The sequence below is a fragment of the Aeromonas sp. WP2-W18-CRE-05 genome (assembly GCF_014168615.1).
Lineage (GTDB): Bacteria > Pseudomonadota > Gammaproteobacteria > Enterobacterales > Aeromonadaceae > Aeromonas > Aeromonas caviae.
In genome coordinates this window covers 835,172-1,058,276 of record NZ_AP021917.1, presented here as the reverse complement: position 1 = coordinate 1,058,276, position 223,105 = coordinate 835,172, and the positions used below count along the sequence as shown (strand labels likewise).

Here is a 223,105-nt window from a genome sequence, read left to right as displayed (position 1 = left end):
AATAGTCGCTGAATTTCCCCGACTGCAGGAAGTCCCCCAGGGTCAGCTCGGGGGTCAGCTCCCGCTGGCGATGCGCGGCCAGCCAGGCCCGCGCCTCCCGGTTGAAGCGCAGGATCTCGGCGACGAAGCGATAGAAGCGCGGGCTCAGCAGATTGCGGCGCCGGGCGAACAGGGTATCGAGGTTGTGGCCGTTGTACTCCATCCCCTCGGGACTCTTGACCGAGAAGCTCATCTCGGCGGGTTGGCGCCCCACACCGATGCGCTCCAGCAATTTGAGGAAGTTGGGATAGGTGCGGTCATTGAAGACGATGAAGCCGGTGTCGATGGCATAGTGGCGCCCAGCCTGTTCCACCTCCACGGTGGCGGTGTGGCCTCCCAGGGTCGGCGCAGCCTCGAACAGGGTGATGTCATGCAGCTTGTGGAGCAGAAAACCGGCGGTGAGACCGGAGATACCGGAGCCGACGATGGCGATCTTTTTCTTCATGAAGGGCGTCCTTTCGAAACGAGTGTGCGGCCAAGGCGCAGCCAGAGCCCCGTCGGCAGGGCGCCGAGCAGGCGCAGCAGCCAGATGAAGCGACGGGGAAAGTGGATCTGGTGGCGACCGGCGGCAAGCCCCGTCATGATGGCGCGGGAAGCCTCTTCCACCGTCACCAGGCAGGGCATGGGAAAATCATTCTTGTCGGTGAGCGGCGTCTGCACGAAGCCCGGGCGGATCAGGGTCACCCCGATGCCCTTGCTGGCCAGATCCAGGCGCAGCGTATTCGCCAGATAATCGAGGGCCGCCTTGGAGGCGCCATAGGCCTCCGCCCGTGGCAGGGGCAGCCAGCTCACCGAGGAGCTGACGATGGCAAGCCGTCCACCCGCCCCCAGCCGTGGCAGCAAGGCGGCCAGGGCGTTGCCGGTGGCGATGAGGTTGGTCTCGATGACCCGGGCAAACAGGGCGCCGTCAAAGCCTTCTGCCGGATCCATGTATTCACAGTTGCCCGCATTGAGAATGAGCAGGTCGAGGGCGGGCAGGCTCGCGGCCACCCCGGCCATGGCGGCGCTGTCGCGCGCATCGAATCGCAAAGGGGTGATCCCCAGGTCGGCCAGTGCCTGCAAGCGCACCTCGTTCCGGCCACAACCCCACACCTGCCAGCCGGCGCGCCGATAATCCAGCGCCAGCTGGCGGCCGATGCCCGAGGTGGCCCCGGTGATCAGCACCCGGCCGCTCATGTCCCCAGCCTCCCCTTGATGGCCCGTACCACGGGCCCCAGTAGCGGCAACTGCTCGTAGAGCATGGCCCCGAGATCGAAGTAGTCCCGGTGCAGGCACACCTTGCCCCAGGAGTCGAACGTCAGCCGGGTGGCCCCCTCCACCCTGACGGCCCGGCCACCGGCAATCCTGGGGTGGGAGAAGGTCATGACCCAGGCGAGCCAGGCTTCGTTGCCCGACTGCTGCTGACTCGTTATCTCGAAACTGCACTGGGCAAGGCGCTCATATAGGGAGGAAAAGTAGCGGGTGAGCGCGGCCAGCCCCTCTATCCGGTGCGCAGGATCGATGAAGAGCACCTCATCGGCATAGACCTCCGGCAAGCGGTGCAACTGATGCTTGTCCAATTGCAGGTAGAGGATGACAAAGCGGGCCAGCGCGTCATTCATGCTAGTTTTTCTCCAGTTCGCGGAACATCTCGATGGCCCTCACCCGTGCAACGGCATGATCCACCATGGGGGCCGGATAATCCTGCCGCCCCTTGAGCCGCAACCAGTCGTGGGGCTCGTGGAGATAGGCAGCAGGCACATCCGCCAGCTCAGTGACCCAGGTACGAATGAACTCCCCTTGTGGATCAAATCGTTGCCCCTGGGTGGTGGGGTTGAAGACCCGGAAATAGGGCGCCGCATCGGCCCCGGTCCCCGCCGCCCACTGCCAGCCGCCATTGTTGGCCGCCAGATCCCCGTCGATGAGCCGACTCATGAAGTAGTCCTCCCCGAGCCGCCAGTGGATGTGGAGATCCTTGGTGAGGAAGCTCGCCACTATCATCCGCAGCCGGTTGTGCATCCAGCCGGTGGCGTTGAGGCAGCGCATGGCCGCATCGACCACGGGATAGCCGGTGCGCCCCTCGCACCAGGCGGCGAAGGCATCCGGATCCCAGCTCCACGGCAGGGCCGCCGTCTCCGGCTTGAAGGGGCGGTTCATGGAGAGGCTCGGGATCAGCACCAGCAAGTGGCGGTAGAACTCGCGCCAGATGAGCTCGTTGAGCCAGACAAAACCGGGTTGGGCCTTCGACTGGGGCCGGTAGCCGAGACGCTGCTGCAGTGCCCCCACGCACTGGCGGGCACTGATGATGCCCGCCGCCAGATAGGGGGAGAGCACGGAGGTGCCCGCCAGCGCCGGAAAGTCCCGGGTCTCGCCGTAATCGAGCACCGCCTGATCCAGAAACGCGTGCAACCGGCGGCTCGCCTCGGCCTCCCCCACCGGCCAGCGGGTGTCCGGCGTCAGATCCCCCAGCCCGTCGTCCACCCACTCCCGCTCGGCCAGGGGCAGCCACGGCAACGGCTCGCCGCGTGGTGCGGGGGCACGGTGAATGACGAAGCCATCCTCCTCGAGAGCCTTGAGCCAGGCGCGGCTGAAGGGGGTGAAGACCTTGAACATCTCCCCCGACCCGGTCAGCACCCGACCGGGCGGCAGCACGCAGCAGCCGTTGAACCAGTGGCTGGTCAGGCCCTGCTCACCCAGCGCGGCGCTGACGGCGTGGTCGCGGCGCAGCTCGTCGATCTCGATGGCCTGGTTGGCGTAGAGCTGGCTCACCCCGAGATCCCGGCAAAGCGCCGTCAGCGCCGTCGGCACCTCGGCAAAGGTCTCGACCCGCAGCAGATGAAGCGGAATGCCGAGGGCCGCCAGCTCGCGGCCCATGGCATCCACCTGTGCCAGCATGAAGCGCTGGCGGACCGGGGCCAGCTTGTGCGTCTGCCACTGGGTCGGCGAGACGATGAAGAGTGCGGCGACCGGTTCATCTCCGGCGCAGGCGTGGCGCAGGGCCGGGTTGTCGGCCAGACGCAGATCGTTGCGAAACCAGACCAGCCTCATGACGGTGTTCTCCCGCCCTTGCCCTTCGCCTTGGCAGTGCGGGGCGTCACACTGACCTCTGCCAGGGTGGCGTGCCAGTTGCGGGCACGCCGCCACGGCTCATCGTAGAGGCGTCCCAGCTCGCCAAAGAAGCGGGTACCCGCAGGCCATTCGGCTGCCTGGTCCTGCTTGCCGAGCCCAGCCCCCAGCAGGATCAGCCAGGGGGGAGTGGCGCGCCCCTCCAGCAGGGTGGCATGGCGGGGCTCCACCGCCCCCAGCAGTTGCACCTCATAACCCTGACCGATGAGCTCATACGCAGCCCAGACCAGATCCAGCGGCCCCACCTGCCCCCAGCTTGCCAGGGTGACGGGGACGCCCTTCTCCTGCTCGATGAGGTGGCGGGCGAAGCGGGTATGCAGCCAGCCGAGCCACACCTGTTGCAGCAGCTCGCCATCGGGGCGCTCGCGCCACAGCCCCAGCAGCCGCTCCACCAGGGGCTGCAGCACCCGGCTGCGCACCAGCTCGAAGGGGTAGCTCGCCAGCAGATCGCCAAGCTCGGCCTCCGCCTTGCGCTGGTTGAAGGCGAGCAGCGCCTGGCTGAACTGCTCCAGGGTCTGCTGCCAGTGATCGCTCACTGGCGCACTCTGGGGCTCGCTCAGCAGCCCCTTCACCTGACCTATGCTCACCCCCCGCTCCAGCCAGCTCAGGATCTCGCCTATCTGGCGGATATCCTGCTCGCTGTAGAGGCGATGGCCCTTCTCGGTTCGGGCCGGTTGCACCAGCCCGTAGCGGCGCTGCCAGGCGCGCAGGGTGACGGCGTTGACGCCGGTGAGACGGGAGACCTCGCGAATGGGGTAGACGCCCTCGTCGGGGAGAGGCGCGGCTGCTTGTGATTCATCAGACATGAGAGAGTCCATCAGACGTTGGGAAGAGGCCCCGGTCATCCACCGGGGCCTGCACAGGGGGTTCAGAGCCCGTAGCGCAGCTTGAGCGTGTCGGGATCAAGGTCGAGGTAGGCCTGATCGGCCAAATCCAGCCACACCTTCACAGCCCGTAACGCAATTTCAGCGTGTCGGGATGGGGATTGAGGTACACCTGCTCGGCGAGATAGGGGTTCGGGTACTCGCGCAGGTAGTGGCGGATCAGGGTAAGGGGTACCAGCAACGGGAAGACGCCGGTGCGGTACTTGTCGATGGTGTCGCACAGCTCCTGCTTCTGGGCCGGGGTCAGCACCCGCTTGAAGTAGCCCTGCAGGTGCATCAGCACATTGGTGTGGCTGCGGCGGTTGGCCCGCAGGGTCAGCGCCGCCATCAACCCCTGGATGTAGCTGTCGGCCACCTCCTGCAAGTTGGCCTTGCCAAGGTTGGCGAGCAGGCGCCCCAGCGCCCGGTAGTGGGTGGTGGCGTGGGAGAGCACCAGGTACTTGTAGCGTGAATGGAAGCGGATCAGGGCTGAGGCGGTGATCCCTCGGGCGCAAAGCTGCTGCCAGTCGTGGTAGGCGAAGACCCGCAGCACGAAGTTCTCCCGCAGGATGGGGTCGCACAGGCGGCCATCTTCCTCCACCGGCAGCAGGGGGTTGGCCTCCATCAGCGCCTTGGCGAAGAGGCCGACCCCCTCCTTGGCGCTCCCCTCGTTGTTGGCGCCATAGATGCGCACCCGCTCCATGCCGCAGCTGGGGGACTTGGCGCAGAGGATGTAGCCGGAGAGGAAGTCGAGCTGGCGTGCCTTCTGCTCGCTGAAGGCAATCAGCTTGTCGGTAACGTCGAAGCTGCCGTTGCTTGCCTCGGCCCGCACCTCGCCCTGGCGCTTCACCAGCCGGATGGCGGCGCGGGGTGCCCCCAGGCCAATGGCCATCTCGGGGCAGACGGGGTGATAGTCGAAATGGGCACCCAGATCCCGTTCGCAGAAACTGGATCGTTTGTGGCCCCCGTCGAAGCGCACTTCCTGGCCGAGCAGACAGGCACTGATACCGACCTTGATCTTGTACATGATGAAGCCCCTTGTATAAGCCTTGAGTAAGTTATAGCAGTTATACAAAAGATTGGAAGCCGTATAACTATTGCGAACTGATACGGCCAGGGGGCGGCGGGCGGATCAGCCCCCATAAAAAAAACCCATGACCGAAGTCATGGGTAAAGGTGAAGACCCTGCAGGAAGGATGATCAGAAGCTGTATTTCACACCCAGGCTGGAGATGGAGCCTTTTTGCAGATCCCAGTTGCGATAGGTGTAGTCGGCGGTGAGGGCCAGGTTCTGGGTCAGCTTGTAGGCCGCCCCCGCCTTGAAGTCGTGCATGTCGTCGGTCATGTTGGCGTAGCGATAGCCGGTGGAGAGCTCGACGGCGCCGATGTCGTAGCGCAGGCCCACTTCTCCGTAGAGGCTGCCGCTCTTCTTGCGGGCCAGGGTATCCCAACCGGAGTGGTTCACGTCGGAGGCCAGCTCCCGTTCCAGGCTGTAGCCCATCAGGCCGGTTTCACCGTAGAGGTTCAGGCCGGTGCTGAGGGGGGTGTAGACACCCATCCCCAGGCTGGAGATGGCCATGCTGTCGTTGCCGCTGCTGCGGGAGGTGTATTCGCTGCCGATCCGGCCATAGACATTGCTGGTGAAGCTCTTGGAGAGATCCAGGCTCAGGCCGCCGAAGTCGCGGTTCTCCCCATCCTTGCCACCGATGTAGTCAGACTTGGTGTGGGCCCAGGTGGCAGAGCCCTTGGCATAGCTGAAGGCATCTTGCGCCAGGACGGAGGTGGAAGAGAGACCGGCCAGAACCAGAACAGACAGTGCGATCTTTTGCATTTTGTTGACTCCATGGGTTGAGTTAGGCGGACCTAACTGGAATGGAGCCATTGTGACGGGCAAAGGGGGCAACGCCGAGGAGCAAGCTGTTGCCAAACCATGTCAGATGTAAGCGGATATTGCTGGCGGTTACCGGTGCAACACTCTGCGGGGGAGCGAGGGCTCCCCCGCCGTCATCCTAGCGGAACTCCACCTCGTCGATCTGCACCCGCACCAGCGGCTTGCCGGTGAGGCCGGCGGGTCGTGCCAGCTCTATGGCCCGGGAGGCGCGTGCCTCCCCCTTGCGCAGGTAGGAGTCAGGCAGGCGGTTCTCCCCGACCCAGAAGCGCACGGGCTCGGTCGAAAGCTGCACCCCGTCGGCGCTGAACAGGGTCAGGCTGCCGTTGACGCGCACCACGTTGCGACTGCCGGTGTTGCTCACCACGAACTGCAGGCTGAGGGGATCGTCCCCCGCCACCTGGTCCAGCTTCACCGTGATGCCGTCCCGGGTCGCCTGGGAGAGCAAGTCGGGATGGGCCATGGCCTGCTCGGTCAGCACCGGGGCCGCGACACTCGCCGTCACTGCCTGACCGGCTACCGTGGCTGCCGGCTTGACCAGCAGGTATTCCCAGGTGAAATCGTCATTGAGTTGCACCTGGCGACCATCCGGCAAGGTGATCTGGTGCAGGGGAGCCGCCTCGGCCAGCAGAGGGCACAGACAGAGGGCGACCAGCAGTCGGGAGAGGGGTTTCATGGGCAGGCACTCGATAAAGGATGCGAAGGGGGCAGTATAAAGAGTCGTGCCCTCCTTGCCTATGACCCCCCTCACGTTACGCCCCGGCTCAGATGACCAGGGGGTGGGGATCCTCCAGCGTGGCCAGATCCAGGGTCACCAGATCGAACTGGGCACTCCTGAGGGCCTTCTGGATGGTGGGCTGCATGTCGAACACCAGGGCCCGCAGCCGTTCGGGCACCCGGATCCTCGCAAGGGTGGTGACCCTGTCACCCAGGGTATGGAAGAAGACCTGGGCGCCCCCCAGCCCCATGTCCACCAGCATCTGCTCGGCCATGTCGACCATCCGCAGGTGGCGCCTGTCCAGGGAGGTCATATCGACAAACCGCCGGCTCAGGCAGGCCTCCCCCACGTCTCCCCAGAGCGCCAGTTGCCGCTGGTGAAAGCCGTAGCGAAAATCCCGGTTCGTCATCCCCTGCTCGGCAAAGATCCAGAGGGTGTTGGCGGGCAGGCTGTGGAATCGGCGCAGGTACTCCCGCTTCTCCTCCACCGAGGCCGACATCAGCAGCGGCGGTCCCTCTTCATGTTCGAGCTGCTGGCAGAGATAGCGCACCGGGTCGGTCACCTCGGCGAGGTGGCCCAGGTGGGCGCTGAAGATCATCTCGTCGGTCTTGAGCACCTGATGGGGGATGCCGTAGTGCCGGCAGTAGCGCTGTGCCCTGGCCACCGACTGGCGGCTGAGGGTGGGGTTGTCCAGGGTGATGGCGCGAAATCGCACCCCGCTGGCCCGGCACAGATCCATGCTGTAGCAGGATTCCAGTCGGCCGGAGAAGGAGACAAGCAGTTCGCTGTAACCGGCCAGGGTGTTGATGAGCCTCTGTTCCCTGGCTTGAAAGGTCTGATCGTATCCCCGATTCAGCGCAACGACATTGGCATCCATAACAACAACTCCGGATGATGAACTGGATACCATTTTGCCCGCCCCAAGCTGAATATACACTTAAAGAGTGCGGGTAAAACTGTACATTATTTGCTCCAAATCAACGCTTCCCCCACTTTTTTCGCTGCGAAGCGAAACTGGCTCCCCTCAGGCAGGCAACAACCCCTGAGCGATCAGATGCGCCCGGCACCGGGCCGGATCGGTGAAGATCAGCCCCCGCAGACCGAGCGCCTCGGCCGCCGCCACGTTGGCCGGGCTGTCGTCGATAAAGAGGCACTCCCCAGCCTTGAGGTCGAACGACACCAGCAGATAGCGGTAGATGTCGGGCTCGGGCTTGAGCATCCGCACCCGGGCCGACACCACCTTGCCGCTGAAGAAGCGCCAGAAGGACTGATGCTGCTCCAGCCAGTCGATGCTGGCGTGCCCCATGTTGGAGAGGGCATAGAGGGTGTGGCCTGCACCGTGCAGTTCTTCGATGAGCGCCACCATGTCGGGATCCGGCACAAGGGAGGGCGGCACCGCCTGCAAGATGGCCAGATTCTCCGCCATCGACAGGCCGGTGCGCCCCTGCGCCTGACGGGCCATGGTGTGCAGGGAGAGGGTCCCCCTGTCCACCTCCAGCCAGTCCGGGTGGTTGAACAGCTGCTCCGCGATCGCAGTCGCCCCCTCGGGTCCGCGCACCCCACTCACTATGGCCACCGGATCCCAGCGCACCACCACCCTGCCCAGATCGAAGATCACCGCCATCGTCTCGTCCCCTCTATGTGTTGTTGCCACGGATGTGGTCACGGCGGTTGCCATAAACAGGGACCAGAACGACACTCACTCTCCCCCGGCAACCCGAGCCACCACCCTGCCCCGTTCAACGCCCCCGGGCAAGTTTTACTTGCATCGCACCGCCAAATCCCTTAATGGTTATGGCGTTACATTCAGGACACGCCCATGAACACACCATTCTTCTTTGTTTTCTCGTTTACCCGGCCCACATGAGGGAAGGCCCGTCGTCACGTGAACCATTCGCGTAAACAGAAACCAAAGACGAATCGAGCCTCCCCAGCGGAGGCTTTTTTTTGCACCACACACCACAGAATCACTGGATAGGGAACCACCATGGCAACGCTCGACGAGATCAGACACGACATCACCCAGTTGGATCAGGAGCTGCTCGCCCTGCTGGCCAAACGCAAGACCCTCAGCATCGAGGTCGCCCGCGCCAAGCAGGCCAATCCCCGTCCCATCCGTGACCACCAGCGCGAGCAGGACTTGCTGGTCGCCCTGATCCAGAAAGGGCGCGCCCTCGGACTGGATGCCCAGTACATCACCCGCATCTACCACACCATCATCGAAGACTCCGTGCTCTCCCAGCAGGCCTACCTGCAGAGCCTGCTCAATCCCCAGCAGCAGGAGCCCATGACCAGCGTCGCCTACCTGGGACCGCGCGGCTCCTACTCGAGCCTGGCCGCCCGCAAGTACCTGGCCCGCTACAAGGATCAGGTGATCGAGGTGAACTGCCAGAACTTCCGCGAGGTGCTGGACACCGTGGAGTCGGGCCGTGCCGCCTTCGGGGTGCTGCCCATCGAGAACACCAGCTCGGGCTCCATCAACGAGGTGTACGACGTGATGCAGCACACCACCCTCTCCATCGTGGGTGAGCTCACCTATCCCATCGAGCACTGCATCCTCACCGCCGTGCCCACTGAGATCGAACGCATCAAGACCTTCTACGCCCATCCCCAGGTGTTCCAGCAGTGCTCCCATTACCTCAGCAAGCTGGAAGGGGCGCGCCACGAGATCTGCGACTCCTCCTCCAGCGCCATGATGAAGGTGAAGGAGCTGGCAAGCCCGGAAGCGGCGGCCATCGGCAGCGCCGCCGGCGGCGAGCTCTACGGCCTGGATGTACTGGCCGAGCAGCTCGCCAACCAGAAGGAGAACTACAGCCGCTTCATCGTGGTGGCGCGCAAGCCCATCGACGTGGCGCCCCAGATCCCGGCCAAGACCACCCTCATCATGTCCACCTCCCAGAAGCCGGGCTCCCTGGTGGAGGCGCTGCTGGTGCTGCGCAGTCACGAGATCAACATGACCAAGCTGGAATCCCGCCCGGTGCAGGGCAACCCCTGGGAGGAGATGTTCTACCTGGATGTCTCCGCCAACCTGCAGACCCCGGCCATGCAGGCCGCCCTGCTGGAGCTGACCAAGATCACCCGCTACATCAAGGTGCTGGGCTGCTACCCGAGCGAAGACGTCAAGCCGACCGCCGTGCCGCCCGTCTTGATGGGCAGCTGATGGGGAGCGGATCCCGCCCCTGCCACACAAAGGCGAGCCCCGGCTCGCCTTTGTGCTCTCTGCGCCCTCCCCGTGAGACGCGGCCCAGTCCCGCCCTTCCCTTCCGGCGTTAAACCGCCCTCCACCCCCTTCCTCGTGGACCCGGGATCCTGGCGCGGCTGTCTTTCCACTCACCATCAGGCCATCTTCCTCCCGTGGCGGCCCCCTTTTGCCGCCTGCCGGGCCTCTCTATTGTTTGGCTTTATTTAACGACATGGTGATATCGTTAGGTTTCCCTAAACAAAAAAGGCCGCCATTCCGACCCCCGGGCACCTCTTGTGCGATCTCAGCCCCGTTTTTCCTCGCCACAGGCCGGATCCCGCCCGGCCCATCAACTCCGTTTCTCCTGCCGAAGACCAGTTACCGCCCAAGACGCCAAGCCCGTTTATCCTCCCCAGGCGCTATACCGCCCACGCGCCAACCCCGGTTACCCTCACCGCAGGCCCTATGCCGTCCAAGGCGCCAACCCGGTTATTCCCCGCAGATCCGAGCCCCTTCCCGACCAAACAAAAAGGCGAGCCTGCGCTCGCCTTTGTCTGTGCCGTGATGAACGCCCGGCTCATGCCGGCGCCCCCCGGACACACCCTAGAACTGGCCCGCCATCAGCTGGTTCAGGTGATAGAGGTTGCGGGTGTCGAGCTCCAGCTCGGTGGCATAGGTGTTGCCACGGGGATAGGTCGCCACCACCCGGGCGCCGCGCACCATGCCGGCCACCGACACATCCAGGGAGTTGGAGGTCTGGGTCAGATCCTTGTAGCTGCTCTGGCCGCGCACCTGCTGGCCATTGAGCTGCTCCGCCAGCTCCCGGTAGGCGTCCATCTTGGAGGCGCGGATCGCCTGCAACATCTTCTCGGACTGGGAGGGACCGGGCTGGATGTCAATCACCGCATAACCCACCGCCTTGAGCACCGGGAAGTCATCGGGCTTCTCGCCCACGTCATAGTTCACCACCCGGTTGCCACTGCACGCCGTCAGCAACATGGCCATCAGGCAACCCAACAAGATTTTCATCGCTGTTTCCCCGTTTTCCTGTTCACCACACCCGATGTTTCACGGCTCAATGTCAGCCAGCCCGCTTCACGCTTCATGACGCGCCACCTCAAGGGGTCAGGTTGACCAGATGGCCGGACGGGCTCTGGCCCCCCCGCATCAGGTAACCGCGATTGATGGAGGCCCGGCCAAAGGAGTTGCTGGCACCGGACAAATATTGTTTCGGGATCAGGCTCTGGGCCGTGGTCTCCACCATCTTGGTGCGCAGATCGATGATGCGGGCGTTGACCAGGATCCCCTGCTGATTGCGGCTGAAGGTGCCGGTCAGGATGCGGGAGATGGGCAGCCGGGACGAGAGATCCTTGTAGTTGCGGCTCATCACGAAGTCCCCCTGCGGGGTCACCTGGATGTTGCCCGTGGTCTTGAAGTCCACCACCACCTCACCGCGCCGGTTCAGCTCGTAGATGAAGCTCTCCTCGATCTGCTGTCCCATCCAGTTGGTGTCCTTCAGGGTGTCGAGATCGACAAAGGAGGCGACCGCAATGGGCTCGGTCAGGGTCGTGAGGGACTTGCGCTCCATCAGCTGATCCGTCATGCGGGCCACCAGCCAGTTGAGCTCCATCCCCTTCGCCGCCTGGCGAGGGTCTCCCAGCTCCCGATTGATGGGGTCGGCCGACCCGCAACCGACCAATGCCAGCGCCACCGCCAGCACCGTGATAACTCTCTTCATGGATACCTTTCCTGTATCTGCACCTGACCTGTTATCGGTCGCAACCGCCAACACTTGAGGCGGGAATGCGCGCAGGATCCTCGATGATCCCCGGGCAAAGGCGCGCACTGTGCCACCGGAGCCCGCCGCGCGAGCTCCGGCCAGGGAAGAAGGCATGGTTCTTGCTTTTATTTGGTCACCCGCTCCGGTCCAGACCGGATCTGTGTCCAGGATCCCTGACCCGCCCCACCGGCGGCAGCGGGGTCGCCCACTCAAGGTGTTTGTTATGAAAGTTTCGCTGCTGTTCACCCTGCTGCTGGCCAGCCTGTCGGCCAGGGCCGAACTTATCGAGGCCCAGGGCAGTGCCGCCATTCTGGGGGGCGACGAGGTCTACGCCCGCGAGCAGGCGACCCGGGATGCCCTGCGCCAGGCGCTGCTGGCCAGCGGCGCCTCCGTCTCCAGCATCCAGCGCCTGGAAAACGGCAGCCTGCGCTCCGAGCAGATCCAGATCCGCTCCGGCGGCGACATCCGCCAGTACCGCCTCAAGCGCGAAGAGGTGCGCAACGGCCGCATGTACATCACCCTCGTGGCCGACATCCAGGCGGAGCGGCAGATCTGCCAGACCCAGCACTACGCCAAGGATTTGACGCTGGTGCGCCTGCGCATGCGCTACCCGGACCAGGCGAGCACCGGTGCCCTGGACGACATGCCCGCCGATCTCTCCCGCCGGCTGTTTGAAACCCTGGCGACGACGCCCCAGGTGGTCGCACGCCAGTGGCTGGACGAGAACCTGCGCATCGACCCTCTCCATCTGCAACAGGGGGATCGCAGCGCCCTCGAGGAGATCAAGGCCCTGAGCCTGCGCACCGACAGCCAGTATCTGGTGCTCGGCAGCATCGACGATCTCTCCCTCGAGCCCCAGGGCAACGCCCTCACCAGCTGGTATGAGGATCCCGTGCGCAATTTCTCCATGCAGCTCTACCTGTTCGACGGCATCAACGGCAGCCTGCTCGGCCGCAAGGAGTACAAGGGCCGCGCCAACTGGACCTTCTCCAAGCGGGAACAGGTGGGCAGCAGCGGCGGCCAGTTCTGGCAGTCGAGCTTTGGCCAGGAGGTGGGCTACCAGTTGAAGGAGGCGGCCCAGGACATCGCCGCCGAACTCGCCTGTGCCCCCGTCACCGCCCGGATCGTGGCCCAGCACGAGCGCGGCCCCCACATCAACCTGGGCCGTCGCAACGGGGTCAAGCTCGGGGACCAGTTCCGGGTCCAGCACAGCGCCGACTTCGTCGACCCCTATGGCAAGTCCAGGGTGATGCGCAACCCCGCTGACGGTCTGTTCGAGGTGGTGCAGGTGTTTGAGGATGGCGCCATCATCAGCAGTCAGAACAAATATTCGCCGTTCAATGTCCAAATCGGTGATCTGGCCGTATTGGAATAGGAATCAAGGGTTTAAAAGCACAATGCTTCTTGTATAATGCCCGCCACAAGGTTCCCGTAGCTCAGCAGGATAGAGCGGTCCCCTCCTAAGGGACAGGCCACTGGTTCGACTCCAGTCGGGAACGCCATACAAAACAAGGGGTTGGCATCGTCATGGTGCTAACCCCTTGGTCGTTTTTGGCCTCGTACCCCTCTACGTACCCCTCCAGTGCAGTTCATTGCACAACACCATCATGCTGTAAAGCCCCTTAAAATAATGAGAATTCAATAGCAAATAAATCCTATTCAATAAACTTTCAAACCTACATCCCCCCCATGAGTTAGCAGGCTGAATGTCTGCATTTCACAATTCTTGGAGGAGATATGGCTCACCTGATTGACACCATGGCCTACACCGGCCAAACCCCTTGGCATGGCCTTGGCAATGTCTTGCCCCCACAACAATCCCTCGATATCTGGCTGCAAGCAGCCGGGATGAATTGGACCATCGAGCAGAGCGACGTGATGTTTAACGTCGCCTCCGATGCACTGCATATCCGACCCTACAACGACAGCAAGGTACTTTACCGCTCCGATACCCTCGCCCCCTTGTCGGTGGTCTCAAGTCGCTACAACGTGGTACAGCCTCACGAGGTGCTGCACTTCTATCAAGATCTGGTGGAAGCCGGTGGCTTTGAGCTGGAAACAGCAGGCTCGCTTAAAGGCGGCCGCAAGCTGTGGGCTCTGGCTAAAACAGGTCAGGACCTAAAGCTCAAAGGCAATGACTTGGTAAAGTCCTATTTGCTGCTGGCGACCAGCTGCGACGGCACGCTCTGCACCACGGCGCAGTTCACCTCGCTGCGGGTAGTCTGCAACAACACCCTGCAGATGGCACTGCGCGGCGCTACCGGTGCCATCAAGGTGCCCCACTCTACTCAGTTCGATGCAGCTGCTGTCAAAGAGTCGCTCGGGCTGGGGCTCTCTCATTGGGATGAATTTAAGGCGCAGACCAAGGCGCTGGCACAGCGGCCCGTGGCCCCTGAAGAGGCACTGCGCTTTTTCAGCGACCTGTTGGCGCAACCGCTGGATGAGGAGAACATCATCCTCACCAAGCCGGTACAACGGCTGCATGAGCTCTATCAGGGCGCAGGCATGGGCTCAGAACTTGTCAGCTCCCGCAATACCGCCTGGGGGCTGGTCAATGCGGTAACGGAATACGTGGATCACCATCGCCGTGCTCGCAGCCAGGATCACCGGCTTGATTCCGCCTGGTTTGGTCAGGGCGCCCAACTCAAATCCCAAGCCCTGAATCAGGCACTCACTCTGCTGCAGTAATTCCTCTTTCCCAATTCAGCCGCATAACGACCTCACCCGGACTGGCGCAAGCCAATCCGGGCGTAGCCATTTATGCCGTCAACAAGGAGTCGTCATGAAAGCAAAAGCCAAATACGGCCAGGCCCTACGACTGGCCTCCACTACTCAATTAACCCGCGAGCAGTGGCTCGCTATCCGCAAGCTCGGCATTGGTTCTTCCGATGCCGCCGTGGCTGTGGGGCTCCCCCCCTACAAATGTCCACTCAGCCTGTGGTTGGAGAAGACTGGCCGCAAGGAGCCGGAGGATATCTCTCACAAGGAAGCGGTGCTGTGGGGCATCGAACTGGAACCTGTGCTGGCGCAGGTCTACGCCAAACGCACCTGCTATAAGGTGCGCCGGGTCAATGCAGTGCTGCAACACCCCGAGCAACCCTTCATGCTCGCCAACCTCGACCGGGAAGTAGTCGGCCATCCCGATGGACCGGGCATTCTGGAGATCAAGACCGCCAGCTATCACAGCGCCCCCCAGTGGGAGGAAGGAGTGCCGGTGGCTTACCAGTGTCAGGTACTCCATCAACTGGCCGTCACCGGCCATGCCTGGGCCGAAGTGGCTGTGCTGATCGGCGGCCAGGACTTTCGGATTTACCGCATCGAGCGCGATGAGGAGAAGATCCTGGATCTCACCGAACGGGAAGCGCAGTTCTGGCAGATGGTGCAACAAGACCAGCAGCCTGAACCTGATGGTTCCAGTGATGCCGCCAATGCCCTGAGCTGGCTCTTTCCCCGTGATGATGGTCAGACGGTGGATCTCTCCGATTCTCCCGAGTTCAACCAGCTGTTTGGCGAGCTACTGCGCTTGCGTGAGCAGAAAGAAGCGGTCGAGCTACAGGAGTCGCAACTCAAGCAGCGGCTGCAAGCCACTTTGGGTGAAGCGACAGCCGGGTTGTTTGCCGATGGCAAGATCACCTGGAAGCGCAGCAAAGATCGGCTGGCGCCGGATCTCGATAAGCTCGGTCAGGATCATCCCGACTTGCTTACCCGTTACGTCAAACCGGTGCCCGGCGTGCGCCGTTTCACCATTCAACCCTTGAGGCAAACACCATGATCAAAGGACTGGCGATAACCCCGCCCGTGATTGGGCGGGTCTGCATCGGCAAGCTGGTGCAAAAACAAGATAAGTGGGTACCGGAGAAGGACGACAGTTTCACCCTCACCACCCAGATACAACAAAAAGGGGGATGGTTGCTCCATCCCCTGCATCAACACTACTCATCGCAAAAGAGTGGCCAAGGGCAGGAGCAGACCAAGATCCGCGCCATTCCGGTACGGGTGCTGTTCAACGATAGCGACTTGAATCTGCGGGCGGAATATAGCGCCTTTGACCGTCAAACCGGCAGGCCGCTCTGTGTCGGGAATGGGGAGGTGGCGAGACGTGTGGGGGCGCAAGGCATGGAGGAAGTCAGCTGCCCTGGACCAGAGCACTGCGCCTTTGCAGGGCAACAGGGCTGCAAGCTGTACGGACGACTGAACCTGTTTGTGGAGGGGCAAGGGGATGAGCTGGGTAGCTTTATCTTCCGCACCACCGGCTACAACTCGGTGCGCACTCTGGCGGCTCGACTGAAGTACCTGGAGGCTGTGAGCGGGGGCCATACCCGCTATCTGCCGCTCACCCTGCGGTTGCGGGCCAAGAGCACCACCCAGTCCTACCGCACACCGGTCTACTACGTGGATTTAACCTTGCGGGAGGAAACCAACCTGACTGAGGCAGTCAGGCAAGCACAGGAGGCGGCCCAGCGTGACCAAGAGGCGGGGCTCGCTATCGACAATATGGAGCAGGCCGCTCGTGACTTGCTACGTAACGGCCAGTTTGAAGATATCGATGAGGAGGTGCCGATGCTGTTGGAGGAGTTCTATCCCGAAACCAACAACGACGAGACGGCGAATGGTAACACTGGTGTGGAGGCGACTACTTCGCATGCCGCACCGCAAAGCCAAGCAACCAGAACACCGCAGAGGCCACAACCAAGAAGGAGTCCGCTCACCAACAAATTGGGGAAAGGGGACCCATCCCCTCCCCAGTGAATGGTGGATGATCAGCGGGGACGCGCCAACCGCTCCACCAACCGCTCTACCGTTTCCAGCAACAGAGTTCGGTCAGCATCATCGAGCCGGGCCAGTTGCTGGCTCAGCACAATGCCCTGTTCGGTCGGGCGGTTACTGGTCTCGCGTAGAAAATCCGCCAGCTCACAACCAAACAATTGAGCGAGCTCCGCCAACCGCACCACAGTCGGCACCACTATTCCCCGCTCCATCCGGGAGACAGCTTCCATCCCAATATTGAGGTGTTCAGCCACCTGCTCCTGGGTAAACCCGGCCTGGTTACGCTGACGCCCAATCGCCTTACCCACGTTCTTGGCTAACTGCTCAAAGTTGATATCTGTCATAAGTCCTCCAACCAACTCTTATGGTTGGGTATAGACCTGTTGACATGAAGAACTCTGAAAGGCGAGGATCAACCAAATGAGTTGACAGTGGTGTTTTAGCGTGGGATTTCAGAACGAAAGTAAATCCATCAACCAATACTCCACAACCCTCATTTCCCGATGATTAACCACCGCATGGCCACGGGAAATGAAAAGTCATTTTTATCCATAAGGAGACATCATGAAACGTTACTTTGTTATCGCGGGCCTGCTTTTTCTGGCCCTGACCATCAATATCGCTTGGACGGGTAAAGCTCCTTGGCTCGGATTCTGGGGGCTAACCGCCACCTTCGTGTTCGGCACGCTCTTCACTGGCATTGGCATGTGTATCGGGGAGTGGTTTCGCCGCTTTACTCACCCCGACTGGATCTCGACCAGCGGTGCAGTCGAGACCTTCAAGGCCAAAGTGTTTTGGCTGATGGGGCCACAGGCAATCGGAGCGCTGATCGGCTTTTTCGCCTTTCAAGGCTTTATGAACAATATCCTCGGCTATGCCGTGTAAGGAGTGTGGGATGAATCAATGGATGATTGCCCTGCTGGGCTTGCTGCTGGCATGCAGTACTGGCGTTTGGAGACCATGGCCGCTGGAACGATGGGTGGGGTCAGGGGGTGACGGAGTATTCGGCAACGGTTGATGACGCGACCTATCTCTACCTCTCGTGCCGGATGGGCCAGCTTAATGGCATCACGCTCAATCAGTCGGGACAAGCAGCTACGAACAACGTCAGTTTGCGCATCAATGGCCATACCTACCCGCCGCTGCCGAGCATGGTGGCAGGGAATGACAACAAGGCGTTCTATGACATGTGGGCCGCGCTGCGATCTGCTACGTCGCTGCAAGCCATCACCCAAGATGGCCGAACCGTTGAGCTGCCGGTAGCGGGTGTACAAGAGACCCTACCTGCTGCGACAGATGCCGCTTTCGGTTGTGCCTTCCCGACTCCGGAGCCTGAGCCAGCTGCCGCCCCCTTGAACTTTGAGCTTCGCGTACAACAGGGCGTACTGCAGGTCGTCTCTCGTAATGAACCGGTCACGATTAAAGACATCACCATCAACCGTGGCCAGTGTCAGTTAGACCGAGAAGTGCCGAGCAATGATTGTGTCAGCGGTCGTGTGAAATGGAGTTCTTGTCTCGACAGTAAAGGCAGGCTGAAGCCAGATTACGTCAAGCGGCAGGTTTTCCCTGTTGCAATCAACTTTGGACAGCAAGCTCGGTTCACTATCAAGTCAGCATCGCAGTGCCGGGTGCTGGAGGTAGTTATTCATACCGACCGGGGAGACGCTGGTTACACCTTCGAATGAGCCAGACTCCACTTCGCTATGCCCGGTCTCGTACCGGGCTTTTTGTTTTCTAAAAGGAGCAGAGATGCAACCTGGTGACCATCTGGTCGTAAGCCGATGGGGCTATGACCATCACGGCCTCTACGCGGGCAATAACCAAGTCATCCACTATACCGGGCCTTTCTCGAGTGAAGGCCCGGTGACTGGGCGGATTATTGTTTCATCGTTGGAGATATTTACAGGCAATAGCGACTGCTACCGGCGTGAATACAGCCACCGTTACTACAGTCCGAGCGAAAGCCTGGCGCGAGCGTATCAACGGCTGGGAGAGCGGGCCTACAACCTGCAGTTCAACAACTGCGAGCACTTCGTGACCTGGTGTATCCAGGGTGTGCACCACAGTGAGCAGGTAGACCAGGCGTGGAGTAGCGTCCTGCTGGCCATCACGCTTGCACAAACGCCCCTGCCGCCGATCCGCACCACCGTGCCTACGTTCCCCGCACTACTCACACAGCTCACGAACAAGCTGCCAACCTGGCTAATGCCCTGGCGACTGCGCTAGTCCCAACCCTTTATTCGGAGAACACCATGACCATTCCCTTTTTCCGGGACGACTTTGCCCTGCCCGTAGCCCAAGCATTGCTGGTTCTGCTCAACCAGGAAGTCGCTAAAACCGAGCTCAATCTTGAGCGCTTAACCCAACTGACTTTCAACTTTCGCAATCCCGGCTACAGCGCTGAGCAAGGCGGCGTGCGCCCAGTCGAGATCCGCCTGATCCGTGGGCTTGATGGCTGGCTATTCGATTACGTCACCGATTTCAGTTATCAGGGGCTGGGCTCGGATGCCGAGCTCAGCAAGGAGCTCGATTTCAACTTCCTCGATGGGGAACACACCATGCTGGGCTGGGGGCCTCTGCGGCTGGCCGAAGCGCGGGAATTGTACAACATCTGGCAAAGCAACTTCATTGCCTACTGCCGGTTGGAATGCTTCAGCGTCACGATCGCAGGAGATTAGGAGGACACAATGAGACAAGAATTAGCGCTCTCCCACTACACACGCCAGTGGCTGGGACGAGTCGCCACCAGCGCCAAGCTAACCCCCACCCACAGTGGTCAGCGTTGGCTGCTTCACCTGACACCGGATAGCCCATACTTCCGCACAGTCACCCTGCAAGTCCGTTGGTCCGGGTCGCAGTGGCAACTGCTCTCCCTCACCAATGCTGAGGACTGGCACACCATGAGTCAGCCGAGAGATGAGATCTGCATCGACCCCAAGCGCAATTGCTTCTGGCATTGCCAAACAGGGTCGGTGCCGCTCACCGAGCAACCCCACGTGCTGGCAAGCTTCTTGGCTGACCTGCAGCGCATCTGCATCCATCGCGGCTATCGGGTAGAGAGTGACCCCATTCAGCAACAGGAGAATAAAGATGATTAATACCATGATCGCTATCGAGTTGGAGGCTTACCTTGATCACCATGGCCAGGTTGAAGTGGTGCATGACCAAGGCCCGCCAGTGAACGGTTATGCCCTCTACCTGCGCTATGAAAACGAACATGGTGACGCACTGGCGCAATGGCTGTGCGATCATCCGGATCACCGCTGGCTAACCCAGTTAGGCACCATGCTCGCCACCAGTTACCACATTCCGCTGCACGACTACACCCCGCACACCTTGGCGGCCTGAACACAGCCAACCAAGCCTGCGGTCACACCCCATTCAGTAACCCATTAACCAAATAGCTCGCCAACCCTGCCGCATCCAACGCGGTGGGACGATGGCGTATGGAGCACAATCATGTTGCACCACAAACTGATCGCCGGGGAAATCCCCGGCACCTACCAGGTGACTGACCTTGTCACCGACGATGACCTGCTCACCATCGCCCAAGCCGTTGCCCGCCAGAAACTCGCCAAGGGCACAGCTCTCACCGATAAATACCTGGCACAGCAAGCGCTGCAAGGGCTGCTGCAAACACGAGACCGCGAAGTTTTTGCAGCACTGTTCCTTGATAACCAACACCGGATCCTAGCCTACGAGGAGCTGTTCCTTGGCACCCTGTCCGCTGCGACCGTCTACCCCCGCGATGTCGTCAAGCGGGCACTGCACCACAATGCTGCCGCCCTGATGCTGGTGCATAACCACCCGTCGGGATACCCGGAGCCCAGCCGAGCAGATATCGAAATCACCCACCGATTGCAGAGCGCGTTAGAGCTGGTCGATATCCGCACTCTGGATCATTTAGTGGTTGCAACAGAGGGAATTGTGTCGCTAGCAGAACGGGGGCTACTATGAACCTTCCATCTGGTCATAGCCCATCGATGTGGTTAAGGATGATATCGTGGTTAAGCATGGGGTTTATCTGTTTGGTATTAGCTGGTCCAGAACAGAGATCTGTAGTGGTCTAATCATCCCGGACACCATTTTAGGTGGTACAGTCGCCACCATGACTTGAGGTGTTCAATGACAAGATTACGTCGCTCATTTACTGCTGAATTCAAACTCGAAGCCGCATCCCTGGTACTCGACCAGGGATACTCTGTCCCCGAAGCCAGCCGTTCACTGGATGTCGGTGAAACCATACTTCGCCGATGGGTTCAGCAGCTTCAATCCGAACGAACCGGCACCACCCCAATCGGCAAGGCGCTGACCCCGGAGCAGCAGAAAATCCAGGAGCTGGAAGCCCGCATCAACCGGCTCGAGCGCGAAAAGGACATTCTAAAAAAGGCTACGGCTCTCTTGATGACGGACGAGTTCAAACGTACGCGCTGATAGACCGATTAAGAGAGCAAGCCCCTATCACTCTGGTCTGCTGTGCTTTCGATGTTCCAACATCCTGTTTTTACGACTATCTGGCCCGCAAGCGGACGATTAACCGTGAGCGGATGCAGCAACGCAGCGAGTTGCGCCGTTTGTTCAAAGAGAGCCGGAACTCAGCGGGCAGCCGCGCCTTGATGTCGATGATGCGAGAGCTGGGGCATCAGATTGGCCGATTCAAAGTGCGCAGTCTGATGAAGGAGGTCGGTCTGGTATCCAAGCAACCGGGCGCTCATCGCTATCAGGTCGCCCGGTCTGAACGACCGGATATTCCCAATCTGCTGGCCCGTGAATTTGATGTCCAGCAGCCCAATCAGGTGTGGTGTGGCGATATCACCTACGTCTGGGCAGGTGGTCGTTGGAATTATCTGGCGGTGGTGCTCGACCTTTATGCCCGCCGAGTCGTGGGCTGGGCGATGTCTGACAAGCCTGATGCAGAGCTGGTAATAAAAGCGCTCGAGATGGCCTATCAGCAGCGGGGTTGCCCATCAGGTGTGCTGTTTCACTCCGACCAAGGCAGCCAATATGGCAGCCGGGCATTTCGGCAGCGGCTGTGGCGCCATCGCATGACCCAGAGCATGAGTCGGCGTGGCAACTGTTGGGATAATGCACCGATGGAGCGGTTGTTCAGGAGTCTGAAGACAGAGTGGCTCCCGACAACGGGATATATGAACCTGCGGGAGGCGAAGCGGGATATCAGCTATTACCTGATGGATTACTACAACTGGCGGCGTCCACATCAACACAATGACGGGAGCGCGCCAGCAAAAGCCGAGGATCGGCCTAACCAAGTGTCCGGATTTAGTTGACCACTACAATCATCCCTAAGAAACCGCACCACGCCTCGCTAATATGAGGGGATGGCTGAGGCTGCGATGCCCCGAAAGTTGTTAATCCTGAGTTGACGAATCTGCATCAAGACTTCTGTTGATTGACTTGTTTTTCACAATTCAGCATGTCGGCGTAATTCAAAAATTTGTTACTGCTTTTCTTTTTAAATCAGATAGTGTGATACAAGTCTCTAAGTCAGAAAACCCTGACTCAGAGACTTTATTTAGCCATTACCTAACAATATTCATCAGGCTCTTGAAGCTGTCCACTACGCTGTAACTGACCTTTTTCGATGAGATTTGTTCGCTTAATTTTTCGAAGAAGCGCTTGGCGCAATCGACCTTGGCCTGCTCCATAGCCTTCAGTTGCAGCGACTCCATCGAACCCTTGGTCTCTGCAACAAAATAGACATGCTTGACGGCTGCCTCTTCGAACGCAATCGCCCAGTCCGGGTTATAGTCGCCAACCGGCGTTGGTATGGAAAAGCCCCGAGGTAGCTTGGCATAGACCGTCACTTCCTTGGCTGATTCAAGTCCGCCAGGCTCATCGGATTTCGGATCACCAAAGACCAGTTTGCGCTCCACGTCCGAATCGGTGATCAGATAATCATAGATGTGCTTCTTCAACGGCTGGCCTGCATGGACGAAATCTTGCTTGGATTGCCCAGCAGTAAAGATGCTGCTATCAAACTTATCTTCAAGCAGGTCATACGTCAGATGCTCCACCACCATGGTGGCCTTTTGCGTATTAATCAGACGAGCTGTCTGGCTAATAAAATCCTCATGTACAGGATCTTTAGCTACAACCAATTGAAATAGATAGAAAAAAGGCTTCGTTTGTGATCTGATTTAATCGCAAAAAAAAACCGACACGCCCGAAGCCATGACTATTATCAATGCAACCCAGTACCTCAAGCAACTTCTTAGCTCTTCTGAACTCAACCGGATCGGTAAATTTACCGGTTTTTGTCAGCGACTCCGGGATATCCAGCCTGCGAGACTACTCCCGGCTCTGCTCTCAGGGCTTGGTTGCGACAAGGTGGATGGTATTGCTGGTTTGCATCGCCATTTCAATGCGTTGCAGCTCCATGATACTGACCAAATAGCGTATAAACCCTTTCACAACCAGTTACGCAAGCAGGGTTTTCCCTTGTTCATGCGCGCACTGGTTGAACGAGCCATCGCCTTACGCCTCAAGGAGTGTCTACCGGACGCCCACGGACTGGCAGGCTTTGAGCAGGTACTGCTGCAGGACGGGTCGTCATTCGCGTTACATCCGCAATTGGCAGAACATTTCCCGGGCCGATTCAATAAGCACAGCCCCGCTGCGGTAGAGTGTCATATGACCATGTCCTTGCTGGACCAGTCGCCGATATCGATGAGTATCACGGCGGATACCGAATCGGAGCGCAAGCATCTTCCGGCCGCAAATTCGTTAAATAACAAACTGTTATTGGCGGATGCCGGTTACATCAGCCGCGAGTACTTTGCTGATGTGACCAAAGCCAAAGGAAGCTATCTGGTCAGAGGGAGTCAAAATCTCAATCCCAAAGTACAGGCAGCTTACCGACAGGACGGCAGGGAAATGCCCAAGTTACTCGGAAAAAAGCTCAAGGATATCGATCGGAGAAGCTGCAGAGCCGAGGTTCTGGATCTGGATGTGAGTTCGGGAAAGTATAAATATCGACTCATAAGACGTTGGTTTGCAGAGGAAAAACGGTTCTGTATATGGATGACCAATCTTCCGCGTGAGCGATGGCCAGCCGAGAAGGTGATGGCATTGTATCGTTGCCGTTGGCAGATCGAACTGTTGTTCAAAGAGCTGAAATCACATAACCGGTTGAAGGCGTTCGCGACACGACAAAAAGCGATAGCGGAAGGCTTGATCTGGGCTAGTTTGCTGGCCTTGCTGGTCAAACGTCGGCTGGCGCTGACGCTGATTGGCAGCGCGGAGTTATCGATGCTGAAGATTGCCAAAAACAGCGCGCTTTGGTTAATGCCGATATTGGCGAGCATCATCCATGGTGCGTGGCAGGAAATAACAGAGAAGTTGGAGTGGGCAATGGTGTATTTATCCAAAAACGGCAAAAAGAGTAGGCAGAGAAAATCCAAGCAAAACAACACGTTAGACGGTATTATTAATTCGCTTGCCGCTTAAGGTTCTGTACATGAGAACGGCTATGGCACAAGTTACATGAAACCATCACGCGCAATCATCAATGCAGAGGGATGGCAAACCTGCTGGCCCGAGTGAAACACTTCATGGATACCGTGTCTCCTTTCCCGGGGAATGGCTATGGCACAGCGAAGGTGTAGCACTATTGGGATCAGTTATTTAGGGTTACTCTCTAGCCAACGGAAGTCATCTTGCTTGAGACAGTATTTTTCAAATTCGGTAGTGATCGTATTTATCCATCGCTCAAGATTTAATTCGTTTTTATTCCTTACATCAGCTTCTTGCATGTGTTTCTTAGCCTGGTCTGTAAAGGCTAGGTGTTGAAGTTTTTTGTTTAATTCATCTCTTTCTGGTGTCTTGATTATCGGGTGGTTGTTAACCTGACAGGTTCTATACCAAAGATAATCGATGAATACATCGTCTCTTGGGATGATATTGCGCCTTATACCATTTACAGCCATGCCATTACCTCAAAGTATAAAAACAATATGAATACTACAACGTAGTGTTTCATGTGTACTTTAATGTTGGTTTTTGTGATGGTTTTAACAGATTTTTTAGGTGGTGCTTATCTCTCTTCATGTACAGAACCTTAAGCGGCAAGCGAATTAATAATACCGTCTAACGTGTTGTTTTGCTTGGATTTTCTCTGCCTACTCTTTTTGCCGTTTTTGGATAAATACACCATTGCCCACTCCAACTTCTCTGTTATTTCCTGCCACGCACCATGGATGATGCTCGCCAATATCGGCATTAACCAAAGCGCGCTGTTTTTGGCAATCTTCAGCATCGATAACTCCGCGCTGCCAATCAGCGTCAGCGCCAGCCGACGTTTGACCAGCAAGGCCAGCAAACTAGCCCAGATCAAGCCTTCCGCTATCGCTTTTTGTCGTGTCGCGAACGCCTTCAACCGGTTATGTGATTTCAGCTCTTTGAACAACAGTTCGATCTGCCAACGGCAACGATACAATGCCATCACCTTCTCGGCTGGCCATCGCTCACGCGGAAGATTGGTCATCCATATACAGAACCGTTTTTCCTCTGCAAACCAACGTCTTATGAGTCGATATTTATACTTTCCCGAACTCACATCCAGATCCAGAACCTCGGCTCTGCAGCTTCTCCGATCGATATCCTTGAGCTTTTTTCCGAGTAACTTGGGCATTTCCCTGCCGTCCTGTCGGTAAGCTGCCTGTACTTTGGGATTGAGATTTTGACTCCCTCTGACCAGATAGCTTCCTTTGGCTTTGGTCACATCAGCAAAGTACTCGCGGCTGATGTAACCGGCATCCGCCAATAACAGTTTGTTATTTAACGAATTTGCGGCCGGAAGATGCTTGCGCTCCGATTCGGTATCCGCCGTGATACTCATCGATATCGGCGACTGGTCCAGCAAGGACATGGTCATATGACACTCTACCGCAGCGGGGCTGTGCTTATTGAATCGGCCCGGGAAATGTTCTGCCAATTGCGGATGTAACGCGAATGACGACCCGTCCTGCAGCAGTACCTGCTCAAAGCCTGCCAGTCCGTGGGCGTCCGGTAGACACTCCTTGAGGCGTAAGGCGATGGCTCGTTCAACCAGTGCGCGCATGAACAAGGGAAAACCCTGCTTGCGTAACTGGTTGTGAAAGGGTTTATACGCTATTTGGTCAGTATCATGGAGCTGCAACGCATTGAAATGGCGATGCAAACCAGCAATACCATCCACCTTGTCGCAACCAAGCCCTGAGAGCAGAGCCGGGAGTAGTCTCGCAGGCTGGATATCCCGGAGTCGCTGACAAAAACCGGTAAATTTACCGATCCGGTTGAGTTCAGAAGAGCTAAGAAGTTGCTTGAGGTACTGGGTTGCATTGATAATAGTCATGGCTTCGGGCGTGTCGGTTTTTTTTTGCGATTAAATCAGATCACAAACGAAGCCTTTTTTCTATCTATTTCAATTGGTTGTAGCTAAAGATCCTGTACATGTATCTCTCTTAACTCCAGTCATTATCGCTATCATAGCACTTCTAGTGTCCTAAATAGCTGTTCCGAATAGTAGATCACCGGAGGAAGGGAACTCAGTCCAGTTTGTGCGATCTGATTAGTCGCTAAACAAAACAAGCCACACCCAAAGGACTGAGTTGATGCCTATCCTACCACCTCTGCCACGACCACAACGGCGCCGCATTCACAAAATCATCCATGCCACCCGTGATAAAGGACATGCTCGTCGCTTGATGGCCATCTTGCTGTTACATGAAGGACGCACGATCACCGATGTTCATCACCTTACCGGCGCTGCGCGCTCGACCATCGGTCGTTGGCTTCGGTGGTATCGAGATGAAGGCATAGATGCGCTAGAAGCCTTACCGGCTGGCCGTGCCCCAGTCTTACCTATCGCCAAGATTGTCACCTTACTGGTGCTGCTCATGCAGTTTTCTCCGCAAGATTTTGGTTATCAGCGCAGCCGTTGGTGTACTGAACTATTGGCTATAAAAATCAATCGGTTAACAGGGCTAAATGTGGCAGCCTCCACGCTCCGCCGATGGTTACCTCGTATGGGCATTGTCTGGCGCAGGCCCGTGCCGACCTTGCGGATAAAAGACCCAGCCTATCAGGAAAAAATGGCGAATATCGACGCCGCGCTGGCCCGCTGTGATGCCGATAATCCGGTGTTTTATGAGGATGAAGTCGATATAGACCTCAATCCCAAATTAGGAGCCGACTGGATGTTCAGAGCGCAGCAAAAGCGGGTTGTCACACCGGGGCAGAATGCCAAGCATTATCTGGCAGGCGTTCTCCACGCAGGCAACGGAAGGGTACTTTACGTCAGCGGGATCAAGAAAAACTCATCGCTGTTTATTGCCATGCTGGAAAAGCTGCGCCACCACTACCGACGAGCCAAAACCATCACGTTGATCCTCGATAACTACATCATTCACAAAAGCAAACAGACCGAGCGATGGTTGAAGAAGAATCCCAAGTTCTGCCTGGTGTTCCAGCCAGTTTACAGCCCTTGGGTTAATCACATAGAACGGCTATGGCACAAGTTACATGAAACCATCACGCGCAATCATCAATGCAGAGGGATGGCAAACCTGCTGGCCCGAGTGAAACACTTCATGGATACCGTGTCTCCTTTCCCGGGGAATGGCTATGGCACAGCGAAGGTGTAGCACTATTGGGATCAGTTATTTAGTATGAATAGATTGCATTAGAAGGGGTTGTCAAGCAGGCTACTTGGCGCTGTAACTCTGCTCCATACGTAAACTATTACGGTATCGCTCCAGCTATGAACCAATAGCTGGAGACCAAGCCATGAAACTCATTAAACTGAAAGACGTTACCGAAATGACCACGTTATCCAAAGCCACAATTTATCGCTTGATAAAGCAAGGTGTATTCCCTCCTCAAATTTCTTTGGGGCCAAGAGCTGTGGCGTGGCGGTTAAGTGATGTAGTCGCCTGGATTGAACAAAGGTCCTTGAGTAGCTTCGTGTCGATGTAATAACTCAAGAGTATGTTATCGTCTGTGAAAGAAGGTATTTACGTAGTATTTAAGTTAAAAGTACTGAGGATGCCGAGAGTTTTGAACCTCTCTCTATTCGGTATATGTAATATACCTATAAACAATGGCTCAACAGTATGCCTATCAACCGCAGTAGGCCTATCAACAATACACTCTGTGTTACGTACCCACCACGGGAATATCAGCCACACTAAGTGGCTGTACAGTCTACGCAGCATTGCTAAGGCCTGACTCAATGGGTATGTTCGCTAGGGAAGGTGCGAACAAGTCCCTGATATGAGATCATGTTTGTCATCTGGAGCCATGGAACAGGGTTCATCATGAGTCATCAACTTACCTTCGCCGACAGTGAATTCAGCAGTAAGCGCCGTCAGACCAGAAAAGAGATTTTCTTGTCCCGCATGGAGCAGATTCTGCCATGGCAAAACATGGTGGAAGTCATCGAGCCGTTTTACCCCAAGGCTGGTAGTGGCCGGCGACCTTATCCGCTGGAAACCATGCTACGCATTCACTGCATGCAGCATTGGTACAACCTGAGCGATGGCGCGATGGAAGATGCTCTGTACGAAATCGCCTCCATGCGTCTGTTTGCCCGATTATCCCTGGATAGCGCCTTGCCGGACCGCACCACCATCATGAATTTCCGCCACCTGCTGGAGCAGCATCAACTGGCCCGCCAATTGTTCAAGACCATCAATCGCTGGCTGGCCGAAGCAGGCGTCATGATGACTCAAGGCACCTTGGTCGATGCCACCATCATTGAGGCACCCAGCTCGACCAAGAACAAAGAGCAGCAACGCGATCCGCAGATGCATCAGACCAAGAAAGGCAATCAGTGGCACTTTGGCATGAAGGCCCACATTGGTGTCGATGCCAAGAGTGGCCTGACCCACAGCCTAGTCACCACCGCGGCCAACGAGCATGACCTCAATCAGCTGGGTAATCTGCTGCATGGAGAGGAGCAATTTGTCTCAGCCGATGCCGGCTACCAAGGGGCGCCACAGCGCGAGGAGCTGGCCGAGGTGGATGTGGACTGGCTGATCGCCGAGCGCCCCGGCAAGGTAAGAACCTTGAAAAAGCATCCACGCAAGAACAAAACGGCCATCAACATCGAATACATGAAAGCCAGCATCCGGGCCAAGGTGGAGCACCCATTTCGCATCATCAAGCGACAGTTCGGCTTCGTGAAAGCCAGATACAAGGGGTTGCTGAAAAACGATAACCAACTGGCGATGTTATTCACGCTGGCCAACCTGTTTCGGGCGGACCAAATGATACGTCAGTGGGAGAGATCTCACTAAAAACTGGGAATAACGCCTTAAATGGCGAAGAAACGGTCTAAATAGGCTGATTCGAGGCATTTACGGGAGAAAAAATCGGCTCAAACATGAAGAAATGAAATGACTGAGTCAGCCGAGAAGAATTTCCCCGCTTATTCGCACCTTCCCTAGGGCTACATACCCTCCGCACTGACGTCCTACTGTAATAAATTACATCATCCACTTAATGGATGAGTGGACTTGCACGGCCACTCTGACCACCCACAAAATCTACATGCATTAAATCGGCATGGGGTTAACCATGCCTGCCGAAAAGGAGGCGAGATGAATTCATCGTTGGGCTACCAGCTTAGCTCTGAGGAGCTTAATAACCTGCTCGCAGCAGCTGAGCAGCGTTATGGGAGTATTTCACCCTATTACTTAACCAAGTTGTCACAGGTCATTACAAACTGCTTGGATATATATCCCCGTGTGTTTGCCGTGCGTGTGGACTTGCGTTTACCACAAGCTAATTTGCCAGAGGAGCCTGATATACCACTGTGCTTTCCTCGGCCGGACTCAGCGGTAATTACACGTTTCTTTGGTGCACTTAAAAGCCAATTGGTAGCGGACCACTACCGTAAAGGCAGGCGAGGACCGACAGCCTTTCCTGCATATATCTGGGTGCGTGAGCAGGACTCGAGTGCGAGCCAGCATTACCACGTGGTGCTGCTCTTTAATAAAGACGTCTATGCGTACTTGGGGGCCTACCGTAACGCTGCTACCGACAACATGTCCCTTAGAATACAGCGTGCTTGGTGTAGTGCTCTTGGACTTGCCTACCCGGACTATGCGTCTTTAGTGCATTTTCCGAAGAACCCTGCGTACGTATTTGACCGCCGTGCTGCGACGGTACATTCCCCAGCGTATCGCGAGTTTTTATTGCGAGCTACGTATTTAGCGAAGACCAAAACAAAGGTTCCCGGTCAGCGTAATTTTGGTAGTAGTCAACTTTTTGGAAAGTAAGGAGAGTAACATGACGGAAATTAACAAGAGTGAAGTAGTAGGCGAAAACGCACAACCAGAATTTGAGCAGTATATGCATACTCCTACTGTGTGTAGCTATTGTAGTGGTCTAATCATCCCGGACACCATTTTAGGTGGTACAGTCGCCACCATGACTTGAGGTGTTCAATGACAAGATTACGTCGCTCATTTACTGCTGAATTCAAACTCGAAGCCGCATCCCTGGTACTCGACCAGGGATACTCTGTCCCCGAAGCCAGCCGTTCACTGGATGTCGGTGAAACCATACTTCGCCGATGGGTTCAGCAGCTTCAATCCGAACGAACCGGCACCACCCCAATCGGCAAGGCGCTGACCCCGGAGCAGCAGAAAATCCAGGAGCTGGAAGCCCGCATCAACCGGCTCGAGCGCGAAAAGGACATTCTAAAAAAGGCTACGGCTCTCTTGATGACGGACGAGTTCAAACGTACGCGCTGATAGACCGATTAAGAGAGCAAGCCCCTATCACTCTGGTCTGCTGTGCTTTCGATGTTCCAACATCCTGTTTTTACGACTATCTGGCCCGCAAGCGGACGATTAACCGTGAGCGGATGCAGCAACGCAGCGAGTTGCGCCGTTTGTTCAAAGAGAGCCGGAACTCAGCGGGCAGCCGCGCCTTGATGTCGATGATGCGAGAGCTGGGGCATCAGATTGGCCGATTCAAAGTGCGCAGTCTGATGAAGGAGGTCGGTCTGGTATCCAAGCAACCGGGCGCTCATCGCTATCAGGTCGCCCGGTCTGAACGACCGGATATTCCCAATCTGCTGGCCCGTGAATTTGATGTCCAGCAGCCCAATCAGGTGTGGTGTGGCGATATCACCTACGTCTGGGCAGGTGGTCGTTGGAATTATCTGGCGGTGGTGCTCGACCTTTATGCCCGCCGAGTCGTGGGCTGGGCGATGTCTGACAAGCCTGATGCAGAGCTGGTAATAAAAGCGCTCGAGATGGCCTATCAGCAGCGGGGTTGCCCATCAGGTGTGCTGTTTCACTCCGACCAAGGCAGCCAATATGGCAGCCGGGCATTTCGGCAGCGGCTGTGGCGCCATCGCATGACCCAGAGCATGAGTCGGCGTGGCAACTGTTGGGATAATGCACCGATGGAGCGGTTGTTCAGGAGTCTGAAGACAGAGTGGCTCCCGACAACGGGATATATGAACCTGCGGGAGGCGAAGCGGGATATCAGCTATTACCTGATGGATTACTACAACTGGCGGCGTCCACATCAACACAATGACGGGAGCGCGCCAGCAAAAGCCGAGGATCGGCCTAACCAAGTGTCCGGATTTAGTTGACCACTACATATTCAGCGCATTATGATCTAAAGCCGGTCGTAACGAAGGATCTTCTAAGGAAATTATGGTGGGGAGCGACTGACCCAGTATCGGCGCGTTATGCGTTTAGTTTGGAAATCTATTTCGGTGCCCGGCATTTTAATGATGTTTGCACTGCGACAGAGTGGATGTCCACTTGGTTGGTGTGTGACTCCAAAACTCAAGTTTTATTTAAAGACTTGGAGTGTGTTGTCTGCCGTGTGAGTCGCTCTCACGACATGACGTTGGTGCGCATGGTCTTCTTATTCAGTGCCTGTAAGCAAGCGACAAGGCCTGAGTGGTTTGCCTATCGAGTGGCAGAATACTGGCGTGAGTGCATCTTGCGGCGCTTTCGTTTCTGCAAAGAAGTAGAGCGGCTTCCTATGGAGCCCGGCTTGGGGCGTGTAGCGTACCACTGTATAGACCAAGAGGACATTGCCTTAACCGTGTTTGAATGGCTAATGAGTGGCCACCGGCTATACGGTGATAACGCTGCACAGGCGGAGTATTTCTGCGGTCGTCACATCAAAAAGCAGGAGGTGGGTTATTTTTAAGTCCTTGTTGCAGGAGGGAGCCTTGGCTCCCTCCTTTATTCATGTTCTTATTGGGGGGGGCAGAGTTATCGTCAAATCTGGTGTATGAGACAACCAGGCGACTTTCCTTTCTGAGATATGCTGTGCATTCCATCCTTGCAGGTAGAAACGCTGGTAAAAATGAAGGTATAAATACGGGTAAAAACACCGCAGGCCATCTTGGCGGAACTGGCGGCTGGGCCGACCATAACGCTCAAGCAAGTTGCAGAGCGTATTGGCAAGTCGAGCAGTACCATGGAGAGAACTGTGGCAGTGCTGGTCAAGGACGGTCGATTACGTTTTGTTGGACCGCGTAAGAGCGGACTTGGGAGGTACTGGATCCGGATGTGTAACCATTTAGCTCCGCAACTAACCGACTCAGGACTACCTCGCCACCGGCAGGTCCTCCCAACGGGTGGTGTAACAGGGGCTCAGGTGCTCTTGTCGCATCATCCACTCAGGCGACCCCGTGTCTTGGCTGGCAAAGCCTACGCGCCCCAATCCCTTGGCTTTGATCTGGTCCATCACGGCCATCAGCGCATCTGATTGGGCGGAGGACGGGGCAAACAGGTCAGCCTGTTGCTGCCCCTTGGGGGTGAACTCACTCAGCATGACACCCCCCTTCTGATAGCGGTAACCGTCGCGCCAAATCTGCGGTAGCAGCACGTTCACTTGCTGCAGCAGCAACCGGGTATCATCGCTAGGGCAGACCAGCCGGACGCCAGCCTGCTCACTGTAGTAAGGCGCTCGTTCGTCAAAGGGGCTGGTTCGCACGAACAGGTGCACCCGCTGGCAACACATCCCCTCGGCCCGCAGCTTCTCGGCTGCGCGAGCCATAAAGCCTGACAACGCTTGGGCCATTTCTCCACGGCCAGTCACGCGCTCACCAAAGGAACGGCTCGAGAGGATCTGCAGCTTCGCCGCCGGTTCAACGGTCAGCTCTGCGCAAGGCAGGCCACGCAGTTCCTGTACGATCCGCTCGACCACAACGCCGTATTGGGCGCGTAACCCTTTGGTGTCGCTAGCCACCAGGTCAGCCACGGTGTTGATGCCTTGTGCCACCAACTTGGCTCCCAAGCGCCGTCCTATGCCCCACACCTCGTCCACCGGGGTGATAGCCATCAGCCTGGCACGGCGCAGTTCGTCACGCAAGTCCACGACGCCGCCCGTGGCAGGCCACTTCTTGGCTGCATAGTTGGCCAGCTTGGCGAGGGTCTTGGTGGGGCCAATCCCGACCCCTACCGTTAGGCCGGTCCACTGCCACACTCGCTGCCGGATCTGTTGTCCATAGGCTGTCAGGTCCCCGGCAAACGACTCCGACAGTGACAGGAATGCTTCATCGATGGAGTAGACCTCCAGCTCGGGGGCCATGGTCTCCAACGTGCTCATCACCCTGCCAGACATGTCTCCATAGAGCGCGTAGTTGGAGCTGAATGCCACACCGCCATGCGCCTCGAACTGCTCGCGGACCTTGAAGTAGGGCCCGGCCATCTTGATACCCATCGCCTTGGCTTCGGGGCTGCGCGACACCACGCATCCATCGTTGTTGGAGAGCACCACGATCGGGCGGCCACGCAGCTCAGGGCGAAACAGCGGCTCACAGCTGGCGTAGAAGTTGTTTACATCAACGAGCGCTATAGCCATCACGCTGCCTCAGATTGCCAATCACATGGGTGACCACTCCGAACAACTCCAGGGAGAGGCTCATACAAGGGTCGATAGGCGCGAACGCCGGATTGGCTGGCAACAGCCGCAACCTAGGCTTGAGCTGCAAGGTCTTTACCGTGAAGCCGCCATCGAGTAGTGCAATCACCACATCACCCTCGACGCTGTTTATACGCTGGATAAATCAGCCGATAAGAGCCGCATAAGGCAGTTTTATCACCAAACTCACATCAAGGCATCATTTTGATTGCATGACTTGTTCGTTATGATAGCTTAAGTCTCTATTGAACATATCTGACCGTAACCGCATGCAGGTTCTAGACGAGCTTCCCTACGCCCAGCGAGAGCGCTTGGCGTATATCGATTTTTGCCTCAACTACTTTGGCTCTATCACGCGTGCTGCGCTGATTGAGCGCTTCTGTATTGGTCCTGCAGCTGCGACCCGAGACTTTGGGACCTATAAGGAGTTTTGTGCGGGCAACCTGGTGTTGCGTCCTCAAAACAAGGTCTATGAGCGGACTCCTGCATTCAAACCGTTGTTTGACCATGAGCCTACCGCCGCACTCTCTTGTCTGGCTTTTGGTTTTGGCAATGGCATCACACAACCACATTTACCGAATTCGCGTTGCTTGGCACCACAGCAATTGATCCAGCCCAAGACTGAAATGTTGTCAGCTCTAATGCGTGCCATTCACTTACAAAAAGCAATCAGCTGTAGCTATGTATCGCTCTCGTCCGGGCGGACACTGCGTGAACTGGTGCCCCACAGCTTGGCCAATGATGGCCATCGCTGGCATGTCCGAGCCTTTGATCGGCTCCGGCAGGCGTTCCGGGATTTCTCCTGTTCGCGCTTTGACTCTGTCTTTTTGTTAAATGATGTTCCGTCGGGAAAAGAGACCCGTGAGTTCGATCATCAGTGGAACCGAATTGTTGATTTGGAGCTGATCCCGCACCCTGCGATAGCTCATCCAGAGGCCATAGCGATGGACTATGGCATGGTTGATGGTAAGCGTGATGTGCAGGTCCGTGCCGCATTGGCGGGCTATCTGCTCAACTACTGGAATGTGGACTGTTCCCCTGAGCACAACTTGCCTGCCGAGCGCCATCCGCTGGCCTTGAACAATCAGGCCACCTTGTATGGCGTAGAGAATCTGATGTTGGCTCCAGGTTATGGGGCGAACCATTAATGAACAGTCGTTGGATAGCATTTCCGAAGCGTGGTCACATAGGTCCCAAGCATGAAGCTGATTGATAACATTAATTCTCTATTGGGTGATGAACTGAAGAACAGCTTGTTGCCGGGAGCCAAGCTGAAGATTGCTGCCTCGTGTTTTTCTATCTATGCCTACGAGGCGTTGAAGCAGCAGTTGGAACAAGTGGATGAACTGGAGTTCATCTTTACGGCGCCCACATTTGTTGAAGAAGAAGCGGTCGATAAGCTGAAGAAGGAAAAGCGCGAGTTTCATATTCCAGATGAAGGAAAGGAACGCGCCTTCTTCGGTAGCGAGTTCGAGATTCAGCTAAAAAACAAGCTGACCCAGAAGGCGATTGCGCGCGAGTGTGCAGACTGGATCAGGCGCAAGGCAAAGTTCCGCTCCAATCTGACATCGGCTCCCATGCAACAGTTTGCTATTGTCGAGTCGGCTCCCCAGAACATGGTCTATCAACCCCTGCAAGGTTTTACTGCCGTTGATTTGGGTTATCAAAAGGGTAATGCTGTATCCAACCTCGTTATGGGAATGGATGAAGTTAGCTCAACTCAGACCTTTCTTTCGGTATTTGATCAGGTCTGGCACGACAAAGAAAAACTGACCGATGTGACGGATCGCCTGGTGCAATACATGAGCACCGTCTATCAGGAAAACCCGCCGGAACAGATCTATTTTCAGTTGCTCTACAACCTGTTCAATGAGTTCCTAGAAGATATCAATGAAGACGTTTTGCCCAATGATAAAACGGGCTATCGCGACAGTCTGATCTGGCAAAAACTTTTTAATTACCAGCGAGATGCGGCCACCGGCATCATCAACAAGCTGGAAACTTACAACGGTTGCATACTGGCGGATAGTGTTGGTCTCGGGAAAACCTTTACTGCATTGGCTGTCGTGAAGTACTACGAGCTGCGCAACAAGTCGGTACTGGTGCTATGTCCAAAAAAACTGGCAGAGAACTGGACCAACTACAACAGCAACTTCACTACCAATCCATTTGTTAAAGATCGTTTTAACTTTGATGTGCTTTGTCACACCGATCTGCAGCGCACCAAAGGCGAGTCTCTGGGCATGTCGCTTAGCCGGGTGAACTGGGGCAATTATGATTTGGTGGTGATCGATGAGTCTCACAACTTCCGTAACAACCAGGCCTACAAGGAACAGGAAACTCGCTATCAGGCGTTGATGAACAGGGTGATTCGGGCGGGTGTTAAAACCAAGGTTCTGATGCTCTCGGCAACGCCGGTAAACAACAAATTCAGCGATCTGAAGAATCAACTGGCATTGGCGTATGAAGGGGATTCCGCTACGCTGCACAAGAAACTTGATACCCATCTGGGGATAGATGAGATATTCAAGCGGGCTCAGAAGGCATTTAATAATTGGGCTGAACTGGAGCCCGAGAAGCGCACCGCCACGGCTCTGTTAGCGGCCTTGGATTTCGACTTCTTCCGGCTGCTGGATAGCGTCACCATTGCACGCTCTCGTCGGCATATTCAGACCTTCTACGATACCAAGGATATTGGTCGGTTCCCTACTCGCAATAAACCCTTGTCGTTTCAGCCTCCGTTGACACAGCATGCCGGGGTCATTGGCTTCAATGAAATTTTCGAGCAGCTCTCAGGCCTACGTCTGGCTGTGTACGCGCCGGTGAGTTACATACTGCCGAGCAGAATGGCCAAGTACGAGGCCATGTACGACACAAACGTGCAGGGGGGGAAGAGCCGACTCCGTCAGGCAGACCGTGAGAAGGCCTTGCAACGCCTGATGACGATCAACCTGCTCAAACGTCTGGAAAGCTCGGTCCAAGCCTTTCGTCTGACTCTACAGGGGTTGCAGCGCCTGTTAAAGGAAGCATTGGGCAATATTGATGCCTTTAAGCGCAAAGGCTCTGACAGTGGCATGGATGAGGCTCGTGTGCTTACAGGGGCGCGAGATTGGGATCTGGAAGATGAGGGGGAACTGGAAGAATTGGCCGATGCCTTTTCTACCGGCGGCACAATCAAAATCAACTTGGCAGACATGGACATTCTCAGCTGGGAACGGCACCTGAGCGATGATCTGAACATCATCGATGGGTTGCTGACCGAAATGGCCAAGGTGACACCACAACAAGATGCCAAACTCGCCCATCTTAAAAACTTGTTACAACAAAAATGGCAAAACCCAATCAATCCTGGTAATCGCAAGGTTCTGCTTTTCACTGCATTTGCTGATACGGCCGATTACCTTTACGAACAGCTAGCGCCTCTGTGCCAGCAACATAGGTTGCACCTTGGCAAGGTCACTGGCAGTAGCGCGGCCAAATCAACTGTTGGCAAGGGGTATGACTTCCAGAGTCTACTGACGCTCTTTTCTCCTCGCTCGAAAGAGAAAGCCCATATCTTGCCTGATGAGCCAGCCGAGCTGGATCTCTTAATTGGGACAGATTGCATTTCCGAAGGCCAAAACCTGCAGGATTGCGATTACCTGGTGAATTACGACATTCACTGGAACCCGGTACGCATCATCCAGCGTTTTGGGCGCGTCGATCGTATCGGCTCGCTCAATGAGTGCATTCAGCTAGTCAACTACTGGCCAGATATCAGCCTTGATGAGTACATCAACCTCAAAGAGCGGGTGGAGAATCGTATGGTGATCTCCGATCTGACTTCAACAGGGGATGATAACGTGCTGACCGCTCAGGCCAACGATGTGGCCTATCGCAAGGAGCAGCTTAAGCGCTTACAAGAGGAGGTCATCGATCTGGAGGATGTCAAAAGCGGCATCTCGATCACCGATCTCGGTTTAAATGAGTTCAGAATGGATTTACTGAACTATCTGAAAACCCACCCTGATATTACACACCTGCCCAATGGGTTGCATACCGTCGTGGCTGCCGACCCCGCGCGGGGCCTGATTCCTGGTGTCATTTTTGCGCTGCGTAATCGCCATGCCGGAGTGAATATTGATCAGCAAAACAGGCTACATCCCTACTACCTGATCTACATGGCGGATAATGGCGACGTCGCTATCAACCACCTGCAGGCTAAGCCTTTGCTGGACCGGATCCGCGCCGCCTGTAAGGGCAAGGAAAGTGCTGACGAAATGGTTTGCCAGCTGTTCAATCAAGTAACGCAGGATGGCCGTAAGATGGCCCACTATTCGGCGCTGCTGGATCAGGCTATTCATGCCATGGTGGCGGTGAAAGAACAAAGTGATATCGACAGCCTGTTCAGTGGGGGGCCGACAACTGCGCTCAAGAATGAGATTGCGGGGCTGGATCAGTTCGAGTTGATCAACTTCATCGTGGTACAGGGATAAGAGCGGATAGCATGACATCCCATTATCGCTTTCCGCGCCCTACCGAATTGAACCGCCGCCTCCCCAAAGAGGCGCTGTATCAAAGACTGAACCCGACGGCGGCCTTGCGGCAGTTGTTTGTGACCCAGGTGCAAGAGATTAACTGGTCGCACAAGCTATCATCCGACACCCTGAATATGGCCGCAGTTGGCGACTATCTAGAATTCATGTACAGAACCTTAAGCGGCAAGCGAATTAATAATACCGTCTAACGTGTTGTTTTGCTTGGATTTTCTCTGCCTACTCTTTTTGCCGTTTTTGGATAAATACACCATTGCCCACTCCAACTTCTCTGTTATTTCCTGCCACGCACCATGGATGATGCTCGCCAATATCGGCATTAACCAAAGCGCGCTGTTTTTGGCAATCTTCAGCATCGATAACTCCGCGCTGCCAATCAGCGTCAGCGCCAGCCGACGTTTGACCAGCAAGGCCAGCAAACTAGCCCAGATCAAGCCTTCCGCTATCGCTTTTTGTCGTGTCGCGAACGCCTTCAACCGGTTATGTGATTTCAGCTCTTTGAACAACAGTTCGATCTGCCAACGGCAACGATACAATGCCATCACCTTCTCGGCTGGCCATCGCTCACGCGGAAGATTGGTCATCCATATACAGAACCGTTTTTCCTCTGCAAACCAACGTCTTATGAGTCGATATTTATACTTTCCCGAACTCACATCCAGATCCAGAACCTCGGCTCTGCAGCTTCTCCGATCGATATCCTTGAGCTTTTTTCCGAGTAACTTGGGCATTTCCCTGCCGTCCTGTCGGTAAGCTGCCTGTACTTTGGGATTGAGATTTTGACTCCCTCTGACCAGATAGCTTCCTTTGGCTTTGGTCACATCAGCAAAGTACTCGCGGCTGATGTAACCGGCATCCGCCAATAACAGTTTGTTATTTAACGAATTTGCGGCCGGAAGATGCTTGCGCTCCGATTCGGTATCCGCCGTGATACTCATCGATATCGGCGACTGGTCCAGCAAGGACATGGTCATATGACACTCTACCGCAGCGGGGCTGTGCTTATTGAATCGGCCCGGGAAATGTTCTGCCAATTGCGGATGTAACGCGAATGACGACCCGTCCTGCAGCAGTACCTGCTCAAAGCCTGCCAGTCCGTGGGCGTCCGGTAGACACTCCTTGAGGCGTAAGGCGATGGCTCGTTCAACCAGTGCGCGCATGAACAAGGGAAAACCCTGCTTGCGTAACTGGTTGTGAAAGGGTTTATACGCTATTTGGTCAGTATCATGGAGCTGCAACGCATTGAAATGGCGATGCAAACCAGCAATACCATCCACCTTGTCGCAACCAAGCCCTGAGAGCAGAGCCGGGAGTAGTCTCGCAGGCTGGATATCCCGGAGTCGCTGACAAAAACCGGTAAATTTACCGATCCGGTTGAGTTCAGAAGAGCTAAGAAGTTGCTTGAGGTACTGGGTTGCATTGATAATAGTCATGGCTTCGGGCGTGTCGGTTTTTTTTTGCGATTAAATCAGATCACAAACGAAGCCTTTTTTCTATCTATTTCAATTGGTTGTAGCTAAAGATCCTGTACATGTAGCCGTTCTATGTGATTAACCCAAGGGCTGTAAACTGGCTGGAACACCAGGCAGAACTTGGGATTCTTCTTCAACCATCGCTCGGTCTGTTTGCTTTTGTGAATGATGTAGTTATCGAGGATCAACGTGATGGTTTTGGCTCGTCGGTAGTGGTGGCGCAGCTTTTCCAGCATGGCAATAAACAGCGATGAGTTTTTCTTGATCCCGCTGACGTAAAGTACCCTTCCGTTGCCTGCGTGGAGAACGCCTGCCAGATAATGCTTGGCATTCTGCCCCGGTGTGACAACCCGCTTTTGCTGCGCTCTGAACATCCAGTCGGCTCCTAATTTGGGATTGAGGTCTATATCGACTTCATCCTCATAAAACACCGGATTATCGGCATCACAGCGGGCCAGCGCGGCGTCGATATTCGCCATTTTTTCCTGATAGGCTGGGTCTTTTATCCGCAAGGTCGGCACGGGCCTGCGCCAGACAATGCCCATACGAGGTAACCATCGGCGGAGCGTGGAGGCTGCCACATTTAGCCCTGTTAACCGATTGATTTTTATAGCCAATAGTTCAGTACACCAACGGCTGCGCTGATAACCAAAATCTTGCGGAGAAAACTGCATGAGCAGCACCAGTAAGGTGACAATCTTGGCGATAGGTAAGACTGGGGCACGGCCAGCCGGTAAGGCTTCTAGCGCATCTATGCCTTCATCTCGATACCACCGAAGCCAACGACCGATGGTCGAGCGCGCAGCGCCGGTAAGGTGATGAACATCGGTGATCGTGCGTCCTTCATGTAACAGCAAGATGGCCATCAAGCGACGAGCATGTCCTTTATCACGGGTGGCATGGATGATTTTGTGAATGCGGCGCCGTTGTGGTCGTGGCAGAGGTGGTAGGATAGGCATCAACTCAGTCCTTTGGGTGTGGCTTGTTTTGTTTAGCGACTAATCAGATCGCACAAACTGGACTGAGTTCCCTTCCTCCGGTGATCTACTATTCGGAACAGCTATTTAGGCAATTATGTTATATATGGAGGCTAATGAGTCATCTAAGCTGGGCTATTGAAAAAATTTTCATGGGGCTAGATAATATCTTCCATCACCATATATCGCCAATAATTCCAAGCGCTGATATCAACTCGAAACATATGGTGAGAATGGCGCATATAGACAACCACACTGTAACAAAGCAAGACATTATTTATTTCATCAACAGACTTAACAACACTAAATATGAAAAGATGGAGTTGGTTAGGTACGTCAAAGATGCCGCCGATAAATACTTAAGACACAACGAAGTGACCAATTGGTTTGCCAACCATAAAACTCAAAAAACAAAATGGCTTTGTGAATATCTAATTTCAGTTAAATTAGATTATGTACCGCTTACAATGCCTAATTCTGGTAGCCTTATGAATGATCTAATATCATTTTTAGACGTGCTTAATACGTTCAATGAGGACAAATACAAATGGATAGTCATTAATATTAGAAAGGCATGGAATCAGAGGACGTACAGGGAAAGAAATAAAACAAAAAAACAATACAGCATCAATATGAGCCATGACATCGGAGATATCCTGGACAAGCTTAGCTTGGCTAGAAATGAAAATAAGAATGCGATTGTTGAGGCACTTATCAGAGCTGAGTATAACAAACTACCAAGATGATATATGTTACTTAGTAGCATCGCTTAATGCAGCTAGGTTATATTCGGCCATAGCTGCATATAAACCCGAGAGTATATATGGCTACTTTCGACCAAAGTTCATTTTTATCACATTGTGAGATACCATATCTGACTCTGGGTCTTGCATAACCTCATCTGCAACTAGCCTCCCCCACTTAATCCATACAAGACGGGTTTTCTCAGTATGGCGTGAACGATGGTAAGTTCTAATCAGTTTATTAATAGGAGTGTGATTCAAGCAAAGCTCAATCACTCTTTCCTCAATATCTAGTCTTTCCGCCCAGTTAGTAGCCGCACTACGCCGTAAATCATGGACAGTAAATGGTTCCATATCAGCTAAACATCTGGCAATGAATCGTCTTAGCGCTCGTGTAATTGAGTCGACTAAAATTGGCTCTATTTCATAATTTTTTGGACGATCAGATTCGAATACGAAATCACCATTGGCATACTGCCCCTGTTCCTCAATTACTGATCTCGCTTGAGGAGAAATAAAGACAGTGTGAGCTCTACCATTTTTGGTTTCAGGTATGGTCCATATATCATCCTTGATCTGTGAAAAACGCATATTAGCGACTTCGCCTCTACGACATCCGGTCAGTATCAATAGCTTGATCGCATTCGCTGCTGGTAGAGAAATAGTGGCATGGCGAGAAACGCCACGCCCTCCAGCCGCCAAGCTACCACCACTGCCAAGATCCTCATCAATCGCTTTCCATAGCCTGCGCAATTCGGGGACTGTCAGCCATCTCTCTCTTGGCGAACCAGCACTGGCACCAAAATCCTTGGGCCGCAACAGTCTCGCAGGGTTGGCCTCGATAAGGCAGTGAACCACCGCATAATCCAACATCTGGTTCAGCGTTCCCAACCCCTTACGGGTTTCGTCTTTTGTTGCACGCCGAGTTATCTCTAACGCTTGTGCCAGGTGTGCACGAGTCAGATCGATTAAACGAATATTACCGAGGGTCTTCTTGAGATGACGATTCCAACGATCCTGATGACATTGGAGGGTCTTGGGTTTGACGACCTGAGCAATACGTTGTGCATCGAGCCATCGCCCAAGTAACTCATCCATCGTCAGGGCGGTTTCATTTTTAGCCTTTTCACTAGCAACATGCTTGCGTGGATCTATCCCTTTCTTTACTAAGGCAGCCAGCTCTGCATGCTCAAGCCTGGCTCGCGCCAACGACAACGCCGGGTAATTACCCAGAACAACTGTCGCCTGAGTACCAGCAATCCGATAACGATAGACAAACCGCTTGCTCTTCCCTGCCCTAACCTCAATAGCTAATCCACCGCCATGGGGAGATTTCACCGCATAGCGGGTAATCGAAGCCTCCCCTTGCAAAATCAATGAGGGGATCTCTCGATCCTGCGTTACCGGTTTTCTTGCCATAGCATTCTCTCCCCCCTGTTTGGGGTACCACTTGGGGTACCACAGCAAACATGATATAGGGTGAGACTTCATGAAACTAGCTGAAACCTACAACAAGAAAAATAAACATTAAAAACAATAGGTTAAAATCAGAAATTCAACTTTATAAAACCTTCTGAAACACTACCTACCTTGGTTCCTAAGGGACAGGCCACTGGTTCGACTCCAGTCGGGAACGCCATACACAGCAAGGGGCTGGCATCGTCATGATGCCAGCCCCTTGTGCGTTTCTGCGCCATTTCCCCTGCATCCATGGCGGCCAGGTCCCGCCCCCCCTCTTCAATGTCTCACTGCCACCAACAACCCCGCGAGCCCCACCAAAGATGATCCCGGCCATCCCCCTGTAGTTGCCACTCCCGGTGGCGGCACACCGTCATCTACCCTTGAAGGGCGCCGTCCGGCAGGACGGCCCTCCATTCGCCGAGACACAGAGAAGGACATCATGGGCAGCAAACGAAAATCCAGAACGGAAGAACCGGTCGTGGCCGAGGCGCAAAAGCCCCTTGGCAACAAGGCATACGAAAAGGCGCTGCGCCTCTTGCACGTGGAGCTGGTCAGGCTGCAGCAGTGGGTAGTGCACAAGGGGCTCAAGGTCTGCATCGTCTTCGAGGGGCGCGACGGGGCCGGCAAGGGGGGCACCATCAAGGCGATCACCGAGCGGGTCAGCCCCCGGGTCTTTCGGGTCGTCGCACTGCCCGCCCCCACGGAGCGGGAGAAGAGCCAGCTCTACTTCCAGCGCTACATCCCCCATCTGCCGGCGGCGGGGGAGATCGTCATCTTCGATCGCAGCTGGTACAACCGGGCCGGGGTGGAGCGCATCATGGGCTTTTGCAGCGAGGAGGCGAGCGACAAATTCCTGGCTGGCACCCCCATGGTGGAAAAAGCCCTGGTGGACTCTGGCATCATTCTGCTGAAGTACTGGCTGGAGGTGACCCCACAAGAGCAGGAGCGGCGGCTGCGTGATCGCATCGACGATGGCCGCAAGATCTGGAAGCTCTCCCCCATGGACATCAAGTCCTTCGATCGCTGGGATGATTACACCCGGGCGCGGGATGCCATGTTCATCGCCACCGACACCGCCTGGGCCCCCTGGTTCGTGGCCCACTCCGAGGACAAGAAACGGGTGCGCCTCAACATCATCTCCCACCTGCTGGCGCACATCCCCTACGAGGCGCTGCCGGCGGAGCCGGTGAAGCTGCCCAAGCGCAAGATAGGCAAAGTCAAACCATCGGATCACCCGCTTCGCATCGTGCCAGCCCTCTTCTAGCCAGACGGGGTGAGCCCTGGCTCACCCCCTTTCCCTTCCAACCCCAAGGGACAACAGGCGCTGCCGGTATCATCCAATGGCTTGTTGTTGCTCACGTTTTCCCGTTTGCCTCCCCTATACTTCAGCGACATTCAGGTCTGGCCGAGCGAGGAGGCCCCCATGTTGCGACTGTTTGCCCTGCTGCTTGTCTGCCTGGTGCTCCCGGTGCGGGCACTGACCCTGACCCCGGTGGCGGGGGAGCTACGCCACCCCTGGGGGCTCGCCTTCCTGCCGGATGGCGGCTACCTCGTCAGCGAGCGCCCTGGGCGCCTGCTGCACATCGATGCAGATGGCAACCGCCATGTGGTCTCCGGCCTGCCGCCCCTCGCCGCCACGGGTCAGGGGGGTCTGCTCGATCTCGCCCTGGACAGCGATGGCTGGCTCTATCTCAGCTACAGCGAGCCGGGGGACGGGGGGGCTGGCACCGCCGTGGCCCGGGCCCGGCTGCAAAAAGAGGCCCTCGTCGACTGGCAACTGCTGTTTCGCCAAGAGCCCAAGGTGGCCGGCGGCGCCCACTTCGGCTCCCGCCTGGTGCTAACGGAGGATGGCTATCTCTTCATCACCCTGGGGGATCGCTACAGCGAGCGGGAGCGGGCCCAGACGCTGGACAACCACCTCGGCAAGACAGTACGCCTGCACAAGGATGGCCGGGTCCCCGCCGACAACCCCTTCGTCAAGACGCCGGGGGCCCTGCCGGAGATCTGGAGCCTGGGCCATCGCAACATGCAGGGGGCGGCCCTGCGTCCGGGCAGCCAGCAGTTCTGGGCTCACGAGCACGGTCCCCAGGGCGGGGACGAGGTCAACCTCATCCTGCCAGGCCACAACTACGGCTGGCCCAGAGTGACCTTTGGCGAGGAGTACGGGGGCGGCAAGATTGGCGTGGGCCAGAGCGCGCCGGGCATGACGGCACCGCGCTGGATCTGGGTGCCCTCCATCGCCCCCTCGGGCATGGCCTTTTATCAGGGGAACCTGTTCAGGGAGTGGCAGGGGGATCTGTTCGTCGGCGCCCTGCGCGGTCAGGCCTTGTTGCGCCTGCACCTCGACGGAGACAAGATAGTGTCGGCAGAGCGGCTGCTGACCGATCTGGGGGAGCGGATCCGTACCGTCAAGGAGGGCCCCGACGGCGCCCTCTACCTGTTGACGGATTCAGACCAGGGGCGCCTGCTCAAACTGACCCCATAGCATGAAAGGAGCAAGGATGAAGACGAATCGCATGCTGCTGGTGCTGTGCACCAGCCTCTGGTTGCTGGGCTGCAACACCATCCACGGGATGGGACGGGACATCGAGAAGGCGGGGGAGGTGATCCAGGGCTCCGCCAAGCTGACGGACGCACCGGCCGCAGAGGGTCGCTGATCCCGGCCGGGTGGCGCTGTGGTTCGCCCCCTGTCGCCCTTTTCCTTACCCCTGTTCGGCGCTGGCCACCAGACTGGCCAGCGGCGCCATGGTCACTCTGACCCCGTGCTGTGCCAATGCCTCGCGGGCGCTCTGGGGCAGTTGCTCGTCGGTGATCACCTGATCGATCGCATCCCAGCTCACCACGTTGAAGGTCCCCACCTTGCCATATTTGGACGAATCGCAGATGAGGATGCGCGTCGCCGCCGACTCCACCACGGCTCGCTTCACCGGCACCTTCTGTTCGCTCGGGGTGGAGATCCCCTGACTGTCCCAGGAGGAGGCTGACAGGAAGGCGATGTCCAGATGGAGGTTGCGCAGGAAGTGGGCGGTGGCCTCCCCGGCACAGGACTGGTTCTCGCGAATGACCTGACCCCCGGTGTGATAGAGGCGGCAGCGGCCGTGCTCGATGAGGTAGGCGCAGACCATGAAGTCGTTGGTCACTATCATCAAGTCTTCCCGAAGCGCCAGCTCCCGGGCCAGCTCCAGGGAGGTGGTACCGGCATCCAGATAGACGGTGCTCCCCTCGCTCACCTGGGCGGCGGCGAGCCGGGCAATGGCCAGCTTGGCCCCCTGCATCAGGCTGCGCTTGGCGGCGTGTGACGGCTCGCTCTTGATCCGCTGGGAGAGGCTGACCCCGCCGGAGACAGAGAGTACCCTCCCCTGCTCCTCCAGCTTCTGGATGTCGCGCCTGATGGTCATGTGGGAGACCTGCAGCCAGTCGGTCAGCTCCACTATGCTGACCACGCCGCGCTCTGCCAGCAGTTGCAGGATACGTTGCTGTCGCTCTACGGGAATCATCTTGCCTCGCGCCTCGGGAAAAGGAAGGTGCCATTCTACCCCAGCGACCTGGGAAAAAATGATAAATAACCTGAAACGGGCTCACAAATCACATTTATTCACAATAAAAACGCCAAAATTTGACTCGAAAGAATCTCAACCTTCATAAATAACAAAAGTTAACACGTAATAAGTTATTTTTTGTGACAACTGCCTGATATTTCATCGCCGCAAGCCTCTACTATCTGCTCATCAGTCGTAATCGAGGAATCACGAGATGAGCACTCCCTATCATGTTGCGGTCATCGGCCTGGGCGCCATGGGCATGGGCGCCGCCCGTTCCTGCCTGCGGGCCGGGCTCACCACCTATGGCATCGACCTCAGCGAACAGGCCCGCGGCCAGTTGCAGCAGGCCGGTGCCGCCGCCGTCATGGCCGATGCCAGGCCCCTGGCCGAGACGCTCGATGCCGTGCTGTTGCTGGTGGTCAACGCCACCCAGGTACGCCGCATCCTGCTCGGCGAAGCGGGGCTGGCTCGCCACCTCAAACCGGGCACCGCCATCATGGTCTCTTCCACCATCGCCGCCGAAGAGGCGAGCGCCCTGGCTGCCGAGCTGGCGCTGATGGGGTTGCCGATGCTGGATGCGCCGGTTTCCGGTGGTGCCATCAAGGCCGATGCCGGCGAAATGACGGTGATGGCCGCAGGCGCCGACGCCGCCTTCGACAAGCTGGCCCCTGTGCTGGATGCGGTGGCCGGCAAGGTCTACCGGGTCGGCAGCGAGCCGGGCCAGGGCAGCACCGTCAAGATCATCCACCAGCTGCTGGCCGGGGTGCACATCGCGGTGGCCGCCGAGGCCATGGCCCTGGCCAGTCGGGCCGGCGTGCCCCTGGATCTCATGTATGACGTGGTGACCCATGCCGCCGGCAACTCCTGGATGTTTGAAAACCGCATGCCCCGGGTGCTGGCCGGTGACTACCAGGCCCGCTCCGCAGTGGACATCTTCGTCAAGGATCTCACCCTGGTGGCGGACACCGCCAAGGCGCTGCGCTTCCCGCTGCCGCTCGCGAGCACGGCGCTGAACATGTTCCTCGGCGCCAGCAACGCAGGACACGGCCAGGAAGATGACAGCGCCGTCATCAAGATCTTCTCCGGCATCCAGCTGCCGGGTCAGGAGGAGCAAGCATGAAACTCGGAGTCATCGCAGACGACTTCACCGGCGCCACCGACATCGCCGGTTTCCTGGTGGAAAACGGCCTCTCCACCCTGCAACTCGCCGGCGTGCCGGAGCATGACGGGGATCTGCCCCCGGTCGATGCCGTGGTGATCAGCCTCAAGAGCCGCTCCTGCCCCGCGGACGAAGCGGTGCGCGACTCCCTGGCGGCCCTCGACTGGCTCAAGGCCCGCGGCTGCCCGCGCATCTACCAGAAGTACTGCTCCACCTTCGACAGCACGGCAGCGGGCAACATCGGCCCCGTCACCGACGCCCTGCTGGCGGCGTTGGAGAGCAAGTTCACCCTGATCTGCCCGGCCCTGCCGGTGAACGGTCGCACCGTCTATCAGGGCAACCTGTTCGTCGGCGCCCAGCCGCTCGCCGAGTCCGGCATGCGCCATCACCCCATCACCCCCATGACCGACAGCAACCTGCTGCGGCTGATGGAGGGGCAAGCCCAGGGCCGCGCCGGTCTGGTGCCGTTCAATACCATCTCACAGGGTCCCGGCGCCATTGCCGACGCCTTTGAGCAGCTAACGCAAGCTGGTGCGCGCTACGCCGTGGTCGACACCCTGACCGAGCAGCACCTGCTGGACATCGCCACCGCCGCCCTCGACATGCCCCTGGTGACCGGCGGATCCGGCCTCGCCATCGGCCTGGCCCGTCAGCTTGGCAGCGGCGATCTGCAGGGTGCCCGCGAGGCGGGCTGGCCCAGAGGCAGCCGCGCCGCGGTGCTGTCGGGATCCTGCTCCGAGATGACCAACCGTCAGGTGGCCCGCTATCGCCAGCACGCTCCTGCCCTGGCGCTGGATGTGGTGCGCTGCCTCGAGGATGCCGACTACCCGGCCGAGCTGGCGCGCTGGGTACTGGACCAGCCCCGGACACCGGCGCCGCTGGTCTACGCCACCACCAGCCCGGTTGAGCTGGCCCGCATTCAGGAAACCCACGGCCAGCAGGCGGCCAGCGACGCGGTGGAACACTGCTTTGCCCGCCTCGCCCAACTGCTGCAAGGCGCCGGCGTGGACCGCTTCATCATCGCCGGTGGCGAGACCTCGAGCCGGGTCACCCAGGCTCTCGGCGTCAAGGCGTTCCACATAGGCCCGCAGATCGCCCCCGGTGTGCCCTGGGTGCGGGCCATCGACGCCCCCCTGTCGCTGGCCCTCAAGTCCGGCAATTTCGGGAGCGACGACTTCTTCGACAAGGCTCAGGAGTACTTCCATGACTGAACAGGCACTGCGCGACACCATGGTGATGCTGGGGGCCTCCCTCTTCCAGCGCGGTTATGCCACCGGGGGCGCCGGCAACCTCTCCGCCCTGCTGCCGGACGGTACCCTGATCGCCACCCCGACCGGCTCCTGTCTGGGACGGCTCAGCGCCGACAGGCTCTCTCACGTCAACCTGCAGGGGGAACACCTGGGGGGAGATCGCCCCTCCAAGGAGGTGGCCTTCCACCTCGCCATCTACCACAACAATCCGGACTGCCGGGCCGTGGTGCACCTGCACTGCACCCACCTGACCGCCCTCTCCTGTCTGGAGGGGCTGGATCCGGCCAACGTCATCCGCCCCTTCACCCCCTACTACGTGATGCGGGTCGGCCAGTTGCCGCTCATCCCCTACTACAAACCGGGGGATGCCCGCATCGCCGAGGAGCTGGGGCGCCGCGCCCCCGAAGGCAACGCCTTCCTGCTGGCCAACCACGGCCCCGTGGTGACGGGCAAGGATCTGGTGGATGCGGTCAACAACATGGAAGAGCTGGAGGAGACGGCGCGCCTGGCACTGATGCTCCATGGCCACGCCATCCGCTACCTGAGCGAACCCGAAATTGATGAATTGAGGAGGATGAAACCATGAGCAAGTTTGCCGCCAATCTCACCATGCTGTTTACCGAGGTGCCGTTCCTGGAGCGCTTCGCCGCCGCCCGCGACGCAGGCTTCGAGGCGGTGGAGTTCCTCTTCCCCTACGAGTGGCCGGCCGCAGATCTGGGCCGCCGGTTGCGCGAGCAGGGGCTCTCCCAGGCCCTGTTCAACATGCCGCCGGGCAACTGGGCGGCAGGGGAGCGCGGCATGGCCGCCATCCCGGGGCGGGAAGCGGAGTTTCGCGGCCACCTGCCAAGCGTGCGTGACTATGCCCTGGCGCTCGGCTGCACCAAGGTACACGCCATGAGCGGCATAGTGGACCCGGCTCATAGCCTCTCGGCCCACCGCCAGACCCTGATCGACAACATCCGCTTCGCCGCCGACTTCCTGGCCGAAGACGGCATCAAGGTACTGCTCGAGCCCCTCAACGATAGGGATGTACCCGGCTACTTCCTGGCCCACCAGCTCGATGCCCTGGCCCTGGTGCAGGAGATAGACAGACCCAACGTGGGGGTGCAGCTCGACCTCTATCACGCCCAGATCATGGACGGGGATCTCACCCGTCTCATCGGCAAGCTGGGCCCGGCCATCGGCCACGTCCAGATCGCCTCGGTACCGGATCGCCACGAGCCTGACGAGGGGGAGATCGCCTACCCCCACCTGTTCAAGGCGCTGGCGCAGGCGGGCTACCACGACTGGATAGGCTGCGAGTACAACCCCAGAGCCGGCACCCGGGAAGGGCTGGGCTGGTTGACACAACAATAACGACCCTGAACATGAACGAGTCTGAGGATAACAAGATGCAGATCATCATCACCGGCGGCGGTGGCTTCCTGGGCCAGAAACTGGCCCGGGCCCTGCTGCAAGGCCCCCACCCCTTCACCGAGCTGCTGCTGGTGGACATCCAGCAGCCGCAATCCCCCCTACCGGACCCCAGGGTTCGCTGTCTCCGGGCCGACCTCACCGAACCCGGTGTCGCCGAGTCCCTCATCAGCGAGCGGACCGCCGTGGTCTACCACCTGGCCGCCATCGTCAGCAGCCACGCGGAGCAGGACTTCGATCTGGGCTGGAAGGTCAACCTGGACACCACCCGCACCCTGCTGGAGGCGTGCCGCCATGCCCGGCCGGGCATCCGCTTCGTCTTCACCAGCTCGCTCGCCGTCTATGGCGGCCCGCTGCCGGAGCTGGTGAATGACGGTACCGCCCTGACCCCCACCTCCTCCTACGGCGCCCAGAAGGCCATGGGAGAGCTGCTGGTCAACGACTACAGCCGCAAGGGCTTCGTCGACGGTCTGGTATTGCGCCTGCCCACCATCTGCGTGCGGCCGGGCAAGCCGAACCGCGCCGCCTCCTCCTTTGTCAGCAGCATCATCCGCGAGCCGCTGCAAGGGGAGAGCGCCATCTGCCCGGTGAACCCGGATCTGCGCCTCTGGCTCTCCAGCCCCGCCACCGTGGTCGCGAACTTCCTGCTGGCGGCAAGACTTCCCGCCACCGGTGACGCCCGCAGCATCAACCTGCCCGGCATCAGCGTGACCGTCGGCGAAATGCTGGAGGCCCTCGCCCGGGCCGGTGGCCAGGCGGCCCGGGATCGGGTGCAGTTTGCCGCCGATCCGGCCATCGAGCGCATAGTCGCGAGCTGGCCGGGACGCATCGACAACCAGCGGGCCAGCACCCTCGGCTTCGCGGCAGACAGGACGTTTGCCGACATCATCGACAGTTTCATCACCCATGACATGCAGGAGGCATCATGAGCGACATCCCAACCCCCATCATCGGTCTCATCATCGCGGTCTTCGTGCTGGTGTTCCTGGTCATCCGTACCCGGGTGCACGCCCTGATCGCCATGCTGGCGGCGGCCTGCATCGCCGGGATCACCGGCGGCATGAGCATCGACAAGACCCTCACCGTGATCACCCAGGGCTTTGGCTCCACCCTCGGCAGCATCGGCATCGTCATTGGCCTCGGGGTCATGATGGGTCGCCTGCTTGAGGTCTCCGGCGCCGCCGAACAGATCGCCTACAGCTTCATCAAGTGGCTCGGCAAGCGCCGCGAGGAGTGGGCACTGGCCATCACGGGCTACATCGTCAGCATCCCCATCTTCGTGGACTCCGCCTTCGTCATCCTCTATCCGGTGGCCAAGGCGCTGGCGAAAAGCGGCAAGCGCTCCCTGCTCACCCTGGGGGTGGCGCTCGCGGGCGGCCTGGTGGTAACCCACCATACCGTGCCGCCGACCCCGGGCCCGCTGGGGGTTGCCGGCCTGTTTGGCGTGGACATCGGCGCCATGCTGCTGACCGGCATGGCCCTGGCCATCCCCTGCGTGCTCGGCATCGTCTTCTACGCCCAGTGGCTCGACAAGAAGTACCCCGAGTTCGGTGCCCAGGCCGCCCAGACCCCGGACGAGCTGCAAGCCACCTATGAGCAGTACCTCAAGGAGAAGGAGGGCAAGACCCTGCCGAGCCTGACCCTGTCGCTGCTGCCGATCCTGGTGCCCATCGTGCTCATCTTCGTCAAGGCCATCTTCACCACTCTGGCCACCCTGGAGGGCATGGACGGCCTGATGGCGAACCCCCTGATGCAGGGCATCAACTTCATCGGCACCCCCATCATCGCGCTGGCCATCAGCGTGCTGCTGGCGGTCTATACCCTGGTCCCGCACATGGACAGGCACGCCACCGCCGCCCGCCTGGAAGAGGGGCTGCAATCCGCCGGCATCATCTTGCTGGTGACCGGTGCCGGCGGGGCGCTGGGGGCCGTGCTGCGCGACAGCGGTGCGGGTCAGCAACTGGCCGAGCAGATCGCCCAATTGCCCATCTCCCCCATCCTGATCCCCTTCATCGTGGCGACCCTGGTGCGCCTCATCCAGGGATCCGGCACCGTGGCCATGGTGACGGCGGCCTCCATCTCCGCCCCCATCCTGGCGCAGATCCCCGGGGTCAACATGCTGCTGGCCGCCCAGGCCGCCACCATGGGGTCGCTCTTCTTCGGCTACTTCAACGACAGCCTGTTCTGGGTGGTCAACCGCATGATGGGGATCTCCGACGTCAAGCAGCAGATGATCGTCTGGTCCATCCCGACCACCATCGCCTGGGCCATCGGCGGCACCGGCGTCGCCCTGCTGAACCTGCTGTTCGGCTCCGGCGGCACCTGGTTCGACCCCGTGCTGCCGCTGCTGGTGCTGGCCCTCATCGTCTGGTACGTCAAGGGGCAGTCCCTGGCCCCGGCGGCAGGGGCCGTCCCGAGCCGGGAGTCATAACCCGCACCGTCACGGCAACGCTGTGTGACGAGGGCCAGTCTGCTAGACTGGCCCTCTTTTTCGTTCATTCATCTTGCAAAGGAGTGTTGGATGCCTGCGTCTTCCTGGTGGGACAAGTCCACCGGTTTTGCCCTGCTCACCATCTTGTTGTGGGCCTCCCTCGCCGCGCTCACTTCCCGGATCACCAGCGTCTCGCCGCTGGTGCTGGTAGGGCTGGTGCTGCTGTTCTGCGGGGCGGGCACCCTGCCATTCTGGCGCCAGTGGCGCGCCAGCCCCCTCACCTGGCTGGTGACCATCACCACCCTGCTACTCTATCACCTGCTGCTGTTCACAAGCTTTCGCCACGCCCCCGTGCTGGAGGCAAACCTCATCAACTACCTCTGGCCGCTGTGCATCATCCTGTTCACCCCCTTGCTGCTGCCGGGTCATCCCCTGAGCCTGCACCATCTGCTGGCCGGGGCCCTGGGTCTCGCGGGATCGGTGCTGGTGATGGTCGATGGTCACCTGCAACTGCAACAGGCCCATCTGCCCGGCTACCTGCTGGCCCTCGGCGCTGCCATCGTCTGGGGCGCCTATTCCGTGCTCTCCCGCCGCCTGCCTCCCGCTCCCGCCGTGGTCACAGCCGCCGCCTGCCTGCCCGCAGGCCTCCTGGCCCTGCTGCTGGCATGGATGCTGGAAGGCCCCTTGCCATTCGCCCGGATCCCTCAGGGGGACTGGCTGCTCATCGCCGGGCTCGCCCTCGGCCCCATGGGGGCGGCTTTCGTCACCTGGTATCTGGCGCTGCGAGACGGGGATCCGCGCCGCATCGGCGCGCTCGCCTACCTCACGCCCTTGCTGAGCACCCTGCTGCTGGTCTGGCTCAACGGCGAGGCGCTCACCCCGCGCCATCTGCTGGCGGGGGGGCTCATCATGGGCGGCGCCCTGCTCGGCCTGCTGGTGAAGAGCCCAAGTCAACGGGAGCTGGCACAGCCACTGTCATAAAAACGCCATCAGACCTGATTAAGCTCGCGCCCATTACGTGATTCAAGCAGGAATCTGATGTGAAAATTGCCCATTTTGCCTCCCTCTCTTCCCTCGTCTTGCTGCTGGTGGCCGGTGTTCAGGCCACCGCGCTCTATCATGGCTGGCAACAATTCAACCACTCGGCCCAGGCCCAGCGTTTGCAGGAGCGCCTGCAACAGCAACTGAGCGGTCCGCTGCAGGGGGCGCTTCGCGACTATCTCGGCAGCGGGGATCCCCTGCTGCTGGCCCAGGCACAGGGGGTGCGCCAGCAGGCGCTGGCCCTGTTGTCCCGCCTGGAGGATCCCCAGACCCAGCCGCTAAACGCCCGGCTTGAGCAGATGAAAACCCGCATTGACGGCGACTATCTGGCGGCGGGCAAGCTCTCCGGCAACAGCCAGTGGTTGCTGCAGAATGCCGAGAACGAGTTGACCACCCAGGCCAAAGCCTTGCTCCGTTACGGCCAGCAGGGGGCTGCCGCCGGGCGGGATCCGGCCCTTGCCGAGCAGTATCGCCAGGGGGCGGCCGACATCCTGACCGCCCTCCCCTCCCTCGCCCACCAGCGCCAGAACTACATGGAGCAGGCGAGCGCCAAGCGTCTCGAAGGGCTGCAATTCGAGCTGGCTGCCCTGCAAAAGTAGGCCGACTCCCTGGCCGCCCTGCCGAGCATGGAGCTTTTCGAGGAGGCACCGGCCGACGAATTCACCCTGGGAGAGCCGATACGCAAGGAGCTCGGGGATCAGCCCAAAGCCGAGCTGACCTCCCTGCTCAAGCGCTATCCCCAGGAGCTGGAAAACAGCCGCAAGACGCTGCAACAGCAGCAAGCCGCTCGTCAGATGGTGCAGCAGGACATCACCCAGCTGCTGCAAGCGGGGGAGCAATTGGGTGAACAACTCGCCGCCGCCCGTCAGACCATGAACCGGGAGCTGGCCACCGTGCTCGGCGTGCTGGCGCTCTGCCTGGTCGTGGTGGCCCTGCTGTTCGCCCTGGTGCAGCGTCGCTGGCTGGTCAGGCCCCTGCTGCAACTGCGGGCAGCCTTCCTGCAGCTCGACGCCACGGGTCAGGCCCAGCTCCTGACCCCGGGGCGCGAGCGCAACGAACTGGCGGACATCGTCGCGAGCTACAACCGCCTGATACAGCGCCTGCAACAGGATCAGCAGCAGAAAGAGGGCCAGCTATCGGCGGTGTCGCAAAGTCTGCAAGGGATGGTCAACCAGGTGCAGGAGATCCATCACAGCACCCGCACCACGGAACAGGCGGTGGATGAGAGCGACACCATGATGCAGGAGCTCAACCAGCTCGCCAGCGAGGTGCACCAGGTCGCCGCCGAAATCGCCCAGCACGCCCAGCACAATGAACACTCCATGAGCCAGAGCGAGCGGCTGGTCGGGGGCATGCTGACGGCTACCGCCCAGACCGGGCTCGCCATCGACGAGAGCAGCGGCGCCCTGGCCCAGCTGACCCGCTCGGTGGAGGACGTGACTGCCATCGTCGACGTCATCGGCCACATCTCCCAGCAGACCAACCTGCTGGCCCTCAACGCCGCCATCGAGGCGGCCAGGGCCGGGGAGCAGGGACGCGGCTTCGCGGTGGTAGCCGACGAGGTGCGCCACCTCTCCGCCGACACCCAGCGCTCCCTCGGCCAGATCACCGAGATCCTGGCGAGCCTCACCCAGGCGGGGGATCAGCTCGCCACCGTGCTGGCCCGCATCACCGCAGAGGCCGCCGAGCAGCGCCAGCAGGCGGAGCAACTGCGCCAGACCACCCTGACGGTGCGGGAGATGGCGCGCAGCACCGCCGTCATCGCCCTGCAGGGCGCCGACAATGCCAAGAGCCAGGAGCACAGGCTGGCGAGCTTCGCCGCCCTCATTGGTCGCATCAGCCAGCACGCACGCCAGGGCAGCCGCCTCTCGGTGCAGGTCTCGGAGCACATACACCACCAGGCCCAGCAGATCCCCCGGATCCTGAGCCAGGCCTGATAACCCCCGGGTCTGGAACGCACCAAACCCGGGGCGTGTTCCCTGTCTACCTGCCCGCGGTACGGCCTTGCCGCAACCCTTCTCTTGATGCTCCCGTCACGTCTTCACGGGCGATGACGGGTTGCCTCATCCATTCAGTCACAGGCTCCCTCACCCCTTTCACATCCCTGGTCCCCTGTCTGTCGGGCGACGGCTCACGCTCACGACAGTGGGCATCCCGCCGGGCCCATCTTTTTTTGTGATACAAAATTATATGTTGCCACCGGGTTAACAAAGAAAGTTCTGCCTTGACGGCAATATCTGCGCAGGAGAACGGTGAAATCACCATGAAAGCGCTGTCATTGCCGACATGAGTGGCCTGGGAGTGCCCACACCAAGAATCATGATTATTTGCACTCGGTCATATTTTTGAAACTTGCCGGGAACTTTACATTGATATTTCGCACCGCGAACGTACTCTTGGTGATGTCAGATCGCCAAGGATCGACAGCCAAAAAATAACGACTGTAACGATGCAGATAGCCCCGACCGATGCGCCAAGGCATCAGGCACAAGGGCACGACAGAGAACCATTTTTTTGCCCTTCGGGGTGTTGATTGCAATGCCAATACCGAGCGGCGGGTGCCTACCCGGCTGCCGGATAAAAAAGCTAAGTCCATAAAATCAGGAGCAATAACAAATGGAAAAAGTGATCTTCAAGCGCGCCGCGTTGAGTGCTGCCGTGGTCGCGGCACTGGTCGCCCCCGGCATGGCGTTCGCCGCTCAAGACATGATGAGCCCGGAATACGGCAAGTCCTACAGCGCCTTCATCGACGAAGGCAAGCTCACCGGTGGCCTGTTCTACTTCCAGCGTGAGCGTGATCGCGTCCAGGCCGGTCCGGGTCAGGATGGCAAATACCACTCCAACCTGAGCCATGCCACCACCCAGGCAGCCCTGAACTTCAACTCCGGCTATGCATGGGGTGTGGTCGGCGTCGACGTGGGCGGCTTCGGTGCCTACGACCTGGCCGTTGACGAGAGCAATGGCGTCAACGAAGAGAACGAATTCTCCTTCTGGGGCGACAAGTGGGGTTCAGGTGGTGACGGCGTTCCCGAGAACGGCTTCAGCCTCTCCAACGCTGCCCTGAAATTCAAGTTCGGTGACGCCGTCACCGCCAAGGGTGGTTACACCCAGCTCTATGTACCCGGCATCCTCGGCGTCAACTGGTCCTATCAACCCGGTACCTACCGTGGTGGCCAGATCGAAGGCACCTTCGGCGGCCTCTACCTGACCTACGCCATCGCCGACGAGTACAAGGCTCCCTGGTTCAAGAACACCACCGGCTTCTCCAAGAGCAGCCCCTATGCCAGCGATCCCTTCACCGATGCGAACAAGATCGACTACATCCACGGTCTGGCCGCTCGCTACACCTTCGAGAACGGCACTGCCGTCACCGCCGGCTTCGGTCAGTCCGAAGGCTACATGGACAGCTACCACTTCAAGCTGGCCCACAAGTTCGACGTACTGGGTGGCCTGAACACCAGCTACCAGTTCTACGGTTCCGACACCGAGAACAGCGACTATGACGGCCTGGCCTGGCAACAAGCCCTGACCGCCAGCTGGGCAGCCGGCCCCTATGGCTTCCGTCTGGAAGGCCTGTGGACCAAGGCTGAAGGGGATCTGGGCAACTACCTGCCCCGTCTGACCCGCGGCTACGGCAACTCCCAGGGCGCGAACGAAATCTGGTGGGATTCCCGCTCCGACTGGAACCACAACGACGAGAAGGCCCTGTTCTTCGGCGTGACTCGTTCCCTGGATGATCTGGTGGGTGCACCGGGCTGGGGCGTGGGTGTCTCCGGTGCCTACGGCTGGGATGCCAACAACGGCGACAAGTCCCTGGAAGGCGGCAAAGAGTGGGCAGCCAACTTCGACGTCATGTACACAGTGCAGGACGGCAAGCTGAAGGGCACCCTGTTCAAGCTGCACTACACCGACTACAACAACGAACAGGACGACAAGGGCAGCTGGTACTACCCGAACATGTTCAGCTCCGAGCATGACGTCAAGTTCCACATCATCATGCCGTTCACCATCATGTAATCAGGCATCTGACGTGACCGAAAACCGGGCCTCTGGCCCGGTTTTGTTTTTGGTGGCACCACGCTACCATGCCAGCTTCGGGCCACCTGCCGGCCGCCAATCAGGACCATGCTCATGCCCCATCCCTTCGTGCTCGTCACCGGCTGCTCCAGCGGCATCGGCCTCGCCGCCGCAAGAACGCTCGGCGCCCGGGGCTTCACCGTCATCGCTTCCGCCCGCAAGGCCGAGGATGTGGCCCTGCTGCAGCAGCAGGGTCTGTTGGCGGTGCAACTGGATCTGGCGGACAGCGCCAGCATAGAGCGAGGGGCGGCAGAGGCGCTGGCCCTGGCAGAAGGGCGCCTCTACGGCCTCTTCAACAACGGTGCCTACGGCCAGCCCGGTGCGCTGGAAGATCTGCCCACCGAGGCGCTGCGCGAGCAGTTCGAGACCAACCTCTTTGGCTGGCATCACCTCATTCGCCAGATACTGCCCCCCATGCTGGCGGCAGGCGAGGGGCGCATCGTGCAGAACAGCTCGGTGCTTGGCCTGGTGGCCATGAAGTATCGTGGCGCCTACAACGCCAGCAAGTTCGCGCTGGAAGGCTATACCGACACCCTGCGCCTGGAACTCGCGGGCAGCGGCGTGCACATCAGCCTGATCGAACCCGGCCCCATCGACACCCGGTTTCGCGCCAATGCCCGGGAGGCCTTCCTGCGCCACATAGACCCGAGCGCGAGCCGCCATCAGGACGCCTATGCCCAGACGCTGGCCAGGCTGGAGCGTGAAGGGGGTGCCCGGGGCTACACCCTGCCAAGCGAGGCCTGCATCCCGCCGTTAGTGCATGCGCTCACGAGCAAGCGTCCCAGGCACCGCTACCCGGTCACCTTCCCGACCAAATTGTTTACCGTGCTGCGCCGCCTGCTGCCAAGCCGCTGGCTTGACAAGCTGCTGATCAAATCCGCCTGATAAAGGTGCCCTCGGCGGGCCTCCTCTTGACATGCACCTGTCTTAGCAACGATGCCCGCTCAATAGTGCTGGCCGTTGCTGTAGTAGTGACTCTTGACGATGGGCAGCACCTGCACCACCACATAGGTCTGCTCCCCCAGCACCGCTTTCAGGTGGCGGGTGATGAGGGCGGCGGCGGCATCCTGCATCTCCTGCGGTCGCTCGAACCAGACCAGCTCCACGAAGGGGAAACCGGCTTCGGGCTGGCCATCTCGTACCCACTGGCTCGGCACGCACTCCAGGGTGACGAACTCCGGCTTGCCACCGGTCAGGGCGCAGAGGTCCGCCATCAGGGGGGCGCTTATCTGCTGCAGGGTGTCGACAGAAACTGCCCGAAAACGAAGGTGGGGCATGGGAAACCTCTTGGCTGTGACAAATGAGGACTTATCATAGAGCACTCATCCCGCTCACATAAGGTGCCTCATGAGATTCCATCCCACGCTGCTCTCCTTCCTGCTCTGCCTGCTGCTGCCGCTCCATGCCATGGCCGATCCGGCCTTTTACCGCATCAACAAGGGCAACGAACAGCACTGGCTGCTGGGGTCCATCCACGCGGGCAAACCCTCTCTCTATCCCCTGCCGGACCCGGTGGAGCGCGCCTGGCAGCAGAGCCGTGCCCTGGTGATGGAGGTGGACATGACCCACATCAGCCAGGAGCAGTGGCAGGAGATGGGCGCCATCACCCGGCTCGTCGACGGCAAGACCCTCAAGGATCACCTGCCCATCGACCTCTACCGTCGCACCCTCATCGCTGCGGGCCAGAACGGTCTGAACGAGAGCATGCTGGCCCCGCTGCGTCCCTGGTTTGCGGCCATTACCCTGACCCAGGCGGCCCTGGAGCGCACCGGCTATCGCGGTGAATACGGTGTCGACCAGCACTTCGCCAAGCGGGCGAACGACGGCGGCAAGCCCATCGTCGGGCTGGAGACCCTGCTGGAGCAGCTCGGCTATCTCGCGAGCGTCGGCGACAACCAGACCCTGATGCTGGAGAGCACCCTGGACGAGCTGCCCGACATCCAGCAGGGGTTCGACGCCGTGATGACCGCCTGGCAGAACGGGGACGAGGCCACCCTCATCAATCTGCTCAGGGAGGAGATGGCGCCGCCCAAGCTACAAGCCTGGCTGGAACAGACCCTGCTGGCGGAGCGCAACCGCAACTGGGTCAAGAAGTGGCCCAGCCTGCCGAACGAGAGCTTTATCGTGGTAGGGGCCCTGCATCTTTACGGCGAGCACGGGCTGCTCGCCCTGCTGGAGCAGCAGGGCTGGCGCATCACGCCCCTCACCGAACCGACCCTGGAGAAAGCAAAATAGCGTCCAGTCCGGCGACCTGACGCACCGGATGCGCGTCGGCTCACAGAATTTGCTGCCGATTAAATAACCAGAGAGGGAGTTGATCGAGATCATCCCCTCCCTCCTGAAGAGGTATCTATCATGCCTGTCACCGCCCAGTGACAGGAGTGAACGAGATGGAATTCTGGATGAACCTGATGTTCGGCAACAGCGTGGGGCTGATGTCCATGCTGGTGATTTTCGGCACCTTCCTGCTCATCAGCGCCTATGCGGTCTATTTCATCTACAAGGTGATGCACGCAGAGCCGCCCAAAGAGGGGCAATAACCAGGCTCGCTCAGACCGCCCTCCCCGGCAGGGGCCGGGGCCTGCGAGCGTTGCCATTCTAAGGCCCACCAAGGCCCGCTATACTGGCTCCCTCATTTTCATGCGGGGAGCCTGCCGTGTCTCATAACGACGAACTCTCACTGTTCCTGCAGGAAGTGGCCGACGTGCGGCCCCTTCGCAGCGACCATATCGCCCCCGTTGCGGGCAACAGCCAGCCCACCGAGGCGCAACTCGCGCGCCGGGAAGCCGCCACCGCCGAACAACTCACCCTGGATCACCTTGGCACAGAAGCAGTCGAGATGCTGGACCCCCACGCCATCGTCGGCTTCAAGCGTGACGGCGTGCAGGAGGGGGTCTACAAGAAGCTGCGCCTTGGCAAGTACGAGCTGCAAGGCTCCCTCGACCTGCACCACAAGACGCTCAACGAGGCCCGTATCGCCCTGGTGCAGTTCGTCCAGGAGTGCGAAGTGCGGGATATCCGCTGCCTGCTGATCCTGCACGGCAAGGGGGAGCGCAGCACCCCGCGTGCCCTGCTCAAGAGCCATGTCAGCGCCTGGCTGCCACAGTTGCCTTCGGTGATGGCCATGCACAGCGCCGAGCGCCGCCACGGCGGCAGCGGTGCGCTCTACGTATTGCTGCGCAAGAGCGAGCGCAAGAAGGCGGAAAACCGCGAACGGCACCAGAAGCGCCTCGGCTGACTGCCTGAGGGTGGCACCAGGGTGGATGGCAGTGCTAGCATCGGGCGGCCCCGATCATGCCAGGTACGGGGTGCATACCATCAGGGACGATAACAAGGACAATCCCATGTCATACCAGAAACTCGAACAACATCAGCAACAACTGCACCGCCTCTCTCACCTCTCCGCCATCTGCGGCTGGGATCAGGCCGCCATGATGCCGGAGGGGGGCAACGAGGCCCGCGCCGAGGCGATGGCGGAGCTTGGCGTGCTGATCCACGGCAAGCGCACCGCCCCCGAGCTTGGGGAGTGGATTGCCAAGGCAGAGAGTGAACCGCTGGACGAGCACCAGCGTGCGAACCTGCGGGAGATCAAGCGCCAGTGGCAGGATGCAAGCCTGCTGCCGGGGGCGCTGGTGGAGGCGCTTTCCCTGGCCGGCAGCAAATGCGAACACGCCTGGCGTCGCCAGCGCAAGGAGAATGACTGGGCAGGTTTTGCCCCGAACCTCGAGGAGGTGGTGCGCCTGTCGCGGGAGGTGGCTCGCCTGCGCGCAGAGGCGCTCGGGGTGCGCCCCTATGACGCCATGCTGGCGCTGTACGAGCCCGGCATGACGAGCGCGAGGCTGGATCAGATCTTCGGCGATCTGACGAGCTGGCTGCCCGGCCTCATCCAGACCGTGAGCGAGCGGCAGAAGAGCGACACCCTCCTCACCCCGCAAGGCCCGTTCCCGGTTGCGACGCAGCAGGCGCTCGGCCAGGAGGTGATGGGACTGCTCGGCTTTGATTTTGCGCACGGCAGGCTCGACGTGAGCAGCCACCCGTTCTGCGGCGGCGTGCCGACGGAGCTGCACAGTGCGGTATAACACGTAACGTTTATTGCACTGCACTAGCAGCACAACAGCCAGAGAACGCACTGTATAGCGTTGTAAGCCACTTTAAAGCTAAAGGCACACAGCTGGCATAGGCCCACAAAGAAAGCGCTTAAAACGCCGGGGAATAGCTCTAACATGAAGTACCACATTTACAGCCGGATCAGCAGCACAAAACAGACGCAAGGCGTAGGCTTAGACCGCCAAGAGCAAAACGCATTGGAGTACACGGCTAGGAACAAATTTGAAGTAGCGAACGTAAGTTCAGATGTTGCCTCTGCGTATCACTCTAAACATATGGAAGGAAAACTAGGTGCATTCCTTGCTTCCATTACATCAAAAGAAATAGAGACACCATGCGGGCTTGTTGTGGAGTCCTTGGATCGCCTTGGTCGTGAGCATGAACTTACTGCACTCTCACGTTTTATAGACATAGTGCAAGCAGGCGTTGAGATTCATGAAATCAGCACTGGGATAATTTATAACCAGACAGATACGCACTTGCTGCATGTGGCTCTTTCCATCATGACCCGTGCCTATAATGAATCCCTCATGAAAGCAAAACGTTCTAATGACGCCATCCAGCGTAAATTAGGCGAAGCCCGAGACGGTAAGATCATCAGCACTACAATTCCAGCGTGGATTGATATAATCGGTGATAAGTTCCAGCTGAATGAACACCACCATACCGTAAAGCGCATCTTTGAAATGTACTTGAATGGAATGACCCTAAGACCAATCGCCAAATATCTTAACGATAACAATGTGCCCTATATGCCCCCAAAAGTGGCCACTAAAGGAGTAAAAAACGGCGATTACCGATGGAATTCAAGCCGAATACTTACTGTATTAGCATCTCCTTACGTTTATGGCGTATACACCCCTAAAAATGGTGAACCAATCGAAGATTACTATCCTGCTTGCATAGATGTAGCTACCTTCCTTAAGGTAAAAGAAATAAGAAAAAATAGACAAATCAAAGCCGTAAAAGTAAATGATCTGCTAAGCATTGTCTCAGGTTGTTGCTCATGTTCAATGTGTGGACATTCATACACGGCTAATTTAAGAACATACACCAATAAGCAAGGATTAGTGGAAACAATTGGCATGCGGTGCAATGGTCGCCTTGTGGGCATTCCATGTAAAGGTGTACTTGTTCCAAATGATAAACTTGAAGCTTATGTTCTGCCTCTTATTCCATTGGATATCAGCAAACTTAATCGCAACAAAATGCGGACATTAGATAATCTTAAAGCCCGTTTAGCCATATATCAGCAGCAGCAAGAGAACATCATGGATCTTGTAGTTATGGGTAGTGCACCAGCGAAAACCAAGTATAAAGAACTGGAAGTCAAGATAATTGATCTATCAGTTAGAGTAAAGAAATTAGAAACCAAGCTTGTACCTGAACCTCAAGAGGACATTAGCTTGCTAACATTGGACTCCAATAATATTGAGATCAGAAGGAAAGTGAATACTCAGTTACAGCTGATGGGACTTAAAGTGCAGATCAATTGCATAGCTACAGGAAAAGCGCAGATACAACTTAGTCTAAAGGGTGTACAGGTTCACAAAGGGACCCTCACGTGGAGTAAAAAGAAAAGGATTGATGCTCGTAAATAGTGAAATTATTTTGAAGCCAAAAACTTCCAAGCACATAAAAATGAAAGCATGTCAGGATTCGTAGTTGTAGATAAAATTAATCATTTCGATGAAAATAGGCAGAACAAAGGCCATGGTGATATATAAAATTTCCATACCCAACATATTAGCCATCAGGTTCATCATAATGCTTTTTGTATATTAATTTTTCAATCAACAAATTTTACCTATGTCAATAAATTATTTGTTTTTATAGTGATCCGCTAGGATAAAAAAACAGTAACATGATGAAATTCACATGCTTGCGTATTGGTTATAGGCGAGTTAAATACGAGTTTGTGTGTTTTGTCGAAGACAACAGCCAGCGAAGCAATATTACTACATATATTTAAAATTCAGATACTTCCTTGTTATTTCACTCAAAAAAAGAGGGATTATCGTGCTGCTGTTGACTTTCGGACGAAGTACGAAGGCAACACCGCACGGGAAAACTCATATATGGACTTTCGAACGAAGTGAGGAAGGCCATCTACGACGTTATGAAATAACTGAGCAATCATGTATATATTAAAATAATAAACTCCGCCACCAATCAGGCGATGCGTAAAAATACCAAAACTAAGATCTTGATTTATATCAAGTATTTTTATTTCGCATTTTACAAATAGCCTGATAAGCTTGAATTAGATATTAGATTTTACCCAACTCCTTTAGTTCCTTCTTGATGCGCTCCACTGTGCCCTTGCCCACCCCTGATTCCTTCACAGTGGCTGGTATAGTTACCCCATGCTGTAGGCAAGTAACCACGGCATACAGCTTTTCTGGTGATGTACGTTTGAACTTATTGGCGATCACGGCATCAACCCCACACGCTTTGATTGTACCCAAGCCCTCTGGTGAATTACTGCTTGAACGCACTTTCCCTTTCTTACCTATAAGCTGTGCTGCTACTTCAGTGAATATACGTTGTGCATTGTCTGGCGTCATGTCACCTAGGTGCGGCTGGGTGCTTTGCCAAATGTTACCATTGGGCAAATGCATTTCGAATGTCATATAATGTTCGTCGTATGCAGCTACGAAACACCCTATGACTTCACGTGATGCATTTGTTTCACGCTGCACCAATTTGTATACATGCCCAAATGCAGTGGTTACCCCATCGCGTTCTATTTTATAATACTTCGTATAGGATTTAACACGGCCAACATAACCATCCTGCCAGCAACCAAGTACAGCACTGTTTATATCCTTGAATTGTTTTACAGACTGAACATGGTATTGCTTAGTATGACTATCACCCATCTCATTATGGTTGTGAACACGAACATACCCAGTTATTTGATCCTTGGAACGGAATGCTTTTTCGGCATCACTTTTCAAGCGTAGATAAAGCGAGGTGTTGATTTGTTCCTTCATCATTTTTCCTTTTTGGTTGTTGATTAAATTATCCTTCCTTGGGGCATTGAATAGCGCGAGTTTCATTGGTATACGAAAGCCCTCCGTAAAAGAACAAGAGGGCTATCGCATATCTTAAAAGTGCGTATTTGGAATTTTAATAATATGTTAGTTGCCTAATGGCTTACATTGATTGGAATAAGACTGATACTCATTACTTGCCATCTCAGCCTCACGCTTCAGGTCAGCAGTTTTTTCATTAATCAGGTTGTTCAATGTATGCTGATCATATAAGCCTTGGTAGCTATTGCGGAGATCTTTGCGCATATCCATATATGTACTCCAACGCATTTTCATCATCTCACTTAGCTGGAATGCATTGCTCTCGAAGTCCGAGCAGTCAACCTGAGCTGCTTTGCTGCCAACTTGCGGAATCTCTTGCTGCTTGGGTGTTTCTTGCTCAACAGGCTCTTGTACTGGGTCTACATACTTGTAGATTTTGCCAACCTTTGTTGCTGCCTTTTCCTTAACATTTTCGTCAATCGCTTTGGCTGCTGTGGTATAGAATGCGGTTGCATTCTTCGCAAGGAATTGTTGAATCTCATCGCTCTTGTCTAACTCTTTCTCTGACCATTCCTTACCAAAGACCAAGCCGTTCTTGGCATAGTTGGCTTTACAACCCTCTTTGAATTGCTTATCGGCAATACCAAGCACGTAATTGCTAATTTCATAATATTCATGACTGGTCAAGCCCATCACCTCCGCTTGCTTGCGCTCAATGTGTTTGCCTTCAAGGGCTTCCCAGCGGGCGTTGCGGATTGGGCCAGCGCCATCACCACATATCATGTTAGCCAAATACTCAGCGTTGGCGTCGCGATGCTCCGCTTCTGCGTGCACAACGTTGACAAAAGTAGCACAAGCGATCAGGCCCCAAGAGATTACGTTTTTCATATTGCGTATTCCGTTATTAGTGTTTATATGTGTTGTTCTTATATTTTATAATAAGTTTCCATCCAGGTCTTTCAAAAAACACTCCGAAAAAGTAAAAAAAAACCACCAAAAAACACAAAAACATTAACTAATAAATCAATTTGATAACACGCAAGGGTCTTGATATGTGATAAAAACATTAGTTACGCGGAGAGTGATTTTCCCGATACAGTAATAATTCACTCTATTTCCTAGAGAATACCGAGATGCTCTACAGCTTAAATAATGTCTTACACTGCTTTCAGTAGAAAACAAACTAAAAACAATATTATCATCTGCCTTGTAGTTATTTTATCTTGTGAGTGCATTTTAAATATACGATTTATAACTCCAATACAAAAAACACGGTGTAAGAAGATAGTGCCATAATACTAGTTGTTGCATAGGAGCCTTTTAGACTCTGTTTTAAAATTCCTCTCATCTAAATAGCAGTTCCGAATAGTACGGCACTGGGGGAGCTGATTAGTCACCAAACAATACCCATCACATCCAAAGAACCTGTTGTGACCCCTGAGGCCATAACAAACGAGCCTTCTATAATGGCGTTCAAACACAAGTAAATGTCACATATCTCAGTATGTGCAGCTTTTTCTTCCCTAGTTGCATAGTCTCATCAAGTATGTTGGCGGCACCATTCAGCTCCACCACAAAGCCGAATCTGCATTGCTTACCTAGGCCACCAGCAACGACACCTACCACAGGAGAGGTGGGGTAGTAATGGGGCTGTTCACTGGTTTTCTCTTCTTATTGTGTTGGTACCTTGTTATAATAAGTAAAATCAGGTTTGTACTAAGAACTTGCCATTTTTATTTGAAAAAATCTGTAATGCTCCAATCATCCTGGACACCACTTTAGATGGCACAGTCATCTCCTAATAATCTGATGTAAGCAGTTACCCAAGGCAGATACAGACCGCCGCTGTGTTGGCATCAAATCTAGGAGTTAGCGTGCACACGCTTGCGGGGGTTAATATCAAGAGGGTCATGCTAACTGCCCCAACCAAAGTTCTTGACAGCACAAGCATTAATATGCCTATAGGTTTGGCATAGTTGTTGACTGTTGGGTGGTTAAGTCCATCTATTCAATCTGAAAGTGGCTCATAATATTACATGAGAAATAAAGGGTGTGCCTCCAAGCGCAGGCCTCCTCATTTTTAATATTGACCTGTTATTGTTGCATGCTCTTGTTCTAAAATTTTTGTCCATGAAAAAATAATTCTACAAAGCAAGCTCCTGTTCTTAAACGACATCAATGATGGAGGGTGCAAACAAGTCCCTGATATGAGATCATTAGCATCACTAGATACCACGGAAAGGAGCCAAATGAGCCTCAATATCATTTTCAAAGACAGTGAGTTCAATGGTAAATGCCGTAAAACTCGCAAAAGACTGGCAACGATTAACGTACCTACCCACTTGATACCATGTCGCGTATTCACTGCATACAGCAGTGTTATAACCTTCAGTGGCGGCGTCATGGAAGGTACACTCGACGAAATAGCCTCAATGCGTCCGTCCGCCAAACTCTGCTTGAACCATGCCATCTCTGACCGCGCCATCATCATGAACACTCGTCATCTGCTAGATCCGCACTACCTGACACGCCAACTTTCCCTAAGCTTTATGTGATGGTTATTAATATTTTTTAATTGGAGTTCATATGAAAAAAAATGTAATTGTTTTGGGGTTGATCGCTTCTTTTTCATTAATACAGCTTGCACATGCAGGTTCTAATGAACTTGCACCAACTTGGTTTCAACCCACATCGTTCTATCCTGCGACTGGTTACGCTACGGATAAAGCCGTTATATCAACACTTAATACGGTCTGTGATAATGTATGGCGTGGAGATAAGAATGCTGCAAACGCATTTGAGGGTTCATTAGGCAGAACAATCTGTTCTGACAAAGGTGATGGTAAACCTCTGGTATTAACCATTATCTCTGATGCAAAAGTTAAACGACCAGGAGGTGCTAGTACGAAATATGTTTCTGACCTGCTTGTTGTATCCGGCCTAGGCACGGGAAAAAAAGATTATGAACGGAAGTGTAGTTTTACTGTACAAAATAAACTCCAGTCTATTGCCATTACTGATAACTTAACGACATCCGGTGCTGAATGGGCCTTTAAATTTGAGGGGAAGGAAAACAACGCAATAAGCATTGTTAAGAATTCAATTGAATTCAATGTAACTGTGGATTGTCCTTCTCTTAAGGTATATCGTAAGGCATTATTCAATGCAGATGGTATGTGGCGCGATACTTTTTAGCCACGAGTAATTTGTATACATAAAGTAAAAGAGTGTGACTAAGTATCACACTCTTTTATATTAATGTCTCTCTTGAACTCTGATATAATAAATCCATACAGTGCATATAAGGCCTGTTCTACCTTGTCTATTAGGTGTGTTTTTATTAAGCCAGCATGGACTAAGACATATAGAATAGATTAACTATCTAAATTCGTATTTGCTTCCGCTTAACCCGCAGTTACGGGATATAGTCCTGATGCTGGAACAAGCGCCCAAACAACGTCAGCATATAGCTACGTATATCCTCAAGCTCACTGTCTGGATAGATAGCAGTAGGCAAGCCCTCAATCTTCTCACATAGATCCAAGTACAGCTGCCGTAACTCTACAGGCAAGTCATTCTCTGCTGTAATTTGTGCGAGCTCTTGACCGTAAATTTCGCCTAATGTTTTTGCAGGCGTACCACGTTCGTAAATGTAAGCAATGGTATTGAGTAACTTTGCATAGGCGTACGTGTTTTTCATGTGAACTCCCCTTAGATAGATATGGATTGCTATCAACACTATTATCACACATTAATAAATTGTGACCAGTAACAGTAGATGCTCTTTATGCTGAGCCCTCTGTACCTTTGCTCATGCGGGCTCCAGCCTCTTGAGGCTGTGCTTTTTCAGCAGTACTATCTTTTGCGTAGTATTGCCTTGCGTAGCGACGTGCGCATCACCACGCGCTACAACGAGCAGGAGTTCGTCTCCAGCCTGATGGGCATCGTCCACGAGACGGGCCACGCACGCTACGAGCAGGGCCTGCCGCGCGCACTGCTCGGCCAGCCGGTGGCCGAGGCGCGTTCCATGGGCATTCACGAGAGCCAGAGCCTGTTCTGCGAGATGCAACTCGGCCATCACCCCGCGTTCCTCACGCTGATTGCGCCGCGCATTCGCGCGCACTTCGGGGCAGAGGATGCGCTCGCACCCGCGAACCTCGAGAAGCTGTACAACAGGGTCGAGCCCGGCTTTATCCGCGTCGATGCGGACGAAGTCACCTACCCGGCCCACGTCATCCTGCGCTACGAGCTGGAGCGGGACCTGATGGAAGGGCGCATCGAGGTCGCGGACATCCCCGAGCTGTGGGACGCGAAGATGCAACAGTGGCTCGGCTTGTCCACGAAGGGCAATTACCAGAACGGCTGCATGCAGGACATCCACTGGACGGACGGCTCGTTTGGCTACTTCCCGAGCTACACACTCGGCGCCATGTACGCGGCGCAGCTGCGCTTCGCGCTGGAACGTGAGCTCGGCGACATGGGCACGCTCGTAGAGTCCGGCCGCCTGCCGGAGATCTTTGGCTGGCTCGGTCGCCATATCTGGTCCCAGGGCAGCCTGCACGGCACGGACGAGCTCATTCGCCGCGCGACCGGTGAGGCGCTCAATCCCCAGTGGCTGCGCAAACACCTCGAACAGCGCTATCTGAAATAAGCGAGGTTGACCCCCCCCCAGCCTCCCCCTTCACAAGGGGGAGGAGCTAACCCCGCCCCCGTTCACAGAGGGGAGCTGTTTGTCCCCTCCCCTTACGAAGGGGAGGGTTAGGGTGGGGTCCTGCCCCCCCTAACCTTACAAAGGGAGGACTGGGATTCCTCGGATCGCACTATTTTTGCTATCCCTGTCCGTTTTTGGCTAGTCACCCCTCTCGCCCCCGCTTAGTCTCTGGGACATGCCCACAGCAACCCGAGCCATGCCATGACCACAGAGCCCCCGCATTCATCCCAACGAGACGAGATCATCCCGGGTCTCACCCGGGAGCAGTGCCACGCCGCACGCCTCGCGCGAGACGCGCGTTTCGATGGTCGCTTCTTCACCGGGGTGCTCTCCACCGGTATCTATTGCCGCCCCGTGTGTCCGGCGCGGGCACCGCACGAGCACAATGTGCGCTATTTTCGCTTCGCGGCGGCGGCGGAGCAGCACGGGCTGCGCCCCTGTCTGCGCTGTCGCCCCGAGCTCGCACCGGCCCAGAGCGGCGATCTGCCACCGCTCGTCGCCCAGGTGCTGGCGCGCATCGAGCGCGGCGAGCTGGCGGAGCACAGCCTGGGCTCCCTTGCAACGCAGGCCGGGATCACGGAGCGCACCCTGAGGCGCCAGTTCGAGCAACACCTCGGCGCCTCGCCGAAACAGGTGGAGCAGACGCGCCGCCTGCTGCTCGCGAAACGGCTTTTGACGGAGACGCGCCTGCCCATCACGGACGTGGCGTTTGCCGCAGGCTTTGCGAGCATTCGTCGCTTCAACGACGCCTGGCGGCAGGCGTATGGCATGACGCCGGGCGCCCTGCGCAAGCAGGAAGGGGGCGCGGAGCAGGATACGCCGCAATCGAGCCTGCAACTGCACCTGCTGTATCGCCCGCCGTTCGACGTCCAGGCCATGCTCGCGTTCTACCGGTTGCGCGCCATTCCGGGGCTGGAGCGGGTGGATGAGCACGGTTACGAACGCCGTCACCGGGTCGGCGAGCAGGAGGGGCTCATCCGCATCGAGCCCGTCGAGGGGGAGAGGCTCAGACTCACGGTGCAGGATCTGCCGCCGGGTGCGCTGCCGGACATCCTGTACCGCGTGCGCCGCATGTGGGATCTCGACGCCGACATGAGCCGCATCGGCGAACACCTGGGGCAGGATCCGCTGCTGGCGCGGATACTGGGGCGCTGGCCCGGGGTGCGGCTGCCGGGGGGGTGGGATGAATACGAGGTGATGCTGCGCGCCATCGTCGGCCAGCAGGTGTCGGTCAAGGGTGCCATCACCATCATGGGGCGCCTGGTGGCGCGCACCCTGGCGCAGTTCGGTACCGCACAGCTGCCCACCCCGACCCAGCTGTGCGAGCTGGATCTCGACGGCATCGGCATGCCGGGCAGCCGCATCCGCACCCTGCAAGGGCTGGCCTCGGCGCTCGCAAGCGGCGCACTCACCCTCGCCACGGCAAGCGACGAGCAACTGCTCGCGCTGCCGGGCATAGGTCCCTGGACGGTCGCTTACTGGCGGCTGCGCTGCGGGCTCGACACGGATGCCTTCCCCGCCTCGGATCTCGTGCTGCAAAAGGCGCTGGGGGGCGGTGACAAGCTGCCGGTGAAAGAGGTGACAGCGCGCAGCGCCCCCTGGCAGCCGTGGCGCGCCTATGCCGCGAGCTGGCTGTGGCACGCCATGAGTGAACAACCGGCGCTGCTCACCCGGCCAACACAGACACAAGACGAGGAGAAGAGCCCATGATCCGCTATGACATGATGCCCACCGACCAGGGCAAACTGCTGGTCGCCATCGACGAGCGCGGTCTGGTCCATGTGGACTTCCTGGCCGGACTGCGGCCGCTGCCCGACATGCAGGACTGGCAGCAGGACGGCGAGGCGCTCGCCCCCTTCCTAGCCGAGTTTCGGGACTACTTCGCGGGCCGGTTGCAGCGCTTCACCCTGCCGCTCGCCCCCAGGGGCACGGCGTTTCAGCAAGCGGTGTGGCAGGCGCTGTGCGACATCCCCTACGGGGAGACCCGCAGCTACGGCGACATCGCCCGCACCATCGGCAAGCCAAACGCGGTGCGGGCGGTGGGTGCCGCGAACGGCCGCAATCCGCTCTCCATCATCATCCCCTGCCACCGGGTGATCGGCCAGAATGGCAGCCTCACCGGCTATGCGGGAGGCCTGCCCATCAAGCAGGCACTGCTGACGCTGGAGAGGGCCTCTCGTTGATCCGGCGCAGCCCGGCCAGGGCTCACTGCCGCTGCGCCAGCCAGCCGTGAAACCCCAGCGCCTGAAAGAAGCGGTGCGCCGCCGCGAAACCGGCCCCTTGCAAGAGGCGCCGGGTCTGTCCCTCGTCCAGGGAGGTGAAATCCTCTCCGAGGCGGCGCACCATCTGCTCGCAGGCAGGAAGCGGCAGACCGGCGAGGGCGGCTTGCAACCCCATCGCCTTGCGCTCGAGCGGGTCCGTGGGCGCCATCAGATCCGCCAGCAGCAGGGGAGCACCAGGATTGAGCTGGCGATAAATATCACCCAATAGCGCAGCTTTGGCATCTTGCGCCAGAAAATGCAGAACCAGCAGACAGAGTGCGCCATCGCAAGGCTTATCCACCACAGGCAATGCGCCCAGGTGCCAGCACACCCTCTCCCCCATGCCCGCCTGCTCGGCCCGCACCCTGGCATGGGCCAGCATGTCCGCCGAGATATCCTGGGCCACAAAGGTCCAGCGGGGGCAGAGACGGCCAAGTAGCAGCAACTCGCTGCCCGTGCCCACCCCTACCAGCAGCACCCTAGCCTGCTGGCCCAGCGCGGCCATCAGCCGGGAGGCACAAAGCTGGTGCAGCAGCTCGTAGCCTGGCACCAGCAGGGGGATGCGGCTGTCATAGGCCTTCGCCCCTTCTCCTTCGAATCGCTCCGTCATCTTTTGCTCCTTTGGTGTGAGCCCCCTTGATAGGGGCTGCCGCCGGGAGAAGGTCAAGAGCCACAGGGGCGAGCCAGTTGCCAGCCCAGCCCTTCCCATGAAGGGAGGGCCCTAGCCCCCCTTGCCCAGCGCCGCTTTCAGAGCCGGATTGAAGACGCGCTGGAGGGAGGCGGGGTTGTTCACCAGCTTGGCCGCCGGGCGGCGCGGGCGCCTGGCCAGCTCGCCGCCACAGTTGGGGCAGGTCAGGTGCAGATACTGATCGTTGCACTCGGCGCAGAAGGTGCACTCAAAGGAGCAGATGTAGGCCGTCGCCGTGTCGGCGGGCAGATCCCGGTCACAGCACTCGCAGTTGGGTCTGAGTTCAAGCATGGCAAGTTCCTGAAGCGCAAAGGGAAAGCGGGAAAGAGGGCAGCTCAGTCGACGATAAAGAGGCGAGCGCCCAGTTCGGTATAGGAGCGATGGGGTTCGGCGTTGTCCGCCACCTGGTAGCTCATGCCCGGCGTCAGGGTGAAGACGCGGCCATCCTGCAACTCGGTGTGCAGCTCCCCTTCGAGGCAGAGCAGCACATGGCCCTTGCTGCACCAGTGATCCGCCAGATACCCGGGGGAGTACTCCACCATTCGCACCCGCAGATCCCCGAACTGCCGGGTGTGCCAGCGGGCGACGCCGCGCTCTCCCTTGTGTTCGGTCGGCGGGACCTCGGCCCAGTTCGTGGTGCAAAACGGCAGTGCATGGATGTTCATGACGGATCCTTTGTCAGAAGAAGGCTGGGGGAAGGCGGCTCACCACGGGATATCCGTGACTAGGCCGCGCCCCATACTGCCATCAAATCCGCTCCAGCCCCATGCCCACACGGGCAATCATCCTCTCTTCAGGCTGCCCATCACCTGCATCTCGCAGCGGTGGCAGTCAAAACGCAGGCGGAAACTCTCCTTGCCCATCTTGAGCTCCAGGGGCTCGGCCTTGAGACCGGGCACCTCCTTGGGGCAGAGCTGCTGGCTGTAGCGGATGCAGTGCTTCGTTGTCATCAGCACCACTTCCCGCTCCTCCTTGTTCGCCTCATACGCGGGGGCGATGCTCCCCACCCCGTGTTCGCGAAAGAACTGCTCCGCCGCGCTGTTCAGCACATTGCCGAGGTAGGAGAGCCGATGCTGGGGATAAACGGCGCCTCGCAGGGGAATGCGCCGCTCGGGTCGCCGGTAGGCTGCCAGACGGGCCGCCTCCAGGGCGGCAATGCCGTCCCGGCGCAAGCCGTTAAGCTGTGAAGCCGCAATAAATAGCGGGCGAGTGAATGCCAACTCAATCTGGCGCGCCACAAACAGGGTGTTGCCGAGTTTGCCGAGCTGATCCCTGGCCTGTTGCAGCGCCCGTTCCGGGTTGTCGGCCGGCTGTTGGTCGCAGGGGAGCGTGACGGCGGCGCCGACGCCCTGCTCGTCCACAAGTTCGAGCCGCAGTCCCTCGTCGCACTCCGATAGCCGCATATCGACCCGGATGCGGCGATCCGCGCTCCCCTTTTCGAGCTGCTTGCTGAAGGCCTGATCGTGGTTGCGAAAGATCTCGGTGCCCACCTTGAGACCGGGCATGGGTTCCGACAGGAGTAACCGCTTGCTCTGTGCCTTCTCCTCCACTTTATTGAGGCGCATCCCCACCAGCTCGCCCCCCGGCTTGAAGAAGCCGAGGCCATCGCCGTTGTTGAGGGCAACGGCCTGGCCGTCGATCTCGATGCCATCGCGGGTCACGCTGGTGACGCGCCCGAGCGGCTCCCCTACGTATTTCGGGCTGCGCGGCGAGTCGATGCCTGGCTGTCGGCCATGGAGGAAGTAGTCGGTGCTGCCCCGGTTGAAACTCTTCTTGGGATCCGGCGTAAAGGTGTAGCTGCAACGACCGGCGGAAGCGGCCACCAGATCGGGGCGGCGCTCCAGGATGGTGTCCAGCTTCTGACGATACCAGGCAGTGACGTTCTTGACGTAGTCGAGCCCCTTGAGGCGCCCTTCAATCTTGAAGGAGCGGATCCCTGCGGCGATCAGCGCCTCCAGGTTGTCGGTCTGATCCATGTCTTTCAAGGAGAGCAGGTGGCTGTTTTCCACCAGCACCTCCCCCCCTGGCGTTTGCAGGGAACAGGGCAGCCGACAGAGCTGGGCGCACTCGCCGCGGTTCGCGCTGCGCCCGGTGCGGGCGTGGCTGATGTTGCACTGGCCGCTGTAGGAGACGCACAAGGCGCCGTGGATGAAGAACTCCAGCTGCACGCTCGTGGCGGCGCTTATCTCGCGGATCTGCGCAAGGGAGAGCTCGCGGGCCAGCACCACCTGGGAGAAGCCCACATCCTGCAGAAACTTCACCTTTTCCGGGGTGCGGTTGTCGGTCTGGGTGCTGGCGTGCAGCGCGATGGGGGGTAAATCGAGCGCCAGCAGCCCCATGTCCTGCACGATCAGCGCATCGGCGCCCGCCTGGTAGATCTGGTGGGTCAGGCGCCGGGCCTGCTCCAGCTCGTGGTCGTGTAGCAGGGTATTGAAGGCGACGAAGACCTGGGCGCCGAAGCGGTGAGCATGGCGAGCCAGCGCCTCGATGTCCTCAAGGCTGTTGCCCGCTGCGCTGCGGGCACCGAAGGCGGGGCCCCCCATGTAGACGGCATCGGCGCCGTGGTTGATGGCCTCGATGCCATAGGCGAGGTTCTTGGCCGGGGCCAGCAACTCCAGGCGGTTGTGATGGTTCTGATCGCGCATAACGTCCGGTTCGAAGGGCTGCAAATGGCCGCCACTCTAGCCAGACTCCCCGCTCCCCGCCTTGATCCCGCTTAAGATCGCCGCAGAATGCAGGATTGACCCGGTACAAGAACGTCTGGCTGCCCCCTCATCCCCCGGCCCTGAGAGAGGGCCGACTACGCTGGCACCCGACGCAGAGCTAGATCACGACCTTGAGGGCCAGCCCCAGCAGCACCAGACCGCTCACCTTGTCGATCACGGTGGATTTGGCCTTGAGCCAGGCGAGTACAGGCCCGCGAGAGAGCACCAGGGCCACCAGCACATACCAGAGCGCATCGATGCCGCCTGCGGTCATCATCATGATGCCCCCCTCACGCCAGCCGGTGTCGGCATGCACGAACTGGCTGAACAGGGCGATAAAGAAGATGGCGAGCTGGGGGTTCAAGAAGGCCACCATAAAGCCCTCGAACGCCCCTTGACGTCCCCGTGGCGGGTGCCCCTCCTCCTTGCCTGCCTCACCCCCTGCGGGCCTGGCCAGCAACGCCTTGATCCCGAGCCAGGCGAGGAACGCCGCGCCGCCGTAGCGGATGAGATCGAACAGCAGCGGGGTCTGGGTGATCAGGATGGCGAGGCCGAGGGCCGTGATCAGCGCATAGATGCCGACTCCCAGGCCGTGTCCCAGCGCCGTGGCGACCCCGTGGCCCTGCCCTCCCTGCACCGTATTGCGGATGATCAGTGCCAGGCTCGGCCCCGGGCTGATGGCCCCCATCACGCAAATGGCGGCCAGCGCCAGCCAACTCGTCAGCTCCATACCTTCTCTTCCTTCGTGTCGATTGTTGTCACCCGGGATCAGGGTAGGGGGTGGCTCGCTATGCCAGAAGTGAAAGTTATGAATAGAGTCCATAGCCAGTGGCTATAGAGTGGCACAACCCGCTGCCATCAGCGGCCCGCCTGCGGCCCTCGGGCCAACTGCTTGCGACTCTCCCCCAGGGTGAATTGCAGGTGATCCCGCAGGAAGGGATAGGCCAGCTCGCGAAACCAGCGGTGAGCCGGATCCAGGTGGTGGCGCTGGTGCCACAGCAGATGATACTGCTGGACCCGGGTGGCGAAGGGGAGATCGCAAAAACTCAGGGCATGTTCCCGGGAGAGCTGCCAGGCGATATGGGCCGGGGTGGTCATCAGACAGTCTGTGCGCAGCAGCACCTCCACCGCGGCCTGGAAGAAGGGCACCCGGGCAAACCAGCGGCGGGAGAGCCCGCGGGGGGCCAGCACCTGCTCCACCGGGCTGTCCTTGTCCCCGCCCCCGCTCACCTGCAGGTGGGGCCAGGCGAGGTAATCCTCCAGGCTGAGCGCCATGCCAGAGAGCGGGTGATGGCGCCCCATCAGCACCACCAGCCTGTCCTCCCCCTGATGCAGGCCACGGATCTGGTCCGGCACCAGCTCCGTGATGGTGGAGACCATGTCCAACTCCGATTGCCAGAGCTGGGGCAACTGGCGCTTGTCCCACAGGCTGTACTCCAGCGCCGCCCGGGGGGCGGCCCTCGCCAGGGCCGCACAGATGTCCGGCAGGATGTGCTGGGCCACGTAGTCGGAGGAGGCGAGCCGAAACACCCGCTCGCAGCGCTCGGGGGCAAATTCCGGCGCCTCGTAGAGCCGCTCCAGGGCACCGAGGGAATCGGCAAGCTGGGCCGCCAGGGCCTCGGCTCGCGGGGTCAGCAGCCAGCGCTGCCCTTCCCGCACCAGCAGCTCGTCGCCAAACTCGCTGCGAAGCTGGCCGAGCTGCTTGCTGATGGAGGGCTGGCTCAGGTTCAGCAGCTCCGCCGCCCGGCTGATGTTGCGGGTCTCCAGCAGCACCTTGAGGGTGGGCAAGAGATTGAGATTCGCTTTGTGCACAGGAGTCACCTCGGGAAGGGGTCGCCGGGATCGGGCCTTCATCTTACGGCAAGGAGAAGCGGAAATTTAAGCAAAATCACGGTCTTGCTCCCGCCACTCCCCTTACACTGGGGGGGCCGCAGGATGACAGTGAACGCCCCGTGCGGCATAATTTCGCCACTTTCCGCCCCAGAGCGGCCATCACGACAAGCGACGACAAGATGACATACGCCACTATCACCGGGTGGGGAAAATGCCTGCCCCCCGCCTCGCTGACCAACGATGACCTCGGCACCATCATGGATACCTCGGACGAGTGGATCTACCCGCGCACCGGCATCAAGGCCCGCCGGGTCTCCCATGTCAGCACCCAGGCGCTCGCCACCCTGGCCGCCCGTCGCGCCCTGGCGTGCGCAGGCCTGGACGCCGCCGCCCTCGATGGCATCATCCTCGCGACCGCCACACCGGGCACGCTGGTCCCCAATGGTGCCTCCGCCGTGCAGCAGGCCCTCGGCGCCCACAAGGCAGCGGTGTTCGACCTCAACGCCGCCTGCACCGGCTTCGTCTATGCCCTCTCGGTCGCCACCTCCCTGGTGCAGACCGGCATGATGCAAAGGGTGCTGGTGATCGGTGCCGAGCGATTGACCCAGTTGCTGGACTGGGCCAAGCGCGACACCGCCGTGCTGTTCGGGGATGGCGCCGGCGCCGTCATCATCGAGGCGAGCAAGCAGGAGAGCGGCCTGATTGCCAGCAAGCTCGGTTGTGACAGCGAAGCGCGGGAGATACTGCACGTGCCGAACTTCGGTACGGATCGGGTGCGTTTCGACGACATCGACGGCCTCTTCACCTTCAACTTCGAGGGGCAGGAGATCTTCAAGCGCGCCGTGCGCGGCATGGGCGAAGCCACCGGCACCGTACTGGCCCAGGCGGGCATCGCCCCCGAGCAGGTCGACCTCATCGTGCCGCACCAGGCGAACGTGCGCATCATCGAGACCCTGGCCAAGCGGATGAACGCCCCCATGGAGAAGGTGATGGTCAACATAGAGCAGTACGGCAACACCTCCGCCGCCACCGTGCCCATCGCCCTGTGCGAGGCGCTGGAGCAGGGTCGGGTCAAGCCGAACAGCTACCTGCTGACCGCCGCCTTCGGGGCCGGGCTGACCTGGGGCGCCGCCCTCATCAAGTGGGGAGACCGCGTCACCCCGATCGCGAGTTGCGACGAGGTGCTGCCCCCCTGCGAGCAGAGCGCCCTCGAACTCATCGCCCATGCGGTGCAGGGTTGCCAGCAGGCCCGCCCCGCCGACGCCTGAGCGAGCGCCCGCTCCCCATGATCCGCCAGGAGCCCCGGGGCTCCTGGCTGCCAGCCCCCCTACGCCCCCTCGCCGTTTCGGCAGCGACATAAAAGTCATTGAAAAGTGTGAATTTTGAGCGAAACATATCAAAAAATGACCACTTGACACTTTTTTGTCGTCAGAATGCGGCCAAGGGGTTCACAACCTTGCCGGATCTGGTAGTATGCGGCCTCGCACTTGGGGAGGGGTTCCCGAGCGGCCAAAGGGATCAGACTGTAAATCTGACGGCTCTGCCTTCGAAGGTTCGAATCCTTCTCCCTCCACCATTCAAGTGCGTCAAGTAAGTAAAAATCAGGAAAATACCCCGTGGAGGGGTTCCCGAGCGGCCAAAGGGATCAGACTGTAAATCTGACGGCTCTGCCTTCGAAGGTTCGAATCCTTCTCCCTCCACCATCTTCCTGAGCACAATATGCAATGCCCCTGTGGAGGGGTTCCCGAGCGGCCAAAGGGATCAGACTGTAAATCTGACGGCTCTGCCTTCGAAGGTTCGAATCCTTCTCCCTCCACCATCCTTCAGACAACCCGGCCTCGCGCCGGGTTTTCGCTTTTCTGGATAGAATCCACATGGCGCTGTCAGATCTGACAATTGCCCTCCCCGCACTTTTTAGAAACAGTGGAGCCTCATGTCGCAAGGAGTGCACACAGATGTTTGAAATCTGGGATGAAACGGGTCGCGAGCACGGGCTGACACTGCCCGAGCTGCAACTGCGGCTGCGGGATTACCAGGGAGACGTGATGGTGCGCTACCTCAACCGCCTCGGCCTGCCGAGCACCCTCTTCCTGACCATCCGTCAGGGATGCGCCTATCAGCGCTTTAAGGCGGGTTCCCCCATGCTCGACTGGTCCTGGCTTGCCCAGGCCATGCACGCTGCCCCCCTGGCTGGCGCCGCACCTGCACAGGGCCATGCCCTTCCCTGACCCCCTCCTTCCTGCCCACGCCCAAGCAGGGCCCATTATCAGACTCTTCCTACAGCCTCCCTTTAGACCCTCCCTGTATGATGCGTAACCATGTTCCCGTCAGGTGAGAACCATGTTTGCGTTCAAAGAAGAGTCTCCCGTAAGGGCCATGGCCAACATGGCGGATATCGTCGTCCCCTTTTATCAGCCCATCATCGGCCAGGATCGTCAGGTCAAGGGGTATGAGGTGCTGGCCAGGCGCTGGGATGCCGATAGCCAGGGTTATCAGGGCATCGATTTTGCCGCCCTCGGCGAAGATGACGCTCTGCACCTGGATATCGTCATGCTCAGGGCCATCATGCGCGATCTGCCCGTGCTCGCCCAAAAAGGCCCCTATGCGCTCTCCATCAACCTCAATCCGGCGCTCTCCAGCCCCACCTACCGCAATCTGCTGTTGCTGGTGCTGCTCCAGGCCCGCAAGCTGGGGATCGACATCTGGTTCGAGGTGCTGGAGCACGTCAGGATCAAACACCAGCACAGGGAGATGATCGAGGTGTTGCGGGCCCATGGCGCCCACATCGCCTGTGACGACTTCGGCTCCCTGGCGTGCAATTTCCAGCGCCTGATGATGCTCCCCTACGAGATCGTGAAGCTGTATCGCTCCCTGCTGCTTCAGGCTGCGCGCAGTAGCCACGCCCTCAACATGCTGACGGGGCTGGTGAAATACCTGCAACGACTCGGCATGGCCGTGGTGTGCGAGGGGGTGGAGACCCAGGTCCATATCGAGGTGGCGAACCGGCTGGGCTGCGACTACCAGCAGGGCTACGCCTACGCCATTCCCTCCCCTCTCTCCCGCTGGGCCTGAGCGGAGCGCTTGCGCGTCATGGGGAAACCCGGTCACCTTTCCCATAAAATCCGGCAGGGTGCTGCCATTTTCCTGCCAAAGATGGCAGGCTGTCCCGGCCACACTGACGCCGAGGCCCGCCATGGTTCGCTTTGCCACTTTCAATCTCGCCTTCGATCGCACCGCACCCGGCATGCTGGGGGAAGAGCTCGCCCTGAGCCGCACCGAGCAGGACGCCCTGCTGGCGCGCCTCGCCGACGGTACCTTGAGCGGCGCCCAGAAGACCAAGGCCCTCGACGTGCAGCAGATCCGCAACATCGCCGAAATCATCCAGCGCACCCGGCCGGACGTGTTGCTGCTGAGCGAATTCGACAATGACGGCAAGGGCAGCGACACCACGGACCTCAACGCCTTCAACGACAACTACCTGGCTCACGCCCAACACGACGAGGTGAAGGCCATCAGCTACCCGGTGCTGCAGAACTTCGCCACCAACACCGGTCTGATGAGCGGCCATGACCTCAACCTGGACGGCAAGGTCAACAACGGGCCGGACGACGCCTGGGGCTTTGGCAACTACCACGGCCAGTACGCCTTCGCCGTGATGTCCCAGTACCCCATCGATACCAAACAGATCCGCACCTTCCAGACATTCAAGTGGAAGGAGATGCCGGGCGAAGTGAATCCCGTCATCGACGACTGCAACAATGCCAAGGCGCCGATCCCGGCCGGCCGCCAGTGCGGCGATGCCTGGTATGACGACGCCGCCTGGCAGGCCTTCCCGCTCTCGTCCAAGAACCACGCCGACGTGCCGGTGCGCATCAAGCGTGGCAACAAGGAGGAGGTGATCCACTTCCTTATCTCCCACCCGACCCCGCCCATCTTCGGCAACGCGGCGCGCCACAACGTCAAACGCAACCGGGCGGAGATCGCCTTCTGGCAGGACTATGTGGAAGGGGCAGGCTACATGGTGGATGACGCCGGCAAGGCCGGTGGCTTGGCTGAGGGCGCCAGGTTCGTCATCGCCGGGGATCTCAACGCCGATCCCCAGATTGGCGATGGGGAGCTCACCGCCATTCAGGATCTGCACAACCATGCGCTGGTCAATCAGGCCGTCACCAACGGCGCCCTGATCCCGGTCAGCCAGGGCGGCCCCGAGTGCCTCGCCAGCCAGCCGGATCAGTGCAAGCGCAACAACAACCGCCCCACCCCGGAGCGCATCACCAGCAGCAGCGGCCTGCAGCTCGACCACGTGCTGCCCTCCGCCAACCTGAACGCGGTCGCCTCCGGCGTGTTCTGGCCGGCCAGCTTCGAACCTGGCTACCACCTGGTGTATGACGCCAAGCTGGGCATCGCCAAGGGCGTCAGCTCGGATCACCGCCTGGTGTGGGTCGACTTCAAACTGTGACGGTGACACAGAGCAGATAAGCAACGGGGCCCGCAGGCCCCGTTTTCATTGGTTTGTCATACCAGCTTCTCCACCCGGGCCGGCAGCCCCTGGCGGGCCGACGAGCCGATGGCCCAGTCCACCAGGGGGTAGCGGCCATGGCGGCTGGGATCCAGCACCGCCAGATCGTTGAGGTTGACCCCGGCTCCGCGCAGCGGATTGGCAACCACTTTCTGGCCGTCTATCCAGTGTTCCCGCGCCCCCAGCTCCTTGTGGCCGAAGCCGTGCTCGATGGCGATGGCATCGGCCTGTACCCCGGCCACGCACTCGGCCACCCCGATCACGCTGCCATCCGGGGTGCTGACCCGCACCCTGTCCCCGCTCTCGATGCCGAGGCGCGCCGCCGTCTGCACATTGAGCCGCACCCGGTTGCTGGGGTTCACCTGGCGCAGGCGATCCGAGCCGATGCTCATGGAGCTCATGGTGTGGGACTTGTAGCTGGTGAGCAGCAGCGGCCACTGGGCCGGCTTGAACGCCTCATTGAGCGGCGTGCCGTCCGCCAGCTGGGGACGGAAGAAGCGCGGGGTACCGCTCAAGAACCGGCCGCTCTGGCTGTGGCGGCGGCTGCCCACCTCGGGGTTCCACACCATCAGCGGCTTGGGCCAGCGCTTGCTTGGCTGACCCGCTTCGTCGCGCCCCTTGGCCGCCGGCTCGAAACGCCCGCCACGGGCGAAGAGATAGGCGGCGCGGCCCGCCTCCTCCGCACTCAGGGTGGCATTCAGCACCGGCAGGATCCGTTCCACCCCGGACCAGGCGAGATCCTCAGGCCCGATAGGAGGCACCGGCTCGCCGAGATAGGCGACGTTGGCCGCGCCGTAGAGGGAGAAGTCCGCCGCCTTGTGCAGGGCATGCAGCTTGCCATCCGCCCCTTTGAGCGCCCCCTCGCCAAAGCCCGGCAGCCCCAGCCGTTTGGCCACCGCGATAAAGAAGGACTCCATGCAGACCGGATCTCCCTCGGCGGTCTTGGCGACACGAGGCTCCACGATGGGCCAGCGGCCGGTGGAGACCTTGGTCATCACCCCGTGCCAGGCGGTGGCCCAGCCCCAGGACTCGTAGGTCAGGGTATCCGGCACCAGGTAGTCCGACAGCGCCGACGACTCGTTGATGAAGCTGTCGATGCTGACCACAAGGGGCAGCACGGCAGGGTCTTTGAGCTCTTCGCCTATGGCCTTGCTGAGCCCGGCCTGGCCGTAGAGGGGATTGCCCATGTGGTTGATCCAGGCCTTGAGCCGGTAGGGGTAACCGTTCACCGCCGCGGTCAGGTGTTCGCCGAGCAGAGGGCCGGAGATGGGGAACCAGGGCTCTTGCGCCGGATAGGGGTTCTGGCCCGCCTCGCGCTTGCGCCGATACTCAGAGGTCTTCTCGTAGGGGAACTTGGAGCGCGACAGGAAGACCCCGGCGGGTTTGACCATGCCGGGGAAGCTCGCCAGATCGTAGCGCGGCCCCGCCCCGAAGGGATCGAACTTGCCGCCGCTCGCCACGGTGCCGCCCCGGGCGTTGAGGTTGCCGATCATGACGTTAAGCATCATGATGGCCCAGGCCGAGTAGAAGCCGTTGGCGCTCATGGTGCCGCCGTGGGAGACCACTGCAGCCCGGGTGCCGTGGCTGGTGAACTCCCGCGCCAGCGCCTCGATATCGCTCACCGGCACGGCGCACTCGGCGCTGTATTGCGCAAGAGTGTGCTCCCGGCACGCCTCGGCCAGCAGCTGGAAGCTGCTCTTCACCATGAACTCCCCCTTGGGGCCCTGAATGGGGCGATCCACCCAGAGGTTTGCCCGCTCACACTGGCCGGCGGGTCTCGGCTCGCCGCTCCCCGCCTCCTCTATCAGCATGGCGTCCCCCTCCCCATAGGCTTCCCCCTCAAAGGGCAAGCCGAGATCGCTGGCCCGCAGCATCTGGCCGAAGCGCGGATGCCCCTCGTTGCAGACAACCAGATGGCTGGCGTTGCAAAAACCGCGATAGCCGGCTCGCTCGGCGGCAGCGGCATGGGGTGCCGTCAGGAAGGGCTCGGCGTAGCGTTGGTTGTCGATGATCCAGCGCAGCATGGCCATGGCCAGGGCGGAATCCGTGGCAGGGCGGATGGGCAGCCAGCGGTTAGCGGGGGCGGAGGGCATGTTCACCGTGTTGGGCAGGCTGGGGGCCACCACCACGTAGGAGAAGGGCTTGCCCGGTCGCGCCCGGTTAGCCGCCAGCTGACGGGACTGGCGCTTGAAGGGGTTGCCCGATTGCTGGGGCGAGGTGCCCATGAACAGCAGGAAGTCGCTCTCGTCCCAGTCAGGCTTGAGGTGGGCGTTCTTCTCCAGATCGTCCAGCAGGGCGCCGGCCCCGACCCGGAATGACAGGCCGCAGTAAGCGCCGTGGTTGGCGAAGTTGCGGGTGCCGAAGCTGTTGAAGGTGAAGCGCTTGATGAAGTGATCCCGCCCCTCGTCCGAGGCGTTGCTCACCAGCAGCTGGTTGGCCCTGGGGCCGTACTCCGGGTTGGCCGGGTCGAGCGGCTCGGCGAGGTTGCGAATGGCCCGCAACCCCTCAACCTGGCCCTCGCCAAACAGATCGCCCCCCTCCACCACCTCGGCCACCAGCTGCTCGAAGGGGATGCTCTGCCAGCGGCCGCTGCCACGGGGCCCCAGCCGCTTGAGACAGCGGGTGACCCGCTGTGGGCTGTCGAGCTGCTCCAGCATGGCGTTGCCCCGGGCGCAGGCGGTGGAGCGCCCGTCCAGCCCCCCTTCCTGGTAGCCACTGGTTGCGAGCAGCGCCTGCTTGACCGGGGTCTTGAAGTCGATGTGGTGGCGGGCGGAGAGGGGGTGATAGGGGTTGCCCAAGATCCGCACTATCTGGTCGCGCTCGTTGTCGATGCGGGCCCGCACTCCGCACAGGGTCCAGCAGCCGAGGCACATGGTGTTGGCAACCCGCTGGGCCGGGTTGGGATGCAATTCCCCCCGCTCGTCAACCCGGTACTCCACGGCCAGCGAGTTGCCATGGATGGGATCCCGGGTCGGCTTGCCCGAGCTGCCGGTGGCAAGACCACTCGCCACCTGCTTGAGGGTGTCGCTGTAACCGGCGACGAACAATCCGGTACCGCCGGCGATGGCGGCGCCCTTGAGAAACGTGCGTTTGCTGTGATCCATCAGAGTGCCTCGCGTGCAAAAGGAGTGGATGCCTTGATGGCAGAGGAAACAGAGGGGTGCACCAGCTCCGAGAGGGCCACCAGCAGGGCCAGCAGCAGACCGAAGGTGCCGAGAATGCCGAGCACACCGGTCGGGCCCCAGGCGATTTCATAGAGGTAGACGCCAGCCCCGTACTTGGGTGCGAGCTGCCCCTGGATCAGCACCAGCCAGCGCAGGCCCCACACCAGGTGCAGCCCCAGCAGCGCCAGCCCCCAGAGTGCCAGGCGGGCAGAGATCCTGGGCCGCAGCAGCATCAGCAGGCCGGCCAGCCCCAGGGTCAGCAACAGCCAGTGGGCCGCCAGCCGCCAGCTCGGGTCGAGCCGATAGAGGGCCGCGGCCTCTGTTGCCGAGGCGCCGCCAAGCAGGGCCCAGCCCAGCAGGGAGAGGGCCAGCAGGCCTAACGTCCAGCCACTCTGGCGCAGCAGGGTCGACTCGGTCTGGGCATGCCAGCCCGCCAGCACGCGGTTGAGCAGCAGCAGGGTACTCTGAGCCCCCAGCACGGCGCTCAGGGTCAGCAGCCAGGGCAACCAGGGGGTATGCCAGAGCGGGCGCGCAGCCACCGCCATGGTCTCGAGCCCGGTGTAGAGGGCGATGCTGAGCCCGCTCAGGGCCGTCAGCAAAGAGAGGGGCCGCAGCCAGACGTGCCCCGACCAGCTTCCCAGGCAGAGCAGGCGGGCCAGCCGCGCGACTTTGTCATTGGCCACGCCACGCCGGGTCAGGGCTGGCCTTAGCAGCAGCCAGCCGAGCAGCATGGAGAACAGGCTGAACAGCGGCAGCAGATAGGCGCCATACCACATGACGGAGCCAAAGCGCGTCTGGGCGTAGAAGTGCCAGGCCCGGGCCGGCTGGTGCAGATCCGCGGTCAGGGTGATGGGAGCCACCAGACCGGCCGCCACCATCAGCACCGCCGCCAGGGTCTGCAGCCGCGGGTCCGGCGCCTTGCGCCACAGATCAAACGCGCCGAGCCAGAGGGCCCCGTAGGCGAGGCCGATGAGGAAGAAATATTGCACCGCCCAGGGCAACCAGGTGATGGGCTGAGCCGGGGCCAGCAGTTCGTTAATGACCATGGGCTATCTCCTTGCCATCGTCGGTGAGCAGGGTGCGCAGGGCCGGGTTGCCGTCGACCTTGCTGACGAAGGCCTCGTCCATGCCGAGATAGAAGACCCGCGGTTGGGTATGGGCCTCCGGCTTGAGCACCTTGAGCGCCGGCTCGTGTTCGCGCAGCAAGCGGCTTATCCGGCTCTTGGGGTCGTTCAAATCCCCTATGATGCGCGCCTCGCCGACACAGCTCTCGACGCAGGCGGGCAAGAGTCCCGCCTCCAGCCGATGGGCGCAGAAGGTGCACTTGTCGGCGGTGTTGGTCTCGTGGTTGATGAAGCGGGCGTCATAGGGGCAGGCCTGCACGCAGTAGCCGCAGCCGACGCACCAGTCGTTGTTTACCACGACGATGCCGTCATCGCGCTGGAAGGTGGCGCCGGTGGGGCAGACATCGAGGCAGGCGGGCTCGGCGCAGTGGTTGCAGAGCCTTGGCAGCATCAAGAGGGAGGCGGGAGCCTCAAGGGCGGCCACGTCGCTCACCTCGTACTGGCTCACCGTGGTGCGAAACTGGCCGAGTGGAGGCTGGTTTTCGATGGTGCAGGCAACGGTGCAGGCCTGACAGCCGACGCAGCGGCGCAGGTCGATCAGCATGCCGTAACGCTTGCGCCCGTCCCCCCGGCTGATGGCCGCCCGCCCGTTGCGGGGAGCGGGAACGGACTGCGCCTGAACCTGGGTGACGGGGATCAGGGCCGCCCCTGCGGTGAGGGCGGCGATCCCGGATAACAATCGGCGCTTGCTGGGCTCCATGGCGTCTTTCCTTCTGCTGAGCTGGCTTGAAAGGGGTTGGGCCGATTGTCCTCAACGCAGGAAGTCGCCTCTATTGTGGTTTTCCACATACCGGGAGCCGGGTTGATCCCGCGCAATAAAAAAAGCCCCAGCCCTGCTGAACTGTGACCGGGGCGGCGTTTGCCGCTCCTCCCGGCCCCCGTTCGCGTGCAAGCGCACGTCCCGGTGATAGACTGCCCCTTTGCACCGAGAGGAGAGCCCCCTGCACGCCCCAGTCCCCTTGCCCCTGCTCAGCCTGCTGCTCTGGCTCGCCCTGTCAGCCCTGCCGCTGCGGGTGCAGGCCGCCCCGCCCCCCTCTTCACCAGCGCCGGCCCGACAGGAATCCGCCCCATCCCAGGCCACGCCGGTGCAGGCCATGGCCGAGCCGATACGCATCGGCGTGCTGGCAACCCGCGGCCCGGCCCTGGCCAGAGCCCAGTGGCAACCGCTGCTGCGCTGGCTGGCACAGCGCGTGCCCGGCCATCGCTTCGTGCTGCATCCGCTGGGGCTCGATGAACTGGCCGAGGCCGTCGCCCGCGAGCACCTCGATTTCGTCATCACCAACCCGGGCCAGTCGGTGAGCCTGGCGCGCCAGTATCCGCTGGCCTGGCTCGCCACCCTCAAGAGTCCGGCCGGGGGGGACAACCTCGCCATCGGCGCCGCCCTGGTGGTGCCTGCCCAGGCCCCCTACCGACACTGGCGTGACCTCGAGGGGAAAGCGGTCGCCGCCGTTTCGGAGAACGCCTTCGGTGGCTACCTCGCCTTTCGCTTCGAGGCGGGCGAACAGGGAGTTCGGCTGGAGCGCTTCTTCTCCACCGTGCAGTTCACCGGCTTTCCGCTGGACCGGCTCATCGAGCGGCTGGCGACAGGGGAGGTGGCCGCCGCCATCGTGCCGGTGTGCCAGCTCGAGCGCATGGAGCGGGAGGGCAAGGCCGCCAGAGGGGCGTTTCGGGTGCTGGACGATCAAGCGCCAGCCGGCTTTGGCTGTCAGAGCTCGACCCGGCTCTACCCCAACTGGTCCTTCGCCAAGACGGAGCGGGCCTCCCCCGCGCTGGCGCTGGCGGTGACCCGCGCGCTGTACGATCTGCCCGCTGATAGCGAGGCGGCCATCGCCGCCGATTCGGCGGGCTGGACCGTGCCCACCAGCGAGCTTGCCATCGACCGCCTGCTCAAGGCGCTGGATCGCCACCCGCTGCAGGGCCCCTGGTGGCAAGCGGCCTGGCACTGGCTGCGCCAGCATCAGCAGTGGGGCTGGGGTGCCCTGGCGTTGGTACTGGTGCTGGGGGGCCACCACCTGCTGCTGCAATACCTGTTCAATCGCAGCCAGCGCCGGCTGCTCAAAGCCCGCCACCAGCTCGAACAGAAGGGACGCCAGCTGGCACAGGCCAGACGGCTCGCCGAACTGGGCGAGCTGGGCGCCAACGTGGCCCACGAGATCAATCAACCCCTCAGCGCCATCGCCAACTACAGCCAGGGAGCCTTGTTGCGACTGGACAAATTGGCACAGGATCCGGCCCAGTCTGCCGCCCAGGCCTCCCTGCGTCAGGCCCTGGAGCAGATAGGGCTCCAGGTCCAGCGCATCACCCAGACCGTCAACCGGCTCAGGGCCCGGCTGCAAAAGCGCCCTCCCCGCTTCGCGCCTTGCGATCTGCCCACCCTGGTGGCGGAGTTGCGCCCCCTGCTGGAGCAGATGCTGGCGCCCCTCGACGTCGCCTTCACCCTGCACTGGCGGGGCCAGCCGCGCCGACTCCCTCTGGATGGCACCGGGATGGAGCAGCTGCTGGTCAACCTCATCAAGAATGGCGCCGAGAGTGCAGCGAAGAGTGCGGCGCAGAGGGCGCGCGCCGCTGTTCACTCCCCTGCTCACCCCCCTGCGCAAGCAGCGGCACAGGAGCCTGCCCGGGTCGAGCTGTTGATCGCCTTCGAGGCGCAGAGCCTGCTGCTGGAGATCCGCGACAACGGCGCCGGCCTGAGGGTCCCCGCCACCGAACTGCAGCAGGCGTTTTACAGCGACAAGCCGGATGGCATGGGGCTGGGGCTGGCCATCTGCCGGGAGGTGGTCGAGAGCCATCGCGGCCAGTTCAGCCTGGAGAACCTGAGCCCCCACGGCTGCCTGGCCCGGGTCATCCTGCCCGTGCCGCCACCCGAGGATCCCGCCTCAGCCACCCCCACCCACCCTCCGACACCGAGGAACTGAGATGACGTCCCCCTCCCGCCCCCCGCTCTATCTGGTCGACGACGACGAGGCCGTGCTCGACTCCCTGCGCTTCATGCTGGAGAGCTGCGACGAGCGGCAGCTGTTCAGCTTTGCCGATGGCGAGCGCTTTCTGGCCGAGGTCGACCTGCACCAGCCCGCCTGCCTCATCCTCGACTGCCGCATGCCGGGGCTCTCTGGCCCCGAGGTGCAACAGCGGCTGAAGGCGGCCCAGAGCCCCATCGCCATCCTGTTTCTCACCGGCCACGGCGAGGTGCCGCTGGCGGTGGAGTCCCTCAAGCAGGGGGCGGTGGACTTCTTACAAAAGCCCGTGCAGCTGGCCCCCCTGCTCGCCGCCATCGAGCGGGCCGAGCAGGCAACGCAGGCGGCGGCCACCCGCCTCGCCCAGCTGGCCGCCTTTGAGCGCCTCACCCCGCGCGAACGCCAGCTGTTGCAGCTCATCGCCCGGGGCCACAAGAACCAGCAGATAGCGCAGGATCTCTGCATTTCGGTGCGCACCGTCGAGGTGTGCCGCGCCAGCCTGATGAAACGCCTGGCGGTGAACTCCCTCGCCGAGATGCTGCTGCGCTACGCGCAGGTGAACGAACAACCCTGAGTGGCCTGCAACCGTACAAAACGGGCAGGGATCACACATTTGGCGCTTCGATGGCGGTAGAGTGCCCTCTTCTCTTCACCAGGATCGCCCGGGTCCTGCGCCTTGTTTCGAGGACACATCATGGAACTGCTTCTGCTCAGCAACGGTAAAACCACAGAACACCCCGGCCTGCTCGGCTGGGCCCGCGACCGGGTGCAAACCCTGCTCGCTCGCAACCAGGTCAAGCGCATCCTGCTCATCCCCTACGCGGTGATCCGCAGCGACTGGGATGCCCGCGCCCGGGAGCTCACCGAGAGTCTGGGGGTGGACGCCATCAGCATCCATCACTTCGACGATCCGGTGGATGCCATCAACCGGGCCGACGCCATCTTCATCAGCGGCGGCAATACCTGGCTCCTGAACCAGCGGCTGCACGAGTATGGTCTGGTGGTCCCCATCCAGCGTGCGGTGCGCGAGCGGGGCGTGCCCTATGTGGGCTGGAGCGCCGGCTGCAACGTGGCCACCCCCAGCATCCGCACCACCAACGACATGCCGGTGTGCAGCGCCGTGGTGCTGCCTGCGCTGGGGCTCTTCCCCGTGCAGATCAACCCCCACTACCTGGACGCCAGCATCAGCGGCCACATGGGGGAGACCCGGGACGAGCGTCTGGCCGAATTCTGCGCCATCAACCCGAGCGAATCCGTGGTGGCCCTGCGCGAGGCGAGCCTGTTGCAGATCGGCGGCGAGAGCATCGAGTACTGGAGTGCCCGGGGCGAGACCTTCAAGATCTTCAAGCACGGCGAGCCCGTCCGGGAATACGGGGACGCTGCGCCTCTGGCAGCGCTCACCCCCTTCACGCCGGCACGCTGATCCTGCCAAACGACAGAGGGATGGCCTGCGCCATCCCTCTTTCTTTGTTGCTCGCCCCTTCGTGATTCACTCCAGAATGGCCATCTCCTCCCGAGAGCCGCTGCGCCCGGGAGCCCTCAGCAACACCACCAGCGGCACGGCGCACAGGCTGACCCACATCATCAGGCGAAAATCCTGCAGGTAGGCGAGCAGGCTGGCCTGCCGGGTCACCTCGCCGTTGATCATGGCCAGCCCCTTCGGCGTCATCAGCTCCGCCATGCCCCCGCCCTGATGCAGGTTGACATTGAACGGGGTGATGTAGGCGGCGAACGCCTCGTGGTTCATCTGGGATCGCTGGGCCAGATAGGTGATCACTACCGAGATGCCGATGCTGCTGCCGATGTTGCGCACCAGGCTGAACAGCGCCGTCCCCTCGTTGCGATAGCGCGGCGCCAGGGTCGCAAAGGTGATGGTGGAGAGTGGCACGAAGATGAAGCCGAGCCCCAGCCCCTGGATGATGCCGGTGCGCACTATGTCCCAGCTGCCGATGTCCGTGTTGAACAGGGTCATCTCCCACATGGAGAAGCTGGTGAGCAGCAGCCCTGACAGGATGAGGTAACGGGCGTCCACCCGGCCCGACAGCCTGCCCACCAGCATCATGGCAACCATGGTGCCCACCCCGCGCGGGGCGAGCAGGTAACCCACGTCGATCACCGGGTAACCCATCAGCCCCTGCATGAAGGGAGGCAGCAGCGTCATGGTCGCCAGCAAGATGATGCCGACGATGAAGATGAAGAGCAGACCGACGCTGAAGTTGCGATCCCGGAACAGGGCCGGTTCTATATAGGGGTGCGGGTGGGTGAAGATATGCACCACGAAGAGGTAGAACGCCATCACCATCAGGATGGTCTCGATGACGATCTCGGGGCTGGCGAACCAGTTTTGTGACTCCCCCCTGTCCAGCGCCATCTGCAACGCCCCGATGCCGAGACTCAGCAGGGCGAAGCCCAGCAGATCGAAGCGGCGGCTGGCATCGATCTTCGTCTCCTCGATGAAGGCGGCAAGCCCGAACCAGGCCAGCAGGCCGAACGGCAGGTTGATGTAGAAGACCCAGCGCCAGTTGTAGTACTCGGTGAGCCAGCCCCCCAGCGACGGCCCCAGGATGGGACCCACCATGACCCCTATCCCCCAGAGCGCCATGGCGGAGCCGTGCTTCTCTGGCGGGTAGGTGTCCAGCAGCACCGCCTGTGAGAGGGGCACCAGGCTGGCACCGAAGATCCCCTGCAGCAGGCGGAACAGCACTATCTGATCCAGGCTCTGGGCCGCGCCGCACAACATGGAGGCAACGGTAAAGCCCGCCACCGACCACATGAACAGCCTTTTGCGGCCAATTCTTGCCGAGATGAAACCGGTCAGCGGCATGAAGATGGCGGCCGCCACTATGTAGGAGGTCAGCACCCAGGAGATCTGATCCTGGGTGGCGCCCATGGCCCCCTGCATATGGGGCAGGGCGACGTTGGCGATGGTGGTGTCCAGCGCCTGCATGATGGTGGCCAACATCACCGACAGGGTGATGAAGCCACGTCGGGAGCTCTGATCCACCCCCTGATGGCTTTGCGTCGTCATATTAACCTCAGAATGACCAGCCCAGCAGGCTGCGTTTGTGGCCGGTGTCTATCTTGGTGATGGCGCTCAGGCCAGCGCGCAGAGTGGGCCCGGAGGCCATTTCGTCCAGCTTGATGCGCACCGCGACTCGCTGGGCGATCTTGACCCAGTTGCCGGTGGCATTCTGGGCCGGGATCACCGAAAACTCGGAGCCGGTGGCCGGGCTCAGGCTCTCCACCACCCCGTGCCAATGGGCATTCGGGTAGGTGTCCAGGCTGATCTCCACCTCCTGCCCCGGCTGAACATGGGTCAGCTCGGTTTCGGTGAAGTTCGCCTCTATCCAGGGGCTGTCGGTCTCTACCAGCATCATGGCGGTCATGCCGACGATGCTGTACTGGCCCGGCTTGGGCAGCTGGCTGGCGATGCCGTTGGCGGGGGCGTAGATCTTGGTGCGGGCGAGATCCAGCTTGGCCTTGGCGAGCTCGGCGGCGGCCTCCTGATAGGCGGGCTGCTGCTCCACCGGCAGGTTGACGTCGCCGTTCAGGGAGGCCTCTATCTTCTTGAGCCCCTCCTCCAGCGCCACCTGCTGCTGGGCTGTCTGTATGGTGAGCTGACGGGCATCGTCATAGTTGGCGGTGGAGGTGAAGTGTTTGGCCACCAGATCCGCCTGGCGATGCTCCTCCTTCAGGGCATAGGCATGGCGGGTGCGTGCCACGGCGATCTCCGCCTGCTGGCCGCGATAACTGGTCTGCAGCGCCACCAGATCGGTGCGCACCTTGGCGAGCTCCGCCTCGGCCTTGGTTACCGCCACCTGGAAGGTCTCGGGATCCAGCTCGAACATCAGCTGACCGGCCTTGACCTGCTCGTTCTCATTCACATAGACCTTGGCCACCCGGCCCAGCACCTCGGTACTGATGGGCACCTTGTCCGCCTTCACATAGGCGTTGTCGGTCTCGACATAACGGCCACCCAGCATGTAGATGGCACCTATGCCGAGCAGGGCCAGTGCCGGTACCACCACCAGCAGAAGCAGACGGGTCCGGCGGCGGTTCGTCACCGGCGTTTGGGGAGGGGAAGATTCGGCATTCATAGAAACACTCCACATTCAATGCTGATAAAGATGAGATCAATACTTCGATAGATTGTCGCGCAGGGTCTTGAGGGCGTCGCAGAGGGCGCGGGTGCCCGCCTCCCCCAGCTCACCGATGGCGTGCTGATGCACCACAGCGGAGGCCTGCTTGATCTTCTCGAGATAGGGTTCCGCCCCCTCGGTCAGGAACAGCTGATGGGCACGCCTGTCGTTGGGGTCGTTGCGCCGCTCCACCAGACCGTTGTCGGCCATCTGATCGAGCTGGCGCGCCAGCGTGATGGGCTGGATGTCCAGCCGCTCGGCGAGATCCACCTGGCGTATGCCCTCGCTGCGCGCAATGTGAACCAGGGCTCTTGCCTGGGCCAGGGTGAGGCAGCTCCCCTCCAGCTGCTGCTGGAACTGGCGGCGCATCAGACGCTGGACGTCGCCGATGAGAAAGCCAAGGGTGTCCGGTTGTTTGTTCATGATATGCAACCCATATAGTAAGCTTTACTTATTATATACAAGGCGTATCCATGTGCAAGCTGGCCCCGGCCGCCGTTTGGGTTCATGCTGGGTGCCACCACCTCAACGGCAGGAGACACGTCATGGATATCAGGATGGAGCGGGACAGCCTGGGGGAGATAGCCGTCCCGGCGGACAGGCTCTGGGGGGCCCAGACCCAGCGCTCCCTGCATCACTTCAACATCTCGGGGGAGCGCCAGCCCATGGAGATCATCCATGCCCTGGCCCGCATCAAGTCCGCCTGTGCCCGGGTCAACCACGCTCTGGGGCTGCTCCCCGCCCGCAAGGCCCAGGCCATCATGGCCGCCGCCGACGAAATCCTGCGCGGCCTGCACGACGCCGAGTTTCCCCTGATGGTGTGGCAGACCGGCTCCGGCACCCAGACCAACATGAACCTCAACGAGGTGCTGGCAAACCGGGCCAGCGAACTGCTCGGCGGCCCCCGGGGGGAAGCGCGGCTGGTGCATCCCAACGACGAGGTAAACAAGAGCCAGTCCAGCAACGATGTCTTCCCGAGCGCCATGAACCTGGCGGCGGTCACCGCCATCACGCAGCGGTTGCTGCCGGCCCTCGCTGCCCTGAAGCAGACCCTGGCAGGCAAGGCCGCCACCTTCGACCACATCGTCAAGATTGGCCGCACCCATTTGCAGGATGCCACTCCCCTCACCCTAGGCCAGGAGATCTCCGGCTGGGTCGCCCAGCTCGAACAGGGGGAGCGCCATCTACGGGCCGCCCTGCCCCATCTGTGCGAGCTGGCGCTCGGCGGCACCGCCGTGGGCACCGGCCTCAACTGCCCTCCCGGCTTTGCCGAGGCGGTGGCCAGGACCCTGGCCGAGCAGACCGGCCTGCCGCTGGTGAGCGCCCCCAACAAGTTCGAGGCCCTGGCGGCGAGTGACGCCCAGGTTCACGCCCACGGTGCCCTCAAAACGCTGGCAGCCTCCCTCATGAAGATCGCCAACGACGTGCGCTGGCTGGCGAGCGGCCCCCGCAGCGGGCTGGGGGAGCTGCTCATCCCCGAGAACGAGCCTGGATCCTCCATCATGCCCGGCAAGGTCAACCCGACCCAGAGCGAGGCGCTCACCATGCTGTGCGCCCAGGTGATGGGCAACGATGTGGCCATCAACATCGGCGGCGCCAGCGGCAACTTCGAGCTCAACGTGTTCAGGCCCATGATCGCCCACAACTTTCTGCAGAGCGTGCGGCTGCTGGCGGACGGCATGCAGAGCTTCCACGACCACTGCGCCGTCGGCATCACCCCGAACCAGGCCAGGATCGACGATCTGCTCTCCCGCTCCCTGATGCTGGTGACGGCCCTCAACCCCCATATCGGCTATGACAAGGCGGCCGAGATCGCCAAGCGGGCGCACCATCAGGGACTGAGTCTGCGGGAGGCGGCCATTGCCTCGGGCCACCTCAGCGCGGAGCAATTCGATGCCTGGGTGATCCCCGCTGACATGGTGGGTCGCACGCCATAAGGCAGCGCAGCGCACGGCAATCCCATGCCCGGGTGATCCCCGCTGACATGGTGGGCCACACGCCATAAGGCCGCGCAGCGCACGGCAATCCCATGCCCGGGGCATACCAGCGCAGGTGGCGGGCCACAGCAAATAGGAACTGTGATGGGCAATAAAGATGAAAAGGGCGCCATGGCGCCCTTTTCATTGCAGATCTGCCGTCAGGTCTTGCTCTGGCAGTTGAACATCCAGTGGGTGCCGAATTTGTCCACCAGGGATCCGAAATAGTCACCCCAGAACATCTCCGCCAGCGGCATCTCCACCTTGCCTCCCTCGGCCAGGGCCGCGAACAGGCGATCGGTCTCGCCTCGGCTGTCCGGCTCCAGATTGAGGTAACTGTTGTTGCCCTGCACCAGGGTGAACCCCATGCTGGCCGGAGCATCCGTGCCCATCAGCACGTGGCCCCCGAGGATGGGCAGGGCCACATGCATCACCAGCTCCCCGTCTTCCTCCGACAGAGGGGGCTGGCCCGGGCAACCCGGGGACTCCTTGAACCTGTGGATGGGGCCGCTGAAGTCACCGCCGAACACTTCGCGATAGAAGAGGAAGGCAGCCTCCGTCTCCCGGGCAAAATTGAGATAGGTACTAACACGCGCCATGGGTTTCTCCTTGTCACCGATAGCTGGCCCCTGTGGCCAGCTAACAGCATAGAAGAGCACGGGGCTCTGTCAGGTGGCGCTCCGCTCCCTTCTGCGCACGGGGGAGCCGCACTCACAACCCAGGTTCGGTCGAACACGCAAAAGTGCAACCCGATTTGCAGTGGGTTGCACCTCATATAGGCATTCATAAGATGCATTGCCAACCCATTAATAATGCTGTGAAAAGCGGACAAGCAGCTGGTTTGAAAGGAGCCTAATGGAGACCGGATTCATGGAAGAATTCAACAATGTAGCCAATACATTAAAATTTCTTGCTTGAAGGTTGCACCTGGTTGCACCATCATCGGCGAAATTTAACCGTCCGGTAATATTGTTACCTTCTAGACACAGGAAGTCCCATGGCCACTACCACCCTCGGCGTCAAACTCGATGAAGCGACCCGCGACCGCCTCAAACAGGCTGCGCAGACCCTGGATCGCACTCCCCACTGGCTGATCAAGCAAGCCATCTTCACCTATCTGGAGCAACTGGATCGCGGTCTGACCCCGCCCGAGCACTCCGGGCTGGCTGCCGCCGCCGGGGAAGAGGCCGTCGAGACCCTGACCGAGCAGGGCATCCAGGTCTTCCTCGAGTTTGCCGAGAGCATTCTGCCCCAGTCCGTGCTGCGGGCCGCCATCACGGGGGCTTATCGCCGCCCCGAGACCGAAGCCGTCCCCATGCTGCTGGAGCAGGCCCGTCTGCCCAAGGAGAAGGCTGACGCGACCCAGAAGCTGGCCATGGGCATCGCCGAGAAGCTGCGCAACCAGAAGAGCGCCAGCGGCCGTCAGGGCCTGGTCCAAGGGCTGCTTCAGGAGTTCTCCCTCTCCTCCCAGGAAGGGGTGGCCCTGATGTGCCTGGCGGAGGCGCTGCTGCGCATCCCCGACAAGGCGACCCGGGATGCCCTCATCCGCGACAAGATAAGCGGCGGCAACTGGAGCCAGCACCTGGGCCAGAGCACCTCATTGTTCGTCAACGCGGCCTCCTGGGGTCTGCTCATCACCGGCAAGCTGGTGGCCACCCACAACGAGGCGGGCATGAACAGCTCCCTCAAGGGACTCATCGGCAAGGGGGGTGAGCCGCTCATCCGCAAGGGCGTCGACATGGCGATGCGCCTGATGGGTGAACAGTTCGTCACCGGCGAGACCATCGCCGAGGCGCTGGCGAACGCTGGCGGCATGGAGAGCAAGGGGTTCCGCTACTCCTACGACATGCTGGGGGAAGCGGCCCTGACCGAGGAGGACGCCAAACGCTATCTGGCCTCCTACGAGCAGGCCATCCACGCCATCGGCAAGGCCTCCCACGGTCGCGGCATCTACGAGGGGCCGGGTATCTCCATCAAGCTCTCCGCCCTGCATCCGCGCTACAGCCGCGCCCAGTACGATCGCGTCATGGAGGAGCTCTACCCCACCTTGCTGGGCCTGACCCAGCTCGCCAGGCAGTATGACATCGGCATCAACATCGACGCCGAGGAGGCCGATCGCCTGGAGATCTCCCTCGATCTGCTGGAGAAGCTCTGCTTCGATCCGTCCCTCGCCGACTGGAACGGCATCGGCTTCGTCATCCAGGCCTACCAGAAGCGCTGCCCCTATGTGATCGACTACGTCATCGACCTCGCCAAGCGCAGCCGTCACCGCCTGATGATCCGTCTGGTGAAGGGCGCCTACTGGGACAGCGAGATCAAGCGCGCCCAGCAGGAAGGGCTGGAAGGCTACCCGGTCTATACCCGCAAGCCCTACACGGACGTCTCCTACCTCGCCTGCGCCCGCAAGCTGCTGGCGGTGCCCGAGGCCATCTATCCCCAGTTCGCCACCCACAACGCCCATTCGTTGTCGGCGATTTACCAGCTCGCCGGTCAGAACTACTACCCGGGCCAGTACGAGTTCCAGTGCCTGCACGGCATGGGTGAACCCCTGTACGAACAGGTGGTCGGCAAGGTGGCCGACGGCAAGCTGGGTCGCCCCTGCCGCATCTATGCACCGGTGGGCAGCCACGAGACCCTGCTCGCCTACCTGGTGCGCCGCCTGCTGGAGAACGGGGCCAACACCTCCTTCGTCAACCGCATCGCGGACAACAACATCTCCCTCTCGGATCTGGTGCAGGATCCGGTGCAGCAGATCGAGCAGATGGCCGCCCGTGAAGGGGCCCTGGGTCTGCCCCATCCGCGCATCCCCCTGCCACGGGATCTCTACGGCGAGGCCCGCCCGAACTCCGCAGGTCTGGATCTCGCGAACGAGCACCGCCTGGGGTCACTCTCCGCCGCCCTGCTCGCCAGCACCAACACCGCCTATCAGGCCGTGCCCATGCTGGGTTGCGACACCGAGGCGCCGACCCAGTTCCAGCCCGTGCTCAACCCGGCGGATCACCGCGATGTCGTCGGTCAGGTGAGCGAAGCCACGGTAGCGCTGGTGGACAAGGCGCTCGCCTGCTCCCTCACGAGCGGCCAGATCTGGCAGTCCACCCCGCCAGCCGAGCGGGCCGCCGTGCTGGACAGGGCCGCCGACCTGATGGAATCCGAACTGCAACCCCTGATGGGCCTGCTGGTTCGCGAATCCGGCAAGACCTTTGCCAACGCCATCGCCGAGGTGCGCGAAGCGGTGGACTTCCTGCGCTACTACGCCGCCCAGGCGCGCAACCACTTCGCCAACGACACCCACAGGCCGCTCGGCCCCGTGGTCTGCATCAGCCCCTGGAACTTCCCGCTGGCCATCTTCAGCGGCCAGGTGTGCGCGGCCCTGGCCGCCGGCAATACGGTGCTGGCCAAGCCTGCCGAGCAGACCCCCCTCATCGCGGCACAAGCGGTGCGCATCCTGCTGGAAGCGGGGGTACCCGCCGGAGCGGTGCAACTGCTGCCGGGCCGTGGTGAGACCGTGGGTGCGGCGCTCATCGCGGACGAACGGGTGCGCGGCGTCATGTTCACCGGCTCCACCGAGGTGGCGGGCATCATCTCCCGCAACCTGGCCGGTCGCCTCGACGCCCAGGGTCGCACCATTCCCCTCATCGCCGAGACCGGCGGCCAGAACGCCATGATCGTCGACTCTTCCGCCTTGACCGAACAGGTGGTGATGGATGTCATCTCCTCGGCGTTCGACAGCGCCGGTCAGCGCTGCTCCGCCCTGCGAGTGCTGTGCGTGCAGGATGACGTGGCGGATCGGGTGATCCGGATGCTCAAGGGCGCCATGGCCGAGTACAAGGTCGGCAGCCCCGAGCACCTCTCCACCGACATCGGCCCCGTCATCGACGCCGAGGCCAAGGCCAACATCGAGCGCCACATCAAGGCCATGGGCGACAAGGGGCGCAAGGTGCACCAGATCGCTCGCACCCAGGGGGATGCCTGCAGCCGCGGCACCTTCGTGCTGCCGACCCTGATCGAGCTCGACAGTCTGGACGAACTGGGACGCGAAGTGTTCGGCCCGGTGCTGCACCTGGTCCGCTACCCGCGCACCCGGCTCGGGGAGCTGCTCGAGCAGATCAACGGCAGCGGCTACGGCCTGACCCTGGGTGTTCATACCCGCATCGACGAGACCATCGCCCAGGTGGTGAACGTGGCCAAGGTGGGCAACCTCTACGTCAACCGCAACATCGTGGGCGCCGTGGTCGGGGTGCAACCCTTCGGTGGGGAAGGGCTTTCCGGCACCGGTCCCAAGGCCGGTGGCCCGCTCTACATGTATCGCCTGCTCGGCGCCCGTCCCCAGGAGGCGGTGGCCAACCAGCTGCACCAGGAGTCCGGTGCCCTGCATGCCGAGGCGAAAGCCCCCCTCGTGGCCCTGCGCGACTGGGCGAGCAAGCAGGATCCGGCCCTCGCCGCCCTGTGCGATCACTACGCCGCGCTCTCCCAGAGCGGCCGTACCCAGCTGCTGACCGGCCCCACCGGCGAGCGCAACAGCTACAGCCTGCTGCCCCGGGAACGGGTGCTCTGTCTTGCCCAGGAGAAGGCCGACCTGCTGGCCCAGCTGGCCGCCTGTCTGGCGGTCGGCAGCAAGGTGCTGCTGCCGGACGATGCCCAGACACGCGCCCTGCTCTCTTCCCTGCCGACCGAGGCGCGGGATCCCATCGCGCTGGTGGCGGACTGGGCCACGGGGGAGACGGACTTCGATGCCCTGCTGCACCACGGCGACTCGGATCAGTTGCGGGAGGTAAGCAAGCTCGCCGCCGCGCGCCAGGCAGCCCGTAACGGCGCCATCATCGGTGTGCACGGCCTGCATCGCGGCGAGACCGACATCCCGCTGGAGCGCCTGCTCATCGAGCACGCCCTCTCGGTCAACACCGCCGCCGCCGGTGGCAACGCCAGCCTGATGACCATAGGCTAAGCGCCACATAGTGACGGAGACTCAAGCCCCGCCGATGCGGGGCTTGTTCTTTCGTCTCTGGGACACGCCCATGAAAAAGGCCGCCCTTGTCGGGGCGGCCTTTTTGTTCTCCCTTCTCCCCTTGCGGGAGAAGGGTTGGGGATGAGGGGCGACTCGCCTACACGTACTCCATAAACACCCGGGAAGTGAGCTTGGTGATGAGCTCATAGGGAATGGTGCCGATCTGGTCGGCCACTCGCTCTACCGGCAGCCCTTCCCCCCAGAGCACAGCCTCGTCGCCGGCCTTGTCGGTGGCGCCGGGACCGAGATCCACCGTGGTCATGTCCATGGAGACGCGACCCACCAGGGGCACGATGCGGCCATTGACCAGCACAGGCGTGCCGTTGGGGGCCATGCGCGGATAGCCGTCGCCGTAACCGATGGCAATGACCCCGAGCCGGGTATCGCGATCCGACACCCAGTTGGCGCCATAACCCACCGGCTCGCCCGCCTTGTGATCCCGCACCGCGATCAGTTGTGTCTTGAGGGTCATCACCGGCTGCAGGTCGTAATCGGCCGCCACCGTATTGGGGAAGGGGGAGACGCCATAGAGGATGACGCCGGGGCGCACCCAGTCGCAGTGGGCATCCGGCCATGCCAGGATGCCTGCCGAGTTGGCCATGGCGCGCTCGCCCTTGAGCGGCGCAGTCAGCTGGCTGAACAGGTCGATCTGTTCGCGGGTGGTGGGCTGCTCCAGCTCATCGGAGCGGCTGAAGTGAGTCATGACATTGAACGGCTGCACCACGTTCTTGCACTTGCCGAGGCGCTCGATAAAGGCGGGCATCTCCTCGGCCCGTACCCCGAGGCGGTGCATGCCGGTATCGAGCTTGAGCCAGGCCACCACGGAGGCAGGCAGCTCCGCCTGCTCCAGCGCCTCGAGCTGCTCCCAGGTGTGCACCGCGGTCTGCAGGTTGTTGGCCGCCAGCACCGGCAGGTCGGCGGCGCTGAAGAAGCCCTCCAGCAGCACGATGGGCTTGACCACGGCGCAGGAGCGCAGCATCAGCGCCTCTTCGATGCGGGCCACCGCGTAGGCGTCCGCATCCACCAGGGTGCGGGCGACCGGCAGCAGGCCGTGGCCGTAGGCATTGGCCTTGACCACGGCAATGATCTTGCATTGGGGGGCGTGGCGTTTCACCACGGCGAGGTTGTGGCGCAGGGCCGCTGTATTGATCTGGGCGATAGCCGCTTTCATCTGTTTTCCCTTACGAGGGCATGATAATCAGGCACCGGGTGGTGTCAGCCCTCAAATCTCATCGTCTAAGGCCGGACCGGCAGAATTGTCGAACCGGGAAAACTGTTTATGGATGCCGGGAGCAGGCTCCCGACTTACTTAGTAGTCATCGTCAAACGCCGGGCCCGCGTAGTTGTCAAAGCGCGAGAACTGACCCTGGAAGGTGAGCCGCACTCGTCCTATGGGGCCGTTACGCTGCTTGCCGATAATGATCTCGGCGATCCCCTTGTCGGGGCTGTCGTCGTGATAGACCTCGTCGCGGTAGATGAACATGATCAAGTCCGCATCCTGCTCGATGGAGCCGGATTCCCGCAGATCCGAGTTGACCGGGCGCTTGTCGGCCCGCTGTTCCAGGCTTCGGTTCAGCTGGGAGAGCGCCACCACGGGGCACTGCAACTCTTTCGCCAGCGCCTTGAGGGAGCGGGAGATTTCACCGATTTCCAGCGTACGGTTGTCAGACAGCGCCGGCACCCGCATCAGCTGCAGGTAGTCCACCATGATCATGCTGATGCCGCCGTTGTCCCGCGCCACCCGACGGGCACGGGAGCGCACTTCGGTCGGGGTCAGGCCGGAGGAGTCGTCGATGTACATCTTCCCCTTCTCCAGCAGCAGCCCCATGGTGGAAGAGAGCCGCGCCCAATCCTCGTCGTCGAGCTGGCCGGTCCGCACCTTGGTCTGGTCGATGCGCCCCACCGAGGCGAGCATACGCATGATGATCTGCTCGGAGGGCATCTCGAGGGAGAAGATCAGCACCGGCTTGTCGGCGGTGAGGGCCGCGTGCTCGCAAAGGTTCATGGCAAAGGTGGTCTTGCCCATGGAGGGACGGGCGGCGACGATGACCAGATCCGAACGCTGCAGGCCGGCGGTCATCTTGTCCAGATCGTTGTAGCCGGACGACACGCCGGTCACCCCGTTGTGGGGGGTCTTGAACAGCTCTTCAATCTTGTCGACGGTCTGCTCGAGGATGAGCTTCAGGGGCTGGGGGCCCTCGTTGGCGCTGGTGCGCTGCTCGGCGATCTGGAACACCTTGCTCTCGGCCAAGTCCAGCAGATCGTTGGAGGTGCGCCCCTGGGGCTCGTAGCCCGCTTCGACTATCTCGTTGGCGACCGAGATCATCTCCCGCACCACCGCCCGCTCACGCACGATCTCGGCGTAGGCACTGATGTTGGCGGCACTCGGGGTGTTCTTGGCGATCTCCACCAGATAGGCGAAGCCACCGGCCTCTTCCAGTTGCTCGGAGCGCTCGAGCTCCTCCTGCAGAGTGATGAGGTCGATGGGGTTGCCCGCGTTGGAGAGGCGGGTCATGGCCTGGAAGATCAGGCGGTGCGGGCGGCTGTAGAAATCCTTGTCGATCACCCGTTCGGCGACCCGATCCCAGGCCTCGTTGTCCAGCATCAGGCCGCCCAGTACGGACTGTTCGGCCTCAAAAGAGTGGGGAGGTACTTTCAGCTGTTGTGTCTTGGCGTCTTTTTTCGCCGTCACTTGCTCTGCCATACACATAAAAACCGCAGCGGGAAGGGGACGGGAATTTTACAAAAGAAACCCCGCCATCGCGAGTGCTAATACGTCCCGTCATCGCATCCGGCGACAAGACGGGACCCAGGCCTCGTCAGCGTCATCCACTTGTGCGCCGCAGACCTGCCTCACAGTACGGTATCTATTCACCAGGACGGGGTTGACGGCATCAGTTCTGCCGGGATGGGATAATCTGTCTTCTCGATGCACGCCCTGACCACGGCCCTCAACCACTCCTGTGGGCAGCGGCCCAATCGCTTGCCGGTCTCCACCAACGACAGGATGCGCTGGCGAAACAGCTCGCCCCGGTGAGACCACACGCCGTAGCTACCCTTGCGCCAGAGCACATAGCCACGCAGCGCCCGCTCCGCCTCGTTGTTGGTCAGCGCTATTTCGTCGTCAGTCATAAACCGCCACAGCATCTCGTCATCCCGCAGCAGCAACTGGCATCGTCCACGGTAGCGTTTGCTGCACAACAGGGCGCCGCGCTCCAACTGGCTTCGCCAGCTTTGCCGGTAACGCGCGAGCCTGCGCAGGTATTTCTGCTTGCTCAACGCACCGCTTTCCCAACGGTGCCGGGTACGAAACACCGCATCCGCCAGCAAGACCAACCGGGCACCGATGGGCTGGTTGCACTGCTCGCTACTCTCGGCGATGGCCGCGAGATTGCGGGCCACGTGGGCCCAGCACAGTTGCCGCTGGTCGGCGTCGATAAACCGGTAGCCGGCGTACTGGTCGGTCACCAGCACCCCGTCAAACTCGGCGCCCAGCAGCCGCTTGGCCGCCTCCTGACCACGGCCATAGGCCGTCATGAAGCAGACGGCTATCTTGCTCAGCGCCAGCCACATCCAGCGGCGCTCTCCACCCCGCTGATGCCGGGTCTCATCGGCATGAACGTGGGTGGCCGTCTGCACCTGCTGCTTGATGGCCTGGTAGGTCGGGGTGAGCATGGCACTCACCCGCCCCTGCGCCTCACTGATGGCGCCCCGGCTAAAACTCAGGCCGAAATGCTGTTTGAGCTGCTGCTGTATCTGGCTGACGCTCTGGTGAAACTGGCCGCTTTGCAGCGCGATGTAGCTGAGCAGATTGGCCCCCATCTGGCTGCTGCTGACGTTGTCTGGCAGTGCGGCCTGGGTCGTGCCGATACACCGTGAGCAGGTCGCACGATACAGTTGGTGTTCGGTGACGAGATAGCTCACCTCGGGCAGCTCGAACACCTGATGAACCTGATAGGGTTTGGCATGGGCCACCATGTCCCCGCCACAGCAAGCGCAATCGGCGGCAGGGTAATGCGGGACCAGGGTCAGGCGGGCATCAAGCGGATGCCGCTCGCGGCGATGTCCCTTGTGACCGGGCTGCGCCCCCGTTGCTTGCCGGACGCCGGACGCTTGCGGGCCGGCGGCGGTGCACCGGGGCCGTCGCTGGAAGGCGGCTTGGAGGAGTTGCCGCTGTGCTGATTGAGGCGGTCCTCCAGCTCGGCGATGCGGTCGAGGAGCTTATAAATCAGCTCGTTGGCCTGCTCCAGAGTGGTGGGCATTCCCGCGGAATGCATGGTGTTTTTGCTCATGGGGGGAGCGTATCTAAGGAGCAGGATCAAGCAAGCAGGAAAGTGGGATCAAGAGACGATCGTCTCATTTTTCCTGTGTCAATACTGTTCCGGTGAATACTTACACAGTACGAGAAAGGGCCAGACCAGGGTCTGATCTTTCGTTCTTGCTCTTTGTTTGTTGCGCAGCCTGCGCACCGAGCGACTCGGCCGTCTGTGTTTCATGGGCGCCTCCCCTGTCGGACGACTCAATCTGTTCATGAATAATTCATGCCATCCGTGATAATCATACCCGCAAGCTGCAACACAAAAAGGGACTGGCAGCCTGCCATGCGCCTCGCTGAGCTTGCACAAGCAGAGCATGCCCCCACCTACATGAGAGTGAAAGAGTCAAAATGAAAAAGATGCTGACCCTGTTTGCCCTGATCCTGGCCATTGGCCTTGGGGCACCCATCGCCGAGGCCAAGAAACTTGGTGGCGGCAAATCCTTTGGCAAGAGCTACAAGACGGCTCCGGCCCAACCTGCGGCCAAGCCGGTCGACACCAAGAACCCGACCGTCGGCGCCCAGGCACCCAAGAAAGGCGGCATGATGGGCGGCCTGCTGGGTGGTCTGCTGGCCGGCGGCCTGTTTGCCTACCTGCTGGGCAGCGGTGCCTTCGAAGGTCTGCAAGGGATGGACTTCCTGCTGATCGCCCTGCTGGCACTGGGCGGTGTCTTCCTGTTCCGAGCCCTGCGCAGGAACAAGGCGGCAGCGGCCCAGCCACAGACGGCCTATGCGGGCTATCAACCGCCCCAGAGCGCGGCCCCCCAGCAGTTCGAGCAAAGCCACAGCGCCCCGCAGGCCACCGGTTTTGCCGACAGCGACGTGCCCTTCCGTCTGCCCCCGGGCTTTGACATGAACGGCTTCCTGGCCGGTGCCCGCGATCACTACCGCACCCTGCAAGAGGCCTGGAACAAGAACGACCTGGAGAAGATCCGCGAGTACGTGAGCCCCGAGCTGTTCGAGCACCTCAAGGCCGAACGCGCCGAGCTCTCCGGTGAGCAGCACACCGAGGTGATGTACGTGGACACCCAGCTGGTCCGTGCCGACTACGGCAGCGACTGGGCCCAGGTGAGCGTACGCTTCAGCGGCCGCTACATGGACCGTCAGGAGCAGGTCGAGGAGGATATCAAGGAGGTGTGGCACCTCGAGCGTGATCTCGCCAAGGACAATGCCCCCTGGCATATCGTCGGCATCGAGCAGCTCTAAGGCTCAACCGACCCATTTCATCAAGGCGACCTCAGGGTCGCCTTTTTATTGCCATCAGATCGTGTCATGCCCTATTTCGGGGCAGCTTCCCGTGGCCGGATATATTTCCCGAGAGACACTGCTGATGACATTGAAAATAAAAAGAGAGGCAGCCATGGCTGCCTCTCTTTTTTATTGGCTCGGGGTGCAGGGATTATTTGCAACCCTCTACCGAGGTGGAGTTGATATAGCTGACCTCGCCGGCCGGCTGATAATCGGCGACCTGAATGGTCTTCTTCGCCGCGATATAATCCTTCAGTACACCGGCATCCACCAGACCGGCATTGATGGTGTCGATCTTCGGATAACCGTCACCACCGGCCGCGCTGAAGCTCGGGATGGAGAAGCTGTAGATTGCTGCCGGATCGAAGGCCTTCCCGCCGATGGTGGCGATGTCCACACTCTTGGCCTGGCAATCCACCGTCATCTTGATGCCGCCGAACTGGGCATAGCCACCGGTATTGGCGGTCTTGGTCGCAACCTGACCCAGGTAGGTCAGCAGCTCGTTGCCGCTCATGGTCGCCTTGTTGACGGTGTTGCCGAACGGATGCACGGTCAGCACGTCACGGTAGCTGATGTCCCCTGCCGCGATGGAGGCACGCACCCCGCCGGAGTTGACGATGCCAAAGTCGGTGCTCAGCTTCTCGGCAGTCGCGGTGGTGATGAGACGACCCAGGTTGGTCTGCTTGTTGCGCACGTTGGCGCGTTCACCGTCCAGTACGCCATCGGTGGCACCGATGACCACACCCAGCTCCTGCTGTCCCTTCTCCTGATAGGTGAGCAGGGTGTTGTAGAGCTCGGGATCCTTGACGATCTCTTCCTGAATGAAATCACCGTCCGCATTCTTCAGGTTGACCGGGATCAGATCGTACTGGGTCAGGGTCAGCTTGCCATTCTGATAGTCAAACTGGGCACGACCCACATACTTGCCCCACTCGTGAGCCTGCATGATCCAGGTGCCGTTCTGCTGATCCGGCTGGCAGTCGTCGCCCGGCTTGAAGTCCGGGAATTCAGATAATAAGTGCGACACTCATGGATGAATGGCGAGAGGTGGCCAACTGCTGATTGGTGGTACCCTTCTGCTCGCCAAAGTAAAAGCAGTATCACCATGAGCTATCAGCAGTTGACCGAGGGGCAACGATACCAGTTATCGGTGCTTCGCGCACAGGGGATGTCCATCCTTGCCACCGCACGCGCCATTGGCGTTCATCGCTCCACCCTCTACCGGGAGCTGCGTCGTAACGCCGGGCCGCAGGGCTACCAGCCAGACAATGCGCATCAGCACGCCACCCACCGACGGGCCAGTGCGGCCAAATCTCGGCTATCTGCCGATGTCATCCAGTTTGTCGAGCTGACACTCGCCTGGTGGTGGAGCCCGGAGCAGATAAGCGCGGTGGGCAAGCAGATAGGCCTCATGGTGAGTCACGAGTGGATATACCGCCATGTGGCCGCCGACAAAGCCCGGGGTGGCCAGTTGTACCGCCATCTGCGCCAGGGCCACAAGCGCTACCGCAAGGGGGCGAGCAGCCTGCGTTCTCCCATCAAGGAAGCCCGCTCTATTGATGAACGGCCGGCTATCGTCGATAGCCGGGAGCGGCTCGGTGATTGGGAGGCGGACACGGTGCTGGGCAAGCAAGGCACAGGTGCACTGGTCACCCTGGTGGAGCGCAAGAGCCGGCTCTATCTGGTCAAGCGGGTCGCGAGCAAACAGGCTGGGGTGGTGCGGGATGCGATAATCGAGATGTTAACGCCCTACATCGAGCAGGTGCATACCATCACCTTTGACAACGGCGGCGAGTTTGCCGAACACAAGGCGATAGAGGAAGCGCTGGGTGCCGAGACTTACTTTGCGCACCCTTACTCTTCGTGGGAGCGCGGTCTGAACGAGAACAGCAATGGGCTGTTGAGGCAGTTTATCCCAAAGGGAACAGACCTGAGAGAGGTCACGGACGAGGATGTCAGGAGAGCGGAGCAGTGGCTCAACCTACGACCTCGGAAATGTCTCGGATTCAGGCAGCCTGTCAAGGTATTCGAAGAGTACCGTCAGGCGGCATAGGCGAGTGTCGCACTTCGAAGTTGAATTCGCGGTCGGCGTACTTGTCCGGGGTACCCGGCTCCATGCAGACCGGGTTCTGGGAGTGACCACCGATGATGGCGTCCAGGGTGCCTGCCGGCAGCGCACGGGCCATCTCCACGTCACCCGGTGCGTTGCTGCCGTGCTGACCATTCTCGTAATGGCCCATGTGGGTGATGGCAAGAACCAGGTTCGCCTCTTTGTTGTCGCGGATCTGCTTGCCGAGATTGGCGGCTTCCGTGGTCGGATCGCGGAACTCCAGGGTCTGGACGTTGTTGGGATCCACCAGCTGGGCGGTGTCCTCTGTGGTCAGACCCAGCACGGCGACCTTGAGGCCGCTCTCCAGCTTGAACACCTTGTAGGGATCGAAGTAGCGCTTGCCGCTCGTCTTGTCATAGATGTTGGCGGAGATCATCGGGAACTGGGCCCACTGGCGCTGTTTCTCGAGGATGGTCAGGGGGTTGTCGAACTCGTGGTTACCCACCGCCATGGCATCGTAACGGATGCTGTTCATGGCCATGAAGTCCGGCTCTGCATCCTGCAGATCCGACTCTGGCACTCCGGTGTTGACGTCACCGCCGGAGAGCACCAGCACTTCGCTGCCCGCCGCTTTCGCCTCGGCACGCAGCCGCTCGACCAGGGTCTTCTGGGCCGCCATGCCATATTCGCCCTTGTCGTTGTGCCAGAAACGACCGTGGGTATCATTGGTATGCAAAATGGTCAGCTTGCAGACATTTTCGGTGCAGGGGGCGACGCTGTCGTTGCTTGAGGTATTGCAGCCGCTCAATGCGGCAAGCACTGCCAGTGCGATACTTCCTTTGACAAATTTATAATTCATTTCCATATCACCTTGTTATTTTGTTATTGGACGACCCTATCCAGGATCGGGCGGTAATATAACAAACAACATGTGACGGTTTTTCATCGGCGACTCACAAATTCCGCCAAATGTGATCATCCACGCAACCTGTTTCCCCTATTTGGAACAGAGGCACCCCACTCGCAGAGCAATTTCCCCCATGATGGCAGCCCGCCGGTAACGGTTATGGCATACTGCCCGCCAATCAATGCCAAGGAGTGCCTGGAATGGCCAAGTACGACAAAATTTCCCCCGAAACCCAGCAGGAGGCGATGAAGATCGCCCGTGCCAACCAGAAGCCGGGGCAGACCAAGGAGCAAACCCAGCTCATCGCCCAGGGGATCCAGAAGGGCATAGACGAATACAAGAAACAGATGAAGGCGAAGGCCCGCGAGGCCAGCCGCCAGAAGAAACTGCAAGCCAAAGCCAGGCACTCTTCCCAAGAGACGTCGGAAGAGGAGAGCGAAGCCGAGGTCATCGAGCTCACCCGCCAGCACCCGCTGCCCTGGATCCTGCTGGTGCTGAGCTGGCTGGTATTTGCCGTGCTCTGGTTCTGGTTCCGCTGATCCTGCCCAGGCAAACCTTTGCCCTGCGATCCGCTTCACAGCCCGGGCGCGGGGGACTGGTCATTCCCCACCAGGACTGCCTACACTCTGCCCCCCTTGTCAGGAGACCCTCATCATGAATCCGGCCCCGCTCTATCTGCTGGCTCCCCTCGCCCTCTTCCTCGTGACCCTGGTGCTCTATCGCATCTCGCCACTGCGGGCGGTCGCCGCCGGCCATGCCCGCTGGTTTATCCTGCCCGCCTTCACCCTCTTTATCCTGCTCATCGTCATCAATGGCAATGCGGATCCCGCCCTGCGAAGCCCTGCTTTCCACTGGCTGATGCCGGGGCTGGGCTTTGCCCTGAGCCTGTTCCCTGCCCTGCCCAAGGCACTGGTACCGCGCCTGGCTATCAAGGAGGGAGCCTTTGCTGCCCTGGGTCTGATGCTGATGAGCCTTGCCATGGTCTACTGATCGGCAAACGCTGGCGTCACGATGGCGCCAGCCCCCCTTCTTGTACAAAGAATGGCCTTCAGGCATCTTGGTGGGCGGATAACCGGCATGGAGGCCAGATGAACAATCCGCCCGATTTCATGGCGCTGTGGGATTATCAGGATCCCGTTGCCAGCGCCCAGCGTTTTCAAGCACTGCTGCCCGAGGCGCGTGCCACCAACCTGCAATGGGAGCTGGAGCTCCTCACCCAGATAGCCCGTACCCATTCGCTGCAACGCCAGTTTGCACAGGCGCACCAGCTGCTCGACGAGATAGAACCCCGCCTCACCGAGGCGACTCCACGGGCCCGCCTGCGCGCCTTGCTGGAGCGTGGCCGCACCTTCAACTCCGCCGGTGACAAGGTCAGCGCCAAAGCCCTGTTTGAACAGGCCTGGCAACTGGGAGAGCAGCTCGAAGAACACTATCTGGCCATCGATGCGGCCCACATGGTGGCCATCGCCGCCCCCTTGGAGGAGCAGAGCCACTGGCACCAGCTGGCGATGACCCTGGCCGAGCGCAGTCACGACAAGCGGACGCGAGGCTGGCTCGCCACCCTCTATAACAATCAGGGCTGGACCCTGTTCGAGCTGGGTCGCCTCGACGAGGCCATCGCCTGTCAGCAAAAGTGCCTGGCCTGGCACGAGCAGCACAACAACCAGGGCAAAGCCTTTATCGCCCGCTGGAGTCTGGCGCGCCTGAGCCGGGCCCAGGAGCGCCATGAACAGGCCATGGCCGAACTGGCGCAGTTGCGCGACGACATGGCCGCCGCAGGCACCCCCGAGGATGGCTATGTGTTCGAGGAGCTGGGGGAGAATGCACTCGTGCTCAATGATCCCGCGGCGACCGAGTACTTTGCCCGCGCCTGGTTTCTGCTGTCACAGGATGGCTGGTTCACCGCCAACGAGGCAGAACGACTGGCCAGGCTCAAGCTGCTCGCCAAACTCTGATAAGCGTGCGGGGCGACCAATTGGCCGCCCCGCACATCAGCATGTCTGCCCGGGAGCAGAGGTGACGGCTCAGGCCGGACTCGCCTCTTCCCAGCTCTGCTTCTTGCGATAAATCGTGGAAGGGCTTATTTCCAGCAGGGCCGCCGCCTTGGGGATGTTGCCGTCACAACTGGCGATGGCCTGCTCGATGGCCTCCTTCTCCACCTGCCAGAGCGGACGGACCTGCCTGCGAACGACGACGGATTCTGACTGGGGATCCGCGATCCCGACCGCAGGCTCCGGGGCTAGGGTACGCCCCCCGTTGAGGGGAGGTGGCAGGATATCCGGGCTCACCAGCTCGCCATCGTTGAGCACCACTATGTTGCGCACCACGTTTTGCAGCTCGCGCACGTTGCCGGGCCAGGGATAGTCGAGCAGCACCTGCACTGCGTCCGCATCAAAATCCCTGAACCGCTTGTTCTCCTCACCGGCATAACGCAGCAGCAACTCCCGGGCCAGCAGCAGGATGTCCTCTCCCCGCTCCCTCAGGGGGGGCAGCGCCAGCGGGATCACATGCAGGCGGTAGTAAAGGTCTTCACGAAACCGTCCGGCCTTGACCTCCACCAAGGGATCCCGGTTGGTGGCGCAGACAAAGCGCACATCCACCGTCTCCAGCTTGCCGCTGCCGACCCGCTGCAAGGTGCCGGTCTGGATGAAACGCAGCAGCTTGCTCTGCAGGTCGAGATCCATCTCGCAGATCTCGTCGAGGAAGAGGGTACCGCCGTCCGCCAGACTGGCCGCCCCCTTGCGATCCCCTTGGGCACCGGTAAACGACCCCTTCACGTGGCCGAAGATCTCGCTCTCCATCAGGTCATGGGGAATGGCGGCGCAGTTGAGGGCGATGAAGGGCTGATCCCGACGCGGGCTGCACTGGTGGATGGCCTCGGCGCACACCTCCTTGCCGGTGCCGCTCTCGCCAGTGATGAAGACGGTGGCCTTGCTCGGCGCCGCGCTCTCGATGATGCGATAGACCGCCTGCATCGCCATGGAGGCGCCGATGAAACCGGCAAAGGAGCTGCGCTCGAAGTTTTCCCGATACTGGGCCACCAGCGAGCTGAGCTGCTGGTGCTTCAGGGCATTGCGCGCCGTGGCGCACAGGCGCTTGCCATCGAACGGCTTGGTGAGAAAATCGAAGGCCCCGAACCGCATCGCCTCCACCGCCACATCCACCGAGCCGTGAGCGGTGATCACTACCACGGAGCAGGGCAGTTGCCGCTCAGTGATCTGCTGCAAGATGTCCATGCCGGACATGTCGGGCAACTCCAGGTCGAGCAGCACCACGGGGGGCGGGCTTGCCAGCAATTGTGCCAAAGCCTGCTGGCCACAATCTGCCAGCTGCACCTCGTAGCCATCCTGGGCCAGATACTGCTCATAGACGACCGCCAGACTGCGGGTATCTTCCACCAACAGGACACGGGGTTTGCTTTCAGCCACGAGATCCATCCTTGCGCTTGATTTTGTTGTCTATTCTGGGGGCTAGCCGCCACACACTCAAGACGGCCTCATCGCTTTATCCGGGGGATTGCGACAATACACAAGCAAAAACGGCTCCCTGGGGAGCCGTTTTTATGGTGCTTTGAGCTTATTTCTTGGCGTTGTCGCCATCGGCAGCCGGTTTTTCGATGGCCAGCAGCTCTACGTCAAATACCAGCACGGCGTTGGCCGGGATGGAACCTGCACCGTTCTCGCCATAGGCCAGCTTGGACGGCAGGAAGAACTTGAACTTGGAGCCGACCGGCATCAGTTGCACCCCTTCGGTCCAGCCCGGGATCACCTGGTTGAGCGGGAAGGTAGCCGGCTCGCCGCGATCGACGGAGCTGTCAAACTTGGTGCCGTCGGTCAGGGTACCGGTGTAGTGTACCTTGACGATGTCGGTGGCCTTCGGCTTGGCGCCGTCACCCATCTTCTCGACCTGATATTGCAGGCCGGACTCGGTGCTCTTCACGCCCTCTTTCTTGGCGTTGGCAGCCAGGAACTCTTCACCCTTCTTCAGGTTTTCCACGGCATCCTTGTCGGCCTTCGCCTTGGTCAGCTCGTTGATCTTGGCGTCGTATTCCTGCAGAACCTTCTGGATCTCCTCGTCGGTCATCTTGGCTTCTTTGCCCAGACCGTCGGTGACTCCCTTCAGGATCACGGTGTTGTCCAGCTTGATGCCGAGCTCCTGCTGGCGCTCCAGGGTATTGGCGATATAACGACCCATGGAGAGGCCGATCGCATAGCCGGATTGCTCTTCAAAGCTCTTGGCCTCAGCCTTGGGGGCCTCTGCCGGCTTGCTGGCTTCTGCCTTGACCTCTGCGGTGTTGGTCGCAGCAGGTTTCTCATCTTTTTGGCAAGCAGTCAGACCGACGGCAACCGCCGCAGCCAACAGGGACACCTTCAGAAAATTGTTCATCAGTTTCTCCAAAACTCTAAATACCGCTCTCGGTTCCTTCGTGAAATGAGAGGTTTATCGTGATAAGCGCCTTATACTAACGCCGTGATCGCAGGTAACGAAAGCATGAGACAGGAAAAATGATCAAAAGTGCCATTTATCTCATCGGTATTTGCCTGATGCTGACGGGGTGCGAACAACGCTCACTTCCCAGCCAGCAGATCCGCCTCGCCAACCAGGGTCTGCTGAGCGCGGATCTCGCCAGTTCCGGCAAGCTCGCGCTCGTCTCCAGCCTGAGTCAGGGCACTGTGGTGTGGGATCTGGAACAGGGCAAGGAGCGCTGGCGCTGGCGCCAGAGCGAAGACCAGGAGGAGTACGTCACCCTGACCCGCTTCTCCCCCGATGACAGCCATGCCATCACCGCCACTCAGCACACCTTCGCCATCTGGCGCTTGCAGGATGGCCGCTCCCAGGGCTACTACTCCCTGCCAGAATCCCGCCTGCGCGATGCGGCGATCTCGGCGGATGGCCGCCAGGTGCTCATCGGCCGTGAAGACGGCAAGGCGGAAGTGGTCGACACCCAGACCGGACGCCGGCTGCAATTCCTCGGCCACACCGAACAGGTCAACACGGTGGATCTCTCCCCCAATGGTCGCTATGCCCTCACCGGCGGCAACGATTACAGCGCCTATCTGTGGGATACCCGCACGGGCCAGGTGGTGTGGCGCTTCAACCACGCCGGGCGAGTCGTGATGGCGAGACTGGATCCGTCCGGACACTTCGCCTTCACCGCAGACAGTCGCCAGGCCAGCATCTGGGATCTCAAAACCGGCAAGGAGCACAGCAGGTTGCAATACGATCACCGCTTCGAGGTCTACACCAGCGCCCGCTTTGCCAACGGCGGCAACTGGCTCATCACCGGCGCCCCCTCCCGCCAGCTCACTCTGTGGCAGGTGAGTGACGGCCAGCCGTTGCAGAGCTGGCGCGTCTCACCCCATCCCAAGGTGAAACCGCCGAGCGCTGTGGTCTATGGCGTGGCTTTGCGCGACAATGACCACCTCGTCAGTGCCAGCTCCAGTGGCCTGGCTGAAATCTGGACTATCAAGTAAGGACCAAAAGGCCCATGAGTCAGCAACTAAACGAACGCCTCGAAACCCTGGAAAGCCGCCTCGCTTTTGCCGAATATACGGTGGAGCAGCTCAACGACGAGGTCACCACCCAGGGTCGCGAGCTGGACCGGCTCAAACACCAGATCCATCTACTGGTGGATAAATTGCAGAGCGTACAGCCGAGCCAGATCGCCAGCATGGCCGAAGAGACGCCGCCACCGCACTACTGATGAGTGCCAACCATAAAAAAACCCGCGCCATGCGCGGGTTTTTTTATCATCGGCCAGGCCGTGATCAGTGCTGATGGCCCTTGCCACCACAACCGCCACCACCGCAGCAACCACCGTGACCGTGATCGTCGCCGTGATCGTGTGCATGGTTGTGACCATGGCCGCCACAGCAGCCACCGTGGTCATGATCGTGATCATGGCCGTGATCATGGTCATGACCATGATCGTGACCGCAGCCACCGGCGCCGTGCACATGGCCATGGGCCAGCTCTTCGGCGGTCGCGGCACGCACGTCCTTGATCTCGACCTTGAAGCCCAGGGTCACGCCAGCCAGGGGATGATTGCCGTCCACCTTGATGAACTCCTCGGACACCTCGATGACGGTCACCGGGCGGTGGCCGTCGTCGGTCTCGGCCACAAAAGTATCCCCTTCAGACACTTCCATACCGTCGAACAGCTCGCCGGGCACTTCCTGCACCAGATTCTCGTCGTACTCGCCATAGGCCTGGTTCGGCGTCAGGGTGACGTCGAACGCCTCGCCCACGCTGCGACCTTCCAGCTCGGCTTCGAGGCCGGAGACCAGGTAACGGGTACCGTGCAGATACACCAGCGGCTCTTTACCGACAGTGGTGTCGATGACTTCACCGTGTTCGTCGGTGACCGTGTATTCCAGCGTAACCACGCTCAGGGGAGCTACTTTCATGTCAGGGATCCTGCGGATAGAAAAAAACGGGCTCAGAATACCTCAAAAAGGCAGACAAGCATATGGTCGGCCCGGCTTCAATGTGATGAAGAAGTCATCAACAGCGACCAGCCTGACCGGCGTACCATCACCTTGAGGCATGGCACTCACTCGGGACGAAACACCCCTATCACCTGCTCCGCCTCACGCGTCGCCTTGTCCACCTGCTCCTGGGTCTGCACCTGGGTATCCCCGCACTCGACACAGGTCACCTTCTCGACTCCATGCTCCATATACAGCATCATGGTGTCCATCTTGCCGCACGCCGGGCAAACCGCCCCGGCAATGAAGCGTTTTTTACGTCTGGTTTCCATTTTTGTTACCTCCAGGCAGCATCATATCAGGGTTTTTACATGCATCACGCCATCGAATATCAGCATTTTTCCACTTCCACCCTTCAGGTCGGCCCCCGCAAGCGCTCCCCCATGGGCCAATTGCTGCGCGTCACCCAGGGGGTGGCGCTGCTGAAATTGGGTGCCCATGAGCTGCTGCTGACACCTGGCAGCCACTTCTGGCTCTGTGCCGATGCCCTCGCCGCCTTCACCCCTCTGGCTGGCTGCCAGCATGATCTGCTGGCCTGCTCCGTGCGGGTGCCCCAGCCCGCCCAGGCTGGCTGGTTGCAGGCAAGCCCGTTGATGGACGCACTGCTGGACAGCCTGGCGGCCTGGTCACGCCCCCGCGACTGGCAAGGCCCCTATGGGCAGCGGCTGCAAGTGGTGGGGGATGAGTTGCACGGCTGCACCATCTCGTCACTGGGGGATCAGGCACTGCAAGATGCCTGGCAAGCCCTGGCCAGAGCGCAGCCGGATAGCGTGTCTGCCTGGCAGACCCTGCTGGGCACTCGCGGTCTCGAGGGCCCGGACGCCCGGGCACTGCAGGATCAGTGGCAACTGTTGCAGGGGATTCGCCTGCTGCGAAGCGGCAGCACACCGTCACAGGTGGTGAGCAGGCTGGGTTATCGGGATGAAAGCGCGCTGGCCGAGGCTCATCTGCAATGGCTCGGGGCGCCCCTCTCCCCTCAGCCGTCCGCGACCCGATAAGAGAGGCATAAATGGATGGCAAAAGAAATCCAGTTTTGCGGCTCACCGCCGCTAACAACAAAGGAGTCATTCATGTCACCATCTTTTATGCTGAACACCCGATTGACCGTCACCGACTAGATCAACAGGACATCCGCCATGACGAGCAAGGCCAACCAATCCCAAGGCATGTTGCTGTTCCACCTCTCTGCCAGACAATCTTTCGCCATCGGTACCCTCAAGGTGAAGGAGATCGTGCCCTACACCCAGCTCACCGCCCTGCCACAATCCCATCCCACCGTGCTCGGGGCCGCCAGCATGCGCGGCACCACCATCCCGGTGATCGACATGGCAATGGCCGTGGGCTACCGCCCCATCAGCCGGGAGGAGATGCCCCACTGCTTCATCATCATCACCGATTGCCGCCGCACCCTGGTGGGCTTTCTGGTGCGGGGCATCGACAAGATCACCGAGTGCAACTGGCGTGACATCGAGCCGCCCCCTCCCTCCTTGGGACAGAACGTCTTCGTCACCGGCGTGACCCGGGTGGGAGAACAGTTGATCCAGTTGCTGGATGTGGAACTCATCCTGTCGCGGGTCTATCCGGACGATCCCAGCCATCTCTACCCCGTGCTGACCGACGTGCAGCGCGAGCGGCTCAAGCCGATGCGGATCCTGCTGGTGGACGACTCCTCCGTTGCCCGTCGCCAGCTCATGGCGGCGCTCGATTACATCAATATCCCCTACGAGGTCTGCACCAACGGACGCGACGCCCTCACCCTGATGCAGACCCGGGTCTCCCAGGGCAAGCGGATCGACATCCTGGTGAGCGATATCGAGATGCCGGGGCTGGATGGTTACGAGCTGGCCTTCGAGGTGCAGAGCGATGCCAAGCTGGCGGGAGCCTACATCATCCTGCACACCTCCCTCTCCAGCGAGATCAGCGTGGAGCGGGCCCATCAGGTCGGCGCCCACGAGGCGCTCACCAAGTTTGAAGCCAACGAACTGATCCAGGCCATGCTGCGCGGCGCCGAGCACCACGATCGTCTGATGGCCTGATGTCGCGGCGAGCCAAGGGCTCGCCGCCCTCTTTTCCTCCCTGCTCTTCCGAGTCGTTGCATGTTGACAGAAAGCCACTTTCACGCCCCCTGGTGGGCCCGCAACCCCCATCTGCAAACCATTTTGCCCAAGTGGCTGCGCCGCTCGCCTGCCCGCTTCATCCAGGAGCGCTTCGAACTTCCGGACGGCGATTTCGTTGATCTGGCCTGGAGCGGCGAACCCGGCCAGGATGAACAACCCCTGGTGGTGGTGTTCCACGGACTGGAGGGGAGCATTCACTCCCACTATGCCAAGGGGCTCTTTGCCCACCTGCAGCGGCAAGGGAACGAGGCGGTGCTGATGCACTTTCGGGGGTGCAGTGGCGAGCCGAATCGGCTGCTGCAGGCCTATCACTCAGGCGCCATCGAGGACGCCCAGGCGGTGATTGCCGAGCTGGGGCGGCGTTTTCCTGGCCGTCCCCTGGTCGCCATCGGCTATTCCCTGGGGGGCAACATGCTGGTCAATCTGCTGGCGCGGGCCTGCCCGGCACCATTGAAGGCGGCGGTGGTAGTGTCGGCCCCGCTGCAACTGGCAAGCTGTGCCGATCGGGTCAATCAGGGCTTCTCACGGGTCTATCAGAACTACCTGCTGCGCACCATGCGAACCAACCTGCAAAGCAAGATCCGGCGCCAGAGCGCGGCACGGGCGCGCTGGCAGCCGGCCCAGATCACCCGCATCGCCACACTGAGGGAGTTCGACGAGCTGGTGACGGCACCGCTCCATGGTTTCGAAAGCGCCGATCACTACTACCAGACCTGCTCCGGCCTGAGCCTGCTGGCCCGCATTCCCATCCCGACCCTCGTCATTCACGCCGCCGACGATCCCTTCATGACCGATGCCGTCATTCCGGCGGCGGAGCAGCTCTCCCCTCTGGTGCGCTACGAGCTGAGCCGCCAGGGCGGCCACGTGGGCTTCCTGCACGGCTCTCCCTGGCGCCCCCGCTTCTGGCTGGATGAGCGCATCAGCCAGTGGTTGCGGGAACAGACTCAGGGCGCGAACCGGTAACCGTTGCGCCCCTCTTCCTTGGCCTGATAGAGGGCGCCATCGACCCGCTCGAGCAGCATGACGAGGCTCTCCCCGGCTCGCCACTGGGCTATCCCCTGGCTCAGGGTGAGGTGGGGGGCTACGTCGGAATCCTCATGGGGCAGAGCCCTGGCCGCCAGAGTGGCGCGAATGCGCTCCGCCACCTCCTGGCCACCGGCCAACGTCGTCTCCTGCAGCAACACCACGAACTCCTCTCCCCCGTAGCGCGCCACCAGATCGCCGGGCTCCCGCACACTCTCCTCCAGGCACTCGGCCACCAGGATCAGGCACTCATCCCCCGCCTGATGACCATAGCGATCGTTGTAGCGCTTGAAGAAATCCACATCGAGCAGGATCACGGTGAGCGGTACATCCTGGGTGGTGCCTTGCGCAATGGCACGCTTGCACGCCTGATCGAAGTGGCGACGGTTGGCTATGCCGGTCAGGGGATCCCGGTTGGCCATGGCATTCATCTTGTTTGCCAGCATCAGGTTGTCGTGCTCCCTTGACACCGCAAGCTCGAACCAGCCGTTGAGCATGCGCCGTCCCGTCTCCAGCACCACTAGCAAGACCCCGACCACTATGGTGTTGACCAGAACAAAGGGCTCAGGACTCCAGGAGGCTCTCATCAGCAAGAACAGCAGGGGGACCGACACCAGTGCGTAAAACAGCCGCACATCGCAATACGCGGCGACGAGACCGGTCAGCAGCAACAGACTGACCATGTTGAAAATGAAACTGAAGCCCCCCTTCAAGTCGACGATCGAGATGGTGTAACCCACCATGGCCCAGGCCAGCCCCCAGGCCAGGGCACAGACGCACAGGGACACCAGCCAGATGACATGGGATTGACGGGAGAGCCAGCCCCACCCGAGCGGCAGCAGCAGGCCAACACCTATCATGGCAAAGAGCTGCCATTTGTATGACCAGGGCAGGTTGCCGACCAGTACCAGGTGTGCATCCCGATAGATGTAGAAGCGGGTCAGCAGAAATACGAGGGCGATGAGATTGATGACCCAGTACCAGCGCAAACCGGCGCTCAGGGCGCGGCGGCGGGCATCGAACAGATGCTGTTCGAATTGACTGGAGGGTCGGCGTGCGTCAATGGATTGCATGGCACCCCTCGTCCAAAACGAGACAAATCCCTTGCGCTTGCCGACCAGACATCGACAATATCCGCAACCCACTGAGTGAAGATGAAATCATGATTATCCCCTGGCAAGAACTGGAGCCGGACACCCTCACCAACCTGCTCGAACACTTTGTGCTGCAAGAAGGCACCGAATACGGTGAACAGGATGTCAGCCTGACCGACAAGGTCGAAGCAGTCAGGCAACAATTGCTACAAGGTAGCGCCGTGCTTGTCTACAGCGAGCTGCACGAAAGTGTCAATGTCGTCCCAAAGACTCATTTAAGCAAGTCACCCACTGACGACTTCCCCCAAGCGTAACGCGGTCACGGCTTATCGGGCGGCTCACCCCGCCCTCCCCCTATCCAACTCGCACCATCAGGCCGCATGGCCAGCTCGCCACCCAGCAGCACCTATTCCAACGTACCCAGAGCACAGGGCAGCCCTTGTTCACCGCTATTGCCGGGAAGCGTGGGGGCAGCGGGAGGATGACGGCGCACTTGACCGCACTTTGGGCCACCCCTTATAACGGAACTCCCAAGGAAGAGAGAATTCTATGTCCGCCAAGCATCCCATCATCGCGGTCACCGGTTCGTCCGGTGCCGGTACTTCCACCTCCACCAACGCCTTTCGCTCCATGTTCCACCAGCTTGGATACAAGGCGGCCGTGGTCGAGGGGGACAGTTTTCACCGCTACACCAGGCCCGAGATGGACGTGGCGATCCGCAAGGCCCGGGAGCAGGGGCGGCATATCAGCTACTTCGGCCCGGAGGCCAACGACTTCGGTCTGCTGGAGTCCTTTTTCCAGGAGTATGGCCAGAGCGGCACCGGCCAGTATCGGCGCTATCTGCACAGCTTCGACGAGGCGGTGCCTTTCAACCAGATGCCTGGCACCTTCACCCCCTGGCAGGATCTGCCCGGCGAGACGGATCTGCTGTTCTACGAAGGACTGCATGGCGGCGTGGTCACGGGGGAGCACAACGTGGCGCGGCACGTGGACTTTCTCATCGGCGTGGTGCCCATCGTCAACCTGGAGTGGATCCAGAAGCTCATTCGCGACACCTCGGAACGCGGCCACTCCCGCGAGGCGGTGACCGACTCCATCGTGCGTTCCATGGACGACTACATCAACTTCATCACGCCGCAGTTCTCCCGCACCCACATCAACTTCCAGCGGGTGCCGACCGTCGATACTTCCAACCCTTTCAGCGCCAAGGTGATACCCAGCCTGGACGAGAGTATGCTGGTGATCAGGTTTCGGGGCATCAAGCAGGTGGACTTCCCCTACCTGCTGTCGATGATAGACGGCGCCTTCATGTCCAGGATGAACACCATCGTCGTGCCGGGTGGCAAGATGGGCTTCGCAATGGAACTGATCCTGCGCCCCCTGATCCAGCAACTGATCGAAACGGGCAAGATCACCTGAGCCAAGGAGCTTAACGATGCGCGCTGCACTTCTCTCATTCATGCTGGCAACCCTGCTGGGGGGTTGCAGCTCCGGCCCCGCCGCACCCACGGTCGAAACAGGCACCATGGTGGTTCGCCCGGCGGAGCATTGGACCTACGGGGCGACACCACGCTATGCGCTGGCCGAACAATTCCAGTATGCGGGCAACAGCGCCGCGCCCTGGCTCGAGCCGGTACAGCAGGCCGTCATCCGGCAGCTGGACGGCAAAGGCTGGCGCAGCGTTCCCCTGGATGAAGCCGACGTCTGGGTCGCCATCGGGGTAGCTGGCAGCCAGGACATGAGCGATGGCGAGATCTTCTCCCGCCTCGGCATGACACCGGGCCTGAACGCCGCCACCAATGCCCGCAAGGGGACCCTGGCCATCGTGCTGCTCGACGGGCATAGCCAGAAAGCGGTGTGGAGCAGCGCCATCCAGCTCGCCAGCGACGTGCCTGTCGCAGAGGAAGCCCGTGGCCAGCTTAGCCAGCAACTGGCCGCCCAGTTGCTGGGCTCGCTACCGTCAGACTGATGTCTCTTTCAACAAAAACGGCCTGCTTCACGCAGGCCGTTTTCCATGCACGCCGTGACGGCATCAGGGTCACTTCAACTCGCAGGTCAGCTGGGTCACACCGCTCTTGACCAGGGTGGCCTGCTTGTCCTGACGGGAGAAGGTAGTCACCCCGTCGGAATAGCTGGCAGTCTCTTTGGGCGACTCGATGCGCCCCAGCTTGTGATAGACACCGGCATAAGGGAACTGCACCATGTCGGCCTGGGCATCATAGGTGATGGCCAGCAACTCTTCCCCGCACTGATACTGGCTGTATTGATACTGGGTCTGCTGCGGCATGCTGCAGGCGGCCAGACCGAACAGGGGAAGCAACATCATCATTTTTTTCATCGCACTTTCCTTATGTCATGGCGTTATCGACGGGACAAACTTTAGCGGTCAACCCTCAAGAATTTGATAACTATGGGTAATTTCTACCGCTTTTTCCAACATCAGGGAAACTGAACAATATTTTTCCATGGACAGATCCACCGCACGGGCGACCTGCTTCTCCGCCAGCCCCTTGCCGGTCACCACGAACTTGAGGTGGATCTGCTCAAATACCCGGGGAACGGTATCGGCGCGGGTCCCTTCCAGTTCGACATGGCAGGCGGTCACGGACTGACGGGCCTTCTCCAGAATGGAGACCACATCGATGGAGCTGCAACCGCCGACAGCCAGCAGGATCATCTCCATCGGGCTGGCACCTTCACCCGGGTTGGCGCCATCCAGGGTCACCTGATGACCGGACTCGCTCTCCCCCACAAACTTCATGCCTTCCACCCAGCTGACCTTGGCTTTCATCTCTCACTTTCCTCTCAATGACAACAGTTCTAACGCCCATAGCATACCTCAAGCCGGGGTCGAGTGGCACATGCGCCATGATCTTGCCCGTTCCCGACGATAAAGCCCCGTTTGTGGCGACAGCAGCCTCTCCTGCGAAACGGACGACGACCCAAAGGGAAATAGATCGAAATCAACATCCGACCTCCTCTTCTTGCCTAGAATGCCCCGGACGACGCAGCAGATGGCGGCTCACCGGTGGACGGCAAAACCCCAAAGCCTTGTCAGCACAGGCAAAGGCTCTTATTCTACTGCGACCAAAGAGTAAGGAATGGCAAGCTTGGCAACTTGCCTGGACGCACAGTCCATAAAAATGACACTACAGAGGAAGTCTCATGATCATTGGCAAACCGCAAAGCGATCCCACCCTTGAGTGGTTCTTGTCGCATTGCCACATTCATAAGTATCCCGCCAAGAGCACCCTGATCCACGCCGGTGAAAAAGCGGAAACCCTCTACTACATCGTCAAGGGCACCGTCGCCGTCCTGATCAAGGATGACGAAGGCAAGGAGATGATCCTTTCCTACCTGAATCAGGGGGATTTCCTGGGCGAGATGGGGATGTTCGAAGAGAACGAGAATCCGGAGCGTTCCGCCTGGGTACGTGCCAAAGGCGCCTGTGAAGTCGCCGAGATCTCCTACAAGAAGTTCCGCCAGCTGATCCAGGTCAACCCGGACATCCTGATGCGCCTCTCCGGTCAAATGGCCAAGCGCCTGCAGCACACCAGCCAGAAGGTCGGCAACCTCGCCTTCCTGGACGTGACCGGCCGCATTGCCCAGACCCTGCTCAACCTGGCCAAACAGCCGGATGCCATGACCCACCCGGATGGCATGCAGATCAAGATCACCCGCCAGGAGATCGGCCAGATCGTCGGCTGCTCCCGTGAAACCGTCGGCCGCATCCTCAAGATGCTGGAAGAGCAGGAGCTCATCTCCGCCCACGGCAAGACCATAGTGGTGTTTGGTACCCGCTGACCGGGTTCCGCCGACGGCGCCCGCACAGCGCCGTTGGATAAAAAGGCTGCCCATGGCAGCCTTTTCCGATCCTCTCCCCTATAATCCCGAACGCTCCGCCGTCATGGCCTTCGCCAAGAGAACTCCTATGCACCTTCAATGCCCCCTTTGCCGCAGCCCCCTGCACCTTCATGCCGCCTCCCACGGGGTCTATTGCGACAACAAGCACCACTTCGATCCCGCACCGGAAGGCTATCTGGACCTCATCCCCGGCAAGAAGAACCCCAAGGACAGCGACAGCCGGGCCCTGCTGCGCGCCAAGCGCCGCTTCCTGGAACAAGGCCACCAGCTGCCTCTGGTGGACGCCATGGCGAACCTGCTCGCTCCTCTTGGCGATCGCGAGCTTGTCCACCTCGGCTGTGGCGAGGGGTACTACTGCCGCGCCCTGGCTGAGCGGCTGCCCGGCTGGCAGGTCGGCGGTTTCGATCTGGCCAAGAATGCCATCTTCGCCGCCAACAAGGCGCAACCGGAAGGCCAGTTCGTCATCGCCGACCCGGCGCGCGCCCCGCTACTGCCTGGCACGGCCCAGGTGCTGCTGGTCAACGACCTCAAGGTCAAGACGGAACTCCTGGTCAGCTGGCTGGCGCCGGGCGGCTATCTGCTCCACGTGCAGCCAGGCCCTCGCCATCAGTGGCAATTGCGCGTCAGCCTCAATCCGGTGAGCATGGAACATCCCCTGAGCTGGCCCGCCCTCACCGGGCTCGTCAATGTTGCTCAGCAACGCGCCCAGTTCAGTACGGCGCTGGATCAGGGCCTGCGCGAGCACATTCTGGAGACCAGTCGCCTCGGCTGGCGTGCCAGCGGTGAGCAGCGCCACGCCTTCACCCACCAGGGGCCCGACGCCCTCGAGCAGGATCTGCTGCTCAGCCTGTGGCAAAAACCGCTGTGAACCGTTGACATACCATGAAAAAAGGCCCTGACGGGCCTTTTTGACAAAGCGAGTGCGCCTTTTCCCTGACAGGGAAGAGACACCCAACCACGCAGCAAGACAAAAATGGGGCCATCGGCCCCATTTCTCATCACGGCAGATCAGTTGCAGCTCGCCGCGCCCTGATCGACCCAGACGGCGGCCTTGCCGGGCTCATCGCCCTTGGTCCAGTACTGGGCCTTCCACTTGCGGCCGTTGTGGCTGGTGACATCACCGCCGTTGTAGACCACTCCGGCATCCCAACCCAGTTGTACCTGGCTCACCAGTTTCCACTGATCGGCGGTGCGGCTCGGCTCGTTGCCCTGGGTCCAATACTTGGCCTGCCACACCAGTTGCTTGTGGCTCACCTTGTCATTGGTGTTGTAGACGGTACCTGCACTCCAGGCCGGGTGGTTGGCCGCATCCGGATCGCTGGCCTCGCAGCCACCACCTGTACTGGCCGGCTTGACGGTCAGGCGGGTAACGGCTGTGGCATCCAGCGCCCCATCGGTGACCACCAGGGTCAGATCGTAGGCCGTGTCACTGGTCACGTTCGAGCCCGTTACTACCAGGGTCGCGCTGTCCAGACCGGTGGCGCTGAGCCCGGCCGGCACTGTCCACTGATAGCTCAAGGCATCACCATTGGGGTCGGAAGCGGTGGCCTTGATGCTCACCTGCTTGCCGGCCTCGACGGTCGCACTGGCCGGTACGCTGACCACGGGGGGCAGGTTCGGCTGCGGCGCCTTGTTGGTGACCACCACCTGATCCTTGGCCGAGAGCCCCTGATCGTCGGTCACGGTCAGCTCGAACACCAGATTGATGTCGCTGCTGACGGCATCCAGTACCACACGGGCCTTGGCCTGGGTGGCATCCAGCAGGCTGGCCTGGGGTCCGGAGACCTGTTTCCAGCTGTAGGTCAGCGCCCCGTTTTCCGGATCATGGGAGGCGCTGCCGTTGAGGGTCACCTCGGCCGGACCGGTGGCACTCAGATCGCTGCCGGCATTGGCAACCGGCGGCTTGTTGACCGGCGGTAGCGTACCCTCGCCGTGGCCCAGCCCCTCGTGCATGGCGTTGAGGATGTCGCCGTTGTCCGCATCAATTTCCCAGGCGAACAGACCGCCAAGCTGGTTCGCCAGCACGTACTGCCCCTTGGCCTTGACCGAGCGGTCGTTGTCGAAGGTGATGAGGTCGCCACTGCTGGCCTTGAAGACATAGGGGGCCTCGGCCGACTCGTCATAGCCCTGCTCCCAGCCTGCGCCCATGCGGTTGTTGACGATGTCGCGGTAATCCACCACGCCATTTTCCCAGGTACCGCTCACCGGTCCGGTGGCGGTGCCGGTGAAGGGGTTGCCGGCCTGGTAGTTCTTCACTCCGGTCCAGCCACGGCCATACATGGCCGCCCCTACCACAATCTTGCCCGGTGTCACCCCCTGACCCAGCAGCGCCTTGACGCCCTTGTCGGTGGTGTACTTGGTGGCCGGATCCCAGCTGGAGGCAAAGAGGTTGGTCTGGTGGGCCAGATTCGTCAGGTCGAAGGCGCCGCTGAAGTCGTAGCTCATCAGGAAGATGTGGTCCATGTACTGCTGGGCCGCCTGATAATCCACCTTGGCAATCTTGTCACCGCCGGCGCTGATGGCCGAGGTCAGCTCATACTGGCGGCCGGTCTCGGCTTCCAGTTCATCGAGCATGGCTCGCAACTCCTTCATCAGCACCACATAGGTGGCGCCGTCATTCGGGCCGCCCAGGCTGGGGTTGGCCCCCTGTCCGCCCGGGAACTCCCAGTCGATGTCCACGCCGTCGAAGAATTTCCAGGTCTGCAGGAACTCTTTGACCGAGGCGACGAAGGTATCGCGCTTGGTCTTGTCACCCAGGAAGTAAAAGGGATCGGAGAGGGTCCATCCGCCGACAGACGGCAGGATCTTGAGGTCCGGGTGGGCCTGTTTGAGAGCCATCAGGTTGCCGAAGTTGCCCTTGTAGGGCTCATCCCAGGCGCTGAGGTTGCCTTGGGACATCTGGATCGCCGCCCAGGGATCATGGATGGAGACCTTGAAGTCTTCGCGACCCGCACAGGAGCGCTGCAACGCCTCGAAGCTGCCGGAGATCTCTTTGAGGCTGTCGTTGATGCCGTTGCCACCGCAGATGGGGGTGAAGCCGTAGAGAATATGGGTCAGGTTCTGGGCCGGGATCTTGTCCACGGTGAACTTGCGACCATAGACACCCCACTCCACGTAGTAGGCCCCCACCACCTTGCCGGACTTGTTGGCGTAGGGCTTGTTGTTCTCCTTGAGGGGCGCATTGAGCGGCGCCAGGTGGCTGCCGTCGGTATCGGCGACCATCAGCTCCTTCTTGTCGGAGAGGGTGCAGCCGTCGGCGTTGCACAGGGCCACCTGCATCTGGTAACGCCCCCCCTTGGTGACCTTGAAGTTGGCGGTACCCGCGGCGGAGGCCGGGCCTGACCACACCTCCTTGCCATCCAGCAGTACCTTGGCGGTCTGTCCGACGTCACCGGACCAGAGGTTCCAGGTCACGCTGACGGGAGCGCCATCCTTGTGGACGGTCACCAGCTGGTTGTAGGCCGAAGCGGCCTGATTGACTTCAACGATGGCAAACTTGGTGGGGCCGGAGCCAATGGTGGGTTTGCCCGGGACAGCGGCGAAGGCGGAGGTAGTGCAAAGCCCCCCGACCAGAAGCGCCAGCAGGGAAAGTTTTGGACTTAACATATTTGAACTTCCTTATTTCGTTATTGGAATTAACAACGAAAAAGGCAACGCAACCTGCCAGGTAACGCAGACAACATCGCAACCATGGCTTGGCCCATGGACGATACAACCTGTGGTGGCCCCGCTATCCTAGGTACGCAGACCCTTAGACCGGAAGCTTTGCGTCCCGGACTTTCATCCGGTTTGCCTTTTTGCACAACTTGATTTGCGACAAAAATAATCGCCGAATGACTATAGAGGAGAGTCGCCCGGGTGCCACCTGCCAAAAGTGACACCCAGAAAGACTCAATTATCACCAATCACGAAAAATGGCGACGAAAATGGCGCCATCATCGGCGATCATGACGCCTGGATGGCATCCAGAAAATGTTCAGCCAATGCTCGATTCTGTGAGACCAGTCACTGAACCGGCATCAGCAGGCTGTTCATCAGTGCGCGCAGCTTGAGAGGTTTGACCGGTTTGCTCACGTAGCCGAAGCCGTGCTCACGGATCTGTGCCTGCAACTCGCTCTTGCGATCCGCACTGATGATGATGCCGCCGATACCGTTGCCGTGGGCCAGCCTGATCATGTGCAGCGCCTGCAACCCGGTCTTGCCGTCATCCAGGTGATAATCCGACAGCACCAGCGCAGGCAGGAAGCCGCCGCCGATGATCTCTTCCGCCTGCTCCAGGCTCTGGGCACAGCGCACCTCGCAGCCCCAGCGTCCCAGCAGCGAGGCCATGGCGATGAGGATATCCTCCTCGTTGTCGATGCAGAGGATCCTGACCCCTTCCAGCTGACTGTCTCGCAGGGCCGGGGTCGTCACCTGGCTGGGGATGACGGGCCGGGTCGCGAGGTTCAGGGTGATGGCAAAGACGGACCCCGCTCCGGGCCAGCTGCGCAGGGAGAGCTGATGACCCAGCACCAGCGAAATGCCGCGGGCGATGGCGAGCCCGAGGCCAAGCCCCTGCTCCCTGGCGGTGCGGGAGTGATCGAGGCGGGAAAACTCGTCGAAGATCGCCTCCTGCTTGCCCTCCGGGATGCCGGGGCCGTTGTCCCACACCTCGATGCGCACCTTATCCCCCATGCGGCGACAGCCGAGCAGCACCTGACCGCCGGGGTTGTAGCGAAATGCGTTGGTGAGGAAGTTCTGCAACACCCGCCGCAGCAAGCGCACATCGCTGTAGACCGCAAGGCGGCTCTCCACCACGGAGAACTGGATCCCACCGGCCTGGGCCAGCACGCCGAATTCCGCCTTGAGATTGTCCAGCACATCGCTCAGGGCGAAATCGAGCTTCTTCGCCTTGAACTTGCCCGCTTCGAGGCGCGAGATGTCCAGCAGATCCGTGATGAGATCCTCGGTCGCCCCCAGGGCGTCGTCGATGTGGCGAGCGATGCGGGCCGGTTCGTCCTCCGGGGGCAGCATCTCCAGCAAGGAGGAGGTAAAGAGCTTGGCCGCGTTCAGCGGCTGGGTCAGGTCGTGGCTCACCGCAGCAAGGAACCGGCTCTTGGACTGGTTGGCCCGCTCCACCTGCTGGTTTACCAGCAGCAGTTGGCGGTTGAGTTCGGAGAGCTCGTGGGTGCGCTCGGCCACCCGCGCCTCCAGGTGCTCGTTCGCTTCCCGCAGCACCCGCTCCGCCGCCCTGAACGGGGTGATATCGGTGAAGGTCATGACAAAGCCCCCCGCAGGCATGGGGTTGCCCTGCATCTCGATGACCCGGCCATCGGGACGCTCCCGCGCCGAGACATGGGGGCTGCCACGCTTCATGAAGGCAACCCGCCGCGCCACCTGGGCCTCGATGTCTCCCTGACCGCACAACCCCTGTCCGGCGTTGTAGCGGATGATCTCCTCGATGGAACGGCCCACCTGAATGAGACCGGGGGGATAGGAGAACAGCTCGATGTAGCGTCGGTTCCAGGCCACCAGCCTGAGCTCCCTGTCCACCACGGAGATCCCCTGGCCCATGTGTTCGATTGCCCCCTGCAACAGGCCGCGGTTGAAGCGGAACATGTCGGAGGCCTCGTCCACTATGGTGGCGATCTCCTCGAGCTGCATGTTGCGTCCCTGCAGGGCAGAGGCCAGCACCAGGCGGGCGGACGAGGTGCCGAATACCCCCGCCAGCAGTCGCTCCGTGTGGGCGATGAGCTCGGCGGAGGCCTGCATCTGGGGCGCCAGGGTGCCTCCCCGCTCGCCGGCGAAGCGACCGAAGGCCCGCTTGACGCGGCTGGAGCCGACGAAGCGGGCCGCCAGCATCTCCAGCTCCTTCACCGAGACCCGCGCATGATAAAGCGCCGAGGTGTCCCGGCTCGTCTTGCCGACGAAGTTGGCGGCCTGCAGCCGCTCGCTCACCGCCGCCCGTGACAGCAGGGAGCCCGCCACATAGCCGGCGAGGTTGAGCAGAAGACTCAGGAAGAGGCACCAGGCCCCCAGACTCAGATCCCGCACCGCCGGCCAGTCTGGGGGCGCCAGCAGGGCTTCGAGGGGGGAACCTGCCAGCAGTCCGCTCTCCGCTAGCAGGGTCACGAACCAGAGGCTGACCCCGAGGGCGAGCCCGAGATAGACGCCCTTGCGATTGCCATGACGCCAGTACAGGCCGAGCAGCAGGGCCGGTGCGAACTGGGCCACGGCCCCGAACGAGAGATAGCCGATGCGCGACAGACTGGTGAGATCCCCGAGCCAGAGATAGAGCGCCCAGGCCGCCAGCAAAATCAACAAGATGGCGCCCCGACGCACCTGCAGCAGCAACCGCATCAGGCGCTCGTCCCGCCCCTGTTGCCAGACCCGGCGCAGCAGGACCGGCAACACCAGATCGTTGCTCACCATGATGGCCAGGGCGATGGTGCAGACGATCACCATGCCGGTGGCCGCCGAGGTGCCGCCGAGAAATGCCAGCATCGCCATGCCGTCGAATCCGAGGGACATGGGGAGGCTTATCACATAGGTGTCCGATGCCATGTCTGCCCCGACCCACTGCTTGCCTGCCAGCGCCAGCGGCCAGATGAAGAGCCCCATCAGGAAGAGATAGAGGGGGAAGATCCAGCGGGCCCAGTGCAAATCCTGCCCCTGGTTGTTCTCCACCACGGTCACGTGAAACTGGCGCGGCAGGCAGATGACGGCGCACATGGCGATCAGGGTGTAGATGGCGAGCTCCAGCAGGCCGCCCGGCGTCACCGCCACCACCGCATCGAGGAAGTCGCCCGCCACCAGGGTACGCGCCTCGCTCGGTCTGGCGATGATGAGCCAGAGCGCAAAGCCCCCCACCGCCATGAAGGCGAGCAGCTTGACCACGGACTCGAAGGCGATGGCCACCACCATGCCCCTGTGGTGCTCGGTGGCATCCAGGTTGCGGGTGCCGAACAGAATGCTGAACAGGGCCAGCAGCAGGGTGACACCCAGCGCCAGCTCCGCCATGTTGCTGGTGGGGCTGACCCCCGTGCTGTTGGCCATCAGCAGATCGAGCCCGGTGACGATCGCCTTGAGCTGCAGCACCAGGTAGGGAAGTATCCCCATGACGGCGATGAGGCTGATCACCATGGCCAGGCGCTGGGACTTGCCATAACGAGCGGCGATGAAATCGGCGATGGAGGTGATGTGCTCGCGCTTGGCCACCAGGATGAGGCGGGCCAGCAGGCGCCAGCCAAACAGGAACACCAGCATGGGGCCCAGGTAGATGGGCACCGGCGACCAGGGGGATTCGCTGGCCTGGCCCACTGTGCCGAAGAAGGTCCAGGAGGTGCAATAGACCGCCAGCGACAGGCTGTAGAGCAGAGGCTGCCCCTTGGGGCGACGGCGCTTGTTCTTGTCCGCCACATAGGCGATGAGGAACAGCAAGCCCAGATAGGCGAGCGACAACCCGATCAGCAGCCATCCTTGGTGCATCTCTCTACTTCCCTTGTCCAGATAAGTCGGAGGTCTGCCGCGCCAGAGACCGGCAGACCTGTGTCATCGGCCCTGTTCAGGGCTCTCTTCACGCAGCCGCAACACGAAGACCGGCAGCACTACCAGCACCATGATAAAGAAGATGCCGCCCCCCAGCGGCTCGAACAGCACGCCGCAGATCGCCATCAGGGCAGCCACCGTCATGCCAAGGCCCAGGGCCGCATAGAGCGCCTGGGTGGGGATCTGCTGCTCCGCGGGCAACTGGCGGGTCATGAAGCGGATGGCGCCGAGGTGACTGACGCAGAAGGTGACCCCGTGCAACAGCTGGCCGAGCACCAGCACCGCCAGATCGGTAGAACTGCCGAGCAGCACCCAGCGCACCACGCAGCCAAGGGCCCCCACCAGAAACAGGGTCTGGGCGCCAAAGCGCTGGAGGAAGCGCTTGTCCGCGGCGAACATGGCGATCTCCGCCACCACTCCCAGAGCCCAGAGATACCCGATCAGGGTGCCGCTGTAGCCGGCGCTTTTCCAGTAGATGGCGCTGAAACCGTAGTAGGCCGCGTGGCTCCCTTGCAGCAGGGCGGTGATGAGCAGGAAGCGGCGCACCGGGGCCGACCTGAGCGTGACGAGCAGCGAGGCCTTGGCCCGCTCCCCTTGCAGCTCCCGGGGGGCGGGTCGCAGCGGCAGCAGGCTGAGCCCCAGCATGATCAGCAGCCCGGCCACCATGGTGTGCAGCACCCAGTCGCTGCCAAAGTTGCCCACCAGAGCCCCCACCAGGGTGGAGGCGACGATAAAGGCAAAGGAGCCGCACAGCCGCACCTTGCCGTAGTCGAGGTGGGTCTGCACCACCATGCGGGTGGCAAGCGCCTCTCCCATGGGCATCAGGGTCGGGTAGATGAAGTTGGCCGCCAGGGTCAGCACCACCAGCCACCAGAGGCTGTGGCCCAGATAGAAACCGAGGAAGGCCAGCAGACTCAGCAGACAGAGCAGCCGGGTGACGGGCAGCAACTGGCCGGCCCCCTTGACTCGCCCCATCACCATCAGGTTGCCGGCAAAGCGGATGGCCATGCCCACCCCCAGCAACAGCCCTATCTGTTCAGTACTCACCCCGATGCCTTCCAGCCAGAGCGACCAGAACGGCAGGTAGGCGCCATAAACGAAGTAGAAGGCACCAAAAAACAGGGCTAACCAGGAGAACGCGGGCATAGGGGCTCGGCAGCGGGACAAGGGGCACAAATGATAACCGATTTCGGGACGGGGATCCCCAGGCGGCATGACAGATAAAAACCATAAATATCAATAAAGTTGAACCTTTGTCACATCCCCCTGTCTATTGGGTAACACCGCTTCCTGATGAGTGTTGCAATCCTTCCACCCGCCCCTGGCGGGTTTCTTTTTTGCAGACGCCGACCTTCATGACAAAAGGGGCCCGAGGGCCCCTTTTCCTTCATGCTGGTCCACGACCATCAGAACACGTACTTGACCCGTGCACTGAGGTTGCGGCCAGGCTCGGTCTGCTTGCTGGTATCCGCGGTGGCGGCAAGGCCGGTGATGCTCTCGTAGCTCACGTACTCCTTGTCAAACAGGTTGAACACCCCCACGTTGAGCTGCAGGTCCTGCACCGGCTTGAACTGGGCATAGAGATCCACCACGCCCCAACCTGCGCTCTTGATGTTGTCGTTGCCTCGCGCATCCTTGCCCACCTTGTCCATGTCGTCGGCAAAGCGCAATGCGGTGTTGATGTTCCAGTTCGGCTGCTCCAGACGCACCCCGACGCTGCCGTTCAGGGGGCTCAGGCTGTTGATGTAGTTGCCCTCGCCATCCTTGCCCTCGATGTAGGCCAGGTTGCCCCAGACGTTGACCAGCTCGTTCAACCAGTAGTCCGCCTTGGCCTCGGCCCCCTTGGTGGTCGCCTTGTCCAGGTTCTGGTACTGATAGAGGGCGGTACGGCCTTCGGTGCCCACGGCCGTCAGCTCGATGAAGTCGTCGAACTTGTTGTAGAAGGTGGCCACTTCATAGCTGAACCCGCCACGGCTGCCGCGCACCCCCAGATCGATGCCGTCGCTGCTCTCTGGCTTGAGGTTCGGGTTGGGCTCGATGCGATAGCCATACGCCTGGTGGTTCAGGGTGGAGAAGGCGTTGTCATACATGGGCGCCTTGAAGCCGTGGCTGTACTGGGCGAACAGGTTCGCCGCCTCGTGCGCCTTGAACACCAGCCCCAGCTTGGGAGAGAACTCCCCTTCGGAGATCTTCTTCATGTTCTCGCCCGTGTAGGCGGGATCCTCATCCGGGGTCATCTTGTAGTAGTCGTAACGCACGCCCGGGGTCAGCACCCAGCGCTCGCCGAACTTGATCTCGTCAAAGGCCCAGAGCGCACTGCGCTCGCTGGTGGTGGAGGGGAAGCTCAGCTCGTTGTAGCCGACGAAGTCACCCGGAACGGTCGGCCCCTTGAAGCGGGTGCGCTCGTTGTCGGTGTGCTCGTATTCCAGGCCCCAGGCCAGACGCTGGCTGGCGAGCGCCTTGTTGAACTTCACCTGGGCGCCCAGGCTCTCCTGCTCGAAACCGTTGTGATCCAGGGAGTTCTTGGTCACATAGGGGTTGCCCGGCATGACCGGATACTTGGACGAAGCGTACTGATCCAGGGTCTGCTTGGCGCGGCTGTAGTAGATCTTGCTGTCCACGCGATCCGCCCAGGGGGCGTTCAGGGCGAGGCCATGATCCAGTACCAGGGAGAGGTTGTCGGTCTCCTTGTCGGTAATGGGCTGGTTGAAGACGGAGCCCGCCTTGGTCAGATCGATGGCATCCGGATCCTGCCCCTCGGTGAAGTAATCCACCGTCAGTTTCAGGAACTGATCATCGGAGAGATTCCACTTGCTCTTGAACAGCACGGCCTGGCTGACGATGTCGAACTCGTTCTTGTCGCCGTCATAATTCTGGGTGACACCGCCATCGCGCCAGGTGTAGCGCAGCAGGTTCTCGACTTCCCCGGTGCGCAGCGCCCCCGTGATGCCGGCCATTCTCTGGTGGCTGCTGGAGGCATAACTCGTGGTCGCATCCAGATAGCTGTCGCGGCCCTTGAGGAAATCGCCAGCATCCTTGGTGGTGATGGCAATGACGCCTCCCAGAGCATCGGAACCGTAAGCGGCAGAGGCCGGCCCTTTGGCCACTTCCACCTGCTTGATCATGTCGGTGTCGAAGTAGGTCTGACCCACGCCGCCATTCTTGTAGGCATCGTTCTGGCGCACACCGTCCTGCACCACCTTGACCCGGTTTTCGCTCATGCCGCGAATGGTGAAGGTCTGGGCATCTCCTGCGCCTCCCTGCACGCTCACCCCGGGCTCATAGCGGAACAGATCGGCGACGTTGCTGACGACCTGCTCTTCAATCTGCTCCGAGGTAATGACGGCGATGGGACCGGAAACATCTTCCAGCTTCTGTTCCATCCGTGAGCCGCTGACGACCATGACTTCATCGGCTTTCTTGTCTGCGGCGAAAGCGGGGGAGATCAGCCCGGCCGCCACGGCGAGGGCTATCAAGGAGGGGGTGTTGTTGTGCGCCACTGCAAAGTCCTTATTGAGAATTATTATCAAGCGGAAGGCATATTACCCCGCCAGAGACAAAGATCAATAATAAAGTGAATCATTCTCATTTCACTTTATAGTCATTCCCCCTTACACTGGCGCCACTTTTTGCTCGCCATGCCGCCATCCCATGGTGCAGCCTTTTCCCATCCCCTGTTTCTTGAGTGAGTAACCATGATCCGACGACTCCCCCTGCTCGCCCTGCCCCTGCTGCTGGCCGCCTGCGCCACCACGCCGCAGAACACCCCACCCGAGACCCTCTATCACGCACGGCTCGATACGGCCCAGGGGCAGGCGTTGACCTTCGAGCAGGTGGTGGCGCGGGTGGCGGATGCCGACATCGTGCTGGTGGGGGAGCTTCACACTCACCCGGCCATCCATCTGTTGCAGGCCCGTCTGCTGGCGGGGCTTGACGAGATGTCGCAGGCAGATGGCCGGGCCCTGGTGCTCTCCATGGAGCAGTTCAGCCGCGCCGATCAGCCGGTGCTGGATGCCTACCTGGCCGGACGCATCGGCGAATCGGCCCTCATTCGAGATGGCCATGCCTGGCCCAACTACCAGAGTGATTACCGCCCTCTGGTGGAGTTCGCCAAGGCGCAGCACCTGCCAGTGATTGCCGCCAATGCCCCCAAACCTCTGGTGAGCTGCGTCGGTCAGGAGGGCCCGGCCTGGCTCGACAAACTGCCGGCCAATCGCCGCAGCCAGCTTGCCCGCGAGCTGACTCTGGGGGATGACGGCTACCGCCAGAAGTTCATGGCTTCCATGCACCATGGGGATGCGGACGGCAACGCCCGTCGCTTCGCCGCCCAGACCAGCTGGGACGACACCATGGCCGAAAGCATGGTGGATTATCTGGGCAAGCATCCCGGCAGGCGCATCATGCATATCGCCGGCAACTTCCACGTGGAGGGGGGACTCGGGATCGCCAGTCGCATCGCCAGCCGCAATCCGGCACTCAAGGTGGCACTCATCGTGCCGCAAACCGGTGACGAGACAGCCCCCGGGAGAGACGCAGACGTCAGGGTCCACATCGCTCCCCTGCCGGAACGCTGGCTAAATGCAAAGGAAATGAAGCAAGATATGGGCGCACTGCATCAATCCCGAAGCCGTGACTGCAGCCAATGGTTGCAACCCTCAAAATAGCCCAAGGATTTCATATGGATGTGTTACTCGTCATCGACATGCAACAGGGGTTGTTCGATAACCCCCGCCATCAGGATGCCCAGGTCATCGCCAACATCAATCGTCTGGCCGATCGCGTGCGGGGCCAACACGGACGGGTCATCTATGTGCAACACGACGAACCGGGTTCCGAGCTGGAACCTGGCAGTGCGGGCTGGCAACTGCACGCCGATCTGGCCCCGTCTCCCCACGACAGCCGGGTGCGCAAGACTGCCTGTGACAGCTTCCTCGACACCGAGCTCGGCTTCCTGCTGGCAGAGCAGTCGGTAGACAGACTGCTCATCTGCGGCTGTGCCACCGACTTTTGCGTCGATACCACGTTGCGCAGCGCCGCCGCCAGGGGCTTTGACGCCTTTGCGGTGACCGACGCCCATACCACGGCGGACAGGCCGCACCTGAGTGCGGAGCAGATCATCCAGCACCACCACTTCATGTGGCGGCATCTGAGCCTGCCTCAAGGCAGAAGCGTGACCCTGCTCACGACGGATGAGCTGCTGGCCACCATTCAACCCGAGCGGGCGTGTTAAGCTGCCCGTCCTGATGTGAACACCCGATTGGAGTCTTGTGTGCGTCTACTCTCTGCCGTTGCCCTCACGCTGCTGTTACCGGCGCTCACCGCCTGCTCCGGATTGCCGGGGGCGGCACCCGATGGCCCGGTCCCCCTGTTCCACACCCATATCAACGACGACGGGAGCAAGCGCTTCACCTTCGAGGCCGCCCCTCTCGACGTCCTGCCCACCCGGTTGCAGGAGGGAGATGACAACCGACTGAGCCGCCGCGACAAGAGCCTGCTGGAACGCCGGGAAGCCCTGCAGGACGAGCAGCTCACCCAGATGCTGGCCACGCGCAAGTATTGCCGAAGCGGCTATATCGTCCTCAGCCAGACCTCCTGGAAGATCCGCGGAGAATGCAACGAGAGCGCCAGCCAGGCCGATCGCGATGCCTTCCCCAACCAGGCAGGCTGGCAGGAGTAACCCGGGACATAACAACAAAACGGGCAGCCCAGGCTGCCCGTTTCTCATCTCGCTGATTGTTCCCTCAAACGGGTTCATCCGCCGGGCTGGTCAGCTCGGCGCCATTGTCGATGCGTTTGTGCCCTTCCACCAGGTGAACGAAGTCCACCAGTTCGTCGCCGGAGACACGGAACGCCTGACCGAATCCCTTGACGAACAGTCCCTGCTCGGGCTTGAGCCGAAACAGCACGAAGTCCTTGAGGTTGGAGAGCCCTTTGACTATCTCGCCGAAGCGCCCTTCCAGCGCCGCAACGGCCTTCTCCCAGCGTGCGTCGTCGCGGGCCACCACCTCGGCGACCGCATCGAAGGTCAGACGCTTGCGGGCAAACAGCTCGCGGGCCCCGGTTTCGTCCTCGATCAGCATCAGCGATACCTTGGGCACCTGTTGCAGGTTGCGGGCGTGGCGAGCTATCTCGGAGATGAGCACATAGTATCCATCTTCCTGCAGCACGAAGGGGGCATAGCTGGCATTGGGGTTGCCTTCGCCATCTACAGTGGCGAGCTGCAGGGTACGGCAACCGTCGCGGAACTCGCGGATCTCCGGTTGCAGGCGGTTTTGCAGGCGCTCCTGACGTTCACTCATGCTTTCACTTCCTCTTGATACTGACGGCGCAGGGCCATGAAACGCTCCACCTGCTCAGGCAGCAGTTGACGCTGCTCGTCCCGGCCCAGGTAGATCATGAAAATGCAGCGGCCACTGTGGCCGAAGAACTGGAAGGAGTGCCCCTCCTTGCCCATGAAGAGCTTGCTGACCAGGGCGATGCCCGCCACGTTGTCGAGCTTGAGGTGGCCGTGCAGTTCGCCGTCCCGCCCCATCAGGTTGTAGTAGCCGCGCGCGTTCTTGCCCTTGGGGAAGGGAGCCTTCACCTCGAAGATGGAGCCATCGGATTCGACGATGGTGGTCACCTGACCCCAGCTGGCCAGGTCCGCCAGCAGGGCTTCGGCCTCCCCGGCCGGCACTTGCGTCATCAGGGCGGCAGGCAGATGGCGTACCACCTCCCACTCGCTGACGGCCAGCTCGGTGGCGAGGGTGGACGGGTGGGCGCTCGGGTCTTGCTCCAGCAGCGCGTGAATGCGTTGTGCAATGCTCATCGGTTCTCCCTGGATGATCTGGCGATGGTGCTCGGTGTCGCGGCGGATACTGTAATAAAGCACCTCAATTAACGCAATTGATAATCGCTTTCATTCTCAGTGCATTTTGATGGACGACTTGATATTCTCGGCGGCAACCCTATTTCATTCACCCTTCGGAGGTTCGCATGGGCCGTCGTTTTGCCCTCGCATTCAGCCTGCTCGGCTGTGCCCTTTCCCTCTCTTCCCCATCCGTCATGGCGGGGGAGCGTATCGTCAGCATAGGCCCGGCCACCACGGAACTCATCCTGGCACTGGGGGGCGAGCAGAGCCTGGTCGCCACCGATGTCAGCAGTCCGGAGCCCAGAGGCGTGCCCAAGGTCGGCTATCACCGTGCCCTCGCCGCCGAAGGGATCCTGAGTCTCTCTCCGACCCTGGTGGTCGGCAGCGACGAGATGGGCCCGAACAGCACGCTTGATCAGTTGCGCCGTGCCAACGTCAAGGTCGAGGTCATGGCCACAGCCCCTACGCTGGCCAACCTCAACGAGCGTATCGACACCCTGGCCCATCTCCTGGGTGACCAGGCGGCAGGGAGCAAGCTCAAGGAGGAGATTGCCGCCCAGAGCGACACCCTGGCGGCGCAGGCGAAGCAGAACAAGCCCCTCAAGGTCGCCTTCCTGCTGTTGCACAAGGGTCAGCCCACCAGCATCGCCGGTGGCAACACCACCGCCAGCGCCCTCGTCACCCTGGCGGGCGGCGTCAATCCGGTGGCTGGGCTCCACGACTACAAGCCCGTCTCCACCGAATCCCTCATCGAGCTGCAACCTGATCTGGTGCTGGTGAGCGGCCGCGACTGGCAGCAGTATCAGGATCCCGACGCCGTCCTGAGTCAGGTGCCCGCCCTGTCAGCCACCCCGGCAGGCAAGAACAAGGCTATCCACGCCATCGACGGACATGCCCTGCAAGGGGGCCTCAGCCTTCGTTCCTTGCAACAGGCGAACCAGATCGCCCAGTGGATCAAGCAGGGTTCCTGATGCGCCTGCCTCTGCCCTGGCTGCTCGCCCTGACCGGCTGCGCGCTGGCGTTGCTGCTGGTCGGGTCCCTCGCGACCGGCCCCATGTCCCTCTCCCTTGGTGAGAGCCTGCGCGCCCTGTTTGCCGGACCACAGAGCGGGATTGAGGCTCACAAATTATTGATCGTGCAGGAGATCCGTCTGCCACGAACCCTGCTCTGCATCGCCGTGGGGGGCATTCTCGGCCTCTGCGGCGCCGTGATGCAGGGACTGTTTCGCAACCCCCTGGCAGACCCCGGCATCATAGGGGTGTCGGGTGGGGCGGCACTCGGCGCGGCCCTGGCCATCGTGTTGCTCGCCCCGTTGGGCTCGCACCTGCAGAGCCTGCTCGGCCTGGGGTTGCTGCCCCTGCTCGCCTTTCTCGGCGGAGCCCTCACCACCACCCTCGTCTATCTGCTGGGTACCCGGGAAGGGGGCACCTCGGTCACCGTGATGCTGCTGGCCGGGGTGGCCATCACGGCGCTCTCCGGCGCCGTCATCGGACTGCTCACCTATCTCGCCGACGATCAGATGCTGCGCAACCTGAGCCTGTGGCAGATGGGCTCCCTGGCGGCAGGCAAGCCGGTCGATGTGACGCTGGCGCTGCTGACCCTGGCCGCTTTGCTGCTGCTGTTCATGCGCGATGCCAATCCCCTCAACGCCCTGCTGCTGGGAGAAGGAGAAGCACGGCATCTGGGGGTGAGCGTGCAGACACTGAAGCGTCGCCTCATCCTGCTCACCGCTGCCGGTGTCGGCGTGGCGGTGGCCGTGGCGGGCATGATCGGCTTTGTCGGCCTGGTGGTTCCCCATCTGGTACGGCTGCTGGCCGGTCCCAACCATGTCCGCCTGTTGCCGCTGTCTGCCCTGTTGGGGGCTGGCCTGCTGCTGGGGGCCGACATGCTGGCACGCACCCTGCTCGCTCCGGCCGAGCTGCCCGTCGGCATCATCACCGCCCTGCTGGGTGCCCCCTTCTTCATCTGGCTCTTGGTCAAGAGCCGCCGAACCCTGTAACAGGAGATCGCCACCTTGCCCGGATCCCCCTCCCCCCTGCTCAGTTGCCGGGGCCTTCGCCTCAGTCGCGGCAACCGGCTTATCCTGGACAGCCTGGATCTCGACCTGCATGCCGGCAGCCTGACCGCCCTGCTCGGCCCCAACGGGGCGGGCAAAAGCTCGCTGCTCAAGTGCCTGACCGGCGAGCTGGAACATGAAGGGGAGATCCACCTGTTCGGCCAGACCCGCAGGGGGTGGGCCGGCAACGCTCTGGCCCACCGGGTCGGTGTGCTGCCGCAAAGCTCCTCCTTGAGCTTCCCCTTCCTGTGCGAAGAGGTGGTGGCCATGGGCCGGCTGCCCCACAGCGAGCCTGCCAGCCGGCGCGACGAGATTGTCCGCGCCGCCATGACCCACGCCGGGGTCGACCATCTGGCGAACCGCCTCTATCCCGGCCTCTCCGGCGGGGAGCGTCAACGGGTGCAGTTCGCCCGGGTGCTGGCCCAGATCTGGCAGGCCCCGGAGGAACCGCAGCAAGCGCGGCTGCTGCTGCTGGACGAGCCCACCTCGGCGCTGGATCTCAAATACCAGCACCAGTTGCTCGCCATGGCCCGGGCGCTGGCCGGTCGCAACACCGCCGTGCTGGTGGTGTTGCACGACCTCAATCTGGCAGCCCGCTACGCCGATAGGCTGGTGATGCTGGAGCAGGGCAGGCTGATGGCTGACGGCAGCGCAGGCGAGGTGCTGACCCCGGCGCTCATCGCGCGACTCTACGACTACCCCGCACAGGTGATCCACCACCCCGAGAGCGGCGTCCCCATGGTGGTGTGACACCCAGGGGCAGATAGCAACAGAGCGCCATCAGGCGCTCTGTCTTTTTGCGGTATCCAGCCCTGGGCTGACCAGCAGGGCAATCCCCACGGGCACATCAGGCTATCTGGTAGCGCCCCGGCTTGTGATTGAGTGTCAACACCAGGTTACAGATGATGGCTGCCACAACGGAAAGCGCCAGCAGCCAGGGGGAGACCACGAAGAAAGAGGCGACGACGATGGCGCAATCCAGCCCCATTTGCAACTTGCCTACCCGCACACCCCATCTGTCCTGAATGAAGAGCGCCAGGATGTTGAAGCCCCCCAGGCTCGCCTTGTGGCGGAACATGATGAGCAGCCCCATGCCGATCAGGGTGCCGCCGATCAGCGCCGCATAGACGGGTTCGATCTTGCCGATTTGCAGCACGGCGTTGAGGTGATCCGTCATGAAGGAGACGGTGGCCACGGCGGCAAAGGTATTGAGGGTGAAGCGCGGCCCCATTCTGAGCCAGGCCAGGGCATAGAAAGGCAGGTTCATGGCGAAGAACAGCAGGCCGAAGCTGATGCCGGTCACCTGTTGCAGCAGCAGCGCCAGGCCGGCGGTGCCACCGGTGAGCAGGCCGACCTGATGGAACAGGAAGATGCCGAGGGAAACGAAGCCTGCTGCGGTCAGCAAGGCGAGCACATCCTCATAGAGCGGGTGCGCAGAGCGTGAAGTGTTGTCCATAACCAGGTATCCAGTCGCGAAGCAAGAGAGTGTTGGCCGCCCGTCGGGCGGAGCGAGCCCCGTTAACCGGGGCTTCGTTATGCCGACAGTCTCCAATTTGAGTGAGATGGATCACAAGTCCCGCCCTTCACGCGCCAAAATGGTGCGCGTCATCCAGGCGTTACAATCCTTGCACCAAAATGTCCCACACTCACCGCCGGCCTGATGCTGAAAAACCTGAAACGGGCCGCTGCCCCCGCACCCGAATCGTTCTAGAATGAGTCGCTTGTCACTGCCAGCGGAACAACAGCGGATGAGAGTCACCGTATTCGGAATAGGTTATGTCGGGTTGGTTCAGGCCGCCGTACTGGCGGAGATGGGTCACAAGGTGATCTGTGTGGATGTGGATGCCGACAAGGTCGCGGCCCTGAAAGCGGGACACATTCCCCTCTTCGAGCCCGGCCTCGCCCCTCTGGTGCTGCGCAACCATCAGGCCGGCCGCCTGATCTTCACCACAGACCCGGCACGGGCGGTGGAGTTTGCCGAGCTTATCTTCATCGCGGTCGGAACGCCGCCGGACGAGGACGGATCCGCCGACCTCCATCAGGTGATGACGGTGGCGGACACCATAGGCCGCCTGATGCAAGGGGGCAAGGTGGTGGTCAACAAGAGCACTGTCCCTGTCGGCACCGCCAGCCGGGTACGGCGACACATTGCGGAGCGCCTCGCCGACCGTGGTCTCGATCTTCCGCTCGACGTGGTTTCCAACCCCGAATTTCTGAAGGAGGGCGCCGCCGTCGCCGACTGCCTGCGGCCGGATCGCATCATCATCGGCACCGACTCCGATCACGCCTTCTCCCTGCTGGAGGAGCTCTACGCCCCCTTCAACCGCAAGCGAGACCGCATCCTGCGGATGGATGCACGCAGCGCCGAACTGACCAAGTACGCCGCCAACGCCATGCTGGCGACCCGCATCTCCTTCATGAACGAGATGGCCACCCTGGCCGAAGCCCTGGGCGCCGACATCGAGGAGGTGCGCAAGGGCATTGGTGCCGATCCGCGCATCGGCCACCACTTCATCTACCCGGGCTGCGGTTATGGCGGATCCTGCTTCCCCAAGGATGTCAGGGCGCTGATCCACACCGCGAAGGAGGCGGGGTGCGAGACCCCCCTGCTGCGCTCGGTGGAGCAGGTCAATGAGGCGCAGAAGCACAGGCTCATGACCCGGCTGCACCACCATTTTGGTGCCAGTCTATCGGGGCGCACCTTCGCGTTATGGGGACTCGCCTTCAAACCCAATACCGACGACATGCGCGAAGCCCCGAGCAGGGTGCTGATGGAGGCGATCTGGGCGGCAGGAGGCAAGGTGCAGGCGTTCGACCCCGAGGCCATGACCGAGGCCGCCCGCCTCTATGGCCAGCGGGCAGATTTGATCCTGTGCGACACTCAGGAAACCGCCCTCCAGGGGGCTGACGCCCTGTTCGTCTGCACCGAGTGGCAACAGTTCCGCGCACCGGATTTCGACCTGCTTCGCCAGACCCTGAAGCAGGCCATCATCTTCGACGGCCGCAACCTCTATGATCCGGCCCGTCTGCGCCAGCGCGGTTTCACCTACTATGCCATCGGCCGTGGCGACAGCCTGGCTCATCAGGAGGAGCGATGAAGTACCTCGTCACCGGCGCCGCCGGGTTTATCGGATTTCATGTGGCGCGCAGGCTCTGTGGCGACGGCCATCAGGTGGTGGGGATAGACAACCTCAACGACTACTACGCGGTGAGTCTCAAGGAGGCGCGCCTCGCCCTGCTCACGCCTCTGCCCGGCTTTCGCTTCGAGCGCACCGATCTCGCGGACCGCGCGGCCATGGCTTCGCTCTTTGCCCGCGAGCAGTTTGACCGGGTGATCCATCTGGGGGCCCAGGCCGGGGTGCGCTACTCCCTGGACAACCCCTTCGCCTACGCCGACAGCAACCTCACCGGCCACCTCACCGTGCTGGAGGGGTGTCGCCAGACCCGGGTGCAGCACCTGGTCTATGCCTCCTCCAGCTCGGTCTACGGGCTGAACGAACAGATGCCGTTCAAACCGTCCGATGGGGCGGATCATCCCGTCTCCCTCTATGCGGCGAGCAAAAAGGCGGGGGAGCTGATGGCCCACTCCTACTCCCATCTCTACGGCCTGCCCACAACCGGGCTGCGCTTTTTCACCGTCTACGGCCCCTGGGGTCGGCCCGACATGGCCCTGTTCAAGTTCGTGCACGCCATCCTGAACGGCGACCCCATCGACCTCTACAACCAGGGCCAGCTCAGCCGGGATTTCACCCATGTCGACGACATCGTCGAGGGGGTAGTGCGCATCTCAGACAGCCCCCCCGTGGGCGATGCCCACTGGCAGGGGGCCCCCGATGCCAGCCCGGCCCCCTATCGCCTCTTCAACATCGGCAACGGCAGCCCGGTCAGGCTGCTGGACTTCGTGAATGCCATCGAGTCGGCCCTCGGCAAACGGGCCATCCGCAACATGCTACCCATGCAGCCCGGCGACGTGCTCGCCACCTGGGCCGACACCCGCTCGCTGTTCGACGCCACGGGCTATCGCCCCCGTATCGGGCTCAAGGAAGGGGTAGACAGCTTTGTCCGCTGGTATCGGGACTACTACCGGGTCTGAGCCAAACGAGGTGGCAGGGTCCCCTGGCTCGCGACCCTGCGCTCAGGATGAAGGGGTATAGCTGAAGGGCACCATGGTGGGGGATAGCCCACGGCAGGCGGGTTTGAGGGCCTGCGGGCCTGCCAGCAGCCAGTCGGTGCGGTGACGGTTGCCGAGGTTTTCCATCTTCGCGGGGTCAAAACACCTCACCATCAGGTCGGCGCTCCCCAGTACCCAGCGCCCGGGGGCAGCCCCTATCCAGGCGGCAGCTTCCCGGGCCTGCTCCCCGTCCCCCATCAGATAAGGGTAATGTTTCACTGGTTGCAGGCTAAACAGCAGATGCTGCTCCTTGAATCCCGCCAGCAGCAGTTCATCCCCCGCAGGCACCTTCTGCGCCGCTAATGTCATGACTGCCTGAGGGGTGCGCACCTCGTTGAGGCGCACGCTTATCCAGCAGGAGTAGATCAGCCACCCCACCGCCAGGGAGCAGAGAATGGCGGTCAGTGGCGCCCGGCGAAGCCAGGCATTGATCAGCAGCAAGGATCCCCCCAGCACCAACAGGGGAAGCCAGGGATCCGGCCCCAGTTCCCCCAGACGGCTGGCCACTCTGTCGCTAAATGCCAGCACCAGAGCCCCCACCAGCCCTACCCCTCCCAGCAGCCAGCCAAGCCCGGCCAGTAGTCGCCCCGGCCAGACCCGGACCAGCAGGGTGCCGATGAAGGGTGCGGCCAGGAGCGCCATGGCGGGCGTACCAGGCGTGATGTAGACGCCCCGCTTGCCCGGCGAGCAGGAGAAAAACAGCACCACCAGCACCAGATAACCCAGCAGCAGCAGAATACGCCTGTCCTGCGCCCGGATGGCGCGCCGCCAGGCCACCACCAGCCAGGGCAGCAGCAGGGAGAGCGGCAGCCAGAACGGCGGGATCACCGAGGTGAGGTAGTACCAGAAGGGTTTGACGTGATGCCAGGCGCTGGTATAGCGAGTCACCGTCTGGCGCAGCAGTATGTTGTCTCTGTAGGCCAGCAGGAGGGGATCCCCGCTTCGGGTCACGGCCTCCAGCATGGGGACCAGCCAGAGGCCCATCGCCAGGGCCATGGCCAGCGGCCCGAGCAGGGCCTTCAGCCAGGCTGACAAAGGCGCGGCGCGGATTTGTGCCCTGTGGGTCCAGAGCGCGGGAAGCAGCACCAGCAGGGCCAGTACTCCCACCCCCTTGGTGATGACGCCAAGCCCCGCGGCAAACCAGCCGAGCCAGTACCAGCGCCACCCGCCACCACAGAGGAGGAAGCGCAGAAAACCATAGAGACCGAGGGTGATGAAGAAGGTGACTAGGCCGTCGATCTGGGCCGTCTTGGCCTGCAGGGTAAACTGGACGGTAAAGAGCAGCAGCAAGCCCGCCAGAAATCCCGTCGCCGGATCCCACAGGCGGCGCCCCAGATCCCACACCAGCAAGATGGTCAGCAAGCCAGACAGCAGGGAGGGCAGCAGAAAGGCCACCTTGATGGAGCCAGTCAACACATAACCGCTCGCGATCCCCCACATAAACAGCGGCGGCTTGTCCGGATAGAGCTCCCCGCCACGCATGGGGAAGAGCCACTGGCCGCTCTCCACCATCTCCCGGGCGATCAGGGCGAAGCGCGGCTCGTCCGCCGGCCAGGGATCCCGCAGACCCAGCCCGGCCCCCAGCACCGCCAGCGCGATCAGCAGCAACCAGCCAAGGGACGTCTGATTGAGCAGGGTGCGATCACTCACCATGACGAGCCTCCCCGGTCACTCCCTTGTCACGCCGCCAGCCCCGATGCTGGATATCGAGATAGAGGCTGTAGAGCGCGGTGAAGGTGGGGAAGAGGTTTTGCAGCACGCCGACGGAGTCCTGCTTGGGAGAGAAGGTGAAGTAGCTGAGCGTCATCAGGCTGCCGAGCACGCTCATGTACCAGAACAGGCGCGGGATGACGGGTCGCCCCGCTCGCCTGGACGCCAGAAACTGCACCAGCCAGCGTCCGCCGAACATCAGCGCCCCTGTATAGCCGATCAGCTTCCAGCCGGTGACATGCACCCCGGTCCAGTCCAGCCAGTCGATGGGGGCAGACAGCCAGGCGTCCATCACTCCAGCATCTCCCGGATTTCAACCACCTTGGATCGGCGCTGCAACCACCAGACCCCGACCACATCCACCAGCCCGACCCAGAGCCGGTTCCAGACCCCGTATTTGGAGATCCCCGCCTGGCGTGGCCTGTGGTTGACCGGCCAGGGTGCCATGCGCCCCCCTTGTGCCTGGATCAGCGCGGGGATGTAGCGGTGCATGTGATTGAAGGCGGGCAGTTTCAGATACCAGTCGCGACGCACCACCTTGAGCCCGCAGCCGGTATCCGGAATACCGTCGCGCAGCAGCAGGTCGCGAAAGCCGTTGGCCAGCTTTGAAGAGAGGCGCTTGACCCAGTCGTCACGGCGGTTGACCCGGTGGCCGATGAGGCCCACCTGGTATGGATCGCTCTGGTAGCGGCGCATCGCCTCCTCCAGCATGGCGGGAATGTCGGCGGGATCGTTCTGACCATCGCCGTCGAGTACCACCAGCCAGTCGCCACGCCCGTGGCGCACTCCGCTCAGCACCGCCATGCTCTGGCCCACGGCATGGACATGACGTAGCACCTTCAGCCTGGTGAAACGCGTCTGCAAATCGCGCAGTACCACATGGCTGTCGTCCACACTGCCATCGTCCACATAGATCAGTTCGTACTCGAACCTGCCCCCAAGGGCGGCATCTATTTCGCCGACAAGCGGGGCCAGATTATCCCGCTCATCCTTGGCAGGCACCACGACAGAGATATCGACCGATTCGACCATATGCACATCCTGCCCTCATCAGAGGCGCTATCGATTCACCCGGCAGACCCGACGACATTGCATCGATGGCCTGGCTGACATCATGCAAATACAAGGCGTTAGAAAACAACTCTGTCAGCATATTGAACTTCAATTAACAAATCTATCAAAGCAGTCACTAACCCGGGAGCCTGCCGCTCCTCCCCTGCACCAAAAGTTCCATACCGTTTTCATCTCTGCCGCTCACCCACATAACCAGATGTTCCATCTGCTGGCTGGCGTCCCTCCCCGGATCGGGCCTATATGTTGCGGATACCAACGACGAGGTTTCCATGAAAAAACGACTCTGGGGCTGGGGACTCCTGATACTGCTCGCCACCACTTCCCACGCAGATCCCTTTCGTCAGGCCCCCAAGGCCATGAGCGCACTGCGCCAGGGCGCCGCCATGGAACAGGGAAACCCGCGGCAGGCCATCGCCCACTACTGCACCGCCGCCAACCTTGGCAACCCGGAAGCCTATTACCGCATCGGCCGCCTGCTGGCCCGCGGCCCCCAGGGGATCCGCAATGCCCGCAGCGCCAACGCCTACCTGGCCATGGCCATGCGCCTTGGCAACCAGCAAGCCGCCCGTTACTACAACGAGCGGGTCGGCAATGCCCCCCTGGGTACCTGCGGCATTGGAGGCGGTGGCGGAGCCCCCTGGGTACGCCCCAGCACCCCCTTCGATCAGGAGCGCTACCTGGCCAGACAGTCACAGGCCAAGCAAAAGCTGGCCGTCATGATCCGCCAGGCCGCCCAGCGTCACAAAGTGGACCCCCAGCTCGCCCTGGCCATCGCCATCGCCGAATCCAATCTGAACAGCACCGCCGTCTCCCCCAAGCAGGCGCAGGGTGTCATGCAGCTCATTCCCGAAACCCAGGCCCGCTTCGGCGTGACCCGGCCGTTCGATGCCCAGCAGAACATCCGTGGTGCCATGATCTACCTGAAGTGGCTGGAGAAGCAGTTCGGTCCGGACTGGGTGAGGATCAGCGCCGCCTACAACGCCGGGGAGCAGGCCGTGCTGCGCCACGGCGGTGTGCCGCCCTATCAGGAAACCCAGGAGTATGTGCAGCGGGTGCTCTACTACTCGGGGCAGGATCCTGACAAACCGGCCCGCCGCAGCTCACCGCGCTGAGCTTGCCCGGTTGCCCCTCTTCCCTCGCGCCTGTCGGCCGTCCCGGCCTGCGGCGCCCGGCTTTGCCGCCCCTCTCCCATTGGTTTACAATCGACGGGTTTTTTGGAACCGGGTTGACGGCCCGTCGACCCGGCCCCACCACGACATCAGTTTGTTAATGCCAAGACATTAAACTGCTGAAAGGAAGAGAATTAGCCAATGGCTCAATTTATTTACACCATGAACCATCGGCATCATTGAAAAGCCATGCGGAGCCGGCAAGAGCCTCACAAAGCCAAAAAAATCACATAGTTATAATTAACCCCTCTTGGCTGATTGCAGCTTTTTGAAGCTCTATATTTGGCCCCATTTTGGCCCCAAACACAGAATTTCCGCATCTTTTGGCCCCAGGATGGCCCCAAACTGGCGGATGATTTCTTGGCGAAATAATGATGATTGTTGCTGGCGGAAGGGCCAGTTCTTGGTGGTAACCAACAACTGCTTCAAGCATCTCTTTCTCATCCGTTGCCTCAGCCGGGAACGGGCCGCAGCACGTAGATCCGATCCTAAAATACACATCAAACTCCATCTCGAACGTTCCCTCTTTACTCTGTTGCAGACGAATCAATCAGTATCTGGTAAGACCTGCTGAAATCTACAGCTGCATTTGCGGCAAAGATATGGTCAGGCTGCTACGTTATTTCATACATGAAAAACCTGTCAGATCTGACAGGGTCACAAACGAGCACGGGCAACGCAGTAATTCGGGAGTTGCCCCATGAAGAACAGACGAAAGGCCTATTTGACCGCCGCAGAACTGGATTATGTTGCGGCCGCCAAGCGCTACCTAGCCGCCATTCTGGCTGAAAAGTGTATTAGTGAGTCGCAACTTGAGGAGATGACCGGGATACCGGTATCAACCCTGAGCCGCTGGTTATCGCAGGAGAGGGGGGAGTTCATGACGCTGGCTGACGCCGCGTTGATCTGCCGAGCTATTGGGATCGATGTGCAGGCCATGCTGCCACCGGCAACATGGGGCTGCTCACATCCAGAGAGCTCGAGGATGGTGGTGTTCTTGATGGGGATACCGCTGCCTCACCTGAGATGGCTGGCGGATACCTATGAGAAGGGGGTGGTAGCCCTGCGCCAATGACGCAGAGCTATGGGTCAGATAACGGACGCCGGCTGCTCAGGAAATTGATGTGATACAGGCCAGCCTGCTTGCTCGGGCACAAGGGTCAGCTCATAGCAGTAGCGTTGCCAGTCAGCTAGCAGCTTGGTGTGCTCAGGTTTTGCATATCCACCATCGACGGCCGGTTTGATGATGGCAATTTGCTGCGTGGCATTGGCGATGCGGGCAGCTTGCTCGGTTTGTGCAACCTCAAGTATGGCGTGCTGTTCAGCGGATTCATCCTTCACCCACTCTTGCCCGTTCCAGCAGTCAAAGGGTGAGCCAGGTGGCAGCAGGGTCTGGTCTGCAGGCAGATGCCAAAGTTCGACTATCTCACTGGCTGCGCGGGTCACGGTGTCGTAAGCCAGCTTGCCGCGCAGATCTAGCACCGACTCCCATCCGTTGGTGCTGCGCACCCATACCATTCCACTGGCAAGCGCACCTTGCGGGGCATCCATGAATGCCCAGGCGGGCAGCCCTGTATGCTGGGAAATGAATTCGTCAGACGGGCCTAAATATTCTCGGGTATCTGGGTGACAGATATAACAGCGCAGATAGCCAGACTGGTCGGCAAAGCCTGATTCATTCAATTGGATATATTGCATTATTTGACCCTCATGATGGGCGTCATTGAGATGTTGGCCATACGGTTTTCAGATGCTGTTTGGACGACCCTTGAAGCATCAAACGACAAGTTTCTGTACTGGATCTGCTGGGAACCAGCCGTTATAGAGGTAAACCCCGTGCCATTAAAGGCTAACGCTCCCAGCGCCGCAGCAGCAGGGCTTTCGATGTATACGTTAGCAACTTGACCTGTAATATTCCTGATAGCATCACCCTGCTCAGATAGCAGCGAGCGCCCAGTATCGCGACCACGCCCGTTGTCCCACCAACGCAGCGCCAACCCGCGCGGGTCAAACGGAATTTGTCCAGACGGGAAAAGTGCGGCCAGTTTCGGTAGCGCCACCTTGTCAAAGGTCTGGTTCTTTACGATGACAAAGCGATTATTTGGAGGTGTATCTCCAACCCAAGGCAGTACCACCCCAATCGGAATAACCGCATCAAGCAGGATCTCGATAGCCTTGTAAAGTTGGTTGTTCTCTGATTTTTTAAGTGGCAACCCACTTAGCTCTATAACACTGCAGAGCTCTTCCTGCATGGCGTCAAGAATGTCAGCGCTGACCTGAGTTGCCTGAGTTCCGGTTTGCGGATCCCCTCTGGTAAAGCCATCTTTCCCAGCGCCAAACTTGTCCTTTTGCCGTGATGGCGTATCAATTCGATGCATATCGCTCTCTCCAGAGAACTGGAAATAATAAAGCCCGCTCAAGGGCAGGCACTGTTAAAAGGAGAAGTGGCGTTACTTGATCGCCAGCACCTCATCGCAGGGGCGCGGCACAAGGATGGTTTTACCCTGGTGAACCTCCTGCACCTGGCAGACCGGCCCGGGGGCCGTGGCGGTGTTCCACGCCCAGCCCAGCAGCACGGCGACAACGATCGCCGTGATAGGTTCGAGACGAACGATCATGACGCCTCCTGGGCAGATGCCCAAACGTATTGCGGGGTTTCGACAGCAACGGTCACCGGCGCCAACGCAGCGGCCATTGCAGGGTCTTGGGTGCGCACGTTGGCGTGATAGCCCGGTACAGGCTCGCGCAGCGGTAGGCCCTCCGCATCCAGCACGCCGGTGGGGCGGGTAACCATGCCTGGCGGCAGCAACTGCAGCGAGGCGGTGGGGTGATAGATAGTTCCTGTCTCGCCGTCTTTGATAAAGCCAGCGCTGAGCAGGGCCTTGGTCATGGCGGCCTTATCGGCCGCCTTGAGATTGAGATCGATAAAGTCTGTCATGCTGATGCCACCTTGAGTTGATCGGCAGTGAGGGGCTTCTTGGTCCAGATTTTCAGATCACGAAGATGGCCATACATCGCCCTGTCATTGGCTCCACTCCAGCGATTGCCGAGGATAATCGATGTCTTGCTGGATGCCGCACCGCCACTCCTAGACTGTGGCGCCAGCACCCTGCCGTTGAGTGCCACTGTTATTGCGCCGTCAGCCGCCACCGAATACGCGATATGGTGGCGCTGCCCCAGTGGCGCATTGATGCCATACACCTCTTTTCCTGCATGGCGAATTGTGAGAGATGCCCCATCTGCAATAATGCTGGAAAAGTCGCTAAGCTCCAGAATGCGATGTGGTCCAGTATTAACCGTGTCAAACTCGACAGCGAGACTAAAACCAAGCTGGGCCTCCACAAGATTGAGCGACTGAGGAAGGGTTACAACATCTGGGGCGCGCGTTGCAGATGCGCCATTTGTCGGGATGTATGAATCGACAAATGGGAGCATTGTAATCTGGTAGCAACCAACAACCACAGACTGCAAACGATTCAGCCACGTCACCTGAAAATTGCCAAATGTCGATGAGGATCCAGGCGTTATAACTCCAGACCAAATGATTCGAACGGTATTTGAATTGATCTTTATTACAGACCTAGATATTCCAGTAATGGATAAATCAGCAACAATTTTTAATTCAGGAGATGCTGAAACTATTGCGTCAGCATCACCGAACATGTAAGCACTTACAGTCACAGGCCCGCCAGCAAGCGCGGCAGGATTTGATATGCTGTATAAATCAACAATTACTCGCTCACTAGACCCCTGCGCTGAGTTGGAAGAGGTTATAGTCTTTTGGAATACATCAAATGGCAGTTGGGCTGAACCGGCGCTTTGGCTCAGTACACTACTAATCCAGCTGTAGCTGCTGGCGGCGCTTTTGTTGAATAAATTAGGGTTGCCGCCGCCAATAAGCAGCCCATTTCGCTCAAAGCGCGGCTCGTTGATAGCGGCGACTTTCATGTCATCATTCTTGTCTGTGTACGTGGCAGCGGTTGAACGGGAGTAGTTCACATAGCGGGCAACAACATCATCCCCGACCTTCACCTCTCGGCCATTGCCAACAACCAGCCTCAGCGAGTCGGTCAGCGGCGCCCACACATCCGGCATGGGAAGCGCGGCCATGCCAATGGCATCGGCCACGGTTTCCAGCCCGGAGATCTGTGACGCCAGTTTGGCCGCATCATCCGCTGCCTTTGCGCTTGCGGATGCCTGCGCGGCAAAACCTGCCGCCGCGTCGGTGCTTGGCTTGAGGTTCTGCTTGACCCGTTCAGCCAGCGTAGGCTGGTCGGGGTAGCCCGGGACGGGAACCATCTGCCCCTCTTGCCCCACGACGATCTGGTTAAAGGTGCCTATCGTCTGCTCAACAAGCAGGATCGCTTCGGTGGGGTCTTTATCGGTTACTGCCATCAGGTATCTCCAAATCCCAGACAGCATGCTGCACGCATCGCATCAGCGAGGCGGATCATGTTGTCGTGGTCGGTGGTATAGACGAAATTCAGAATGGTGTGAGAGGGCGCCTTCTTGCCGAGGATGCACTGCATGACGGCATCCCCCCAGACGCAGAGCGAACTGCCGGCCACCGAGCCAGCTCGCATGTAGTCAACGTTCATGCGCGGCAGATTGACCTGCCACACATAGCGCCACTCAGGGCCGTAGATTGGAGCGCCCACCCGGCTGCCTGCGCAGAACACGGCACCGTGGTAGTTAGAGATGGTGGCATCCGGATAGCCGAGCGAGGCGAGCAGTTGCAGGTAATATTCGGCATTGATGCCGCCGAGCGAGTTGATCTTGGCATCGAGGCGCTGCTGGCGCTCCCTGATGGTGGCGGTGCCTGGTACTTCGCACTCATCTGGCAGCCCGCAGATCCCCTCATAGCGGGTCAGCAGCACAGTTGTTTGCTGTGGGTCACTCTCTTCTTGCGCCAGTGCATCTGCCCGCTCTGCGGTGCGGGCCAGCTCACCGGCGCCAGCAGTGAGCAGGGGGTGATCCCCCTCCCATGCCGGGCCATAGGGGAGCAGCTTCTGCAGCTGGTCTGAGTAATCGGCTGCGGTCAATCCCATGTTGTGGTCCCCAGCGCGACTATCTCGCCCTTGGCGGTAGTGAATTCGGCCGCTGGGGCGAGCAGTTGGTGCTTGTATTCGCCGTTGGCAGCGCTGATGGCCTCCGACAGGCGTGATGGCGCTATGGTCTGCTCAGGCCCGCCCTCGCGCCGATAGAACTCGCGCATGGCGGCGGTGACAGCGGCTCGCACTTCGGGGGTGTCAGGAGTTACCTTGATACGGTGAGCCACCCGCTTGATGTTGATGCCAAGCAAGTAGAGCTCGGCGGCGGCCACCGGTGCCTTTGGCTCGATATGCTGACGGGCGGCAGCTACGATGGCCGCTGATGGCACCAGCGCTTCCGAGTTGTCATCAACCAGAAACACCCCAACAGTGCCAGTCCCCATCCAGTGGCGGTAGCACCAGGCGCGGGTCACCCCGGGCACCTCTTCGGCCCATACCTGATAATCGGTATCGGCTCCGCCCTGTGGGGTGAAGAACCAGCGATCAATCACCCTGGCTCGCCAGTCATCGACGCTCTCCAGATCTGTACCGCCCTGAACGCTGTCAGCCACTCCGGAGGATGAGAGCCCGGCCACCGGTTCGGAGAGGATCATCCCCTCGCCATCATCCAGATTAGTGTGATAGCCAGTCTCCGAGCAGGTGATCGGCAAACGCAGCACACCGCCGGATGAAGTCGCCGCCTCGGTGGCGACATACTGGATCGGGGTGCTCCCCTGATAGACGGCCACTGCACCGGCAGAGACCGTGATGCCATCGCTGACACCGGAGATACGCAGCCAGCCGGCGGCCGGTTGCGCCTCTTTGCGCGGGCACTTCTTCATGCCGGCATGGCGCAGCAGCCACTGCTCATCACAGAGATCCGGCAGCAGGTTGCGCTCGAGGTATTCGATATGGCCGTTCACCCCGTGCACGGCGCCAGCATAGGCGCGGGCGTAAACCTCGGCATCCGAGCGGCGCAGCGGGTCATCCAGCTCTGCCGTCACATCGGCTCGCACCCGCTGGATAATCTCGCGCAGGGTTGGGCGCAGGGAGTAGCTAGACATTGACGGCCTCCAGAATGTCGGGGATGGTAATTTGCTGGTCAGAGCCATCAACGGTGAGCGTCACGACCAGTTCGGCGCCGTCAATCTCGCGGCGGCGGCACTCGGCATCGATGCGGGTGACCAGCTCGTCATCTTTCAGCCAGGCCAGCGCCTCCAGGGCGTAGTCGCGGGCCCGCTCGCGCACCTTTGGCAGGTTCTTCTCACGCTGCAGCAGATAGAGGCGACTTCCGATCCGGTCACCGGCCACAGTCGGGTAGCTGTCTCCCCACCACCCGTAAGGACGATCGCTATCATCTGAAGCGCCAGCGCGGCGCCAGGTGAAGAGGCTGATAAACACCGCCCTGTGCAGCGGGTGCACCAGGTCGCCGGAGTCTGTGAGGACGCCGTTGATAGAGATCAGCATGGGGTTACTCCATCCGGGTTTTCGGTTTACCGGTCGGGGTACCGCCGGGGTGTTCGTGGTCGTTGAATTGGTCGCGCATCTTCCGCATGGTGCCGGTCTTGTCGCGGATCTCGCCGGTACACTCCAGCAGCGGGGTATCGAAGCGAGCCTTGGTCTTGGCCTCAACATCAAGGGTCAGGGTTTTCACTTCGACGCGGCGCCCCCTGCGCAGCACAATGCGATCACCCTCATCGGTGTAGAGCGCCACCTCCCCTTTTTTGAGCCCCTTCAGCCGGTAGCGCCGATCGGCCACGACCAGCACCACGCCGTGGGACTTGTCGCCATCCGGGAAGACGGCGATATGTTCTGCCCCGTCATGGGGGCAGGAGGTGTAACCATACGGTTCGAGATGCTCGACATCGTCTTTCAGCTCACCGCCCAGCATCTCGATCTGCACCAGCTGGCACTTGGCCGCCGAGTTGACCAGCCTGATCACACCGCGGGATAGCAGGTTGCGGATGGCGCTTTTCAGTTCACGCATCAGAAAATGTCCTCATCCTTGTTCTTGCGGGCGGGCTTGGGATCCGGCACGTCAGGCAAATAGGCATCAGCAGGGCCGACGCGCAGGGTCGCGATAGTGCCGCTATCGGTGCGGCTGTACTCCACCTCGGCGATCACCAGCTCGTCACCGGCAAAGTCGTTGTGGGGGTCAAACACAGGAACAACCATGTTTGGCAGCCACAGCTCGCCTGATTCCTGTCGCCAGCCAGGCACCGTATAGGTCGCCTCTCGCGCCTTGGCCTCGCGGCGGCGGGCCTCGAATTCGCACATGGCGCGGCAGCTGGCAACGCTGGCCTGACCGGTCTGCTTGATCAGCAGCGGGCGATAGCGACCAACCTTTCCGCCGACCTTGTGACTGACCCTGGTCGAGCTGGATTCCCCGAAATCGTCATCGGTGCCCGCTCGCTGCCCTGCAACCCTGTATTCGGAGTGGCAATCGCTCTGATCTTGCGGGGCGCTGCAGCTGAGGATGTTTTTGCCGTAGACCAGCGGCGTAGTGGCTCGCAGCGCCCCGACCGCCCCAAAGTGCAGATCGCCATTGGCATCGTCATAGGCCAGCAGGCGCTGCTGCTGCATCATTCTGTCGATGGCCTCGGCCACCGCCTCCCCCCAGTCCACCGAGAAATCCGAGATGGGGGATTGCCCAGCCGCGCCAAACACCGATACCCCGAACGGCTGGCACAGCGCAGCGGCAATTTGCTGCGGGGTCTGTCCCCTGAACTGGCGCACTGTGGCGGCGCTGTCGATCAGGTCGCCGGTGCGGGAGCGCCCCCGAATGGAGCGGGTGATGCTGCGGGCGTCATAACTGACTGGCTTCGCATCGACGTAGCCGGTGAGCACCAGATCGCGGCCTATCAGCACCTCCACCCTGTCGCCCTGCTGAATCCCGGTGGATACCGCATCAAGCAGCTCGCCCTTTTCGCTGGCCCGCCTGGTGACTTGCACCTCGAAATCGCGAGCCAGCCGGTCGATGCCTGCACTGATCCGCATGGCTGTCCAGCCATACCAGGCATTGCCATTGATCCGCAGATGATACTCGTCGCTCATGATGCCAGGGTCCGCAGGGGGTCGGGGGGCACAAAGCCCGGGTGAGAGAGGTTGTTCTTGGCGATCAGCTCATCCGCCCGCCCGGCATCGTCATACCACTCTGCAGCCAGCACCAATGCCGGCATGGTATCGCTCGGGGTGCGCGTCACCAGCTTTGAGGCATGCTGTTGCTGCTGGCGCAGCGTACTGACCAGCTCGCGGCGTAGATCCCGCAGCGCTTGATAGACACCATCGTCGGTAGTGCGCTCGCTCTCCTTGTCGATCGCAGCAATGATGGTCTGGCGAGCTTCCTCCAGTTCATCACGAGTAGGGCTGGTTGAAAGGGATGCGCTGCTGTCAGCAATCTGGCTCTGGCCGGTGCTGTTACCAGTAGTGGCAGCACCATTGTTTTGCATCGGTTGCCGCGCCACCTCAACGGCGTCGAGCGCCGGAGCTCTGACCGGAGTGATGGCTGGCTCGCTCGGGGACGGCATCCGCGCCACCGCCTGAGCGCTGCTGGCGATCAGGTTTACCCTGACCAGTTCGGAAACGCTGTTGGTCAGCCGGTCAGTCTGCTGCTTGTCCTGTGCGGCGGTCGGCCACACGCCGAGCGGCCTGGCGGCCTGAGTTTGCGAGGCCGCTGCGCTGCGACTGGCGAGACTCAGCAGCGAGCGGGCGGTGCCGCTTGAGCTGGACCCGGCATCCAGCACCGAGGCCAGCTGGCGCGAGAAGATCCAAGCGGTCGAGGGAGGTGGCATCAGCACGCTCAGATCCCCCTGCATCAGCCGCAGGGCGCTCGACATCTTGCCGTCGGCACTGTTGAGCATGTCGGCCACACTGCCGAGTAGGGAGGAGGCATGTTCTATGGTCGCCATCGACATCCACTCTGGCAGCCCATCAAGGCCGAAGGCTCCGGCAAAGGCATTCTGTGCACGGTCCAGCAAGCTGGTCGAGCGGCCTGAGAGCAGTGATGAACCGAGCGGGGTGGCCGTTGGCCACTCATCCTCACCAGACTCCACAAAGGAGAAGCTGACGATACACATTCCGCCATCTTGCTTGCTGTGGCTGATGCGCTGCTTGCCCATCACCACCACGTTCATCCGCCCGTACCAGGGGCTCACCAGTTCGCCGGGGCCTACCTGCTCGAGCGCCTCAATCAGCCGATCCCGTTCGGCGATAAAGTCAGGCCCAATCAGGTAGGCTGAGAGGGCATATTCCCGGGTCTCGCGCCCCATGTCCTCGACACTGGGGGTATCTCGGCCTGGATACTCATGAACCACGGTGCGACGACCGATCTGCAGGTCATCACCGTCTACCTTGAACGCCACCCCGCGAAAGGATGCAGGCTGCAAACGGTCTGTCCAGCTCATAGCACCTCAAATAGAAAAACCCGCCGAAGCGGGTGTGTTGCAGAGAATATGGTTTCCAGAAAATTCGATATTTCGGATGCTTAATAAGGTGATATTACCTAACGTTGATCACGGTCAACAAGAACGCTCACATGACTTATGGCTTGAGATATTTCGGGGTGCTACAATCCCAGACTCAATGTAATCTTTTTACTTTTTGGGGGTTCTATGTCTGATATGGTGTTCTGCCGTGGTTGTGGTAAGGAAATCCACAAAACGGCAGTGTCTTGCCCGAGCTGTGGTGCTGTTACAGGCTCAAGCAAAAATCGAGTCACTGCGGCTCTGCTTGCCTTCTTCCTTGGTGGTTTTGGCGCCCACAAGTTTTACCTCGGTAAAACCGGTATGGGGTTCCTCTATTTGATTTTCTGCTGGACCTTCATCCCAGCAATTGTCGCCTTCATTGAGTTCATCATTTATCTCTGCTCAACCGATGAAAGCTTTGCCCTGAAATACGCAGGCAAGTAACCAGCACATCAAGAACCTGCAATTATGACCCGCTTATGCGGGTCATTTTGCATAACGTGAATAACCGACATCCGGCGACATGGACCAGCCAGGTGAGGTTTTTCCCTCATCCACGCGCAAGTTTTGCGGTGCGTTTTCAAAGCGCACCACCATCTCACCGGAGACCGGGGCGGTGGCAGCGGTATTGGCACCTGCTGCTGGGGATACGGCAGCCAACGGGGATGACGCGCCGAGCCCTCCCTTGCCGCCGCTCCAGATCGCGCCGAGGGTATCCCCGCTGCGCTGCCAGATAGAGCCAACGCCATCCATGACCCCGCCTACCTTGTCACCTACCCAGCTCATGCCATCCATCAGCGGTTGCAGATAGGGTTGAATCCGCTCCCACATCCCCTTGAACCAGGCCACTATGGGTTCCCAATTTTTGATGATGATCCCGAGTGGATGGAAATCGAGGAACCCCTGCTTCAGAAACTCCCACGCCCAGCCAAAACCGGTCGTCACCGAGCCACACAGTTCGCTGAACCACGTGCTTATGGCCCCCCAGTTCTGAATGATGAGCCCCAACGGGGTGAAGTCGAGGATCCCTTTCTTCAAGAAAGCCCATACAAGTGAGAAATCTGTTTTCACAGAACTCCATAGATCACCAAGCCAACTGCTGATGGGGCCCCAGTTCTGGATCACGATACCGAGTGGATGGAAGTTGAAAAACAGCTGTTTCAGAGATTCCCACGCCGCGCTGGCAACCACCGTAATTGACTGCCAGACCTTCGCGAACCAAGGGCCAATAGTGCCCCAGTTGGCGATAATCAGGCCGGCCGCCATAGCCACGCCGCGCAGGATCAAGCCAATAGGGGTCGCAGTTATAGCATTGCCGAAGAAGGCCATGGCCACCCCGCCGGCATAAAGCGCCAGCTTCAGAGCCGCGAATCCGGCGGCAATGCCCACCACACCGCGAATAACCTCTGGGTTGGCAGCGGCAAACTCGCTGAATTTCTCGGCTAAATCGCCAAGCCAGGTGACCATGTCTTTCGCCTCCCCCTGGAAGGCGCCGCCAATTGCTGCCAGACCGTTCACTGCGGTACCAGTCATGGCATCCCAAAGATTACCCAGAGTGCCAAGCTGAGCCCCCACCCGTTGCTGCAGACTTGCCTGCCTGGCCATTCTTTGCTGGATCTCGTCGTAACCGGCTTTTCCCTTATCAATGATCGTTTTGAGCGCCTGTTGGGTCTCTGCGTCTGTTCCAAAGATCTTGCCAAGCACGGTCAGCTTGTCACCCTCTGTCAGCCCTTTGAGCTTATCGAGTTGCGCAAACATATTATCCAGGCCACCAAATTCGCCTTTACCATCAGTGAAGTCGAGCTTGGTCCCCTTCAACCCCATACTCCGGATCATTTGGTTGGCTTCTTTCATTTTTTTTCTGTCAAAGCCAGCCGTCATGACTTTCCGCATTGCGTTACCGGCTGACTCACCAGCCATAGACGCCTGATCAAGCATGATGGCAAGGGGTGCCATCGCCTGCGCCGCCTTCAGTCCATCCTTGCTCACCAACTTCATCGCGGATGATGCTTTGCCAAAGAACTGGAGCATGTTGTTGTCATCCACCCCCATATAGAAGGCTTTCTGGATGGTATCGAACAGGCTCATCATATCTTTGGAGGCGGTGCCGGTGGCGTCCTGCATCTTGGCGGCGAACTCGGCGGCGGCGGCAGGAGCCTTGCCCAACTGCACGGCCAGATAGGCAGTGGCCTCGCCCACCCCACCCAAGACGGTTTCGGCACTCAGACCCTGTCTCTGCAGCATGGTCATCATGTTCTGAAAATCGGCTGTGGTGCCGGGCAGCTTGTTGCCTAAACCAACCGCCAGATCGTTAATCTTCTTGAATTCGGGGCCGACCGAGCCAGCGGCATCCATCATCGCCACCTTGAGGCCGGTAGCGGCATTCTCTGACTGCGCAAAGGCAGCCAGGCTGCCACCAACTGCAGCAGCCAGCCCAGCAGCGATCGCAGGAGCCCCCTCCCCAGCACTCTGGAGATCACGCTGCCAACCTTTGATATTTTTGCGGATACCCTTGAGCGCCGGAGACAACTTGTCTACACCGGTGATCAGGGCTTTGAGTTGAAATTCGTTAGCCATAAATCACCTATTTTTCGGCCTTCATCAGCCGCTCACACTGGCACTCCATCAAGGCCAGGGCGTCAAAGTCATGGTGAAGGAAGGCGATGGGATCGCCCGCCTTCCACCACCTCGCCATGTCAAAGTAGCGGTCGAGAATGTCTCGCTCGGTTACCCCTTCAGGAAAAAACCGGCGACGTCCCAGGCGGCATTGTTGAGGTCGGCCGGCTCAATCTGCTCCACGGCGCTGGCCGGGATAGAGCACAGCTCGATCAGATAGCCCTTCACCTTTTTCATGTTGATGCTGATCTCCCCCTCGGGAGTCATGGTGTAAGGCAGACCCAGGCGGCAAACTTGCTCGCCGGTCGGCTTGCTGAGTGACAGTTCAGAGACTGGTTCACCATGGGCCTGAATCGGCTCGGACAGAACGATGACTTTCTTGCTCATTGATGGAACCCTTCTTTTCCGTTGAATTGCATGTCGGCGGTGCCGTCTTCAGGGTTGTGGTTGGCCTCCCCCTCCAGCCATGCGCTTTTCAACACATAGACCTGACCATTCGCCAACTCGGCGGTGATTGTCATGTCATCGCTCGTGGTGATCTTTTTGAGCGGGAAGCCCTTCGGAATTTTGAAGGACGCCTTGATGTAGGGAGGCCGATGAGTCTCCTTGTAATCAACACCACCATCGAGCCCCACGATGGACTCTTTGACGTTGGTGTTAAGGGGGATCTCCATCCCCCCGGTGACTGACAGCTGCTCGCCGTCAACCTTGAAATAACAAGTACCTGCGATGCGGCCCATTTATGCCTCCTGGTATTGCAGACGGAATTGGTTGAGCAGCGCGAAGACGCGCAGACCGTTGACGTAGTCCGGCGGGAACAGCACGTTGACCCGACCGGAATCGCCATCTCGTTCCACGATCAGGTACTGGGCGAACAGCTCGCTGTTTTCGACGATGCCGAGTCGCTCCATGACGCGGTATTCGCCGTTGAGTTCGCCCTTGATCACCGCCGGGGTGACGATGGCCTGCCCCTCACCAAAGCGGGTACCGTCGTTGGCCAGCTTGTGGCGGCCATACTTGCTGGTCACCAAGGTGCGCAACCGGCGGATCACATAGGCGGAGGTGTGCAGAGTCTCGCTGTCGAGATAGGAGTTGTCGGCGGCACCGTACTTGTTGCGCTGGTACATGGTGATCGCCCGTTCGACCATCATCACACCAGAGCTAACCGTCTGGGTGGCGATGCCACTGGTCAGCAGCACCTGGCGCTCGCCCTTGGTGAAGAGCTTGCCGGTTGGTGCCGGCAGCAGGCCGTTCAGTTCGCCGGTCTGGGTCGGCCGCGCCGGGTCGATGCGGATAAACACCGCATTGCGGGCACAGCTGGCAGCCGCCACTTCGTAAGGCGAGGCAGCCGTCAGCGGCTCAATGCCGGTCATGGTGACGTGCTGGCCGTTGCGGGCTTTGCCGAAGGTAGAGAGTTCAGAGAGCGTGCCGCGCTTGGCGCTGTAGAGATGGCCGTAGATTTGGCGCAACCACGACCAGCGGCCGGTGGCGTCGTTCATCTCCGCCTCCAGCACATCCAACGATCCGCTGTCATGCCAGGGAGTGGCGATAAAGTCGAACGGCTCATCACCCATGGCCGCAATGGCAGCGGTCAGATCCGGCGAGCCAGCGCCGTTGCTCATGGCAGTCAGGGCCACGTTGATGCCGTTGGGCAGGGATTCGCCACCCATCACACCACGGTAGTTGAGCGCCAGGTTGATATCGTTACCGGTCAGCCCCTTCCATTTCGCAGTAACCGTCACCACACCAGCAGAGACGGCTGCGGTCACCGGCAGGCTGGTATCGGCATCGATGGCCGCCTTGATGCTGGATGCCACCGCAGTTGCGGCAGCAGAGGCTGACACCCCGGCCTGCACGCGCTTGCCAGCGATGTAGAGCGAAACCACGCCGGCAGAGATGGCGGTACCGGTCACCGTGATGGTGGCGATCGCAGCAGCGCCTGCGCTGGGCTCAGGCACGTCGATCAGCCACAGCTCGCCGAACGAATCGACATTGCGATAGGCTGCCACCATGGCGGCCAGCTGGCTGCCGGCACCGACCAGACCTGCCGCCAAGGCGGGGTTGGTGATCTGCTGCAACTGGTTCTTGCCGGTGGTGACAGAAGCCAGGCCATGGCCCAGCACCAGCGCCCGCAGGGTTTCGCTGGCGCTATTGGCCGCCGAGTTGTCCATCTCCGCATAGAACAGCGGAACCCGCAGATCGGCGGGAATATTGTTGAAGCTGACGGGCATTATTTTGCTCCCTTCTTGCTGGCCGTGACCTGAGTTGCGGCCTCGGCTGCTGGCTCTTGCTCGGCTTCCGGCTCTTGTTCAACCGGAGGTTCGATGACGACATCGCCATCAAGCTGGCGGCGATACCAATACTGATTGGCGATCACCTCGCGCCCTTCAGCGGGCAGCAGGTCGCCGCGGTCAGGATCGGGGACCGATCGACCGTCATTGGGTTTGACGAACATGTTTATTCCTGTGGGGTTGGGGCGAATCCGAGCGGGCTGGCGTCATTCATGGCGTGAGCCAGCTTGAGCATGTTGCTGTAATCGCTGACGAATACGGTGTTGACCGGGAAGTTGAACTGATGCTCGATGATGCGCCACTCTGGCGGCACCACATCCGGGCCCAGCCCAGGGCTGATATAGTCGATACCCCACTGGTCGCCGTGACCACATAGCCCCTCAAACTCGGGGAGTGCCTCCAGATCTGTCCATTGGCGGGTATCTTCCGGGCCGATCTCGAACTCGGCCGAGAATTCAAACTGGTAGTAGAGGTGTGCCCGATTCATATCGAGCAGGTTGCCGCCCTGATAGGTAATGCCGTCGTACTTCTTCTCGTCCGGCGACCAGTCTAGCAGGGCCTTCCAGAGTGCCTCTCGCGCCTCCTCTATCACATCAACCGAGGCTTGCCCGCGGGCGTCCTGGGTGTTGTTGACCACCACCACCACGGCAAAGGCGTCGGTGATCTTCTGCCAGTAGTCGGTCTGGCTGCGGTTTTCTTCTACATTGTCATCGAGTGGGATGACATAGGCTGCCGGCAGGGCCAGCTTGCTGTTCTCGGCCAGCGGCTTGAACTCGGACGCACCGGCCACCCTGCCGCCAAACATGGGGCAGCGCTGGCGAATGGCCGCAATCAGCGGGCTTATCTTCATGTCGGTTTCTCCGGCCTGACCGATGCCCTCAGCGCAGTGAACAAGGTTCGCTGGATTTCGTAGCTGCGGTATTTGAGGGTTTTGGCAAAGTAGTTCTGGCGGGGGGCGATACGCCACGGCGAGCCGCCGCTGGCCCCCTTGCGGTGGCTCTTGACGCGCTTGGCGCCACGCCTGACCCCGTAAAAGAGGTATGCCGGGTAAAAGCCGTCGCTCGGGATATCTTTCGATGCCCCTTCGCCCTTGTTGTGGCTGACCTTGACCATAAAGCCCGGGCGGTTGGCGGTCGCTCGCGGCACGAAGTAGCCGATCGATTTGGCCAGATCGCCGGACTGGTAGCCGGGAGCCTGCCCGGCTCCTGATATCGCCCGCCGCGCCACTGCTCGCCGGTTGTCGCGCAGCAGGGTCCGGCCGATATCGACAAATGCCCGCCTGACGCGGGCCTTGTTGAAGCGGATCTCCTGCGCGTCAGGGAAATCAACGTGGAGGTAGATGCCGGAGTTTGAGTTCTCAAACGACATGGCAGCCTCTCTTGTTATGTCGGCAGGTCAAGCTGCTCCAGTTCGACCAGCGCCCAGACGGTTTCGCCGTTGAGCGGCTCGCAGCGCTTCACCCGATAGACAGCCCCCTTGTGTACCATTTGGTGGTCACAGGTGAGCTGGCGCCAGCGGATCAGGCATTTGTGCGTCACCTTCTCGTCAATCTGCACCCCAGCCTGATAGATTCCGCCGGTGACAGGCATCAGCTTGCCCCAGGCGTTGATCTGGTCGTGGTACACCTGCCTGGTGGAAAATTCCTCGGCTGGTTCTTCGGTAACTCGCCGGATCTGCAGGCGCTGCTTGAGCTCGCCGGCGCTGGGCGGGCGCATCGCGTTGACGACTGACGATTGGCGGATCTTCATATCGGCATCCTGGTGTAGGGGCCAATCAGGTAGCGAAAGGCAAAGGGGACCTCGACCTTCTCGAAGTCGGAGACCGCCTCCCGGTTGTTGAACCAGTGCGCCACCATCAGCAGGCCAGCGGCCTTGAGGTCATCGCCGATCACTAGCTGGCGATCCGTCATCTCGGCCTGTGGCGCATCGAGCAGCTCCCGATCGGTGTGCTGCTCGATAGCCCGGCGGGCGGCCCCGATGTAGAGGTTAAGCAGCAGATCCTGGCTGGCGTCATCCTCCTCGAGGCGGCACTGGTCCTTCACCTCTTCCAGCGTGATCCACGGCATAACTACTCCTCGGCTTGTCCTGGCTCGGCGTCCGCCAGCGCTTTCTTGATCACCAATTCGGCTTCGACTGGTGACAGTCGGGTGATGTCACCACGGCTGTAGTTCTTCCAGGGGCCGGTGAAACGCACCAGCACCCGCTCATCATGGGTAGGTGCGGGATCATCGCCGCTCTGCTGCCCGCAATTGGCGTCAGTGGCGCCAGCGGACTGATCACCGGTCAGCGGCGCGGCGCCAGCTCCGGCTGCATCGCCTGGCGCTTGACCTGCTGCGTGGTGGTCAGAATCTGATTCATCGCCTTCGCCAGTTCCGGCGTGGGGATCTTGCCCAGTGCCTGCATCGGCATAGGGTTGGGGGGGGTCAGTTGCATTGCGGGTCGGCTCCTGCGGCGGTTCGCTGCTCTGCTGCTCGTGATCGGCGTCAGTGGCAGGTGCCAGCCCTGCGCGAGCCCCTTTTGGTTGCTTGGCCATGTCGGCTCCTTGTTACAAGGTGATGAGAGAGGGCGCCAGTACGGCGCCCTGCTGCGGCCCTACCAGGTAACCTTGGTACCCAGCGCCAAACCTTCCGGATGACGGAAGCCCACATCGTGGTTGCCGACCAGGCGGATCAGCGACTGGTTGCGGGAGAAGGCGCTGACCAGATCGCCGTTGGTGTCCTTGTAGGTAGCTTCGGTGGAGAAGTCGATGGTCATGTTGTCCTGCTCGCCGATCACCACATCATTCCAGTCGGCGAAATAGACCTCAGACTCGTTGGTGCCGGTGCCGAGGTTGGCCGGAATGGTGTTGGTGTGCGCAATGGGGTAACCCTTGAGCAGGCCAGACGCCATCTCCGGATAGACCTTGTTGCCGTTGCCATCGCGCAGGCCGAACAGCTTCATCCAGGTGCGCGGGCTCATACCCCAGCCCGGGTTGATCATCAGGCTGTTGGAGTTCATCAGCATCAGGATGAGCTTGTCCAGGTAAGCGTCGATGGTCGGCAGGTCGGCGGTACCAGCCCACTCGACGGTGCGGCTATTGTCGGTCGCGACCTTCTTGAAGCCGGTCGGGGTGTTGCCGGTGCCGTCATCGCGCAGGAAGGCTTTGTCCTCGCGCACCGCCATGGCGGCGATCATGTCGCTCAGCACCAGCTGTTCGACGTTGTAGCCAGCACGGCCGATCAACTGGTTACTGATGGGCACCAGGGTGATCATGGTCTTTGCGGACAGCTTCACATCGTTGAACTGGCTGGCGCTGCTGTTGGCATCAGTGCCCTCACCCACGTAGCTGGACTGGGCGCCGCCACTCATGCGCGGCAGAGAGAGGTTGCCATTGGGAAGAGGCAGTACGCGGGCCCCCAGCTTGCGCACAATCGTCTTCGGGCGCAGCAGCTCGATCACTTCGGAGTGCAAGTTCTCGGGGATCAGGGCACCACCAGAACCGGCGGCGGTACTGATGGCCATAGCCACCTGCTGATCGCCGATTTCTGTGGCAGCGAACTTCTCTGCCAGCTGCAGGTCACCCTTGCCGGCAGCGACAGCCATCGCCATACGGGCAAAGCCTGCGCCCTGATATTGTTTCAGCTCCTGCTTCATATGGCCAGCCGGAGGAGCCTGGGGGCCGCGAGCGTTGACCGGTGCCGCCTGCTGCGCCATCAGGCGCTCGGCGCTCTCCTGGCGGGCGATGGCGGCGCTGATCTTGTTCGCTTCGCTCTCCAGGTCGGCAAACTGCTGCAGCTGCTCGTCGGTGAGAGCGGTGCCGCTGGCTTCGAGTTCTGCCAAGGCTTTGACCAGGGCGGCGATTTCGCCACGCTCGCGGCGGAGGGCTTCGATAGTCTTCATCGATTAGTTTCCTTTGGACATAAAAAAAGCCCCTTTCGGGGCTTGTTGGGATGTGCTCCGCCGCTGGGCTAGAGTAGGTTCTGCATTTCGATGGCACGGGCCCTCAGGCCGATGCTTTGCGCCGGTTTGGTCCGCTTGGCCACGCTGGCGGCCAGGCCGTTGAGATAATCCTGCGGGTTGGCCAGTTCATCAGCCAGCCCGTTGTTGACCGCCTCGACACCGCTGTAGAGGGTGGCCTCGGTAGCTTTCACCTGCTCGACGGACAGGCCGCGATAGCGGGCCACTGAGCTGATAAACAGGTCGTAGGCCTGATCCATGCGGTGGTTGATCGCCGCCATGGCGCCATCGCTGAGGGGCTCGTGGGGGGTGCCGTCCTTTTTGCGGTCACCGCGGTAGAAGGTGGTGAACTTGAGTCCAACCTCCTCCTCCCACTTGCTCACCTCCATGTGCTCCATGATGACGCCAACAGAGCCGCAGCCGCCGGTTTCACTGACCACCACCTTGCTACAGGCTGAGGCAATGAAGTAGGCCGCCGAGTAGGCAGAGAAGTTGACCAGCGCGGTGATCGGCTTGACGCTGCGCTCGGCATAGATGTAGTCGGCCAGCTCCTTGCAGCCGACCGCATGGCCGCCGCCGGAGTTGATATCGAGCACGATCTCTTTGACCCGCTCATCGGCGAGCGCTGTGGCGATCTGCGCCCGCGCCCACTCGTAGCTGGTCAGCTCGGTGCAGGCGTTATCGATTTGACTGCGCCGCGCCACCAGAATGCCGTGCAGCGGGATCACCGCCAGCCCTTCCACGCGGTATTGCGATTCGCTGCGGGCTTCGAGCTGTTTTGGCTCCAGCCCATCCGGCAGGTCATCGGCGGCCATCACCTCGATCTGGTTACCCAGCATGCGGGGCATCAGCAGGCTCTTGACCCCTGCCAGCACCTCCTGGGTGACGTAGAGCGGACACCCGAACACCTGGCTGGCCAGGTGCGGGTAGTTGATCATCAGCTTCGGCATAGGATGGCCTCGATTTCCGTGATTTGTTCCTGGGTCGCCTGGCTGATGCCTTGCGGCACCTTGCCGGTAGAGACCATGTTGAGCGGGGTCAGGTAGATATCGCCACCCTGGATCGGGGGCAGGTTTTCCAACCGGCGGATATCGTTGACGCTGAGCCAGCCCCACTGGCGGCCGAGGGCGTATGACTCGTAACGGGACTTCTGGTCTGCCCGCAGCAGGCCGGAGAGGTTGAACTCGATATAGAGGTCTTTGCGCTCACTCGGCAGCAGCAGGTCGCGCATCATGGCGGCCTCGATGCGCTTGACCCACGGCAGCAGGGTGTAGATGACGAACTGCAGCCCCTGATGCTCGATGTTGTTGTTGGTTGCCCGATCCAGCTCGCCGATCATGTGCGGCGGGACCTTGTAGAGGCGGCAGATTTCGATGGCGCCATATTTGCGGGACTCGAGCAGTTGGCTCTGCTCGTTGGTCATTGCCATCTGTTTGTACTGCATCCCCTCCTGCAAGATCGCCACACCGAAAGAGTTGCGGGCCCCGGCGTAGGCATCAACAAACTTCGACTTGAACTGCTCCAGTGACTCTTGGGTTGTGAATGGCTTTCCGGTGGTTTCGATTGTTCCTGACAGGGTGGTGCCGTTGGCAAATACCGATCCGGCATGCTCATCCACCGCCATGGCCAACCCGATTGCATCCGGGTTGCTCTGGATCGGCGAGACACCAAGGTAACCATCCAGGCTGAAGCCCTTGACGTGGTGCATCATCCGCATCGGCAGGATCTCGTTGCTGCCGTCGAGCAACTTATAAAACGGGAGACCGTTCGACCCCTTGAGCACCATGATCTTGTCCGGATTGACCGGGATCAGCTCGGTGATATAGCCGTCGCCACTGCGATCGATCAGGCTGTAGCTGTTGCCGCGCAAGCCGAGGTGGCCCATGCGCTGCTCGTTAAACTCGAAGCTGGTGTCTTTCTGGTTAGGGCAGGCGTGGATGATGTCGTACAGCGGGTGGTCGGTCGCCCGAGTGCGACTGTCGTCGCTGCGCTGGTAGAGCTCGCACGGCAGTTGGGCAATGGATTCAGCCAGCAGGGTGACGCAGGCGCGGACAGTGCCTTGCGCCAGCGCAGACTCCGGCGTGACCATGACGCCTGCCTTGCTGCGCCGCGCCCCTACGCTCGAGATCCACTGACTGAAGTTGCCACCGCCACCCCTGCGCTCAAACAGGAATGGGAAGAACATCAGTCACCACCTCGCTGTTTGTTGTTTTGGTGCCAGGCAATGGCACGACTCAACCAGGCAGACCAGCCCAGCGCCAACAGGCCACTGACCACCCAGCCGAGCGGGGCAGACCAGAGCCAGGCGCCATAGGTCAGCGCGGCGGCACCCAGCAGGCCCACCAGAAAGGCGATGATGTTCATCAGCATAGGACGTCCGTGGTTTCGTAAATGGATTTGGTATTGCCGCGGCCCGCGACCATGGCGCGGCCGATGGCCATCATGAGCGCGACAGCGCCGTCAATTTTCTGATCAGCAGACTCCTTGACCGGGCGCACCACATCATCGTTACCGGGCAGGTTCTTGCCGATCACGTTGCCGATACACCAGGTCATCAGGCTGTTGCCATCGTGATGAAAACGGCCGGACTGAATGGCGGCCTCCAGCTCTCGCATCGGTTCGCTCATGTTGGTGTAGTTCTGGGTGATGGAGATGGGGGTCAATCCCTCATCTGCCAGATCGTGAGCCAGTGCGGTTGCGCCTGCCGGGTCGAGCGGGACTTCCAGCACGTTGCCACTGGCGGCCGCCTCTTTGGCTACGGCCAGGATTTCGCGATAGTCGATCTCGGCACCTTCTGTGGTGCTGAGCTCGCCAAGGTTCATCCATTTCTGGTAACGCTCTGCCAGTCGCCGGTTGTCGGTGTTGAAGGCCGTATCTTCCGGTACCCAGAACTCTGGGGCTATCGAGTAGTAGTGGCGCTTGCCGTCAATATCTCGCCAGAACAGTCTGGCCATGGAGTTCATGTCGAGCTTGCGGGCAAGGTCGAACGAGAGGATCTGCTCCTGCCCCTCGAACTGCTCCAGCGTCAGACTGCGATCTTCGCAGGCCTTCCATGCTTCCATGTTGTAGTAGGCGGTTTTTGCCGACACCCAGACGTTGAGGTGCTTGGTCTTGAAGATGTTGGCAAAGCGGGCCGACTTGATGGCCTTGGCCTGTTGTGCCAGCAGGTATTCGGAGTAGACGGAGACGCCCATGTTGGGGTTGGCCTTAGCCAACACCTTGGGGTCAGTCCAGTCGTCACCCTCGTCAATGGTGTAGATGATGCCGAACAGCTCATCATCTGGCACCGTGCCCGCCAGCATTTCGATCACCTCCCGCCGCTTGTCGTAGCAGGGGCCATCGATGTTGTAGCCAGCAGTGGTGATGACCCACATCAACGGTTGGCGGCGGGCGCCCATACCGGTGATCATGGTGGTGTATAGGTCATCCGTGTCGTGCTCGTGGTATTCATCCACGATGGCACAGGATGGCGACTGGCCATCACCTGGGTTGCCAATCAGCGGCTCGAAGCGGGCGCCGTCAGAGGGGATATTCAGGTTGCTGGCGTTGACCTCGATACCGAAGTGATCGAGTAGCGCCTGGGTGCGCTTGGCCATCAGGCGGGCGGGGCGAAACACCTCCCACGCCTGTTTTTCTGTGGTGGCGCCGGAGTAAACCTCGGCGCCGAATTCGTTGTCTGCCGCGAAGCAGTAGAGGCCGACCGGCGCAGAGAGCGCCGACTTGCCGTTTTTACGCGGGATCTCGTTGTAGACCTCGCGGAAGCGGCGCAGGCCGCTCCCCTTGCGCACCCAGCCAAAGACGCAGCAGATGATGAACATTTGCCACGGCTCAAGGTTCAGGGTCTGGCGCTTGAACGCCCACTCCCCCTTGGTATGGGGCATGAGCTGGACAAATGTGGCGGCTCGCTCAGCCTTGTCCTTGTCGAAGCGGAACCGAAACTTGGCCGACTTCTCCTTGGCCAGATCATCGAGGTGCCGCTGGCAGGCCTGGATGACGTAGCGACAGGCGGGGGTCTTGCCGCGCACCACGTCGCGGGCGTAGCCGTTTGCCACGTTGACATAGGGATAACTTTTGCGTGTTGCCATCGGTCATCCCTACAAAGCTGCGAACGGGTTCCCCCCTCCCTGTTTCTTGTTGCCTCCGATCAGGCGTGAGCGGCTGGACGGGTCCAGCCCAAGCAGCGAGCCGTAGCTGGTCATCTGCTTGAGTGATTCGTTGGCCACCGTACAGGCGGGGTTTTTGACCGGCCCGCCAGTTGCCCCTTCGACAACCAGGCCGTGTTTGGCGATCTCGATTTCGGCTCTGCGCCAGCGCGAGTAGGCCGCGCAGAAGGCCTCGAGGTTGTGCAGGTCGGTGACGCAGAGCACCTCGGCACCGCAGAGCTCACGGATCACCATGTCCCACATGGTCGGGGCCCACTGGTCTTCTGCCAGCCATTCAGGGCAATCGACATAGAGCAGTGGGGTGAATGTGGGCTCGGCGTTGTTCAGCGAGCGCTTGCCGGGGTTGCCTGCCAGCCGCTTCAGCGCCGTCGGTTTGGGCTTGCGACCTTGACCAGGCGCTCTTGGTGCCCCTGCCATCGCGCCCTCCATTTAAATTTTTAATTTCGCGGGTATAAAAATTCGACCGGGCTGGCAGTCACGGAGGCGAAAAGGTGGAAGGATTTGATCCCCCCCTCCCCCTCAGGATTGCCCATGGCGGCCAGCAGAGGCCTCCTGCTGTGTCTTCTGCTTGTGGCAGCACCGGCAGATGGCCTCGAGGTTGCTATCGTCATCTGTGCCGCCTGTGGCCTTTGGCACGATGTGGTCAACGGCATAGGCTTGGGTGATGATCCCCTTGCGAACGCAGGGCTGACACAGCCCGCGGTCGCGCTGCATGATTCGCTCGCGCCGCTTGCGCCAGCTGGCACCATAGCCACGCTCTGCCGATGACTTGGCAGCCACACGCCGCCATCCGACAGCCTGACCCGCATGATCGGCACAATACCCGCCAGGGTTATCAGTCAGGGCGTGACACCCTTTGGCCCGGCAGATCTGCTTGATACGTGGAGGCATCAGACGCCAGCAGGCTGAGCTACAGCTCGAACCAGCGCCATGATGCCAGTTTGTATGTCGGTCTTACCGATGTTCGCCCAGCGCATCGGCTCTGCAGCCTCAAAGCGCTCGAACTCATCTACTGGTCCATGCGACTTGTCGAAATGCTGCTGACCAATCATGGCCGCCAGCTCGGATTGCAGCGCCAGCAGCTCAGTTCCCTTCTCCTTGATGCGGTTCATCAGGTCTATCTCTTGCTGGCTCAGCTCGCGGTAACCTTTGATCTGGCGGTGTTGGTTTTCCATGATGGGTCTCTGCGATGGACAAAATAGGGCGCCGCACCGGACGCAGTTACACGGGACGACCCGTCAGTTTGGAGAGTGACTCGGTGCGGCAATTCGGTTAATCGGGATTGGTCAGGGAGAAGTAGGCTCTTTGGCAGGCCAAGCCTGATGCTCGAGCGCGGTCATACGCTCTTGCCAGCTCTCCCGCTCGCGCATCAGCCCGGCCGAGCAGGTCGGCGAGCACCACGGCGGACTGTCCGGCTGCATCGCCTGACTGGGCAGTGCCGGAATGGCTGGCGCACTGACTGGCTCTGAGAGCAAGACGGCTGGCTTGCTCGCGCAGGCCGACAGCAGCAGCGTCAGCGACAGCAGCGTCGCGTTCAGCATTGGCGATCTGTTGTTCTGCATCTTGTCTCACCCTATCAATATCTGCCTGACGGCGCTGCTCAGCCTTGCGGGCAGCAATCTCGGCATCGGCCCTTGCCGTCGCCAGTTCGGCCGACTGCTTCTCCCACTTGGCAGACCACTCAAGTTCCTTGTCGTGGGCGCCTTCGGTGTAGCCAGAGTGGTTTATCCACCACACCAGCAGGGCCACTGCTGTCAGGCGAACCAGAAACCACACCACAGGACGGGATGAGCTAAGGAACTGCCTGACTGGGATCATGCTGCTGCCACTCCATGCTTTATTGCCTCACTGCCGTTCATGCCCATGAACAGGCATTCCTCGGCAGCACGGCGGCGGGTAAGGCCGCGCATCACCTTGCCGTCGTTCTTGTTCCAGCGGCGGAATTCGACTGCAGCACCGTCATAGTCGCCGGCGTTCAGCTTGCGCAGCAGGGTAGAGCTTTCAAGGGCCTTGCTGCCGACGTTGTAACTGAACAGCACCAGAGCATCGAACTGGCCCTGATTGACGGGCACCTTGACCAGCGACAGCACATCACGTTCGAAACGTGCAATGTCTACCAGGAATGCGGCATCGGCCTGTGCCTGCGTCCATACCAGCCCAGGCTGCACTTCGGGGCCTGTATGCCCCCGGCCGATGGTCCAAGGTTCACCGTTCTTGCTGCCCGGGTCAGGATAGGCCTGCAGCTTGCAGTTCTCGAAGTAGTGAGCAACGGCTACGCCATCCACTGAAATGCGGTTAACCTTGACCATCGCCAAACCTCCGATCGAGCACACGACCAGCAAACTCGCGGATTTTCTCTACCCCGAGAAAACCGATAGAGCCGCCGACAAAGCCAGAGGCCGTCGCCGGGATTCCGAGCAGATCCAGCCCAGACATCACCGACAACGAGATAGCGCCACACAAGGCAGACTCCAGCAGGCGCTGCCTTATTGCTCCGCCGGAGTAGGTCACCCTCAACCAGGAGATCACCACCGACAGGATAAAGCCGTACAAAGCGGACCAGTGGGCATCGGCCCAAGCCAGCAGCCAGGCCAGCAGGCCCAAGTCTTTTTCAGGCATTCGCATACCCACCACCCCGCGGGGCTCCAGAAACGAAAAAACCCCGGCGAAGCCGAGGTTTGGAAACAGAAAAGAAAAAGACCGCATCCTTTCGGGTGCAGTCTTCCATCATTGGCTTTCACTCTACACAAAATTGCTTTTGACTGTCAACTGCCTTCAATCGGCAAACTGCTCCACCACTCATCAAACGATACTGCGCTCGCCATGCTCTCCGGTGAAGTCGATAGCACAGCGAGATGTAGCCTCTTCATGTCACCTCGAGATACCTGAAGCTCTATAAATAGTGCATTTCCGCTGGGGGTTCTCTTCACAAGCCCAGTTGGATGAGTGAACAACACAGCGCATGTCTTAGCCTGCTTGCGAGTCAAGCTACCTAAAAAACCTTCGGCACACGCACTGGCCTCTGTCTGCGAAATGTTGTGCACCCCAGTTACAGCAGCCGCAAACAAACCTGATAAAAGGTAGATAAAATACAAGAGCAGAGCAGCTCCCATTGCACCTTTCAGCGACATAACACCATCCTATGGCCAAGAGACCCTGTCAGCACAACAACACTGCCAATCTCACCAAGGCGGGTAAATTCTTGCAGTGCCGCCAGCTCCGCCCAGCATGCCCCCCATGTCACGACCAGCCTGCTCATGAGCCAGGATCATCATTTTGAGCGCAGAGTTCCCAGCGCCAAGCAGCTGGGGGACCTTAAACTCCATGAACTCCTCCCCATAAATTTCAGCTGTGAAAACCCCTTTCCCCTGCCAATAATGGAGTGGATATTCTGTCATTAACATAATAGCGAGCCTCCGGCATTATCTGCTCGGATGAAAATTAAGTGCGTGAGTTATTTGGCATGGGCTGCCAGTGGGCATAATTTACAGACCTGTAATTCTATCTGTCAATGGGAATTTTATAGAAATCAGATTTTCAAGGTTCAGCCTATAAATAAAAAACGTGATTTATACATCAATTGAATACCATAAGGTATATCACGCCGCCGTCACCCGCTTGTAGAACGCCTCCACCTCGCTCTCCTGCACATGGCACCAGGCCAGCACAGCCTGATAGAGCGGGTACCACTGCTGCTCCCACTCACAGCGGGTCAGGGTACCCAGCAGCGGCTCGATGGCGCGGCGCACCTGGGTACCCGGGATAGGACGCAGGCCGGTACCATTGCAGCGGGGGCAGGTCTTGTCGATGGCCTTGCCGTGCAGCCGGCTCAGCTCCAGATCGCGGATCACCCCGCGCCCCCGGCAGAACTGCGGGTGGCAGGCCGCCCACGGGGTGTCCACGGTGCGGCAGAAGTGCTGAACCGCCAGCGCGGCCAGCGCCTTGAGTGCCAGACCCTGCCGACGCTCCTTGACGGCCCCCACGTACTTCGGTGCCAGCTTGCTGCACTCGGCCATCACCCCGATCACCGCCTTACGGTGGCTCTCCTTGTCCTTGGTGTAGCGGGCCATCACCAGTGCCAGGCCAACGGCCTCGTATTTCTGCACCAGACCAAGGGCCCCCAGAACATCCGCCTTGGTCAAATGGCTGGCTCCTGTCGAACGAGATTGAATCGCCTGGATCATCACCGAGCGCGGCGAACCGATGGAAATTGCGTACTCGAGCCTCATCAGAATGCCTCCAGTGACCAGCCGGCGCCTTTGCGCTGTACCCCTACGAAGGTGAACATCCAGTGCTGCTTGGCTGCCACCTTGATCTTGACCCGGGCATCGTCCTCCCAGAACCCTTTCACCTCGTGCAGCTCAATCAGCCCATCCCGGCGCACCACCATGAAATCCGGGGTGTAGAAGGTCTTATCGGCCAGCCGCAGCTTGAGCGGCTCAAACTCGAAGTGCAGCACCTCCCCTGCCGGCATCAGCTGACGCAGGTGGCCGGCATAGGCCTCCTCGGTCTTGTTCATCGAGCCAGGTACCGGCTGCGGGCGGGCCCGCGCCTTCACCACCCTTCCACTGTATGGCGTCATCCAAACACTCCTAGGCCGGCGGCCTTGTTTAACGTCATCGCGACGTGATCCAGCTGGCTGCCGTGGGCTTGCTCCCACTGCTGCCAGCCATTGTTGTGCAATTCCATGTGTGCCTGGTGGCAGAGCGGGAAGGTCATCAGGTCATGGGTCTTGCTGCCCATCACGCTGAGCCCGTGCCCCACCACGTGGTGTGCCTCGATGCCATCGGTCTGGCCGGTCACTACGCAGGGCAGCTGGCGCACGAACGCCAGATAGTTGGCAGACTCCCACCGCTTCATCTTGGGGCGGGGGATGTGCAGCATCGGCGGCTCTGGGTCGATGGCCTTCACCACCGGCTTGGCCTTGATCCTGCCGCGCAGCTCTGCCAGCGGGTCCTGATCCAGCAGGGCCTCTTGGTTCACCCGATAGCGGGCATCAGTCTCCCGATAACCGCGCCCTGGCACCAGCACACGCTCTGGCTCCAGCGGCGGCAAGCGGCAGGCATGACGAACAACGGCGATCGGCAGATGCCCTTGCACCTTGTACACGCTGGCCCACCAACAGAGATCCCGTGCCTGCAACTGAGCAAGCTGCACCCCGCACCAGCCGGCCACCTTGGTCAGCAGCGCCCGGGCGATCGCCTCGGCATGCTGACTAGGGTTGAACGGCAACTGGCCGTCGCGGAACTCGCTATCGTGGTGTCAGCACAGAGGCAGCGGCAGGCCGCCCATCTCGGCGGTGACCGACTCCCCGATGCAGCCATGGCCGATCAGGCACTGGCCTACACTGCGCAAGGCCAGCTCGCCGCCGGCAGCCTTGACGATGGCGGGATTGAGCAGGGCCATGGCCAGCTCAGGGAACTGGGCCAGCAGATCACCCCCTTCTGGAGCAGGGACGAGCACCGCCGGGCGGTTGGATAGAGAGGTGCGCAGCTTGGCCAGCTCCTCCCCCACCTTCAGCAGCACCACCCCCATCTCTGGCACAAAGACCGGATGGGTCGGCATCATCCCAGCTTCTCCACCATCTCCAACTTGTCGAGCAGCGGGCCAAGACGGGCCAGAAGCTGATAACTGGCCGTGCGGCGCAGGGCGGCTGCTTCGGATGCGATAACCCGGCGAGCAGCCTCGGTGGCCGTCAGGCCCGGGCAGGCGGTGTCGATGGAACGGAACAGCTCGGCGCTGGCATTGATGGCGGCCCCGGCAGGGTTGTTGGCCTGCTGCTGCAGGTGCTGCGCTCTGGCCGCGCTGCGGCTCGTGAATTTACTGCTCATGTGACCCCTTTACCTCACGGTAGTGGTTCAGCCGATCGCGAAAATACTCCTGGTACTCCGCTGGCTGTTGAGTGATGGCCTTGGCGACATCATCGCGACTCGCCTGGCCGAGGCGGCACCGCCACACAAGGAGGGCCGCCTGCTTATCCAATTGTACCCTCTGACGGTCCCCTTCAGGAAGCCGCGCCAGATTGAATGTCATGGCCGGATACCTCCTGCCGGATCCGGATGGCAGAGTGAGCGGCCCTTTCTGCCGCGAAGGCCAGCGCCTCCGGCGTCATGCCGGTGGCAGCAGCATGCTGCATCACCTCGGCAGATCGCTCCAGCTCATGCAGGGCGGCCGCCAGTTCCACCTCCAGCACGGTGGCATTGCGCACAACCACCCCGTTGCTGTCCACGACGTGGTGCAGGGACCCGGCGAATGGCCCGCTGTAGGGCCGCAGTGACAAACCGCAGGGAAGGTTCATGCCGCCACCTTCCCCAGGCCGACCTTGGCCAGCAGATCGGCAAAGCGGCTCTGGTACCAGTGCGGCGCCGTCTCACGCTGGCAGCGCGGATCCACGATGTTCTTGCCATAACGCAGCCCGGCTGGCGTGATCGACCAGAACTCCTTCTGCTTGTCCGGGGTCTTGCTGGACGGCCGGCTCATCTTGACGATCAGCCCTTTCGACTCCAGCAGCGCGTTGAAATAGCGCACCCCCATGGTCACCCCGTGCTGTTTCAGGCCTTCGGTGGCCGAGAAGGTGGCCCGCGAGCTGCCGTCAGTGGCGTCGCTCGGCGCGTCGATGGCGTAGGAGGGCAGCAGGTTCGGCAGGCCATGCTGGCGCTGGATGGTCTGCAGCATGCCCAGCTTGCCGGAGTTGCTGACGTTCAGCATGCGGGCGGCGGTCTCGGCAAACAGCAGCTCGACCTGTACCGCCTCCACATTGACCGTCGGACCGGTGGGCACCTGGTACTGGCCGGTCGTGCGCAAGGACGGAAGGACTTCACCGGTGACCCACCGTTTGAAGGCCTTGGCCGCCGGCAATTTGCTGCCGAAGATCAGGGCGTAGACCCCACCCTCATCGAGGAATGAAACCTCCTGCACCCCGCTGGTTGTGGGGGTGTCGCGTTTCACGACATCCCCTTCATCCACATGGCGCTTCACGGCATCACGCGCATTGCTGTAGCCCAACGCCTTGCACACATCGACAGCGCAGAACAGCACTCGCCCATCTTCCTGGATCAGGCGCACCTTGCCGAACTCTTCACTGTCAAAACTCAACACCTGCATGTCACTCTCCCGATTGTCATGATGTAGGCCTTGGTCAAATAATACTGTTTAAATATCCAGTAGTTCAATGCCATTGATCCAGATTTGCCCGGCCACGTCACCAACGCTCAACTGGTACAGATCGAGACCAAACGCCTGCGCCCGGGTGAACTCTCGGCGGGCCCCACTGCTCTGCTGCCAGCCTGGGAGAAAGGCCACCGCCTCGCACTCCATCAGCATCGGGATGGCGATCCGCATGTAGGCCTCATGGCACCAACCATCTGGCAGGATCGCCGGGTTCATCACCTGGGCGCCCAGCGACTTCAGGTGCGCCTCTGCGGCAAAGAACGCCGGCCGGTTGAACTCCGGCAAACCGGTCATGGGGCCTGCCACATAGACCTTTACCCCTTCCAGCAATATCTGCCCTGCCCCCACCTGTGGCTTATTGGTCATCACGGGCCTCCCCGGCCAGGTTGTTCACGGCGGGGGCGCCCGCCGACAGGTTTGCAGCCATGAACAGCGCCACAAACACCAGCATCACCAGAAGCCCCGCCTTAGCCATGGCTGGCCTCCCGGGTTCTGGCCGCCAGTTCGCTCAGCTCGCGACAGGTCGATACCAACCGCGGCTCCTCCTCGAACTCGTCCCACTCCAGCTCAGGGCCTACCTCCTGTGCCAGCCACTGGCGCAGGGTCAGCCACACCATCCCAAGCAACGCCAGCCAGGCCAGCGCCAATCCCAGAAACATCCATTCAAGGCTCATCTGCTCCTCCCCCTCCCGGTGGTGGTGTAACGGGCTGCGCGGGTCAGCGCCGCCCCGACAACGTCGGCGGCCTGCTTGGCCACCGGATCAAATCCAGACTCCATAATCTGGTAGAGCGCCATAAAGATCGGGATCCCCGCCTCCCTAGTGCGCTCCACCTCCTCGATGGTCAGCACCGGGGCGTACCAATCTCGGGTCGCCGTGTGCTGGGCGTAGTAATGCATCACACCGCCACCCCCTTCAGGTGACTGCTCTCACCGAGCGATATCATGGATGGTTCAATCCCTGCCGAATCACAAACGAACTGAAGTACCACTTCCGCCTGGGCATGATTGCCATCAGTCTGATGGGACGCGGCAAACGCGGCCAACACATCACGCAAGTAGCCGAGGTGATCGCAGGCATAGTTCATTAATCCCTCACTTTCAGCGCTCACATCCACGCCATAGAGTGAATCGACGAGGCCATCTATGCGCTCGCTGACTTCGTCGGCTATATGAGTTCCTAATGTCGCGATCAAGATCGCCTTATTGCCGTCGGCCAACCTGCGATTGATGCCAGTAGTGATGCCGTCAAAGAATGCCTTACATTTTTGATCGTCGACGTGGATGTTATTCCGCCCCTCTTCGTGGACTATCGTTGCTGCAAACGCCTGCAGCTCATCAAAGTTGACGCCAGAGAACCACTCTTTACCGTGAACCAGTTCTCCGGACCGTTGGCAAAAATGTATTAGCTTCGCCTCATGCTGAAATGGACTTCCTTTCACCGCATGGATGAACTGCGCGACAGGCCTACTGCCATCCTTGAACTGCATCAATTTGCATGCTTGCTCGATCCGACTAGTGGCACTCCCAGTAAATGACAAACCTACTTTGGTAATGCCATTGGCAAAATGAACTGCGTAGATTGCCGAACGACTGGTTGTTAGCTTTATCAAAGGTTCTTTCTCTTGCATGTCATTCTCCCGAATCTCATGTTTACAAACGAACCAGCTCCACCGCCTTGCCCCGGATCCGCGCCGCTTCCGCCCGCGCCCCCTCGGCCCCATCCGTCACCAGGTAATAACCGGCGGCAGTCGCCGCATCGGTCTGGCCCAGCGTATCCAGCGAGTTCGACACCTCCAGGTGCACCCGCTCGCCCACCCAGCCCCGCACTGGCGGATAGATGGCAACCCGGCAGAACTGCGCCTCACGCACATCACGTTCGGCATTCGCATTGAATTGACTGGCCATCACGCCACCCTCCCTGTCACTGTGACGCCTGCGCGGCGCTTATCGGATAAAATCGACTGCAACTCTGCGGCAACGGCATCATCAGTCACCAACGCATCAACCTTCCCCACCTGCAAATACACGCGAACAGTGGCCTCCATCTCGCAAGCCCGAATCGAAATGGTGTGTCCAGTTGGCGTAGTAGGCTGGTCGGCCTGCATCATGCTCGCCATCAGCGCCTTCACTTCGGCAGGGCGCGGGGCGAACTGCCGGTCGACCTCATCGGCCAGCTGCAGTACCGCTTCACGGACCAGACCAACAGGGAAACCCTTGATGGTCAGGGCCCACGCTTTGGCGGTGCCGGCGGCGTTGCTGTCCAGCTGGTTGGCACTGGCCGGCCAGAAGGCAAGCATCATCGGGAACAGCTCGTTGGCCAGGAACAGGGTTAACGGGTCAGCAGCGCGTTGGTCTTGCTGCAGGCTGCCTTGGTGTAGCACAACCACGTCAGAGGATGGTGTTGTCGTCATAGCCGACTCCCGCTGATGCCATGATGGATTGGGCCTGCTTCTTGGCATTGGCCAGGTTTGACATGGGGCGCTTGCGCTCGTAACCCTCCCACTCGCCGTTCACGCAGCGCGGGCGGCCGATGGAATCCCATCGCTTGGCAGCAGCCAGGTAGCCGTCGAATTTCTGCGGGGCAAACACGGTCATCGGGCGCAAGTACTCGCTCATTTTCAGGTCGGCAGCCCAGTGAGCGGTCTTGAAGTCCGCCACGAGCTGCAGGTCGGTGACCGAGTAGCCGTCGGCCAGACGGGCGTTGATGTTCTGCAGGGCGGTTGGCTTGGCCTGATAGCGGCGGTCGGCGACAGCGTTGAAGTGCTCCAGCACCTCCCTCGCCTCCTGGCTCACCACCAAGGTGACCTTGCGCTTCCGGTCTCGTTCGGTTTCGTCAGAAACCGGACAAGAGATCTGTTTAAGATCCTCTGTACTATCTGATTCTTTTACTTCTTGTTCTGTTGTCGTGACGGTCGGGGTCCCGATGGGCGCGACAGTCGGCGCGACAGCATCACCACTCAAAGCCGCATCGGTAAAGGCTTTGGGCGGGACACTCGGCACCCCGATGCGCACCCCGATGGGCGCCCCATTTGTCGCGCCCTCAAACTGCTCTGTTGCGAATGACTCGCAATTAGAGGTAACCGGCTGCAGGGATGCCTGATAGTCGTCGTAGTTGCAGATCTCGATGATGGTGCCCCACGGGGTGCCACGCAGTTCGAGCATCCCCTCTTTGGCGAACCAGCCAAGCAGGCGCTCGGTCGACTTCTTGTCGAGACCACGCCCGCGCTCGTCACACAGCAGCTGACCCAGCGCGGTTGCGCTGATCACCAGCTGGCCGCGCATCAGGTGCCAGTCACGGCCCTTGTAGCGCACACAGCCCGCCTCGTAGGCGGCCAGACCGATCAACCGCATCCAGGCCGCCAGCTTGGTGGCGTTACGGGCCCAGTCGGCTTGCAGCAACGAGCGCCAGCACACCACATAACCACTGCGACGGTTGTCACTCATGTTGCTGCTCGCCTTCCTGTTGATAGGGGCGACCGCCGGGGCCGCCAGTCTGATCACCTCACCCATGACTCACCTCCATGCTCCGCAGCTGGGCATACACCACCCTGGCCTGCGCCTGGGTGATGGGCAGTTGCACCCCCATCACCACCAGTTGATAACCGTTTACCCACTTCAGGTAAGGCAGCACCTTTGGCTTATGCATGACGGCCTCCAGAACGGCACTGGCCGCGCTGCTGAGTCCAGGGAAATGCGGGCGGCTGGGTGCGGGCGAGCGCCTCTTTCATCGTCAGGGTGGTGCCGGTGTGATAGGCCACCTGCTGGATGGCAAAGCAGGCCATGTGTACCCTGTCGTGCAGCGACACCGCCAGCGGCGAGCCCAGAGCCTTGAGCCCGTCATAGAGCTGCCCATCCCACGCCTGCTGGATCACCGCCAGGCTCTCCATCACCACACCCACCGCCACATCGACAGCGTCACCGTGCCCCATCGCCTGCTGGCGTAGCTGAAGCTCCATTTTGTTGAAAGCGGCGATATAGGCTTCTTTGAACTCGGCAGCACGGCGGCCGGTAAAGCCCATCGCAACGAACACAAAAGCATCGCGGGTCAGTAGGTAACAGGGGAGAGAACGGCCAGTGGGGTCGGTATAGCGACTGAGCTTAAAATTGAGCTCAGTGAATTCGAGGGAGCAATCGAGATTTTCGATCTTGGCAATAACGTTCTTGTGCTGCTTACCGAAGCACTCGGCCAGATCGAGGGACGTGGTAACGGCCTGGCCGTTGTTCACCCGAACGACGGGTGTAATGGGGGTAGGGACAGTAGCCATGATGGCAGCCTCCGGATGCGATAGGTTGTCACTACCGACCAGAGGTTCCAATCTCATGGTGGTAGCCCGAACGGGGTTGGAACTACCGGCGCATCCAGAGGAAACCGGCCAGCCCGAAGGCTGCCCCGCCCGAGCCACCATAACGCTGAGGATGCCGAACGCCGGGTAGGCGAGCAGCACCCCAAAAAATGGGGGGCGATCGCTGACAAAAAACCACGCAAGAGCGTGGGTCAGCTCCAGATGCAAGTTCGGGGTTCCAATCCCGGCTGCGGATTTTGCCGCAGCACCCACAGAATAAGCCAAGGTAGACGGCTTGCCAACCCATTTTGAGGCGCACTCCCTCAATGGCAACCCGAAATGGATTTCGACCACTTGCCCTATTACCTCTGATTCCGTATGCTTTTCCATGTTCACATCCTCTTTCGATGTTTGAACCATGGCCCCGACTGTTGACGCAGTGCGGGGCCGCCTTGTTTCTACTTGCCGGCGGTGGCCGGCAGGGTCCGCACGTTGACGGCGGTGGTGCGGATCAGCCCCAGCACATGCTCGGCGGCCTGGGTGCCGATCCGCTCAATCTGGCCGTGCTCCATCCGGTCGATCACGCCGTCAGCCCGGGCGTCGTGGATCGACTGCATGAGCTCGCCGAACACCGACTGGGCCAGCAGCACCTGCTCCACCAGGTCATCGTCGCTGACGACCCCGGCCGGCAGGTCAACCAGCGCTTTGCCGCGGCTGGCAGCCCAAGCTTCCAGAATCCGGTTGTCACCGGTGAGCTCGGTGATTGCGACAGCTTCACCCAGGTTCAGGTGATGGCTGTCGCAATCCGGGTTGAGCTTGTTGGCCAGCACGGTCTCGCCCTTGCCAATCAGGCGGGCGATCTCGCTGATGTTGTGGCTCTTGCCGAGCAGATAGGCAGCCAGCAAAACATCCGGACGTGAAACCATTGGTTTACTTCTCGTGGAAGTTTCGGTTGTCTGTGTCATGATCTGCTCCGTGTTCATCTGTTGGGTTCAGTGCCGACAAGATATCGGCGGCTCGGTTCGCTAGAGGCAAGGCTGAAATATCGACTTGGCTCAAACCTTGCTGTTTAAGTTTTAGAATCCAGGTGGATGGGACCTTACCTCTCCGAAATGCATTGCTTACTGCTTCTGGCGTGATGTTCAGTGCAGTCGCGAGAGCACTCTTGGAGCCAAATCGAGTTATCAGGGTATGCATGGCGTCCTCTGGTCTTTTGCATCGACACAATAATAACCAGTGGTTAGGTAAAAACTCAAGAGCTTAAAGTTAGGCGGGAATCACAACATAATAACCGGACGTTAGGATATGAATGAGAATCAGACAGAAATGGCGCGTTACGAGTCCGACAAAATCGCATTCGCCCAGAGACTCAACCTCGCCCTTGATGAGTTGAATTGGCCGCAGAGAGGGCGAATTGCCCAACTGAAACGCACTCTGCGCGAGGATCTATCTGAGATTTCTGTTCGAAAGTGGCTTAGAGGTGATGGCCTACCTGAAGTTAAAAGGTTGGGCGAGCTTTCCAGAATTACCGGTAAAAGCGTGCAATGGCTGCTGACCGGTACTGACACCAATAGTGGTGACGTAGAACCCCAGCCATATCCTGTTTACAGGGTTCCACTGATTTCGTGGGTGAGAGCTGGAGAGTTCAAGGATTGCGGGTTTGCTCCTACTCTAGAAGAGGCCGAAGAGACCATCACAAGCCCAGTACGCGCTGGCCCAAGGGCTTACGCGGTAGTGGTCAAAGGTGACTCAATGATCTCTTCACAAGGCGGGAAGTCATATCCTGAAGGCACAATCATCATCGTTGACCCCGATATTGAACCAGCACCAGGCAAGAAAGTGATTGCCCGCTATGGCAATGACATGACGTTCAAAGAATTGGTTCTAGATGCTGGCAACTGGTGGCTCAAACCACTAAATCCTCAATACCCCATGCTGCAAGTCACTGAGGACGTTGAGATCTGCGCCGTGTTAGTCTGTGCGGTTATGATTGAGTAGCATATTGCGGCTCACCTTACGTCGCAATTTGCTATCCACACCATTTTGAGTAACGACTGAGTTGCCATCAGGCTTTGCTCCATCCCTCCAAAGCACATCCTATAAGCCCTGCCTTTATCCGCCACTCCTGTGGCTAGAAGGCATTGCACCTCCTGCCTGAACCCTGCGAAGCCTTTACCCCATTACTACAAAACCAGACATGCCTTCGGCCTCAAACGCCATATCCGGCCCCTGTGCAACGTCCACGCACATATCGGCAAAGTTAAAAAAACACAAAAACTAACTTTTGGCTATTGACGAAAAATATAACCGATATATCCTAACCACAAGTTAGGAAGCAAACTGAATGCGAAAGACAACCCCAGCCGGAGGGCCAGCACAACACTGGCAGCGGTGGCCAACTACCGCTTGGGGACATAACACCGGCAACCGGGCTGACACGCCTCACCGCTCTCCCTTGGCAAGGCTTGAATGCGTGCCGACCAAGGTGACCGGAAAACATGGTCAGTGACCGGCTGGCAACTGGAAAGACAGTGAAGTGCGAACGAAGCGAGTGGCGGGTCTGACTCCCCAGCCACCCACCCGGTGAAAGGCCGGGACACAACTGAAGTTGCATTGCGCGTGTTCACCTGTGCGGGTGGATTAAAATTCGACTCCTGAGCGCGCACACAATCAGGCGTTGATGGGCAGAGCCAAGGGGCGTATCACCCCGCAGTGCAACCTCAGTTGTGGAGACGCAACAGATAGTTTTCGTGGCGACTATGCGGTTTGTTGAGAAATCGACCATCAACATAAATGCAAACGATGATGCAGTTCTGATGGCGGCGTAACAGCCTATAAATCAGCGAGGTCTTCCAATCCCTCGTAAGCAAATTTGGCGGAGTGGCCCGCTCTGATTAATAACGGGCACACAACCGGGATTGCATTGATAGGACACCGGCATCGGACTTAAGGCAGCGACAGGAAGGCCAGCAAGCATGGCAAGACTGGATCGGTCAAACCGCCCGGACTGAAAGCAAGACCAGTGCAATCCACGGTTGTGGTGATAGCCATCCCATAAGCTGCGAGCAGCCGGGAGGTGCCGATAGGAAGTGCAATCGTAGGCCACCACAGCCAACCCGTCAGTTTGGCAAGTCGAAAGACCTAAGCGCTGACGCCGGATATGGGTAACCGGCAACCAACCCGCCGCAGGGTTACGCGGTCGCCTGGTCCCGCTGTGAAGCGCCACTAAGGCCCTCGCCGAGAGGCGACAGTTTCGAAATGGTAGGTCTGCCCGTGAGGGCGCACCGGTGCCGACAACAAGAACGGCTGACTCGCTGTGAAGCGCTCAGCCTCACCACAGGTGCAACGCATGTGGTTACTACTCCTGATGTTGATCTGGCTGCTCGGGCTGGCAGCTGACCAACTTGCAACACCAACCGTCACCCACCTGACGGCGCCATCAAGGGCAGCACCACCGCCCACGCTGGCACAGGGCTCCAGGCCCTGACCAATCAGCCCGACATGTTCTCTCCTGGCCCCGGCAACGGGGCCCTTATCCCACAAGCGATAGCGGCCCAACAGCGGGTCACGGCCTCCTTTTGCCTGTCGCTTGTGTGATGAGTCCCATTTCAGAGATAGCGGAGGCAGCCATGCACCCAAGCGAGTTCATTGCCAAGCACATCAAGGCAACGCTGGAGAAAGAGCAATTCCCCCCCCATGCGATCTCGCTGGGCGTGGCTGAAGCCAAACGCCATTTCGACCGGACACCCAGCTTTGCCAAAGGGAAGGTGTTTGATGAGTGCCTCAAGGCGGCCCGCGCAGTAGCAAGGATCGCGAAGAAGGCGGAATCGGCCAAGCAGGCCAAGCCCTGATCCGGGGTACGGGTCGCAATGAGTAGGTGATAGACCAATGAACCACTACGCCCAAGCACTGGCAGAGCTCCAGCTCCAGCCTGACCACGAACTCAAGCAGATCGGTGACCAGTGGCAGACTCCCAAGCCGCTAGCCTGGGGCCTGTTCCACCACTTCGCCCCCACCCTTGGGCCGGTGGTGCTCGACATGTTCGCCGATGACTGCAACGCCTTGGTGCCTAACTACTACGATGCGGCCGACAATGCCATCACTCAGGAGCTGGCATCCGACCTGCGCCGCCTGGGTGGTGCAGCCTACGGCAACCCGCCCTACTCCCGCCCATGCGTCGATGGTAAAGGAAACCACATCACTGGGATGGAGCCCATCCTCAACTTCTGCCGCGAGCAACGGGCGCTGGGCGCTAAGATCATGCTGCTCATCAAGGCCGCTACCAGCGAAACATGGTGGCCGGAGGATGCCGACTTTATCCAGTTCATCAGCGGCCGCATCGGCTTTGAGGTGCCGAGCTGGTACGTGCCCCGCGACCCGAAGAAGGACAAGCCCAGCTCCAGCGGTTTCGCCTCGGCCGTTGTTATCTTCGATGCCAGCTGGCAGGGCGAGCGCCGCCCAGAAGCGCGCCTGCGCCGTGACGACCTCATCACCACGGGCCAGATCATCCTCGACATGATCCACCGCCAGGCTGTTGCGCTCAACGAAGAGGCCAGCCAAGCCATCGCAAAGGCAGTTTCTACCGAGCCAACCATGCAGCAGGACCAACATGACGTCGCCAATCCGGCGGATTGGGAGCAGTCGGTGGTTACCGAGATTGAGATCAGCAAGATCGCAACTGAGGTCGCCATGACAACTCTGGGCTTTGATGTAACCGGAAATATCGAGCCGCTGAACGATTGGCAGCATTTCCCAGCCATCAAGTCGGTCATCTATCAGATTGATGAAGCGGATCTGCTTACCCCAGCCAATACCCGCCTTCTGGCTGGCTACATCCGCAATCTGCAGGATGGAGAGGGTGACCAAGAATCCACGCTAAGTGCTGCCACAAAAATGGCCAAACACCTGCTGAATCCGGATCAAGACCAACTGACACTGACCTTGAATGATGGGGAGGCTGCATGAGCAAATCACTTCGCCGTTCCCGCGCCGCCAGGAGAAACGAGCAGAAATCGAACTCCGCCAACTGACCAGCCAGTATGGAATTGACCACAGGGAGATACAGTGATGAGCATCACGCAGGACGTTGCTGAGTGGATTCACGGCAGAGAGGGAGGGGCCATCAGTGCCGAGGTGGCCGCCGAGTTCTCCCTCACTGTCAGCGAGGCCAGCATTGTGATGGGGCAGATCCACAGAGAGTCCCGCTTCACTACCCGGGTTGAGCACTTCTGTCTGGTTGGGGATAACGGCCGTGGCCGCCACACTCGCCGCCTCTATGTGGACGTGGTGAAGCCGCCGCAGTGGCGCAAGACCCCAGTGATAGGCACTTGCGGGGATCAGGTGGTCCGGTTCGACAGTGTCACCGACGCCGAGACCAAGGGAGGCTTCGTCAGAGTTGCCATCACACGCTGCCTTGCCGGCCAGCAGGAAAAGCATGGCGGGTACAGCTGGTAGATAGACACCACCAAAGGAGCAGGCAAATGCACCGCTACCGCTACACCCTGAGCGCAGTTACCGAACTTGGCTCTGCGCCGGATCGCCTGACTGGCACCATCGAGGCGCACCACCCGATGACCCACCAACAGATCCGGCTGGCCGCCATTGATAAGGCCCCAGCCCAGTATCTCAACTTCAACGAGCTGGAGTACCAGGAGGAATCTAGTGAATAGCAGACAACGGCGAAAGCGGGCCGCCGCAGAGCACCAGCTCAAGCGCGAGGAGCATCAGCGAAAACTGGAAGCCATGCGCAAGGAGCCGCCACGCAACTTCCGCTCCTCTCTTGTCATGTGTGCCATGGTCGCAGCATTGAGCTCGGCCCGGGCAGTAGATATCAGCGAGCCACAATGGAAACAGAAAAAGCGAAGGGAGCAGCCATCCTGGTGATTGCCACAGTGATACTGGCCACCCTGGCCGCGATGTAACAGATAACAACTGTCCGGGAGGACACGATGAGCACCAAACTCCACCAACGCAATTACCGCGATGATATGGCCCAGGCCATCCAGCAGGAGCAGTCTGGCAACTTTGCAGATGCTGCGCTCTCCTACAAGAAGGCCCAGCATCACGCCGCCAGCGCCAATATGCTGAGCAAGGCCAAGTTCGCCATGACCCGCCGCATTCGCTGCCTCAAGGGAGCTAACGATCCCCAGTGGCGCCAGGTAAACGAGAAGTTCCAGCAACTCCATCAGACTCTGGAGGCTCGCTGATGGCCAGCCGCGGTATCAACAAAGTCATCCTGATCGGCCATCTCGGTCAGGATCCGGAAGTCCGTTACATGCCGAGCGGCGGCGCTGTAACCAACATCACCTTGGCAACTTCTGACACCTGGCGCGACAAGCAAACAGGCGAGCAGAGGGAGCGCACCGAGTGGCACCGGGTCGTCGTGATGGGAAAGCTGGCCGAAGTCGCCGGCGAGTACCTGAAGAAAGGAGCCCAGGTCTATATGGAAGGCAAGCTGCAGACCCGCAAGTGGCAAGACCAAAGTGGCCAGGAGCGCTATACCACAGAAGTGCTGGTCGATGGCTTCAGCGGCGTAATGCAGATGCTGGGCGGCAGGCCGCAGGGAACCGGTCAGCACCAGGCGCCAGCCTCGCAGCAGCAGGGCGGATATGGACGACCACCCCAGCAGCAAGCCAAGTCCAACCAGAATTACAACGAACCGCCGCCTGCGTTTGACGACGATATTCCGTTCTTTCATGTACAGGATCTTTAGCTACAACCAATTGAAATAGATAGAAAAAAGGCTTCGTTTGTGATCTGATTTAATCGCAAAAAAAAACCGACACGCCCGAAGCCATGACTATTATCAATGCAACCCAGTACCTCAAGCAACTTCTTAGCTCTTCTGAACTCAACCGGATCGGTAAATTTACCGGTTTTTGTCAGCGACTCCGGGATATCCAGCCTGCGAGACTACTCCCGGCTCTGCTCTCAGGGCTTGGTTGCGACAAGGTGGATGGTATTGCTGGTTTGCATCGCCATTTCAATGCGTTGCAGCTCCATGATACTGACCAAATAGCGTATAAACCCTTTCACAACCAGTTACGCAAGCAGGGTTTTCCCTTGTTCATGCGCGCACTGGTTGAACGAGCCATCGCCTTACGCCTCAAGGAGTGTCTACCGGACGCCCACGGACTGGCAGGCTTTGAGCAGGTACTGCTGCAGGACGGGTCGTCATTCGCGTTACATCCGCAATTGGCAGAACATTTCCCGGGCCGATTCAATAAGCACAGCCCCGCTGCGGTAGAGTGTCATATGACCATGTCCTTGCTGGACCAGTCGCCGATATCGATGAGTATCACGGCGGATACCGAATCGGAGCGCAAGCATCTTCCGGCCGCAAATTCGTTAAATAACAAACTGTTATTGGCGGAATGCCGGTTACATCAGCCGCGAGTACTTTGCTGATGTGACCAAAGCCAAAGGAAGCTATCTGGTCAGAGGGAGTCAAAATCTCAATCCCAAAGTACAGGCAGCTTACCGACAGGACGGCAGGGAAATGCCCAAGTTACTCGGAAAAAAGCTCAAGGATATCGATCGGAGAAGCTGCAGAGCCGAGGTTCTGGATCTGGATGTGAGTTCGGGAAAGTATAAATATCGACTCATAAGACGTTGGTTTGCAGAGGAAAAACGGTTCTGTATATGGATGACCAATCTTCCGCGTGAGCGATGGCCAGCCGAGAAGGTGATGGCATTGTATCGTTGCCGTTGGCAGATCGAACTGTTGTTCAAAGAGCTGAAATCACATAACCGGTTGAAGGCGTTCGCGACACGACAAAAAGCGATAGCGGAAGGCTTGATCTGGGCTAGTTTGCTGGCCTTGCTGGTCAAACGTCGGCTGGCGCTGACGCTGATTGGCAGCGCGGAGTTATCGATGCTGAAGATTGCCAAAAACAGCGCGCTTTGGTTAATGCCGATATTGGCGAGCATCATCCATGGTGCGTGGCAGGAAATAACAGAGAAGTTGGAGTGGGCAATGGTGTATTTATCCAAAAACGGCAAAAAGAGTAGGCAGAGAAAATCCAAGCAAAACAACACGTTAGACGGTATTATTAATTCGCTTGCCGCTTAAGGTTCTGTACATGTCCGTTCTTTAGGTTCGCTGGCCACCCGGCGCTGATGAACTGCATCTGAGGTACGACAGAACAACCGGCGGCTCGCGGCCGCCATTCTCGCCGTGAGGCGTAAAGGAGAGACACATGCACCAGAAGATCATAGTGATGGAGCGCCCCAGCTGGGTTCTGCCTAGGGTTTTGGGGGAGATGTTCGGGTACACTGAGAAGGCCATCAGCGAGAAGCGGAAGAAGGGCCAGCTTATAGAGGGGGTCCACTACAAGTTGGCCCCGGATGGGAAGTATGTCTATCACTGGCGGAGATATGAGGATTGGCTGACCGGAACCAAGAACTGATCGACATCGTTGCTGAAACGCCTGGTGTCGAGCTGCACGGCAAGAGCCTGCGCATCGACTTCCGATTCCACGGCAAGCGATGCCGGGAAACGCTCAACATGCCGGCCACCAAAGCCAACATCAAGCACGCCTCCCGCAAGCGGGAGGCTATCCTGCATGAAATCGCTATCGGTGTCTTCGACTACTCCAAACACTTCCCAGACAGCAAGAACGCCCACCGCTTTGCCGGTACCACAGCCAGCAGGGACATCTCGCTTGGCGACCTGGTTGAGCACTACCTGAAGATTAAGGATGTGGACATCGGCGACAACGCCAGGGGGCGCTATCGCTCCATTCTTGGGATGATGGCTTCAGACCTTGACCACACCAGAATCGTCAGCACCTTCCGAACTGAAGACCTGCAGCAATGGCGCCGCTTCCTGATGACTGAGTCGCGGGGGAGAACAGACAAGCCGCTGGCCCCAAGATCTGTCAACTACTACATGATGGTGGCGGCGGGGCTGTTCAACTTCGCCAAGCAGAATGGCTACACCCACCAAGACCTCTCATCGGTTCTCACCAAGGTTGAGGTGATCCGGGACAAACCAGACCCGTTTGACCAAGATGAGTTCCGGCGCCTGCAAGAGGCTGCAAGGCACGACATGGACGCAATGTGGATTCAGCTGGCTTGCTGGACAGGCATGCGGACAGGCGAGCTCTGCTCACTGGCCTGGGAGGATGTTGACCTGGAGCGAGGGGAACTGCAGATCCGTCGCAACATCACTCAAGCCCGCAACTTCAAGGTACCGAAGACTGGCCATGAGCGCACCATCGTGCTCCTGCCCCCGGCAATCGAGGCCCTCCGCCGATTGCGGCCCATGACAGCGATGCGCCAGACCCACTACATCAAAAAGACGCTGCGAGACCGCAGGCAGGTAGATGAGAAGGTCACGTTCGTGTTCAGTCCCGATGTAACCAGCAAGACCCCCGGGCTCAGCATTTGCTACACGGCCTTCACCTTGGGCGACAAATGGGACAGATTGATAAAGAGGGCTGGCATTCGCCGGCGAACCCAATACCATATGCGCCATACATTTGCTTGCTGGATGCTGACCGCGGGCGCCAACCCGGAATGGGTTGCGTCATACCTGGGGCACGAGGACAGCACCATGGTGCGAACAGTCTATGGCAAATGGATCCCCGAGCAAGACCGCGACGAAGCGGACAGGGTTTGGGGCAGACTTGGGGCCAGCTTTTCTGATTTGGCCCCAATACGGCACCAAGAATTTATTGCATCACGATAACAACCTGTAAATTAAAGAGAATTAGCCAATGGCTCAATTTATTTACACCATGAACAGGGTTGGCAAGGTCGTGCCGCCCAAGCGTCATATTCTCAAGAACATCTCCCTCTCCTTCTTCCCGGGGGCCAAGATAGGCGTGCTGGGTCTGAACGGCGCCGGGAAATCGACCCTGCTGCGCATCATGGCGGGCATCGACACCGAGATCGAAGGGGAAGCCCGTCCGCAGCCCGGCATCAAGATCGGCTACCTGCCCCAGGAGCCGAAGCTGGATCCGGAGCAGACCGTGCGCGAAGCGGTGGAAGAGGCAGTCGGCGAGGTGAAACGCGCCATGGCGCGCCTGGACGAGGTCTATGCGGCCTACGCGGATCCGGATGCGGATTTTGACAAGCTGGCCCGCGAGCAGGGCGAGCTGGAAGCCATCATCGCCGCCCAGGGCGGTCACAACATGGAGAACCAGCTGGAGCGTGCGGCCGACGCCCTGCGCCTGCCGGCCTGGGATGCCCAGATCAAGCACCTCTCCGGGGGTGAGCGCCGCCGGGTAGCCCTGTGCCGCCTGCTGCTGGAAAAACCGGACATGCTGCTGCTGGACGAGCCGACCAACCACCTGGATGCGGAATCCGTGGCCTGGCTGGAGCGCTTCCTGCACGACTACGAAGGCACCGTCGTGGCCATCACCCACGACCGCTACTTCCTCGACAACGTGGCGGGCTGGATCCTGGAGCTGGACCGCGGCGAAGGCATCCCCTGGGAGGGCAACTACTCCTCCTGGCTGGAGCAAAAAGATGCCCGTCTGGCCCAGGAAGCGAGTTCCGAAGCCGCCCGTCGCAAGTCCATCGAGAAGGAACTGGAGTGGGTTCGTCAGAACCCGAAAGGCCGTCAGGCCAAATCCAAGGCTCGTATGGCTCGCTTCGAAGAGCTCAACACCAACGACTACCAGAAGCGCAACGAGACCAACGAGCTGTTCATTCCGCCCGGACCGCGCCTGGGCGACAAGGTGGTGGAGGTGGCCAACCTCTGCAAGTCCTATGGCGACCGCCAGCTGATCGACGATCTCTCCTTCTCCATTCCGAAGGGTGCCATCGTCGGCATCATCGGTCCGAACGGTGCCGGTAAATCGACCCTGTTCCGCATGATGTCGGGTCAGGAACAACCGGATTCCGGTTCCATCACCCTGGGTGACACCGTGGTGCTGGCCTCCGTGGATCAGTTCCGCGACAGCATGAACGACAAGAAGACGGTGTTCGAGGAAGTCGCCGACGGCCAGGACATCCTGCGCATCGGCAACTACGAGTTCCCGAGCCGCGCCTACATCGGCCGCTTCAACTTCAAGGGTTCCGACCAGCAGAAGCGGGTCGGCGAGCTCTCCGGTGGTGAACGTGGCCGTCTGCACCTGGCCAAGCTGCTGCAGACCGGCGGCAACGTGCTGCTGCTGGATGAACCGACCAACGATCTGGACATCGAAACCCTGCGCGCCCTCGAGAACGCCCTGCTGGAGTTCCCGGGTTGCGCCATGGTCATCTCCCACGACCGCTGGTTCCTCGACCGCATCGCCACCCACATCCTGGACTACCAGGACGAGGGCAAGATCGAATTCTTTGAAGGCAACTTCACCGAATACGAAGAGTGGAAGAAGAAGACCTACGGTGCCGAGGCTATCCAGCCGCGCCGCGCCAAGTACAAGCGCATTGCCAAGTAAGGCGAGGCAACAGCTGCGCCGCCAGGTATGACGTCACAAGGGGAGCCGGGGCTCCCCTTTTTTGCCTCTTCTGACTTACAATCTCCACCTATTCCCCAGCGATAGCGACCCATGACCCAAGCCTCCACCACCAGACTCACCATCCAGATCCGGCTCGAACCCGGCTGCCTGGGGCCGGATGGCAAGCAGCACATCGATACCTTCTGCGCGGCCGCCAACCGGATCCTCGCCGCCATCGAACCCCGACGGGTGCACTGGGTGCTGCTGCCCCGCCATGACAAGCAACTTGCCGAGCAGGCCTACTTCCTTGATGGCCGCCCCTTGAGTGAAACCCAGGCCACCCTGCTGCTGCAACGCATGGGGTTGGCCCTCGATCCCTTGCTGGAGCAGAGCGATGCCGTGCTGAGCCAGCTTATCGAACGCTACCAGAAAAACCGTTGATCCCGATGTGGAAACGGGGCTCTATTGGTCCCCTTTCTCCTGCCTCCGGGAGAAAACGTTTGAATTTTTACTCTATTCATTGATCCGCCTCGCACATCCGGGGTTTGTAAACCTGGCCGCCTGTGTGAAAATGTGCGCGCTGTCACGGTATCAGGACGAGTCTGGTCACTTCACCGCCAGAATCAGGGTCCGTCGCCCCGCATGGATGGGCCGGGCCCCCTGCTGCCTATTTCACGTCACCCATTGGAATCCAACATGAATCAACCACATCACGCTACCGGGCAGACCGCCAGCCCGGCTGCCGGGCATGGATTGCTCGAGCGCCTGTTTGCCCTGCGCGGTCATGGCACCACGGCCCGCACCGAGGTGATCGCCGGCATCACCACCTTCCTGACCATGGTCTACATCGTCTTCGTCAACCCGCAGATCCTCTCTGCGGCAGGCATGGACACCCAGGCCGTGTTCGTTACCACCTGCCTCATCGCCGGCATCGGCAGCATCCTGATGGGTCTGCTGGCCAACCTGCCCATCGCCCTGGCTCCCGCCATGGGCCTCAACGCCTTCTTCGCCTTCGTGGTGGTGGCCGGCATGGGCTACTCCTGGCAAGTGGGCATGGGCACCATCTTCTGGGGTGCGCTGGGCCTGCTGATCCTGACCCTGCTGCGGGTACGCTACTGGCTCATCGCCAACATTCCCCTGACACTTCGGGTCGGCATCACCGCCGGCATCGGTCTGCTCATCGCCCTGCTCGGCCTGCACAATGCCGGCATCGTGGTCGCGAGCCCCGCCACCATGGTGACCGTGGGCAACCTCACCTCCCTGCCCTGCCTGCTGGGGCTGCTCGGCTTCTTCCTCATCTGCATCTTCTCCGCCCGCGGCGTCCACTCAGCCGTGCTCATCGCCATCGTGGTGACCACCACCCTGGGCTGGCTGTTCGGCGACGTCACCTTCAAGGGCTTCGTCTCCGTGCCGCCGAGCATTGCACCGGTCTTCGGCCAGCTGGACCTGATGGGATCGCTGGACATCAGCCTCGCCGGGATCATCTTCTCCTTCATGCTGGTCAACCTGTTCGACTCTTCCGGCACCCTGATCGGCGTGACCAACCGCGCCAAGCTGGCCGATGACAAGGGGCACTTCCCGCGCATGAAGCAGGCCCTGGTGGTGGACAGCGTCAGCTCCGTCGGCGGCGCCTTCATGGGGACCTCGTCCGTGACGGCCTACATTGAGAGCAGCTCCGGCGTCGCCGTCGGCGGTCGCACCGGCCTGACCGCCATCGTGGTGGGCATCCTGTTCCTGCTGGCCATCTTCTTCTCTCCGGTCGCCGCCATGGTACCGGCGTATGCCGCAGCGGGGGCTCTCATCTACGTGGGCGTGCTGATGTGCTCCGAGCTGACCCGGGTAAAGTGGGAAGACCTGACCGAAGCGGTGCCGGCCTTCATGACCGCGGTGATGATGCCGTTCAGCTTCTCCATCACCGAGGGGATCGCCGTGGGCTTCATCTCCTATTGCGTGATGAAGGCGGGCACCGGCCGCTGGCGCGAGATCAACCCCTGCGTGCTGGTGGTGGCCCTGCTCTTCGTCCTCAAGTTTGTCTGGGTCGATGCCCACTGATTTTTCTTCCATGAAAAGAAAAACCAGACTCTAAAAACAAAAATGCCCGTCATCGACGGGCATTTTTTTATGGCGGGATCAGGGCTCAGCGAATGCCGCGGGCCTCACGGATCCACTCCCAGGCCTGCTGGATCTCCTGGGTCTTCTCCTTGGCCATCTCCATCATCTCGGGGGGCAATCCCTTGGCGGCCAGCTTGTCAGGGTGATGCTTGCTCATCTCCTTGCGATAGGCGCGCTTGATCTCCTGATCGCTGTCGCTCTCGTTCACCCCGAGCAACTGATAGGCATCCTTGAGGCGATCCCGGGAGGGGGGCTCCTGGCGGTATTGCTGCCCCTGGCCACTGCCCTGCTGTTGCTGGCGGTGGAAGAAGTTCATCTGGGCCTCGGCCATGGCCAGAATGCGGGCCAGCTCGATGCGACTGAACCCCAGCTCGTCGGCGATGGTTTGCAGGATGGCCCGCTCGTTCGCCTCCACCTGACCGTCGGCGAAGGCGGCCTGCAGCTGGACCTCGAGGAAGAAGCGCAGGATGTCGCGCTGCCCCAGGCTCGCCTGGCGAAACTCCGCCAGGGTCTCGCGCAGGGGGAAGTCACTCTCCTTGCCAAGGCGGAACGACTCCTGGGCCCGTACCCGCTGCTCTCCGGCCAGCCGCATCCTGTCCATCAGGTTGGACGCGACCCTTATTTCGTGCTCGGTGACCTGGCCGCTCGCCTTGGCGATGTGGCCCATAACGGCGAAGGTGGCATGGAAGAAAACGGCCTGCTGCTGCTGGCTGGGCGCCCGCTGGAAGGCCCCGCGGATCCCCATGCCCCGATCGAAGCGATGGCCGATCCACAGGCCCAGCAGGGCACCGAAGATGTTGCCGAGCAGAAAACCGAAGAAGGTGCCAAGCACCTTGCCCCAAATACGCATGGTTCAAGACCTCGTGATGTTAATGGGTGCCGGCGAGCAGTTGCTCGTCCAGCTCGCGCAGCCGATCCACTGTGCCGATGTCGCGCCACTCGCCTGCCAGCAGGCTGCCACCCACCCGTCCCTGCGCCATCCAGTCGCGCAGCAGGGGGGCCAGCTTGCGCGCCCCGCAGGGCAAGCCGGCAAAGGCGGCGGGGTGATAGAGGCCGACACCGCTGAAGGTGAGGGCCGGGGTGTCCAGCACCCGAGCCGCTTGCAGGGAGAAGTCCCCTTGCGGATGCTGGGGAGGGTTGGGCACCAGCCAGAGGTGGGCGAGATCGTCCCCAAGCGGCTGGTTCACCAGAGCGCGATAATCCAGGTCGAGCCAGGTATCGCCGTTGATCACCAGAAAGGGTTCGCTGCCCAGCAGAGGCAGCGCCTGCACGATGCCGCCGGCGGTCTCGAGCGCGCTCTCTTCGGCCGACCAGTGGATGGAGACCCCGAGTGCACTGCCATCGCCGAGGGCCGCCACCAGCTTGTGTCCGAGCCAGGCGTGGTTGATGACAAGTGTGGTCACGCCGGCTGCCTTGAGTTTTTCGATATGGTGCACGATGAGCGGCTTGCCCCCCGCCGCCAGCAGCGGCTTGGGCAGCAGATCGGTGAGCGGACGCATCCGCTCGCCGCGCCCGGCGGCCAGGATCATCGCCTTCATGGTGTCACCCCGGTGCGCGCCAATCCCGGCAGCACCACCTGCTCCAGCCACTGGCCGAAGCGGGCCAGCACCGGATAGGCGGCGCCATGGCTGCGACAGACATCAACGACGTAGCCCAGGGTACGGGGAATGTCCTTGAGGTAGCCGGCCTTGCCATCGCGGTGATAGAGGCGGGTGAAGATCCCCGCCGCCTTGAGGTGGCGCTGCATGCCGGTGAGATCGGCTGCGCGACGAAACGCGGCATAGTCCAGATTGCCGAGCAGACCGGCCCCTTGCAGGGTGTCGAAGCCAAGTCGCATGCCCTGCTCGATCACCACGTCCGGCCAGCGCACGTAGCAATCTTTGAGCAGGGAAACCAGGTCATAGCTCAGCGGCCCGATGACCATGTCCTGGAAGTCGATAAGGGCGAGGTCGCTCTCCTTCGGGTTCGTCCCGCCACACACCATCAGGTTGCGGCTGTGGAAGTCCCGGTGCATCACTCCTTGTGGCTGGGCCAGGTTGCTCGCCGTGAGGCAGGCGAAGGTCTCCGCCAGCAACTGCTGCTCTTCATCACTCAGGGCCAGTTGCAGGTGATGTCCCAGCAACCACTCGGGGAAGATGGCATTTTCGCGGGCCATGAAGGCCTCATCGAAGGGCTCGAGCTCGAGCGCCACCGCGCCGAGCCTTGGCAGCAGGGCGATGGCCTTGCCATACCAGACCAGTACGCTCTCTTCGTTCAGGCAGCCGATAAGCTGGGTATCCCCCAGATCCGTCACCGCCAGCAATCCCTGCTCGTAGTTGACCCCCTTTACCTCGGGGGCCAGCAGCCCCGCATCGTGCAGGGCGGCCGCATTGCGAACGAATTCATGATTTTTTTCGGTTTTCGGATTAGCATCCACCCACACCAGACCGCCCCCCCGGAAGTAGCGGCGGAAACTGGCGTCACCGGAAATAAGCGTCAACGAGAGGTTGGCGTCACCGGAAATCCGGCGAGCCCATTGCAAAAGCAGGGAAGCGCGATCGTGCATGAGTCGGGAACCAAATTGGAAAGCAGCACTTGGCTGTTAGCCCTGGCCGCAATAATGCTTTATCATTGCCGGCTAACATAAAGCAATGACATGCAATGTCAACTCGATGGATCCTGACATAAAATGCATGCCCTGAATCCACCGTTTTTACTACGGATTGCGCGAGCCTTTCACATGACAAAATGGACACTGGGATACTCCTGTCCCATCGCCCTGACCATCAGCCTTGTTCCTGCCCTGAGCCCGCTCATGGCCCAGGCAGCGCCACTCAATGCGCCACCCGCTACCGGGATCCTCGACAGCCTCTGCTATGACTATGTCCCCAAGATAGAGAAGCCCACTGCGGGCCAGGACGCCAATGCCCAGCCCGTCGAGGTGGATGCCGATCGCCTGGAGGCCAAGCAGGGCGGTACCGCCGTCTACGAGGGTGACGTCAAGGTGCGCCAGGGAGTGCGCAAGTTCGACTCCGACTATGCCCAGCTCGACCAGAAGAGCCGGGATGTCATCGCCATCGGCAACATCTATTACAACGATGGCCAGATCACGGTCACCAGCGACAAGACCCTGAAATCCAACCTGGACACCAAGAACTCCGAGCTGGAAGAGGGCAAGTATCAGGTCCATGGCTCACCGGTGCGCGGCTTCGCCGAAAAGGTGACCATGACCAACAACAACCAGAACATCACTCTGGAAGGGGCCCAGTACACCACCTGCCCACCGGGCCAGGAGGCCTGGACCCTGAAGGCCGGCAGCATCGACATCGATCAGTCTGAGGTATTCGGGGAGGCCTGGAACGCCAGCCTCTGGCTCTATGACTATCCGGTCTTCTACTTCCCCTATATCAACTTCCCCATCAAGGATGAGCGCAAGACCGGTCTGCTCTACCCGGGCTATACCCAAAGCTCCAAGAACGGCATGGACATCACCCAGCCGTTCTACTGGAACATCGCCCCCAACTACGATGCCACCATCACCTCCCGCTTCATGGACAGACGGGGCCTGATGGAACAGGTCGAGTTCCGCTACATGCCGGACCCGGCCCACGTGGGGAGCCTCTACTTCGAGAACCTGGCAGACGACAAGCAGTACGACGAGACGGCCAGCCTCAATCAGCATCTCTCTGACGGTCACCGTTACCTGCTGAGTGCCCGCCACACCTCCATGTTCATGGACAACGCCATGCGGGTGTCGGTGGACTACACCAAGGTACGGGACCAGGACTACAACTACTTCAACGACTTCACCCCCAAGGTGGGGACCCAGGTCGACAACCAGTTGCAGCAATCCCTGAAGGCAGGTTACTACCAGCAGAACTGGAACCTCGATGCCGAGGTACGGACCTACCAGATCCTGCTGGCCAGCGCCCAGCAACCCCACGAGCTGATGCCGCGCATCAACCACAACTACTACCAGCAGGGCAACTGGTACGATCTGGCATGGAATACCGAGCTGACCAACTTCGGCTACAACAACGATCAGGCCATCGAGCAGAACAAGGGGGAAGCCTACACCGGCACCCGGGTCTACACGGCCCCCACCCTGACCATCCCCCTCGTTGACGAGGCGGGCTACTTCCTCGACAGCCAATACAAGCTGATGTACACCCGTTACGACCAGACGGTACCGGACAACATGAGCCAGGCATTCCGTGACAAATTTGATCCAACGTCAAAAGGCATCAATACCGGAACCGGGAAACAAGAAAATGTCACTCTGGAAGAGGGGGCCATCACCCGGGTACTGCCCTCGTTCCGTCTCAAGGGCGGCATGACCTTCGAGCGGGATCAGCAGTGGTTTGGCGAGGGAGCCAACCAGACCCTGGAACCTGAATTCCAGTACCTCTATGTGCCCTACAAGGATCAGGACAACATCGGTGTCTATGACTCCACCACCATGCGCCAGGACTACTACAGCCTGTTCAGCGATCGCCGCTTCGCCGGTCTGGACCGCATCAGCGACTCCAACCGGCTCTCCTTTGGGGTCACCACCCGCATTTATGATCCGGCCGGGGATGAACGAATCCGGTTGGCCGTTGCCCAAGCCTTCGACTTCGTTGCGCCCAGGGTCAAGCTTTACAGCAGCGATGAGCTGAGCACCAATACCCGCTCCCCGCTGTCGTTCGAGGGTGACGCCAAGATCAACGAGCAGTGGTATGCCCATGCGGGGGCACAATATGATATGGAACAGCGCCAGATAAGCTCTGCCAACAGCGCACTGGAATACCGTCACGAGAAGTTGATCAGCCAGTTGAACCACCGCTTCGTGCGGGATGCCAACTACGACCTCGACCACAAGGGGCAGGTGACGGATCTCAACCAGATCGGCCTGCTGCTGACCACCCCGCTGGACGATCGCTGGCACCTTTATGGCGGCTACTATCAGGAGCTCAATCAGAACGTCAAAGTGGACCGCAAGGTGGGTCTGAAATACGACTCCTGCTGCTGGAGCATCAACTTCAACCTGGAATGGGTCAACACGCCAGACAACGTGAACCTGACCCCGACGTCCGAGCGCAGCCTCGGCATTCAATTTGAAATGAAAGGATTGGGTAGCGTGGGTACCGGCTCCAAGGGCACTTCCCTGGACACCGAAGCACTGCCTTACATTCGTCCGTTTAACCTGCGAGACCAGTAATCGGTCTGGCAAACGCCTTGAGAGATGGATATGAAGAAGACGTTGATTTCCCTGCTGACCGCAGGCCTGTTCGGAGTCATGAGCCAGGGTGCCCTCGCCGCCCCCGAGCTGATGGACAAGGTGCTTGCCGTGGTCAACAAGGATGTGGTGCTGGCCAGTCAGCAAGAGGCCCTGGTGCAAAAGGTCAAGGCCTCCGCCCAGGAGAGCGGCCAGTCCCTGCCCGATGACGTCACCCTGCGCAAGCAGGCGCTGGATCGCCTGATCCAGGAGAGCCTGCAACTGCAACTGGCGGAGCGCCAGGGGCTCAAGATCAGTGACACCCAGCTGGAACAGGCCATTCAGAGCATCGCCGCCGACAACAAGATGAACCTGGAGCAACTGCGCGCCCAACTGGAGCGGGAAGGCCTGACCTACGCCCAGTACCGTGAGGAGGTGCGCCGCGAGATCCTGATGAACGAGGTGCGCCGCAGCCAGGTCCGCCGTCGCATCAACATCTCCGATCAGGAGGTCAAACAGGTGGTCGAGGCCCTGAGCAAACAGGGCCAGCAGCAGACGTCATATCATATCGGCCATATCCAGGTCGCACTGCCGGACAACCCGAATGCCGAGCAGCTCAACGCTGCCAAGGCCAAGATCGAGCGCATTCTGGCGTCCCTGAAAGAGGGGGCAGACTTCCGCAAGCTGGCCATTGCCGAGAGTAACGGTCCCAAGGCGCTGGAAGGGGGTGACTGGGGCTGGTTGAGCCCGCAGGAGATGCCCACCCTGATGGCGGAAGCCGTGCAAGGGGCAGGCAAGGGTGACATCGTCGGCCCGCTGCGCTCCGGCGCCGGTCTGCACATCATCAAGATCTTCGACACCAAGGGTCAGCAACAGGTCATGCAGACCGAGGTGAAGGCGCGCCACATCCTGATCAAGCCCTCCATCATCCTGAGCGAGGAGAAGGCCAAGGGCACCCTGGACGGCATCCTGCACGACATCAAGAGCGGCAAGGCCAGCTTTGCCAGCATGGCAGAGAAATACTCCGAGGATCCGGGCTCTGCGGTGCAGGGTGGCGAGCTGGGCTGGTCTGATCCCAACGTCTATGTGCCGGAATTCCGCGACATGCTGGGGCGCCTGCAACCGGGCCAGATCAGCGACCCCTTCCGCACCAGCCACGGCTGGCACATCGTGCAGCTCGAGGATCGCCGCAGCCAGGACGCCACCGGCAAGGCCCAGGAGCAACGCGCCTACCAGCTCATCTTCAACCGCCGCTTCGCCGAAGAGTCCCAGGCCTGGCTGGATGAGCTGCGCGACGAAGCCTACATCCAGATCGAACCCAATTGATGGGCGACACGCAGATGATCAAGGCGCATCCAGGGCACGCCGAGGCACAACAGAACTGCCACCGGCTTGCCATCACCCCGGGTGAACCAGCTGGCATAGGCCCGGATCTGGTCCTGCAGATTGCCCAGCGGGCCTGGCCCCATCAGCTGGTTGTGATCGCCGATCCCGCCCTGTTGCGCGAACGGGCCGCCCTGCTGGGGCTGCCCGTCGAGCTTGAACCCTATGACGAAAGCGCCCCCACCCGTCCGCAGCGGGCGGGGACTCTGACCGTCTGCCCCGTGCCGCTCGGCGCCCCCGTGGTGCCAGGCAAGCTGGATGAGGGCAACGGCGCCTATGTGCTGGCCACCTTGCAGCGCGCCTGCGACGGCAACCTGAGCGGCGAATTTGCCGCCGTGGTGACCGGGCCGGTGCACAAGGGGATCATCAACCAGGCTGGCGTCTCGTTCAGCGGTCACACCGAGTTCTTCGCCCAGCAGTCCGACACCGCCGATGTGGTGATGCTGCTGGCCACCGAAGGGCTGAGAGTGGCCCTCGCGACCACCCATATTCCCCTTGCCTATGTTGCCAAGGCCATCACCGAGGATCGCCTTGGCAAGGTGATCCGCATCCTGGATGCGGATCTCAAGCGCAAATTCGGCATCGAACACCCCCGGATCTATGTCTGCGGCCTCAATCCCCATGCTGGGGAAGGGGGTCATCTGGGCCGTGAAGAGATCGATGTCATCGAACCCGCCCTGGCCGCCCTGCGCCAGGAAGGGATCGATCTGGTCGGCCCGCTGCCGGCCGATACCCTGTTCCAGGACAAATACCTCAAGGATGCGGATGCGGTACTCGCCATGTACCACGATCAGGGGCTGCCCGTGCTCAAGTACAAGGGCTTTGGCAACTCGGTCAACATCACCCTCGGACTTCCCTTCATCCGTACCTCGGTGGACCACGGCACCGCGCTGGATCTGGCAGGCAAGAACCTGGCAGACCCCGGCAGCCTCACCACCGCGATCAACCACGCCATCCAGATGGTAGAGAAAAAAAGATATGAGCAGTAAGGTGCACATGGGCCACACGGCCCGTAAGCGTTTCGGTCAGAACTTCTTGCACGACCGGTATGTGATCGACCAGATAGTGGCCGCCATCAACCCGCAACCGGGTCAGAATCTGGTGGAGATAGGCCCGGGTCTGGCCGCGCTCACCGAGCCGGTCGCCGCCCAGATGGACAAGATGACCGTGGTCGAGCTGGACCGGGATCTGGCGGCACGTCTGCGCGAACACCCCACCCTGAAAGAGAAGCTGACCGTCATCGAAGCCGATGCCATGCGCTTTGACTTCAGTACCCTGATGGGGGAAGGCAAGGGTCCGCTGCGCATCTTCGGCAACCTGCCCTACAACATCTCCACCCCGCTCATCTTCCACCTGTGCGAATTTGCCGACCGGGTGGAGGACATGCACTTCATGCTGCAAAAGGAAGTGGTGCTGCGTCTGGCCGCCGGCCCGGGCAGCAAGGCCTATGGCCGTCTGAGCGTGATGACCCAGTACTATTGTCAGGTAGTGCCGGTGCTGGAAGTGGGCCCGGGCGCCTTCAAGCCGGCGCCGAAGGTGGATTCCGCCGTGGTGCGTCTGATCCCGCACAAGAACCCGACTATCGTCGCGAAAGACATTCGTTGCCTGAACCGGGTCTGCACCGAAGGCTTCGGCCAGCGTCGCAAGACCATTCGCAACAGCTTCTCCAACTTCATCACCGACGCCCAGCTGACCGAGCTTGGCATCGATGGCAACCTGCGCCCGGAGAATCTCTCCCTCGAGCAGTTCGTCACGATCGCCAACTGGCTGGCCGACCAGCAACAGGCCTGATCCCATGACCCAAGCCCGGATAGTGGTCCGCCCCCACCCAAGCTATGTGGCGGGAACCGCAGATCCCTACCATTTTCTCTATCGCATCGAGATTGAGAACCTGGGTCCGGGCACGGTGCAACTGCTGCATCGACGCTGGCTCATTACGGATGCCAATGGCAAGATGCTGGAAGTGGAAGGTCCCGGCGTGGTCGGTGAACAACCCCTGATCGCCCCCGGCGAGACCTTTTCCTACCAGAGTGGCGTTCCCCTCGCCACACCGCTTGGCGTGATGGAAGGCAGCTACATCCTGCAGGATGAATCGGGGCAACAATTCGAAGCCCCCATCGCCCCCTTCACGCTGGCCGTCCCCAACATAATCAACTGAGGTTTCATGGCGAACTGTTTCGTCGGTGATATCCAGGGCTGCTACGACGATTTGCGCCGTCTGCTGGATCTTGCCGAGTTCGACTTCGATAACGACACGCTCTGGCTGTGCGGCGATCTCGTCGCCCGGGGGCCGGACTCCCTCAACACCCTGCGTTTCGTCAAATCACTGGGGCAGCAGGCCGTCACCGTGCTCGGCAACCACGACCTGCACCTGCTGGCGGTGGCCCACGGGGTCGCCCCGCTCAAGAAGAAAGACAAGTTGCAGGCGCTGATGGAGGCGCCGGATCGGGACGAGCTGCTGGAGTGGCTGCGTCACCGTCCCCTGCTGGCAGAACACCCCGACCTGCCCATCATGATGGTGCATGCGGGCCTCTCCCCCGCCTGGGACGCCCACACCGCCCGCAGTTGCGCCCGGGAGGTGGAGAGCCTGCTGCGCGGGGATCAGTACAGCTGGCTGCTGCACAACATGTATGGCGATCAGCCCGACAGCTGGAACGACAACCTGCTGGGCATAGAGCGTTACCGCTACATCATCAACAGCTTCACCCGGATGCGCTTTTGCTACTTCGACGGGCGCCTCGACTTCAAATGCAAGAAGGGCCCCACCGAATCGACCCCGGGCCTGCGCCCCTGGTTCGAGCAGCGCGAGCACCATGTGGATGACCCCATCCTGGTCTTCGGCCACTGGGCGGCCCTGATGGGCAACACCGGCAAATCCGATATCAAGGGACTCGACACCGGGTGCGTCTGGGGCAACAGCCTCACCCTGTGGCGCTACGAGGACGACGCCCTGATCGCCACCCCCTGCCCGGCCTATGCCAAGTAGATCGGCTCTTTGCGGAACAAGGGAATGATCCGCCGTTGAGAGGAGAGCAATGCCCTCTCCTGCGAAATGGAGCTGAAAACAGAACGGGCCCGGCAATGCCGGGCCCGTTTTTTCATGATGAGCGGATCAGAGCCTGCGCCCCAGCCGTTTCTCGACCTGGCGCCGCTCCCATTCCGGGCCAAACAGCTTGAAGGGCTGGAACAGGTTGATGGCGTGGGAAGCCAGCCCCAACCCCCAGCCCAGCATGGGCCACCAGGCCCAGATATAATCCGGGTTGCTCAGGTAGTTGATGACAAACAGCCCCCCTATCACCAGCACATAGCTCATGAGGTGGCCATAGAAGCCCCTGAGCCCCTCCACGAACTTCATCGCCTCCCGCTCATCCCGCGCCACCTGCACGCGTCCCCGATCTTCGCCCTCATTCCCTTTCATCTCGCTCTCCTGCAGTTGGGTCACATCGAGCTCGAAGACGGCGGCCAGGGCCTTGAGGGATTCCAGTCCGGGTTGCTGGCCCTGCTCTATTCGCTGAATGGTGCGAACGCTCAGGCCAGTGAGGGTCGCCAGCTGTTCCTGGGACCATCCCCGTTGCAATCTCAACTTCCTGACGATCATCTTGCGCTCCTTGTGGTGATTGACAGGGCCAGCATAGGGAAAGGGGATGAGAGGCGACACGACAGATGGCCGACACTCACCTGACTTCCTTTAAAAATCAAAATCTTACTACCACGCAATCGTGGCTTTTGCGCCCCGAGCAGCCAGGCTTGGCGTGCCGCTGGCAGCCAGACGTCACGGGGGTTACAACCCCTGCATCAGCTCGGCACCAATCTCAAAGGAGCGCAGGCGCGCCTGATGATCGACGATGGGACCGTTGAACATCAGCTCGTCCGCTCCGGTCTCTGCCAGCAGAGCCTTGAGGCCGTGGCGTACCCGATCCGGCTCCCCCACCAGGGAGCGAGCCAGGGTCTGCTCCATCGCCATCAATTCGCGGGGAGACCACTCATCCCCCAGCGTCTGCACCGGCAGTGGCAGCTTGCCGGCATCCCCCCGGTAAAGACGCAGGAACTGCTGCTGCAGGGTGGTGAACAGGAAGCGGGCCTCACGATCGGTGTCGGCGGCGATCAGGTTGACGCACACCACCGCATGGGGTTTGGGCCAGCGGGCAGAGGGACGGTATTGGGTACGGTAGATCTCCAGCGCCTGCAGCAACATGGCGGGAGCGAAGTGGGAAGCAAAGCCGAACGGCAACCCCATGGCCGCTGCCAGTTGGGCGCTGTAGAGGCTGGAGCCCAGCAGCCAGATGGGCACATGGAGTCCCTGACCCGGCACCGCCTGCACGGCACCGACCTCGTCGCCAAAATAACTCATCAGTTCGCGTACATCCGCCGGGAAATCATCCACCTCGCCGCTGCGCTGGCGGCGCAGCGCCTGCATGGTGCGCTGATCGCTGCCAGGGGCGCGGCCCAGGCCGAGATCGATGCGATCCGGATAGAGGGAGCTCAGCGTGCCGAACTGCTCCGCAATGACCAGGGGGGAGTGGTTCGGCAACATGATGCCGCCAGCCCCGAGCCGCAACGTCGTGGTGCCCCCTGCCAGGTGGCCAATCAGCACCGCTGTGGCGGCGCTGGCAATGCCCGGCATGTTGTGGTGCTCCGCCAGCCAGTAGCGGTGGTAACCCCAGCGCTCCGCATGGCGAGCCAGATCCAGCGAGTGGCGAAACGACTCGGCCGGCAGACCACCTTCGGGAACGGGCACCAGATCCAGCACGGAATAGGGGACGACAGACATGGGACACTCCATTGGTTCACAGGGCGTTTATCAGGGGAGCAATGTAGCACGAGATATCTGGACGAATCATCTCACCACAGGGCAAGGGCGCAGCCCGAAGGCCGGCTGTTGATTTGGGGCCGAAGAGCGCAAGATCGAGTCCTAGGCTTTTTGTCATCCAGCAAGCACACTGTTAGGTGACCAATACGGCGATCGCCAGGGGACAAGGATCCGTCCATGACAAACGCAAGTCTCAGTCGCAGACCCTTTTACGTACACATTGCCACCCTTTTTATCCTGCTCTTCTCCTTGCTGGGGGGCGCCCTCATCGTGCTGCAGTTCCAGCAGGGCATGCAGCAGGGGCTGGAGCACGAACGTCAGAGCTTCCAGCAATACCGGGAGCAGCTTGCCCTCGCCATCAAGCTGAACCAGCGACCAGCCCGCATGTCCCTGAATCTGCTGCGCAGCGGCCAGCTGTCCGCCATGACAGACCTCGAGACGCGGCTAGCCTTCCTGCCCCAGCTGGCGGAAGTGCTGGCCAACAGTACCAGTTACGGTGCCATCTATGCCGGTTACGAGGACGGCGATTTCTTTCTGGTACGCAAGCTGACCGAACGGGCGAGAGGGGTGCTGGAGGCGCCTCCGCCCGAGAGCCGCCTGCTGGTCCAGAGCCTGCATCAGGGACAGGGAGAGTTCCTCTATTTCGACCAGCGGCTGCGGCTGCTGGAGCGGCGCCCCATGCCGGACTACCGCTTCGATCCGCGAGATCGGGGCTGGTACAAGGAGGCGCGCTGGAGCACGGGCATCATAGTGACCCACCCCTACCTCTTCTTCACTACCCGGGAGCCAGGCATGACACTGGCGGTGGAGAGCGACGATCGCCGGGCGGTGATCGGGCTCGATGCGGGCGTGGAGGGGCTCTCTTCCCTCATCGGCGAGTTGCCCCTGCCCGGTCACAGCCAGCTGGTGCTGTTTGACGAGGTCGGGACCCTGCTGGCCACGGATCCCGAGCGCCTCCCAAGCTTCGAGCAACTGAGCCGCCTGCCCATGCTGTCGGCCCTCAATCACCCCATTCTCACCAGGCTGCAACAGGAGATGGCCGCGCGGCCTGCCCTGCTGCATCACCCCGCCGAGCTGACCCTGGCAACGGTTCAGGGTCAGGAGTGGCTGGTCAATCTCTCCTCCCTCGGGGAAGAGTCCCCGTTTTATCTCGCCCTCCTGGTGCCCACCGAGGTGCTCACCGCCCCGGCGCGCCAGGATGCGCTGCACAATCTCGCCTGGGCCCTTGCCGGTCTGCTGCTCCTGCTGCCCGTCATCTGGCTGGCTGCCCGGCGCACTGCCGCCCCCTTGCTGGTATTGACCGGGGAGGCTGAGCGGATCCAGCACTTCGACTTTGGCGAAAGCCCGGGGCCGGATTCGGCAATCCGCGAAATTGACGACCTCGCCCGCGCCATGTCCAGCATGCGCCTGACCCTCGGCAATTTCATGAACATGGGCCGGGCACTGGCGGCAGAGCATCGCTTCGATTCATTGCTCAGCCGCATCCTGCACGAGACGGTGGCGGCTGCCCAGGCCGAGGGCGGCTGCCTCTTCCTGGCCCAGGAGAACGAGGTGCAGGCCGTTCACGCCATCTGGCAGGGGCAGCCGCTGGCGTGCGAACAGGTACAGTGGCAGGCGGCGCTGCTCGGCGGTCTCTACCACACGGAGCGCCTCTGCCTGCCCCTCGACGAGGCACAGTGGGCCCGCTACCTCAGCGACTGGGGCCCCTTCCCCGGCGCCTGCCAACTGCTGGTCGAACCCCTTCACAACCACCGTCAGGAGCTGATCGGCTGCCTGCTGCTGATCCTGCCAGACTGCTCGGCCCGCGAACTGGCCTCGCGCATCAGCCTCATCGAGGCACTGGCGGGCACCTCCTCCTCCGCCATCGAAAACCAGCGCCTGCTGGAGGAGCAGAAGCAGTTGCTGGAAGCCTTCATCGAGCTCATCGCCGGTGCCATCGATGCCAAGAGCCCCTACACCGGCGGCCACTGCCAGCGGGTGCCGGAACTGGCCAGGATGCTGACCCAGGCTGCCTGCTCACAGCAGACGGGGCCCTTTGCCGATTTCCGGCTCAACGAAGAGGAGTGGGAGGCCATCCATATCGCGAGCTGGCTGCACGACTGCGGCAAGGTCACCACCCCGGAGTTCGTGGTGGACAAGGCGACCAAACTCGAGACCATTTACGACAGGATCCACGAGATCCGCACCCGCTTCGAGGTGCTCAAGCGGGATGCCCACATCGAGGCGCTCTGCGCCCTGCTGCCTCCATCCGGGCAGCAGGCCGCCCTCGAGGCTGTAACCCACCTCTGGCACACCCTGGATCAGGAGTTCGCCTTCGTGGCCGAGTGCAATCTGGGGGGCGAGTGGATGGCGCCGGAGAAACTCGCCAGGCTGGATGCCATCGCCAGCCGCACCTGGTTGCGCACTCTGGACGATCGGCTCGGCATCAGTCAGGAGGAGCGCAAGCGCCACCAGGAGGCCCCCTCTCCCCTCCCCTGCCGAGAGTCGCTGCTCGCCGACAAGGCGGTCCATCTCATCCCTCGCCCCGAGCACGACAATCTCGCCCGACACAACCCATGGGGCTTCAAGGTGCGGATGCCCACCCACCTCTACAACCGGGGGGAGCGCTACAACCTCGCCATCGGCCGCGGCACCCTCACCGAAGAGGAGCGCTACAAGATCAACGATCACATCATCCAGACCATACGCATGCTGGAGAAGCTTCCCTTCCCCCGCCATTTGCGCAAGGTGCCGGAGATTGCGGGGGGCCATCACGAGCGGATGGACGGCACGGGCTATCCGCGCCAGTTGCAAGGGGGGCAGATGAGCATTCCAGCCCGCATCATGGCCATTGCAGACATCTTCGAGGCGCTGACGGCGAGCGATCGCCCCTACAAGTCTGGCAAAACGGTCTCCCAGTCCCTGGCCATCATGGTGAAGATGGTGCAGGAACAGCACATAGACCCGGCCCTGTTTGCCCTCTTCATCGAGAGCGGCATCTGGCGGGACTACGCCATACGCTTCCTCGCCCCCGAGCAGTTGGACGAGGTCGAATGCCAGGCCCTGCTGGCAGGATCACACTGACCTTCCGCTGGCACTCGCCCATAAAAAAACGGTCAACCCAGGTTGACCGTTTTTCGTTCCACTTCGCCCCTTAGAACAGCAGGTGCGCCACACCGGCAATCACCGGCAGGGTGACCAGGGTGCGCAGCAGGAAGATGACGAACAGCTCCCACAACTTGACCGGGATCTTGCTGCCCAGCAACAGAGCGCCCACTTCCGACATGTAGATGAGCTGGGTGACCGACATGGCGGCGATCACGAAGCGGGTGATGTCGCTCTCGATAGTGGAGGCCAGCACCGCCGGGATGAACATGTCGGCGAAGCCCACCATGATGGTCTTGGAAGCAGCTTCCGCCTCCGGCAGTTGCAGCAGCTCGAGCAAAGGCACGAAGGGCGCCCCCAGCCAGTTGAACACCGGGGTGTGCTCCGCCAGCATCAGGGCACAGGTCCCGACGGCCATCACCACCGGCAGCACGCCAAACACCATGTCCAGGGCGTTTTTCACCCCTTCACGCGCCACGGCGCCGAGATCCGTCATGCTGTCGGCCTTGGTCAGGGCACGATGGTAGCCGTAGCTCAGTACGCTGTGCTGATGGGGGATGGCCTCCTGCTTGCGGCACAGGGGAGTACCGTCGCTGTAGACATCCTTCTTCCAGGAGAGCGGCGGCAGGCGCGGTACCACGATGGCGGCCACCACACCGGCCAGGCAGACGGTCAGGTAGAAGGGGACGAACATATGCTCCAGCTTCACCTGGGAGATCACCACCAGACAGAAGGTGATGGAGACGGCGGAGAAGGTGGTACCGATGACGGCCGCTTCCCGCTGGGTATAGAACTTGCCCTCATACTGCTTGCTGGTCAGCAGGATCCCGACGCTGCCATCACCGAGCCAGGAGGCGAAGCAGTCCACCGCAGAACGACCCGGCAGACGGAACACCGGACGCATGATGCGGGTCATCATGGTACCGACAAACTCCAGCAGACCGAAATCCAGCAGCAAGGGCAGCAGCAGGCCCGCAAAGATGAAGACGGAGAACAGTACCGGCAACAGATCATGCAGCACCAGGCCGCCGGTCGCCCCTGAGCGCAGCACCTCGGGACCGGCTTCAAAGAAGGTCAACAGCACGAAGACCCCGCCCAGCACCCGCACGCACGCCCAGAAGGGGGAGACGTTGAACAGGCTGTTGAGGAAGGGGCGTTTTACCAGGATCGCCGGTTTGAACAGCCAGGCGATCAGGGTCATCAGCATGGTGGTGGTGATGATGGCGCTGACCATGGCCACCAGATGATCGGCAAACACCGTTTGAACCAGCTTCGCCAGCACGGCGACGGGAATGGTGACATTGCCGTCATAGATGACCGGGGTCATGAACAGCAGGATCCCGATCAGTGACGGGATCAAAAACATCAGCACGTTGCGGCGAGTACGGATTGCCGGTGCTTCCAGGGTCTTTTCCAACATATAAACAGCCTTAAATGTGACTTTTCCTTCAGCCGGGCCGCCTGCATACTCATGCCCTCGCCCGGAAAACGGGCGCAAGAATAACCCAAAAAACTGCACAAACAAGCCGTTAATTGATCATTTCAAGCATAAATATTTTATCAGGCGAACCATCCATAAGAACAAACCAAAACAGTCATGCATATCGATTCAATTTGAATGGTTAGCATAATGTTTCACACAGGTTACATTCAGGTGCGCAGTATAATCCGCAGCCACTGTCAGGCAATAAGAGACATGAAAAATATATCTATAGGGTGATCCCGTCGATCCTCCCATAAAAAAACCGGAGCCTGTCTGGCTCCGGTCTTGTCACGAACATGATGCTCAATCGCGAACGTAAATGACTTCGACGCCGTCGTCGTCCTCATCGTCCCAGTCGTCATCGTCCAAGCCATCATCGAAGGCCTTGGACGCCGCCAGGGCATCGGCTTCCGCCTTGGCCAGCTGGTTCTTGTGATAGTCATCCCACTTGAACTCCACCTTCTCGATGGCGTCTCTGGCATCTTCCGCCAACTGACGAGGCATGGTATCCAGCAGATCCAGGATGTCGTAGCACACCTTCTTGGTGCCTTCCTTGCTGATGGCGGTGATGGCGTAGACCGGACCTTCGTGGTTGAGGGCTGCCTTGACTCTGTCCATCACTTCCTGAGCCTCTTCTTCCAGGATCAGGTCCATCTTGTTGAACACCAGCCAGCGCGGCTTGCCCGCAAGCTCGGGGCTGTATTTTTCCAGCTCCCGGACGATGGTCACGGCGTTCTCGGCAGGATCGGAGCCATCCACCGGGCAGATGTCCACCAGGTGGATCAGGACGCGGCAACGCTCCAGGTGCTTGAGGAAGCGGATCCCCAGGCCTGCTCCCTCGGCAGCCCCTTCGATGAGGCCGGGAATGTCGGCAATGACGAAGGAGCGGGAGTTTTCACCGCGTACCACACCCAGGTTCGGCACCAGCGTGGTGAAGGGGTAGTCTGCCACTTTCGGACGGGCCGCAGAAACGGCGCGAATGAAGGTGGACTTGCCTGCGTTGGGCAGACCCAGCATGCCGACATCCGCCAGCAGCAGCAGCTCCAGCCTCAGGGTACGCACTTCACCCGGGGTGCCGTTGCTCTTCTGGCGCGGCGCCCGGTTGACCGAGCTCTTGAAGCGGGTGTTGCCAAGGCCGTGGAAGCCGCCCTTGGCAACCAGCAGCTTCTGATCGTGACTGGTCAAATCCCCCAGCAGTTCGCCGGTGTCTTCATCGGTGGCGCGGGTGCCGACCGGCACGCGCAGGATCTTGTCCTTGCCGCGACGACCGGTACAGTTGGCACTCTGGCCGTTCTCGCCACGCTCGGCGGCGTGGAAGCGCTCGAAACGGTAGTCGATCAGGGTGTTCAGGTTTTCATCGGCCACCAGATACACGTCGCCACCATCACCGCCGTCACCGCCGTCCGGGCCGCCGTTCGGGATGTACTTCTCGCGGCGGAAGCTCACACAACCGTTACCACCGTCACCGGCATCGACTCGAATCTGGACTTCATCAACAAACTTCATAGGTAACCGTCACCTTAATTCGAAAAACCGATACGCAATTATAGTGATACGGGCCCCTTCGGGCGAGGCGCATCTGGCCGATGAGGGCTGTCTGCGCCGGCTCATCCGCGTGCCGTTTTTTCGTCAAACTCATCAGAAAAACAAAAGCCCCGCCAGGTTGGCGGGGCTTCGGATCCTTGCGGTCCGTAATTACTCAGCAACGATGCTGACGTACTTACGATTCTGCGGACCTTTAACTTCGAACTGCACTTTACCGTTCGCGGTAGCGAACAGAGTGTGGTCCTTGCCCAGACCAACGTTCTCACCAGCGTGGAACTTGGTGCCGCGCTGACGAACGATGATGCTGCCAGCCAGAACTGTTTCGCCGCCGAAACGCTTCACGCCCAGGCGTTTAGCTTCAGAATCGCGACCGTTGCGGGATGAACCGCCAGCTTTTTTGTGTGCCATCTATCGGACTCCTCTAATTAAGCGCTGATGCCAGTGATTTTGACTTCAGTGAACCACTGACGGTGGCCCGCTTGCTTACGGTGGTGCTTACGACGACGGAACTTGACGATAGTCACTTTCTCGCCACGGCCGTGAGCCACAACTTCAGCCACAACCTTGCCACCTTCAACGAAAGGAGCACCTACTTTGAAAGTGTCGCCTGCAGCAACCATCAGCACTTCGTTGAAGTCGATGGTAGCGCCAGTCTCAACGTTCAGCTTTTCCAGACGAACGATTTGACCTTCGGCCACACGGTGTTGTTTTCCGCCGCTTTGGAATACCGCGTACATTTGATTAACTCCGTAAAGGCGTGTCTTTTGCTCAAGGCCAGACACGCACAAAAAACTATAACAATGGGCGGGCATTCTACGCAGAACGATTTGCCGAGGCAAGGCCAATTTAGCAAAAAGTTTATTTTGTGCGCATATCTGCCCCCGTGAATAAACGCCTAACTGTAACCCATTGTGAAATCGTGTAGAATCCCCGCCATTGCTAAAAACGCAGTAAATGCTGCCGTCACGTTACGAGACTTATGGACCAACAGACTATCCGTGCGCTCTGTGCCGCCGACATGACGGCGGTCAATGAACTGATCCTGGCGAGACTCCAGTCCGATGTCAGCCTGATCAACCTGCTGGGTTTCTATATTGTCAGTGCAGGCGGAAAACGGATGCGCCCCATGCTGACCGTGATGGCCGCACGCGCACTGGGCTATGAGGGTGAAGATCACCTGAAACTGGCCGCCATCATCGAGTTCATTCACACCTCCACCCTGCTGCACGACGACGTGGTCGACGAATCCGACCTGCGCCGCGGCCGGGAAACCGCCAACGCCCTGTTTGGCAACGCCGCCAGCGTCTTGGTGGGTGACTACCTCTACAGCCGCTCCTTCCAGATGATGAGCGAACTCTCCAACCTGAAGGTGATGGAGATACTCTCCGATGCCACCAACACCATCGCCGAAGGAGAAGTGCTGCAGCTGATGAACTGCAACGATCCGGATACCACGGAAGAGAGCTACATGACGGTCATCTACTGCAAGACCGCCAAGCTGTTTGAAGCCGCGACCCGACTCGCCGCCGTGCTGACCCACCAGCCCCAGCCCGTCGAGCAGGCCATGACCGACTACGGCAAGTACCTGGGTACCGCGTTCCAGATCATCGACGACGTGATGGACTACTGCTCCCAGAGCGAGGAGATGGGCAAGAACGTGGGTGACGATCTGGCCGAAGGCAAGCCGACCCTGCCGCTGTTGCGCGCCATGGAAGTGGGTACCCCGGAAGAGCGTCAACTGGTGCGCGATGCCATCGAGCACCGCAACGGTATGGATCACCTGGAGCGTATTCTGGGCATCCTGGATCGCACCGGAGCTCTCGAATACTCCCGCCAGCGAGCTCGGGAAGAGGCTGACAAGGCCATCGCCGCCCTCGCCATCCTGCCGGACTCCCGGCACAAGCAAGCGCTGGAAACCCTGGCCCACATGGCGGTGCAGCGCAGCGCCTGATGCCAGCCGGCGGACAATAAAAAAGAGGCCAGAGGGCCTCTTTTTTATTGTCCGAATTCCCCGTGCCACTGTCGTATCAACACAGGTTCTAACGGGCCAACGCCCAAAAGATGACGCCACCTGCCACCACCAGACAGCCGCCGATGCGGCGCAGCTGTTCCGGCGGCAACTCCCCGAGCAGGCGCAGCATCTGCTGCCATGCCCTGGGAGCGAGCAAGGGCCCCAATCCTTCGAAGAGCAGCAGCAACCCCAGCCCCATCAACATGGATGTCAGCATCACCTCTCCTTGTCCCTGTTCCCCTACCGGTCTGTGGCTGGCAAACAAAAGGGCCTGAATCATCAGGCCCTTGGGTCATATCAACACGTGTTTACTGCTTGTTGCCGTGCGGCGACTTGAGGTAGCGGAAGAACTCGCTGTCCGGTTTCAGGACCATGAGGTCGTTGCCACCGGCGAAGCTCTTGCGATAGGCCTCCATGCTGCGCACGAAGCTGAAAAACTCGGGGTCCTTCTTGTAGCTGTCGGCATAGATCCTGGCGGCCTCGGCATCCCCTTCACCACGCAGCTGACGGGCATTACTCTCGGCGTCGGCGATCATCACGGTCACCTTGCGGTCGATGTCGGCACGCAGGATCTCGGCCTGCTCGCGGCCCTGTGAACGGTGTTCACGGGCAACCGCGGTCCGCTCGGCACGCATCCGCTGATAGATGGAGCTGGAAACTTCCACCGGCAGGTTGATCTGCTTGATGCGCACATCCACCACCTTGATGCCGAGCTCGGAGGAGCGCGCCATCTTCATCAGGGCATCTTCCATCACGGTACTGCGCTCGCCGGAGACGATGTCCTTGATGGTGCGGTTACCGATCTCGGAACGCAGGCCGTTGTTGATCTTGCGCTTGAGCAGGTCTTCAGCCTGGATCTTGTTGCCACCACCGGTCGCCAGGTAGTACTTGGAGAAGTCCTCGATCTTCCACTTCACGTAGGAGTCGATGATGAGGTCCTTCTTCTCGGACGTAACGAAGCGATCCGCCTGGCCTTCCAGAGTCTGGATGCGGGCATCCATCTTGCGTACCTGGTCGATGAGCGGCACCTTGAAGTGCAGGCCCGGCTCGTACAGGCGCGGTTCACCGGAGTCGACCCGTTTCACCTTGCCAAACTGCACCACGATCCCCTTCTGTCCTTCATCGACGATGAAGATGGAAGAGAAGCAGACCATGGCGGCCACAGCGATGACACCAATAGCTAGCTTTTTCATCTATCAGTTTCTCCCTGTGCTGAAACGATCACCGCCACGCAGCGGGGTCGGAGTGGAGTTGGCCCCTTCGTTGGACGGCTGGGCCGCCTCGACTGCCGGGGTGCCCGCAGGACGTGCCGGTTGCACGGCATTCGCCTTGCCAGAGAGCTTGTCGAGCGGCAGGTAGATCATGCTGTTGTTGCCAGCCGGCATGTCGACCACCACCTTGTTGGCCTGCTGATAGAGCTCTTCCATGGTTTCCAGGTAGATACGATCACGGGTCAGCTCGGGCGCGGCCTGATACTGGGGCAGCAGCTCGTTGAAGCGAGCGACTTCACCCTTGGCCTTCAACACGATCTGGGACTTGTAGGCTTCGGCCTCCTGCTCCAGACGTTTGACCTGGCCACGAGCCTTGGGCTCCACTTCACGGGCGTAGGCTTCCGCTTCACGGATGAAACGCTGCTCATCTTCCTGGGCGGAGATGGCGTCATCAAATGCGTCCTTCACCTCTTCCGGCGGACGCGCCGGCAGGAAGTTGACGTCCACGATCTGCAGACCCATCTGATAGGGCTCGATGATGCTGTCGATCACCTGCCAGGTTTCCTGACGCACCTTCTCACGACCCGTGGTCAGCACATCGTCCATCCGGGTGTGACCCACCACGTAGCGCAGGGCGCTGTCGGTGGCCTGGCTCAGGCTCTCGTCTGCATTGGTCACGCTGAACAGATACTGCTCGGGATCGACCACGCGATACTGCACGTCCATCTCGACCCGCACCACGTTCTCATCCTGGGTCAGCATGAAACCGGACGCCGGCAGGGAACGGACAGACTCTACGTCCACCGGGATCACCCGGTCGATGAAGGTCGGTTTCCAGCGCAGACCGGGATCCACGTTGTGGGAGTATTCGCCAAAGCGCAGCACCACGCCCCGCTCGGCTTCGCGAATGGTGTAGAAGCCGCTGACGACCCACACCACCACGGCCACCACCAAGGCAATGGAGAGGCCGAACTTGCCGACATCACCACCACCGGATTTGCCACCACCGAGCAGACCGCCAAAACGACGGCTCACCTTGCGAAGCATCTCGTCCAGATCAGGGGGGCCCTGATTCTTGCCGTTGTTCCCCCAGGGATCACGGTCTTTGCCATTGTTACCAGGCTCATTCCAAGCCATCAGCGTCTCCATTAATACATGCGGATGGATATCATCTCTATCGGGCTACAGAGGGGCGATGAAATCAGCAAACCAGTTATGTTCATCGACCCATCAATGCCTGATAAAGCGTTGTAAAATCTCACCTTCTTGTTTCATGAGGCGGTTCCAGTCAGCCAGTTGCAGGCGAACTTCCAGCACAAAGTCCCCCTCCTCGCTGAAACCTTCCTGCTCGATACCTTTCAGCCGATAGAGCGCACTGCGCAGTCTGGCGGCGGAAGGGGGCAGTTGCAGGGTGTGATGCACCATGGAGCCGGCCAGCAGTTCGGTCAGTGCCTGGAACAGGTATTCACTGCCCTCGCCAGTCTGGGCCGACAACCAGACTCGCACCGGTCGTCCAGCCTCATCCCGTTCAAGACCAGCCGGACGATCCCCCAGCTTGTCGATCTTGTTGCAGATCATCAGTTGGGGACGGTCATCCGCCTCGATCTCGGCCAGCACACGCTGGACCGACTCGATATTCTCCTGCATCTGTTCATCGGCGCAGTCCACCACGTGCAGCAGCAGGTCCGCTTCGCGAGTCTCCTGCAGGGTCGCCTTGAAGGCCGCGACCAGATCATGGGGCAAGTGCCGAATAAATCCAACTGTATCCGCCAGGATCACATCACCCACATCCTGGATCACCAATTTGCGCAGGGTGGGGTCCAGGGTTGCGAACAATTGGTCGGCAGCATACACGCTGGCATCTGTAAGTTGGTTGAACAAAGTGGATTTTCCGGCGTTGGTATACCCCACCAGAGAAACGGTCGGCACTTCGTTGCGGTTGCGGGCACGGCGCCCCTGCTCCCGCTGCTTGGCCACCTTGTCGAGGCGGCGCAAAATGGCCTTGATGCGCTCACGCAGCAGGCGTCGGTCGGTTTCAAGCTGGGTTTCACCCGGGCCGCGCAGACCGATCCCCCCCTTTTGTCGCTCAAGGTGGGTCCAGCCTCGCACCAGACGAGTGGAAAGATGGCGCAACTGGGCCAGTTCGACCTGCAACTTGCCTTCGTGAGTGCGGGCGCGCTGGGCGAAGATATCGAGGATAAGGCCTGTTCTGTCCACGACCCGGCACTGGAACAGACGCTCCAGGTTGCGCTCCTGGGCGGGGGTCAGGGCATGGTTGAAGATGACCACGTCGGCGTCCAGCATCTGGACCTGGGACGCGATCTCTTCCGCCTTGCCGCTGCCGACAAAAAATTTGGCGCTGGGTGCGCTGCGACTGGTGGTGATCACCCCCAGTGCATTGACCCCGGCCGAGCTCACCAGCATCTTGAGCTCGTCCAGATCCTCCCGCTCGCCCTCATCGCTGAAGTTGACATGTACCAGAACGGCCTGTTCACCAGCTTCGTAACGGTCAAACAAGCGCTTGCTCCTTGACAGGTATCATGATGGATCTGAGTTGGCGAGTGAACTCGCCGCAGGATATCACGCCTCGGCTTCACCCTGCTCTTCACCGGCGGCGCCCGGGGCGTGCTGGTGATGGTTGACGGCACGGGCCGGCACCACGGTGGAAATGGCGTGCTTGTAGACCATCTGGCTCACGGTGTTCTTCAGCAGAATGACAAACTGGTCAAACGATTCGATCTGACCCTGCAGTTTGATGCCGTTCACCAAATAGATAGAAACAGGAATACGCTCACGGCGCAGCGCATTCAAAAACGGGTCTTGGAGAGATTGCCCCTTAGCCATCTTTCTTTTCCTTATAGTTTGTTGTTTTTAAACACCGGATATTCAATATAACAACCTGATTATACAGGAGTGTCAAGCCGGACCAGCTTGGGCGACGACCCTGGCCAGATTGCCAGACTCACCAGATTCCAACCAGGTCACATCAGGCCAACCGCGCAACCAGGTCATCTGACGCTTGGCCAACTGGCGGGTGGCAACAATGCCGCGATAACGCATCTCATCATACTCCACTTCCCCCGCCAGGTAGTCCCACATTTGGCGGTATCCCACGCAGCGAATGGAGGGAAGATCCGGGGTGAGATCCCCCCGCTCGTAAAGCGCCCTGACCTCCTGCTCGAAGCCGCTGCCCAGCATCTTGTCAAACCGCTGTTCGATGCGCTGGTGCAGCACGGCCCGCTCCCTCGGCGCGATGGCAAACTGCAGCGCCCGGTAGGGCAGCCCCTCTCCCTGTACCTGGGTCAGCTCGGTGAGGGTCTTGCCGCTGATGCGGTAAACCTCGAGCGCCCGGCACAGGCGCTGGGGATCGTTGGGGTGGATGCGGGCACCGGCCACCGGGTCGATGCGCACCAGTTCGTCATGGAGCGCCTGCCAGCCGAGGCGGGCAGCCTCTTCCTCGATGCCGGCCCGCACGGCGGGATCGGCGGAAGGCAGCGGAGAAAGCCCCTCCAGCAGCGCCTTGAAATAGAGCATGGTGCCGCCCACCAGCAGCGGAATGCGGCCACGGTCGGCGATCTCTTTCATCTCCCGCAGGGCGTCCTTGCAAAAATCGGCCGCCGAATAGCTCATGGCGGGATCCAGGATGTCGATCAGCCGGTGCGGGGCCTGCGCCAGCTCGGCTGGCGTCGGCTTGGCGGTGCCTATGTCCATGCCGCGATAGATGAGCGCGGAGTCCACGCTGATGATGTCGCAGGGCAGGGCCTGGCACAGTTCAATGGCGAGATCCGTCTTGCCGGAGGCCGTCGGCCCCATCAGAAAAATTGCAGTCGGCAAGTCAGCCACGTTAAACACTCCCTTCGGCCGCCCCTTCACGGGCGAGCCGGCATAAAACTGGTCATATGGATGCAACAGACGACGAGACGCCGTCAGTTGCCATCGGCAAACTCGGCCAGCACGTTCGCCAGCGGCAACGGGCGCACCATGCGAACGTCTGCCAGTTGGTCACTGAAATCGGCAACAAGTTCCGTCAACAACCGGGTGGCAGTGGCAAAATCGTATATTTTTTCGGCACTTATGCCTTGTTCCACCAACCACTGGCATAGTACCCCAGCCTGCGCGTCGGCATCACTGTCAGATCCGCTCTCGACCAGCTGCAACAATTCGGGTAAGAGGCGGGCCAGATCGGTCTGGCGCAGCAGGGCAGGCACCCGAGTCAGGATCATGGTGTCGCGTCCCCCGCTTTTCAACTCCAGCCCCATGCGTTTGAGCAGACGTTCCCGCTCCTCCACCAGGGCGACCAGGTTTTTCGGCAGCTTGAAGGAGACCGGCAGCAACAGAGGCTGGGCCGCCAGCCCCTGGCCCCAGGCATCCAGCAGCCAGTGGCGCAACAACAGACGCTCGGCGCGCACCAGGGAGAGCAGCGCCAGTTGCCCCTGACGCTCCATCAGCAGATAGGCCTGCTCGACCAGGCTCAGGGCGCGCCACTCCCCCGTTCGGGCTGGCGTCTCGACGGCACCGCTCTCGGCTCCGGGCCGGGATGCCGGCGTCGCCACCTCGGGCAGGGTGGTGAGCAAGGCGCCCATGCCTCGCATCGCGGCCCGGCTCGGGGGTTCGGGAGGCTGGTAGTGTCCTCCCCTGCCACCACCGCCTTCCCGCACGCCGTCGCCATCTCGTGCAGGGGCAGGAGCCCGATAGCCGTGTTCGGCACCGTACCACTCGGTGCGCGGCGCCTGACCCGGATAGGTGATCTCCGGGCTGCCCGGCAGCTCGACCTGGGTCTCGGCCAGGGGTTCATCGGTGGCGCTCCCTGCTCCGTCCTGGCGCAGGGCGGTAAACAGCGCCTGGAAGATGAAATCGTGGATGAGACGCGCCTGATGGAAACGCACTTCGTGCTTGGCCGGATGGACGTTGACATCCACCTGGCGGGGATCCAGCTCGATATAGAGCACATAGGCCGCGAAGCGATCGGCGGGCAGCAGCTCGTCATAGGCCTGGCGAATGGCGTGATTGATGAGCTTGTCCCGCATCATGCGGCCATTGACATAGGTGTATTGCAGGTCGTTCTGCGGCCTGGCCCCTGCCGGAGTGGCCAGCCAGCCCCACAACCGCACGTCGCTGTGTTCGCTCGATACCGCCAGGGCATGGTGCATGAAGGGGGAGCCGCAGACGGCGGCGAGGCGGCGCTCCTGCTCCGCCACCGTGTTGGCCGCCTTGTACTGGCGCACCACCTTGCCGTTGTGGCGCAGGATCAGGGTAGCGTCGAAGCGGGAAAGCGCGATGCGGCGCACCAGTTCGTCGATGTGGGCAAATTCGGTCTTTTCGCTGCGCATGAACTTGCGCCGCGCCGGGGTGTTGAAGAAGAGATCCACCACCTCCACCGTGGTGCCCACCGGGTGGGCTGCCGGCTTGACGGTGACGCTCATCTCACGCCCTTCCGCCTGGGCCTGCCAGGCCTCGCTCTGCTCTGCCGTACGGGAGGTGAAGGTGAGGCGGGAGACGGAGCTGATGGAGGCGAGCGCCTCCCCGCGAAAGCCCAGGCTGTTGATCCCTTCCAGGTCGTCCAGGGTCGCCACCTTGGAGGTGGCGTGGCGCGACAGCGCCAGCACCAGCTCATCCCTGGCGACACCGCAGCCGTTGTCACGAATGCGGATAAGCTTGGCGCCTCCCTTGTCGATGTCGATCTCGACCCGGTCAGCCCCCGCATCCAGGCTGTTTTCCACCAGTTCCTTCACCACGGAGGAGGGCCGCTCCACGACCTCACCGGCAGCAATCTGGTTGGCCAGAATCGGCGGCAATATACGGATTGGCATCGCTTGCTCCTGCAGATGAAAAAGGGGAAGAGGTGGACCTGGCGCCATCAACGCTCACCGCCCCTCCCTGCCATCGGCAGAGAAGGGCGGCGTTCTTCAGCCCGCGCTATTTTCGCGGAATATAGAGCACCTGCCCTATCTGGATGTCCCGTGACTTGAGCTTGTTGATCTCCACCAGTCGGGCCTGACTCACCCCATGTTTCTCGGCGAGACGGGAGAGGCTCTGGCCACGGGTGACCACGTGGCGGATCATGTTGGACTTGTCGTTGCTCTGCACGCTGGCAACCGGCGCACTCGGCTCCTGGGCTGCGACCTTGTAAGGTTTGATCACGCCGGCACCGGAGGCGCTGCCGACACTGCTGACCGGGGCTCCGCCATCACCGACGCGATAGGGCTCGCTCGCCGGCATCCGGTTGGTTACGACCTGCTGCGTTGGCTGGGCAGCCGGCTTGCTGACAGCGACCGGCTTGCTGGCAGGCGCCTGACGCGGCGGGGCAGCAACCTGGCCCTTGCCGGTGAGCATGGGCCCCTTGGTCGGATGACTGCGGTAATAGTTGCGGATCCCCTCGAAGATGGCCCGGGCCAGCTGATCCTGATAGCTGGCGGTGGCCAGCAGCTTCTCCTCGGCGTGGTTCGAGATAAAGCCCGTCTCCACCAGTACCGAGGGGATGTCCGGCGCCTTCAGCACCGCCAGACTCGCATGTTCCGGCGCCTTCTTGTGCAATCTAGCCACCCGCCCGAGCGAGCGCAGGATCTGGCGGCTGACGTCATAGCCTTCGGCCCTGGACTTGTCCATGGAGAGATCCAGGAAGGTCTGCGCCAGATAGGGGTTGGGATCAGACTCGGCCAATACCTTGCCAACGCCCCCCAGCAGCTCCCCCTGTTTCTCCTGCTTCTCGAGCCAGCTACCCATCTCGCGGTTGGCGCGGTTGGTCGACAGCACCCAGACGGAGGCGCCGCGAGGAGTCGAGTTGTGGAAGCTGTCGGCATGCACCGACACCAGCAGGTCTGCCTTGGCCTTGCGGGCAATCTCGGAGCGTTTGTTGAGATCGACGAAGTAGTCGCCACGGCGGGTCAGCACGGCGCGCATGCCGGGCTCCCGGTCGATGAGGGCCGCCAGCTTCTGGGAGACCGCCAGGGTCACCCGCTTCTCGTAGGTGCGGCGCGGGCCGATGGAGCCTGGGTCTTCCCCGCCGTGACCAGGATCGATGGCGATGACGATGGCCTTGCCGTGTCCCCCGACGGGAGCGGGCTGCGCCGCAGCGCTCCCCTTCTCTTCATAGGGAAGATCGATCACCAGACGGTGGCCATAGGGTCCTGCCGGCGCCAGCGGGAAGACCACCGGCTTGATGGCAGAGCCGAGATCCAGCACCAGTCGCAGGCCCCCCTTCTCCAGCGGCGTGCTCTCGCGGATCTTGCGCACCAGCTCGCTCTTGTTCTCGATGCGGGCCAGGTTGGTGGCGTTGCTCGCCCCTTTCAGGTCGATGACCAGACGGTTCGGACCGGTCAAGGTGAAGTAGTTGAAATTGGGGGCGCTGCTCATGTCGAGCACCACCCGGGTGTTGTCCGGTGATGGCCACACCCGCACACTCTTGAGCTGATTGGCCCAGGTGGGCAATGCCATCAGGGAGAGAACAAAAACAAGGATCACGCGCACTGAGATGACAACCGTTCCAGAATGGCTTCGCCGATAGCAGTGCGGGCATCAATCTGCACCTCGCGCTGCTCGTTTGCATAACTCAGGGTGATCTCGAGATCCGGGGCTGGCAGCCAGCCGTCGCCCTTCTCTGGCCACTCCACCAGGCAGAGGGTATCGGAGGCGAAATAGTCGCGAATCCCCATGAACTCCAGCTCTTCCGGGTCCGCCAGTCGATAGAGATCGAAGTGATAGACCTGCCACTGGGCAAG

At 60.5% G+C, this 223,105-nt stretch carries 228 protein-coding genes, 4 tRNA genes, 9 pseudogenes, 1 riboswitch and 1 other annotated feature (2 of these 243 cut by a window edge); of the genes and pseudogenes, 110 read left to right on the top strand and 131 right to left on the bottom strand.

What is annotated here, in order from left to right; genetic code table 11:
* The 10 genes from H7R73_RS05270 to H7R73_RS05225 all read right to left on the bottom strand — a co-directional run.
* A protein-coding gene (locus H7R73_RS05270) for an NAD(P)/FAD-dependent oxidoreductase (RefSeq protein ID WP_182951548.1) crosses the window boundary here: on the bottom strand, positions 1-484 show its 5' portion. The gene continues 776 nt to the left of window position 1, outside the view; the window shows 484 of its 1,260 coding nt (coding positions 1-484); the start codon lies at positions 482-484; its stop codon lies off the left edge, out of view.
* On the bottom strand, positions 481-1,215 hold the full coding sequence (locus H7R73_RS05265) for an SDR family NAD(P)-dependent oxidoreductase (RefSeq protein WP_103260685.1): 735 nt from the start codon (positions 1,213-1,215) through the stop codon (positions 481-483). Before H7R73_RS05265 ends, H7R73_RS05270 begins: the two co-directional genes overlap by 4 nt.
* Positions 1,212-1,640 (bottom strand): nuclear transport factor 2 family protein, encoded by a 429-nt coding sequence (locus tag H7R73_RS05260; protein ID WP_010673320.1) that lies wholly within the window; start codon positions 1,638-1,640, stop codon positions 1,212-1,214. The genes H7R73_RS05265 and H7R73_RS05260 overlap by 4 nt, the downstream gene beginning before the upstream one ends.
* Position 1,641: 1 nt before the next feature.
* Positions 1,642-3,066 carry a deoxyribodipyrimidine photo-lyase gene (phrB, locus tag H7R73_RS05255; RefSeq protein ID WP_103260686.1) on the bottom strand — a complete coding sequence of 475 codons (1,425 nt, stop codon included), beginning with the start codon at positions 3,064-3,066 and terminating at the stop codon, positions 1,642-1,644.
* A complete protein-coding gene (locus tag H7R73_RS05250) occupies positions 3,063-3,950 on the bottom strand; it encodes a MerR family transcriptional regulator (RefSeq protein WP_103260687.1) in 888 nt (295 codons plus the stop codon). The genes phrB and H7R73_RS05250 overlap by 4 nt, the downstream gene beginning before the upstream one ends.
* A 139-nt stretch (positions 3,951-4,089) precedes the next feature.
* Positions 4,090-5,034 carry a YbgA family protein gene (locus tag H7R73_RS05245; RefSeq protein ID WP_010673317.1) on the bottom strand — a complete coding sequence of 315 codons (945 nt, stop codon included), beginning with the start codon at positions 5,032-5,034 and terminating at the stop codon, positions 4,090-4,092.
* Positions 5,035-5,207: 173 nt separating this feature from the next.
* Positions 5,208-5,837, bottom strand: a complete 630-nt coding sequence (locus H7R73_RS05240) for an outer membrane beta-barrel protein (protein ID WP_039041374.1) — start codon at positions 5,835-5,837, stop codon at positions 5,208-5,210.
* A 178-nt stretch (positions 5,838-6,015) separates the two neighbouring features.
* Complete coding sequence (locus H7R73_RS05235; protein ID WP_042864298.1) at positions 6,016-6,570, bottom strand: DUF3157 family protein; 555 nt, start codon at positions 6,568-6,570, stop codon at positions 6,016-6,018.
* 88 nt (positions 6,571-6,658) lie between these two features.
* Positions 6,659-7,489: a hypothetical protein gene (locus tag H7R73_RS05230; protein ID WP_039041372.1), complete on the bottom strand. Its 831-nt coding sequence runs from the start codon at positions 7,487-7,489 to the stop codon at positions 6,659-6,661.
* Between the two features lie 147 nt (positions 7,490-7,636).
* Positions 7,637-8,236, bottom strand: coding sequence for an HAD family hydrolase (locus H7R73_RS05225; RefSeq protein ID WP_039041371.1), 600 nt, complete (start codon positions 8,234-8,236; stop codon positions 7,637-7,639).
* A 191-nt stretch (positions 8,237-8,427) separates the two neighbouring features.
* Positions 8,428-8,561: a sequence feature (Phe leader region), on the top strand.
* A 38-nt stretch (positions 8,562-8,599) separates the two neighbouring features.
* On the opposite strand from H7R73_RS05225, the gene pheA reads away from it, so the two are divergent.
* A complete protein-coding gene (pheA, locus tag H7R73_RS05220; protein ID WP_010673312.1) occupies positions 8,600-9,772 on the top strand; it encodes a prephenate dehydratase in 1,173 nt (390 codons plus the stop codon).
* Between the two features lie 624 nt (positions 9,773-10,396).
* Here pheA and H7R73_RS05215 read toward each other — a convergent pair.
* Together H7R73_RS05215 and H7R73_RS05210 are read right to left on the bottom strand one after the other, a co-directional pair.
* The gene (locus H7R73_RS05215) at positions 10,397-10,822 is read right to left on the bottom strand and encodes an LPP20 family lipoprotein (protein WP_010673311.1); all 426 of its coding nucleotides are present in this window, start codon (positions 10,820-10,822) and stop codon (positions 10,397-10,399) included.
* An 88-nt stretch (positions 10,823-10,910) separates the two neighbouring features.
* Positions 10,911-11,531, bottom strand: coding sequence for a FlgO family outer membrane protein (locus H7R73_RS05210; protein ID WP_010673310.1), 621 nt, complete (start codon positions 11,529-11,531; stop codon positions 10,911-10,913).
* Between the two features lie 265 nt (positions 11,532-11,796).
* Between H7R73_RS05210 and H7R73_RS05205 the strand changes: the two genes are divergently transcribed.
* The 5 genes from H7R73_RS05205 (at position 11,797) to H7R73_RS05185 (ending at position 16,322) form a co-directional block, all read left to right on the top strand.
* A complete protein-coding gene (locus H7R73_RS05205; RefSeq protein WP_039041370.1) occupies positions 11,797-12,948 on the top strand; it encodes a flagellar assembly protein FlgT in 1,152 nt (383 codons plus the stop codon).
* A gap of 50 nt (positions 12,949-12,998) precedes the next feature.
* Positions 12,999-13,075: transfer RNA gene (locus tag H7R73_RS05200), tRNA-Arg, on the top strand.
* A gap of 235 nt (positions 13,076-13,310) precedes the next feature.
* Positions 13,311-14,261: a DUF932 domain-containing protein gene (locus H7R73_RS05195; protein WP_103260688.1), complete on the top strand. Its 951-nt coding sequence runs from the start codon at positions 13,311-13,313 to the stop codon at positions 14,259-14,261.
* A 94-nt stretch (positions 14,262-14,355) separates the two neighbouring features.
* Entirely contained in the window at positions 14,356-15,345 is a 990-nt protein-coding gene (locus tag H7R73_RS05190) for a YqaJ viral recombinase family nuclease (protein ID WP_103260689.1), read from the top strand.
* Complete coding sequence (locus H7R73_RS05185; protein ID WP_103260690.1) at positions 15,342-16,322, top strand: recombination directionality factor; 981 nt, start codon at positions 15,342-15,344, stop codon at positions 16,320-16,322. Before H7R73_RS05190 ends, H7R73_RS05185 begins: the two co-directional genes overlap by 4 nt.
* A gap of 11 nt (positions 16,323-16,333) precedes the next feature.
* Here H7R73_RS05185 and H7R73_RS05180 read toward each other — a convergent pair whose 3' ends face one another.
* Positions 16,334-16,684, bottom strand: coding sequence for a helix-turn-helix domain-containing protein (locus tag H7R73_RS05180; protein WP_016349802.1), 351 nt, complete (start codon positions 16,682-16,684; stop codon positions 16,334-16,336).
* Positions 16,685-16,904: 220 nt separating this feature from the next.
* Here H7R73_RS05180 and H7R73_RS05175 point away from each other — a divergent pair, with 220 nt between their 5' ends.
* From H7R73_RS05175 to H7R73_RS05140, 8 genes are all read left to right on the top strand, one after another.
* Positions 16,905-17,225 carry a hypothetical protein gene (locus tag H7R73_RS05175; protein ID WP_103260691.1) on the top strand — a complete coding sequence of 107 codons (321 nt, stop codon included), beginning with the start codon at positions 16,905-16,907 and terminating at the stop codon, positions 17,223-17,225.
* 107 nt (positions 17,226-17,332) lie between these two features.
* Positions 17,333-18,025 (top strand): hypothetical protein, encoded by a 693-nt coding sequence (locus tag H7R73_RS05170; RefSeq protein ID WP_103260692.1) that lies wholly within the window; start codon positions 17,333-17,335, stop codon positions 18,023-18,025.
* A 64-nt stretch (positions 18,026-18,089) separates the two neighbouring features.
* Complete coding sequence (locus H7R73_RS05165; protein ID WP_103260693.1) at positions 18,090-18,566, top strand: lecithin retinol acyltransferase family protein; 477 nt, start codon at positions 18,090-18,092, stop codon at positions 18,564-18,566.
* 26 nt (positions 18,567-18,592) lie between these two features.
* A complete protein-coding gene (locus H7R73_RS05160) occupies positions 18,593-19,018 on the top strand; it encodes a DUF2787 domain-containing protein (protein WP_103260694.1) in 426 nt (141 codons plus the stop codon).
* A 9-nt stretch (positions 19,019-19,027) separates the two neighbouring features.
* Entirely contained in the window at positions 19,028-19,438 is a 411-nt protein-coding gene (locus H7R73_RS05155; RefSeq protein ID WP_103260695.1) for a hypothetical protein, read from the top strand.
* A complete protein-coding gene (locus H7R73_RS05150) occupies positions 19,431-19,688 on the top strand; it encodes a hypothetical protein (RefSeq protein ID WP_103260696.1) in 258 nt (85 codons plus the stop codon). The genes H7R73_RS05155 and H7R73_RS05150 overlap by 8 nt, the downstream gene beginning before the upstream one ends.
* A gap of 111 nt (positions 19,689-19,799) precedes the next feature.
* On the top strand, positions 19,800-20,297 hold the full coding sequence (radC, locus tag H7R73_RS05145) for a RadC family protein (protein ID WP_103260697.1): 498 nt from the start codon (positions 19,800-19,802) through the stop codon (positions 20,295-20,297).
* A gap of 168 nt (positions 20,298-20,465) precedes the next feature.
* A protein-coding gene (locus tag H7R73_RS05140; RefSeq protein ID WP_103259777.1) for an IS3 family transposase occupies positions 20,466-21,628 on the top strand; the annotation gives its coding sequence in 2 pieces (ribosomal slippage) (positions 20,466-20,721 and positions 20,721-21,628; 1,164 coding nt in all).
* Positions 21,629-21,880: 252 nt separating this feature from the next.
* Here the strand turns inward: H7R73_RS05140 and H7R73_RS05135 are convergent.
* Positions 21,881-22,381, bottom strand: a complete 501-nt coding sequence (locus H7R73_RS05135; protein ID WP_182951547.1) for a restriction endonuclease — start codon at positions 22,379-22,381, stop codon at positions 21,881-21,883.
* Positions 22,382-22,532: 151 nt separating this feature from the next.
* On the opposite strand from H7R73_RS05135, the gene H7R73_RS05130 reads away from it, so the two are divergent.
* Entirely contained in the window at positions 22,533-23,807 is a 1,275-nt protein-coding gene (locus H7R73_RS05130) for an IS4-like element ISApu2 family transposase (RefSeq protein WP_011191341.1), read from the top strand.
* 14 nt (positions 23,808-23,821) lie between these two features.
* Positions 23,822-23,965: pseudogene (locus H7R73_RS05125) on the top strand (IS630 family transposase); the annotation flags it as partial.
* Positions 23,966-23,980: 15 nt separating this feature from the next.
* On the opposite strand, the gene H7R73_RS05120 reads toward H7R73_RS05125, so the two are convergent.
* Together H7R73_RS05120 and H7R73_RS05115 are read right to left on the bottom strand one after the other, a co-directional pair.
* Entirely contained in the window at positions 23,981-24,286 is a 306-nt protein-coding gene (locus tag H7R73_RS05120) for a hypothetical protein (protein ID WP_182951546.1), read from the bottom strand.
* 131 nt (positions 24,287-24,417) lie between these two features.
* Positions 24,418-25,692: an IS4-like element ISApu2 family transposase gene (locus H7R73_RS05115; protein WP_011191341.1), complete on the bottom strand. Its 1,275-nt coding sequence runs from the start codon at positions 25,690-25,692 to the stop codon at positions 24,418-24,420.
* Positions 25,693-25,951: 259 nt separating this feature from the next.
* Here H7R73_RS05115 and H7R73_RS05110 point away from each other — a divergent pair, with 259 nt between their 5' ends.
* From H7R73_RS05110 to H7R73_RS24535, 7 genes and pseudogenes are all read left to right on the top strand, one after another.
* Positions 25,952-26,983, top strand: a complete 1,032-nt coding sequence (locus H7R73_RS05110) for an IS630-like element ISAhy2 family transposase (protein ID WP_001809438.1) — start codon at positions 25,952-25,954, stop codon at positions 26,981-26,983.
* 142 nt (positions 26,984-27,125) lie between these two features.
* Positions 27,126-27,314: a helix-turn-helix transcriptional regulator gene (locus H7R73_RS05105; protein ID WP_103260707.1), complete on the top strand. Its 189-nt coding sequence runs from the start codon at positions 27,126-27,128 to the stop codon at positions 27,312-27,314.
* Positions 27,315-27,655: 341 nt separating this feature from the next.
* Complete coding sequence (locus H7R73_RS05100) at positions 27,656-28,636, top strand: IS5-like element IS5 family transposase (RefSeq protein ID WP_223956763.1); 981 nt, start codon at positions 27,656-27,658, stop codon at positions 28,634-28,636.
* Between the two features lie 303 nt (positions 28,637-28,939).
* Complete coding sequence (locus H7R73_RS05095; RefSeq protein ID WP_103260706.1) at positions 28,940-29,620, top strand: inovirus Gp2 family protein; 681 nt, start codon at positions 28,940-28,942, stop codon at positions 29,618-29,620.
* A gap of 10 nt (positions 29,621-29,630) precedes the next feature.
* A complete protein-coding gene (locus H7R73_RS05090; protein ID WP_182951545.1) occupies positions 29,631-29,780 on the top strand; it encodes a hypothetical protein in 150 nt (49 codons plus the stop codon).
* A gap of 8 nt (positions 29,781-29,788) precedes the next feature.
* Positions 29,789-30,951, top strand: a protein-coding gene (locus tag H7R73_RS05085) for an IS3 family transposase (RefSeq protein WP_103259777.1) whose coding sequence is annotated in 2 segments (ribosomal slippage) — positions 29,789-30,044 and positions 30,044-30,951 — 1,164 coding nt in all. Because the reading frame shifts where the segments join, the coding sequence is not laid out codon by codon here.
* A gap of 770 nt (positions 30,952-31,721) precedes the next feature.
* A pseudogene (locus H7R73_RS24535) lies at positions 31,722-31,778 on the top strand (hypothetical protein); the annotation flags it as partial.
* Positions 31,779-31,925: 147 nt separating this feature from the next.
* On the opposite strand, the gene umuC reads toward H7R73_RS24535, so the two are convergent.
* Together umuC and H7R73_RS24125 are read right to left on the bottom strand one after the other, a co-directional pair.
* The gene (gene umuC, locus H7R73_RS05075; RefSeq protein ID WP_103260704.1) at positions 31,926-33,185 is read right to left on the bottom strand and encodes a translesion error-prone DNA polymerase V subunit UmuC; all 1,260 of its coding nucleotides are present in this window, start codon (positions 33,183-33,185) and stop codon (positions 31,926-31,928) included.
* Positions 33,166-33,357, bottom strand: a complete 192-nt coding sequence (locus H7R73_RS24125) for a hypothetical protein (RefSeq protein ID WP_269475237.1) — start codon at positions 33,355-33,357, stop codon at positions 33,166-33,168. The genes umuC and H7R73_RS24125 overlap by 20 nt, the downstream gene beginning before the upstream one ends.
* Positions 33,358-33,556: 199 nt before the next feature.
* Between H7R73_RS24125 and H7R73_RS05070 the strand changes: the two genes are divergently transcribed.
* Genes H7R73_RS05070 through H7R73_RS05060 form a run of 3 tightly spaced genes read left to right on the top strand, consistent with a single transcriptional unit; the run spans position 33,557 to position 37,971 of the window.
* Positions 33,557-34,393 carry a WYL domain-containing protein gene (locus H7R73_RS05070; protein WP_197971172.1) on the top strand — a complete coding sequence of 279 codons (837 nt, stop codon included), beginning with the start codon at positions 33,557-33,559 and terminating at the stop codon, positions 34,391-34,393.
* A gap of 51 nt (positions 34,394-34,444) precedes the next feature.
* The gene (locus tag H7R73_RS05065) at positions 34,445-37,720 is read left to right on the top strand and encodes an SNF2-related protein (protein WP_103260703.1); all 3,276 of its coding nucleotides are present in this window, start codon (positions 34,445-34,447) and stop codon (positions 37,718-37,720) included.
* A gap of 11 nt (positions 37,721-37,731) precedes the next feature.
* Complete coding sequence (locus H7R73_RS05060) at positions 37,732-37,971, top strand: DUF4391 domain-containing protein (RefSeq protein WP_182951544.1); 240 nt, start codon at positions 37,732-37,734, stop codon at positions 37,969-37,971.
* Here H7R73_RS05060 and H7R73_RS05055 read toward each other — a convergent pair.
* Positions 37,939-39,213 (bottom strand): IS4-like element ISApu2 family transposase, encoded by a 1,275-nt coding sequence (locus H7R73_RS05055; RefSeq protein ID WP_011191341.1) that lies wholly within the window; start codon positions 39,211-39,213, stop codon positions 37,939-37,941. The genes H7R73_RS05060 and H7R73_RS05055 overlap by 33 nt on opposite strands.
* Positions 39,214-39,314: 101 nt before the next feature.
* Positions 39,315-40,211: pseudogene (locus H7R73_RS05050) on the bottom strand (IS630-like element ISAhy2 family transposase); the annotation flags it as partial.
* 134 nt (positions 40,212-40,345) lie between these two features.
* On the opposite strand from H7R73_RS05050, the gene H7R73_RS05045 reads away from it, so the two are divergent.
* Complete coding sequence (locus H7R73_RS05045; protein WP_103260708.1) at positions 40,346-40,975, top strand: hypothetical protein; 630 nt, start codon at positions 40,346-40,348, stop codon at positions 40,973-40,975.
* Positions 40,976-41,056: 81 nt separating this feature from the next.
* Here H7R73_RS05045 and H7R73_RS05040 read toward each other — a convergent pair whose 3' ends face one another.
* Positions 41,057-42,391, bottom strand: a complete 1,335-nt coding sequence (locus tag H7R73_RS05040) for a tyrosine-type recombinase/integrase (protein ID WP_103261176.1) — start codon at positions 42,389-42,391, stop codon at positions 41,057-41,059.
* Between the two features lie 481 nt (positions 42,392-42,872).
* Here H7R73_RS05040 and ppk2 point away from each other — a divergent pair, with 481 nt between their 5' ends.
* The 3 genes from ppk2 to H7R73_RS24375 all read left to right on the top strand — a co-directional run bounded on the left by ppk2 (position 42,873) and on the right by H7R73_RS24375 (position 45,090).
* Positions 42,873-43,697, top strand: coding sequence for a polyphosphate kinase 2 (ppk2, locus tag H7R73_RS05035; protein ID WP_010673303.1), 825 nt, complete (start codon positions 42,873-42,875; stop codon positions 43,695-43,697).
* Positions 43,698-43,856: 159 nt separating this feature from the next.
* Positions 43,857-44,918 (top strand): PQQ-dependent sugar dehydrogenase, encoded by a 1,062-nt coding sequence (locus H7R73_RS05030; protein ID WP_103260709.1) that lies wholly within the window; start codon positions 43,857-43,859, stop codon positions 44,916-44,918.
* 16 nt (positions 44,919-44,934) lie between these two features.
* A complete protein-coding gene (locus H7R73_RS24375; RefSeq protein ID WP_010673301.1) occupies positions 44,935-45,090 on the top strand; it encodes an entericidin A/B family lipoprotein in 156 nt (51 codons plus the stop codon).
* Between the two features lie 45 nt (positions 45,091-45,135).
* On the opposite strand, the gene H7R73_RS05020 is transcribed toward H7R73_RS24375, so the two are convergent.
* Positions 45,136-45,930, bottom strand: coding sequence for a DeoR/GlpR family DNA-binding transcription regulator (locus H7R73_RS05020; protein WP_010673300.1), 795 nt, complete (start codon positions 45,928-45,930; stop codon positions 45,136-45,138).
* A 256-nt stretch (positions 45,931-46,186) separates the two neighbouring features.
* Between H7R73_RS05020 and ltnD the strand changes: the two genes are divergently transcribed.
* The 10 genes and pseudogenes from ltnD (at position 46,187) to H7R73_RS04970 (ending at position 58,231) form a co-directional block, all read left to right on the top strand.
* Positions 46,187-47,095 carry an L-threonate dehydrogenase gene (gene ltnD, locus H7R73_RS05015; protein WP_103260710.1) on the top strand — a complete coding sequence of 303 codons (909 nt, stop codon included), beginning with the start codon at positions 46,187-46,189 and terminating at the stop codon, positions 47,093-47,095.
* On the top strand, positions 47,092-48,345 hold the full coding sequence (otnK, locus tag H7R73_RS05010; RefSeq protein ID WP_103260711.1) for a 3-oxo-tetronate kinase: 1,254 nt from the start codon (positions 47,092-47,094) through the stop codon (positions 48,343-48,345). The genes ltnD and otnK overlap by 4 nt, the downstream gene beginning before the upstream one ends.
* Entirely contained in the window at positions 48,338-48,970 is a 633-nt protein-coding gene (gene otnC / locus H7R73_RS05005) for a 3-oxo-tetronate 4-phosphate decarboxylase (protein ID WP_039041066.1), read from the top strand. The genes otnK and otnC overlap by 8 nt, the downstream gene beginning before the upstream one ends.
* On the top strand, positions 48,967-49,740 hold the full coding sequence (gene otnI, locus H7R73_RS05000) for a 2-oxo-tetronate isomerase (RefSeq protein ID WP_103260712.1): 774 nt from the start codon (positions 48,967-48,969) through the stop codon (positions 49,738-49,740). The genes otnC and otnI overlap by 4 nt, the downstream gene beginning before the upstream one ends.
* An 11-nt stretch (positions 49,741-49,751) precedes the next feature.
* A complete protein-coding gene (gene denD, locus H7R73_RS04995; protein WP_232092741.1) occupies positions 49,752-50,726 on the top strand; it encodes a D-erythronate dehydrogenase in 975 nt (324 codons plus the stop codon).
* A complete protein-coding gene (locus H7R73_RS04990; RefSeq protein ID WP_103260714.1) occupies positions 50,723-52,228 on the top strand; it encodes a GntP family permease in 1,506 nt (501 codons plus the stop codon). Before denD ends, H7R73_RS04990 begins: the two co-directional genes overlap by 4 nt.
* 90 nt (positions 52,229-52,318) lie before the next feature.
* On the top strand, positions 52,319-53,209 hold the full coding sequence (locus H7R73_RS04985) for a DMT family transporter (protein ID WP_103260715.1): 891 nt from the start codon (positions 52,319-52,321) through the stop codon (positions 53,207-53,209).
* 59 nt (positions 53,210-53,268) lie between these two features.
* A pseudogene (locus tag H7R73_RS04980) lies at positions 53,269-55,206 on the top strand (methyl-accepting chemotaxis protein).
* Positions 55,207-55,885: 679 nt separating this feature from the next.
* Positions 55,886-57,286, top strand: a complete 1,401-nt coding sequence (locus H7R73_RS04975) for an OprD family outer membrane porin (protein WP_010673291.1) — start codon at positions 55,886-55,888, stop codon at positions 57,284-57,286.
* A gap of 114 nt (positions 57,287-57,400) precedes the next feature.
* The gene (locus tag H7R73_RS04970; RefSeq protein ID WP_103261177.1) at positions 57,401-58,231 is read left to right on the top strand and encodes an SDR family oxidoreductase; all 831 of its coding nucleotides are present in this window, start codon (positions 57,401-57,403) and stop codon (positions 58,229-58,231) included.
* Positions 58,232-58,290: 59 nt separating this feature from the next.
* On the opposite strand, the gene H7R73_RS04965 is transcribed toward H7R73_RS04970, so the two are convergent.
* Positions 58,291-58,623 (bottom strand): DUF1904 family protein, encoded by a 333-nt coding sequence (locus H7R73_RS04965; protein ID WP_103260717.1) that lies wholly within the window; start codon positions 58,621-58,623, stop codon positions 58,291-58,293.
* A 70-nt stretch (positions 58,624-58,693) separates the two neighbouring features.
* Here H7R73_RS04965 and H7R73_RS04960 point away from each other — a divergent pair, with 70 nt between their 5' ends.
* From H7R73_RS04960 to H7R73_RS04940, 5 genes and pseudogenes are all read left to right on the top strand, one after another.
* Positions 58,694-59,581 carry a TraB/GumN family protein gene (locus tag H7R73_RS04960; protein WP_041214639.1) on the top strand — a complete coding sequence of 296 codons (888 nt, stop codon included), beginning with the start codon at positions 58,694-58,696 and terminating at the stop codon, positions 59,579-59,581.
* Between the two features lie 155 nt (positions 59,582-59,736).
* Positions 59,737-59,886, top strand: a complete 150-nt coding sequence (locus H7R73_RS04955) for a DUF3149 domain-containing protein (protein ID WP_010673287.1) — start codon at positions 59,737-59,739, stop codon at positions 59,884-59,886.
* A 116-nt stretch (positions 59,887-60,002) separates the two neighbouring features.
* Positions 60,003-60,584, top strand: coding sequence for a DNA endonuclease SmrA (gene smrA, locus H7R73_RS04950; protein WP_041211226.1), 582 nt, complete (start codon positions 60,003-60,005; stop codon positions 60,582-60,584).
* Positions 60,585-60,690: 106 nt separating this feature from the next.
* Positions 60,691-61,410 (top strand): annotated as a pseudogene (locus tag H7R73_RS04945) (carboxypeptidase M32); the annotation flags it as partial.
* 159 nt (positions 61,411-61,569) lie between these two features.
* Positions 61,570-63,054 (top strand): recombinase family protein, encoded by a 1,485-nt coding sequence (locus H7R73_RS04940; RefSeq protein ID WP_182951543.1) that lies wholly within the window; start codon positions 61,570-61,572, stop codon positions 63,052-63,054.
* Positions 63,055-63,723: 669 nt separating this feature from the next.
* Here the strand turns inward: H7R73_RS04940 and H7R73_RS04935 are convergent.
* A complete protein-coding gene (locus H7R73_RS04935; protein ID WP_182951542.1) occupies positions 63,724-64,449 on the bottom strand; it encodes a hypothetical protein in 726 nt (241 codons plus the stop codon).
* A 147-nt stretch (positions 64,450-64,596) separates the two neighbouring features.
* Positions 64,597-65,379 carry a hypothetical protein gene (locus H7R73_RS04930; protein ID WP_182951541.1) on the bottom strand — a complete coding sequence of 261 codons (783 nt, stop codon included), beginning with the start codon at positions 65,377-65,379 and terminating at the stop codon, positions 64,597-64,599.
* A 1,361-nt stretch (positions 65,380-66,740) separates the two neighbouring features.
* Here H7R73_RS04930 and H7R73_RS04925 point away from each other — a divergent pair.
* Together H7R73_RS04925 and H7R73_RS04920 are read left to right on the top strand one after the other, a co-directional pair.
* Complete coding sequence (locus tag H7R73_RS04925; RefSeq protein WP_182951540.1) at positions 66,741-67,046, top strand: hypothetical protein; 306 nt, start codon at positions 66,741-66,743, stop codon at positions 67,044-67,046.
* Positions 67,047-67,077: 31 nt separating this feature from the next.
* A complete protein-coding gene (locus H7R73_RS04920; RefSeq protein WP_182951539.1) occupies positions 67,078-67,686 on the top strand; it encodes a hypothetical protein in 609 nt (202 codons plus the stop codon).
* Between the two features lie 220 nt (positions 67,687-67,906).
* On the opposite strand, the gene H7R73_RS04915 is transcribed toward H7R73_RS04920, so the two are convergent.
* Positions 67,907-68,191, bottom strand: a complete 285-nt coding sequence (locus H7R73_RS04915; RefSeq protein ID WP_182951538.1) for a hypothetical protein — start codon at positions 68,189-68,191, stop codon at positions 67,907-67,909.
* A 183-nt stretch (positions 68,192-68,374) separates the two neighbouring features.
* On the opposite strand from H7R73_RS04915, the pseudogene H7R73_RS04910 reads away from it, so the two are divergent.
* From H7R73_RS04910 to H7R73_RS04900, 3 genes and pseudogenes are all read left to right on the top strand, one after another.
* Positions 68,375-69,142, top strand: a pseudogene (locus H7R73_RS04910) (carboxypeptidase M32); the annotation flags it as partial.
* 261 nt (positions 69,143-69,403) lie between these two features.
* Positions 69,404-70,912: a DNA-3-methyladenine glycosylase 2 gene (locus H7R73_RS04905; RefSeq protein ID WP_103260719.1), complete on the top strand. Its 1,509-nt coding sequence runs from the start codon at positions 69,404-69,406 to the stop codon at positions 70,910-70,912.
* The gene (locus H7R73_RS04900) at positions 70,909-71,385 is read left to right on the top strand and encodes a methylated-DNA--[protein]-cysteine S-methyltransferase (protein WP_041214637.1); all 477 of its coding nucleotides are present in this window, start codon (positions 70,909-70,911) and stop codon (positions 71,383-71,385) included. Before H7R73_RS04905 ends, H7R73_RS04900 begins: the two co-directional genes overlap by 4 nt.
* Positions 71,386-71,407: 22 nt before the next feature.
* On the opposite strand, the gene H7R73_RS04895 is transcribed toward H7R73_RS04900, so the two are convergent.
* From H7R73_RS04895 to H7R73_RS04870, 6 genes are all read right to left on the bottom strand, one after another.
* Entirely contained in the window at positions 71,408-72,073 is a 666-nt protein-coding gene (locus H7R73_RS04895; RefSeq protein ID WP_042017733.1) for a class I SAM-dependent methyltransferase, read from the bottom strand.
* 111 nt (positions 72,074-72,184) lie between these two features.
* Entirely contained in the window at positions 72,185-72,442 is a 258-nt protein-coding gene (locus tag H7R73_RS04890; protein ID WP_182951537.1) for a DUF1272 domain-containing protein, read from the bottom strand.
* A 44-nt stretch (positions 72,443-72,486) separates the two neighbouring features.
* Positions 72,487-72,816: a DHCW motif cupin fold protein gene (locus tag H7R73_RS04885; RefSeq protein WP_039041054.1), complete on the bottom strand. Its 330-nt coding sequence runs from the start codon at positions 72,814-72,816 to the stop codon at positions 72,487-72,489.
* A 117-nt stretch (positions 72,817-72,933) separates the two neighbouring features.
* Positions 72,934-74,796: a peptidase U32 family protein gene (locus H7R73_RS04880; RefSeq protein ID WP_103260720.1), complete on the bottom strand. Its 1,863-nt coding sequence runs from the start codon at positions 74,794-74,796 to the stop codon at positions 72,934-72,936.
* Positions 74,797-74,974: 178 nt separating this feature from the next.
* A complete protein-coding gene (locus H7R73_RS04875; protein WP_041211219.1) occupies positions 74,975-75,586 on the bottom strand; it encodes a LysE family translocator in 612 nt (203 codons plus the stop codon).
* A gap of 128 nt (positions 75,587-75,714) precedes the next feature.
* The gene (locus tag H7R73_RS04870) at positions 75,715-76,668 is read right to left on the bottom strand and encodes a LysR family transcriptional regulator (RefSeq protein WP_103260722.1); all 954 of its coding nucleotides are present in this window, start codon (positions 76,666-76,668) and stop codon (positions 75,715-75,717) included.
* Positions 76,669-76,868: 200 nt separating this feature from the next.
* Here H7R73_RS04870 and H7R73_RS04865 point away from each other — a divergent pair, with 200 nt between their 5' ends.
* From H7R73_RS04865 to H7R73_RS04835, 7 genes and pseudogenes are all read left to right on the top strand, one after another.
* A complete protein-coding gene (locus H7R73_RS04865) occupies positions 76,869-77,957 on the top strand; it encodes a ketoacyl-ACP synthase III (RefSeq protein WP_042864321.1) in 1,089 nt (362 codons plus the stop codon).
* 223 nt (positions 77,958-78,180) lie between these two features.
* A tRNA-Tyr gene (locus tag H7R73_RS04860) sits at positions 78,181-78,265 on the top strand.
* A gap of 42 nt (positions 78,266-78,307) precedes the next feature.
* Positions 78,308-78,392, top strand: a tRNA-Tyr gene (locus H7R73_RS04855).
* A gap of 31 nt (positions 78,393-78,423) precedes the next feature.
* A tRNA-Tyr gene (locus H7R73_RS04850) sits at positions 78,424-78,508 on the top strand.
* A 136-nt stretch (positions 78,509-78,644) separates the two neighbouring features.
* Positions 78,645-78,917 carry a hypothetical protein gene (locus tag H7R73_RS04845; protein ID WP_010673275.1) on the top strand — a complete coding sequence of 91 codons (273 nt, stop codon included), beginning with the start codon at positions 78,645-78,647 and terminating at the stop codon, positions 78,915-78,917.
* Between the two features lie 112 nt (positions 78,918-79,029).
* On the top strand, positions 79,030-79,761 hold the full coding sequence (locus H7R73_RS04840) for an EAL domain-containing protein (RefSeq protein WP_103260723.1): 732 nt from the start codon (positions 79,030-79,032) through the stop codon (positions 79,759-79,761).
* A gap of 18 nt (positions 79,762-79,779) precedes the next feature.
* A pseudogene (locus H7R73_RS04835) lies at positions 79,780-81,148 on the top strand (endonuclease/exonuclease/phosphatase family protein).
* Between the two features lie 56 nt (positions 81,149-81,204).
* Here H7R73_RS04835 and H7R73_RS04830 read toward each other — a convergent pair.
* The 3 genes from H7R73_RS04830 to dsrO are packed head-to-tail and all read right to left on the bottom strand — an operon-like array spanning position 81,205 to position 86,196.
* Positions 81,205-84,312 (bottom strand): tetrathionate reductase subunit A, encoded by a 3,108-nt coding sequence (locus H7R73_RS04830; protein WP_103260725.1) that lies wholly within the window; start codon positions 84,310-84,312, stop codon positions 81,205-81,207.
* Positions 84,312-85,418 carry an NrfD/PsrC family molybdoenzyme membrane anchor subunit gene (gene nrfD, locus H7R73_RS04825; RefSeq protein WP_103260726.1) on the bottom strand — a complete coding sequence of 369 codons (1,107 nt, stop codon included), beginning with the start codon at positions 85,416-85,418 and terminating at the stop codon, positions 84,312-84,314. Before nrfD ends, H7R73_RS04830 begins: the two co-directional genes overlap by 1 nt.
* On the bottom strand, positions 85,408-86,196 hold the full coding sequence (gene dsrO, locus H7R73_RS04820) for a sulfate reduction electron transfer complex DsrMKJOP subunit DsrO (RefSeq protein ID WP_103260727.1): 789 nt from the start codon (positions 86,194-86,196) through the stop codon (positions 85,408-85,410). The genes nrfD and dsrO overlap by 11 nt, the downstream gene beginning before the upstream one ends.
* A gap of 259 nt (positions 86,197-86,455) precedes the next feature.
* Between dsrO and H7R73_RS04815 the strand changes: the two genes are divergently transcribed.
* The 3 genes from H7R73_RS04815 to pepE all read left to right on the top strand — a co-directional run bounded on the left by H7R73_RS04815 (position 86,456) and on the right by pepE (position 89,873).
* The gene (locus H7R73_RS04815; RefSeq protein WP_182951723.1) at positions 86,456-88,411 is read left to right on the top strand and encodes a sensor histidine kinase; all 1,956 of its coding nucleotides are present in this window, start codon (positions 86,456-86,458) and stop codon (positions 88,409-88,411) included.
* 1 nt (position 88,412) lies between these two features.
* The gene (locus H7R73_RS04810) at positions 88,413-89,024 is read left to right on the top strand and encodes a response regulator transcription factor (protein WP_103260729.1); all 612 of its coding nucleotides are present in this window, start codon (positions 88,413-88,415) and stop codon (positions 89,022-89,024) included.
* A 120-nt stretch (positions 89,025-89,144) separates the two neighbouring features.
* Positions 89,145-89,873 (top strand): dipeptidase PepE, encoded by a 729-nt coding sequence (gene pepE / locus H7R73_RS04805; protein ID WP_103260730.1) that lies wholly within the window; start codon positions 89,145-89,147, stop codon positions 89,871-89,873.
* Between the two features lie 66 nt (positions 89,874-89,939).
* Here the strand turns inward: pepE and H7R73_RS04800 are convergent, their stop codons facing one another.
* The 3 genes from H7R73_RS04800 to H7R73_RS04790 are packed head-to-tail and all read right to left on the bottom strand — an operon-like array spanning position 89,940 to position 93,012.
* Positions 89,940-91,478 (bottom strand): DHA2 family efflux MFS transporter permease subunit, encoded by a 1,539-nt coding sequence (locus H7R73_RS04800; RefSeq protein WP_048208249.1) that lies wholly within the window; start codon positions 91,476-91,478, stop codon positions 89,940-89,942.
* Between the two features lie 7 nt (positions 91,479-91,485).
* Positions 91,486-92,547, bottom strand: coding sequence for an HlyD family secretion protein (locus tag H7R73_RS04795; RefSeq protein WP_041214625.1), 1,062 nt, complete (start codon positions 92,545-92,547; stop codon positions 91,486-91,488).
* A 36-nt stretch (positions 92,548-92,583) separates the two neighbouring features.
* Positions 92,584-93,012 (bottom strand): MarR family winged helix-turn-helix transcriptional regulator, encoded by a 429-nt coding sequence (locus H7R73_RS04790; RefSeq protein WP_039040059.1) that lies wholly within the window; start codon positions 93,010-93,012, stop codon positions 92,584-92,586.
* 122 nt (positions 93,013-93,134) lie between these two features.
* Between H7R73_RS04790 and fumC the strand changes: the two genes are divergently transcribed.
* Complete coding sequence (gene fumC / locus H7R73_RS04785) at positions 93,135-94,526, top strand: class II fumarate hydratase (RefSeq protein WP_103260731.1); 1,392 nt, start codon at positions 93,135-93,137, stop codon at positions 94,524-94,526.
* A 200-nt stretch (positions 94,527-94,726) separates the two neighbouring features.
* On the opposite strand, the gene H7R73_RS04780 is transcribed toward fumC, so the two are convergent.
* Positions 94,727-95,164 carry a VOC family protein gene (locus H7R73_RS04780; protein ID WP_041211205.1) on the bottom strand — a complete coding sequence of 146 codons (438 nt, stop codon included), beginning with the start codon at positions 95,162-95,164 and terminating at the stop codon, positions 94,727-94,729.
* Positions 95,165-95,562: 398 nt separating this feature from the next.
* On the opposite strand from H7R73_RS04780, the gene putA reads away from it, so the two are divergent.
* The gene (gene putA, locus H7R73_RS04775; RefSeq protein ID WP_103260732.1) at positions 95,563-99,510 is read left to right on the top strand and encodes a trifunctional transcriptional regulator/proline dehydrogenase/L-glutamate gamma-semialdehyde dehydrogenase; all 3,948 of its coding nucleotides are present in this window, start codon (positions 95,563-95,565) and stop codon (positions 99,508-99,510) included.
* A gap of 157 nt (positions 99,511-99,667) precedes the next feature.
* On the opposite strand, the gene alr is transcribed toward putA, so the two are convergent.
* The 3 genes and pseudogenes from alr to H7R73_RS04760 form a co-directional block, all read right to left on the bottom strand.
* A complete protein-coding gene (alr, locus tag H7R73_RS04770; protein WP_103260733.1) occupies positions 99,668-100,741 on the bottom strand; it encodes an alanine racemase in 1,074 nt (357 codons plus the stop codon).
* A 138-nt stretch (positions 100,742-100,879) separates the two neighbouring features.
* Positions 100,880-102,274 carry a replicative DNA helicase gene (dnaB, locus tag H7R73_RS04765; protein ID WP_039040054.1) on the bottom strand — a complete coding sequence of 465 codons (1,395 nt, stop codon included), beginning with the start codon at positions 102,272-102,274 and terminating at the stop codon, positions 100,880-100,882.
* A gap of 167 nt (positions 102,275-102,441) precedes the next feature.
* Positions 102,442-103,862, bottom strand: a pseudogene (locus tag H7R73_RS04760) (IS66-like element ISKpn15 family transposase).
* Positions 103,863-104,236: 374 nt separating this feature from the next.
* Between H7R73_RS04760 and H7R73_RS04755 the strand changes: the two are divergent.
* On the top strand, positions 104,237-105,091 hold the full coding sequence (locus tag H7R73_RS04755) for a Tim44 domain-containing protein (RefSeq protein ID WP_010673257.1): 855 nt from the start codon (positions 104,237-104,239) through the stop codon (positions 105,089-105,091).
* Positions 105,092-105,284: 193 nt separating this feature from the next.
* Here H7R73_RS04755 and H7R73_RS04750 read toward each other — a convergent pair whose 3' ends face one another.
* Positions 105,285-106,160, bottom strand: a complete 876-nt coding sequence (locus H7R73_RS04750) for a 5'-nucleotidase C-terminal domain-containing protein (protein ID WP_232092740.1) — start codon at positions 106,158-106,160, stop codon at positions 105,285-105,287.
* 78 nt (positions 106,161-106,238) lie between these two features.
* On the opposite strand from H7R73_RS04750, the gene H7R73_RS04745 reads away from it, so the two are divergent.
* Positions 106,239-107,186 carry an IS30-like element ISAs2 family transposase gene (locus H7R73_RS04745; protein WP_019706001.1) on the top strand — a complete coding sequence of 316 codons (948 nt, stop codon included), beginning with the start codon at positions 106,239-106,241 and terminating at the stop codon, positions 107,184-107,186.
* Here the strand turns inward: H7R73_RS04745 and H7R73_RS04740 are convergent.
* Positions 107,152-108,042, bottom strand: coding sequence for a metallophosphoesterase (locus H7R73_RS04740; protein ID WP_269475236.1), 891 nt, complete (start codon positions 108,040-108,042; stop codon positions 107,152-107,154). The genes H7R73_RS04745 and H7R73_RS04740 overlap by 35 nt on opposite strands.
* Positions 108,043-108,290: 248 nt before the next feature.
* On the opposite strand from H7R73_RS04740, the gene H7R73_RS04735 reads away from it, so the two are divergent.
* The 3 genes from H7R73_RS04735 (at position 108,291) to H7R73_RS04725 (ending at position 110,045) form a co-directional block, all read left to right on the top strand.
* Positions 108,291-108,629, top strand: coding sequence for a DUF2956 domain-containing protein (locus tag H7R73_RS04735; RefSeq protein WP_103260734.1), 339 nt, complete (start codon positions 108,291-108,293; stop codon positions 108,627-108,629).
* Positions 108,630-108,744: 115 nt separating this feature from the next.
* Positions 108,745-109,080 (top strand): hypothetical protein, encoded by a 336-nt coding sequence (locus H7R73_RS04730; RefSeq protein ID WP_103260735.1) that lies wholly within the window; start codon positions 108,745-108,747, stop codon positions 109,078-109,080.
* 98 nt (positions 109,081-109,178) lie between these two features.
* Positions 109,179-110,045 (top strand): tetratricopeptide repeat protein, encoded by an 867-nt coding sequence (locus H7R73_RS04725; RefSeq protein WP_103260736.1) that lies wholly within the window; start codon positions 109,179-109,181, stop codon positions 110,043-110,045.
* Positions 110,046-110,114: 69 nt separating this feature from the next.
* Here the strand turns inward: H7R73_RS04725 and H7R73_RS04720 are convergent, their stop codons facing one another.
* Entirely contained in the window at positions 110,115-111,518 is a 1,404-nt protein-coding gene (locus tag H7R73_RS04720) for a sigma-54-dependent transcriptional regulator (protein WP_042881314.1), read from the bottom strand.
* 148 nt (positions 111,519-111,666) lie between these two features.
* Positions 111,667-112,476 carry an FKBP-type peptidyl-prolyl cis-trans isomerase gene (fkpA, locus tag H7R73_RS04715; protein ID WP_182951536.1) on the bottom strand — a complete coding sequence of 270 codons (810 nt, stop codon included), beginning with the start codon at positions 112,474-112,476 and terminating at the stop codon, positions 111,667-111,669.
* 119 nt (positions 112,477-112,595) lie between these two features.
* Here fkpA and H7R73_RS04710 point away from each other — a divergent pair, with 119 nt between their 5' ends.
* Positions 112,596-113,564 (top strand): WD40 repeat domain-containing protein, encoded by a 969-nt coding sequence (locus H7R73_RS04710; RefSeq protein ID WP_042864336.1) that lies wholly within the window; start codon positions 112,596-112,598, stop codon positions 113,562-113,564.
* Between the two features lie 14 nt (positions 113,565-113,578).
* Positions 113,579-113,794, top strand: a complete 216-nt coding sequence (locus H7R73_RS04705; RefSeq protein ID WP_010673249.1) for a SlyX family protein — start codon at positions 113,579-113,581, stop codon at positions 113,792-113,794.
* Between the two features lie 64 nt (positions 113,795-113,858).
* On the opposite strand, the gene H7R73_RS04700 is transcribed toward H7R73_RS04705, so the two are convergent.
* Both H7R73_RS04700 and H7R73_RS04695 read right to left on the bottom strand, forming a co-directional pair.
* On the bottom strand, positions 113,859-114,497 hold the full coding sequence (locus H7R73_RS04700; protein WP_010673248.1) for an FKBP-type peptidyl-prolyl cis-trans isomerase: 639 nt from the start codon (positions 114,495-114,497) through the stop codon (positions 113,859-113,861).
* Positions 114,498-114,643: 146 nt separating this feature from the next.
* Positions 114,644-114,850: a YheV family putative zinc ribbon protein gene (locus H7R73_RS04695; protein WP_010673247.1), complete on the bottom strand. Its 207-nt coding sequence runs from the start codon at positions 114,848-114,850 to the stop codon at positions 114,644-114,646.
* 39 nt (positions 114,851-114,889) lie between these two features.
* On the opposite strand from H7R73_RS04695, the gene H7R73_RS04690 reads away from it, so the two are divergent.
* The 3 genes from H7R73_RS04690 (at position 114,890) to H7R73_RS04680 (ending at position 117,658) form a co-directional block, all read left to right on the top strand.
* The gene (locus H7R73_RS04690; protein ID WP_103255045.1) at positions 114,890-115,576 is read left to right on the top strand and encodes a hypothetical protein; all 687 of its coding nucleotides are present in this window, start codon (positions 114,890-114,892) and stop codon (positions 115,574-115,576) included.
* Positions 115,577-115,714: 138 nt separating this feature from the next.
* Complete coding sequence (locus H7R73_RS04685) at positions 115,715-116,614, top strand: chemotaxis protein (protein ID WP_042864337.1); 900 nt, start codon at positions 115,715-115,717, stop codon at positions 116,612-116,614.
* A gap of 60 nt (positions 116,615-116,674) precedes the next feature.
* The gene (locus H7R73_RS04680) at positions 116,675-117,658 is read left to right on the top strand and encodes a hydrolase (protein ID WP_042864338.1); all 984 of its coding nucleotides are present in this window, start codon (positions 116,675-116,677) and stop codon (positions 117,656-117,658) included.
* Here H7R73_RS04680 and H7R73_RS04675 read toward each other — a convergent pair.
* A complete protein-coding gene (locus H7R73_RS04675; RefSeq protein ID WP_103260738.1) occupies positions 117,640-118,791 on the bottom strand; it encodes a GGDEF domain-containing protein in 1,152 nt (383 codons plus the stop codon). The genes H7R73_RS04680 and H7R73_RS04675 overlap by 19 nt on opposite strands.
* Before the next feature lie 89 nt (positions 118,792-118,880).
* Between H7R73_RS04675 and H7R73_RS04670 the strand changes: the two genes are divergently transcribed.
* The 3 genes from H7R73_RS04670 (at position 118,881) to H7R73_RS04660 (ending at position 120,781) form a co-directional block, all read left to right on the top strand.
* Positions 118,881-119,126: a YheU family protein gene (locus H7R73_RS04670; protein ID WP_010673242.1), complete on the top strand. Its 246-nt coding sequence runs from the start codon at positions 118,881-118,883 to the stop codon at positions 119,124-119,126.
* A 235-nt stretch (positions 119,127-119,361) separates the two neighbouring features.
* A complete protein-coding gene (locus H7R73_RS04665) occupies positions 119,362-120,231 on the top strand; it encodes a phosphoribulokinase (protein WP_010673241.1) in 870 nt (289 codons plus the stop codon).
* Positions 120,232-120,247: 16 nt separating this feature from the next.
* Positions 120,248-120,781, top strand: a complete 534-nt coding sequence (locus tag H7R73_RS04660; RefSeq protein WP_042864340.1) for a DUF4136 domain-containing protein — start codon at positions 120,248-120,250, stop codon at positions 120,779-120,781.
* Between the two features lie 69 nt (positions 120,782-120,850).
* Here H7R73_RS04660 and H7R73_RS04655 read toward each other — a convergent pair whose 3' ends face one another.
* Both H7R73_RS04655 and H7R73_RS04650 read right to left on the bottom strand, forming a co-directional pair.
* Positions 120,851-121,150, bottom strand: coding sequence for a hypothetical protein (locus tag H7R73_RS04655; protein ID WP_103260739.1), 300 nt, complete (start codon positions 121,148-121,150; stop codon positions 120,851-120,853).
* Positions 121,151-121,198: 48 nt separating this feature from the next.
* Entirely contained in the window at positions 121,199-121,603 is a 405-nt protein-coding gene (locus H7R73_RS04650) for an OsmC family protein (RefSeq protein WP_010673238.1), read from the bottom strand.
* A 374-nt stretch (positions 121,604-121,977) separates the two neighbouring features.
* On the opposite strand from H7R73_RS04650, the gene crp reads away from it, so the two are divergent.
* Together crp and H7R73_RS04640 are read left to right on the top strand one after the other, a co-directional pair.
* Entirely contained in the window at positions 121,978-122,616 is a 639-nt protein-coding gene (gene crp / locus H7R73_RS04645) for a cAMP-activated global transcriptional regulator CRP (protein WP_010673237.1), read from the top strand.
* A 127-nt stretch (positions 122,617-122,743) separates the two neighbouring features.
* Entirely contained in the window at positions 122,744-123,544 is an 801-nt protein-coding gene (locus H7R73_RS04640) for a putative RNA methyltransferase (protein WP_103260740.1), read from the top strand.
* A gap of 140 nt (positions 123,545-123,684) precedes the next feature.
* On the opposite strand, the gene H7R73_RS04635 is transcribed toward H7R73_RS04640, so the two are convergent.
* The 4 genes from H7R73_RS04635 to H7R73_RS04620 form a co-directional block, all read right to left on the bottom strand.
* Entirely contained in the window at positions 123,685-126,282 is a 2,598-nt protein-coding gene (locus H7R73_RS04635) for a glycosyl hydrolase family 18 protein (protein ID WP_103260741.1), read from the bottom strand.
* A 111-nt stretch (positions 126,283-126,393) separates the two neighbouring features.
* Positions 126,394-126,480, bottom strand: a riboswitch (cyclic di-GMP riboswitch).
* Positions 126,481-126,681: 201 nt separating this feature from the next.
* On the bottom strand, positions 126,682-130,143 hold the full coding sequence (locus H7R73_RS04630; protein WP_103260742.1) for a hybrid sensor histidine kinase/response regulator: 3,462 nt from the start codon (positions 130,141-130,143) through the stop codon (positions 126,682-126,684).
* A 63-nt stretch (positions 130,144-130,206) separates the two neighbouring features.
* Positions 130,207-131,349 (bottom strand): 3-phenylpropionate MFS transporter, encoded by a 1,143-nt coding sequence (locus H7R73_RS04625; protein WP_010673233.1) that lies wholly within the window; start codon positions 131,347-131,349, stop codon positions 130,207-130,209.
* Positions 131,350-131,609: 260 nt separating this feature from the next.
* The gene (locus tag H7R73_RS04620) at positions 131,610-133,703 is read right to left on the bottom strand and encodes a TonB-dependent hemoglobin/transferrin/lactoferrin family receptor (protein ID WP_103260743.1); all 2,094 of its coding nucleotides are present in this window, start codon (positions 133,701-133,703) and stop codon (positions 131,610-131,612) included.
* A 195-nt stretch (positions 133,704-133,898) separates the two neighbouring features.
* Between H7R73_RS04620 and H7R73_RS04615 the strand changes: the two genes are divergently transcribed.
* The 3 genes from H7R73_RS04615 to H7R73_RS04605 are packed head-to-tail and all read left to right on the top strand — an operon-like array spanning position 133,899 to position 135,880.
* Positions 133,899-134,867 (top strand): ChaN family lipoprotein, encoded by a 969-nt coding sequence (locus H7R73_RS04615; protein WP_103260744.1) that lies wholly within the window; start codon positions 133,899-133,901, stop codon positions 134,865-134,867.
* Between the two features lie 14 nt (positions 134,868-134,881).
* Positions 134,882-135,433 (top strand): cysteine hydrolase family protein, encoded by a 552-nt coding sequence (locus H7R73_RS04610; protein ID WP_039040040.1) that lies wholly within the window; start codon positions 134,882-134,884, stop codon positions 135,431-135,433.
* A gap of 39 nt (positions 135,434-135,472) precedes the next feature.
* The gene (locus tag H7R73_RS04605; RefSeq protein WP_103260745.1) at positions 135,473-135,880 is read left to right on the top strand and encodes a hypothetical protein; all 408 of its coding nucleotides are present in this window, start codon (positions 135,473-135,475) and stop codon (positions 135,878-135,880) included.
* Positions 135,881-135,944: 64 nt separating this feature from the next.
* Here the strand turns inward: H7R73_RS04605 and hutZ are convergent, their stop codons facing one another.
* Complete coding sequence (hutZ, locus tag H7R73_RS04600) at positions 135,945-136,502, bottom strand: heme utilization protein HutZ (protein ID WP_010673228.1); 558 nt, start codon at positions 136,500-136,502, stop codon at positions 135,945-135,947.
* Positions 136,499-137,011 (bottom strand): heme utilization cystosolic carrier protein HutX, encoded by a 513-nt coding sequence (hutX, locus tag H7R73_RS04595; protein WP_103261178.1) that lies wholly within the window; start codon positions 137,009-137,011, stop codon positions 136,499-136,501. Before hutX ends, hutZ begins: the two co-directional genes overlap by 4 nt.
* A 167-nt stretch (positions 137,012-137,178) precedes the next feature.
* On the opposite strand from hutX, the gene H7R73_RS04590 reads away from it, so the two are divergent.
* The 3 genes from H7R73_RS04590 to H7R73_RS04580 are packed head-to-tail and all read left to right on the top strand — an operon-like array spanning position 137,179 to position 139,859.
* On the top strand, positions 137,179-138,024 hold the full coding sequence (locus H7R73_RS04590) for a heme/hemin ABC transporter substrate-binding protein (RefSeq protein WP_103260746.1): 846 nt from the start codon (positions 137,179-137,181) through the stop codon (positions 138,022-138,024).
* Positions 138,021-139,052, top strand: coding sequence for a FecCD family ABC transporter permease (locus tag H7R73_RS04585; RefSeq protein ID WP_164882007.1), 1,032 nt, complete (start codon positions 138,021-138,023; stop codon positions 139,050-139,052). The genes H7R73_RS04590 and H7R73_RS04585 overlap by 4 nt, the downstream gene beginning before the upstream one ends.
* A gap of 15 nt (positions 139,053-139,067) precedes the next feature.
* A complete protein-coding gene (locus H7R73_RS04580) occupies positions 139,068-139,859 on the top strand; it encodes a heme ABC transporter ATP-binding protein (protein WP_042864344.1) in 792 nt (263 codons plus the stop codon).
* A gap of 97 nt (positions 139,860-139,956) precedes the next feature.
* On the opposite strand, the gene H7R73_RS04575 is transcribed toward H7R73_RS04580, so the two are convergent.
* Entirely contained in the window at positions 139,957-140,565 is a 609-nt protein-coding gene (locus H7R73_RS04575; protein WP_103260747.1) for a YitT family protein, read from the bottom strand.
* A gap of 292 nt (positions 140,566-140,857) precedes the next feature.
* Here H7R73_RS04575 and H7R73_RS04570 point away from each other — a divergent pair, with 292 nt between their 5' ends.
* Together H7R73_RS04570 and H7R73_RS04565 are read left to right on the top strand one after the other, a co-directional pair.
* Entirely contained in the window at positions 140,858-142,207 is a 1,350-nt protein-coding gene (locus H7R73_RS04570) for a UDP-glucose dehydrogenase family protein (RefSeq protein ID WP_103260748.1), read from the top strand.
* On the top strand, positions 142,204-143,202 hold the full coding sequence (locus H7R73_RS04565) for an NAD-dependent epimerase (protein WP_103260749.1): 999 nt from the start codon (positions 142,204-142,206) through the stop codon (positions 143,200-143,202). The genes H7R73_RS04570 and H7R73_RS04565 overlap by 4 nt, the downstream gene beginning before the upstream one ends.
* 42 nt (positions 143,203-143,244) lie before the next feature.
* On the opposite strand, the gene H7R73_RS04560 is transcribed toward H7R73_RS04565, so the two are convergent.
* Genes H7R73_RS04560 through H7R73_RS04550 form a run of 3 tightly spaced genes read right to left on the bottom strand, consistent with a single transcriptional unit; the run spans position 143,245 to position 146,022 of the window.
* On the bottom strand, positions 143,245-144,933 hold the full coding sequence (locus H7R73_RS04560) for an ArnT family glycosyltransferase (RefSeq protein WP_182951535.1): 1,689 nt from the start codon (positions 144,931-144,933) through the stop codon (positions 143,245-143,247).
* Positions 144,923-145,282: a lipid-A-disaccharide synthase N-terminal domain-containing protein gene (locus H7R73_RS04555; RefSeq protein WP_045523761.1), complete on the bottom strand. Its 360-nt coding sequence runs from the start codon at positions 145,280-145,282 to the stop codon at positions 144,923-144,925. The genes H7R73_RS04560 and H7R73_RS04555 overlap by 11 nt, the downstream gene beginning before the upstream one ends.
* Positions 145,282-146,022 carry a glycosyltransferase family 2 protein gene (locus H7R73_RS04550; protein WP_042016786.1) on the bottom strand — a complete coding sequence of 247 codons (741 nt, stop codon included), beginning with the start codon at positions 146,020-146,022 and terminating at the stop codon, positions 145,282-145,284. Before H7R73_RS04550 ends, H7R73_RS04555 begins: the two co-directional genes overlap by 1 nt.
* A gap of 311 nt (positions 146,023-146,333) precedes the next feature.
* Here H7R73_RS04550 and H7R73_RS04545 point away from each other — a divergent pair, with 311 nt between their 5' ends.
* The gene (locus H7R73_RS04545; RefSeq protein ID WP_010673217.1) at positions 146,334-147,176 is read left to right on the top strand and encodes a lytic transglycosylase domain-containing protein; all 843 of its coding nucleotides are present in this window, start codon (positions 146,334-146,336) and stop codon (positions 147,174-147,176) included.
* A 283-nt stretch (positions 147,177-147,459) separates the two neighbouring features.
* Here H7R73_RS04545 and H7R73_RS04540 read toward each other — a convergent pair whose 3' ends face one another.
* Positions 147,460-147,744, bottom strand: a complete 285-nt coding sequence (locus H7R73_RS04540; protein WP_139329122.1) for a hypothetical protein — start codon at positions 147,742-147,744, stop codon at positions 147,460-147,462.
* 189 nt (positions 147,745-147,933) lie between these two features.
* Between H7R73_RS04540 and H7R73_RS04535 the strand changes: the two genes are divergently transcribed.
* Positions 147,934-148,308 carry a helix-turn-helix domain-containing protein gene (locus tag H7R73_RS04535; protein ID WP_182951534.1) on the top strand — a complete coding sequence of 125 codons (375 nt, stop codon included), beginning with the start codon at positions 147,934-147,936 and terminating at the stop codon, positions 148,306-148,308.
* Positions 148,309-148,322: 14 nt separating this feature from the next.
* Here the strand turns inward: H7R73_RS04535 and H7R73_RS04530 are convergent, their stop codons facing one another.
* The 11 genes from H7R73_RS04530 to H7R73_RS04480 all read right to left on the bottom strand — a co-directional run bounded on the left by H7R73_RS04530 (position 148,323) and on the right by H7R73_RS04480 (position 156,666).
* Entirely contained in the window at positions 148,323-148,931 is a 609-nt protein-coding gene (locus H7R73_RS04530) for a tail fiber assembly protein (protein WP_232092739.1), read from the bottom strand.
* Positions 148,931-149,611 carry an integrase gene (locus H7R73_RS04525; protein WP_182951533.1) on the bottom strand — a complete coding sequence of 227 codons (681 nt, stop codon included), beginning with the start codon at positions 149,609-149,611 and terminating at the stop codon, positions 148,931-148,933. The genes H7R73_RS04530 and H7R73_RS04525 overlap by 1 nt, the downstream gene beginning before the upstream one ends.
* 72 nt (positions 149,612-149,683) lie before the next feature.
* Positions 149,684-149,851 carry a hypothetical protein gene (locus H7R73_RS04520; RefSeq protein ID WP_175610333.1) on the bottom strand — a complete coding sequence of 56 codons (168 nt, stop codon included), beginning with the start codon at positions 149,849-149,851 and terminating at the stop codon, positions 149,684-149,686.
* Positions 149,848-150,171 carry a hypothetical protein gene (locus H7R73_RS04515; protein ID WP_182951532.1) on the bottom strand — a complete coding sequence of 108 codons (324 nt, stop codon included), beginning with the start codon at positions 150,169-150,171 and terminating at the stop codon, positions 149,848-149,850. Before H7R73_RS04515 ends, H7R73_RS04520 begins: the two co-directional genes overlap by 4 nt.
* The gene (locus H7R73_RS04510; RefSeq protein WP_182951531.1) at positions 150,168-151,628 is read right to left on the bottom strand and encodes a hypothetical protein; all 1,461 of its coding nucleotides are present in this window, start codon (positions 151,626-151,628) and stop codon (positions 150,168-150,170) included. Before H7R73_RS04510 ends, H7R73_RS04515 begins: the two co-directional genes overlap by 4 nt.
* Positions 151,628-152,281, bottom strand: a complete 654-nt coding sequence (locus H7R73_RS04505) for a YmfQ family protein (protein WP_182951530.1) — start codon at positions 152,279-152,281, stop codon at positions 151,628-151,630. Before H7R73_RS04505 ends, H7R73_RS04510 begins: the two co-directional genes overlap by 1 nt.
* Positions 152,272-153,327 carry a baseplate J/gp47 family protein gene (locus H7R73_RS04500; protein ID WP_182951529.1) on the bottom strand — a complete coding sequence of 352 codons (1,056 nt, stop codon included), beginning with the start codon at positions 153,325-153,327 and terminating at the stop codon, positions 152,272-152,274. Before H7R73_RS04500 ends, H7R73_RS04505 begins: the two co-directional genes overlap by 10 nt.
* Positions 153,320-153,730 (bottom strand): phage GP46 family protein, encoded by a 411-nt coding sequence (locus H7R73_RS04495; RefSeq protein WP_182951528.1) that lies wholly within the window; start codon positions 153,728-153,730, stop codon positions 153,320-153,322. Before H7R73_RS04495 ends, H7R73_RS04500 begins: the two co-directional genes overlap by 8 nt.
* A 4-nt stretch (positions 153,731-153,734) precedes the next feature.
* On the bottom strand, positions 153,735-154,250 hold the full coding sequence (locus H7R73_RS04490; RefSeq protein WP_182951527.1) for a phage baseplate assembly protein V: 516 nt from the start codon (positions 154,248-154,250) through the stop codon (positions 153,735-153,737).
* Positions 154,250-155,317: a phage baseplate assembly protein gene (locus H7R73_RS04485; RefSeq protein ID WP_182951526.1), complete on the bottom strand. Its 1,068-nt coding sequence runs from the start codon at positions 155,315-155,317 to the stop codon at positions 154,250-154,252. The genes H7R73_RS04490 and H7R73_RS04485 overlap by 1 nt, the downstream gene beginning before the upstream one ends.
* Entirely contained in the window at positions 155,314-156,666 is a 1,353-nt protein-coding gene (locus tag H7R73_RS04480) for a DNA circularization protein (RefSeq protein ID WP_182951525.1), read from the bottom strand. The genes H7R73_RS04485 and H7R73_RS04480 overlap by 4 nt, the downstream gene beginning before the upstream one ends.
* Positions 156,667-156,873: 207 nt before the next feature.
* On the opposite strand from H7R73_RS04480, the gene H7R73_RS04475 reads away from it, so the two are divergent.
* Complete coding sequence (locus H7R73_RS04475; RefSeq protein ID WP_060388642.1) at positions 156,874-157,170, top strand: TM2 domain-containing protein; 297 nt, start codon at positions 156,874-156,876, stop codon at positions 157,168-157,170.
* 42 nt (positions 157,171-157,212) lie between these two features.
* On the opposite strand, the gene H7R73_RS04470 is transcribed toward H7R73_RS04475, so the two are convergent.
* From H7R73_RS04470 to H7R73_RS04280, 40 genes are all read right to left on the bottom strand, one after another.
* A complete protein-coding gene (locus H7R73_RS04470; RefSeq protein ID WP_182951524.1) occupies positions 157,213-159,303 on the bottom strand; it encodes a phage tail tape measure protein in 2,091 nt (696 codons plus the stop codon).
* A gap of 150 nt (positions 159,304-159,453) precedes the next feature.
* Positions 159,454-159,729, bottom strand: a complete 276-nt coding sequence (locus tag H7R73_RS04465; RefSeq protein WP_182951523.1) for a phage tail assembly protein — start codon at positions 159,727-159,729, stop codon at positions 159,454-159,456.
* Positions 159,726-160,082, bottom strand: a complete 357-nt coding sequence (locus H7R73_RS04460; RefSeq protein WP_182951522.1) for a phage tail tube protein — start codon at positions 160,080-160,082, stop codon at positions 159,726-159,728. The genes H7R73_RS04465 and H7R73_RS04460 overlap by 4 nt, the downstream gene beginning before the upstream one ends.
* Positions 160,083-161,573 (bottom strand): phage tail sheath subtilisin-like domain-containing protein, encoded by a 1,491-nt coding sequence (locus tag H7R73_RS04455; RefSeq protein WP_182951521.1) that lies wholly within the window; start codon positions 161,571-161,573, stop codon positions 160,083-160,085.
* Positions 161,573-161,797, bottom strand: coding sequence for a DUF2635 domain-containing protein (locus H7R73_RS04450; protein ID WP_060388637.1), 225 nt, complete (start codon positions 161,795-161,797; stop codon positions 161,573-161,575). Before H7R73_RS04450 ends, H7R73_RS04455 begins: the two co-directional genes overlap by 1 nt.
* Positions 161,798-161,799: 2 nt before the next feature.
* A complete protein-coding gene (locus tag H7R73_RS04445) occupies positions 161,800-162,483 on the bottom strand; it encodes a phage tail terminator protein (protein ID WP_182951520.1) in 684 nt (227 codons plus the stop codon).
* Positions 162,480-163,001, bottom strand: a complete 522-nt coding sequence (locus tag H7R73_RS04440) for a hypothetical protein (protein WP_060388636.1) — start codon at positions 162,999-163,001, stop codon at positions 162,480-162,482. The genes H7R73_RS04445 and H7R73_RS04440 overlap by 4 nt, the downstream gene beginning before the upstream one ends.
* A gap of 14 nt (positions 163,002-163,015) precedes the next feature.
* Positions 163,016-163,381, bottom strand: a complete 366-nt coding sequence (locus tag H7R73_RS04435) for a head-tail adaptor protein (RefSeq protein ID WP_076362405.1) — start codon at positions 163,379-163,381, stop codon at positions 163,016-163,018.
* Entirely contained in the window at positions 163,378-163,698 is a 321-nt protein-coding gene (locus H7R73_RS04430) for a head-tail connector protein (RefSeq protein WP_182951519.1), read from the bottom strand. Before H7R73_RS04430 ends, H7R73_RS04435 begins: the two co-directional genes overlap by 4 nt.
* Before the next feature lie 2 nt (positions 163,699-163,700).
* Complete coding sequence (locus H7R73_RS04425) at positions 163,701-164,165, bottom strand: hypothetical protein (protein ID WP_182951518.1); 465 nt, start codon at positions 164,163-164,165, stop codon at positions 163,701-163,703.
* Between the two features lie 59 nt (positions 164,166-164,224).
* Complete coding sequence (locus H7R73_RS04420; RefSeq protein WP_182951517.1) at positions 164,225-165,511, bottom strand: phage major capsid protein; 1,287 nt, start codon at positions 165,509-165,511, stop codon at positions 164,225-164,227.
* A 68-nt stretch (positions 165,512-165,579) separates the two neighbouring features.
* Positions 165,580-166,518 (bottom strand): S49 family peptidase, encoded by a 939-nt coding sequence (locus H7R73_RS04415; protein WP_182951516.1) that lies wholly within the window; start codon positions 166,516-166,518, stop codon positions 165,580-165,582.
* A complete protein-coding gene (locus H7R73_RS04410) occupies positions 166,506-167,753 on the bottom strand; it encodes a phage portal protein (RefSeq protein WP_182951515.1) in 1,248 nt (415 codons plus the stop codon). The genes H7R73_RS04415 and H7R73_RS04410 overlap by 13 nt, the downstream gene beginning before the upstream one ends.
* Positions 167,753-167,938 (bottom strand): hypothetical protein, encoded by a 186-nt coding sequence (locus tag H7R73_RS04405; RefSeq protein WP_182951514.1) that lies wholly within the window; start codon positions 167,936-167,938, stop codon positions 167,753-167,755. Before H7R73_RS04405 ends, H7R73_RS04410 begins: the two co-directional genes overlap by 1 nt.
* Positions 167,932-169,653, bottom strand: a complete 1,722-nt coding sequence (locus H7R73_RS04400) for a terminase large subunit (protein ID WP_182951513.1) — start codon at positions 169,651-169,653, stop codon at positions 167,932-167,934. The genes H7R73_RS04405 and H7R73_RS04400 overlap by 7 nt, the downstream gene beginning before the upstream one ends.
* Before the next feature lie 9 nt (positions 169,654-169,662).
* Positions 169,663-170,148 carry a phage terminase small subunit P27 family gene (locus tag H7R73_RS04395; protein ID WP_076362412.1) on the bottom strand — a complete coding sequence of 162 codons (486 nt, stop codon included), beginning with the start codon at positions 170,146-170,148 and terminating at the stop codon, positions 169,663-169,665.
* Positions 170,149-170,250: 102 nt separating this feature from the next.
* Positions 170,251-170,511, bottom strand: coding sequence for an HNH endonuclease (locus H7R73_RS04390; protein ID WP_232092738.1), 261 nt, complete (start codon positions 170,509-170,511; stop codon positions 170,251-170,253).
* A gap of 110 nt (positions 170,512-170,621) precedes the next feature.
* Complete coding sequence (locus tag H7R73_RS04385) at positions 170,622-170,906, bottom strand: Acb2/Tad1 domain-containing protein (RefSeq protein ID WP_182951511.1); 285 nt, start codon at positions 170,904-170,906, stop codon at positions 170,622-170,624.
* A gap of 97 nt (positions 170,907-171,003) precedes the next feature.
* Positions 171,004-171,549: a DUF2514 family protein gene (locus H7R73_RS04380; protein WP_182951510.1), complete on the bottom strand. Its 546-nt coding sequence runs from the start codon at positions 171,547-171,549 to the stop codon at positions 171,004-171,006.
* On the bottom strand, positions 171,546-172,040 hold the full coding sequence (locus tag H7R73_RS04375; RefSeq protein ID WP_182951509.1) for a lysozyme: 495 nt from the start codon (positions 172,038-172,040) through the stop codon (positions 171,546-171,548). The genes H7R73_RS04380 and H7R73_RS04375 overlap by 4 nt, the downstream gene beginning before the upstream one ends.
* The gene (locus H7R73_RS04370; protein ID WP_182951508.1) at positions 172,027-172,350 is read right to left on the bottom strand and encodes a phage holin, lambda family; all 324 of its coding nucleotides are present in this window, start codon (positions 172,348-172,350) and stop codon (positions 172,027-172,029) included. Before H7R73_RS04370 ends, H7R73_RS04375 begins: the two co-directional genes overlap by 14 nt.
* A 146-nt stretch (positions 172,351-172,496) precedes the next feature.
* Positions 172,497-172,862: a hypothetical protein gene (locus H7R73_RS04365; RefSeq protein WP_182951507.1), complete on the bottom strand. Its 366-nt coding sequence runs from the start codon at positions 172,860-172,862 to the stop codon at positions 172,497-172,499.
* A 468-nt stretch (positions 172,863-173,330) separates the two neighbouring features.
* The gene (locus H7R73_RS04360) at positions 173,331-173,873 is read right to left on the bottom strand and encodes an antitermination protein Q (protein ID WP_182951506.1); all 543 of its coding nucleotides are present in this window, start codon (positions 173,871-173,873) and stop codon (positions 173,331-173,333) included.
* Between the two features lie 86 nt (positions 173,874-173,959).
* Positions 173,960-174,313 carry a DUF1064 domain-containing protein gene (locus H7R73_RS04355; protein WP_182951505.1) on the bottom strand — a complete coding sequence of 118 codons (354 nt, stop codon included), beginning with the start codon at positions 174,311-174,313 and terminating at the stop codon, positions 173,960-173,962.
* Positions 174,310-174,963 carry a DUF968 domain-containing protein gene (locus H7R73_RS04350; protein ID WP_232092737.1) on the bottom strand — a complete coding sequence of 218 codons (654 nt, stop codon included), beginning with the start codon at positions 174,961-174,963 and terminating at the stop codon, positions 174,310-174,312. Before H7R73_RS04350 ends, H7R73_RS04355 begins: the two co-directional genes overlap by 4 nt.
* A 30-nt stretch (positions 174,964-174,993) precedes the next feature.
* Positions 174,994-175,299, bottom strand: a complete 306-nt coding sequence (locus tag H7R73_RS24120; RefSeq protein WP_232092736.1) for a hypothetical protein — start codon at positions 175,297-175,299, stop codon at positions 174,994-174,996.
* A complete protein-coding gene (locus tag H7R73_RS04345; RefSeq protein WP_182951504.1) occupies positions 175,296-175,562 on the bottom strand; it encodes a hypothetical protein in 267 nt (88 codons plus the stop codon). The genes H7R73_RS24120 and H7R73_RS04345 overlap by 4 nt, the downstream gene beginning before the upstream one ends.
* Entirely contained in the window at positions 175,552-175,764 is a 213-nt protein-coding gene (locus H7R73_RS24530; RefSeq protein ID WP_182951503.1) for a DUF3283 family protein, read from the bottom strand. The genes H7R73_RS04345 and H7R73_RS24530 overlap by 11 nt, the downstream gene beginning before the upstream one ends.
* Positions 175,736-176,029, bottom strand: a complete 294-nt coding sequence (locus tag H7R73_RS04335) for a hypothetical protein (protein WP_182951502.1) — start codon at positions 176,027-176,029, stop codon at positions 175,736-175,738. The genes H7R73_RS24530 and H7R73_RS04335 overlap by 29 nt, the downstream gene beginning before the upstream one ends.
* The gene (locus tag H7R73_RS04330; RefSeq protein WP_182951501.1) at positions 176,026-176,835 is read right to left on the bottom strand and encodes a BRO-N domain-containing protein; all 810 of its coding nucleotides are present in this window, start codon (positions 176,833-176,835) and stop codon (positions 176,026-176,028) included. Before H7R73_RS04330 ends, H7R73_RS04335 begins: the two co-directional genes overlap by 4 nt.
* Before the next feature lie 48 nt (positions 176,836-176,883).
* A complete protein-coding gene (locus H7R73_RS04325) occupies positions 176,884-177,267 on the bottom strand; it encodes a DUF4406 domain-containing protein (protein WP_182951500.1) in 384 nt (127 codons plus the stop codon).
* A gap of 101 nt (positions 177,268-177,368) precedes the next feature.
* Positions 177,369-177,575, bottom strand: coding sequence for a hypothetical protein (locus H7R73_RS04320; protein WP_182951499.1), 207 nt, complete (start codon positions 177,573-177,575; stop codon positions 177,369-177,371).
* Positions 177,572-177,799: a hypothetical protein gene (locus tag H7R73_RS04315; protein WP_232092775.1), complete on the bottom strand. Its 228-nt coding sequence runs from the start codon at positions 177,797-177,799 to the stop codon at positions 177,572-177,574. The genes H7R73_RS04320 and H7R73_RS04315 overlap by 4 nt, the downstream gene beginning before the upstream one ends.
* A complete protein-coding gene (locus H7R73_RS04310) occupies positions 177,799-178,530 on the bottom strand; it encodes a hypothetical protein (protein ID WP_182951498.1) in 732 nt (243 codons plus the stop codon). The genes H7R73_RS04315 and H7R73_RS04310 overlap by 1 nt, the downstream gene beginning before the upstream one ends.
* A 22-nt stretch (positions 178,531-178,552) precedes the next feature.
* Complete coding sequence (locus H7R73_RS04305) at positions 178,553-178,807, bottom strand: hypothetical protein (RefSeq protein WP_182951497.1); 255 nt, start codon at positions 178,805-178,807, stop codon at positions 178,553-178,555.
* Positions 178,807-179,313: a hypothetical protein gene (locus H7R73_RS04300; protein WP_182951496.1), complete on the bottom strand. Its 507-nt coding sequence runs from the start codon at positions 179,311-179,313 to the stop codon at positions 178,807-178,809. The genes H7R73_RS04305 and H7R73_RS04300 overlap by 1 nt, the downstream gene beginning before the upstream one ends.
* Entirely contained in the window at positions 179,291-180,412 is a 1,122-nt protein-coding gene (locus tag H7R73_RS04295; RefSeq protein WP_182951495.1) for a conserved phage C-terminal domain-containing protein, read from the bottom strand. Before H7R73_RS04295 ends, H7R73_RS04300 begins: the two co-directional genes overlap by 23 nt.
* Complete coding sequence (locus H7R73_RS04290) at positions 180,405-180,548, bottom strand: hypothetical protein (RefSeq protein ID WP_175610331.1); 144 nt, start codon at positions 180,546-180,548, stop codon at positions 180,405-180,407. Before H7R73_RS04290 ends, H7R73_RS04295 begins: the two co-directional genes overlap by 8 nt.
* A complete protein-coding gene (locus H7R73_RS04285) occupies positions 180,541-181,575 on the bottom strand; it encodes a Rha family phage regulatory protein (RefSeq protein ID WP_182951494.1) in 1,035 nt (344 codons plus the stop codon). The genes H7R73_RS04290 and H7R73_RS04285 overlap by 8 nt, the downstream gene beginning before the upstream one ends.
* 68 nt (positions 181,576-181,643) lie before the next feature.
* A complete protein-coding gene (locus H7R73_RS04280) occupies positions 181,644-182,111 on the bottom strand; it encodes a phage regulatory CII family protein (RefSeq protein ID WP_232092735.1) in 468 nt (155 codons plus the stop codon).
* A 379-nt stretch (positions 182,112-182,490) separates the two neighbouring features.
* Here H7R73_RS04280 and H7R73_RS04275 point away from each other — a divergent pair, with 379 nt between their 5' ends.
* From H7R73_RS04275 to H7R73_RS04210, 14 genes and pseudogenes are all read left to right on the top strand, one after another.
* Positions 182,491-183,183, top strand: a complete 693-nt coding sequence (locus H7R73_RS04275) for a LexA family protein (protein ID WP_182951492.1) — start codon at positions 182,491-182,493, stop codon at positions 183,181-183,183.
* A gap of 1,631 nt (positions 183,184-184,814) precedes the next feature.
* Positions 184,815-185,036 carry a hypothetical protein gene (locus H7R73_RS04270; protein ID WP_182951491.1) on the top strand — a complete coding sequence of 74 codons (222 nt, stop codon included), beginning with the start codon at positions 184,815-184,817 and terminating at the stop codon, positions 185,034-185,036.
* A 37-nt stretch (positions 185,037-185,073) separates the two neighbouring features.
* Positions 185,074-186,150, top strand: coding sequence for a phage N-6-adenine-methyltransferase (locus H7R73_RS04265; RefSeq protein WP_182951490.1), 1,077 nt, complete (start codon positions 185,074-185,076; stop codon positions 186,148-186,150).
* A 102-nt stretch (positions 186,151-186,252) separates the two neighbouring features.
* Complete coding sequence (locus H7R73_RS04260) at positions 186,253-186,639, top strand: hypothetical protein (protein ID WP_182951489.1); 387 nt, start codon at positions 186,253-186,255, stop codon at positions 186,637-186,639.
* Between the two features lie 26 nt (positions 186,640-186,665).
* On the top strand, positions 186,666-186,854 hold the full coding sequence (locus H7R73_RS04255; protein ID WP_182951488.1) for a hypothetical protein: 189 nt from the start codon (positions 186,666-186,668) through the stop codon (positions 186,852-186,854).
* Positions 186,847-187,068, top strand: a complete 222-nt coding sequence (locus H7R73_RS04250) for a hypothetical protein (RefSeq protein WP_182951487.1) — start codon at positions 186,847-186,849, stop codon at positions 187,066-187,068. Before H7R73_RS04255 ends, H7R73_RS04250 begins: the two co-directional genes overlap by 8 nt.
* Positions 187,069-187,133: 65 nt before the next feature.
* Positions 187,134-187,391 carry a hypothetical protein gene (locus H7R73_RS04245; protein WP_182951486.1) on the top strand — a complete coding sequence of 86 codons (258 nt, stop codon included), beginning with the start codon at positions 187,134-187,136 and terminating at the stop codon, positions 187,389-187,391.
* Positions 187,391-187,897 carry a single-stranded DNA-binding protein gene (ssb, locus tag H7R73_RS04240; protein WP_182951485.1) on the top strand — a complete coding sequence of 169 codons (507 nt, stop codon included), beginning with the start codon at positions 187,391-187,393 and terminating at the stop codon, positions 187,895-187,897. The genes H7R73_RS04245 and ssb overlap by 1 nt, the downstream gene beginning before the upstream one ends.
* Before the next feature lie 83 nt (positions 187,898-187,980).
* A pseudogene (locus H7R73_RS04235) lies at positions 187,981-189,256 on the top strand (IS4-like element ISApu2 family transposase).
* Between the two features lie 127 nt (positions 189,257-189,383).
* Positions 189,384-189,593, top strand: coding sequence for an excisionase family protein (xisR, locus tag H7R73_RS04230; RefSeq protein WP_060388592.1), 210 nt, complete (start codon positions 189,384-189,386; stop codon positions 189,591-189,593).
* Positions 189,569-190,876 carry a site-specific integrase gene (locus H7R73_RS04225; protein ID WP_182951484.1) on the top strand — a complete coding sequence of 436 codons (1,308 nt, stop codon included), beginning with the start codon at positions 189,569-189,571 and terminating at the stop codon, positions 190,874-190,876. Before xisR ends, H7R73_RS04225 begins: the two co-directional genes overlap by 25 nt.
* 28 nt (positions 190,877-190,904) lie before the next feature.
* Entirely contained in the window at positions 190,905-192,572 is a 1,668-nt protein-coding gene (gene ettA / locus H7R73_RS04220; RefSeq protein ID WP_069651826.1) for an energy-dependent translational throttle protein EttA, read from the top strand.
* Positions 192,573-192,683: 111 nt separating this feature from the next.
* Positions 192,684-193,013, top strand: coding sequence for a hypothetical protein (locus H7R73_RS04215; protein ID WP_039040029.1), 330 nt, complete (start codon positions 192,684-192,686; stop codon positions 193,011-193,013).
* Between the two features lie 255 nt (positions 193,014-193,268).
* Positions 193,269-194,624, top strand: coding sequence for an NCS2 family permease (locus H7R73_RS04210; RefSeq protein ID WP_103244310.1), 1,356 nt, complete (start codon positions 193,269-193,271; stop codon positions 194,622-194,624).
* A gap of 85 nt (positions 194,625-194,709) precedes the next feature.
* On the opposite strand, the gene djlA is transcribed toward H7R73_RS04210, so the two are convergent.
* Genes djlA through H7R73_RS04195 form a run of 3 tightly spaced genes read right to left on the bottom strand, consistent with a single transcriptional unit; the run spans position 194,710 to position 197,229 of the window.
* Positions 194,710-195,534, bottom strand: a complete 825-nt coding sequence (gene djlA / locus H7R73_RS04205) for a co-chaperone DjlA (protein ID WP_103260750.1) — start codon at positions 195,532-195,534, stop codon at positions 194,710-194,712.
* 19 nt (positions 195,535-195,553) lie between these two features.
* Positions 195,554-196,222: an N-acetylmuramate alpha-1-phosphate uridylyltransferase MurU gene (murU, locus tag H7R73_RS04200; protein WP_103260751.1), complete on the bottom strand. Its 669-nt coding sequence runs from the start codon at positions 196,220-196,222 to the stop codon at positions 195,554-195,556.
* On the bottom strand, positions 196,219-197,229 hold the full coding sequence (locus H7R73_RS04195) for an aminoglycoside phosphotransferase family protein (RefSeq protein WP_103260752.1): 1,011 nt from the start codon (positions 197,227-197,229) through the stop codon (positions 196,219-196,221). The genes murU and H7R73_RS04195 overlap by 4 nt, the downstream gene beginning before the upstream one ends.
* 174 nt (positions 197,230-197,403) lie before the next feature.
* Between H7R73_RS04195 and lptD the strand changes: the two genes are divergently transcribed.
* From lptD to H7R73_RS04165, 6 genes are read left to right on the top strand one after another with little or no spacing between them, the layout of a single operon-like run.
* The gene (gene lptD / locus H7R73_RS04190; protein WP_103260753.1) at positions 197,404-199,863 is read left to right on the top strand and encodes an LPS assembly protein LptD; all 2,460 of its coding nucleotides are present in this window, start codon (positions 197,404-197,406) and stop codon (positions 199,861-199,863) included.
* A gap of 30 nt (positions 199,864-199,893) precedes the next feature.
* Entirely contained in the window at positions 199,894-201,186 is a 1,293-nt protein-coding gene (gene surA / locus H7R73_RS04185) for a peptidylprolyl isomerase SurA (RefSeq protein WP_103260754.1), read from the top strand.
* Positions 201,186-202,232, top strand: a complete 1,047-nt coding sequence (gene pdxA / locus H7R73_RS04180; protein ID WP_442859281.1) for a 4-hydroxythreonine-4-phosphate dehydrogenase PdxA — start codon at positions 201,186-201,188, stop codon at positions 202,230-202,232. The genes surA and pdxA overlap by 1 nt, the downstream gene beginning before the upstream one ends.
* Complete coding sequence (gene rsmA, locus H7R73_RS04175; protein WP_010673207.1) at positions 202,222-203,034, top strand: 16S rRNA (adenine(1518)-N(6)/adenine(1519)-N(6))-dimethyltransferase RsmA; 813 nt, start codon at positions 202,222-202,224, stop codon at positions 203,032-203,034. Before pdxA ends, rsmA begins: the two co-directional genes overlap by 11 nt.
* Before the next feature lie 4 nt (positions 203,035-203,038).
* Positions 203,039-203,401 (top strand): Co2+/Mg2+ efflux protein ApaG, encoded by a 363-nt coding sequence (gene apaG / locus H7R73_RS04170; RefSeq protein WP_010673206.1) that lies wholly within the window; start codon positions 203,039-203,041, stop codon positions 203,399-203,401.
* 6 nt (positions 203,402-203,407) lie between these two features.
* Positions 203,408-204,229: a symmetrical bis(5'-nucleosyl)-tetraphosphatase gene (locus H7R73_RS04165; RefSeq protein ID WP_039040022.1), complete on the top strand. Its 822-nt coding sequence runs from the start codon at positions 203,408-203,410 to the stop codon at positions 204,227-204,229.
* Between the two features lie 126 nt (positions 204,230-204,355).
* Here the strand turns inward: H7R73_RS04165 and H7R73_RS04160 are convergent, their stop codons facing one another.
* Positions 204,356-204,841 carry a 2TM domain-containing protein gene (locus H7R73_RS04160; RefSeq protein ID WP_041211140.1) on the bottom strand — a complete coding sequence of 162 codons (486 nt, stop codon included), beginning with the start codon at positions 204,839-204,841 and terminating at the stop codon, positions 204,356-204,358.
* A gap of 183 nt (positions 204,842-205,024) precedes the next feature.
* Complete coding sequence (locus tag H7R73_RS04155; protein WP_010673203.1) at positions 205,025-206,014, bottom strand: luciferase-like monooxygenase; 990 nt, start codon at positions 206,012-206,014, stop codon at positions 205,025-205,027.
* A 216-nt stretch (positions 206,015-206,230) separates the two neighbouring features.
* Here H7R73_RS04155 and H7R73_RS04150 point away from each other — a divergent pair, with 216 nt between their 5' ends.
* Entirely contained in the window at positions 206,231-209,116 is a 2,886-nt protein-coding gene (locus H7R73_RS04150) for an HD domain-containing phosphohydrolase (protein WP_182951483.1), read from the top strand.
* Between the two features lie 70 nt (positions 209,117-209,186).
* Here H7R73_RS04150 and H7R73_RS04145 read toward each other — a convergent pair whose 3' ends face one another.
* The 4 genes from H7R73_RS04145 to rplU all read right to left on the bottom strand — a co-directional run bounded on the left by H7R73_RS04145 (position 209,187) and on the right by rplU (position 212,902).
* Positions 209,187-210,557, bottom strand: a complete 1,371-nt coding sequence (locus H7R73_RS04145; protein ID WP_010673201.1) for a YjiH family protein — start codon at positions 210,555-210,557, stop codon at positions 209,187-209,189.
* A gap of 366 nt (positions 210,558-210,923) precedes the next feature.
* Positions 210,924-212,126: an Obg family GTPase CgtA gene (gene cgtA, locus H7R73_RS04140; protein ID WP_010673200.1), complete on the bottom strand. Its 1,203-nt coding sequence runs from the start codon at positions 212,124-212,126 to the stop codon at positions 210,924-210,926.
* A 189-nt stretch (positions 212,127-212,315) separates the two neighbouring features.
* On the bottom strand, positions 212,316-212,573 hold the full coding sequence (gene rpmA / locus H7R73_RS04135; protein ID WP_010673199.1) for a 50S ribosomal protein L27: 258 nt from the start codon (positions 212,571-212,573) through the stop codon (positions 212,316-212,318).
* A gap of 17 nt (positions 212,574-212,590) precedes the next feature.
* Positions 212,591-212,902, bottom strand: a complete 312-nt coding sequence (gene rplU, locus H7R73_RS04130) for a 50S ribosomal protein L21 (RefSeq protein ID WP_005304210.1) — start codon at positions 212,900-212,902, stop codon at positions 212,591-212,593.
* 242 nt (positions 212,903-213,144) lie between these two features.
* On the opposite strand from rplU, the gene ispB reads away from it, so the two are divergent.
* On the top strand, positions 213,145-214,116 hold the full coding sequence (gene ispB, locus H7R73_RS04125; protein ID WP_182951482.1) for an octaprenyl diphosphate synthase: 972 nt from the start codon (positions 213,145-213,147) through the stop codon (positions 214,114-214,116).
* A gap of 88 nt (positions 214,117-214,204) precedes the next feature.
* On the opposite strand, the gene H7R73_RS04120 is transcribed toward ispB, so the two are convergent.
* The 9 genes from H7R73_RS04120 to tsaE form a co-directional block, all read right to left on the bottom strand.
* Positions 214,205-214,393, bottom strand: a complete 189-nt coding sequence (locus H7R73_RS04120; protein WP_103260756.1) for a DUF2065 domain-containing protein — start codon at positions 214,391-214,393, stop codon at positions 214,205-214,207.
* 91 nt (positions 214,394-214,484) lie between these two features.
* Positions 214,485-215,369, bottom strand: a complete 885-nt coding sequence (hflC, locus tag H7R73_RS04115; protein WP_010673196.1) for a protease modulator HflC — start codon at positions 215,367-215,369, stop codon at positions 214,485-214,487.
* Between the two features lie 3 nt (positions 215,370-215,372).
* On the bottom strand, positions 215,373-216,524 hold the full coding sequence (gene hflK, locus H7R73_RS04110) for an FtsH protease activity modulator HflK (RefSeq protein WP_010673195.1): 1,152 nt from the start codon (positions 216,522-216,524) through the stop codon (positions 215,373-215,375).
* A gap of 93 nt (positions 216,525-216,617) precedes the next feature.
* Positions 216,618-217,904: a ribosome rescue GTPase HflX gene (hflX, locus tag H7R73_RS04105; protein ID WP_039040964.1), complete on the bottom strand. Its 1,287-nt coding sequence runs from the start codon at positions 217,902-217,904 to the stop codon at positions 216,618-216,620.
* A gap of 63 nt (positions 217,905-217,967) precedes the next feature.
* Positions 217,968-218,231 (bottom strand): RNA chaperone Hfq, encoded by a 264-nt coding sequence (gene hfq / locus H7R73_RS04100; protein ID WP_011704864.1) that lies wholly within the window; start codon positions 218,229-218,231, stop codon positions 217,968-217,970.
* 72 nt (positions 218,232-218,303) lie between these two features.
* Positions 218,304-219,221 (bottom strand): tRNA (adenosine(37)-N6)-dimethylallyltransferase MiaA, encoded by a 918-nt coding sequence (gene miaA, locus H7R73_RS04095; RefSeq protein ID WP_082180890.1) that lies wholly within the window; start codon positions 219,219-219,221, stop codon positions 218,304-218,306.
* Between the two features lie 92 nt (positions 219,222-219,313).
* Positions 219,314-221,197: a DNA mismatch repair endonuclease MutL gene (gene mutL, locus H7R73_RS04090; protein ID WP_041214595.1), complete on the bottom strand. Its 1,884-nt coding sequence runs from the start codon at positions 221,195-221,197 to the stop codon at positions 219,314-219,316.
* A 106-nt stretch (positions 221,198-221,303) separates the two neighbouring features.
* A complete protein-coding gene (locus H7R73_RS04085) occupies positions 221,304-222,821 on the bottom strand; it encodes an N-acetylmuramoyl-L-alanine amidase (protein ID WP_232091560.1) in 1,518 nt (505 codons plus the stop codon).
* Positions 222,822-222,844: 23 nt separating this feature from the next.
* A protein-coding gene (tsaE, locus tag H7R73_RS04080; protein ID WP_041214593.1) for a tRNA (adenosine(37)-N6)-threonylcarbamoyltransferase complex ATPase subunit type 1 TsaE crosses the window boundary here: on the bottom strand, positions 222,845-223,105 show its 3' portion. Its footprint extends 213 nt past the window's final position; only the last 261 of its 474 coding nucleotides appear in the window; its start codon lies beyond the right edge, outside the window — the gene reads right to left on this strand; it ends in the stop codon at positions 222,845-222,847.

Excerpts from the sequence above, each read along its gene's own strand:
- H7R73_RS05265 (WP_103260685.1), bottom strand. The coding sequence starts at position 1,215 with ATGAGCGGCCGGGTGCTGATCACCGGGGCCACCTCGGGCATCGGCCGC.
- H7R73_RS05260 (WP_010673320.1), bottom strand. The coding sequence starts at position 1,640 with ATGAATGACGCGCTGGCCCGCTTTGTCATCCTCTACCTGCAATTGGAC.
- phrB (WP_103260686.1), bottom strand. The coding sequence starts at position 3,066 with ATGAGGCTGGTCTGGTTTCGCAACGATCTGCGTCTGGCCGACAACCCG.
- H7R73_RS05250 (WP_103260687.1), bottom strand. The coding sequence starts at position 3,950 with ATGTCTGATGAATCACAAGCAGCCGCGCCTCTCCCCGACGAGGGCGTC.
- H7R73_RS05245 (WP_010673317.1), bottom strand. The coding sequence starts at position 5,034 with ATGTACAAGATCAAGGTCGGTATCAGTGCCTGTCTGCTCGGCCAGGAA.
- H7R73_RS05240 (WP_039041374.1), bottom strand. The coding sequence starts at position 5,837 with ATGCAAAAGATCGCACTGTCTGTTCTGGTTCTGGCCGGTCTCTCTTCC.
- H7R73_RS05235 (WP_042864298.1), bottom strand. The coding sequence starts at position 6,570 with ATGAAACCCCTCTCCCGACTGCTGGTCGCCCTCTGTCTGTGCCCTCTG.
- H7R73_RS05230 (WP_039041372.1), bottom strand. The coding sequence starts at position 7,489 with ATGGATGCCAATGTCGTTGCGCTGAATCGGGGATACGATCAGACCTTT.
- H7R73_RS05225 (WP_039041371.1), bottom strand. The coding sequence starts at position 8,236 with ATGGCGGTGATCTTCGATCTGGGCAGGGTGGTGGTGCGCTGGGATCCG.
- pheA (WP_010673312.1), top strand. The coding sequence starts at position 8,600 with ATGGCAACGCTCGACGAGATCAGACACGACATCACCCAGTTGGATCAG.
- H7R73_RS05215 (WP_010673311.1), bottom strand. The coding sequence starts at position 10,822 with ATGAAAATCTTGTTGGGTTGCCTGATGGCCATGTTGCTGACGGCGTGC.
- H7R73_RS05210 (WP_010673310.1), bottom strand. The coding sequence starts at position 11,531 with ATGAAGAGAGTTATCACGGTGCTGGCGGTGGCGCTGGCATTGGTCGGT.
- H7R73_RS05205 (WP_039041370.1), top strand. The coding sequence starts at position 11,797 with ATGAAAGTTTCGCTGCTGTTCACCCTGCTGCTGGCCAGCCTGTCGGCC.
- H7R73_RS05195 (WP_103260688.1), top strand. The coding sequence starts at position 13,311 with ATGGCTCACCTGATTGACACCATGGCCTACACCGGCCAAACCCCTTGG.
- H7R73_RS05190 (WP_103260689.1), top strand. The coding sequence starts at position 14,356 with ATGAAAGCAAAAGCCAAATACGGCCAGGCCCTACGACTGGCCTCCACT.
- H7R73_RS05185 (WP_103260690.1), top strand. The coding sequence starts at position 15,342 with ATGATCAAAGGACTGGCGATAACCCCGCCCGTGATTGGGCGGGTCTGC.
- H7R73_RS05180 (WP_016349802.1), bottom strand. The coding sequence starts at position 16,684 with ATGACAGATATCAACTTTGAGCAGTTAGCCAAGAACGTGGGTAAGGCG.
- H7R73_RS05175 (WP_103260691.1), top strand. The coding sequence starts at position 16,905 with ATGAAACGTTACTTTGTTATCGCGGGCCTGCTTTTTCTGGCCCTGACC.
- H7R73_RS05165 (WP_103260693.1), top strand. The coding sequence starts at position 18,090 with ATGCAACCTGGTGACCATCTGGTCGTAAGCCGATGGGGCTATGACCAT.
- H7R73_RS05160 (WP_103260694.1), top strand. The coding sequence starts at position 18,593 with ATGACCATTCCCTTTTTCCGGGACGACTTTGCCCTGCCCGTAGCCCAA.
- H7R73_RS05155 (WP_103260695.1), top strand. The coding sequence starts at position 19,028 with ATGAGACAAGAATTAGCGCTCTCCCACTACACACGCCAGTGGCTGGGA.
- H7R73_RS05150 (WP_103260696.1), top strand. The coding sequence starts at position 19,431 with ATGATTAATACCATGATCGCTATCGAGTTGGAGGCTTACCTTGATCAC.
- radC (WP_103260697.1), top strand. The coding sequence starts at position 19,800 with ATGTTGCACCACAAACTGATCGCCGGGGAAATCCCCGGCACCTACCAG.
- H7R73_RS05135 (WP_182951547.1), bottom strand. The coding sequence starts at position 22,381 with ATGGTGGTGGAGCATCTGACGTATGACCTGCTTGAAGATAAGTTTGAT.
- H7R73_RS05130 (WP_011191341.1), top strand. The coding sequence starts at position 22,533 with ATGACTATTATCAATGCAACCCAGTACCTCAAGCAACTTCTTAGCTCT.
- H7R73_RS05120 (WP_182951546.1), bottom strand. The coding sequence starts at position 24,286 with ATGGCTGTAAATGGTATAAGGCGCAATATCATCCCAAGAGACGATGTA.
- H7R73_RS05115 (WP_011191341.1), bottom strand. The coding sequence starts at position 25,692 with ATGACTATTATCAATGCAACCCAGTACCTCAAGCAACTTCTTAGCTCT.
- H7R73_RS05110 (WP_001809438.1), top strand. The coding sequence starts at position 25,952 with ATGCCTATCCTACCACCTCTGCCACGACCACAACGGCGCCGCATTCAC.
- H7R73_RS05105 (WP_103260707.1), top strand. The coding sequence starts at position 27,126 with ATGAAACTCATTAAACTGAAAGACGTTACCGAAATGACCACGTTATCC.
- H7R73_RS05100 (WP_223956763.1), top strand. The coding sequence starts at position 27,656 with ATGAGTCATCAACTTACCTTCGCCGACAGTGAATTCAGCAGTAAGCGC.
- H7R73_RS05095 (WP_103260706.1), top strand. The coding sequence starts at position 28,940 with ATGAATTCATCGTTGGGCTACCAGCTTAGCTCTGAGGAGCTTAATAAC.
- H7R73_RS05090 (WP_182951545.1), top strand. The coding sequence starts at position 29,631 with ATGACGGAAATTAACAAGAGTGAAGTAGTAGGCGAAAACGCACAACCA.
- umuC (WP_103260704.1), bottom strand. The coding sequence starts at position 33,185 with ATGGCTATAGCGCTCGTTGATGTAAACAACTTCTACGCCAGCTGTGAG.
- H7R73_RS05065 (WP_103260703.1), top strand. The coding sequence starts at position 34,445 with ATGAAGCTGATTGATAACATTAATTCTCTATTGGGTGATGAACTGAAG.
- H7R73_RS05060 (WP_182951544.1), top strand. The coding sequence starts at position 37,732 with ATGACATCCCATTATCGCTTTCCGCGCCCTACCGAATTGAACCGCCGC.
- H7R73_RS05055 (WP_011191341.1), bottom strand. The coding sequence starts at position 39,213 with ATGACTATTATCAATGCAACCCAGTACCTCAAGCAACTTCTTAGCTCT.
- H7R73_RS05045 (WP_103260708.1), top strand. The coding sequence starts at position 40,346 with ATGAGTCATCTAAGCTGGGCTATTGAAAAAATTTTCATGGGGCTAGAT.
- H7R73_RS05040 (WP_103261176.1), bottom strand. The coding sequence starts at position 42,391 with ATGGCAAGAAAACCGGTAACGCAGGATCGAGAGATCCCCTCATTGATT.
- ppk2 (WP_010673303.1), top strand. The coding sequence starts at position 42,873 with ATGGGCAGCAAACGAAAATCCAGAACGGAAGAACCGGTCGTGGCCGAG.
- H7R73_RS05030 (WP_103260709.1), top strand. The coding sequence starts at position 43,857 with ATGTTGCGACTGTTTGCCCTGCTGCTTGTCTGCCTGGTGCTCCCGGTG.
- H7R73_RS24375 (WP_010673301.1), top strand. The coding sequence starts at position 44,935 with ATGAAGACGAATCGCATGCTGCTGGTGCTGTGCACCAGCCTCTGGTTG.
- H7R73_RS05020 (WP_010673300.1), bottom strand. The coding sequence starts at position 45,930 with ATGATTCCCGTAGAGCGACAGCAACGTATCCTGCAACTGCTGGCAGAG.
- ltnD (WP_103260710.1), top strand. The coding sequence starts at position 46,187 with ATGAGCACTCCCTATCATGTTGCGGTCATCGGCCTGGGCGCCATGGGC.
- otnK (WP_103260711.1), top strand. The coding sequence starts at position 47,092 with ATGAAACTCGGAGTCATCGCAGACGACTTCACCGGCGCCACCGACATC.
- otnC (WP_039041066.1), top strand. The coding sequence starts at position 48,338 with ATGACTGAACAGGCACTGCGCGACACCATGGTGATGCTGGGGGCCTCC.
- otnI (WP_103260712.1), top strand. The coding sequence starts at position 48,967 with ATGAGCAAGTTTGCCGCCAATCTCACCATGCTGTTTACCGAGGTGCCG.
- denD (WP_232092741.1), top strand. The coding sequence starts at position 49,752 with ATGAACGAGTCTGAGGATAACAAGATGCAGATCATCATCACCGGCGGC.
- H7R73_RS04990 (WP_103260714.1), top strand. The coding sequence starts at position 50,723 with ATGAGCGACATCCCAACCCCCATCATCGGTCTCATCATCGCGGTCTTC.
- H7R73_RS04985 (WP_103260715.1), top strand. The coding sequence starts at position 52,319 with ATGCCTGCGTCTTCCTGGTGGGACAAGTCCACCGGTTTTGCCCTGCTC.
- H7R73_RS04975 (WP_010673291.1), top strand. The coding sequence starts at position 55,886 with ATGGAAAAAGTGATCTTCAAGCGCGCCGCGTTGAGTGCTGCCGTGGTC.
- H7R73_RS04970 (WP_103261177.1), top strand. The coding sequence starts at position 57,401 with ATGCCCCATCCCTTCGTGCTCGTCACCGGCTGCTCCAGCGGCATCGGC.
- H7R73_RS04965 (WP_103260717.1), bottom strand. The coding sequence starts at position 58,623 with ATGCCCCACCTTCGTTTTCGGGCAGTTTCTGTCGACACCCTGCAGCAG.
- H7R73_RS04960 (WP_041214639.1), top strand. The coding sequence starts at position 58,694 with ATGAGATTCCATCCCACGCTGCTCTCCTTCCTGCTCTGCCTGCTGCTG.
- H7R73_RS04955 (WP_010673287.1), top strand. The coding sequence starts at position 59,737 with ATGGAATTCTGGATGAACCTGATGTTCGGCAACAGCGTGGGGCTGATG.
- H7R73_RS04940 (WP_182951543.1), top strand. The coding sequence starts at position 61,570 with ATGAAGTACCACATTTACAGCCGGATCAGCAGCACAAAACAGACGCAA.
- H7R73_RS04935 (WP_182951542.1), bottom strand. The coding sequence starts at position 64,449 with ATGAAGGAACAAATCAACACCTCGCTTTATCTACGCTTGAAAAGTGAT.
- H7R73_RS04930 (WP_182951541.1), bottom strand. The coding sequence starts at position 65,379 with ATGAAAAACGTAATCTCTTGGGGCCTGATCGCTTGTGCTACTTTTGTC.
- H7R73_RS04925 (WP_182951540.1), top strand. The coding sequence starts at position 66,741 with ATGAGCCTCAATATCATTTTCAAAGACAGTGAGTTCAATGGTAAATGC.
- H7R73_RS04920 (WP_182951539.1), top strand. The coding sequence starts at position 67,078 with ATGAAAAAAAATGTAATTGTTTTGGGGTTGATCGCTTCTTTTTCATTA.
- H7R73_RS04915 (WP_182951538.1), bottom strand. The coding sequence starts at position 68,191 with ATGAAAAACACGTACGCCTATGCAAAGTTACTCAATACCATTGCTTAC.
- H7R73_RS04905 (WP_103260719.1), top strand. The coding sequence starts at position 69,404 with ATGACCACAGAGCCCCCGCATTCATCCCAACGAGACGAGATCATCCCG.
- H7R73_RS04900 (WP_041214637.1), top strand. The coding sequence starts at position 70,909 with ATGATCCGCTATGACATGATGCCCACCGACCAGGGCAAACTGCTGGTC.
- H7R73_RS04895 (WP_042017733.1), bottom strand. The coding sequence starts at position 72,073 with ATGACGGAGCGATTCGAAGGAGAAGGGGCGAAGGCCTATGACAGCCGC.
- H7R73_RS04890 (WP_182951537.1), bottom strand. The coding sequence starts at position 72,442 with ATGCTTGAACTCAGACCCAACTGCGAGTGCTGTGACCGGGATCTGCCC.
- H7R73_RS04885 (WP_039041054.1), bottom strand. The coding sequence starts at position 72,816 with ATGAACATCCATGCACTGCCGTTTTGCACCACGAACTGGGCCGAGGTC.
- H7R73_RS04880 (WP_103260720.1), bottom strand. The coding sequence starts at position 74,796 with ATGCGCGATCAGAACCATCACAACCGCCTGGAGTTGCTGGCCCCGGCC.
- H7R73_RS04875 (WP_041211219.1), bottom strand. The coding sequence starts at position 75,586 with ATGGAGCTGACGAGTTGGCTGGCGCTGGCCGCCATTTGCGTGATGGGG.
- H7R73_RS04865 (WP_042864321.1), top strand. The coding sequence starts at position 76,869 with ATGACATACGCCACTATCACCGGGTGGGGAAAATGCCTGCCCCCCGCC.
- H7R73_RS04845 (WP_010673275.1), top strand. The coding sequence starts at position 78,645 with ATGTTTGAAATCTGGGATGAAACGGGTCGCGAGCACGGGCTGACACTG.
- H7R73_RS04840 (WP_103260723.1), top strand. The coding sequence starts at position 79,030 with ATGTTTGCGTTCAAAGAAGAGTCTCCCGTAAGGGCCATGGCCAACATG.
- H7R73_RS04830 (WP_103260725.1), bottom strand. The coding sequence starts at position 84,312 with ATGGATCACAGCAAACGCACGTTTCTCAAGGGCGCCGCCATCGCCGGC.
- nrfD (WP_103260726.1), bottom strand. The coding sequence starts at position 85,418 with ATGGTCATTAACGAACTGCTGGCCCCGGCTCAGCCCATCACCTGGTTG.
- dsrO (WP_103260727.1), bottom strand. The coding sequence starts at position 86,196 with ATGGAGCCCAGCAAGCGCCGATTGTTATCCGGGATCGCCGCCCTCACC.
- H7R73_RS04810 (WP_103260729.1), top strand. The coding sequence starts at position 88,413 with ATGACGTCCCCCTCCCGCCCCCCGCTCTATCTGGTCGACGACGACGAG.
- pepE (WP_103260730.1), top strand. The coding sequence starts at position 89,145 with ATGGAACTGCTTCTGCTCAGCAACGGTAAAACCACAGAACACCCCGGC.
- H7R73_RS04800 (WP_048208249.1), bottom strand. The coding sequence starts at position 91,478 with ATGACGACGCAAAGCCATCAGGGGGTGGATCAGAGCTCCCGACGTGGC.
- H7R73_RS04795 (WP_041214625.1), bottom strand. The coding sequence starts at position 92,547 with ATGAATGCCGAATCTTCCCCTCCCCAAACGCCGGTGACGAACCGCCGC.
- H7R73_RS04790 (WP_039040059.1), bottom strand. The coding sequence starts at position 93,012 with ATGAACAAACAACCGGACACCCTTGGCTTTCTCATCGGCGACGTCCAG.
- fumC (WP_103260731.1), top strand. The coding sequence starts at position 93,135 with ATGGATATCAGGATGGAGCGGGACAGCCTGGGGGAGATAGCCGTCCCG.
- H7R73_RS04780 (WP_041211205.1), bottom strand. The coding sequence starts at position 95,164 with ATGGCGCGTGTTAGTACCTATCTCAATTTTGCCCGGGAGACGGAGGCT.
- putA (WP_103260732.1), top strand. The coding sequence starts at position 95,563 with ATGGCCACTACCACCCTCGGCGTCAAACTCGATGAAGCGACCCGCGAC.
- alr (WP_103260733.1), bottom strand. The coding sequence starts at position 100,741 with ATGAAAGCGGCTATCGCCCAGATCAATACAGCGGCCCTGCGCCACAAC.
- dnaB (WP_039040054.1), bottom strand. The coding sequence starts at position 102,274 with ATGGCAGAGCAAGTGACGGCGAAAAAAGACGCCAAGACACAACAGCTG.
- H7R73_RS04755 (WP_010673257.1), top strand. The coding sequence starts at position 104,237 with ATGAAAAAGATGCTGACCCTGTTTGCCCTGATCCTGGCCATTGGCCTT.
- H7R73_RS04745 (WP_019706001.1), top strand. The coding sequence starts at position 106,239 with ATGAGCTATCAGCAGTTGACCGAGGGGCAACGATACCAGTTATCGGTG.
- H7R73_RS04740 (WP_269475236.1), bottom strand. The coding sequence starts at position 108,042 with ATGAATTATAAATTTGTCAAAGGAAGTATCGCACTGGCAGTGCTTGCC.
- H7R73_RS04735 (WP_103260734.1), top strand. The coding sequence starts at position 108,291 with ATGGCCAAGTACGACAAAATTTCCCCCGAAACCCAGCAGGAGGCGATG.
- H7R73_RS04730 (WP_103260735.1), top strand. The coding sequence starts at position 108,745 with ATGAATCCGGCCCCGCTCTATCTGCTGGCTCCCCTCGCCCTCTTCCTC.
- H7R73_RS04725 (WP_103260736.1), top strand. The coding sequence starts at position 109,179 with ATGAACAATCCGCCCGATTTCATGGCGCTGTGGGATTATCAGGATCCC.
- fkpA (WP_182951536.1), bottom strand. The coding sequence starts at position 112,476 with ATGAACAATTTTCTGAAGGTGTCCCTGTTGGCTGCGGCGGTTGCCGTC.
- H7R73_RS04710 (WP_042864336.1), top strand. The coding sequence starts at position 112,596 with ATGATCAAAAGTGCCATTTATCTCATCGGTATTTGCCTGATGCTGACG.
- H7R73_RS04705 (WP_010673249.1), top strand. The coding sequence starts at position 113,579 with ATGAGTCAGCAACTAAACGAACGCCTCGAAACCCTGGAAAGCCGCCTC.
- H7R73_RS04700 (WP_010673248.1), bottom strand. The coding sequence starts at position 114,497 with ATGAAAGTAGCTCCCCTGAGCGTGGTTACGCTGGAATACACGGTCACC.
- H7R73_RS04695 (WP_010673247.1), bottom strand. The coding sequence starts at position 114,850 with ATGGAAACCAGACGTAAAAAACGCTTCATTGCCGGGGCGGTTTGCCCG.
- H7R73_RS04690 (WP_103255045.1), top strand. The coding sequence starts at position 114,890 with ATGCATCACGCCATCGAATATCAGCATTTTTCCACTTCCACCCTTCAG.
- H7R73_RS04685 (WP_042864337.1), top strand. The coding sequence starts at position 115,715 with ATGACGAGCAAGGCCAACCAATCCCAAGGCATGTTGCTGTTCCACCTC.
- H7R73_RS04680 (WP_042864338.1), top strand. The coding sequence starts at position 116,675 with ATGTTGACAGAAAGCCACTTTCACGCCCCCTGGTGGGCCCGCAACCCC.
- H7R73_RS04675 (WP_103260738.1), bottom strand. The coding sequence starts at position 118,791 with ATGCAATCCATTGACGCACGCCGACCCTCCAGTCAATTCGAACAGCAT.
- H7R73_RS04670 (WP_010673242.1), top strand. The coding sequence starts at position 118,881 with ATGATTATCCCCTGGCAAGAACTGGAGCCGGACACCCTCACCAACCTG.
- H7R73_RS04665 (WP_010673241.1), top strand. The coding sequence starts at position 119,362 with ATGTCCGCCAAGCATCCCATCATCGCGGTCACCGGTTCGTCCGGTGCC.
- H7R73_RS04660 (WP_042864340.1), top strand. The coding sequence starts at position 120,248 with ATGCGCGCTGCACTTCTCTCATTCATGCTGGCAACCCTGCTGGGGGGT.
- H7R73_RS04655 (WP_103260739.1), bottom strand. The coding sequence starts at position 121,150 with ATGAAAAAAATGATGATGTTGCTTCCCCTGTTCGGTCTGGCCGCCTGC.
- H7R73_RS04650 (WP_010673238.1), bottom strand. The coding sequence starts at position 121,603 with ATGAAAGCCAAGGTCAGCTGGGTGGAAGGCATGAAGTTTGTGGGGGAG.
- crp (WP_010673237.1), top strand. The coding sequence starts at position 121,978 with ATGATCATTGGCAAACCGCAAAGCGATCCCACCCTTGAGTGGTTCTTG.
- H7R73_RS04640 (WP_103260740.1), top strand. The coding sequence starts at position 122,744 with ATGCACCTTCAATGCCCCCTTTGCCGCAGCCCCCTGCACCTTCATGCC.
- H7R73_RS04635 (WP_103260741.1), bottom strand. The coding sequence starts at position 126,282 with ATGTTAAGTCCAAAACTTTCCCTGCTGGCGCTTCTGGTCGGGGGGCTT.
- H7R73_RS04630 (WP_103260742.1), bottom strand. The coding sequence starts at position 130,143 with ATGCACCAAGGATGGCTGCTGATCGGGTTGTCGCTCGCCTATCTGGGC.
- H7R73_RS04625 (WP_010673233.1), bottom strand. The coding sequence starts at position 131,349 with ATGCCCGCGTTCTCCTGGTTAGCCCTGTTTTTTGGTGCCTTCTACTTC.
- H7R73_RS04615 (WP_103260744.1), top strand. The coding sequence starts at position 133,899 with ATGATCCGACGACTCCCCCTGCTCGCCCTGCCCCTGCTGCTGGCCGCC.
- H7R73_RS04610 (WP_039040040.1), top strand. The coding sequence starts at position 134,882 with ATGGATGTGTTACTCGTCATCGACATGCAACAGGGGTTGTTCGATAAC.
- hutZ (WP_010673228.1), bottom strand. The coding sequence starts at position 136,502 with ATGAGTGAACGTCAGGAGCGCCTGCAAAACCGCCTGCAACCGGAGATC.
- hutX (WP_103261178.1), bottom strand. The coding sequence starts at position 137,011 with ATGAGCATTGCACAACGCATTCACGCGCTGCTGGAGCAAGACCCGAGC.
- H7R73_RS04590 (WP_103260746.1), top strand. The coding sequence starts at position 137,179 with ATGGGCCGTCGTTTTGCCCTCGCATTCAGCCTGCTCGGCTGTGCCCTT.
- H7R73_RS04575 (WP_103260747.1), bottom strand. The coding sequence starts at position 140,565 with ATGGACAACACTTCACGCTCTGCGCACCCGCTCTATGAGGATGTGCTC.
- H7R73_RS04570 (WP_103260748.1), top strand. The coding sequence starts at position 140,858 with ATGAGAGTCACCGTATTCGGAATAGGTTATGTCGGGTTGGTTCAGGCC.
- H7R73_RS04565 (WP_103260749.1), top strand. The coding sequence starts at position 142,204 with ATGAAGTACCTCGTCACCGGCGCCGCCGGGTTTATCGGATTTCATGTG.
- H7R73_RS04560 (WP_182951535.1), bottom strand. The coding sequence starts at position 144,933 with ATGGTGAGTGATCGCACCCTGCTCAATCAGACGTCCCTTGGCTGGTTG.
- H7R73_RS04555 (WP_045523761.1), bottom strand. The coding sequence starts at position 145,282 with ATGGACGCCTGGCTGTCTGCCCCCATCGACTGGCTGGACTGGACCGGG.
- H7R73_RS04550 (WP_042016786.1), bottom strand. The coding sequence starts at position 146,022 with ATGGTCGAATCGGTCGATATCTCTGTCGTGGTGCCTGCCAAGGATGAG.
- H7R73_RS04545 (WP_010673217.1), top strand. The coding sequence starts at position 146,334 with ATGAAAAAACGACTCTGGGGCTGGGGACTCCTGATACTGCTCGCCACC.
- H7R73_RS04540 (WP_139329122.1), bottom strand. The coding sequence starts at position 147,744 with ATGGAGTTTGATGTGTATTTTAGGATCGGATCTACGTGCTGCGGCCCG.
- H7R73_RS04535 (WP_182951534.1), top strand. The coding sequence starts at position 147,934 with ATGAAGAACAGACGAAAGGCCTATTTGACCGCCGCAGAACTGGATTAT.
- H7R73_RS04530 (WP_232092739.1), bottom strand. The coding sequence starts at position 148,931 with ATGCAATATATCCAATTGAATGAATCAGGCTTTGCCGACCAGTCTGGC.
- H7R73_RS04525 (WP_182951533.1), bottom strand. The coding sequence starts at position 149,611 with ATGCATCGAATTGATACGCCATCACGGCAAAAGGACAAGTTTGGCGCT.
- H7R73_RS04520 (WP_175610333.1), bottom strand. The coding sequence starts at position 149,851 with ATGATCGTTCGTCTCGAACCTATCACGGCGATCGTTGTCGCCGTGCTG.
- H7R73_RS04515 (WP_182951532.1), bottom strand. The coding sequence starts at position 150,171 with ATGACAGACTTTATCGATCTCAATCTCAAGGCGGCCGATAAGGCCGCC.
- H7R73_RS04510 (WP_182951531.1), bottom strand. The coding sequence starts at position 151,628 with ATGGCAGTAACCGATAAAGACCCCACCGAAGCGATCCTGCTTGTTGAG.
- H7R73_RS04505 (WP_182951530.1), bottom strand. The coding sequence starts at position 152,281 with ATGGGATTGACCGCAGCCGATTACTCAGACCAGCTGCAGAAGCTGCTC.
- H7R73_RS04500 (WP_182951529.1), bottom strand. The coding sequence starts at position 153,327 with ATGTCTAGCTACTCCCTGCGCCCAACCCTGCGCGAGATTATCCAGCGG.
- H7R73_RS04495 (WP_182951528.1), bottom strand. The coding sequence starts at position 153,730 with ATGCTGATCTCTATCAACGGCGTCCTCACAGACTCCGGCGACCTGGTG.
- H7R73_RS04490 (WP_182951527.1), bottom strand. The coding sequence starts at position 154,250 with ATGCGTGAACTGAAAAGCGCCATCCGCAACCTGCTATCCCGCGGTGTG.
- H7R73_RS04485 (WP_182951526.1), bottom strand. The coding sequence starts at position 155,317 with ATGAGCGACGAGTATCATCTGCGGATCAATGGCAATGCCTGGTATGGC.
- H7R73_RS04480 (WP_182951525.1), bottom strand. The coding sequence starts at position 156,666 with ATGAGCTGGACAGACCGTTTGCAGCCTGCATCCTTTCGCGGGGTGGCG.
- H7R73_RS04475 (WP_060388642.1), top strand. The coding sequence starts at position 156,874 with ATGTCTGATATGGTGTTCTGCCGTGGTTGTGGTAAGGAAATCCACAAA.
- H7R73_RS04470 (WP_182951524.1), bottom strand. The coding sequence starts at position 159,303 with ATGGCTAACGAATTTCAACTCAAAGCCCTGATCACCGGTGTAGACAAG.
- H7R73_RS04465 (WP_182951523.1), bottom strand. The coding sequence starts at position 159,729 with ATGAGCAAGAAAGTCATCGTTCTGTCCGAGCCGATTCAGGCCCATGGT.
- H7R73_RS04460 (WP_182951522.1), bottom strand. The coding sequence starts at position 160,082 with ATGGGCCGCATCGCAGGTACTTGTTATTTCAAGGTTGACGGCGAGCAG.
- H7R73_RS04455 (WP_182951521.1), bottom strand. The coding sequence starts at position 161,573 with ATGCCCGTCAGCTTCAACAATATTCCCGCCGATCTGCGGGTTCCGCTG.
- H7R73_RS04450 (WP_060388637.1), bottom strand. The coding sequence starts at position 161,797 with ATGTTCGTCAAACCCAATGACGGTCGATCGGTCCCCGATCCTGACCGC.
- H7R73_RS04445 (WP_182951520.1), bottom strand. The coding sequence starts at position 162,483 with ATGAAGATAAGCCCGCTGATTGCGGCCATTCGCCAGCGCTGCCCCATG.
- H7R73_RS04440 (WP_060388636.1), bottom strand. The coding sequence starts at position 163,001 with ATGTCGTTTGAGAACTCAAACTCCGGCATCTACCTCCACGTTGATTTC.
- H7R73_RS04435 (WP_076362405.1), bottom strand. The coding sequence starts at position 163,381 with ATGAAGATCCGCCAATCGTCAGTCGTCAACGCGATGCGCCCGCCCAGC.
- H7R73_RS04430 (WP_182951519.1), bottom strand. The coding sequence starts at position 163,698 with ATGCCGTGGATCACGCTGGAAGAGGTGAAGGACCAGTGCCGCCTCGAG.
- H7R73_RS04425 (WP_182951518.1), bottom strand. The coding sequence starts at position 164,165 with ATGGCCAAGCAACCAAAAGGGGCTCGCGCAGGGCTGGCACCTGCCACT.
- H7R73_RS04420 (WP_182951517.1), bottom strand. The coding sequence starts at position 165,511 with ATGAAGACTATCGAAGCCCTCCGCCGCGAGCGTGGCGAAATCGCCGCC.
- H7R73_RS04415 (WP_182951516.1), bottom strand. The coding sequence starts at position 166,518 with ATGCCGAAGCTGATGATCAACTACCCGCACCTGGCCAGCCAGGTGTTC.
- H7R73_RS04410 (WP_182951515.1), bottom strand. The coding sequence starts at position 167,753 with ATGTTCTTCCCATTCCTGTTTGAGCGCAGGGGTGGCGGTGGCAACTTC.
- H7R73_RS04405 (WP_182951514.1), bottom strand. The coding sequence starts at position 167,938 with ATGCTGATGAACATCATCGCCTTTCTGGTGGGCCTGCTGGGTGCCGCC.
- H7R73_RS04400 (WP_182951513.1), bottom strand. The coding sequence starts at position 169,653 with ATGGCAACACGCAAAAGTTATCCCTATGTCAACGTGGCAAACGGCTAC.
- H7R73_RS04395 (WP_076362412.1), bottom strand. The coding sequence starts at position 170,148 with ATGGCAGGGGCACCAAGAGCGCCTGGTCAAGGTCGCAAGCCCAAACCG.
- H7R73_RS04385 (WP_182951511.1), bottom strand. The coding sequence starts at position 170,906 with ATGGAAAACCAACACCGCCAGATCAAAGGTTACCGCGAGCTGAGCCAG.
- H7R73_RS04380 (WP_182951510.1), bottom strand. The coding sequence starts at position 171,549 with ATGATCCCAGTCAGGCAGTTCCTTAGCTCATCCCGTCCTGTGGTGTGG.
- H7R73_RS04375 (WP_182951509.1), bottom strand. The coding sequence starts at position 172,040 with ATGGTCAAGGTTAACCGCATTTCAGTGGATGGCGTAGCCGTTGCTCAC.
- H7R73_RS04370 (WP_182951508.1), bottom strand. The coding sequence starts at position 172,350 with ATGCCTGAAAAAGACTTGGGCCTGCTGGCCTGGCTGCTGGCTTGGGCC.
- H7R73_RS04365 (WP_182951507.1), bottom strand. The coding sequence starts at position 172,862 with ATGTCGCTGAAAGGTGCAATGGGAGCTGCTCTGCTCTTGTATTTTATC.
- H7R73_RS04355 (WP_182951505.1), bottom strand. The coding sequence starts at position 174,313 with ATGACGCCATACAGTGGAAGGGTGGTGAAGGCGCGGGCCCGCCCGCAG.
- H7R73_RS24120 (WP_232092736.1), bottom strand. The coding sequence starts at position 175,299 with ATGATGCCGACCCATCCGGTCTTTGTGCCAGAGATGGGGGTGGTGCTG.
- H7R73_RS04345 (WP_182951504.1), bottom strand. The coding sequence starts at position 175,562 with ATGAGCAGTAAATTCACGAGCCGCAGCGCGGCCAGAGCGCAGCACCTG.
- H7R73_RS24530 (WP_182951503.1), bottom strand. The coding sequence starts at position 175,764 with ATGACATTCAATCTGGCGCGGCTTCCTGAAGGGGACCGTCAGAGGGTA.
- H7R73_RS04335 (WP_182951502.1), bottom strand. The coding sequence starts at position 176,029 with ATGAACCTTCCCTGCGGTTTGTCACTGCGGCCCTACAGCGGGCCATTC.
- H7R73_RS04330 (WP_182951501.1), bottom strand. The coding sequence starts at position 176,835 with ATGCAGGTGTTGAGTTTTGACAGTGAAGAGTTCGGCAAGGTGCGCCTG.
- H7R73_RS04325 (WP_182951500.1), bottom strand. The coding sequence starts at position 177,267 with ATGACCAATAAGCCACAGGTGGGGGCAGGGCAGATATTGCTGGAAGGG.
- H7R73_RS04320 (WP_182951499.1), bottom strand. The coding sequence starts at position 177,575 with ATGAGCCTTGAATGGATGTTTCTGGGATTGGCGCTGGCCTGGCTGGCG.
- H7R73_RS04315 (WP_232092775.1), bottom strand. The coding sequence starts at position 177,799 with ATGCATTACTACGCCCAGCACACGGCGACCCGAGATTGGTACGCCCCG.
- H7R73_RS04310 (WP_182951498.1), bottom strand. The coding sequence starts at position 178,530 with ATGCAAGAGAAAGAACCTTTGATAAAGCTAACAACCAGTCGTTCGGCA.
- H7R73_RS04305 (WP_182951497.1), bottom strand. The coding sequence starts at position 178,807 with ATGGCCAGTCAATTCAATGCGAATGCCGAACGTGATGTGCGTGAGGCG.
- H7R73_RS04300 (WP_182951496.1), bottom strand. The coding sequence starts at position 179,313 with ATGACGACAACACCATCCTCTGACGTGGTTGTGCTACACCAAGGCAGC.
- H7R73_RS04295 (WP_182951495.1), bottom strand. The coding sequence starts at position 180,412 with ATGGGTGAGGTGATCAGACTGGCGGCCCCGGCGGTCGCCCCTATCAAC.
- H7R73_RS04290 (WP_175610331.1), bottom strand. The coding sequence starts at position 180,548 with ATGCATAAGCCAAAGGTGCTGCCTTACCTGAAGTGGGTAAACGGTTAT.
- H7R73_RS04285 (WP_182951494.1), bottom strand. The coding sequence starts at position 181,575 with ATGGAAAAGCATACGGAATCAGAGGTAATAGGGCAAGTGGTCGAAATC.
- H7R73_RS04280 (WP_232092735.1), bottom strand. The coding sequence starts at position 182,111 with ATGGTTTCACGTCCGGATGTTTTGCTGGCTGCCTATCTGCTCGGCAAG.
- H7R73_RS04275 (WP_182951492.1), top strand. The coding sequence starts at position 182,491 with ATGAATGAGAATCAGACAGAAATGGCGCGTTACGAGTCCGACAAAATC.
- H7R73_RS04270 (WP_182951491.1), top strand. The coding sequence starts at position 184,815 with ATGCACCCAAGCGAGTTCATTGCCAAGCACATCAAGGCAACGCTGGAG.
- H7R73_RS04265 (WP_182951490.1), top strand. The coding sequence starts at position 185,074 with ATGAACCACTACGCCCAAGCACTGGCAGAGCTCCAGCTCCAGCCTGAC.
- H7R73_RS04260 (WP_182951489.1), top strand. The coding sequence starts at position 186,253 with ATGAGCATCACGCAGGACGTTGCTGAGTGGATTCACGGCAGAGAGGGA.
- H7R73_RS04255 (WP_182951488.1), top strand. The coding sequence starts at position 186,666 with ATGCACCGCTACCGCTACACCCTGAGCGCAGTTACCGAACTTGGCTCT.
- H7R73_RS04245 (WP_182951486.1), top strand. The coding sequence starts at position 187,134 with ATGAGCACCAAACTCCACCAACGCAATTACCGCGATGATATGGCCCAG.
- ssb (WP_182951485.1), top strand. The coding sequence starts at position 187,391 with ATGGCCAGCCGCGGTATCAACAAAGTCATCCTGATCGGCCATCTCGGT.
- xisR (WP_060388592.1), top strand. The coding sequence starts at position 189,384 with ATGCACCAGAAGATCATAGTGATGGAGCGCCCCAGCTGGGTTCTGCCT.
- ettA (WP_069651826.1), top strand. The coding sequence starts at position 190,905 with ATGGCTCAATTTATTTACACCATGAACAGGGTTGGCAAGGTCGTGCCG.
- H7R73_RS04215 (WP_039040029.1), top strand. The coding sequence starts at position 192,684 with ATGACCCAAGCCTCCACCACCAGACTCACCATCCAGATCCGGCTCGAA.
- H7R73_RS04210 (WP_103244310.1), top strand. The coding sequence starts at position 193,269 with ATGAATCAACCACATCACGCTACCGGGCAGACCGCCAGCCCGGCTGCC.
- djlA (WP_103260750.1), bottom strand. The coding sequence starts at position 195,534 with ATGCGTATTTGGGGCAAGGTGCTTGGCACCTTCTTCGGTTTTCTGCTC.
- murU (WP_103260751.1), bottom strand. The coding sequence starts at position 196,222 with ATGAAGGCGATGATCCTGGCCGCCGGGCGCGGCGAGCGGATGCGTCCG.
- H7R73_RS04195 (WP_103260752.1), bottom strand. The coding sequence starts at position 197,229 with ATGCACGATCGCGCTTCCCTGCTTTTGCAATGGGCTCGCCGGATTTCC.
- lptD (WP_103260753.1), top strand. The coding sequence starts at position 197,404 with ATGACAAAATGGACACTGGGATACTCCTGTCCCATCGCCCTGACCATC.
- surA (WP_103260754.1), top strand. The coding sequence starts at position 199,894 with ATGAAGAAGACGTTGATTTCCCTGCTGACCGCAGGCCTGTTCGGAGTC.
- pdxA (WP_442859281.1), top strand. The coding sequence starts at position 201,186 with ATGGGCGACACGCAGATGATCAAGGCGCATCCAGGGCACGCCGAGGCA.
- rsmA (WP_010673207.1), top strand. The coding sequence starts at position 202,222 with ATGAGCAGTAAGGTGCACATGGGCCACACGGCCCGTAAGCGTTTCGGT.
- apaG (WP_010673206.1), top strand. The coding sequence starts at position 203,039 with ATGACCCAAGCCCGGATAGTGGTCCGCCCCCACCCAAGCTATGTGGCG.
- H7R73_RS04165 (WP_039040022.1), top strand. The coding sequence starts at position 203,408 with ATGGCGAACTGTTTCGTCGGTGATATCCAGGGCTGCTACGACGATTTG.
- H7R73_RS04160 (WP_041211140.1), bottom strand. The coding sequence starts at position 204,841 with ATGATCGTCAGGAAGTTGAGATTGCAACGGGGATGGTCCCAGGAACAG.
- H7R73_RS04155 (WP_010673203.1), bottom strand. The coding sequence starts at position 206,014 with ATGTCTGTCGTCCCCTATTCCGTGCTGGATCTGGTGCCCGTTCCCGAA.
- H7R73_RS04150 (WP_182951483.1), top strand. The coding sequence starts at position 206,231 with ATGACAAACGCAAGTCTCAGTCGCAGACCCTTTTACGTACACATTGCC.
- H7R73_RS04145 (WP_010673201.1), bottom strand. The coding sequence starts at position 210,557 with ATGTTGGAAAAGACCCTGGAAGCACCGGCAATCCGTACTCGCCGCAAC.
- cgtA (WP_010673200.1), bottom strand. The coding sequence starts at position 212,126 with ATGAAGTTTGTTGATGAAGTCCAGATTCGAGTCGATGCCGGTGACGGT.
- rpmA (WP_010673199.1), bottom strand. The coding sequence starts at position 212,573 with ATGGCACACAAAAAAGCTGGCGGTTCATCCCGCAACGGTCGCGATTCT.
- rplU (WP_005304210.1), bottom strand. The coding sequence starts at position 212,902 with ATGTACGCGGTATTCCAAAGCGGCGGAAAACAACACCGTGTGGCCGAA.
- ispB (WP_182951482.1), top strand. The coding sequence starts at position 213,145 with ATGGACCAACAGACTATCCGTGCGCTCTGTGCCGCCGACATGACGGCG.
- H7R73_RS04120 (WP_103260756.1), bottom strand. The coding sequence starts at position 214,393 with ATGCTGACATCCATGTTGATGGGGCTGGGGTTGCTGCTGCTCTTCGAA.
- hflC (WP_010673196.1), bottom strand. The coding sequence starts at position 215,369 with ATGAAAAAGCTAGCTATTGGTGTCATCGCTGTGGCCGCCATGGTCTGC.
- hflK (WP_010673195.1), bottom strand. The coding sequence starts at position 216,524 with ATGGCTTGGAATGAGCCTGGTAACAATGGCAAAGACCGTGATCCCTGG.
- hfq (WP_011704864.1), bottom strand. The coding sequence starts at position 218,231 with ATGGCTAAGGGGCAATCTCTCCAAGACCCGTTTTTGAATGCGCTGCGC.
- mutL (WP_041214595.1), bottom strand. The coding sequence starts at position 221,197 with ATGCCAATCCGTATATTGCCGCCGATTCTGGCCAACCAGATTGCTGCC.
- H7R73_RS04085 (WP_232091560.1), bottom strand. The coding sequence starts at position 222,821 with ATGGCATTGCCCACCTGGGCCAATCAGCTCAAGAGTGTGCGGGTGTGG.